Source organism: Streptomyces sp. V4I2 (assembly GCF_030817655.1).
In the GTDB taxonomy this organism is placed as follows: domain Bacteria; phylum Actinomycetota; class Actinomycetes; order Streptomycetales; family Streptomycetaceae; genus Streptomyces; species Streptomyces plumbiresistens.
In genome coordinates this window covers 3,202,528-3,433,213 of the sequence record NZ_JAUSZM010000003.1, presented here as the reverse complement: position 1 = coordinate 3,433,213, position 230,686 = coordinate 3,202,528, and the positions used below count along the sequence as shown (strand labels likewise).

Annotated in this window: 168 protein-coding genes, 1 other RNA gene and 10 pseudogenes (2 of these 179 running past the window's edge); 82 read left to right on the top strand and 97 right to left on the bottom strand. The window is 71.2% G+C overall.

Annotated elements, in window-relative coordinates:
- Both QFZ76_RS16450 and QFZ76_RS16445 read left to right on the top strand, forming a co-directional pair.
- Positions 1–441, top strand: the final stretch of a protein-coding gene (locus QFZ76_RS16450; RefSeq protein WP_307674448.1) for an MFS transporter. 990 nt of this gene lie to the left of the window's left edge; 441 of the gene's 1,431 nt are visible here — the last part of the coding sequence; its start codon lies beyond the left edge, outside the window; its stop codon occupies positions 439–441.
- 270 nt (positions 442–711) lie between these two features.
- Complete coding sequence (locus QFZ76_RS16445; RefSeq protein ID WP_307674447.1) at positions 712–1,458, top strand: class I SAM-dependent methyltransferase; 747 nt, start codon at positions 712–714, stop codon at positions 1,456–1,458.
- Between the two features lie 44 nt (positions 1,459–1,502).
- Here the strand turns inward: QFZ76_RS16445 and QFZ76_RS16440 are convergent, their stop codons facing one another.
- Both QFZ76_RS16440 and QFZ76_RS16435 read right to left on the bottom strand, forming a co-directional pair.
- Positions 1,503–2,135, bottom strand: a complete 633-nt coding sequence (locus tag QFZ76_RS16440; RefSeq protein WP_307680028.1) for a response regulator transcription factor — start codon at positions 2,133–2,135, stop codon at positions 1,503–1,505.
- A gap of 201 nt (positions 2,136–2,336) precedes the next feature.
- Positions 2,337–3,647 (bottom strand): sensor histidine kinase, encoded by a 1,311-nt coding sequence (locus QFZ76_RS16435; protein WP_307674446.1) that lies wholly within the window; start codon positions 3,645–3,647, stop codon positions 2,337–2,339.
- 257 nt (positions 3,648–3,904) lie between these two features.
- Here QFZ76_RS16435 and QFZ76_RS16430 point away from each other — a divergent pair, with 257 nt between their 5' ends.
- The 3 genes from QFZ76_RS16430 to QFZ76_RS16420 are packed head-to-tail and all read left to right on the top strand — an operon-like array spanning position 3,905 to position 6,834.
- Positions 3,905–4,780 (top strand): MaoC/PaaZ C-terminal domain-containing protein, encoded by an 876-nt coding sequence (locus tag QFZ76_RS16430; RefSeq protein WP_307674445.1) that lies wholly within the window; start codon positions 3,905–3,907, stop codon positions 4,778–4,780.
- A 29-nt stretch (positions 4,781–4,809) separates the two neighbouring features.
- Positions 4,810–5,886: a Zn-dependent alcohol dehydrogenase gene (locus tag QFZ76_RS16425; protein ID WP_307674444.1), complete on the top strand. Its 1,077-nt coding sequence runs from the start codon at positions 4,810–4,812 to the stop codon at positions 5,884–5,886.
- Between the two features lie 9 nt (positions 5,887–5,895).
- Positions 5,896–6,834, top strand: coding sequence for a 3-oxoacyl-ACP reductase (locus tag QFZ76_RS16420; RefSeq protein ID WP_307674443.1), 939 nt, complete (start codon positions 5,896–5,898; stop codon positions 6,832–6,834).
- Positions 6,835–6,932: 98 nt separating this feature from the next.
- On the opposite strand, the gene QFZ76_RS16415 is transcribed toward QFZ76_RS16420, so the two are convergent.
- Together QFZ76_RS16415 and QFZ76_RS16410 are read right to left on the bottom strand one after the other, a co-directional pair.
- The gene (locus tag QFZ76_RS16415) at positions 6,933–7,103 is read right to left on the bottom strand and encodes a hypothetical protein (RefSeq protein ID WP_307674442.1); all 171 of its coding nucleotides are present in this window, start codon (positions 7,101–7,103) and stop codon (positions 6,933–6,935) included.
- 98 nt (positions 7,104–7,201) lie between these two features.
- Positions 7,202–8,431, bottom strand: coding sequence for a hypothetical protein (locus tag QFZ76_RS16410; RefSeq protein ID WP_307674441.1), 1,230 nt, complete (start codon positions 8,429–8,431; stop codon positions 7,202–7,204).
- A 187-nt stretch (positions 8,432–8,618) separates the two neighbouring features.
- Between QFZ76_RS16410 and QFZ76_RS16405 the strand changes: the two genes are divergently transcribed.
- The 3 genes from QFZ76_RS16405 (at position 8,619) to QFZ76_RS16395 (ending at position 11,652) form a co-directional block, all read left to right on the top strand.
- Positions 8,619–9,536, top strand: a complete 918-nt coding sequence (locus QFZ76_RS16405) for a Nif3-like dinuclear metal center hexameric protein (RefSeq protein ID WP_307674440.1) — start codon at positions 8,619–8,621, stop codon at positions 9,534–9,536.
- Positions 9,533–10,276: a zinc ribbon domain-containing protein gene (locus QFZ76_RS16400; RefSeq protein ID WP_307680027.1), complete on the top strand. Its 744-nt coding sequence runs from the start codon at positions 9,533–9,535 to the stop codon at positions 10,274–10,276. Before QFZ76_RS16405 ends, QFZ76_RS16400 begins: the two co-directional genes overlap by 4 nt.
- 65 nt (positions 10,277–10,341) lie before the next feature.
- A complete protein-coding gene (locus QFZ76_RS16395) occupies positions 10,342–11,652 on the top strand; it encodes a bifunctional RNase H/acid phosphatase (RefSeq protein ID WP_307674439.1) in 1,311 nt (436 codons plus the stop codon).
- Between the two features lie 49 nt (positions 11,653–11,701).
- Here QFZ76_RS16395 and QFZ76_RS16390 read toward each other — a convergent pair whose 3' ends face one another.
- Both QFZ76_RS16390 and yaaA read right to left on the bottom strand, forming a co-directional pair.
- The gene (locus QFZ76_RS16390) at positions 11,702–12,325 is read right to left on the bottom strand and encodes a bifunctional 4-hydroxy-2-oxoglutarate aldolase/2-dehydro-3-deoxy-phosphogluconate aldolase (protein ID WP_307674438.1); all 624 of its coding nucleotides are present in this window, start codon (positions 12,323–12,325) and stop codon (positions 11,702–11,704) included.
- Positions 12,326–12,400: 75 nt separating this feature from the next.
- Entirely contained in the window at positions 12,401–13,183 is a 783-nt protein-coding gene (gene yaaA, locus QFZ76_RS16385) for a peroxide stress protein YaaA (protein WP_307674437.1), read from the bottom strand.
- A gap of 77 nt (positions 13,184–13,260) precedes the next feature.
- Here yaaA and QFZ76_RS16380 point away from each other — a divergent pair, with 77 nt between their 5' ends.
- A complete protein-coding gene (locus QFZ76_RS16380; protein ID WP_307674436.1) occupies positions 13,261–14,754 on the top strand; it encodes an RNB domain-containing ribonuclease in 1,494 nt (497 codons plus the stop codon).
- On the opposite strand, the gene QFZ76_RS16375 is transcribed toward QFZ76_RS16380, so the two are convergent.
- Together QFZ76_RS16375 and QFZ76_RS16370 are read right to left on the bottom strand one after the other, a co-directional pair.
- Complete coding sequence (locus QFZ76_RS16375) at positions 14,687–15,310, bottom strand: hypothetical protein (protein ID WP_307674435.1); 624 nt, start codon at positions 15,308–15,310, stop codon at positions 14,687–14,689. The genes QFZ76_RS16380 and QFZ76_RS16375 overlap by 68 nt on opposite strands.
- Before the next feature lie 2 nt (positions 15,311–15,312).
- Positions 15,313–16,068: a MerR family transcriptional regulator gene (locus tag QFZ76_RS16370; protein ID WP_307674434.1), complete on the bottom strand. Its 756-nt coding sequence runs from the start codon at positions 16,066–16,068 to the stop codon at positions 15,313–15,315.
- 112 nt (positions 16,069–16,180) lie between these two features.
- On the opposite strand from QFZ76_RS16370, the gene QFZ76_RS16365 reads away from it, so the two are divergent.
- From QFZ76_RS16365 to QFZ76_RS16340, 6 genes are all read left to right on the top strand, one after another.
- The gene (locus tag QFZ76_RS16365; RefSeq protein WP_307680026.1) at positions 16,181–16,768 is read left to right on the top strand and encodes a Uma2 family endonuclease; all 588 of its coding nucleotides are present in this window, start codon (positions 16,181–16,183) and stop codon (positions 16,766–16,768) included.
- A 42-nt stretch (positions 16,769–16,810) separates the two neighbouring features.
- Complete coding sequence (locus QFZ76_RS16360) at positions 16,811–17,650, top strand: AraC family transcriptional regulator (RefSeq protein WP_307674433.1); 840 nt, start codon at positions 16,811–16,813, stop codon at positions 17,648–17,650.
- Between the two features lie 18 nt (positions 17,651–17,668).
- The gene (locus QFZ76_RS16355) at positions 17,669–18,637 is read left to right on the top strand and encodes a DMT family transporter (protein ID WP_307674432.1); all 969 of its coding nucleotides are present in this window, start codon (positions 17,669–17,671) and stop codon (positions 18,635–18,637) included.
- A gap of 18 nt (positions 18,638–18,655) precedes the next feature.
- An RNA gene (gene rnpB, locus QFZ76_RS16350) (RNase P RNA component class A) lies at positions 18,656–19,061 on the top strand.
- Between the two features lie 616 nt (positions 19,062–19,677).
- Positions 19,678–19,854 carry a DUF1963 domain-containing protein gene (locus QFZ76_RS16345; protein ID WP_307674431.1) on the top strand — a complete coding sequence of 59 codons (177 nt, stop codon included), beginning with the start codon at positions 19,678–19,680 and terminating at the stop codon, positions 19,852–19,854.
- Between the two features lie 516 nt (positions 19,855–20,370).
- Positions 20,371–21,324, top strand: coding sequence for an IS481 family transposase (locus QFZ76_RS16340; protein ID WP_307674430.1), 954 nt, complete (start codon positions 20,371–20,373; stop codon positions 21,322–21,324).
- Positions 21,325–21,769: 445 nt separating this feature from the next.
- On the opposite strand, the gene QFZ76_RS16335 is transcribed toward QFZ76_RS16340, so the two are convergent.
- The 8 genes from QFZ76_RS16335 to QFZ76_RS16300 form a co-directional block, all read right to left on the bottom strand.
- Positions 21,770–22,534, bottom strand: coding sequence for a hypothetical protein (locus QFZ76_RS16335; RefSeq protein ID WP_307674429.1), 765 nt, complete (start codon positions 22,532–22,534; stop codon positions 21,770–21,772).
- Between the two features lie 481 nt (positions 22,535–23,015).
- The gene (locus QFZ76_RS16330) at positions 23,016–24,071 is read right to left on the bottom strand and encodes a reverse transcriptase family protein (RefSeq protein ID WP_307674428.1); all 1,056 of its coding nucleotides are present in this window, start codon (positions 24,069–24,071) and stop codon (positions 23,016–23,018) included.
- Between the two features lie 262 nt (positions 24,072–24,333).
- On the bottom strand, positions 24,334–25,572 hold the full coding sequence (locus QFZ76_RS16325; protein WP_307674427.1) for a hypothetical protein: 1,239 nt from the start codon (positions 25,570–25,572) through the stop codon (positions 24,334–24,336).
- Positions 25,573–26,037: 465 nt separating this feature from the next.
- Positions 26,038–26,937, bottom strand: a complete 900-nt coding sequence (locus tag QFZ76_RS16320) for a replication-relaxation family protein (protein WP_307674426.1) — start codon at positions 26,935–26,937, stop codon at positions 26,038–26,040.
- Positions 26,938–27,518: 581 nt separating this feature from the next.
- On the bottom strand, positions 27,519–28,772 hold the full coding sequence (locus tag QFZ76_RS16315) for a TIGR02679 family protein (protein WP_307674425.1): 1,254 nt from the start codon (positions 28,770–28,772) through the stop codon (positions 27,519–27,521).
- Positions 28,769–32,932, bottom strand: a complete 4,164-nt coding sequence (locus tag QFZ76_RS16310) for a TIGR02680 family protein (protein WP_307674424.1) — start codon at positions 32,930–32,932, stop codon at positions 28,769–28,771. Before QFZ76_RS16310 ends, QFZ76_RS16315 begins: the two co-directional genes overlap by 4 nt.
- A 5-nt stretch (positions 32,933–32,937) precedes the next feature.
- Positions 32,938–34,167, bottom strand: a complete 1,230-nt coding sequence (locus QFZ76_RS16305; RefSeq protein WP_307674423.1) for a TIGR02678 family protein — start codon at positions 34,165–34,167, stop codon at positions 32,938–32,940.
- Positions 34,164–35,759: a TIGR02677 family protein gene (locus tag QFZ76_RS16300; protein ID WP_307674422.1), complete on the bottom strand. Its 1,596-nt coding sequence runs from the start codon at positions 35,757–35,759 to the stop codon at positions 34,164–34,166. Before QFZ76_RS16300 ends, QFZ76_RS16305 begins: the two co-directional genes overlap by 4 nt.
- A gap of 109 nt (positions 35,760–35,868) precedes the next feature.
- Here QFZ76_RS16300 and QFZ76_RS16295 point away from each other — a divergent pair, with 109 nt between their 5' ends.
- From QFZ76_RS16295 to QFZ76_RS16285, 3 genes are all read left to right on the top strand, one after another.
- Positions 35,869–36,444 (top strand): enoyl-CoA hydratase/isomerase family protein, encoded by a 576-nt coding sequence (locus tag QFZ76_RS16295; RefSeq protein WP_307674421.1) that lies wholly within the window; start codon positions 35,869–35,871, stop codon positions 36,442–36,444.
- Positions 36,441–37,256: an alpha/beta fold hydrolase gene (locus tag QFZ76_RS16290; RefSeq protein ID WP_307674420.1), complete on the top strand. Its 816-nt coding sequence runs from the start codon at positions 36,441–36,443 to the stop codon at positions 37,254–37,256. The genes QFZ76_RS16295 and QFZ76_RS16290 overlap by 4 nt, the downstream gene beginning before the upstream one ends.
- Before the next feature lie 480 nt (positions 37,257–37,736).
- Entirely contained in the window at positions 37,737–39,059 is a 1,323-nt protein-coding gene (locus QFZ76_RS16285) for an IS110 family transposase (protein ID WP_307674419.1), read from the top strand.
- A gap of 92 nt (positions 39,060–39,151) precedes the next feature.
- On the opposite strand, the gene QFZ76_RS16280 is transcribed toward QFZ76_RS16285, so the two are convergent.
- The 12 genes and pseudogenes from QFZ76_RS16280 to QFZ76_RS16230 all read right to left on the bottom strand — a co-directional run bounded on the left by QFZ76_RS16280 (position 39,152) and on the right by QFZ76_RS16230 (position 47,777).
- A complete protein-coding gene (locus QFZ76_RS16280) occupies positions 39,152–40,000 on the bottom strand; it encodes an ABC transporter permease (protein ID WP_373464305.1) in 849 nt (282 codons plus the stop codon).
- A 55-nt stretch (positions 40,001–40,055) separates the two neighbouring features.
- Positions 40,056–40,428 (bottom strand): annotated as a pseudogene (locus QFZ76_RS16275) (ATP-binding cassette domain-containing protein); the annotation flags it as partial.
- A gap of 30 nt (positions 40,429–40,458) precedes the next feature.
- Positions 40,459–41,565, bottom strand: a complete 1,107-nt coding sequence (locus tag QFZ76_RS16270; protein ID WP_307674418.1) for an aliphatic sulfonate ABC transporter substrate-binding protein — start codon at positions 41,563–41,565, stop codon at positions 40,459–40,461.
- 195 nt (positions 41,566–41,760) lie between these two features.
- Positions 41,761–41,862, bottom strand: a complete 102-nt coding sequence (locus QFZ76_RS51745) for a putative leader peptide (protein ID WP_373464518.1) — start codon at positions 41,860–41,862, stop codon at positions 41,761–41,763.
- Positions 41,863–41,989: 127 nt separating this feature from the next.
- Entirely contained in the window at positions 41,990–42,448 is a 459-nt protein-coding gene (locus QFZ76_RS16265) for an Rrf2 family transcriptional regulator (RefSeq protein ID WP_307674417.1), read from the bottom strand.
- Entirely contained in the window at positions 42,370–42,786 is a 417-nt protein-coding gene (locus QFZ76_RS16260; RefSeq protein ID WP_307674416.1) for a TauD/TfdA family dioxygenase, read from the bottom strand. Before QFZ76_RS16260 ends, QFZ76_RS16265 begins: the two co-directional genes overlap by 79 nt.
- A 12-nt stretch (positions 42,787–42,798) precedes the next feature.
- Positions 42,799–43,008 (bottom strand): hypothetical protein, encoded by a 210-nt coding sequence (locus tag QFZ76_RS16255; RefSeq protein WP_307674415.1) that lies wholly within the window; start codon positions 43,006–43,008, stop codon positions 42,799–42,801.
- Between the two features lie 83 nt (positions 43,009–43,091).
- Complete coding sequence (locus QFZ76_RS16250) at positions 43,092–43,874, bottom strand: sulfite exporter TauE/SafE family protein (RefSeq protein WP_307674414.1); 783 nt, start codon at positions 43,872–43,874, stop codon at positions 43,092–43,094.
- A gap of 174 nt (positions 43,875–44,048) precedes the next feature.
- Positions 44,049–45,284 carry an acyl-CoA dehydrogenase family protein gene (locus QFZ76_RS16245; RefSeq protein WP_307674413.1) on the bottom strand — a complete coding sequence of 412 codons (1,236 nt, stop codon included), beginning with the start codon at positions 45,282–45,284 and terminating at the stop codon, positions 44,049–44,051.
- A gap of 13 nt (positions 45,285–45,297) precedes the next feature.
- Entirely contained in the window at positions 45,298–45,867 is a 570-nt protein-coding gene (locus tag QFZ76_RS16240; protein WP_307674412.1) for a winged helix-turn-helix domain-containing protein, read from the bottom strand.
- Positions 45,868–46,322: 455 nt separating this feature from the next.
- Positions 46,323–46,773: pseudogene (locus QFZ76_RS16235) on the bottom strand (FAD/NAD(P)-binding protein); the annotation flags it as partial.
- On the bottom strand, positions 46,770–47,777 hold the full coding sequence (locus QFZ76_RS16230; protein WP_307674411.1) for an amino acid ABC transporter permease: 1,008 nt from the start codon (positions 47,775–47,777) through the stop codon (positions 46,770–46,772). The pseudogene QFZ76_RS16235 and the gene QFZ76_RS16230, both read right to left, overlap by 4 nt.
- Positions 47,778–48,370: 593 nt before the next feature.
- On the opposite strand from QFZ76_RS16230, the gene QFZ76_RS16225 reads away from it, so the two are divergent.
- The 8 genes and pseudogenes from QFZ76_RS16225 to QFZ76_RS51735 all read left to right on the top strand — a co-directional run.
- Complete coding sequence (locus tag QFZ76_RS16225) at positions 48,371–49,507, top strand: LLM class flavin-dependent oxidoreductase (RefSeq protein WP_307674410.1); 1,137 nt, start codon at positions 48,371–48,373, stop codon at positions 49,505–49,507.
- Entirely contained in the window at positions 49,504–50,037 is a 534-nt protein-coding gene (locus QFZ76_RS16220) for a GNAT family N-acetyltransferase (RefSeq protein ID WP_307674409.1), read from the top strand. The genes QFZ76_RS16225 and QFZ76_RS16220 overlap by 4 nt, the downstream gene beginning before the upstream one ends.
- Positions 50,034–50,990, top strand: a complete 957-nt coding sequence (locus tag QFZ76_RS16215; RefSeq protein ID WP_307674408.1) for an ABC transporter substrate-binding protein — start codon at positions 50,034–50,036, stop codon at positions 50,988–50,990. The genes QFZ76_RS16220 and QFZ76_RS16215 overlap by 4 nt, the downstream gene beginning before the upstream one ends.
- 21 nt (positions 50,991–51,011) lie before the next feature.
- The gene (locus QFZ76_RS16210) at positions 51,012–52,043 is read left to right on the top strand and encodes an amino acid ABC transporter permease (protein ID WP_307674407.1); all 1,032 of its coding nucleotides are present in this window, start codon (positions 51,012–51,014) and stop codon (positions 52,041–52,043) included.
- Positions 52,040–52,804 carry an amino acid ABC transporter ATP-binding protein gene (locus tag QFZ76_RS16205; protein WP_307674406.1) on the top strand — a complete coding sequence of 255 codons (765 nt, stop codon included), beginning with the start codon at positions 52,040–52,042 and terminating at the stop codon, positions 52,802–52,804. Before QFZ76_RS16210 ends, QFZ76_RS16205 begins: the two co-directional genes overlap by 4 nt.
- 35 nt (positions 52,805–52,839) lie before the next feature.
- Positions 52,840–53,823, top strand: coding sequence for an ABC transporter substrate-binding protein (locus QFZ76_RS16200; protein ID WP_307674405.1), 984 nt, complete (start codon positions 52,840–52,842; stop codon positions 53,821–53,823).
- A gap of 166 nt (positions 53,824–53,989) precedes the next feature.
- Positions 53,990–54,094, top strand: a pseudogene (locus QFZ76_RS51740) (hypothetical protein); the annotation flags it as partial.
- A 139-nt stretch (positions 54,095–54,233) separates the two neighbouring features.
- Positions 54,234–54,509 (top strand): annotated as a pseudogene (locus QFZ76_RS51735) (LLM class flavin-dependent oxidoreductase); the annotation flags it as partial.
- Positions 54,510–54,549: 40 nt separating this feature from the next.
- On the opposite strand, the gene QFZ76_RS16190 reads toward QFZ76_RS51735, so the two are convergent.
- Entirely contained in the window at positions 54,550–55,053 is a 504-nt protein-coding gene (locus QFZ76_RS16190; RefSeq protein ID WP_307674403.1) for an AAA family ATPase, read from the bottom strand.
- A gap of 254 nt (positions 55,054–55,307) precedes the next feature.
- Between QFZ76_RS16190 and QFZ76_RS16185 the strand changes: the two genes are divergently transcribed.
- Positions 55,308–56,267 (top strand): LLM class F420-dependent oxidoreductase, encoded by a 960-nt coding sequence (locus QFZ76_RS16185; protein ID WP_373464304.1) that lies wholly within the window; start codon positions 55,308–55,310, stop codon positions 56,265–56,267.
- Between the two features lie 15 nt (positions 56,268–56,282).
- Here the strand turns inward: QFZ76_RS16185 and QFZ76_RS16180 are convergent, their stop codons facing one another.
- A complete protein-coding gene (locus QFZ76_RS16180; protein ID WP_307674402.1) occupies positions 56,283–57,191 on the bottom strand; it encodes a LysR family transcriptional regulator in 909 nt (302 codons plus the stop codon).
- A gap of 137 nt (positions 57,192–57,328) precedes the next feature.
- Between QFZ76_RS16180 and QFZ76_RS51730 the strand changes: the two genes are divergently transcribed.
- The 6 genes and pseudogenes from QFZ76_RS51730 (at position 57,329) to QFZ76_RS16160 (ending at position 62,142) form a co-directional block, all read left to right on the top strand.
- Positions 57,329–57,409 carry a putative leader peptide gene (locus QFZ76_RS51730; RefSeq protein ID WP_358839838.1) on the top strand — a complete coding sequence of 27 codons (81 nt, stop codon included), beginning with the start codon at positions 57,329–57,331 and terminating at the stop codon, positions 57,407–57,409.
- Between the two features lie 188 nt (positions 57,410–57,597).
- Positions 57,598–58,728: a dimethylsulfone monooxygenase SfnG gene (gene sfnG, locus QFZ76_RS16175; protein WP_307674401.1), complete on the top strand. Its 1,131-nt coding sequence runs from the start codon at positions 57,598–57,600 to the stop codon at positions 58,726–58,728.
- A 39-nt stretch (positions 58,729–58,767) separates the two neighbouring features.
- Positions 58,768–59,985, top strand: coding sequence for an acyl-CoA dehydrogenase family protein (locus QFZ76_RS16170; protein WP_307674400.1), 1,218 nt, complete (start codon positions 58,768–58,770; stop codon positions 59,983–59,985).
- A gap of 11 nt (positions 59,986–59,996) precedes the next feature.
- A pseudogene (ssuE, locus tag QFZ76_RS16165) lies at positions 59,997–60,521 on the top strand (NADPH-dependent FMN reductase); the annotation flags it as partial.
- Positions 60,522–60,542: 21 nt separating this feature from the next.
- Positions 60,543–60,827 (top strand): acyl-CoA dehydrogenase family protein, encoded by a 285-nt coding sequence (locus QFZ76_RS51725; RefSeq protein ID WP_373464517.1) that lies wholly within the window; start codon positions 60,543–60,545, stop codon positions 60,825–60,827.
- A 73-nt stretch (positions 60,828–60,900) separates the two neighbouring features.
- Positions 60,901–62,142, top strand: coding sequence for a vanadium-dependent haloperoxidase (locus tag QFZ76_RS16160; RefSeq protein WP_307674399.1), 1,242 nt, complete (start codon positions 60,901–60,903; stop codon positions 62,140–62,142).
- Positions 62,143–62,166: 24 nt separating this feature from the next.
- Here QFZ76_RS16160 and QFZ76_RS16155 read toward each other — a convergent pair whose 3' ends face one another.
- From QFZ76_RS16155 to QFZ76_RS16115, 9 genes are all read right to left on the bottom strand, one after another.
- Positions 62,167–64,929, bottom strand: a complete 2,763-nt coding sequence (locus QFZ76_RS16155) for a fumarate reductase/succinate dehydrogenase flavoprotein subunit (protein WP_373464303.1) — start codon at positions 64,927–64,929, stop codon at positions 62,167–62,169.
- Between the two features lie 11 nt (positions 64,930–64,940).
- Complete coding sequence (locus QFZ76_RS16150; RefSeq protein WP_307674398.1) at positions 64,941–65,729, bottom strand: ABC transporter ATP-binding protein; 789 nt, start codon at positions 65,727–65,729, stop codon at positions 64,941–64,943.
- Entirely contained in the window at positions 65,713–66,588 is an 876-nt protein-coding gene (locus QFZ76_RS16145) for an ABC transporter permease (protein ID WP_307674397.1), read from the bottom strand. Before QFZ76_RS16145 ends, QFZ76_RS16150 begins: the two co-directional genes overlap by 17 nt.
- Positions 66,585–67,928, bottom strand: a complete 1,344-nt coding sequence (locus QFZ76_RS16140) for an ABC transporter substrate-binding protein (RefSeq protein ID WP_307674396.1) — start codon at positions 67,926–67,928, stop codon at positions 66,585–66,587. Before QFZ76_RS16140 ends, QFZ76_RS16145 begins: the two co-directional genes overlap by 4 nt.
- 15 nt (positions 67,929–67,943) lie before the next feature.
- A complete protein-coding gene (locus QFZ76_RS16135) occupies positions 67,944–68,171 on the bottom strand; it encodes a ferredoxin family protein (protein ID WP_016437651.1) in 228 nt (75 codons plus the stop codon).
- Between the two features lie 42 nt (positions 68,172–68,213).
- A complete protein-coding gene (locus tag QFZ76_RS16130; protein WP_307674395.1) occupies positions 68,214–69,002 on the bottom strand; it encodes a GntR family transcriptional regulator in 789 nt (262 codons plus the stop codon).
- 198 nt (positions 69,003–69,200) lie between these two features.
- Entirely contained in the window at positions 69,201–69,569 is a 369-nt protein-coding gene (locus tag QFZ76_RS16125; protein WP_307674394.1) for a MerR family transcriptional regulator, read from the bottom strand.
- Positions 69,570–69,626: 57 nt separating this feature from the next.
- On the bottom strand, positions 69,627–70,667 hold the full coding sequence (locus QFZ76_RS16120; RefSeq protein WP_307674393.1) for an NADP-dependent oxidoreductase: 1,041 nt from the start codon (positions 70,665–70,667) through the stop codon (positions 69,627–69,629).
- 418 nt (positions 70,668–71,085) lie between these two features.
- Entirely contained in the window at positions 71,086–72,978 is a 1,893-nt protein-coding gene (locus QFZ76_RS16115) for a DUF2075 domain-containing protein (protein ID WP_307674392.1), read from the bottom strand.
- Between the two features lie 370 nt (positions 72,979–73,348).
- Between QFZ76_RS16115 and QFZ76_RS16110 the strand changes: the two genes are divergently transcribed.
- Entirely contained in the window at positions 73,349–74,353 is a 1,005-nt protein-coding gene (locus QFZ76_RS16110) for a hypothetical protein (RefSeq protein WP_307674391.1), read from the top strand.
- 101 nt (positions 74,354–74,454) lie between these two features.
- On the opposite strand, the gene QFZ76_RS16105 is transcribed toward QFZ76_RS16110, so the two are convergent.
- The 4 genes from QFZ76_RS16105 to QFZ76_RS16090 all read right to left on the bottom strand — a co-directional run bounded on the left by QFZ76_RS16105 (position 74,455) and on the right by QFZ76_RS16090 (position 76,624).
- The gene (locus QFZ76_RS16105; protein WP_307674390.1) at positions 74,455–75,039 is read right to left on the bottom strand and encodes an HD family hydrolase; all 585 of its coding nucleotides are present in this window, start codon (positions 75,037–75,039) and stop codon (positions 74,455–74,457) included.
- Positions 75,040–75,176: 137 nt separating this feature from the next.
- Positions 75,177–75,422 (bottom strand): hypothetical protein, encoded by a 246-nt coding sequence (locus tag QFZ76_RS16100; protein ID WP_307674389.1) that lies wholly within the window; start codon positions 75,420–75,422, stop codon positions 75,177–75,179.
- 63 nt (positions 75,423–75,485) lie between these two features.
- A complete protein-coding gene (locus tag QFZ76_RS16095) occupies positions 75,486–75,701 on the bottom strand; it encodes a DUF397 domain-containing protein (protein WP_307674388.1) in 216 nt (71 codons plus the stop codon).
- Positions 75,698–76,624 (bottom strand): helix-turn-helix transcriptional regulator, encoded by a 927-nt coding sequence (locus QFZ76_RS16090; RefSeq protein ID WP_307674387.1) that lies wholly within the window; start codon positions 76,622–76,624, stop codon positions 75,698–75,700. The genes QFZ76_RS16095 and QFZ76_RS16090 overlap by 4 nt, the downstream gene beginning before the upstream one ends.
- Before the next feature lie 147 nt (positions 76,625–76,771).
- Between QFZ76_RS16090 and QFZ76_RS16085 the strand changes: the two genes are divergently transcribed.
- On the top strand, positions 76,772–77,341 hold the full coding sequence (locus QFZ76_RS16085; RefSeq protein ID WP_307674386.1) for an ATP-binding protein: 570 nt from the start codon (positions 76,772–76,774) through the stop codon (positions 77,339–77,341).
- 139 nt (positions 77,342–77,480) lie between these two features.
- On the opposite strand, the pseudogene QFZ76_RS16080 reads toward QFZ76_RS16085, so the two are convergent.
- Positions 77,481–77,594, bottom strand: a pseudogene (locus QFZ76_RS16080) (DUF397 domain-containing protein); the annotation flags it as partial.
- Positions 77,595–77,789: 195 nt separating this feature from the next.
- Here QFZ76_RS16080 and QFZ76_RS16075 point away from each other — a divergent pair.
- Complete coding sequence (locus QFZ76_RS16075) at positions 77,790–79,019, top strand: PQQ-like beta-propeller repeat protein (protein WP_307674385.1); 1,230 nt, start codon at positions 77,790–77,792, stop codon at positions 79,017–79,019.
- A gap of 307 nt (positions 79,020–79,326) precedes the next feature.
- On the opposite strand, the gene QFZ76_RS16070 is transcribed toward QFZ76_RS16075, so the two are convergent.
- Both QFZ76_RS16070 and QFZ76_RS16065 read right to left on the bottom strand, forming a co-directional pair.
- The gene (locus tag QFZ76_RS16070; RefSeq protein WP_307674384.1) at positions 79,327–80,163 is read right to left on the bottom strand and encodes an undecaprenyl-diphosphate phosphatase; all 837 of its coding nucleotides are present in this window, start codon (positions 80,161–80,163) and stop codon (positions 79,327–79,329) included.
- 314 nt (positions 80,164–80,477) lie between these two features.
- Complete coding sequence (locus tag QFZ76_RS16065; RefSeq protein ID WP_307674383.1) at positions 80,478–81,521, bottom strand: LLM class flavin-dependent oxidoreductase; 1,044 nt, start codon at positions 81,519–81,521, stop codon at positions 80,478–80,480.
- Between the two features lie 267 nt (positions 81,522–81,788).
- Here QFZ76_RS16065 and QFZ76_RS16060 point away from each other — a divergent pair, with 267 nt between their 5' ends.
- The 3 genes from QFZ76_RS16060 (at position 81,789) to QFZ76_RS16050 (ending at position 84,228) form a co-directional block, all read left to right on the top strand.
- Positions 81,789–82,193 (top strand): hypothetical protein, encoded by a 405-nt coding sequence (locus QFZ76_RS16060; protein ID WP_307674382.1) that lies wholly within the window; start codon positions 81,789–81,791, stop codon positions 82,191–82,193.
- Between the two features lie 278 nt (positions 82,194–82,471).
- Positions 82,472–83,278, top strand: coding sequence for an alpha/beta fold hydrolase (locus QFZ76_RS16055; protein WP_266440301.1), 807 nt, complete (start codon positions 82,472–82,474; stop codon positions 83,276–83,278).
- Between the two features lie 5 nt (positions 83,279–83,283).
- On the top strand, positions 83,284–84,228 hold the full coding sequence (locus QFZ76_RS16050) for a TauD/TfdA family dioxygenase (protein WP_307674381.1): 945 nt from the start codon (positions 83,284–83,286) through the stop codon (positions 84,226–84,228).
- Between the two features lie 93 nt (positions 84,229–84,321).
- On the opposite strand, the gene QFZ76_RS16045 is transcribed toward QFZ76_RS16050, so the two are convergent.
- The 6 genes and pseudogenes from QFZ76_RS16045 to QFZ76_RS16020 all read right to left on the bottom strand — a co-directional run.
- Positions 84,322–85,158 carry an ABC transporter permease gene (locus QFZ76_RS16045; protein WP_266440303.1) on the bottom strand — a complete coding sequence of 279 codons (837 nt, stop codon included), beginning with the start codon at positions 85,156–85,158 and terminating at the stop codon, positions 84,322–84,324.
- Positions 85,159–85,225: 67 nt separating this feature from the next.
- A complete protein-coding gene (locus tag QFZ76_RS16040; protein WP_307674380.1) occupies positions 85,226–86,176 on the bottom strand; it encodes an ATP-binding cassette domain-containing protein in 951 nt (316 codons plus the stop codon).
- A gap of 25 nt (positions 86,177–86,201) precedes the next feature.
- On the bottom strand, positions 86,202–87,422 hold the full coding sequence (locus tag QFZ76_RS16035) for a lipase (RefSeq protein ID WP_307674379.1): 1,221 nt from the start codon (positions 87,420–87,422) through the stop codon (positions 86,202–86,204).
- 129 nt (positions 87,423–87,551) lie between these two features.
- Positions 87,552–88,814, bottom strand: coding sequence for a methylaspartate mutase (locus QFZ76_RS16030; RefSeq protein WP_307674378.1), 1,263 nt, complete (start codon positions 88,812–88,814; stop codon positions 87,552–87,554).
- Complete coding sequence (locus QFZ76_RS16025) at positions 88,811–88,978, bottom strand: hypothetical protein (protein WP_307680387.1); 168 nt, start codon at positions 88,976–88,978, stop codon at positions 88,811–88,813. The genes QFZ76_RS16030 and QFZ76_RS16025 overlap by 4 nt, the downstream gene beginning before the upstream one ends.
- Before the next feature lie 18 nt (positions 88,979–88,996).
- A pseudogene (locus tag QFZ76_RS16020) lies at positions 88,997–89,206 on the bottom strand (cobalamin B12-binding domain-containing protein); the annotation flags it as partial.
- Positions 89,207–89,646: 440 nt separating this feature from the next.
- Between QFZ76_RS16020 and QFZ76_RS16015 the strand changes: the two are divergent.
- From QFZ76_RS16015 to panD, 9 genes are all read left to right on the top strand, one after another.
- On the top strand, positions 89,647–91,404 hold the full coding sequence (locus tag QFZ76_RS16015) for a fatty acyl-AMP ligase (RefSeq protein ID WP_307674377.1): 1,758 nt from the start codon (positions 89,647–89,649) through the stop codon (positions 91,402–91,404).
- 112 nt (positions 91,405–91,516) lie between these two features.
- Positions 91,517–93,220, top strand: coding sequence for an acyl-CoA dehydrogenase family protein (locus tag QFZ76_RS16010; RefSeq protein WP_307674376.1), 1,704 nt, complete (start codon positions 91,517–91,519; stop codon positions 93,218–93,220).
- Entirely contained in the window at positions 93,217–94,956 is a 1,740-nt protein-coding gene (locus QFZ76_RS16005; RefSeq protein WP_307674375.1) for an acyl-CoA dehydrogenase, read from the top strand. Before QFZ76_RS16010 ends, QFZ76_RS16005 begins: the two co-directional genes overlap by 4 nt.
- 108 nt (positions 94,957–95,064) lie before the next feature.
- Positions 95,065–95,355 carry an acyl carrier protein gene (locus tag QFZ76_RS16000; protein WP_307674374.1) on the top strand — a complete coding sequence of 97 codons (291 nt, stop codon included), beginning with the start codon at positions 95,065–95,067 and terminating at the stop codon, positions 95,353–95,355.
- Positions 95,356–95,461: 106 nt separating this feature from the next.
- The gene (locus QFZ76_RS15995) at positions 95,462–117,211 is read left to right on the top strand and encodes a non-ribosomal peptide synthase/polyketide synthase (protein ID WP_307674373.1); all 21,750 of its coding nucleotides are present in this window, start codon (positions 95,462–95,464) and stop codon (positions 117,209–117,211) included.
- Positions 117,212–117,219: 8 nt separating this feature from the next.
- Positions 117,220–134,226, top strand: a complete 17,007-nt coding sequence (locus tag QFZ76_RS15990) for a non-ribosomal peptide synthase/polyketide synthase (protein ID WP_307674372.1) — start codon at positions 117,220–117,222, stop codon at positions 134,224–134,226.
- Complete coding sequence (locus QFZ76_RS15985) at positions 134,223–141,401, top strand: non-ribosomal peptide synthetase (protein ID WP_307674371.1); 7,179 nt, start codon at positions 134,223–134,225, stop codon at positions 141,399–141,401. Before QFZ76_RS15990 ends, QFZ76_RS15985 begins: the two co-directional genes overlap by 4 nt.
- Before the next feature lie 3 nt (positions 141,402–141,404).
- Positions 141,405–141,629: an MbtH family protein gene (locus QFZ76_RS15980; RefSeq protein ID WP_307674370.1), complete on the top strand. Its 225-nt coding sequence runs from the start codon at positions 141,405–141,407 to the stop codon at positions 141,627–141,629.
- Positions 141,630–141,643: 14 nt separating this feature from the next.
- Positions 141,644–142,051 carry an aspartate 1-decarboxylase gene (gene panD, locus QFZ76_RS15975; RefSeq protein WP_266440324.1) on the top strand — a complete coding sequence of 136 codons (408 nt, stop codon included), beginning with the start codon at positions 141,644–141,646 and terminating at the stop codon, positions 142,049–142,051.
- Positions 142,052–142,135: 84 nt separating this feature from the next.
- Here the strand turns inward: panD and QFZ76_RS15970 are convergent, their stop codons facing one another.
- The 6 genes from QFZ76_RS15970 to QFZ76_RS15945 all read right to left on the bottom strand — a co-directional run bounded on the left by QFZ76_RS15970 (position 142,136) and on the right by QFZ76_RS15945 (position 148,146).
- Positions 142,136–142,969: a pyrroline-5-carboxylate reductase gene (locus QFZ76_RS15970; protein ID WP_307674369.1), complete on the bottom strand. Its 834-nt coding sequence runs from the start codon at positions 142,967–142,969 to the stop codon at positions 142,136–142,138.
- On the bottom strand, positions 142,966–144,159 hold the full coding sequence (locus QFZ76_RS15965; RefSeq protein WP_307674368.1) for a pyridoxal phosphate-dependent aminotransferase: 1,194 nt from the start codon (positions 144,157–144,159) through the stop codon (positions 142,966–142,968). The genes QFZ76_RS15970 and QFZ76_RS15965 overlap by 4 nt, the downstream gene beginning before the upstream one ends.
- A gap of 16 nt (positions 144,160–144,175) precedes the next feature.
- Positions 144,176–145,432, bottom strand: a complete 1,257-nt coding sequence (locus tag QFZ76_RS15960; protein ID WP_307674367.1) for a glutamate-5-semialdehyde dehydrogenase — start codon at positions 145,430–145,432, stop codon at positions 144,176–144,178.
- 2 nt (positions 145,433–145,434) lie between these two features.
- Complete coding sequence (proB, locus tag QFZ76_RS15955; RefSeq protein WP_307674366.1) at positions 145,435–146,487, bottom strand: glutamate 5-kinase; 1,053 nt, start codon at positions 146,485–146,487, stop codon at positions 145,435–145,437.
- Positions 146,488–146,591: 104 nt separating this feature from the next.
- Complete coding sequence (locus QFZ76_RS15950) at positions 146,592–147,710, bottom strand: branched-chain amino acid aminotransferase (RefSeq protein ID WP_307674365.1); 1,119 nt, start codon at positions 147,708–147,710, stop codon at positions 146,592–146,594.
- Positions 147,711–147,747: 37 nt separating this feature from the next.
- Entirely contained in the window at positions 147,748–148,146 is a 399-nt protein-coding gene (locus QFZ76_RS15945) for a nuclear transport factor 2 family protein (protein ID WP_307674364.1), read from the bottom strand.
- A 305-nt stretch (positions 148,147–148,451) separates the two neighbouring features.
- On the opposite strand from QFZ76_RS15945, the gene QFZ76_RS15940 reads away from it, so the two are divergent.
- Together QFZ76_RS15940 and QFZ76_RS15935 are read left to right on the top strand one after the other, a co-directional pair.
- A complete protein-coding gene (locus QFZ76_RS15940; protein WP_307674363.1) occupies positions 148,452–149,393 on the top strand; it encodes an ABC transporter ATP-binding protein in 942 nt (313 codons plus the stop codon).
- Between the two features lie 77 nt (positions 149,394–149,470).
- Positions 149,471–150,268, top strand: coding sequence for an ABC transporter (locus QFZ76_RS15935; protein WP_307674362.1), 798 nt, complete (start codon positions 149,471–149,473; stop codon positions 150,266–150,268).
- Between the two features lie 239 nt (positions 150,269–150,507).
- On the opposite strand, the gene QFZ76_RS15930 is transcribed toward QFZ76_RS15935, so the two are convergent.
- Both QFZ76_RS15930 and QFZ76_RS15925 read right to left on the bottom strand, forming a co-directional pair.
- A complete protein-coding gene (locus QFZ76_RS15930) occupies positions 150,508–151,188 on the bottom strand; it encodes a response regulator transcription factor (RefSeq protein ID WP_307680023.1) in 681 nt (226 codons plus the stop codon).
- A gap of 49 nt (positions 151,189–151,237) precedes the next feature.
- A complete protein-coding gene (locus QFZ76_RS15925) occupies positions 151,238–152,905 on the bottom strand; it encodes a histidine kinase (protein WP_307674361.1) in 1,668 nt (555 codons plus the stop codon).
- A gap of 211 nt (positions 152,906–153,116) precedes the next feature.
- Here QFZ76_RS15925 and QFZ76_RS15920 point away from each other — a divergent pair, with 211 nt between their 5' ends.
- Together QFZ76_RS15920 and QFZ76_RS15915 are read left to right on the top strand one after the other, a co-directional pair.
- Positions 153,117–154,019, top strand: coding sequence for an alpha/beta hydrolase (locus QFZ76_RS15920; protein ID WP_307674360.1), 903 nt, complete (start codon positions 153,117–153,119; stop codon positions 154,017–154,019).
- 345 nt (positions 154,020–154,364) lie between these two features.
- Positions 154,365–155,588, top strand: a complete 1,224-nt coding sequence (locus tag QFZ76_RS15915) for an RNA-guided endonuclease TnpB family protein (RefSeq protein ID WP_307680022.1) — start codon at positions 154,365–154,367, stop codon at positions 155,586–155,588.
- A 53-nt stretch (positions 155,589–155,641) separates the two neighbouring features.
- Here QFZ76_RS15915 and QFZ76_RS15910 read toward each other — a convergent pair whose 3' ends face one another.
- The gene (locus QFZ76_RS15910) at positions 155,642–156,778 is read right to left on the bottom strand and encodes a sugar ABC transporter substrate-binding protein (protein ID WP_307674359.1); all 1,137 of its coding nucleotides are present in this window, start codon (positions 156,776–156,778) and stop codon (positions 155,642–155,644) included.
- Positions 156,779–157,260: 482 nt separating this feature from the next.
- Here QFZ76_RS15910 and QFZ76_RS15905 point away from each other — a divergent pair, with 482 nt between their 5' ends.
- The 4 genes from QFZ76_RS15905 to QFZ76_RS15890 all read left to right on the top strand — a co-directional run bounded on the left by QFZ76_RS15905 (position 157,261) and on the right by QFZ76_RS15890 (position 168,749).
- Positions 157,261–160,953 (top strand): LamG domain-containing protein, encoded by a 3,693-nt coding sequence (locus tag QFZ76_RS15905; protein ID WP_307674358.1) that lies wholly within the window; start codon positions 157,261–157,263, stop codon positions 160,951–160,953.
- Between the two features lie 81 nt (positions 160,954–161,034).
- Complete coding sequence (locus QFZ76_RS15900; RefSeq protein ID WP_307674357.1) at positions 161,035–167,580, top strand: RHS repeat-associated core domain-containing protein; 6,546 nt, start codon at positions 161,035–161,037, stop codon at positions 167,578–167,580.
- Positions 167,577–168,245 (top strand): hypothetical protein, encoded by a 669-nt coding sequence (locus QFZ76_RS15895; RefSeq protein WP_307674356.1) that lies wholly within the window; start codon positions 167,577–167,579, stop codon positions 168,243–168,245. The genes QFZ76_RS15900 and QFZ76_RS15895 overlap by 4 nt, the downstream gene beginning before the upstream one ends.
- Before the next feature lie 3 nt (positions 168,246–168,248).
- Positions 168,249–168,749, top strand: a complete 501-nt coding sequence (locus QFZ76_RS15890; protein ID WP_307674355.1) for a hypothetical protein — start codon at positions 168,249–168,251, stop codon at positions 168,747–168,749.
- A 41-nt stretch (positions 168,750–168,790) separates the two neighbouring features.
- Here QFZ76_RS15890 and QFZ76_RS15885 read toward each other — a convergent pair whose 3' ends face one another.
- Entirely contained in the window at positions 168,791–169,450 is a 660-nt protein-coding gene (locus QFZ76_RS15885) for a TetR/AcrR family transcriptional regulator (RefSeq protein ID WP_307674354.1), read from the bottom strand.
- A 68-nt stretch (positions 169,451–169,518) separates the two neighbouring features.
- Here QFZ76_RS15885 and QFZ76_RS15880 point away from each other — a divergent pair, with 68 nt between their 5' ends.
- Complete coding sequence (locus QFZ76_RS15880) at positions 169,519–171,009, top strand: MFS transporter (protein ID WP_307674353.1); 1,491 nt, start codon at positions 169,519–169,521, stop codon at positions 171,007–171,009.
- A gap of 46 nt (positions 171,010–171,055) precedes the next feature.
- Here the strand turns inward: QFZ76_RS15880 and QFZ76_RS15875 are convergent, their stop codons facing one another.
- The 11 genes from QFZ76_RS15875 to QFZ76_RS15825 all read right to left on the bottom strand — a co-directional run bounded on the left by QFZ76_RS15875 (position 171,056) and on the right by QFZ76_RS15825 (position 183,714).
- On the bottom strand, positions 171,056–172,480 hold the full coding sequence (locus QFZ76_RS15875; RefSeq protein WP_307674352.1) for an NADH-quinone oxidoreductase subunit N: 1,425 nt from the start codon (positions 172,478–172,480) through the stop codon (positions 171,056–171,058).
- On the bottom strand, positions 172,477–173,982 hold the full coding sequence (locus QFZ76_RS15870) for a NuoM family protein (protein WP_307680021.1): 1,506 nt from the start codon (positions 173,980–173,982) through the stop codon (positions 172,477–172,479). The genes QFZ76_RS15875 and QFZ76_RS15870 overlap by 4 nt, the downstream gene beginning before the upstream one ends.
- A gap of 5 nt (positions 173,983–173,987) precedes the next feature.
- Positions 173,988–175,820: an NADH-quinone oxidoreductase subunit L gene (locus QFZ76_RS15865; RefSeq protein ID WP_307674351.1), complete on the bottom strand. Its 1,833-nt coding sequence runs from the start codon at positions 175,818–175,820 to the stop codon at positions 173,988–173,990.
- On the bottom strand, positions 175,817–176,122 hold the full coding sequence (locus QFZ76_RS15860) for an NADH-quinone oxidoreductase subunit K (RefSeq protein WP_307674350.1): 306 nt from the start codon (positions 176,120–176,122) through the stop codon (positions 175,817–175,819). The genes QFZ76_RS15865 and QFZ76_RS15860 overlap by 4 nt, the downstream gene beginning before the upstream one ends.
- A complete protein-coding gene (locus tag QFZ76_RS15855) occupies positions 176,119–176,679 on the bottom strand; it encodes an NADH-quinone oxidoreductase subunit J (RefSeq protein ID WP_307674349.1) in 561 nt (186 codons plus the stop codon). The genes QFZ76_RS15860 and QFZ76_RS15855 overlap by 4 nt, the downstream gene beginning before the upstream one ends.
- Before the next feature lie 86 nt (positions 176,680–176,765).
- The gene (locus QFZ76_RS15850; protein ID WP_307674348.1) at positions 176,766–177,710 is read right to left on the bottom strand and encodes an NADH-quinone oxidoreductase subunit H; all 945 of its coding nucleotides are present in this window, start codon (positions 177,708–177,710) and stop codon (positions 176,766–176,768) included.
- Positions 177,703–179,322, bottom strand: coding sequence for a hypothetical protein (locus tag QFZ76_RS15845; protein WP_307674347.1), 1,620 nt, complete (start codon positions 179,320–179,322; stop codon positions 177,703–177,705). The genes QFZ76_RS15850 and QFZ76_RS15845 overlap by 8 nt, the downstream gene beginning before the upstream one ends.
- 119 nt (positions 179,323–179,441) lie before the next feature.
- Positions 179,442–179,798: an NADH-quinone oxidoreductase subunit A gene (locus QFZ76_RS15840; protein ID WP_307674346.1), complete on the bottom strand. Its 357-nt coding sequence runs from the start codon at positions 179,796–179,798 to the stop codon at positions 179,442–179,444.
- 99 nt (positions 179,799–179,897) lie between these two features.
- A complete protein-coding gene (locus QFZ76_RS15835) occupies positions 179,898–182,183 on the bottom strand; it encodes a cation-translocating P-type ATPase (RefSeq protein WP_307674345.1) in 2,286 nt (761 codons plus the stop codon).
- 111 nt (positions 182,184–182,294) lie between these two features.
- On the bottom strand, positions 182,295–182,588 hold the full coding sequence (locus tag QFZ76_RS15830; protein WP_307674344.1) for a heavy-metal-associated domain-containing protein: 294 nt from the start codon (positions 182,586–182,588) through the stop codon (positions 182,295–182,297).
- Positions 182,589–182,817: 229 nt separating this feature from the next.
- Positions 182,818–183,714: a DUF5134 domain-containing protein gene (locus QFZ76_RS15825; protein WP_307680020.1), complete on the bottom strand. Its 897-nt coding sequence runs from the start codon at positions 183,712–183,714 to the stop codon at positions 182,818–182,820.
- Positions 183,715–183,836: 122 nt separating this feature from the next.
- Between QFZ76_RS15825 and QFZ76_RS15820 the strand changes: the two genes are divergently transcribed.
- Both QFZ76_RS15820 and QFZ76_RS15815 read left to right on the top strand, forming a co-directional pair.
- Entirely contained in the window at positions 183,837–184,250 is a 414-nt protein-coding gene (locus QFZ76_RS15820; RefSeq protein ID WP_307674343.1) for a DUF6153 family protein, read from the top strand.
- A gap of 77 nt (positions 184,251–184,327) precedes the next feature.
- Positions 184,328–185,847 (top strand): annotated as a pseudogene (locus QFZ76_RS15815) (multicopper oxidase family protein).
- Positions 185,848–185,868: 21 nt separating this feature from the next.
- Here the strand turns inward: QFZ76_RS15815 and QFZ76_RS15810 are convergent.
- Positions 185,869–186,537 carry a TetR/AcrR family transcriptional regulator gene (locus tag QFZ76_RS15810; protein ID WP_307674342.1) on the bottom strand — a complete coding sequence of 223 codons (669 nt, stop codon included), beginning with the start codon at positions 186,535–186,537 and terminating at the stop codon, positions 185,869–185,871.
- Between the two features lie 117 nt (positions 186,538–186,654).
- Between QFZ76_RS15810 and QFZ76_RS15805 the strand changes: the two genes are divergently transcribed.
- Positions 186,655–186,822, top strand: coding sequence for a hypothetical protein (locus QFZ76_RS15805; protein ID WP_307674341.1), 168 nt, complete (start codon positions 186,655–186,657; stop codon positions 186,820–186,822).
- 5 nt (positions 186,823–186,827) lie between these two features.
- Positions 186,828–187,397, top strand: a complete 570-nt coding sequence (locus tag QFZ76_RS15800; RefSeq protein ID WP_307674340.1) for a hypothetical protein — start codon at positions 186,828–186,830, stop codon at positions 187,395–187,397.
- Here QFZ76_RS15800 and QFZ76_RS15795 read toward each other — a convergent pair.
- From QFZ76_RS15795 to QFZ76_RS15780, 4 genes are all read right to left on the bottom strand, one after another.
- Positions 187,369–188,247 (bottom strand): F510_1955 family glycosylhydrolase, encoded by an 879-nt coding sequence (locus QFZ76_RS15795; protein ID WP_307674339.1) that lies wholly within the window; start codon positions 188,245–188,247, stop codon positions 187,369–187,371. The two genes, QFZ76_RS15800 and QFZ76_RS15795, sit on opposite strands and share 29 nt — an antisense overlap.
- 32 nt (positions 188,248–188,279) lie before the next feature.
- The gene (locus QFZ76_RS15790) at positions 188,280–189,305 is read right to left on the bottom strand and encodes a C40 family peptidase (protein ID WP_307674338.1); all 1,026 of its coding nucleotides are present in this window, start codon (positions 189,303–189,305) and stop codon (positions 188,280–188,282) included.
- A gap of 181 nt (positions 189,306–189,486) precedes the next feature.
- A complete protein-coding gene (locus tag QFZ76_RS15785) occupies positions 189,487–190,416 on the bottom strand; it encodes a M56 family metallopeptidase (protein WP_307674337.1) in 930 nt (309 codons plus the stop codon).
- Complete coding sequence (locus QFZ76_RS15780) at positions 190,413–190,781, bottom strand: BlaI/MecI/CopY family transcriptional regulator (protein ID WP_266440393.1); 369 nt, start codon at positions 190,779–190,781, stop codon at positions 190,413–190,415. Before QFZ76_RS15780 ends, QFZ76_RS15785 begins: the two co-directional genes overlap by 4 nt.
- 156 nt (positions 190,782–190,937) lie before the next feature.
- On the opposite strand from QFZ76_RS15780, the gene QFZ76_RS15775 reads away from it, so the two are divergent.
- The 6 genes from QFZ76_RS15775 (at position 190,938) to QFZ76_RS15750 (ending at position 195,929) form a co-directional block, all read left to right on the top strand.
- Positions 190,938–191,363 (top strand): DUF6153 family protein, encoded by a 426-nt coding sequence (locus tag QFZ76_RS15775; RefSeq protein WP_307674336.1) that lies wholly within the window; start codon positions 190,938–190,940, stop codon positions 191,361–191,363.
- Between the two features lie 88 nt (positions 191,364–191,451).
- Complete coding sequence (locus tag QFZ76_RS15770; protein WP_307674335.1) at positions 191,452–192,099, top strand: DUF305 domain-containing protein; 648 nt, start codon at positions 191,452–191,454, stop codon at positions 192,097–192,099.
- 250 nt (positions 192,100–192,349) lie between these two features.
- Positions 192,350–192,802 (top strand): hypothetical protein, encoded by a 453-nt coding sequence (locus QFZ76_RS15765; RefSeq protein ID WP_307674334.1) that lies wholly within the window; start codon positions 192,350–192,352, stop codon positions 192,800–192,802.
- A 176-nt stretch (positions 192,803–192,978) separates the two neighbouring features.
- Complete coding sequence (locus QFZ76_RS15760; protein WP_307674333.1) at positions 192,979–193,389, top strand: hypothetical protein; 411 nt, start codon at positions 192,979–192,981, stop codon at positions 193,387–193,389.
- 99 nt (positions 193,390–193,488) lie between these two features.
- Positions 193,489–194,601 (top strand): PLP-dependent cysteine synthase family protein, encoded by a 1,113-nt coding sequence (locus tag QFZ76_RS15755; protein WP_307674332.1) that lies wholly within the window; start codon positions 193,489–193,491, stop codon positions 194,599–194,601.
- The gene (locus tag QFZ76_RS15750) at positions 194,598–195,929 is read left to right on the top strand and encodes an MFS transporter (protein WP_307674331.1); all 1,332 of its coding nucleotides are present in this window, start codon (positions 194,598–194,600) and stop codon (positions 195,927–195,929) included. Before QFZ76_RS15755 ends, QFZ76_RS15750 begins: the two co-directional genes overlap by 4 nt.
- Here the strand turns inward: QFZ76_RS15750 and QFZ76_RS15745 are convergent.
- Complete coding sequence (locus QFZ76_RS15745; RefSeq protein ID WP_307674330.1) at positions 195,926–196,312, bottom strand: MazG-like family protein; 387 nt, start codon at positions 196,310–196,312, stop codon at positions 195,926–195,928. The genes QFZ76_RS15750 and QFZ76_RS15745 overlap by 4 nt on opposite strands.
- Before the next feature lie 59 nt (positions 196,313–196,371).
- On the bottom strand, positions 196,372–196,929 hold the full coding sequence (locus tag QFZ76_RS15740; protein WP_307674329.1) for a DoxX family protein: 558 nt from the start codon (positions 196,927–196,929) through the stop codon (positions 196,372–196,374).
- Between the two features lie 161 nt (positions 196,930–197,090).
- Here QFZ76_RS15740 and QFZ76_RS15735 point away from each other — a divergent pair, with 161 nt between their 5' ends.
- Both QFZ76_RS15735 and QFZ76_RS15730 read left to right on the top strand, forming a co-directional pair.
- Positions 197,091–197,417, top strand: a complete 327-nt coding sequence (locus QFZ76_RS15735) for a nuclear transport factor 2 family protein (RefSeq protein WP_307674328.1) — start codon at positions 197,091–197,093, stop codon at positions 197,415–197,417.
- A gap of 55 nt (positions 197,418–197,472) precedes the next feature.
- A pseudogene (locus QFZ76_RS15730) lies at positions 197,473–198,454 on the top strand (aldo/keto reductase).
- Positions 198,455–198,711: 257 nt separating this feature from the next.
- On the opposite strand, the gene QFZ76_RS15725 reads toward QFZ76_RS15730, so the two are convergent.
- Entirely contained in the window at positions 198,712–199,491 is a 780-nt protein-coding gene (locus QFZ76_RS15725) for an SDR family oxidoreductase (RefSeq protein ID WP_307674327.1), read from the bottom strand.
- A gap of 146 nt (positions 199,492–199,637) precedes the next feature.
- On the opposite strand from QFZ76_RS15725, the gene QFZ76_RS15720 reads away from it, so the two are divergent.
- Entirely contained in the window at positions 199,638–201,290 is a 1,653-nt protein-coding gene (locus QFZ76_RS15720) for an alkaline phosphatase (protein ID WP_307674326.1), read from the top strand.
- Here the strand turns inward: QFZ76_RS15720 and QFZ76_RS15715 are convergent.
- Positions 201,277–202,302 (bottom strand): Gfo/Idh/MocA family protein, encoded by a 1,026-nt coding sequence (locus tag QFZ76_RS15715; protein WP_307674325.1) that lies wholly within the window; start codon positions 202,300–202,302, stop codon positions 201,277–201,279. The two genes, QFZ76_RS15720 and QFZ76_RS15715, sit on opposite strands and share 14 nt — an antisense overlap.
- 87 nt (positions 202,303–202,389) lie before the next feature.
- Between QFZ76_RS15715 and QFZ76_RS15710 the strand changes: the two genes are divergently transcribed.
- From QFZ76_RS15710 to QFZ76_RS15695, 4 genes are all read left to right on the top strand, one after another.
- Positions 202,390–203,682, top strand: coding sequence for a multidrug effflux MFS transporter (locus QFZ76_RS15710; protein WP_307674324.1), 1,293 nt, complete (start codon positions 202,390–202,392; stop codon positions 203,680–203,682).
- A complete protein-coding gene (locus QFZ76_RS15705) occupies positions 203,637–204,809 on the top strand; it encodes a serine hydrolase (protein ID WP_307674323.1) in 1,173 nt (390 codons plus the stop codon). The genes QFZ76_RS15710 and QFZ76_RS15705 overlap by 46 nt, the downstream gene beginning before the upstream one ends.
- A gap of 73 nt (positions 204,810–204,882) precedes the next feature.
- Positions 204,883–205,863, top strand: coding sequence for a small ribosomal subunit Rsm22 family protein (locus QFZ76_RS15700; protein WP_307674322.1), 981 nt, complete (start codon positions 204,883–204,885; stop codon positions 205,861–205,863).
- Positions 205,864–206,107: 244 nt separating this feature from the next.
- Positions 206,108–206,728, top strand: coding sequence for a TetR/AcrR family transcriptional regulator (locus QFZ76_RS15695; RefSeq protein ID WP_307674321.1), 621 nt, complete (start codon positions 206,108–206,110; stop codon positions 206,726–206,728).
- Here the strand turns inward: QFZ76_RS15695 and QFZ76_RS15690 are convergent.
- Positions 206,698–207,564, bottom strand: a complete 867-nt coding sequence (locus QFZ76_RS15690) for a glycerophosphodiester phosphodiesterase (RefSeq protein ID WP_307674320.1) — start codon at positions 207,562–207,564, stop codon at positions 206,698–206,700. The genes QFZ76_RS15695 and QFZ76_RS15690 overlap by 31 nt on opposite strands.
- Positions 207,565–207,734: 170 nt before the next feature.
- Between QFZ76_RS15690 and QFZ76_RS15685 the strand changes: the two genes are divergently transcribed.
- Positions 207,735–208,469 (top strand): bifunctional DNA primase/polymerase, encoded by a 735-nt coding sequence (locus QFZ76_RS15685; protein WP_307674319.1) that lies wholly within the window; start codon positions 207,735–207,737, stop codon positions 208,467–208,469.
- A gap of 15 nt (positions 208,470–208,484) precedes the next feature.
- Here the strand turns inward: QFZ76_RS15685 and QFZ76_RS15680 are convergent, their stop codons facing one another.
- From QFZ76_RS15680 to QFZ76_RS15655, 6 genes and pseudogenes are all read right to left on the bottom strand, one after another.
- Positions 208,485–209,483 (bottom strand): hypothetical protein, encoded by a 999-nt coding sequence (locus tag QFZ76_RS15680; RefSeq protein ID WP_307674318.1) that lies wholly within the window; start codon positions 209,481–209,483, stop codon positions 208,485–208,487.
- A complete protein-coding gene (gene efeU, locus QFZ76_RS15675) occupies positions 209,443–210,315 on the bottom strand; it encodes an iron uptake transporter permease EfeU (protein WP_307674317.1) in 873 nt (290 codons plus the stop codon). The genes QFZ76_RS15680 and efeU overlap by 41 nt, the downstream gene beginning before the upstream one ends.
- Positions 210,316–210,318: 3 nt before the next feature.
- On the bottom strand, positions 210,319–211,572 hold the full coding sequence (gene efeB, locus QFZ76_RS15670; protein ID WP_307674316.1) for an iron uptake transporter deferrochelatase/peroxidase subunit: 1,254 nt from the start codon (positions 211,570–211,572) through the stop codon (positions 210,319–210,321).
- An 8-nt stretch (positions 211,573–211,580) separates the two neighbouring features.
- A complete protein-coding gene (efeO, locus tag QFZ76_RS15665) occupies positions 211,581–212,723 on the bottom strand; it encodes an iron uptake system protein EfeO (protein ID WP_307674315.1) in 1,143 nt (380 codons plus the stop codon).
- 188 nt (positions 212,724–212,911) lie between these two features.
- A complete protein-coding gene (locus QFZ76_RS15660) occupies positions 212,912–213,733 on the bottom strand; it encodes a heme ABC transporter ATP-binding protein (protein ID WP_307674314.1) in 822 nt (273 codons plus the stop codon).
- Between the two features lie 126 nt (positions 213,734–213,859).
- Positions 213,860–214,944 (bottom strand): annotated as a pseudogene (locus QFZ76_RS15655) (FecCD family ABC transporter permease).
- A 121-nt stretch (positions 214,945–215,065) separates the two neighbouring features.
- Here QFZ76_RS15655 and QFZ76_RS15650 point away from each other — a divergent pair.
- The gene (locus QFZ76_RS15650) at positions 215,066–215,710 is read left to right on the top strand and encodes a PhzF family phenazine biosynthesis protein (RefSeq protein WP_307674313.1); all 645 of its coding nucleotides are present in this window, start codon (positions 215,066–215,068) and stop codon (positions 215,708–215,710) included.
- Positions 215,711–215,713: 3 nt separating this feature from the next.
- Here QFZ76_RS15650 and QFZ76_RS15645 read toward each other — a convergent pair whose 3' ends face one another.
- Complete coding sequence (locus QFZ76_RS15645; RefSeq protein ID WP_307674312.1) at positions 215,714–216,361, bottom strand: heme oxygenase (biliverdin-producing); 648 nt, start codon at positions 216,359–216,361, stop codon at positions 215,714–215,716.
- 152 nt (positions 216,362–216,513) lie between these two features.
- Positions 216,514–217,371, bottom strand: coding sequence for a type I methionyl aminopeptidase (gene map / locus QFZ76_RS15640; RefSeq protein ID WP_307674311.1), 858 nt, complete (start codon positions 217,369–217,371; stop codon positions 216,514–216,516).
- A 58-nt stretch (positions 217,372–217,429) separates the two neighbouring features.
- Here map and QFZ76_RS15635 point away from each other — a divergent pair, with 58 nt between their 5' ends.
- On the top strand, positions 217,430–217,660 hold the full coding sequence (locus QFZ76_RS15635; RefSeq protein ID WP_053754372.1) for a hypothetical protein: 231 nt from the start codon (positions 217,430–217,432) through the stop codon (positions 217,658–217,660).
- Between the two features lie 4 nt (positions 217,661–217,664).
- Here the strand turns inward: QFZ76_RS15635 and QFZ76_RS15630 are convergent, their stop codons facing one another.
- Both QFZ76_RS15630 and QFZ76_RS15625 read right to left on the bottom strand, forming a co-directional pair.
- Entirely contained in the window at positions 217,665–219,002 is a 1,338-nt protein-coding gene (locus QFZ76_RS15630; RefSeq protein ID WP_307674310.1) for an MFS transporter, read from the bottom strand.
- 76 nt (positions 219,003–219,078) lie between these two features.
- Complete coding sequence (locus tag QFZ76_RS15625) at positions 219,079–219,684, bottom strand: hypothetical protein (protein ID WP_307674309.1); 606 nt, start codon at positions 219,682–219,684, stop codon at positions 219,079–219,081.
- 200 nt (positions 219,685–219,884) lie between these two features.
- On the opposite strand from QFZ76_RS15625, the gene npdG reads away from it, so the two are divergent.
- Both npdG and QFZ76_RS15615 read left to right on the top strand, forming a co-directional pair.
- Entirely contained in the window at positions 219,885–220,589 is a 705-nt protein-coding gene (gene npdG, locus QFZ76_RS15620; RefSeq protein ID WP_307674308.1) for an NADPH-dependent F420 reductase, read from the top strand.
- 96 nt (positions 220,590–220,685) lie between these two features.
- The gene (locus tag QFZ76_RS15615) at positions 220,686–220,865 is read left to right on the top strand and encodes a hypothetical protein (protein WP_373464302.1); all 180 of its coding nucleotides are present in this window, start codon (positions 220,686–220,688) and stop codon (positions 220,863–220,865) included.
- Here QFZ76_RS15615 and QFZ76_RS15610 read toward each other — a convergent pair.
- Positions 220,855–221,655, bottom strand: coding sequence for a site-2 protease family protein (locus tag QFZ76_RS15610; protein WP_307674306.1), 801 nt, complete (start codon positions 221,653–221,655; stop codon positions 220,855–220,857). The genes QFZ76_RS15615 and QFZ76_RS15610 overlap by 11 nt on opposite strands.
- 266 nt (positions 221,656–221,921) lie before the next feature.
- Here QFZ76_RS15610 and QFZ76_RS15605 point away from each other — a divergent pair, with 266 nt between their 5' ends.
- A complete protein-coding gene (locus QFZ76_RS15605) occupies positions 221,922–225,482 on the top strand; it encodes a BTAD domain-containing putative transcriptional regulator (RefSeq protein ID WP_307674305.1) in 3,561 nt (1,186 codons plus the stop codon).
- 29 nt (positions 225,483–225,511) lie between these two features.
- On the opposite strand, the gene QFZ76_RS15600 is transcribed toward QFZ76_RS15605, so the two are convergent.
- The 3 genes from QFZ76_RS15600 to panB form a co-directional block, all read right to left on the bottom strand.
- Positions 225,512–226,333 carry an ABC transporter permease gene (locus QFZ76_RS15600; RefSeq protein ID WP_307674304.1) on the bottom strand — a complete coding sequence of 274 codons (822 nt, stop codon included), beginning with the start codon at positions 226,331–226,333 and terminating at the stop codon, positions 225,512–225,514.
- Entirely contained in the window at positions 226,330–227,355 is a 1,026-nt protein-coding gene (locus QFZ76_RS15595; protein WP_307674303.1) for an ATP-binding cassette domain-containing protein, read from the bottom strand. Before QFZ76_RS15595 ends, QFZ76_RS15600 begins: the two co-directional genes overlap by 4 nt.
- A gap of 231 nt (positions 227,356–227,586) precedes the next feature.
- On the bottom strand, positions 227,587–228,462 hold the full coding sequence (gene panB / locus QFZ76_RS15590; protein WP_307674302.1) for a 3-methyl-2-oxobutanoate hydroxymethyltransferase: 876 nt from the start codon (positions 228,460–228,462) through the stop codon (positions 227,587–227,589).
- 193 nt (positions 228,463–228,655) lie between these two features.
- Between panB and QFZ76_RS15585 the strand changes: the two genes are divergently transcribed.
- On the top strand, positions 228,656–230,251 hold the full coding sequence (locus QFZ76_RS15585) for an MFS transporter (RefSeq protein ID WP_307674301.1): 1,596 nt from the start codon (positions 228,656–228,658) through the stop codon (positions 230,249–230,251).
- A 51-nt stretch (positions 230,252–230,302) separates the two neighbouring features.
- Positions 230,303–230,686, top strand: partial view of a TetR/AcrR family transcriptional regulator gene (locus tag QFZ76_RS15580; protein ID WP_307674300.1) — the 5' portion only. 264 nt of this gene lie beyond the right edge of the window; 384 of the gene's 648 nt are visible here — the first part of the coding sequence; the start codon lies at positions 230,303–230,305; its stop codon lies off the right edge, out of view.

Here is a 230,686-nt window from a genome sequence, read left to right as displayed (position 1 = left end):
AAGCTCGCACCCCGGTTCATGCGGAGGTTCGGGGCCCGGGCCGTGGCGGTGCTCGGGACCCTGGTGGCGGTCGCGGGGTTCGGCTGGCAGTCGACGATGACCGCGGACGGGGCGTATCTCACCACGATCATGATCCCGGGGATCCTGATGATGCTGGGCGCGGGCCTGGCCGCGACACCGCTCGCCGCGCTGGCCACGGCGGGGGTGGCGCCCGGGGAGGCCGGGCTGGTGTCGGGACTGGTCAACACCTCGCGCACGATGGGCGGTTCACTGGGCCTCGCGGTCATGTCGACGATCGCGGCGGCCCGTACGGCGGGGCGCGGCTCTCGCGAGGCGCTGACGGAGGGGTACGCGCTGGTGTTCCGGGTGGGCGCCGGGGTGCTGGCCGGTGGGGTGGTGCTGATGCTGCTGTGGCTGCCGCGAAACAACTCCGCGGAGTGAGGCGGGGATATCAACTCCTTCGCATGTCCAGGGCTCGCGCGGCGCAACCGCTCCGAAAGTGCCGTCGGCGTCGCCGGGAACGGTGCCATGGAGGCCCTCGCCCAGCCCACCGCGGGCACTTCCCCCTGCCCCTGGAGTGACGCGTCATGGCCTCCCGCCCCGGCCCCGCACGCACCTGGTGACGGCATTCGCAGAACCCTCGCCGTACCCGCTCACCTGGGCTCCCCGCCCGCTCGAAGCTACGATCGCCGGTCTCGGAAAGGGGCCCGGATGGACCGGAACATACGCAGTGTCAACGACGTACTCCGGCTCCTGGACGGGCTGTTCGCGCCGGACGCCGACCGGTGGACGGACCGGGGCGCCTCCTGGTGGGACGGCTTCTACGCGGACGGCTCCAGGCCGGTTCCGTTCTTCGTGGCCAAACCGGACGAGAACCTGGTGTCGTACCTCGACCGTGGCCTGGTCCCCGACCATGACCTGATCCCCGGAGGCCGCGCCCTGGACCTGGGCTGCGGTCTCGGCCGCAACGCGCTGCATCTCGCGGCGCGCGGCTTCGAGGTGGACGCCGTCGACCTGTCGTCGGCAGCCATCGCCGGGGCGCAGGAGCGGGCCCGCGAGGCGGGGGCGGAGGCACGGTTCCACCGCGGGGACGCCTTCGCCCTCGTCGGTACGGAACTGACGGGACCGTACGACCTGGTGTACGACTCCGGCTGTTTCCACCACCTGCCGCCGCACCGGAGGGTCAGCTACCTGCGTCTCCTCGACCACCTCCTGGCGCCCGGCGGCCACTTCGCCCTCACCTGCTTCGCGGCCGGAGGGATGGGTTCGGAACTGTCCGACGCCGACTTCTACCGCCAGGCCGGTCTGCAGGGCGGCCTCGCCTACACGCCCGAGTCCCTGCGCTGGATCTTCTCGGACCTGACGGAGGTGGAACTGCGCCGCATGCACGACGAACCGGCCGACTCGCCGTACTTCGGGGAGGACTCCCTGTGGACGGCGCTGTTCAGACGGAAGTAAGACCCCGATCCGCGCCTGACCGGGGCCCGGTCCTACAGCCACCCCTACAACCACCCCTGCTGCCGCGCCTCCCGCATCGCCTCCATGCGGTTGCGGGTGCCTGTCTTGCCGATGGCGGAGGAGAGGTAGTTGCGGACCGTGGACTCCGAGAGGCGGAGCCCGGTGGCGATGTCGGCGACGGTCGCGCCGTCCGTCGAGGCGTTGAGGACCTCGCACTCGCGGGGCGTGAGCGGGTTGGGGCCGGCGCTGAGCGCGGCTGCAGCGAGCGCGGGGTCGATGACCGTCTCGCCGGTCAGTACGCGGCGGATCGTGGCGGCCAGTTCCTCCACGGGGCCGTCCTTGACGAGGAAGCCCGCGGCTCCGGCCTCCATGGCCCGGCGAAGATAGCCGGGCCGGCCGAAGGTGGTGAGGATCAGCACGCGGCAGTCGGGTGCCTCGTCGCGGAGTCGGGCGGCGGCGTCCAGGCCGCTGATGCCGGGCAGCTCGATGTCGAGGAGGGCCACGTCGGGGCGGTGGGTCAGGGCCGCGTCCACGATGGCGTCGCCGGCCGACACCTGGGCCACGACCTGGATGTCCGCCTCCATCCCGAGCAGCAGGGCGAGTGCTCCGCGCAGCATCCCCTGGTCCTCGGCGAGCAGGACTCGGATGGACCTGGCGGGCCGGTGGTCGCGCGGCATCTCGTTCACGGCCCAAGGGTAGGGCGCGGGTGGGGCCGTGGTCCCTCCCGTGGTCTGTGCCGACGTCTGTGCCGGCCCTGTGCCGACGTCTGTGCCGAGGTCGGTACGGCGGTAGCGGAACGCCTTGCCGCATATGTGCCGGATCGTTGAAAAAGCTGGACGAATTGCCCAGTATCGCCACGACCACGACCTGCGGCGGTTCTACCGGCTCGGAGGGTGAGGCGCCGCAGACACCGCCGGACGGTCAAGGTCCGGCGTACGCGCCCCGCCGACTGCCTCCGTCATCCGCGTCCATTGACGCATCGCCCCGCTTGACAACTCCGCCGACCCCACCGGCAGTTCCGCCTTCACCACGAACCCGCCCCGCGCCCCCGGACCCGGCCCCGCCTCCAAGGACCCTCCCGCCGCCGCGAGCCGCTCCTTCAGCCCTATCAGCCCGGTGCCGCCGATCCGCGGGGCGCCGGGAAGCGGCTCCGTGGCGGCGGGCGACCCGCGGCCGTCGTCCGTGATGCGCAGGCGGGCCCGTTCCGGCGTGCTCTCCACGGCGATCTCGCACCGCGTCGCCCCGCTGTGCCGTACGGCGTTGGTGACCGCCTCGCGGACGACCCAGCCCAGCAGCACCTCCGTCCGGGCGGCGAGGGGCGGGCCGGACCGGTGGACGACGGGCTCGATGCCCGCGGCCGGCAACACCGAGTGGGCCCGGTCGAGTTCGGTGCCGAGGCTGCCCTCGCGGTAGCCGGTCACCGCCTCGCGGATCTCGGTCAGCGCCTGCCGGCCGACGGACTCGATGTCGGTGATCTGGCCCAGCGCCGACGGCAGGTCGCGGTCGGCCAGCCTGCGGGCCGCCTCCGCCTTCACCACGATCACCGACATGGTGTGCCCGAGCAGGTCGTGCAGGTCGCGGGAGAAGCGCACCCGCTCCTCCTCGACGGCACGCCGGGCCAGCTGCTCGCGGGCCGCCGTCAGCTCCCGTACCGCTTCGGACAGGGACAGGATCGCCGCCGTCACCATCGTTGAGATCCAGGTCGCGTACGCGGTGTCGAGGCCGCCCCAGCCCTCGTGGGCGACGGAGGCCGCCCCGGCGAGCAGCGCGACGGCCGCGCCGACCCAGCGCAGCTGCGGCATCCGCACGACCGCGCCCGTCGCGAGGCCGAACAGGGGGAAGAACAGCAGCCAGTTGCCGCCGTACCCGATGGCCAGAGCGCAGGTCACCAGGCCCATCAGCGCCAGCGCCACCCGCGTCGAGGCGGCCTCGCGCGTCTCCTTCACGAAGGCGCGGAACGCCACGTAGATGTAGAGGGAGTTGAAGGCGAGCAGGCCGAGGCCGCCGATCAGGGGGTTGGGCGTGTCCCCCTGGAAGAGGTTCGAGAGGGAACCCATCCCCATGAGCAGCCACGGCAGGAGACTGAAGCCGTTGGGAGCGATGCTCCGCGCGGCCTTGCACTCCAACTTGCGTCGGACCTTGCGTCGGACCTTGCGTCGGACCTTGCGTCGGACCTTGTTGTCGGGCATGACCACGACGCTACGCACTCGCCCGTCGGCCCGGCAGATGCCCTTGTACGGAATCCGGCAGGACAAATGTCATGGGTGCCGCTGCGGTGGCTACCGAACTGACACTCCGTCAGGAGCCTTCACAACTGCGGAGCGCTGGGCTATACAGGGGTCGCCGGACTGGAACGCGTTCTAGGTCGGCCCGTGTCGACCTCGGTGCGGCCGACGGTGCGGACGGCCGTACCGAGGTTTCTGAGCCCTCAGGAGCAGGGAGCCCCATGCCCATCGACGCAGCCAAGGCCCTGGCCGCCGAGCCCCGTTCCGGCGAGATCGCCTGGAGCGTGAAGGACGTCCAGCTCTACCACCTCGGCATCGGGGCCGCCGCGAATCCTGACAAGCACAGTCCCGCCACGGACCCCGACGAACTGCGCTACACCCTGGAGTCCCGGCTGCACGTCCTGCCGAGCTTCGCGACCGTCGCGGGCGCCGGCTCGCCCGGGGTGATCAGCGGTCTGTCGATGCCCGGCGTCGAGGTCGACCTGGCCCGTGTCCTGCACGGCGGCCAGAGCCTGGAGATCCACCGACCGCTCCCCGTCGAGGGCACGGCCACCGCGACCTCCCGCATCGCCGCCGTGTACGACAAGGGCAAGGCGGCGGTTCTCGTGATGCGCACCGAGGTCGCCGACGCCGAGGGCTCGCTGTGGACCAACGACGCCCAGATCTTCGTACGCGGAGAAGGCGGCTGGGGCGGCGACCGCGGCCCCTCCGCCGGCCTCGAACCGACCACCGGCGAGCCCGACAAGGTCGTCGAGCGGCCGGTCCGCGAGGACCAGGCCCTCCTCTACCGCCTCTCCGGCGACCGGAACCCGCTGCACGCCGACCCGGAGTTCGCCAAGGTCGCCGGATTCGAGCGGCCCATCCTGCACGGACTGTGCACCTACGGCATCACGCTCAAGGCGGTCGTCGACACGCTCCTCGGCGGGGATGTGAGTCGGGTGCGCGGGTACGCCACCCGGTTCGCCGGGGTCGTGTACCCGGGGGAGACCCTGCGGATCCGCATGTGGCGACGGGACGGCGAGATCCGGGTGACCGTGAGCGCCGTAGAGCGGGACGACGCGCCCGTCCTCGCCGACACCATCGTCCAACACTCCTGAGTCAGCCCGCTGTTGAGGGGAGCCGCACCATGCGCGCAGCCGTACTGCACGAGATCGGCCAGGACAAGCTGGAGGTCCTCGACGACGTCGAGGCGGTGGGCTTCGGCCCCGGCAGGGCGAGGATCCGGGTGCGGGCCACCGGGCTGTGCCACTCGGACCTGTCCGCGATGGGCGGCGTACTGCCGCAGCCCGCGCCGTTCGTGCCCGGTCACGAGGGCGCGGGGGAGATCCTCGAAGTGGGCGAGGGCGTCAGCCACCTGAAGCCCGGCGACCGGGTCGTCGTCTGCTGGCTGCCCGCCTGCGGCGTCTGTCCCGCCTGCAAGCGCGGCCAGACCGAACTGTGCCTGGCCGGGTTCATGAACGCGGGCACCCCCAACTTCAAGCGCCCCGGCGGTGACCTCTTCGGCTTCGCCGGCACCGGCACCTTCGCCGAGGAGGTCGTGGTCGACGCCGGCTGCGCGGTGCCGATACCCGACGACGTGCCCTTCGACATCGCCGCGCTCATCGGCTGCGGGGTGACCACGGGCCTCGGTGCCGCCCTCAACACCGCGGACGTGGAGGCCGGTTCGTCGGTCGCCGTCATCGGCTGCGGCGGCGTCGGCATCTCCGCGATCCAGGGCGCCCGCCTCAAGGGCGCCGCCGAGATCGTCGCGGTCGACCCGGTCGCCTCGCGCCGCGAGTCCGCGCTCAAGTTCGGGGCGACCAAGGCCGTTTCACCCGAGGAACTGGCCGACGCCAAGCAACAGGTCACCGGCGGCGAGGGCTTCGACTACGTCTTCGAGGTCGTCGGCCGCTCCGCCACTGCCCGCACGGCGTACGACACCACGCGGCGCGGCGGCACCCTGGTCGTCGTCGGCGCGGGCGCCATGGACGACTACCTCCAGCTCAACATGTTCGAGCTGTTCTTCGACGAGAAGCGGATCCTGCCGTCCATGTACGGCGGCGGAGACGTCCTGCGCTCCTACGAACGGACCATCGCCCTGTGGCGGGCCGGCCGCGTCGACCTCGACGGCCTGATCACCCACCGCGTGCCGCTGAGCGAGATCAACGAGGCACTCGACCAGATGCGGACGGGGACCGCCCTCCGTACCTGCATCGAGATCTGAGGACCCCGGATGTCACTGCCACTGGAGGGACTCTCTGCGATCGTCACCGGCGCGGGCCGCGGCCTCGGCCGGGCCGAGGCGCTGGAACTGGCCCGGCTCGGCGCGGCCGTCGTCGTCAACGACTACGGGCAGCCCGGCCGGGACGGCTCGGGCGAGGCCTCGGCCAGCCCCGCCGAGCAGGTCGCCGCCGAGATCCGCGCGGCGGGCGGCAAGGCGCTCGCCCACACCGGGGACGTCTCCGACTTCCGACAGGCGGGCGAACTCGTCGAGTCGGCGACCGGCGAGTTCGGCCGCCTGGACATCCTCGTCAACAACGCCGGCATCCTGCGCGACCGCATGGTGTTCTCCATGACCGAGGACGAGTGGGACGCCGTGATCCGCGTCCACCTCAAGGGCCACTTCAACACCACCCACTTCGCGGCCGCGCACTGGCGCGAGCGTTCCAAGGCGGCGGGCGGGCCGGTGTTCGGGCGGATCGTGAACACCTCGTCGGAGGCGTTCCTCGCGGGGTCGGCCGGGCAGCCCAACTACGCGGCGGCGAAAGGGGGAATCGTCGGGCTCACCACGTCGACGGCCCTCGCGCTCGCCAAGTACGGCGTGACCGCCAACGCCATCTGCCCGCGCGCACGCACCCGGATGACCGAGGACGTCTTCGCCGGCTTCGAGCGCCCCGCCGACGCCCTGGACCCGCTCGCCCCCGAACATGTCGCCCCGCTCGTCGGCTACCTGGCCTCGCCCGCCGCCGCCCAGGTCAACGGCCAGCTGATCGTCGTACACGGCGGCATGGTGGCGATCGTCGAACGGCCGCGCGTACAGGCCAAGTTCGACAGCAAGCAGGACACGTTCACGTACGACGAACTGGACGCGCTGCTCACCGCGCACTACGCCGAGCGGCCGGAGGGGGAGACCTTCGCGGCGGCGGAAGTGCTGGGACTCAAACGGGAGTAGAAGTGCTGAGCCTCAAACGGGAGTAGACGCTGAGCTTCAAACGGGAGTAGACGCAGAACGGCCCCGCCCTCTCGTGCGAGGGCGGGGCCGTACGTCTTTCAGGCCGCGTGTTCGGTCTGCTTCTGCTCGACCGGCTTGCGGTGACGGCCGCGGGGGGCCGCCTGGGCCGCCTCGCCGTCGTGCTGCACCGAAACCGGACCCCGGTGCCGGCCGTGGCCGGTGGACTCCTGGACGTCGGCAGTGTGCTGGTTCGTGCTGGCGTCACTCATCGGAAAAACTCACCCCGTCAACATGATCTTTTGCTCACAGCCGGGCGAGTTTAACCGGCGGTCCGGGCCCCGAATCCAGGCAGGCACGCCAACCGCCACTACTTCGTTACAAGACGCCCCAACGGCGCTTCCTGAAGCGGCACAGGACGGAGCGCGACCGGGTTCGGAGGGTCCGGTTCCGACGGCCCGCCCGACGCCGTGTCCGACGCCGTGTCCGACGTCGACCCGGCAGCCGTACCGTCCCGGACCGGACCCTCCGCCCCCGCGTCCCCCGCCCTCCCCGTGTCCCCCGTGTCCCCCGCTTCCTCCGAGGGCGCCGGCACCCGCGCCAGCCCGCACGGCGCCTCGGCCGTCGCGTACGGCAGGTGCAGCATCCCGTCCCCGGTCCACAGCCCGGCTCCCGCCAACCACCCCTCGGGCGCCGGGAGATGATGCATCCGGCGCCGGGCGGGTCGCCACACGCCGACCCAGCTGCCAAGGGGGCCGTCGACCCGCAGCGCCACCGCGCAGCTCTCCGGCATCAGCATCTGCCCGGGCTGGATCGCGAACGGCGTGACCGCGCAGTCGGGCACCCGCAGGCACTCCGGGAAGCGCACCGGCAGGGTGCTGCCCAGGACACCCCAGCCCAGCCGGTTCTGCCCCGGCGAGGGTGCGTCCGACCGGATCAGCAGCAGTCCGCTGTCCGGGTCGGCGAGCAGCAGCCGGTCGTCGCTGTCCGCCGCGATCTGCAGCAGCGGCGAGACCTCGCCGCCGCGCTCCAGGTCCACCACGACGGTCTTCGTCCGGCCGCCGACCTCCCGGTCGAGGGCCAGCATCCGCCCGGCACGGTCCAGCCACACCCCGCCCGAACAGCGCCCCGGGATCTCCGCGAGGTGCTCAGGACCGAAGGCGCCGCCCGCCACCAGCCACACCGCGCTGGAGCGCCGGCCCACGGCGAGGCCGTACGCCCGCTCGCCGCCCGGCGCGGGCGGCAGCAGCCGCAGCCGGCTGCCCTCGTCCGGGCACTCGACCGCGCCCAGCGGCAGCTCGCCGGTGCCGGGGTCGGTCGGGTACAGGAGCGAGAAGATGTGCCGTCCGTCGGCCAGTCGCCGGATGAGGACCCGTCCGTCGCCCATCGGCTGGACCTCGGTGCCGGGCTCCTCCGGCTGGTTGCCGGGCAGCGGCACCGCGTACGGCTCGGGGCCGTCCAGCGTCCAGCGCTCCGGGAACCAGGAGTCGCCGTCCAGCGCGAGGCGGGCCGCGTAGGCGCCGTCCGCGGTGATGGTGCACTCCGGCCGCGCGGCACCATCCGCGTCGTCCGCCGCAGGCTCGATCGCACAGACCGTCATCGTCTGGTCACCTCCGGTGACGAAACTAGTTTTCGTACGCACGGACGTGGGCGGGCGGGCAGTCACTTCACACAAAGGGGTGGCCCAGGAACGATTCGCCTGAGGAACCCGGGGCGACTGTGCTGGGCGGGACCACCGACGGCGGCACCGGTTCAGCGGGGGAGTACGGGCAGGTAGCCTTTTGCTCGTGCCCCGTCTGTCTGAAGTCATCACCGCGCTGGAGAATCTGTGGCCCGCCGCGCGGGCCGAGTCCTGGGACGCGGTCGGCACCGTCGTGGGCGACCCCGACCAGGAGGTCACGCGCGTCCTCTTCGCCGTCGACCCGGTCCAGGGGATCGTCGACGAGGCGCTGAAGCTGGGCGCCGACCTGCTGGTCACCCACCACCCCCTCTATCTGCGCGGTACGACGACGGTCGCGGCCTCCACCTTCAAGGGCCGCGTGGTGCACACGCTGATCAAGAACGACATCGCGCTGCACGTCGCCCACACCAACGCGGACACGGCGGATCCGGGTGTCTCGGACGCCCTGGCCGGCGCGCTCGACCTTCGCGTCGTACGCCCCCTGGTGCCGGACCCGGCCGATCCGTCCGGCCGCCGGGGCCTCGGCCGCATCTGCGAGCTGGACCACCCGCTGTCCCTGAGGGACTTCGCCGCCCGCGCCGCCGAGCGGCTGCCCGCGACCGCGCAGGGCATCAGGGTGGCCGGCGACCCCGAGGCCGTCGTCCGCACCGTCGCCGTCAGCGGCGGCTCCGGCGACAGCCTGTTCGAAGACGTCCGCGCGGCCGGCGTCGACGCCTTCCTCACCGCGGACCTGCGCCACCACCCGGCGTCGGAGTTCATGGCGGATCGCGCCCACAGTCCCCTCGCGCTGCTCGACGCCGCGCACTGGGCCACCGAATGGCCCTGGTGCGAGCTGGCCGCCGCCCAGCTCGACGAGATTTCCGACCGCAACGGATGGGACCTTCGCGTCCACGTCTCCAAGACGGTCACCGACCCTTGGACCGCCCACGCGGCGTCCGCCCACCCGTCGCCCGCCACCGCCCCTCCAACGAGCGCTACGCGCGCCCCCTCTTCTGCCACCGAACCACTGGGAGCCCCCAACTGAACGCCGCGCCCGCCGACCAGATCCGCCTTCTCGACCTCCAGGACCTCGACGTCCGTCTCCAGCAGATCGCCCACAAGCGGAGGTCGCTGCCCGAGCACGCCGAGATCGAGGCGCTGACCAAGGACCTGACCCAGCTGCGCGACCTCCTCGTGGCCGCGCAGACCGAGGAGAGCGACACCGCCCGCGAGCAGATCAAGGCCGAGCAGGACGTGGACCAGGTGCGCCAGCGCGCCTCCCGCGACCAGCAGCGCCTGGACTCCGGCGCGGTCACCTCGCCGAAGGACCTGGAGAACCTCCAGCGCGAGATCGCCTCCCTCGCCAAGCGCCAGGGCGACCTGGAGGACGTCGTCCTCGAGATCATGGAGCGCCGCGAGTCCGCGCAGGAGCGGGCCGCCGAGCTGACCGAGCGGGTCGCCTCCGTCGAGTCGAAGATCGACGACGCGACGGCCCGCCGGGACGCCGCCTTCGAGACCCTCGACAGCGAGGCGGCGACCGCGACGAAGGAGCGCGAGGTCCTCGCCGGCGTGATCCCCGCCGACCTGATCAAGCTCTACGACAAGCTGCGTGCGCAGCAGGGCGGTGTCGGCGCGGCCAAGCTGTACCAGCGCACCTGCCAGGGCTGCCGCCAGGAGCTCGCGATCACCGACATCAACGAGATCCGCGCGGCGGCGCCCGACACGGTCGTCCGCTGCGAGAACTGCCGTCGCATCCTGGTGCGTACGTCCGAGTCTGGTCTCTAGGGCCTCGGTCTTCGGTCTTCGGTCCTCGGTCCTCGGTCCTCGGTCCTCGGTAAGGAGCTTTCAGCGTGCGCGAGTTCATCGTCGAGGCCGACGGCGGGTCACGGGGCAACCCGGGGCCCGCGGGCTACGGATCCGTGGTGATCGACGCGGCGACGGGGGAGACCCTCGTCGAGGCGGCCGCGTACATCGGCGTCGCCACGAACAACGTCGCGGAGTACCGGGGGCTGGTGGCCGGCCTGCGCGCGGCACATGAGCTCGACCCCACGGCCGAGGTCCACGTCCGCATGGACTCCAAGCTCGTCGTCGAGCAGATGTCGGGCCGCTGGAAGATCAAGCACCCCGACATGAAGCCGCTCGCGGCGGAGGCGGCACGGATCTTCCCGGCCTCCCAGCTGACCTACGAGTGGATCCCCAGGGAGCAGAACAAGCACGCCGACCGGCTGGCCAACGAGGCGATGGACGCGGGGAAGCGGGGGGAGCAGTGGTCGGCCGCGGCATCGACGGCGGAGCTGGACGCGCGGGCGGTGAGGGCGGCCGCTCTTGAGCCGTCGGGTCCGCCGGGGGACGCGGCTGAGGGCGCGGCACGGGCTCGGGCGGCGCTGGCCGCCCCCTCTTCTTCCCGCCGCGCAGCGGCGGAGTCTCCCGGCGGCGGAGCGGCGAAGACCGGCGTCGGTGAGGGCGCCGCGAAGGCCGACGCCGATGTGCGGGCCGCGCAGGTCGTCGCCTCGCCCGGGTGGGCGGCCGCCGACATGGGCGCGCCGGCCACCTTCGTGCTGCTCCGGCACGGGGAGACGCCCCTGACGCCCCAGAAGCGGTTCTCGGGGAGCGGCGGCAGCGATCCCTCCCTCTCCGACATCGGGCTGGAGCAGGCCGAGAGGGTCGCCGCGGCGCTCGCCCGGCGCGGCACCGTTCAGGACATCGTCGCCTCGCCCCTCACCCGTACCCGGGAGACCGCTGCGGCCGTCGCCGCCCTCCTCGGGCTCGAGGTGACCATCGAGGACGGCCTTCGCGAGACGGACTTCGGCGCCTGGGAGGGGCTCACCTTCGGCGAGGTGCGCGAGCGCTACCCGGACGACCTGACCAAGTGGCTGGCCGACCCGGAGGCGGAACCCACCGGCGGCGGCGAGAGCTTCGCGGCGACCGCCACCCGGATCGCCGCCACCCGGGACAAGCTGGTCGCGGCGTACGCGGGCCGCACGGTCCTGCTCGTCACCCACGTCACGCCCATCAAGACGTTCGTACGGCTCGCCCTCGGCGCCCCGCCCGAGTCCCTGTTCCGCATGGAACTGTCGGCGGCCTCGTTGTCGGCGGTGGCGTACTACGCGGACGGCAACGCCAGCGTCCGGCTCCTCAACGACACGTCCCACCTGCGCTGACCAGGGTGCGGCTGACCAGAGGGTGCGGCTGACTGGAGGGTGCGGCTGACTAGGGGGTGCGCAGGCCCGCCGCCGCGCGGGCCAGCTCCTCGATCCGCCCCCAGTCCCGCGCCGCCACCGCGTCGTCCGGGATCATCCAAGTACCGCCCACGCAGCCCACGTTGGGGAGCGACAGGTACTCAGGCGCGTTGGCCGGACCGATCCCGCCGGTCGGGCAGAAGCGGGCCTGGGGCAGCGGCCCGGACAGCGACTTCAGATACGCCGTCCCGCCCGCCGCCTGCGCCGGGAAGAACTTCATCTCCCGCACCCCGCGCTCCAGCAGCGCCACGACCTCGGACGTGGTCGACACCCCCGGCAGGAACGGCACGCCGGACGCCCGCATCGCCTCCAGCAGTACGTCCGTCCAGCCCGGGCTGACCAGAAAACGCGCCCCCGCCGCCACCGACTCCGTCACCTGCTCCGGCGTCAGCACAGTCCCCGCACCCACCACCGCCTCCGGCACCGCCCCGGCGATCGCCCGGATAGCGTCCAGCGCGACCGGCGTCCGCAGCGTCACCTCGATCGCGGGCAGCCCGCCGGCGACGAGAGCCCGGGCGAGCGGCACGGCATCGGAGGCGTCCTCGATGACGACGACGGGCACGACGGGGGCGAGGTCCAGGAGGGAGGGGGCCATGGCGTCATCCTGCACGTGGCATGCAGCATGCGCAAAGGGCGTTGCGCATGCTGCAACAAGCTACCGCGTGGGTGCTCAGTGCACCTCGTCCACCAGCACATCCAGCGCCCACGCGGCCCCCGCCCTTCCGGGCGCCGCCGCCTCCACCTCGTACCCCAGATCCCGCAGCGCCGTCACCAGCTCCGCCGGCCCCTTGGGCGAGATCCCGGCCGACAACAGACTCCGTACGATCCGCCCCTTCGTCGCCTTGTTGAAGTGGCTGACGACCTTCCGCGTCGGCGCGTGCAGCACCCGTACCGTCGCCGTCCGCCCGGCGAGCTCGCCCTTCGGCTTCCACGCGGCCGCGTACGCCGAGGACCGCAGGTCCAGCACCAGCCCGGCCCCGGCCGCCTCGGGAAGCGCCGCCGCCATCGCCGTACGCCAGTGCCCGCCCAGCGCCCCGAGTCCGGGCAGCTTCACGCCCATGGAGCAGCGGTAGGAGGGGATGCGGTCGGTCACGCGGACGGCCCCCCACAGCCCCGAGAACACGAGCAGCGAGCGGGCGGCGCGCTTCTTCGCGGCGGCGTCCAGGGTGGCCAGGCCGAGGGCGTCGTACAGCACCCCCGTGTAGATCTCCCCGGCGGGCCGCGCCCCCGCCGTCCGCAGCTCCACGTTCTTCGCGACCTCGCCCCGCAGCCCCTCGCTCAGCCCGAGCACCTCGCGCGCCTTGTCCTCGTCACCCACGCACAGCTCGACCAGTTCGTCGAGTACGGCCCCACGGGCGGCGGTGAGCCCCGGCAGCGACAGCGACTCCAGCTTCAGCGGGGCGCCGCGGCCGGAGGAGGCCTTGCCTTCGGAGGGCGGCAGCAGGACAAGCACGGGATCGATCTCCTTCGGTTGAACTCCGGAACAGCGTACGGCGTGCCCCTGAGCCGCCCCCGCCCTACGCTCGACACATGCCCCGCCGCCACATCCGCGTGTCCGGCGCCCCCGAAGCCCCCCTCCGGGCCGCCCTCACCGCACTGCGCACCGAACTCGGCGTGCCCGAGAGCTTCCCGCCCGAGGTGCTCGCCGAGGCCGAGCGGTCGACGAAGGCGCCCACCCTCCCTTCGTACGACGCCACCGACCTCCCCCTGTTCACCATCGACCCGCCCGCCTCCATCGACCTGGACCAGGCGATGCACCTGTCCCGGCAGGGCACCGGCTACCGCGTCCGGTACGCCATCGCCGACGTCGCCGCCTTCGTCGTACCCGGCAGGGCCGTGGACACGGAGGCCCACCGGCGGGTGACCACCCTCTACTTCCCCGACGAGAAGGTCCCCCTGCACCCGCTCGTGCTCAGCGAGGGCGCCGCCAGTCTCCTCCCCGGCCGGATCCGCCCGGCCGCGCTGTGGACGATCGACCTCGACGCGGACGGCCGCACGCTCGCCGTCGACGTCCGCCGGGCCCTGGTCCGCAGCCGCGCCAAGCTCGACTACGCGGGCGTCCAGAAGCAGATCGACTCCCGCACCGCCGAGGAACCGCTCGCGCTCCTCAAGGAGATCGGCGAGCTGCGGGAGGCGCTGGAGGTCGACCGCGGCGGGATCTCGCTCAACGTGCCCGAGCAGGAGATCGTCGACCGGGACCACACCTACGAGCTGACCTTCCGCGCCCCGCTCCCCGCCGACGGCTGGAACGCGCAGATCTCCCTGCTCACCGGAATGGCAGCGGCGGACCTGATGATCGCGAACGGCACCGGAGTCCTCCGCACCCTCCCCGCCGCCCCCGACGATGGGGGTCCCCCCGCTCGAGCGAAGCCGAGAGTGGGGGACGTCGGCCGCCTCCGCCGTACCGCCCACGCCCTGCACATCGACTGGCCGCACCACGTCTCGTACGCCCAGCTCGTCCGCTCCCTCGACCCGCACCGCCCGCACCACGCGGCCTTCCTCCAGGAATGCACGACCCTCCTGCGCGGCGCCGGCTACACACCCTTCCGGGACGGCGAACTCCCGGACATCACCACCCACGCCGCCGTCGCCGCCCCCTACGCCCACTGCACGGCCCCCCTGCGCCGCCTCGTCGACCGGTACACGTCGGAGCTCTGCCTCGCGGCCGCCGCCGGCCAGGAACCGCCCGAGTGGGTCCTCGCCTCGCTCGACGTCCTGCGCAAGGAGATGGCCGACGGGGGCCGGCGCGCCGGGGCCGTCGAGCGCGGGTGCGTCGACATCGTCGAGGCCGCGCTGCTCAAGGACCGGGTGGGGGAGGTCTTCGACGGATGCGTGGTGGACGTGGAGGAGCGTCAACCCAGCGTCGGTACCGTGCAGTTGGAGTCCCCGGCGATCATCGGCCGGATCGAGGGCGGCGGAGCCGCGCTGCCGCTGGGGGAGCGGTTGCGGGTACGGCTCACGCGGGCAGATCCGGCACCGGACGCCCAGGGCTCCCAGGCGAAAGTGCGGTTCGCGCCTGCCTGACCGCGCGTACGAGACCGTCGGCGTCCTCGGCGTGGAAGCGGACGAGATGGACGTCCCGGCGGCGGCCGAGGAACGTCAAGTGCGATACGGGCTCGGCAAGTTCGAGCGTGACGGAGGTCTGGGCGCCCACGGCGAGATCGAGTTCGCCCTCGGTGGGCTGGTGGCTGGCCCGCAACTCACGGCGTACGTCCGCGATCTTCTCCAGCGGTACGCGCAGATCCACGTGCACCGCCCGGCGGATCCGCAGCGAACCGGCGTCCAGCACATGCGGCCGGACCACGTTCGCCGCGTGCAGCCCGACGACGAAGAGGATGGTGTAGAGGTCCAGGGCGAGCCACAACCGGTGCACGGCCGGGTAGTCGCGCAGCAGCACGGACATCGTCAGCGTCTCGACCACGCACACGAACGCGAACCCGAACATCACCGCGCCCTGCCCGCGGGCGTACCCGAAGGCCCGCCCGCCGTCGCCGGTGCCGTGGGTCCTCCGGCCCGCCCACAGCACAAGACTCACCAGCATCCTCAGCTCGTGCCGGACGAGCCCCCCCACGGTCCTCATCCTCATCGGTCCCTGCCCTCGGTCAGGATCTTCAAGGTCCGGCGGATCGCCTCGGCCTGCGCGGGCGCGAAGTCCGCGTAGAAGGCGCGGAGGAAACTGCCGTCGTGATCGATGTCGGCGGCCTCCGGCAGCAACTCGGCGGGCAGACAGTCGGCGATGGCGTGGGCGGCCTCGTCCACGCGAGGGTCGGACGGGTCGGCGTCGGCGAGCGCGTCGAGCAGCGCGTAGGCGGCACGGGCCCGCTCCACGCCCCCAGGGGTGGTGAAGGTGCTGCCCAACAGTCCGATCAGCTGCTCCCGGGCCTCCGGCGTCGCCGAAGTGTCGATCAGCGCGAGGATCTCGCGGTCCTTGGCCGCCATGGGCGAGTCGGAGACGTCCCCCACCTCGCTGAACAGCGCGGCGAGCTCGGGCGAGACGGGCCCCTCGGCAGGCAGCGAGCCCTGCTGGATGAGCCCGCGCAGCCGGGCACGCTGCTCCCGGATCGCCGCCTCCTGCCGGGCGAGATCCTCGTCGAGCTCGGTGAGCACCTCGACGAGATCCTTCCCGGCGTCCTCGGCAAGCGCGTCCCGCACCTCCGCGAGCCCCAGCCCCAACTCGGTCAGCCGCCGGATCCGGGCGAGCACGACGGCATGCCGCAGCGTGTAGTCCCGGTAGCCGTTGCCGAGCCGCTCGGGCTCCGGCAGCAGCCCCAGGTGGTGGTAGTGCCGCACGGTCCGTGTCGTGACACCCACGGCCGCGGCGAGTTCTCCGATCCGCATGGGACCAGTACAAACGCTGACGTCGCGGCAGGGTCAAGGACGCGGGCCGGCACTTTCCCGAACCGGTGATCTTCCGCAGTTCCGTTCCGGTGAGCTACTGAACCGGCATTGCATGGATGCCATGTCACTGGATCCGATCACACGGAAGCTCCTGCTGGACTGGTTCGTCGACCTGGACACCCCCGAGGGCCTTCGAGCGGAACTCATCGAGGGAGAGTTCGTCATGACCCTGGTGCCGGACGGGCACCACGAGCACTGCATCAGCCGGACCGTGCGCCAGGTGTATCGGAGATCCCCAGCCGACATGGAGTTCTCGGCAAACAAGGGCCTGCTGTTGCAGAGTGCGGACGGCTGCCCGCCGGATCACGTGATCCCGGACGGCACGTTCGCCTCGAAGGAGCTGCAGCTGTACCGAGGAACCGATCCCTGGATGCCTTGTGAAGGAGTCGCCCTGGTGCTGGAGGTGACGTCTGAGGTGACGTCCTTCAAACCGCAGACCGACCGCGAGACCAAACGCCGCTGCTACGCCCGCGCTGGCATCCCCCTCTACCTGCTGGTTGACCGCGAGGCCTCGTGGACCACACTGTTCAGTGACCCGGCGTCGGGCGACTACCGGGAGGTCTGCGCCGCCGCCTTTGGCAAGCCGCTCACCCTCCCGGAACCCTTCGCCTTCGACCTGGACACGTCGGACTTTCTCTGAGCTCTCCGGCGTTCCACCACAGGACGACGGCAGGGGCGACGCATGGTAAGGGGGCGACGCGTGGAGCAGGCACGATGGACCAGGGCACGCCTAGGCCGCTGCGGCCCTCCCCTCGACCTGCTCACCGCCCGCTTCGACCGCCACGTCTACGCCTCGCACACGCACGAGCAGTTCAGCATCGGCATCTGCGTCGACGGCTCCGAGGTCATCGACTACCGCGGCGACCACCTCCGCCCCGGCCCGGGCTCGATCGTCGTACTGGCCCCCGGCGAAATGCACACAGGCCGCCCCGCCGCGTCCGACGGCTACGCCTACCGCGCCCTGTACCCCGACCCCTCCCTCCTCACCGAAGGCACCCTCGGCGACGGCCTCCCGTACTTCCGCGAGCCCCTCCTCGACGACCCCGAACTGGCCACCGCCCTCAGCCGCGCCCACACCGAACTGAGCGTCTGCCCCGACCCGTTGGAGACCGAGTCCCGCCTCCCCTGGCTGCTCACGGCACTGGCCCGCCGCCACTCCACGTCCCGCGCTTCTGACGACGCGCTCCCAGGCGCCGCGCACATCGCCCACGCCGTACGGGACCGCCTGGCCGACGAGCTCCTGGAACCCCCCTCCCTCGCTCTGCTCGCCGCCGAGCAGGGCTTGTCCCGCTACCAACTCCTCCGAGCCTTCCGTACGGCGATGGGGATGCCCCCGTACGCCTGGCTGGCGCAGCACCGGGTACACCGGGCCCGCGGACTACTGGACTCCGGCCTGAAGCCGGCCGAGGTCGCGAACCTGGTGGGCTTCGCGGACCAGGCCCACCTCACCCGCTGGTTCCGGCGTGTACTGGGCGTGACCCCGGCGGCGTACCGCAACAGCGTTCAAGACGGCCGCCGCTGACCTGGCGAACATGGCCGCATGACTGCACGCGGCTGGTTTCTGTTCTCCCTGATGGGAGTGGTCTGGGGCATCCCCTACCTGATGATCAAGGTGGCGGTGGATGCCCCGCTGTCCCCGTCGATGGTGGTGTTCACGCGTTGCGCGCTGGGCGCGGCCCTGCTCCTGCCCTTCGCGATACGACAGGGCGGCCTGCCCACCACCGTCCGGACCCACTGGCGCCCGATGCTGGCCTTCGCGTGCATCGAGATCATCGGCCCCTGGTGGACCCTGACCGACGCGGAACGCCACCTGTCCAGCTCGACAGCGGGCCTGCTGATCGCCGGCGTCCCGATCGTGGGGGTGGCCCTGGCCCGCTTCTTCGGAGACACGGAGAGGCTGGGGGTAAGGCGGGCAATCGGCCTCGGCCTGGGCTTGACCGGCGTCGGAGTCCTCACGGTCCCGCACCTGACCGGCGGCGACGCCCGCTCCCTCGCGGAGGTCCTGGTGACGGTGATCGGCTACGCGACCGCCCCCCTGATCGCCGCGCGCTACCTGAAGGACGTCCCGACCCTCCAGCTCATCGCCCCCTGTCTGGCCCTCGCGGCCCTGGTCTACGCCCCGGCGGCGGCGGTGACCTGGCCGTCGACGATGCCCTCCCCCTCGGTCCTGGCCGCGCTGGCCACCCTGGGCATGGTCTGCACCGCGGTCGCCTTCGTGGCCTTCCTGGAGCTGATCAAGGAGGTCGGCCCGACCCGCGCGACGGTCTTCACGTACGTCAATCCGGCGGTCGCGGTGGCAGCGGGCGCGATCTTCCTGGACGAACGGCTGACGGCGGGCATCGTGGCGGCGTTCACGCTGATCTTGGCGGGGTCGGTGCTGGCGACGTCGTCTGGTCCGGGGGCGTCCACCGGCCCGGTGCTGCGTCACCCAGGTCGACGCGGCCTCGCACAGCGACTCCGCCGCGGGCCGGACCCCCAGCCGGACAGAGGCGAGGCCCGCGCCCGGTAACATGGTCCACACGGCAGACGAGCCGGGCGGACGGCCGCGTGAAGTCCCTCAGGGGCCTTCCCGAGGAACGTCCGGGCTCCACAGGGCAGGGTGATGGCTAACGGCCACCCGGGGTGACCCGCGGGAAAGTGCCACAGAAAACAAACCGCCCAGCGCTCCGGCGCTGGGTAAGGGTGAAACGGTGGTGTAAGAGACCACCAGTGCCCAGGGTGACCTGGGCAGCTAGGTAAACCCCACCCGGAGCAAGGTCAAAAGGAGCCGCCCTAAAAAGCGACTCTGCGCGGACGTTCGAGGGCTGCCCGCCCGAGTCCGCGGGTAGACCGCACGAGGCCGGCGGCAACGCCGGCCCTAGATGGATGGCCGTCTCCCCGGCCGCCGCGAGGCGGTCGGGCGACAGAACCCGGCGTACAGCCCGACTCGTCTGCCGCTCTTTATTTCCTCATGTCAGAGCTATGTTTTGCAGTTGAGCAAACCCTCCGGGTCGCATTTCGGTCGAATTCGTCTTCTCGTATTGACCGACGCGTCCAATCCGCGAAGGGGTACAGATCTTTAACCGTGGAGAGGCGTGACGGCCTGAGGTGGGGCGCGCTATGCGGAGCGATGAGGTATCCGATGGCGGTGGGCCGACGGCCGAGGAGCGGGCTTGGCGTGGACAAGTCCAGCTCGCAGCGCTCGACTTGATCGAAGCCGTCCAGCGACGGAGAGGTGGCCCGGCGTTCAGGGCGGCTCGGATGTCGGCGAACCGCCGGGCCCGCGCCCAGGTCCGCGAACAGGTCTGGGCGTTTCCGCGTGGACCTCACCGCCGAGACGGAGCAGAGCGCCCCCGACCTGTGGCTGCCACAGGCCAGGAAAGCCCTGCTCGGCGACGGCCGGACCTGGCCGGACCACCCCCGTGAAACCCCCGCCGAGCTCAAGTCGTTCCGCCGTGCCTTCGCCCGCCTGCACACCCACATCGGCCACCAGATCGGCGGCCACGCCGTACCCGTCCAGGGCCCGGTGGAGTACGACATCGCGCACGGGACGCTCGGCAACAGGCATGCGTGGGGCGACCACCCCTGGACCAGGAAGCCGAACGATGGGTACTGCTCGCCCAGTTCGACAGCGACAGCGACGCGAAGATGGAGTGGGGCGACGTGGGCACCCTTTACTGGCTCATCCGCCCCGAGGACCTCGCCGCCCACCGCTTCGGCCAGGTCCGGCTGACCGTGCAGTGCTAGCCGGCTTTGACCGCACGTGCCAGTTCGCCGACTCTTCCGGCAGACCGTTTCCACGCGGGTACGACCCGCCACGCCTCTTCACCTGCGGAGTGCAGTCTTCCTGGCAGCAATGAGGACCCTGATCTTGCCTGTCGTCCCAGGTCAATGGCACTCATGGCTTCCTTGTTCAGCTCCAGACGTCACCCCACGCGAAAGCGCGAGGCTAGGCACCACCACTGACAATCACGTTGGAGCGGGCGATGTCTCGTGCGCCGTGGGGCCGCTCTTGGGGTAGGCAACTGCTCGACACGTCCCGCCTCTTGAGCAAGATGCGGGACGCACGGCCAAGGCGCCGCCCGTAGGTCACGGGCAAATAACGTTGTTACCGCACCACAGGTGATGCAAGATCGCCGGCTAGATGTTCTGTCCCGGGAGGTTGTGGACGGTGAGGCAGGTCTCGGCTGAGGGATCTTGAACAGGTGAGGGCCTTTCGAGTTCGGTGTGGATTGCGACGTCGACACCGACCGAAAGGCCCTCGTGTCCCACCGTAATGCACCCCTGACCGAGACCGGACGACTGCGCCTGGCCCGTTGCGTGGTCGAGGACGGCTGGCCCCTGCGCCGGGCTGCCGAACGCTTCCAGGTCTCGCCGACCACCGCCCAGCGCTGGGCCGACCGCTACCGGACGTTCGGCGAAGCAGGCATGAGCGACCTCTCCAGCCGCCCGCGTACCAGCCCGCGCAGGACGCCGACCCGCACCGAGCGGCGCATCATCAAGGTCCGTGTCCTGCGCCGCTGGGGACCGGCCCGCATCGCGCACCTGCTGCACCTGGTGCCCTCGACCGTTCACCGTGTGCTGACCCGCTACGGCCTGGCCCGCCTCACCCACCTGGACCGGGCCACCGGCCGCGTCATACGCCGCTACGAACGTGAACGTCCCGGCGAGCTGGTGCACGTCGACATCAAGAAGCTCGGCAACATCCCCGACGGCGGCGGACACAAAGTGCTGGGCCGCCAAGCAGGACGCAAGAACCGCCCGAACGCCGGCTACAGCTACCTCCACACCGCCGTCGACGACCACTCCCGACTGGCCTACAGCGAGATCCACGCGGATGAGAAGAAGGAGACCGCCACCGGCTTCTGGACCCGTGCCCAGGCGTTCTTCACCCAGGCCGGCATCACGGTCGAACGGGTCCTGACCGACAACGGCTCCTGCTACCGCTCACGAGACTGGCGCGACCTGCTCACCGCAGCCGGGATCACCCACAAGCGCACCCGGCCCTACCGGCCGCAGACCAACGGGAAGGTCGAACGCTTCAACCGCACCCTGCTCGACGAGTGGGCCTACGCCCGCCCCTACCACTCAGAGACCGAACGACGCCAAGCGTTCCCCGACTGGCTGCACACCTACAATCACCACCGCGGACACACCGCGCTGAAAGGCCAACCACCCGCCAGCCGCGTCCCCAACCTCTCAGGGCAATACAGCTAGAGCAGTCCGACGAGCCTCGCTACGGCTAGCACTCCGACGAACGTCGCGCCGCAAGCGACCCCTGCGCCCATGAGGAACACTAGGCGCAGTGTCCCGTCCCCACTTTGCAGCGCTTCCCGAATGATTCGCATCCAGCTTTTGCGCATCTGAATTGCCCTCCCCTTTTTTATTTCATTCGTCGACAGCTATTGCTTCAGAGCTTGGTCAGAAGAGGTTAGTTAGTCTAACTAACTAAATTCAGCCTGTATTCCGCCCTCGTTTTTGACTCTGAAGATAGTTTGCAGTCAAGGGAGTTCGCCTAGTGGCCTGCTTTACCCTTTTGTTACCTATATGTGACCAATGTGCAGGTATCTGCTGCCACCGGTGCCGGAAGGGTCCCGTGCGTAGCCGCGCACCATTGAGGAGCAGTCCGGTCGGCCCCGGACCATGCCCGGGGCCGACGTCGTCATACTGCGTGCCGCGCGGTTCCGGGCCGCCCCTCGGAACCGAGGGCGGCAACCAGAGCCAACAGATCGGCCCACCTCCATACGCGCCGGCCGTGCTTGTCCTCGGGCACGGGCGGTCGGGGCCTCCTCGAGGACGGTGTGCAGGATGAGCTCGTCGGCGCAGTACGGGCACGGGTGATTCGGTAGAGGGGTGGCGCGCGCGTGGAGGCCGAGGGTTCGTAGCGGTCGGCCCTCGGCGATCCGCGCGGTACGCCGTGCCTCGTGCAGCAAGTGCGGGGGCAGGGGAGCGAACGGCGGTGCGGAGGGGGTGCCGTCGAGCTGCTGCTCGGGCTCGGTGTCCTCGTCGAGCACACGTCCCTCGACCCATACGCACGTGAAGTGCAGCCCGTGCGCCCGTGATCCGGCCGCGTCCCGCGCGTCTGTGCGCCGGGGTTCTGGAACTGCCACCGTCGAGGGTCGTCGCGCCGGGGGTGCTGGACGGCGGCGGCGAGGGTGTCGGCGAGGGCGAATACCTGTCTCTCGATGGCGAGGCCAGTGTCGAGCGCGTCGAGGTTGGCCGGGGCGGGGTGCTCGCGTAGTACGAGCGGGGCTCGGTCCTCGACGAGTAGTTGCTCGTCGTCGGTGGCGCGCAGGGTGTGCGCGAGCTGCCGCGGTGGCCAGACGTCCGCGGGCGGGGTCTCGATGGCGAGCAGCAGCTCGGCCCACCGTTCCCGGGCGCTGCGCAGAGCGGCGACGGTCTCGTGTACGGCGGTGGCGTAGTTCATCGGCGCTGCTCCTGTTCGGCGCGTTCGTGTGTGGCATGTCGGTGACTGCGGACGTGCCGCACACGAATGGCCTTGGCTCATCAGCCGGTTGTCGGTGTTCGCGGTGGCCCGGAAGTGGATGAATGCGGGTTTCGTCGCGTTGGCGGCGAACCGCTGCACGTGTGTGTGCCGGCGAGCTGCGCCCGGACATCGTCGCGCTCGGCCTCAACTTCGGTGATGCACTGCTTTTTTGGGCCAGAGGGCAGACGTTCCCTGACGGTCGCCGAGGTGCTTCGTGAGCGAGGGGTGGCCTAGGGGTGGCCACGTGCGCAGCGAGCGTGCAGAGGGGGCGGTGGCCACGGAGCGACGTGCGCAGTTGCTGTCCGCTGTCAGCCTTGTTGTGGGCATCCGACAAGAGTCCGGCACCGATGCGACCACAGCGGACGTCGACCGACGCTGGCAGCAGTTGGTCTGGGATTGCCGGAGACGGGTTAAAGAGCCGTCACCACCGGCGGCGTTCCAGAACGGAGAAGCCTTCGGCGGCCAGCAAGTCTTCCCACTGGCGTGTCAGTGGACGCGCCCATGCAGTGTCCACTCCCTGGGCGTAGGCCAGCAACCCGTCGACGTGGTGGATGAACCCCTGCAATGAGCTGAAACCGATGTGTTCGACGTGGGCAGCGAATCCGAACTTCTCCGCCCCGCGGATGTGGTCCTCCAGCCTCTTTCTTGTTTGCCGTGGCAGACGCACCTCGTCGCCGTCCACCAGGAGGCCGAGAACGATCTTCCGTGCCCCGGGCGGGACAACACGGGTCTTCTTGCGATGCAATGTGAAGGGCGTGGCGGCCACAGCCTGTGTGATCTCGGCGACGCAGCGGGTCAGCGTCGGACGCTCGAAACGCCGGAACGTCGAGAAGGTCATGTCATCCGCGTAGCGGGTGTACGTCAGGTCATAGTGTTCGGCCAGCGCGGCAAGCGTCTCGTCCAGCGGGCGGGCCACAACATTGGCCAAGGCCCCGCTGGTAGGGGCGCCTTGAGGCAAGCGGCCCACTCTCGGCGTCCTGTAGGTGTCGATGGTCTGGTAGGAACTGCCGGAGTAGGGCCACTCCACGACCCAGGGGACCCGGGTGCACAGACGAGCGATCTCGAAGGAGATGAGCTTGTTGTAGCCGGCGGCATGCACCACCGCCTGGACGGCTCTCTCGTTGATGGAGGGGAAGAAGTTGTGCAGGTCGAACTTCAGTAGCCATGTGGCGCCGAGGTGGCGTTGGGCGCACTGCACGGCTGAGCGGCCCTGCTGGTAGGCGTAGCTGGCCTGGTGGGGCGTGAGCCGTCCGAAGATCTGGTGCAGGAGCCAGCGTTGGACGTTCATCAGGACGGGGTCCGGTGCAGCGATGGTGCGTGTCTTGCCGGTCTCACGCTTGGGGCGGGAGAACTCCGTGTAGGGGTCGCGTCGGCGCTGGACGATTTCCCGCAGGTACAGATAGTGCACCCCGGTCAGATGCGCGAGGTGAGCCAGTGTCAGCACCGGCGTCAGGCCCCTGGCGTCAAGGCGCCGCATCTGGGACAGGGCCTCGTCGATGACTTCCGGCGCGACACCGCGTTGTAGCCCCTGCCTTCGGTAGCGTGCGGGAGAGTCGATGACGTCCTACCTTCGGTGTCATCCCGCTAGGTCCTTGAGCTGCGCGCACCAGGCGCACGTAGGGGCACCAGCGCATCTCAAGGCTCAGGCGTACGACAGCTTGTCCACAGCATGCAGCCACCGGCCACAGCCTGGCCTTCAAATGAAGGCCGTTGTCTCGGCGATTACCTCGCCGATTACGCTAGGGCCACCGGCTCTCCCGCAGAGAGTGAGGATAGTAGGGCTCCTGGCTGCCCTGCAATTGCTGAAGTACGCGGCGGGGCTTGGCCTTGGCCGCCCGCAGTTCTGCCCATCCGGCATCCGTCAGACGTCTCTGAGCGTCGATCAGTCCCCAGCTACGTATCTGCACGATGACTTCTTCGGCGGTGGGCACGGACACCGACACGGCGCGGGCCAGTTGCTCGGCATGACGGTGTCCCGCGGCGAGGTGCCCCAGAATCTCGGCCAGGTTGCGGACCCCGCTGCGGTAGTGGGTGCGGATTTCGCCCGCATATGCCAGGCGCTGCTGACCCAGTGCGCGTAGTCCTCGTGCCCGGTCGTGCGCCGGCGCATATCCGACGAGTTCCTGCATGAGGTCCGGTGGTGCGGTGCGGTGTTGGAAGAACGGCGCCCAGCCATCGGGGCGCCGCGACGGTCCTCTTCGCTGCCGGAGAATGGACGGCAGGTTGTTGGGCACGGTGTGCTCGAACACGGCCAGCCCTTGACTACCTTCCCAGCCCAGGCCCTCCCCCTCGCGCCGTGCGTACTTCTCGCACAGTGTCCGGATGCGGCTGCGCTCGGCATCGTTCCACTGGGCGGAGGCGAAGTCCATGCCGTGCCGCACCACCCAGATCTCGTCGTAGAGGCCGCTCTTGCGCAGGCGGCGCAGCCCAGAGGCGGAGGCGGTGAACAGGACCAGGTACAGCTTGACCAGTTTCAGGGACTTCCAACTGCGGATGGTCTTGTTGCGCAGCCAGGTGCGGGCATACTCCTCGCACTCGCGTCCCGAGCCGGCCTGGTCCGATACGAACACCAGGCTGCGTACCCGATGCTGTCTGAGGATGCAGAGTTCGGTGGCGTCACGGATGTTCACGCGGGGGACCAAGCTGCGTCGTACGGCGCCGATGATGTTCTGGACGACCAGTTCACTGCCCATGCTGCTCGCGCTGGAGACCACTGGCGTCACGTGGTCGTGGAACATCGTGCCGGGAGGGTCGTAAGACTGGACGCTGTACAGGGCTGCTGGTGTCTCGATGTGTCCGTCGGCCAGGACAGCGGCCAGGCGTGCGAACAGGTCCTGCCGGAACATGGTTTCGGAGACGAAACAGAGGCTGTTCAACAGCAGTTGAGCTGTCTCGACGTCCCCAGGGGCGAAGTTCTTCAGCCACTCGATCCCCTGGCGAGTCTCGCTCGGCCGTGGTGGTACGTACTGGGTGTGCATCCCGCTTCCCGCTCTCCTGCTGGTGGGTCTCGCTGCCTCAGTGTGCCGTGGTCGGGCCACGCCGTACGCCTCCCGCGCACCACAAGGAGGGGTCAAGGCCCGGCCCGCGGGAAGGTGCGCAGACACCGTCCGCACCCCGACTGTGCAGATCCATGAATGGTCGTGAAGCCGGGTTCGCATCGCCCGACCAACGATGCGCAATCACCACGCACTTGGTGCCACGCAGGGTGTGGCAGACCTGTGGAGGGCCCGTTGGTTGGGGCGACCATGCGCACGACCACGGCAGGTAGGTGGGCGGCTGCGCAGACTCCTTTTCGCCTGCGTGCGCCGACTGCGCAGCCGTCCACTTCGTGCTGCGCATGCGGTGCGCGCTCGGTGCGCAGTTGGTTGCGCATCGCTGTGGTCAGGGCCATGGTCGGGGTTTCGGGGTTGTGGTCGGTCCATGGTCGGGGCTGCGTAGGCCGTCTACGTATGGGGCGACCAGCTCCAGGCGACCCCGCGATCGGGGTCCTGGACGGGGTGCCACACGGGCTCGGAGGGGCCTTTGGTGCGCAGGTCTGCCAGCGCCGCGGCCAGGACGGGGACGGTGTGCAGGAAGAGGGGCAACGCCAGGCCTTTGGCGGCCGCGTGCAGGGCGCGGATGCGGGTGGTGATGCCGGCGGGGCCGGTGCCGTCCAGGACGAACAGCAGGCGGGGGAAGAGCGGGTAGTGCCGCCGCCATGCTTCCTGCCCCGGCTCCTGCTCCGGGGGCTGCCGCCGCTGCCCCGGGGAGGTGGGCACGTAGTCGTGGAGGCGGGCGTAGGCGGTGAGCTTCGCGGCCAGGCGTTCCGGGCCCATGGTGGCCCGGTCGACCTCGACGAACGCCCGCAGCATCGGCCCGTCGCCGCCCTCACGGCCGCGCCGGTAGTACATGAGCGCGTCGGGGATGACGGCGTCACCGCCTCCGATGGGGTGGTAGACCTCGGGGATCCAGTCCAGCGGTCGGCACAGTTCGCCGCGGCGTCGGGCGTCCTCGAGGAAGACCAGTGCGGTCTCGGTCACCGTCAGCGAGTGCCCGACCCGCAGCCGTGCGGCAGTCGGATCGGACACTGCCTTCGGTGGCCGCCGGCCGCGCAACTCGGGCCACTCGCAGGCGACCTGCACGCCGTACGAGGTGGGGAACCACACCCGCAGCCGCCCGGCCCTGGGCAGGGTGATGCGGTCGATCAGCCCCTCCTCGCGCAACTTGGCCAGCCTGCGCCGAGTCTGCTCGCTGCGCACTCCCGGGGCGATCACCCGGTGCATCTGCTCGGTGGTGGCCATCCGGTACTGCACCAGCACCGCCAACGCCAGCCGATCGCCACTGCCCGCGTCCACGTCCGTCATCGCCGGCCCGCCTCTCCTGTACAGGGCGGCACCGTCCGGTACGGCGCCGCGCGTACCGGCCACGGCAGCAGCCGACCCCGACCACACCTGCGACCATGAGGGCCCGACCACGGTCACGATGCGACAACACCGCCTTCGACCGGGCCGACACCTGCGTTGACATCCCCGCCGACATCTGCCCGCTCCTCTCCGAGCCGGGGCGGCATATCCGCAGGTCACCATGCCTCGTCGGCGTGGTCGGCTGCCCGACATCCCCCTCTGCACACCCCCGCGCTCGCCCCCACAGCAGAAGAAAAACAGGGGACGGCGGGCGAACGGGCGGGTGGGTGCCGCCGGGGGATCGGGGCCGCCGTTGGGCAGGTTGCGCGTCGGCGGCCGCCTCCGCGCTCGTGCGCCGCGACAACCCGGCGCACACCAGCATCACCGCCAGAGCCTGGGGCGTGGAGCGGGGATGCAGGGGAATCTCCAGACCCGTCACCTGGACGAGCGCGTCGCACTGACGCATGGCTCAGGTGGCGCGTCACGTACCGGAACGGCCGGGCTGTTGCCGCATGACGTCCACGTTCCACCCGCGCGACGGCTCAGGGTGCAAGGTCAGCGAGGAGGGTGTCGAGGACGGCCTCTTCCTCGATGCGCACCCCGAGTTCGGTCAGGGCCGGGGACAGGTCGGGATCCCACGCGGCGTTGGCCGGGGTGCCGGTCAGGGGTGGGGCCAGGGGTGTGGCGGCGGCCGCGGTGCGGTAGTCGGCTGCGGTGTAGCGCCAGGGCTGCCAGGGGACGCGGCGCAGCAGGGCGTCGGCGATGCGCAGGCCGCCCCAGTCGAAGTCGCCGTGGTAGCGAAGTGTGGAACCGTGGCTGTGCAGGTGGCGCAGCAGGGTGAGGGCGGCGGCCGAGGGCTGGCCCTGGAGGCAGACCAGAGCCGGGCAGGCGGGGCCGTGGATGTCGGCCGCGGTGGCCAGGACGGTCGGGTTCTCGCACACGTACACGACCGCAGGTGCCGTGCTCGGCGGGCTGTGGGTGAGCTGGCGCAGCGTCAGGACGGCCGGTTCGCCCGTGTCGGTCATCCAGTCCAGAGCAGCGGTGCCCTGCAGACCCAGGGTGAGGACGGTGGAGGACAGAGCGTCCCTGAGCAGGCCGGCCGAGGCCCAGGCCTCGCGGCGCCATTCGGTTCCGCTGCCGTCCGGGAAGCCGGTGAGGGCGCGTACGCCGGACAGGACAACGGTGGCGAGTGGTGTTGTGTCGTCGAGGGCGTGCGCGTCGCCCAGAGTGTTGTTGGCGAAGGCGGGCAGCGACACGGCCGGGTCGGCGGGCAGCGCCCGCAGGGCTGTCGTGGCGTCGATGAGCAGGGTCTTCGCTGCTTGGGGGGTGCGGGCGAGGCGGCGAACGAGGCCGTCTTGGCGCAACCGGTCGGACCACTCGGACAGTTCGGACCCCAGCGTGGCCAGTGAGGCGTACGCATTCTGCCAGGCGTTCGCCTCCTGTTCGCGCACGTCGGTGAGCCGGGCGATCGGACCGGTGAGGGCGATCACGGCTGCGGCGAGGCCGGGGCTGATGCCGGAGCGGCGCAGCACGGCGTCCACCGCGTCGAGGCGCACGGTCAGCGAGCGTCCGGCGCCTGGACTGCGGCCCAGCAGGCGTTCGGCGGCGCCGCGCTCGGCGGTGGTGGGGGCGGTCAGCGTGACCGGGCCGGTGAGGGGTTCGTCCCGCTCCATGCGGCGTCGGACGCGCTCGACCAGCCAGGCGAGGTCGGGGTCGCCGAGCAGGCGGCCGAGACGGTCGCGATCGACGCGCGCGCCGGGTTCCCCGGGGGGCGAGGGCTGCCCGGGCGTGCTCATGCCCACAGCACGTCCTGGTCGGGGTCGCTGCCGTCGGCCGGCGCGGGCCCGGGGGCCGCCGCGCCGACCGCAGTGGCCGAAGGCGCCGCCTGGACGGGGAGTACCGCCAGGCGGTGGTCCGGTTCGGTGCCCCGTACGCGCTCGGTCCCGTCCCATTCCCAGCGGCTCACCAGGACCGCGGCGATCTCGTCGACGCGGGAGAGTTGGGCGATGGCGATGCCGGGGACCTGGGGGTAGCAGGCCCATTCGCGTTCGCTGGTCATCACCACGTCCAGGTCGAAGGCATGCAGCAGGCCCAGGCACTTGGCCCGCGAGTCGTCGTCCACGCCCGCGAACGCCTCGTCCAGGGTGACCAGACGCGGGGCGTCGGGTGCGGCCGTGGCGTAGTGCGAGGAGGCGGCGGCGAACAGGGGTACGGACACGGCCAGGACCCGTTCGCCGCCGGAGGCGGGGCCGGTGGCCGGAACCCAGGTGCCGTGCTGGTGGCGTTCGATGCCGAACTCGTGCCAGGAGCGGTAGTCGAGCGCCGCGGTGAGCACCTCCAGCCAGCTGCCTGCCGCGTCGTCGGACTGCCGGCGGGCGATCTCGGCCTGCAGGAATTCGCCGACCGCCGCCCGGTCCTCGGGCGCCCAGGCGTCCGCGGACTGGCGCAGGCGTTCGCGGGCCTGGGCCAGTCCGGCGGGTGCCTTGCGGGAGGGGCGCCACATCAGTCGCAGTTTCATGCCGGTGGACGTGGGCCGCTCCTGAAGTTCGGCGTTCATGGCCCGCACCTGCCGCTCGGCGGCCGCGATCAGTTCCTGAAGGGTGCCGGCGACTTCGGTGAGCAGGTGGGTTTCGAGGATCTCGCGTTCGTGCGCGGACAGGATGCGCGCCAGTTCGGTCACCTCGGTGGCGAGGGCCGCGGCCAGTTCGGGCACGGTCCGCCGGCGGCCCTGGTAGACGATGTCGACGACCATGCCGTCCTCGACCATGCGGGCGGTGGCGCTGTGGCCGCCGCGGGAGAGGGCGTCCTGGAGTTTTTTGTACTCCTCGCTGAGCCGTTTTTGTACGCGTTCCCAGGCGCCGTCGGAGTCGTCGGTGCCGGACGGGCCCGACAGCTGCGCCTCGATGGCGCGGGCGAGCGCGACGGCCGGGGTTGCGGCCCATGGTCCGCCGTCCAGCGGGGGCACGACCGTCTCGGGCAGGGCGACGGTCAGCAGGCCGGTGGCCGCGAACCGCTGGAGCGCGGCGATCGCCTCGGCGCGGGAGGCGGCGGCCTCGCGTACGTCCTTCTCCAACTGCTCGATGCGGCCCTCCGCATGGCCGACGCGCCGACCGGCGGCGGTGTGCTCCTGGCGGGAGATGCGCTGATCGCGCTCGCACGCGGCCAAGGCCTCGGCGGTGGCGGCCAGGCGCCGCTCCAGCTCCGCGACGGCGGCGCCGACGGTGGAGCGCAGGGTGGTGTGGCGTTCGTCCGCGGCGGCCGCGAAGCGGGCCGAGTCCTCGGCCCGCAGGGCCAGTTCGGCCACCCGGGTGCCGGCTCGCTCGGCTTCCGCGCGCTCGTCGGCGACCGTGCGCCCGGCGTCGGCGCGCTCGCGCAGGGCGGGCCACAGGGCGGCCAGGACGGCGGTGTAGTCGGCCAGCGCCTGGCGGACAGCGGCCAGTTGCGGCCGGTCGGCGGGCAGGTTCACGGCAGCTGCCGTGTCGGTGAGTTCGGTGGCGGACTCGGCTTCCTGCCCGGCCGCCGCGGCCAGTTCGGCGGAGCGTTCGTCCTGGCGGGCGCGGGCGCGGTGGGCGGCGTCCGCGGCGGCCGCGGCCAGCGCGTGCGCGTGGCGCAAGGCGGCGTCGTCGGGGATGGCGGCCAGTTCGGCGTCCAGGGTGCGGCGGCGCCGGACCACCGTGGCCCGCTCGGCCTGCAGCTGGTCCGACTGGTGTGCCAGTGCCTCGAGTTCGCCGTGCAGGACTGCGATCCGGGCCCGGCGCGCCTCCTCGCGGGCGCCCTCGCCCACGTACACGGCGGCCTGCTTCGACCAGCTGCCGGTCAGTGCTCCGACGTGGAAGCGGCCGTCCGCCGCCACCCAGGTGTCGCCGCCGGAGCCGAGACCCACGGCGGCCAGAAGGCGGGCCACCGTCTGCTCGCCCACTGCCATGGCACGCGCGTCACCGTGGTCCACAGCCGGGCGCAGCACATCGGCAAGCACCGGCCCGGCGAGCGCGGCGCCCGGCGACAGCAGAATGTCGTGCCCGTCGGCGGACACGGCGGTACCGTCCGGGCACACCCAGGCATCCAGGAGACCGGAGGCCTCCAACGCCGCCTCCAGGCCCGCGCGTTCAGCGGCGGTGACGTGGTCGTGGAAGTCGACCAGACGCCACAGCGGCGCCCCGGGGGCCTGGTGGCGGACGCCGGGAGTACGCGTGTGGGGTGCCGTGGGACCGCGCTGGCCGCCCGCCTCCAGGCCGGCCAGCTCCCGCTCGGTCTCGGCGCGCCGGGCATGTAGTTCGGTCAGCCGTTGGCCGAGGGCGGCCGTCTGGTCGGCCAGGTGCGCGGCCCTGGCGCGATGGGCGTCGGCGGTGTGCACGCGCGCGGGTGAGGGGCCTTGGAGGTGTGTGACCCACTCCTGCAGACCGTCCAGCAGGCCCGCCGGATCCTGGGGCGCCAACTCCTCACAGGCATCGAGGTGTTCGCGTACGGCGGCGACCAGTTCCCGGCCCGCCTCGGCCGCTACGGCCTCCGCCTGGGCGTGCCGCTCGGCGGTGTGCCCGGCCTCGGTCTGCGCCTCATCCAGGCGGCGGGCGGCGGCGCGCCGCTCGGCGGCGGCCTGCTCGGCGCGCGTCGCCAGTTCCTCCACGTGGTCGAGGGTGCGCCGCCTGCGGGCCACCGACTCCTCGGCCGCGTGGCGCAGTTCGGTCTCCGGCGCGCCTTCGGTGCGCAGATCACCGTCGAGGCGGGCGGCGCAGGCCGCCTCCCGTTCGCGGACGAGTGTGTCCGCGACCTGCTGTTCGGCTGCCGCGAGCCGCCTGTCGGCGCTCTCGAGGCGGTCCAGGGCGCGGGTGTGGACCTGGGCGGCCTGCTCCCGGTCCGCCTCGGCGCGGGCCTGGTCGTCGGCGGTGCGGCGGGCGTCGGAAGCCGCCTGCTCCAGCTCCCGGGCGCTGCGCATCTCCGGGCCCTCGCGCAGCGCAGCCTCCTGCGCCGTCAGCCGTGTGGCACTCTCCTCCAGTTCCGCGATCCGTCCGGCGATCCGCTCCCTGTCCTCCTCGGCCTGCGACCGCTCGCTCTCGGCCTGCACGAGGTCGCGGTTCAACTGTTCGTAGCGGGCGTGTTCGTGGCGGGGGAGCCGGGCGCGGCGGCGGGTGGCGACGCGGGCGTAGCGGCGGTAGTGGTCCAGGAAGGCGGCGGCGGCCCGCTCGGCCTCGGTGGCCGCCCGTAGCTCCTCCTTCTCCTCGTCCAGAGACCGGAACGCCTCGGCCACGTCGGCGATCACCGCCTGGTCCATGGGTGGGAGCGACTCGGTCAGCGCACGCGACAGTGCCGCCTCGTTGGGCCGCTTCGACAGCTGCGGCTGGCGCAGCTGGATGAGCAGGTCCACCAAGGCCGCGTACCGTCGCTCACCGAGCCCGAACAGCGCCTCGTCGACGCCCCTGCGATACGCGGTGGCGGTGTCGTACACCATGCCGTGCCCGGCGACAGCTTCCGCGAGCCGGTCCCGCGACAGCGCGGTGCCGGTGGTGTCGAGCAGACTGAGTTCCTCCCCGATCCGCTGGTCGGTGACGGCGTACCAGTGGCGGGCGATACCCCGCCCCGCCACCGCCTTCAGCCCGCAGGCCAGGGTGAGGAAGTGGTCCTGGCCGGCGGCGTTGTCCTTACTGTCCCGGCGGCCGAACTCGATCCAGGTGTAGCCGAGCCGCTCGGGGTGCGGGTGCTGCCCGCCCAGCAGCAGGTTCCACTCCATGCGCTTGCCCGGGTCGGCGTCGGGCTCCACGCGCCGCGCGGACAGGTCGCCGTCCAGGAGGAAGGGCAGAGTGAGGGCGAGGACCTTGGACTTGCCGGTGCCGTTGTTGCCGCGCAGCAGCAGCCGTCCGTCCCGGAACCAGAACTCCTCGGTGTCGTAGTAGAAAAGGTCGACCAGGCCAATACGCAGTGGCCGCCACCGGCCAGGTGCGGGAGTGGGCAGGGCGGTCACAGCTCTCACGCCTTTCGCTGAGCGGTATGGGGGGCAGGGACTCCCGGTTCCCTTACGACGGTCTCTCCGACCGCGTACCGGGCCAACGCCGGCAGCGGGGCGACGCCGCCGGGGACGGCGGTGACCAGGCCGAGCGCGATCAGCTTGGCCAGGGCCTGGTCGACCAACTCTGTTTCCGAGCCCGGCTGTTTGGCGCTCTTGGACCAGAAGCCGCCGTGTTCGACGGCCAGTTCCCGCACCCTGCGCTCCAGCTCACCGCGGCTGACCGCGCCGTTCGCGGCCGCGAGGTGCTCGGCGAGCAGCAAGGTGACGTGGCCGTGGGTGCCTTGCTCGGGCATCCGTACGTCGGTCAGGTCGTCCAGGGGGTCGACCATGGCGATGCCCTCGGCCCGCACCTCCGCGACCAGGCCGGTCAGTTCGGTGATCCGCGCGGTGATGAAGGCGCGCTGGCGGGTGAGGTAGGCGAGCTCTGTGTCGGTCAGCTCGGCGTAGTACAGCACCGGGTCGTCCAGCAGGCGCCGGGTCAGCCGCTGGCGGATGGCGCGGAAGCGTAGTTCGTCGCTGTCCAGGGCGCTCTCGGCGGCCAGCTCGGCCAGGCGGTCCTCGAATCCGTCGGCGGTGATCATCGACGGGCCGCGGCGGGCGGCGAGCAGCCCGGCCAGGACACGGCGCTGGACGTCGTAGAGCACATCGCCCGCGCCGCTGACGTAGGCGTCCTCGTCGCCGGCCACCCGCCGCAGCACTCCGTACCGCATGAGCAGCCGTACCACCGCCGCCAGATCCAGCCGCTCCTCGCGCCGCTCCAGCGTGAACTCGATCCCAGCGGCGACCAGATGGGGATCGGCGGCATCCAGGACCACCTGCTCGGCGAGCCGGCCGAGCGCGATCTGCGCCTCGCCCCGCTCCAGCGCGGCCAGCGCCAGGCACAGCAGCACATAGCGGCGGCGGGTGAAGGGCGCGCGAGCACGGGAGGTCTCGCGGGCCGGATGGGTGGGGTCGGCCAGGGTGCCGGGTGACCTGCCCAGCCGCGCCGCCTCCGCGTCCACCCGCAGAGGCCAGCCGGTGTTGCGGTCGAACCAGTCGCGCAGGTCGCCGGCGTGCTGGCGCACCAGCCGGAACTCCTCGGCGTTCGGGCCGTGCGCGAGCAGCAGCGGCTCCTTCAGCAGCGCGCGGGCGGCCTTGTGGAACTCGGCGGCGCGCCGGCTGTCCAGCACCTCGCCCAGGGGCGTGGTCATCGCTCTTCTCCCGTCGGAGTGTCGTCGACGCGCACCTGACCGGTCCGGGTGAGATCGGTGATCTCGACCAGGTGGTCGGGTCCGCGGAAGGTGCCGCCGGGGGTGCGGACCTCGGCCGTCGTGCCGTCCGCCAGGGCGGTGAGCCGGACCTCCATCGTGCCGTCGTTGCTGGTCGCGGTGGTGGCCGTCATGCCGGGCCGCCAGGTGGACAGGGCGTCGCCGAGCAGCTGAAGGAAAAGACCGAAGGCGAGCGGGTCGAGCTCGCCGAGTGCGGACAACCGCGTGGTGCCGTCCGTCGCGAGGCGGGCGCGGGCGGCCGCGATCTCCTCCGCCTGCTTGGCGGCGAACTCGGCCAGGCGCCTGCGCTGCTCGGACCGGTCCTGTACTCGACGGGTCTTGCCACGCCGTTCGTAGCTGCCGGTGCGGCGCAGCTGCGGGCTGATGCGCAGCGGCTCGGCCTCGGCCCACGGGGTGGAGGCGGCCACCGGGTGGGCGGCGCGCCGGTCGAGGGTGTCGGCGTCGACGGTGAGGTGACGTGCCGGATACAGCCCGAACGCGGCGCGCCACAGCCGGTGCCGCGCCCCGTCGTCGGGGGCCTCGGCGAACCAGCGGGCCAGGGTCCGAAAGTCAGCCGAGCGATCCGAGCGCCCGGCCCGCCGCTCGTTCAACTGGCGCACGACCGCCAGCAGTTGCGGGATCGCCCCAAGTGCGCGCCCACGCAGCAGGCGGGCCTGCGACTCTCGGCCGTCCGCCGACACGAACCAGGCAGCCAGCCCCGCCCATCTGCCGACCCACCGCTCATACGCCCGCGCCTCGGCGCTCTCGGCCTCGTCCGGGGCGGCGTCGGCCGCCTCCCGGGCCGCCGCCAGCCGCAACAGCCCACCGACCCGGCCCTGCTCCTCCAACTCCCCGATGAGCAGGGCGATCCGCCCGCCCAGGGTGATCAGGTCCTGGATGAACCGCTCCAGGTACTGGATCAGGCGGTCTTTGTAGGCGAGGAACACCTCGACCTCCACATCGTGCAGGTCGATGGTGCGCTGCAGGGAGCCCATGAACGCCCGCGCGTTCTCCGCCAGTGCCTCGAACCGGCTCGTGAGCGCGGACAGCGCCAGATGCGTCTTGGCCGCGTCCGGCTCGCCCTCCTCCTGCTCGGCGGCGATCACCAGCAGGGCCCGCAGCTGGGTGACGATGTCGTGCAGGGCCACCGCCTGCAGCGCACCGCGCCGCCCCAGCGCCTCGTCATACGCCGACAGCGCCAGCTCGGCGGCCTCGCCGGCTTGTGTGAGCTGGTAGATGAAGCGCTTGCGGTAGAAGTCCTCGACCGCGGTGACCCGGGAGGTGTCCGGATCCGCCCGCAGATTGCCCCACTCCACAAGGCTGTCCAGCGCCTTGACCACCGTGTCCACGTCGGCGGGCCGGTGCTCCGGCGGCAGCACCGCGAACACGTCCTCGGGCCGCAGATGGACCGCGAAGCGCTCCTTGGCGGCCAGGAACGCGCCCATCACCCGGCGGTACAGGGCGGCGTTGGGCACGGTGAGGTGGGCGAAGGGTGCATACCCGGCCCGTGCCGCTCCGGAAGGCGTCGACATCATCGTCCAGTCATTCTCCCCGACGGACACCCAGCTGGGGCAATCATGGCCTGACATTCACGGAGGGTCCCGCCGGGTGTGGGCTACGCGCCGCATGCGCTCAGCTGACCGCATGTCGCGGGGCTGGCGTCGCCGACGCGGCTTTCTCGGCTACATCCACAAGCTCGTCCGGGGCCTGTTCGTCGAGGACCCGGAGCGGTGGCACTCGCCGTACGTCGAGAAGCCGTGGGTCGCCGCTGTCGACGGCTTCGCGATCGGCGGAGGCGCCCGGCTGCTGCTGGTGTTCGACCATGTCCTCGCCGCGTCCGACGCCTACCTCAGCCTCCCGGCCGCCAAGGAAGGGATCATCCCCGGGGTGGCCAACTTCCGCTTCAGCCGGTACGTCGGGCCTCGGCTGTCCCGCCAGGTGATCCTGGAAGGGCGCAGGATCTGGGCCTCGGAGCCACAGGCGCGGCTGCTGGCGGACGAGGTCGTGGACCCGCAGGAGCTGGACGCCGCCGTCGAGCGGAGCCTGGAGCGCCTCGACGGCGAGGCGCTGCTCGCCAACCGACGGATGCTCAACCTCGCAGAGGAGCCCGCCGAGGCGTTTCGCGCGTACATGGCGGAGTTCGCCCTCCAGCAGGCGCTGCGGCTGTACGGGGAGGACGTCATCCACAAGGTCGGCAGGTTCGCGGCGAGGTCGTCGTGACCGAGGACCGTGTGAGCGGCGACGGCGGTACCGACGACCGCGCCCGGGTGCGGTACGAGGGCGCAGGGCCCTGCCGGGTCGTGGGCCACTCGCTGGGTGGTCTCATCGCGCCGGAACTCCTCCTCGCACGGCCCGAACTCGTCACGCGGGCCGTGCTGATGGCCAGCTGCGGACGAGCGGACGCGCTGATCACCGCGATGTCGGCCGCGGACATCGAGCTGGCCGACAGCGGCGTCAAGATCCCTCCCGCCGTGTCCGCGTACCGGCACGCCCTGCAGAACCTCTCACCACGGACGCTCAACGACGAGGACAGACTGCGGGACTGGCTCGGCATCTTCGGGCTCTCCGCACCCGACCCGTCGACGGTCCGCGCGCGACTCGGCCTCGAAGTCGTCCCGAACCGCCTTCCGCACTACCGGCGGATCGCCCGCCCCTGCCTCGTCATCGGCTTCCAGGACGACCTGGCCGTCCGCCCGCACCTGTCGCGCGAACTCGCCGCGGCCATCCCCGGAGCCGCGTACACCGAGATACCCGGCTGCGGTCACTACGGCCTACCTGGAGCGGCCCGACGCTGTGAACAAGGCGGTCATCGGGTTTCTCACCGGGTGAGGAGATGCCCGTGGGCCCGACGAGCGGGGCACGTGACGAGGCCGGCAGCCACGTCACGTGCCCCGCGAAGAAAGGCCGACGCGAGCGTCGGCGCCCTCGTCGCGCGGTGGACGACGTACACGTTCCTGGGCACGGACGTAGTGACCCCGCCCCGGGCGCGAACCCTGCGGGTGTGCGCCCGATCACACAGGTGTCGCCGATAGGGCGCGACTTTGCCGGGGAACCAGGAAATGCCTCTTGACCTGCGGCAACTGAAGGCAGTGCGGCGCACCCTGGTGGGACTCGAACCTGCCGCCAACCACTGGTTCCTGGCAGGAGGCAGTCATGCGAGGCATGCGGGTTCCCGTTCCTGTCGGCGTGGCATCGCCGCCCCGCGTGCCGTGGTTGGGATCAGGGTCCTGAGGGCTGGGACCGCCGTGCGAGGCGGCTTCTGTCAGGCGGAAATGCTTTCGTAAAAGTCCCCATGTCCCTACGGTGACGCCTTGGAGGCGTGAAAATTGAGAGCGGCGGCCGTCCGTCGACGTCGACCGAGCCTTGGGCCGGGAGCCCGCGTGAAAGTCTGATGCCGGAGTCGGCCCGAGGGGCCATGCACTGTTGCCACGAGCACGCCGTTCAGACTCCCGCTCTCCCCTCCCGCTCCCGGGCGGCCGCTGCCTGTCGGTCCCGGCATGAAAGGGGTGGGTATGGAGGCTGCGGAGCTCGAGACGGCCGAGGGCCTGGTGGAGAGGGTCGCCGCGATCGACGTGGCGAAGACGTCGGGCATGGTGTGCATGCGGCTGCCGCACCCGACCCGGGAAGGCCGGCGCGTGCAGGAGGTCTGGAACGTCGCGGCGACCACGAACGCGGTCCTTGAGCTAGGGGACCGCTTGCTGTGTCAGGGCGTGACCCGGGTGGTGATGGAGGCCACCGGGGCGTACTGGAAGGTGTTCTTCTTCCTGCTGGAGGCGCGAGGGCTGGAGTGCTGGCTGGTCAACGCTCGTGACGTGAAGAACGTCCCCGGCCGCCCCAAGACCGACAAGCTGGACGCGATCTGGCTCGCCAAGCTGACCGAGCGCGGGATGCTGCGACCTTCGTTCGTCCCGCCCAAGCCGGTCCGGCAGCTTCGTGATCTGACCCGTACCCGCACCGTCCTGACCGAGGAACGGACCCGGCACAAGCAGCGCGTCGAGAAGCTGCTGGAAGACGCCCAGGTCAAGCTGTCCACCGTGGCCACCGACATCTTCGGGGTGTCCGGGCGGGCCATGATGGAGGCAATGATCGGCGGCCAGCGGGACCCGCGATTCCTGGCCCAGATGGCCAAGGGCAAGATGACCGCGAAGAAGGACGCCCTGACGCAGGCGCTCACGGGGCAGTTCGAGGAGCATCACGCGTTCTTGTGCCGCACGCTGCTGGACACCATCGACCACCTGACCGCCCAGATCGACAGGCTGTCCGCCCGGATCACCAACGCGATCAGGGACTTGCCCGGACCCGACTGCCCCGATGCCGGCGACGACGGTGACAGCAGCAGGCCGGGGCCGGGGCTGGTGAAGCGACTGGACGCCATCCCGGGCGTCGGTCCGGCCACCGCACAGATCCTGCTGGCCGAACTCGGCCCGGACATGCGGGTATTTCCCACCCCGGACCATCTCGCGTCGTGGGCGAGGCTATGCCCACGCACCGTGCAGTCCGGAGCCAAGCAGTCCTTCGGCCGCACCGGCAAGGGCAACCCCTGGCTCAAGGGCGCCCTCGGCGAGGCGGCGATGGCCGCCTCCCGCACCGACACCTTCCTCGGTTCCCGCTACCGGAGAATCGTCAAACGCCGTGGCCACAAGAAGGCCCTGGTCGCCGTCGCCCGATCGATCCTGGTCATCATCTGGCACCTCATCAACAACCCCGAGACCGAGTACCAAGAGCTCGGCTCCGATCACCACCAGCGTCTGATCGACCCGGCCCGGCGCACCCGCGACCTGGTCCGTCAACTGACCGCGCTCGGACACCAAGTCACCCTCGCCCCAGGCCTCTGACTGCCTGACCCGAACCAACCCGAGCGTCCGTCCGGCACCGGCCGGACGCTCCCGCATGCCCTCAGGATCCTGGATTTTCCGTTCAGGGCTCGTCAGGGAGTCGGTCTGCCTGTTGACCGCAGACGAGAACGGTGAGCGTGCGCACTCTTGGGACTCCTGCAATTGCCTGAGGATGCCCGTTCAACTGCTGACTGTGACGCCTGCCTCGGGGCCGCCGATCGCGCTCTGAACCGGTGCGGCCAAGGCCGCCCCACCGCACACAGCAGAACCGGCCCCGCGGCGGGGTGATGCCTCCGGATGAGGAAGATGGCCAGGAACACCTGTGGCATGCTGCCGTTGTTGCGGCCGTTCTCCAGCAACTGGCCGAGACCGACGCCGAGATCGGGTGAGGAGACGATGATCTCGGCGGCCATCAGCGACCGCCAGGAGAACGCCCAGCCCTGCTTCAGGCCCGCCAGATAGCCGGGGAGCGCCCCGGGCATCACGATGTGCCAGGCCTCGCGCAGCCCGGTCGCGCCCAGGGTGCGCCCGGCGCGCAGGAACAGCGGCGGGATCTGGTCGATGCCCGCGACGAGGCCGTTGGCGATGGACGGGACCGCGCCGAGCAGGATCACGGCGTACATCATCGAGTTGTTCAGGCCCAGCCACGGCACGTCGGGCGGCACCCAGGCCACCGACGGCAGCGACTGCAGACCGGACAGGATGGGGCCGATGGCCGCCCGGACGAACTTCACCCGGGCGACCAGCAGTCCGAGCGGCGTACCGATGGCGAGTGCCAGCAGGAAGCCGAGCAGACCGCGTGAGACGGACGTCCAGATGTAGTCGAGGAGCGTTCCCTGGAGCCAGGCCTCGCGTACCTCGCCCCATACCTCGGACGGCGAGGCCAGTTTGTAGTCGGGGGCGACCTCGGCCCATACCAGTAGCTGCCAGACCACCAGCACCAGCGCGATCGCGGTGACAGGTGGCAGTACCTCGCGGATCAGTGTCTCGCGCGCAGCGGCGTACGGCCTTGGGAACGCCCCTGAGCTCAGGGCGAGTTCGACGTTCTTACCCGCGGTCAGCCACGGAACAGCGTGTGCTCCTGGAACATCAGGACGGGTCGGCCGTCCGTGCCGGTCGAGCCGGTGGAGGGCAGGTCGAGTCCGGCGACCAGGTTGAGCAGGGTGGACTTGCCGCAGCCGGAGGCCCCCAGGAGGGTGACAAACTCGCCCGGTGCGACATCGAGCGTGATGTCGTCCAGCACGAGCCGCTGTCCGCCGGGCGTGCCCGGCGCGGAAAAGGACTTCGAGACGTGCTCGATCCGGGCGGCGTACGTCGCCGCCGTGGCGTCCTTGGCCGTCGTGGCCGTCGTCGTGGCCATGGCCGTCATCTTCTGGGGGTCCTTCGGGTGCGGTGGTCGTTACTCGGCGCCGAGGCCGGCGTCGTCGACCTCGTCCTTGCCCTCGGCCTTGAGGACCTTGTTGAGCGGCCTGAGGTTGTAAATGCCCTTCAGGTCGGGCTTCTCCAGGAGGCCGGCCTTGACCGCGTGGTCCGCCTCGGTGTTGAGGGTCGAGGCCAGCGGGTCGTCCAGGAAGGTGATCGACTTCCAAGCCGGGTCGATGACCTCGGCGGGCAGCGCCTTGCCCGACAGCTCCTCAAGAGCCTTGTTGGCGGAGGCCTTGGCCTTGTCCGGGTTGGCGTTGATCCACTCGTTGGTCTTCACCGAGCCGCGCAGCACGGCCTCGACGACGTCCGGGTGCTCCTTGAGGAAGTCCTGCCGCACGATGATGTTCGTGATCACGAACTTCTTGTCCGGCCACAGGTCGGCCTCGTCGAGCAGCACCTTGCCGCCCTCGGCGACCAGCTTGGACGCGGTCGGCTCCGGCACCCACGCGCCGTCGATGGAGCCGGACTTGTAGGCGTCCGGGGTGACCTTGTTGTCCGTACGGACGACGGAGACATCGCCCCCGCCGCTCTCCGCGTCGACCTTCCAGCCCTGCTCCGCGATCCAGTTGAGGAACGCCACGTCCTGGGTATTGCCGAGTTGGGGCGTCGCGATCTTCTTGCCCTTGACGTCGTCCAGGGACTTGATCTTCGCCGGGTTGACCACGAGCTTCACACCACCGGAGGCGGAACCGCCGATGATGCGCAGGTTCTTGCCGCCCGACTTGGTGTAGCCGTTGATCGCCGGGGACGGGCCGATCCAGCCGATGTCGATGGACCGGGCGTTCAGCGCCTCGATCTCGGAGGGGCCGGCGTTGAAGGTCGAGGCCTTGATCGTGGTGCCGCCGAGCTCCTTCTGGAGCAGGCCCTCCTGGACGCCCACCAGGGCGGTGGCGTGCGTGAGGTTGGGGAAGTAGCCGATCTTCACCTCGTCGGCGGAGAGCTTCTTGGCGTCCGCCGCGACCTCGGTCTGCTTGCTGTCGTCAGTGGCGTCGGATCCGTAGCCGCAGGCGGTGAGCAGGAGGGGAAGCGCTGCTATGACGGCGAAGGTGCGCAGGGTGGCGAGCGGTCTTGCGGCAGACACGGAGGTGTCCTCTCAGGGAAAGAGTTGATCAGGGAGGTGAGGAAAGCACGAGGCGGAAGCCCATGGACGTGCGCCGGCACTCCGCGCGAAGGCCCTCGGCGGCTGGAATGCTGCTGTGGGTTCCCGAGCGGCGGTGTGCGGGGATGAGTGGCGCGCGAGTGGCGCTGCCGGCCGAAAGGTGCTCTGCGGACGGTCTCAGACCGGCCGGCAGATGGCACTGGACGTGCGGCCGAGGTCGATGTGGCGGCGCGAGGTCAGCAGGGGAAGTGACAGGTCTGCGCGGTCGAGCGTTCTCATGGCCACCCCACAGATCCCTAGTTTTCCTACCTGGCTGATAGGGATCGTGGCAGAAGGTGGCGCCCACCCCAAGAGGGTGCTCGCATGGTGGACGTAGCCATCTCGCTCTTCGAGATGGCCCAGTGTGTCAGGGGTTGGCCCAGGCGCTCGGGGTCTCGGTCAGCGCGGACACGTCGGCGGGCAGCCGGGCGGCTGCGACGTCGGCGAGTGACACGCCCTCAAGGATCTCGCGCACGTTGGACCGCAGTGCGACCCACAGGGGGAGCAGTGACTCGGCGGGGCCGGTGTAGGACAGGTCCGGCGGGCGGACCCCGCGCACCGAGACCAGGGGTCCGTCCACGACGCGGATGACGTCGGCGATGCTGATGGACTCGGCGGGTTTGGCCAGCCGGTAGCCGCCGTTGCCGCCGCGCTGGCTGAGTACGAGGCCGCCCCGGCGCATGTCGTTCAGGATGCTTTCGAGGAACTTGTGCGGGATGTCCTGGGCGTCGGCGATGGCCTCGGCCTTCAGCGGCGCGTCGTCCCGTGACGCGGCGAGCTGCAGTGCGGCGCGTACCGCGTAGTCGGCCCTGGCTGAGATCCGCATGCGCTCATTATCCCGTAAGACTTCGGTCGGCATCCACTTCGGGCGGGCCGCCGGGCAGGGGGCCGGTGTCCCCTGTCCGGCGGCCGTGGGCCTCGGGCCGAGGCCGGGGTGTAGTGGGAGGCGTCGTCGCCCTCGATGACGTGGCTGAGGGTGCCGTCGACACCGGCCGGGACGTCGCTCGCGACGGTCACCCGGTGCAGCAGGCGCGGGAGGTCGCCGTAGTCGTCGGGGGCGTAGTGCTCGGTGATGCGGTTGTGGAACAGGACGAGGTCGCCCGGCGTCCAGGACACACGCACGATGTCCTCGGGGCGGGTGACGTAGGACTTGAAGATGCGCACAGGTCGCGGGAGTCAGAGGGGGCCGAGGCCCACGATGCTCTGGGCGAGGCCGAGGTGCCCTCGGAGGGCGATGCCGTACGCGTTGGAGAACTCCCTTCCGGACAGCTCCGCGCCCACCTCGGCGGCGAGCAGCGCACCGTCGCCGGTGTTGACGTTGCAGCCCAGCGCGCCGCTGAGGGACGCGCAGCCGCCCGTGGCCAGGACGACCGCCCCGGCGCGCACCCGATACGGCTGCCCGGCCTGGCGCCGGTGCTCCCTGGCCCCGGCGACCGCGCCGGAAGGGAGTCTGTGCCGGGCCCTGGCCGTCAGCGCAGGGACTGCGCGGCGTAGAGGGCGCCGAGGAGGGTGGCCAGGGCTCCGAGCAGGAGGCGCAGTGCGGTCTCGGGCAGGTGAGGTTGCAGATGTGCCCCGAGGTAGCCGCCGATCAGTCCGCCGAGACCGCAGGCGAGGCCGAGGTGCCAGTCAGGGGCGATGTCGCCGGATCCGGTCAGGGCCAGCAGTGCGAAGGTCGCGGCGCCGGCCACGGAGGTGGCGAAAGTGGAGGCGAGGGCGGCCGGTGCCACCCGGGCGACGGGCATGCCCTGGCCGACCAGGATGGGGCCGATGATGGACCCGCCGCCGATCCCGTAGATCCCGCCGATGACCCCGACGACCAGGGCCAGTCCGGTGACGGCCCGGGGAGAGGGTTCGGCGGCCGAGGTCGGCCGGGCGGGCCGGAGGGTCCGCCCGATGAGCCACAGGCCCAGCGGCATCAGGAGAGCGGCGACCAGGAGGCGGAAGGCGGTGGCCCCCGGCACGGCGAAGACCCGTACCACGGCGCCGATGACCACCCCGGGCAGAGTGCCGGTCACCAGGCGGCGCGTCAGCGGGCCGTGCAGCAGGCCCGCGCGGTGGTAGCGCAGCAGGGCGCCGGGCCCGGCCACCACGTTGTACAGCAGATTGGTGGGTGTGACCGCCGGGCTGGGTACGCCGAGTACGCTCAACTGCACCGGCAGCAGGAACACCGCGCCCGAAACCCCCACCGGCGCGGTCGCCACGGCTATCAGCAGGCCGGCGGCCAGCCCGACCAGCCCCGTTGACCATGTCACGGCAGCTCCCTGAATCGAACGTCCGGCCAGTATCGCCGCCGGGGTCCCGCTGCCCGGCGCAGGGTTCGCTGTGCATCCCAGCAGCGAGGGGCCCTGGCATCAGGTCGGCCGGCTCAGGCATGGGGGGCTGCGGAGTAGGTCTGCGGATTCTGTCCCCGCCCTCACCGCCTCCGGTCAGGCGGGCAGGACGAACGGAGGGTGGGCGCCATTGAGGAAGTAGTCCCCGACATCGCGGAGCCGGTGGGCGACGGGCTCGTTCAAGGTGTGGGTTCGGGCATTGCGCCAGAAGCGGTCCAAGCCCAGCCGCGCGGAGGTGGAGCGGGGACCGATGATGTCGAGGGCGCGGGTGGTGCACTCCTGCGCGGCTCTGGAGGCAGCGGCTTCGGCCATGGCCACGAGGGCGGAGACGTCCGCGTACTCGTCATAGGCGAGGTCCTCGCCGAGTGCCAGCGCGCCCTGCACGGCTTCCATCGCTTGATCGGCGAGTGCGGACGCGGACCGGGTGAGGACGGTGAGTTCTCCGTAGGCGGTCAACACCAGTGGGTCGTGGGCAGTGCCGACCGGCCAGGCGGGGTGCGAGGGAGCCTGGCCCGCCCTGCTGTACTCACGGGCTTCGGCGAGCACTCCCTCGGCCATGCCGAGCAGGAGCTGGACGGAGACGAGATGCCCGGCCGGCGATGCCAGGGCGGCCCGGGGCGACAGGAAGTCCTCGTCCGTGTCCGCGGACAGGGGGCCGAGTACGTCGTCAGCAGCGACCGATACGTCGTCGAACTCCACGCTGCCGCCGGCCGCGAGCCGTTGGCCGAAGGTGTCGACGTCACCGTCGATCCGAACACCGCGACGGGTGGGATCCACCGCGATGGCGAGTGGTTCACCTGTGTCCTCCCGCACGGCGCGCACGGCGAGGCGGTCGGCGACCAGGACCCCGGTGGTATAGCTCTGCCGACCATCCAGCACCAGGCCACGGGAGGTCCTGGCCAGCATCAGAGGAGGCTCCTGACGGGCGAAGCCGCCACCCCAACACCACTCTTCAGCCGCGGACCGCTGCTCTGTCCGCGCCGCCAGAATGGGCTCGGCGAAGAACTGGGCGCTCCACGACAGGAAGTAGTGACAGCCGAGCAGTTGACCGATCGAGCCGTCGGCCGCAGCGACCTCCCGGACGACCGCGTAGGCCGTGGGCCAGTCCGCGCCGCCTCCTCCGGACTCGGCCGGCCCCAGAAGCGTCAGCAGTCCCGCCTCGCGCAGCCGGGACACCTCGTCGAACGGAGCCTTGCCTGCCTGCTCCCTGGTCACCGTGTCCGTGGCCAGGTCGTCCGCCGCCTCGCGGGCCACGCGCAGCCAGTGCGCATGGCCGGGCCCGGTCCGGTCCGATGGCGAGGTGGGGGCGGGCGGCGCGGAGGCAAGGCCCATGGAAGTGGTCTCCTCAAGGTCGGCCGCGGAGCGCGGCGTTGGGGCTCTGCTGCTGGTCGGGCACGTACTTGTAGCCCACGCGCCGCACGGTGACGATCCGGTGCCGGTGGGCCTCGCCCAGCTTGCGGCGCAGGCGGGCGATGTGGACATCCACGGTGCGGCCGTCGCCGATGTGGGCGTAGCCCCAGACGGCGGCCACCAGCTGATCGCGCGAATGGACGTGGTGAGGATGCAGAACGAGATGCGCCAGCAGCGCGAACTCCAGGTAGGTCAGGTCGAGTTCATGACCGTCCACCTCGGCGACATGACGTGCGGTATCGATGCGGACGACGTCGTCTCCCGTGCGCCGGACAAGGTTCGAGTCCGCGGCGGCGATCGGTCGGATCTCAGGCCCCTGCCTGTCCTTGACGAAGAGTTCGGCGGGATCGGTGCCCTCGGGGACGAGCACGAGATAGCCGACGAGCGGCGCGGGCGAGTGTCCCTTGGCACCGCTCTGCGCGGTATCGCCCACCAGGCGAAGTCGGCGCGTGTCGGAAAGCGGCTGATCGTTTGGAGTGGCCTGGGCCGGAAGTGCCGTGGTCATGGCGGTTGTCCCTCAGAAGTGTGTCGGGCCGTCAGACGCAGTTGTGTATTCGCCTGATCGCCTGGAAGGGGGAGCGGAGTGGCACGGGCGAACGTGCGAGCCGCGTGCCTTATGCCTGACAGCAGGCGGCGCTGACGACGTGACCAAAGTCGACATGCCGACGACGAACGAGTCGTTGCTGCTTGCGGGACATGTTCATCATGCTGCGCATCCGCGCTGGATACCGTCAAGGTTTCCCTAGTAATTCGATAGGAAAAGTGGGGAAGGTCTCACAGCCTGAGAGCGACCGCGTCGTTCTGGCGGAAGGCCGGGGCGTTGGTGTGTGCGGGGGGAGGGGGCGGGCGAAGGCGGCGACGGCCCGGCTGTTGGTGGGGGCGCCGAGGGCGATGCGGCGGGGATGAGGGCCACCGAAGGCGGGGTCGATGAGGTGGCAGTCAGCAGGGGAGACGGTGTGGTTCCGCCGGCGCCCGGCGGAACACCCGGTCCAGGTAGGCGCTCTGGGCGCGAAGGGGGGCGAAGTCGGTGCCGCTCGGAGTGCGCGGTTCGGCGAGCACGTCAGGGTCGGCGGGCTCGGCGTACGGCGCGTGACGTGCACCCCCGCCGGACAACTGGGAGGCCCACTCGGCGAGGGAAGGGCCCGGCCGTACGGGACCGTCGATCGTGGAAAACTCGTCGGTGAACATGGTGACGTCCTCGGCCATGGAGTTCATCCGCAACAGCGGCGACTGCTCGTGCCGCCGGATCCGGCCGGAACCGGGCGGGTGCGGGTCGACCGGGTGGATGCGCAACTGCCGCCTGCCGTCCCAGAGTTCGGGGGCATTGGACCGCTATGCGCTCCGGCAGGCCGGTGGCGCGCGGTCCCGCGCCGACGAGAACCAGGACGGCCGTGGAGGGGGCGCTGCTCACCGGTCACCGCCGATCGCGGCGGGGGCATCGGCGGCCGTCGCCGTGCTCAGTCGGGTGCGTACGGCAGACAGGCGACCGCCCAGCCGCTGCAGCGGAGTTGGCGGCAGCGCGCGGGAGTTGCCGCGTGCGTAGTACCGCTCGACGTAGTACTGGCCCGCGCTGAGCACGCTGGTGACCGCGATGTACCAGAGCGTGGCGACCATCAGCAGCGGGATGACCTGGTAGGTCTGGTTGTAGATCAGCTGCACCGAGTACAGCAGGTCGTGCACGGCCAGCACGCTGACGATGCTGGTGCCCTTGAGGGTGCCTATCAGCATGTTCCCGGCGGTCGGCACGATGGAGCGCATTGCCTGGGGGACGACGATTCGGCGCAGGGTACGGTGCCTGCTCAGGCCGAGCGCCTGGGCGGCCTCGGTCTGGCCGGAGTCGACGGAGAGGATGCCGCCGCGCACCACCTCGGCGGCGTAGGCCGTCTCGTGCAGGGTCAGTCCGACGACGGCGGTCAGGGTGGGCCCGAGCAGGTTGACCGTCTTGACGGTGACGAACTCCGGGCCGAAAGGGATGCCGAGCCCGAGCGTCGGGTACAGGGCGCCGATGTTGAACCAGAACAGCAGCTGCACCAGCAGCGGGGTGGACCGGAAGATCCACACGTAGCCCCAACTCAGCGTACGCAGCACCGGGTTGCCCGACAGCCGCATCACCGCCAGGACGGTGCCGAGCAGGAAACCGAGCACCATCACCGCACCGGTCAGCCACAGCGTCAGCAGCAGTCCGTCGAGTACGGCGGCGGTGGTGAAGTACCGCCCCACCACGTCCCATTGGAAAGCCTGGTTGCGGACGACGGAGTTGAGCACCATCGCGAAGACCAGCAGTGTGGCGGCAGCGGTCGCCCAGCGGCCGATATGCCGGCGTGGCACGATCCGCGGCAGGTCGGGGTCGGCGGCACCCGCGCGCTCCGGGGGCTTCGTGGCAGGGACGGATGTGACATCGAAAGGCGTGACCATCGGGAGGCTCTCCGGGGGAGGGGATCGCAGGCGTGGATGACCACCCGGTGGCACTCGTAGGGGAACGCAGCGTCACAGGCGCTACGCGGATACGGTGCGGCCGGGGTTCGGCGTCGTCACATTCGCCGCGTCCCTCAACGCGGCCGGAGAGGCCGCCGCGCGGGGCGGAGCCGATCCGCTATCGATCGTATGTGCCCACAGCACGGATGTGTCAACAACGCGTGGGAGGGGCGGCCGAGGTGGTCCGGCATCCGGGCGCTGCTTGACGAACAGCGCGATGGGCTGCTCAATTGGTCGCATGAATGCCCAGCAGCGCTTGGTCTCGCGCGATCACATCGACTTCGGTCGGGTGTGGTCCGCGGCGTGTTGCGCCTGACTCGGCAGCGGGCCGTCTGACCGGCCCTTCCCTCCCTCGGTAACCCCGTCGCGGGCCGATTTGCCTCTTTGCGCGCGCTGCCGCACCGCTGCTTCTCTCGACACCCGGCGTCGTCACGCCTGCACCGACCTGTCCTTCTGACGGTCCGTCACCCACGCCTCCACGCACAGCCGTTTCCGCCATGCCTGCGTGCGGTCGCTTCCGAAAGGCCACTCCCATGCCCGTGGAATTCCTCGGCATCGCCGCCACCAATGACGGCTCAGAAACCACAGCGCGCTCCGGCGCCGCCTTCGACAAGGAGTACACGCTCCGGCTCGCCCGAGCACACGAGGACCACGGCTGGGACCGGGTGCTGTTCGCCTACGGCTCCGGCTCGCCGGACCCCGCACCGGCCGCCGCGTACATCGCGAGCAGGCTGGACCGCCTCCAGATCCTGCTGGCCCACCGGCCCAACGTCTCGTACCCCACCTTCGCCGCCAAGACCTTCGCCACCCTCGACCAGATCAGCGAGGGCCGGCTGACCGTGCACTTCATCACCGGCGGCAACGACCACGAGCAGGGCCGCGAGGGCGACACGCTCACCAAGGACGAGCGCTACGACCGCACCCGGGAGTACATCCGGATCATCAAGAAGATCTGGACCACCCACGAGCACTTCGACCACGAGGGCGAGCACTACCGCTTCCACGACTTCGTCAGCGATGTCTTCCCCGTCCAACAGCCCCGCCCCAACGTTTCGTTCGGCGGCTCGTCCCCTGCCGCGTACGCCGCCGGAGGCGCCGAGGCCGACATCTACTGCCTGTGGGGCGAGCCCCTGGCGAAGACCGCCGAGCAGATCGAGAACGTGAAGGCCGCCGCGAAGGCCGCGGGGCGCACCGACGTCCCCCGTGTCCAGGTCGCGTTCCGCCCGATCATCGCCCCGACCGAGGAGCTGGCCTGGGCGAAGGCCCACCGCACGGTCGGCGCGATCAAGGCCCGCAAGGAGCGCGGCGAGGCGATCACCAAGCGCCACAACGGGCACGCAGAGCCTCAAAACACTGGCTCGCAGCGGCTGCTCGCCATCGCCGAGTCGGGCGAGCGCTATGACCGCGCCCTGTGGACCCCGACCGCCGCCGCGACCGGAGGCGCGGGCAACTCCAACGCCCTGGTCGGCACCCCGGAGACGGTTGCCCAGGCGCTCCTCGACTACTACGACCTCGGCGTCGACATCCTCTCCGCACGCGGCTACGACCTGCTGGGTGACGCCATCGACTTCGGCCGGTACGTGATCCCGATCGTCCGCGAAGAGGTCGCCAAACGCGACGCGGAACGAGTGGCGCGCGGCACGCAGAACCTCGCGGCGGTGGGCGAGTGACTTCCGTAGCCCAACCACCGTCTTCAGCAGAGTTGACGGTCATTCATGTTCCGGTCTCCGACCCGCGCGTGAGACCCCTACTGCGCGAACTCGGCCACGAGTACTCGACGCGCTACGGCAAGGACGCACACGCCGAGATCTCCCGCTATCCCGACGACGAGTTCACCGAGTCGTACGGCGGTCTGCTCCTCCTGCTGCTGGAGCGCGGTGATCCCGTCGCGGGCGGTGCCTTCCGCCGTTACGACGAGGCCACGGCCGAACTGAAGCGGATCTGGACCCACTCCGCCCGCCGCCGCCGCGGCCTCGCCCGCCGCGTGATCGCCGAGCTGGAGCGCGAGGCGAGTGCCCGCGGCTACCGGCGGATCTACCTGACCACCGGGCCCCGCCAGCCGGAGGCCCGCGCTCTGTACCTGGCCACCGGGTACACGCCGCTGTTCGACACCGGGGCCGATCCGGAATCCATCGGCCCGCTGCCGTTCGAGAAGCACCTCCCTGTCACCGCGCACACCGGAAAGGCCACCGACCTGTGAATCTCCCCGGGATCAGAAGCCGCCTGCGCAGCGCCGCCGTCCTCGCGCTGCTGCCGTTGCTGGCGCTGACCGCCTGCGGCTCCGGTGACACCGACGGCACGGCGGCGGTGGGAGCTCAGGCCTCTCCCGCGCCGACCGACGACCCGGTCGCCGCCGTACGCACGGTGGATTCCGTCGCCGCCCTGCTGCCCGCGGACGTGCGCAAGGCGGGCACGCTGCGCGTCGGAAGCTCGATCGGGTTCCCGCCGGGGGCCTACTACCCGAACGGTACGGACAAGGCGCCCGCAGGTCAGGACATCGACCTCGCCGACGCGGTGGCCAAGGTCCTCGGCGTCGAGCTGGAGCGGCAGGACGCGTCCTTCGAGACGATCCTGCCCGCCCTCGGAAGTGGCAAGTACGACTTCGGCACCGGCAACTTCGGGGTCACCACCGAGCGCCTGAAGACCATCGATTTCGTCACCTATGTCAACGACGGCCAGGGCTTCGCGGTGAAGAAGGGCAACACGGCGCTCGGCGACAAGGTCACCGACCTCACGCAACTGTGCGGGCTGACCATCGGTACCGGCGCCGGCACCACCTTCGAGGCGACCCTCACCGCGCAGAAGGGGGTGTGCGCGAAGGCGGGCAAGAAGCCGTACGACGTGAAGGTCTACTCAGAGAACGCGGCGACTCTCACCGCGCTCCAGCAGGGCCGGATCGACGTGATCATGTCGACGATCAACGGCCTGCGGTACCAGGCGGCACAGTCCGCGTCGCAGACCGCCTTCCTCGGTGAGTTCCACCGCCTCGACGTCGGCTTCGCCTTCAAGAAGGGTTCCCCGCTCACCAAGGCCTTCCAGGCCGCCGTCAATGAGCTGATCAAGGACGGCACCTACGCCCGGATCCTCAAGAAGTGGGGCACCTCCGCCTCCGCGATCGAGACGTCGCGGATCAACCCGCCTGAACACACGTAAGAGTCGAGCAGGGACATCACCATGGCATCCACCACCGACGCCGCCCCGCCCGGCGCGGCCTCTTTGGGCACCCGCCCCGAAGCACCACCCGCCCCCGACGATCCGGCCTCTCTCAAGGTCGTCCCCGCCCGCCACTACGCCCGGTGGGCGGCGGCCCTGGCCGTGATCGTGCTGGTCGCCCAGTTCGTGCACGGACTGGCGAACAACCCTGTGTGGGAATGGGGTGTCTTCCGCGACTACGTCCTGTCCGAGACGATCGTGCAGGCGGTGTGGGTGACCCTCCAGCTCACCGCGTACGCCACCGTGCTGGGCTTCCTCCTCGGCACCGTGCTGGCCTTCATGCGGCTGTCGCGCAGCCCGGTGCTGCAGACCGTCGCCTGGACCTACATCTGGATCTTCCGGTCGATCCCGATGATCGTCCAGCTGGTGTTCTGGTTCAACCTCAGCGCGCTGTACGAGAGGTTGGGCTTCGGCATCCCCTTCGGCCCGGTGTTCTGGTCCGTCGACAGCAACAGCGTCATCGGCACCATGGGTGCCGCGATCATCGGGCTGACGCTGCATCAGGCCGCCTACGCCGCCGAGATCGTCCGGGGCGGCGTCATCTCGGTCGACCACGGGCAACTGGAGGCAGCCGCCGCCCTGGGCATCCCTCGGCTGCGGCAGATCCGCCGGATCGTGCTGCCGCAGGCCATGCGCGCCATCCTGCCCACGGCCGGCAACGAGATCATCGGCCTGCTGAAGGGCACCTCGGTGGTCTACGTGATGTCCATCGGCGAGCTCTTCTACCAGGTGCAGGTCATCTACGGCCGCACCGGCCGCGTGATCCCGCTGCTGCTGGTCGCCACCGCCTGGTACGTCGTCCTCACCTCCCTGCTGTCGGTCGCCCAGTACTACGTGGAGCGCCGCTACGCCCGGGGCGCCAACCGCACCCCGCCGCCCACCCCGTTCCAGCGCGCCCGGCGCTTCGTGCGCACCCTGCGCGCGGCCGCGGCCCAGCGCAACCAGCCCGTCGTACCCCTGAAGACCACTGGACCCCTGGGAGACAGCCGATGAGTCAGGTGATGGTGGACGTGCACGGCGTCCACAAGAGCTTCGGCCCGCTGGAGGTGCTGCGCGGCGTCGACCTGAGGGTGCGCGCCGGCGAGGTCACCGTGATCCTCGGCCCGTCCGGCTCCGGCAAGTCCACGCTGCTGCGCACCATCAACCACCTGGAGAAGGTCAATCGCGGCTGGATCAGCATCGACGGCGAGCTCATCGGCTACCGCCGCGCCGGGGGCAAGCTGCACGAGCTCAAGGAGAAGGACGTTCTGAAGCAGCGCACCCATATCGGGTTCGTCTTCCAGAACTTCAACCTCTTTCCGCATTTGACCGTGCTGGAGAACCTGATCGAGGCGCCTGTCTCCGCGCTGCGTCGGCCGCGCAAGGAGGCGGAGGAGACCGCCCGCCGGCTCCTCGACCGGGTCGGCCTCACCGACAAGGCCGACGCCTACCCGCGCCAGCTCTCCGGCGGACAGCAGCAGCGGGTGGCCATCGCCCGCGCGCTCGCCCTCGAACCGAAGGTGCTGCTCTTCGACGAGCCCACCTCCGCGCTGGACCCGGAGCTGGTCGGTGAAGTCCTCGACGTCATCAAGGACTTGGCCGGCACCGGCACCACCATGATCGTCGTGACCCACGAGATCGGCTTCGCCCGTGAGGTCGCCGACACCGTGGTGTTCATGGACGGCGGAGTCGTCGTCGAGCAGGGGCCGCCCGCGGCCGTCCTGGACGACCCGCACCACGAGCGCACCCGCGCTTTCCTCTCCAAGGTCCTCTGACCGCCCCTCACCCGTTTCACACAAGGAGAACGACCGTGTCCACCACCCTCGCCCGCCGTACCACCGCAGCCGCGCTCGGACTCGCCACCGCCCTTGTCCTCGCCGCCTGCAGCAACCCCACCGACGGCGGCACCACCGAGGTCGCGGACACGTCGGGCGCCAAGACGAAGATCAACATCAGCGCCGACCAGAACCGCATCACCACCGGCAAGGTCGACTCCATAGCCGCCGAGGTCCCGGAGAAGATTCGCAAGAGAGGCACCCTGGAGCTGGTCGCCTCGTCCGGCTCCGCCGCGCCGCTGACCTTCCACGCCACCGACAACAAGACCGTCATCGGCGTTGAGCCCGACATCGCCTACCTGGTCGCAAACGTCCTCGGCCTCAAGCCGCACATCAACACCGTCTCCTGGGAGAACATCTTCGTCGGCCTCGACAGCGCCAAGTACGACGCCGGCCTCAGCAACATCACGGTCACCGAGGAACGCAAGGAGAAGTACGACTTCGCCACCTACCGCGAGGACAACCTGGGCTTCGAGGCGAAGAAGGGCAGCGGCCTGAAGATCACCGGACCCGAGGACGTGGCGGGCAGGACGGTCGCCGTGGGCAGCGGCACCAACCAGGAGAAACTGCTCATCGAGTGGAGCAAGGAGAACGAGAAGGCCGGCCGAAAGCCGGTGAACATCAAGTACTACCAGAACGACAGCGACACCTACCTCGCCCTCCAGTCCGGCCGCATCGACCTCTACCTCGGCCCCAACCCCACCGCCGCCTACCACGCGGCCACCACCGGCAAGACCGAGGTCGTCGGGACCTACTCCGGCGCCGGTGCCACCCTCCAGGGCCTCATCGCCGCAACGACCAAGAAGGACAGCGGCCTGGTCAAGCCGCTCGCCGACGCCCTCAACCACATCATCGACAACGGGACGTACGCGAAGGTGCTGGGGCGCTGGGGCCTGTCCGACGAGGCCGTGACCAAGTCGGAGATCAACCCGCCCGGCCTGCCCAAGACCAACAAGTAGCCGGTCCAGGGCGCGGAGACGCACGGCCTCCGCGCCCTCATCTGCCCCGTGCGAGGCGCGACCGCCCCGGCCCGTCTTCGCATCCGGAGCACGCGCGTCCTGGACAACGCTGTCTGGGCCGCACTGGCCAACCCACACGCCCGCTTGCTTTGCCGAGCGAAGCGAGATGGGGGCACTCCGAAGGCTGGGGGAGGCTACGGGTGCCCGGCGGACGGAGACCAGCGCCGTCTGCACCGACCCGGCGCACCGTGGCCGTGGCCTGGCGACCCGACTCGTACGTGCCGTCGCGGCGGGTGTCCGCGACCGTGGTGACACCCTTTCCTGCACGCCACCGCGACCAACCGAGGGCGATTCGGCTGTACGAGTCGATCGCCTTCACTCTGCGCCGCCGGACGACGATCCCTCTCCTGCGGGTCCGCAGCATCCGCACCGCCGAAGGCGCCATCGCGTTCCCGACACCCGAGGAGGCGCGCGCCCACGCGTGGAGCGACGCGGACCGCGTCCTCGTACAGGACCGCGTCGACACCCAGTTCGTCGGCTCACCGGCCCGGGTGGCCGACCAGCTGGAACAGCTCCAAGAGGCCACCGGTGCGGACGAGTTGCTCATCACGACGATCACTCACGACCACGCCGACCGGGTCCGGTCGTACGAACTGCTCGCGGAGGAATGGCGCCGCCGCGGGTGACTCCTTCGAGGCCGCGCGCCGCGCAGCCGCCACGTCTCGGTCAGCGCGGTTCGAGGCCACGGAGGAGCACAGCCAGTGACTGCTGCGGGCTCTGTCCCGCGGTGTCGACGACGACGCGCTCGCGGTCCCACGGCTCGTACTCCCGATCGACGACCTGCTGCCAGTCCGGCAGGGGCAGATCCGGAATGTCGACCGACCGCGAGGTCACGCGGCGCCGGTGCTCCGCCGGATCGGAGCACATCACTTCCACCTCGACGACCGGCACACCCGCACCGAGGGCCGTGGCACGCCAGGCGGCACGCGTCACGCTCAGCGGATTGACGGATTCCGCGATCACGGTCAGCCCCTGCCCCAGATGCTCCTCGGCCAAGGCGTAACCGACGGCGTACCCCACGGGACCGACCGGGTGCCGGGCCGTCCCGGAACGGACGATCGCCTGCTCGATGGTGTCGACCCGCAGGTGGACCGCACCGATCCGGGCCGCCAGGAGACGGGCGAGCGTGGTCTTCCCGGCACCGGGCAGGCCGCCCATGACGATGAGCACGGGATCATTCCTCCGTCACCTGCCGCGGGAGGTGCTTGCCGCCCCGGCGAACGATTTGCGTGGCCGTCATATCAATACGCCAGGCCGGTGTCCTGCGCCGACCGCGTGCTGCTCGCACCGAACTCGCCTCCGGGCCGGCCCGGTGCTCGGCAGCGCCCGCCCACCGGTCGTCCGGTACTGCGACGGTGACACCTCGCCGGGGCGCGGTACCGTCCGTTACGAGGCCGCCACGAGCTTGTCATACGCAGACAGGAATGCCCGTCGCGCGCATGCCGGTTGCCCTGTGTATGACCATCGGAGTGACGCTCTACTCGACCGCTTACCAGCACCGGATCGACACGACGGTGCAGCTCGCGAGGGAGGCCCACGAGGCTGGACTGCGTTCCGCGTGGTTCGGGCAGACCTTCTCGTACGACTCTCCGTCACTTGCCGCGATCGTCGGCCGCGAGGTGCCCGGGCTGCATGTCGGGACCGCCGCGATCCCCGTCTTCGGCCGCCATCCGCTGCTGGTCTCCAGTCAGGCCCAGACGGCCCAGGCCGCGACCGGCGGCCGTTACCACCTCGGGCTCGCGCTCGGCACCAAGAACCTGACCGAGACCGGCTTCGGCATCCCGTACGAGCGCCCCATCGCCCGGCTCCGGGAGTTCCTCACCGCCCTGCGCCAGCTGGTGGAGACGGGCAGCGCCGACTTCCACGGCGAGCTGCTGACAGCCACCACACCGCTGCCGGCGGCGGTGCCGGGCGCCGAGCCGCCGGTGCCGATCCTGGTTGCCGCCATGGCGCCGCAGGCGCTGCGCGTCTCCGGCGAACTCGCGGACGGAATCCTTCCGTTGCTGGCCGGGCCGCGTGCCCTGGCCGAGCACATCGTCCCGGCCGTCACCGCCGCGGCACAGTCGGCGGGCCGGCCGGCGCCGCGCATCGTGGCGTTCGTCCCCGGCGTGGTCACCGCGGACGCCGAGGCCGTGCGGGAGACCGCGACCGAGAAGCTCGCGTTCTACGAGCAGTTCCCTTCCTACCAGCGCGTCATCGGGCTCTCCGGCGGCACCCGGGCCGCCGATCTGGCCGTGATCGGCGACGAGGAGACCGTCGCCGCCGAGGTGCGGCGTTACCGCGAGGCCGGGGCGACGGAGGTGGTGTTCACCGCGACCGACCTGGGAGGTGAGGCGGACCGGCGCCGCACCTGGAAGCTGCTCGGGGAGCTGGCGAACAGCTGAGGCACAGGACCTCCATCACGAAGCGGCCCGGTACGCACGGGCGTTGCGCACGAACAGCTCGTGCAGATCGCGGACGGCCTTGGGGACGGAACCGGAATGCCGGCGCTGCAGGACCAGCAGTACCTCGGTTCCGTCCTCCGCGAGCGGCCGCACGGTGATCGTGCCTCGCCGTTCCAGCGGGTCGCCGACCACGCTGAAGTCCGGCAGCACCGTGGCGCCCAGTCCCTCGGCGACCATCAGCTTGCCCATCTCCGCGCCATCGGTGGAGTACGAGAAGACCGGTGTCCGGCCGCGGAGCAGACGGTGCAGGAAACGATGCATGACATAGCCGGACCGCATGACGACCAGCGGCTCGGCCAGGAGGCTGTCCGTGTCCACCGCATCCAGGGCCGCCAGCGGACTGTCAGGGCGCACGCACACCACGGGGCGGCCGCGCAGGAGCTCGGTGGTCTCGAAGCCGGGCGGCATGTCGTCGCCCCGGAGGTAGTTCACCAGCCCCAGGTCGAACGCGCCCTCCAGCAGCCCACGGTGGATCTCGCTCTGTTGCACGCCCACCAACTCGACCTGCGTGACCGGGTGTGCGGCCCGGAACTCACGCACGGTCGGGATGACCAGCGGGACAGTGGCCGTGTTGACCGTGCCGAGCCGGACCATGCGGCTGACGCGGTGCTGGTCGTCGGCCGCGCCGCGCAGCCGGTCGACAGCGTCCAGCACACTCATGATGTGCGGCAGCAGCTCCCGGCCCTCGTCGCTGATCTTCGCCCCGGACCGCTTGCGCTCCAGCAGATCCACGCCCAGCTCGCGCTCCAGATTGCGGACGGTCTCGCTGAGCGCGGGCTGGGACAGATGCAGTTCCTCCGCGGCGCGCCGTAGCGAACCGAACCGGGTGACGGCGGCGATGTATTCCAGCTGTTCGATGCGCACGACAGGAGACTGGCGCCCGTCCCGTGGCGAGTTCAAGGGAAACCCTGTCACAACCTCATGAATACCGACTCTCAGGATGTGGAATCACGGCCAGGAATTCTTGACCGGCAGGACTCTCCACTGGTTCTATCGGTGACATGAAGCGACAGGACCTCACGCGTCGACGCCACGTCGACCTCGCGCGTGTCTCCAGCTCCTGCTGTCGCTGTCGGGCCTGAGCGCACCAGCTGAGCCTCCGAGGGAAACCCTCACACTCGCTCCGTCTGCGATCTCCTTCTGTGAATTCCGATCCCGGTCGATTTCTGTCGCGATGACGACTTTCCCGGGAACGCCGCTCCAGCGTGCCTGAATTCCCCAGGAGCTCATTCGTCCTGCCCGCAGCAGCATTCTCCCGCCTGGAGTTTCCATGCCCGCATCTCCTGGACCCGATCCCGTCCGATTCGCCTACTGGGTGCCGAACGTCAGCGGCGGCCTGGTCACCAGCACCATCGAGCAGCGCACCGACTGGGGCTACGACTACAACCGCGAACTCGCCGTCCTCGCCGAGAACAACGGCTTCGACTACGCCCTCAGCCAGGTCCGCTACATGGCCAGCTACGGCGCCGAGTTCCAGCACGAGTCGACCAGCTTCAGCCTCGCCCTGCTGCTCGCCACCCAGCGGCTCAAGGTCATCGCCGCCGTCCACCCAGGCCTGTGGCACCCCGGCGTCCTCGCCAAACTCGGCGCCACCGCCGACCACTTGTCGAACGGCCGCTTCGCCGTCAACGTCGTCAGCGGCTGGTTCAAGGGCGAGTTCACCGCCCTCGGCGAGCCCTGGCTGGAGCACGACGAGCGCTACCGGCGCTCGGAGGAGTTCATCAGCGCCCTGCGCAAAATCTGGACCGAGGACCACACCGAACTCGCCGGTGACTTCTACCGGTTGCGCGACTTCTCCCTCAAGCCCAAGCCGCTGAACACCCCCGAGCGCCCGCACCCGGAGATCTTCCAGGGCGGCAACTCCACCGCCGCCCGAGCCATGGCGGGCCGCGTCTCCGACTGGTACTTCAGCAACGGCAAGGACTTCGACGGCGTCACCGAGCAGATCAACGACGTCCGCGCCTCGGCCGCCCGAGTGGGCCGTGCGGCACCGAAGTTCGGCCTCAACGGTTTCCTCATCGCCCGTGACACCGAGGCCGAGGCCCGCGACACGCTCCGCGAGATCGTCGCCAAGGCCAACACCGAGGCGGTCCACGGCTTCCGCGGCGCCGTCCAGCAGGCCGGCCCGTCCACCGCCGACGGCAAGGGCATGTGGCAGGACTCCAGCTTCGAGGACCTGGTCCAGTACAACGACGGCTTCCGTACGGGCCTGATCGGCACGCCCGAGCAGATCGCCGAGCGGATCGTCGCCTACAAGCGGCTCGGCGTCGACCTCGTCCTTCTCGGCTTCCTGCACTACCTGGAGGAGGTCGAGTACTTCGGCAAGCGCGTGCTCCCTCTCGTGCGCGAACTGGAGGCACAGGAAGCCGAGTCGGAGCCCGTCGCCGCCGCCCGCGCCTGACCGCACCCGCACCCGTACCCAAGACGAAGGGACTTCACCATGAGCACCGCCGCACCGGCCGACTGGAAGACCGCCCCCGCCCCGCGGACCGCCCAGGACTGGATCGCCCGCGCCGCAGAGGTCGCCGCCGTCCTCGCCACCGACGCCGCCGCCCGCGACAAGGCCGCGGCCACCCCGTACGCCGAGGTCCAGCTGCTGAAGGACTCCGGCCTGGTCACCCTCCTCGGCCCCGTCGAGCACGGGGGCGCGGGCCAGGACTGGCCCACCGCCTACCGCGTCGTCCGCGAGGTCGCCAAGGCCGACGGCTCCATCGGCCAGCTGCTCGGCTACCACTATCTGTGGAACTGGGCCGCCCGTCTGGTCGCCACCCGCGAACAGTGGGAGCACGTGGAGGCCGAGGCCGCCCGCAATCAGTGGTTCTTCGGCGGCGCGGTCAATCCGCGCGACGAGGACGTGACGGTGAAGGACGAGGGCGACACCCTCACCTTCACCGGACGCAAGTCCTTCTCCACCGGCAGCAAGGTCTCCGACGTCACCGTCCTCGAAGGCGTCCTGGAGGGCACCGACGACCACGTCTTCGCCATCGTCCCGTCCGACAGCGAGGGCCTGACCTTCCACGACGACTGGGACAACATCGGCCAGCGCCTGACCGAGAGCGGCGGCGTCACCATCGACGCCGTACGCGTCCCCTGGTCGGCCGCGGCGGGCTACGTGGACAAGCAGTTCCAGCCGCGCATCTACAACACCCTGAACGTGCCTACCATCCAGCTCGTCTTCGTCAACTTCTACCTCGGCATCGCCGCCGGCGCCCTGGAGACCGCCGTCACCTACACCCGGACCAAGTCCCGCGCCTGGCTGCACGGCGGTCAGGAGCACGCCGTGGACGAGCCGTACGTCATCGACACCTACGGCGACCTCACCGCCAAGCTGTGGGCCGCCGAAGCGCTGGCCGACGCCGTGGCCGTCGAGGGCCAGAAACTGCACGACGCCCCGGACGCGGTCACCGAGCAGGCCCGCGGCGAGTTCGAGGTGCGGGTGGCCGCGGTGAAGGCCCGCGCCACCGACGTGGCCCTGGAGGTCACCAACCGGATCTTCGAGGTGACCGGCGCCCGCGCCACCGCCTCCGCCGAGGGCCTCGACCGTTTCTGGCGCAACGTCCGCACCCACACGCTCCACGACCCGGTGGCCTACAAGCGCCGCGAGATCGGCCGCCACGTCCTCACCGGCGAACTGCCGCAGCCGACCTGGTACTCCTGAAAGGTCCTCCGATGGCCACCATCCTGTCCGTCTCCGGGAGCCCCTCCGCCACCTCCCGCACCGCCCGGCTGCTGCGCCATCTGGACGACCGGCTCAGGGCCCAGGGGCACGACGTGATCCCGTTCGACGTCCGCACCCTCCCGCCCGCCGACTTCCGGCATACGGCGATCGTCGAGGCCACCGCCTTGTTCGAACGCGCGGACGGCATCATGATCGGCACGCCCGTCTACAAGGCCGCCTACTCCGGCCTGCTCAAGGCCCTGCTCGACCTGCTCCCGCAGTACGCGCTCGCGGGCAAGACCGTCCTCCCGCTGGCCACCGGCGGCACCACCGCCCACGTCCTGGCCATCGACTACGCCCTGCGCCCCGTACTGAACTCCATGGGCCCCGCCCACATCACGCCGGGCTGGTTCACCCTCGGCAAGGACATCACCGAGGACGACGACGGCACCCTGACCGTTGCGCCCGGCGCTGCCGGGGTCCTGGCCCAGGTCACCGACCAGTTCTCGCTCGCCCTCGGGGGCCGCCCGACCCTTCGCCGGCGCCGGGAGCCCGCGATGACCCACGTGATCGCCGACGACGCCGAACGCATCCTGCCGCGCGCCGAACTCGACGAGCTGTCGGCCTCCGGGCTGCTGGGCATCACCGTGCCCCGCTCGCACGGCGGCGCAGAGGTGAGCGCCCGCACCCTCGGCGAGGTCGTCCGGCTGCGGTCTGCCGCCGACGCCGGCATCGGCCAGATCCCGCAGCACCACTTCTTCTTCGTCATGCGGGTCTTCGAACGCTTTCGCAAGAGGCGGGCCATCGATCTGATGCGCGTCGCCACCGCGGTGTGTAGCTGAGCGCCGCCGCGCTGCGTGCGCGCGGCCTGTTCCGCATCGCCTCACTGCCCTCACCCAATCCGAAGGAGAACGTGTGAGTCCGCTCAGAACCCGCCCCGCCCTCGTCGCCCTGGGCGCGACGGCGCTGCTGACCGCGTCCGTCACGGTTCCGCAGGCCGCCGCAGCCGACCGTACCTCCACGACGCTCGCCTGGTACGACGCCACGGCCGAGACCGTCGCGGCCGCCGGGGCCTCGACCCAGATCACCAACAACCGCACCTGGGCCATCAGTTGGCTCGCGGCCGCTCGGGCCACCCGTAGCGTACCGGCGGGCGTGGCACACGGCCCATACCAGGCGGCGGCGCTCGCCGCGGCCGTACACCGCGCACTGGTGACGCTCGTACCGAGCCGTACCGAACAACTCGACGCGACGTACAAGGAGACCCTCGACGCGATTCCCGACGGCCCGGCGCAGGAGCGCGGCGTCGCGGCGGGGGAGCGGCAGGCGGACCTCGTCCTCCAATCGAGGGAGGGTGACGGGCTCGACCCCGCCTCCGTCAACGCGCCCTATCCCGTACGACCGGCTGCGCCCGGCGTGTGGCAGCCGACACCACCCGCCTACGCCCCCGCGGCGCAGTACGGCAACCGCCTCGCCAAGCCGTTCGTGCTCGCGACGCAGAGCCAGTTCCGGCTCGGCCCGCCACCCGCGCTGGACTCCGCGCGCTACGCCGCCGACCTCGCGGAGGTGCGGGCGTACGGCGCCGTCGACAGCCAGGCACGCAGCACCCACCAGACCGAGACGGCCACCTTCTGGCTCGGCTCCTCCCTCACCCTCTACGCCGAGCCGCTGCGCGTGGCGCTTTCGCGCACGGACCGGGGAATCGCCGGGCAGGCGCGGCTGGTCGCGCTGTTCCACGTGGCGCTGGTGGACACGCAGATCGCGACCTCCGACACCAAGTACGCCTACGAACGCTGGCGTCCCGTGACGGCGATCCGCACCGGCGCCATCGACCCCGACGCGGACTGGACACCGCTGCACGCCACCCCCGCGCATCCGGACTACCCGAGCGGCCACAACACCTACTCGGGTGCCGCTCAGACCGTGCTGTCGGCGCTCGTGGGGCCGCGTACCGCCCCGTTCGACCTGACCAGCCCCACCGCGCCCGGGGTGACCAGGACGTACACCACGTGGAAGCAGCTCTCGGACGAGAACGTGGACGCCCGGGTCTTCTCCGGTATCCACACCCGGTCGGCCGACGAGGCGGGGATCACGCTCGGCACGGACGTGGCGCGGTACGTCCTGCGGAACGCGGGACGTCTCCTGGCCTCACGGTAGGACCGGCGTCACGGTAGGACGCGGTCACAGCGCCCGCGCCGCATAGGCCCTGACGTCCGCGTCCGAGTCCGTCGTCGCGGCGGCCAGGGCCGCTCGGGCGTCCTCGGTGGCACGGTGGCGGGTCAGGGCCAGTACGGCGGCCTTGCGGACGTCGGCGTTGGGGTCGGCGACGGCCTTGGCGAGTGCGGGGACGGCGAAGTCGGGATCCGTGGCGGACAGGGCGGTGGCGGCGCCGGCGCGCACCTGCCAGGCCGGGTCGGCCAGGGCCGCCTCGGCGCGGGCGGCCAGGGCCGGCGGGCAGCCCGTAGTCCCCAGCGCCTCGTAGGCGGCCCCACGGACCAGGGCGTCGGGATCGTCCACGAGCTCCGCGAGGGCCGAGTGCGTCATCGCCGAGTCCGGGCCCGCGGTGGCCAGGGCCTTGGCGATGGTGACGCGGACCTCGCGTGACGGATCGACGGCAGCCGCGCGCGCCAGCTCTCCGGCGGCGTCGACCGACATGAGAGCTCGCACAGCCGCGATGCGGACGGCGATGTCGGAGTCCGACAGCGAGTCCGTGAACAGCTCGACGTCACCCAGGCGCAGGGCGCGCAGGACATCCAGTGCGGTGGCACGGACAACGGGGTCGGTCTCGGTCAGGGCAGCGGCGAGGGCGTCGCGCAGGGCCGGTTCGGGGGGCAGTGTCTCGACGAGTTCCCGTAGTGAGGCGGCCGCGGCGGCGCGGACGCCGGCGTCGGTGTCCGCCAGCGCGGCGGCCAGTGCCGGTCCGGTGCCCGGCGGCACGGTCTCCGTCAGGACCGTGACGGCCGTACGGCGCACGGTGGGCTCGGGGTCGGTCAAGTAGGGGGTGAGAGCGGACAGTTCGGGCTCCTCCTCCGTGAGGGAGAGGAGGCCGAGCAGGCGAGGTGTGGCCGGCGTTTCCGCCCCGGCAGCGGCGTGGGCGGTTGTGCCGGTCGCGGTGGGCTCCTGCAGCAACGCCACCGGCGCCGCTTCCCGGGCCCCCGCCGTCGCCACCTGTTCCGGGTGGACCTCGCCGAGGTGACGGGAGGGGCCGCCGGCCGGGGTGAAACCGTCGACCGGGACCAGGAAGGGAGCCACGGGACGAGCCGTGAACTCCATCGCGCCAGTGGGGGACTTGCGCAGATCGAGGTGGTGGAACCAGGACGCGTCGTCACGCTGCGGGTGGTCGAGGCGGTCGTGGTAGAGGCCCCAGCGGGACTCCGTGCGGGCCAGGGAGGCGCGCGCGGCCATCTCCGCGCAGTCGCGGATGAAGGTGACCTCGGCGCAGCGCATCAGCTCGTGGGGGGTGTGGGCTCCCATCTCGGCGATGTCGGCGCGCATCCGCTCGAACGCCTCCAGGGCCAGCGACAGCCGGGCGCCGGACTTGGGCGGGGCCACGTAGTCGTTCACGAAGCGGCGCAGCTTGTACTCGACCTGGGTCTGCGGCGGGCCGTCAGGGTTGCGCAGCGGGCGGTAGACCAGTTCGTGCGCCTCGCGGAGCTGGTCCAGGGGCAACTCTCCTTCGTATGGCGTGTACTGGGCCGCGTCCGCGCCCGCGAGGTCCCCGAAGACGAACGCGCCGATCATGTAGTTGTGCGGCACGCAGGCCAGGTCGCCGGCGGCGTACAGCCGGGGAACGGTCGTGCGAGCATGGTCGTCGACCCGTACCCCCGAGGCCGAATGGCCACCGCACAGCCCGATTTCGGAGATGTGCATCTCGACGTCATGGGTGCGGTAGTCGTGGCCGCGGCCGGAATGGAAGGTGCCGCGGGTCGGGCGCTCCGTCGAGTGCAGGATCGACTCCAGCGCCGAGACCGACTCCTCCGGGAGGTGGCTCAGCTTCAGGTACACCGGGCCCCGGTCGCTGGCCACCTCCGCCGCGAACTCGGCCATCATCTGCCCCGACCAGTAGTCGGAGTCGACGAAGCGTTCGCCGTGCCGGTTGACCTGGTAGCCGCCGAAGGGGTTGGCGACGTAGGCGCAGGCGGGGCCGTTGTAGTCCTTGATCAGCGGGTTGATCTGGAAGCACTCGATGCCGGTGAGTTCGGCACCCGCGTGGTAGGCCATGGCGTAGCCGTCGCCCGCGTTGGTCGGGTTCTCGTAGGTGCCGTACAGGTAGCCGGAGGCGGGCAGGCCGAGGCGGCCGCAGGCGCCGGTCGCGAGGATCACCGCGCCCGCGCGGACGGTGACGAACCGCCCTGTGCGGGTGTTGAAGCCCGCCGCCCCGACGGCCCGCCCCCCGGCGGTCAGCACGCGCACCGGCATCACCCGGTTCTCGATCCGTATCCGCTCCCGCATCTCACGTCGCCGCAGTTGCCGGTACAGGACCTTCTTGACGTCCTTGCCCTCCGGCATCGGCAGCACGTAGGAGCCGGAGCGGTGGACCTGGCGGACCGCGTATTCGCCGTGCTCGTCCTTCTCGAACTTCACGCCGTACGACTCCAGGCGCTGCACCATGGCGAAGCCACGGGTGGCGGTCTGGCGGACGGTGGACTGGTCGACGATGCCGTCGTTGGCGCGGGTGATCTCGGCGACGTAGTCGTCGGGCTCGGCGCGGCCGGGGATGACGGCGTTGTTGACGCCGTCCATGCCCATGGCGAGCGCGCCGGAGTGGCGGACGTGAGCCTTTTCCAGCAGCAGGACGTCCGCGCCGTGCTCGGCGGCGGTCAGGGCGGCCATGGTGCCGGCGGTGCCGCCGCCGATGACGAGGACGTCGCAGGTCAGTTCCTCGGCGTCGCTGAGGGCGGGGGTGGGGAGGGTTTCCGAAGGGGTGTGCACGGGGGTGGTCACCGGGGGGCCTTTCAGGTACCGAGCGAGGTGAGGATGTCGCGACGCAGCGCCACACGGGCCGGGTCGTCGTGCGCCGAGCGCTCGCGCGGGCGCGGCACGTCGCGTACGGCGATCAGCCGGCCGGAGCCGAGGAGGGCCACGCGGTCGCCGAGGAACAGGGCCTCGTCGACGTCGTGGGTGACGAAGACGACCGTCGCGCCCGTGCCGTGCAGCACCTCCACCAGCAGGTCCTGCATGCCTGCGCGGGTCTGGGCGTCGAGCGCGCCGAACGGTTCGTCCATGAGGACGGCGCGCGGGCGTCCGGCGAGGGCGCGGGCCAGCTGGGCGCGCTGGCGCTGCCCGCCGGAGACACGGTGCGGCAACTGCCGTGCCTGGTCGGCGAGTCCGACCCGCTCCAGCCAGGCTTCGGCCTGTTCCCCGCGCTGGGCGCGCGGCACGCCTTGGATGGCGAGGGGCAGTTCGACGTTGGCGCGCAGGGTGCGCCAGGGCAGCAGGGCGTCCTCCTGGAAGACCAGTGCCCGGTCCGCGCCCGGACCGGGCACCGGCCGACCGTCCTGTTCCACCGCCCCGTCCAGCGTGGGCAGCAGCCCGGCGAAGGTGCGCAGCAGGGTCGACTTGCCGCAGCCGGAGGGGCCGACGACGGTCAGGATCTCGCCGGCGGCGACGTCCAGGTCGACCTCGGCCACGGCCGGGGCGCCCGGCCGGCCGAGCGTGGCGCCGCGGAGGGTGAGGCGCGTGCCGCGCGGGGCCGCCGACGCGGTCCTCGCCTCGGGCGGCCTGGTCTCAGACGAGGTGCTCATCGCGTGCCTCCTCGGCCTTGGTGGGTTCGACGGTGGACGCCAGGGTTCGTGCGGGCCGGGGCCGGGCGCCGGGGACGTACGACGTGCGCGGCAGCCAGTGGGTCAGGCGGCGGCCGACCAGCTCGACGGCGGTGGAGGTGAGCCAGCCGAGCAGGCCGATGGTGACCATGCCGACGAAGACGCCCGGGTAGTTGACGATCGTGTAGTCCTGCCAGGTGCGGTAGCCGACGCCGTGCTGGCCGGAGATCATCTCCGCGGAGATCACGCAGATCCACGAGACGCCGATGCCGACGGACAGGCCGCCGAAGATGCCGGGCAAGGCACCCGGCAGGACGACCGAGCCGAGGATCCTCCACCGGCCGCCGCCCATGGTGAGAACTGCCTCCTCCCACATGGGAGTCAGTGCTCGGACCGCGTGCCGGGTGGAGACCAGGACCGGGAAGTAGGCGGCGGTGAAGGTGATGAAGACGATGCCCTGTTCGTTGGAGGGGAACAGGAGGATCGCGACGGGGACCATGGCGATGGCCGGGATGGGCCGCACGACCTCGAGGACCGGCCCGAGCAGGTCCTCGGCGAGCCGCGAGCGTGCCACGAGTACGCCGGTGGCCACGCCCAGGACGGCGGCGAGCAGGAAGCCGGTCACGATCCGGGTGAGGCTGTCGGTGAGGTCGGTCCAGTAGTCGGGGCCCAAGAGCCGGTCGGCGAAGGCCCGGGCCACGTCGGTCACCGTCGGGAACTGCGAGAAGCGCAGCCACACGTTCACTTCGAGGGTGGTCAGCAGCTGCCAGAGGCCGAGGGCGGCGGCCAGCGAGCCGGCCCGCAGTGCGAGCCGGCCCGTCCGCCGGGGGTACCGGCTCACGAGGCCCGTCCCAGGGCGTCCGCGTACGTGATGACCCGAGCGCCGCTGTGGCCGGCCACGTAGGCCTGCGCGGTTTCCGGGGCGACGAAGGGCAGCAGCTGCTTGCCGTCCGCCACCCAGACGGCCTTGTCGGCGAACCAGAGGGTGCCGGTGGTGGCGTCGGGGACGTAGGCCGCGCGGATGCCGTCCTTGTGCTGGGCCACGTAGGTGAGGAGTTGGGCGGGGGAGGTAAAGCTCCGGGTCTTCGTGGCGCCCTCGGGCCAGACCTCGCTCGCGGCGGCGGGCGGGGTGGCGGCGAGCCGCTTGGCGTAGGTGGCGCCGAGGGCTTTCTTGACGTACTGGTCGTCGACGAAAGAGTCCACGTCGATGTCACCGGTCAGCTTGGCCGCCTTCAGGACTGCCACGTCCTGCTCGAGCGCGGAGACGAGCTGCGGCTTGACGGCCGGGTCGAAGGTGGAGATGCCGTGGGCGCCGTTGTAGAGGTAGACGACCTCGGCCGGCAGGCCGGTGGCCTTCGCGACCTTCTCGGTGGCCTGAACCGGATGGGCGTTGAGGTAGTCGGTCGCCTCCGCCTGGGCCTTCAGAAACGCCTCCAGCACGGCCGGGCGCTGCCCCGCGAAGTCCTCGCGGGCGGTGACGCCGTGGAAGGTGGGCAGGTTCAGCTGGGCGCCGTCGTACAGAGCCTTCGCCTTGCCCTGGTGGGCGAGGAGTCCCGGCCAGGCGACGAACTGCGACAGGGCGTCCGCGCTGCCCGCAGAGAGTGCCGAGGCGCCCACCGCGGGCTGCTGGTTCAGCTTCTCGATGCCCTTGTTCGGGTCGATGCCGGCCCGTTGCAGGGCCCGTACGAGGGTGCCGTCGGCGGCCGAGCCGACGCTCGTGGAGACCTTCTTGCCCTTCAGGTCCTTCAAGGAGGTGAGCTTGGACTCCGGTGGGACGACGACCGTGTTCAGGCCGCCCTTGAGGTTGTAGCCGGTGACCGAGACCAGGTGGGTGGGCTTGCCCAGCTGCTTGCCGCGGGCCGCGTTGATGAGCAGCGGGAAGTCACCCATCGACCCGATGTCGATCTTCCCGGCGGTCATCTGCGCGGTGATGGGGGCGCCGGTGGCGTAGTCCTGCCAGTCGACCTTGTACGTCTTACCGTCGTGAAGGGCGTTCAGCTGTTTCTCGAAGTAGCCGAGGGAGCGCAGGAGAGTGCCGGCCGTGACCGTGTTGATGGTCTTGGACTGGTATCCGACGGTGACGGTGACCGTGGAGCCGCTGCCCGCCTCGGCGCTGCCGCCGCACGCGGACAGGGGGAGCAGCAGAGCGGATACGGCGAGTGCGACTGCCGTGCGTTTCATGGGAGTCCGGGCCTCTCAGCGGAGCAGATAGGGCATGTTGACCGTGACGGCTCCGGTGGGACAGCGGGCCGCGCACGGGCCGCAGTACCAGCACTCGTCGACGTGCATGTACGCCTTGCCGCTGCTGTCGTCGATGGCGAGGGAGTCCAGCGGGCACATGTCCACGCAGAGCGTGCAGCCGTCGATGCACTTCGACTCGTCGATGGTCACGGGCACGTCGGCCCGCTGGGGCGCCAAGGGCATGGTTGTCTCCAGAAAGGTCGTGCTGTATGGAGCAGGCGGTGTCTACAGGGAGCGGTGCAGCAGGCCGCTCATCGTGATGCGGTCGCCGCGGAAGCGGATGAACTCCAGGTCGACCGGGCGGCCGTCCGCGAGGTGGGTGAGGCGTTCCAGCATCAGGACGGCCGCGCCGCGCGGGGCTTCGAGGACGGTGGCGGAGTGGGCGTCCGCGTTCACCGCCTCCAGGGTGATCTCGGCGTGGCCCAGCCGCTGGCCGGTGATGGCTTCCAGGAGGCGGAAGACGTCGGTGTTCTCCAGGTCGGCGCCGAGCAGGGCGGTGCCGATGTCGAGGGGGACGTAGGTGAGGTCGAGGGAGAGGGGGAGGCCGTTCAGGCGGCGCAGGCGTTCGATGTAGAGGACGTCGGCGCCGGGTGGGACGTGGAGGCGTTCGGCGACAAGGGTGGGGACCGGGGCGGGGCCCATGGTGCGGACCTCGTTGGTGACGTGGCCGTGTTCGCGCAGGGTTTCCGCGAGGCCCATCAGACGGTCGAGCCCGTGGGGGTACTTCTGGGCGACGACCACGGTGCCGACGCCGGGGAGGCGGTCCACGAGGCCTTCGGCACGCAGGAGGTCGAGGGCCTGGCGGACGGTGTTGCGCGAGGCCCGGTAGTCGGTGGCGAGGGTCGACTCGTGCGGGAGGGTGCCGGCCGGGAAGCCCCCGGTGAGGAGCTGGTGGCGCAGGAGGTCGGCGAGCTGGCGTGCCCGGTCCGCGCGCAGCCGACGCCGCGTGCGCTGGGCGGCCACGGTGGGCGCGCCCTGGCCGGCGTGGTCTCGGATGCGGTCGGTGGGCGGCATGGCCGGAACCATACCTATCCGGTATGGATAGTGGTGTTGCGGAAATGTTGCGCCACCTGACGCACCGCCGGATGCATTACTGACCTGGGCTTTCGGCAGGCGGAAGGGAAGATCTGCCAGGGCGGCCCGCCGGCACGGGGAGCGGGATACCGGGCGGGATACCGGGCAGGGGCCGGCCGGAGCGGTCCGGGGGACGACCTACGCCTGTCCTGTCTGCTGCGCCAAGCGGTCGCGCAGTCGTCTCAGGCGAGCGATCTCGGCGTCGATCGCCGCCAGCCGGCGTTCGACCACGCCGGAGGCGGAGGAGGCCCCCTCGGCGCGGGTACAGCGCCGTTGCGGATCGTCGACCAGGAGCTGGATCCGGTCGGCGACGCCGCGCAGGTCCTGGACGGTGAGGCCGAGGGCCAGCAGTTCGCGGATGACGCGGACGTGTGCCACCTCGTCCGGCCCGTACCGGCGTTGGCCGGTGGCCGTGCGCGGCGGCGGGGGCAGCAGGCCGCGCTCTTCGTAGAACCGCAGAGCCCGTGGGGTGGTTCCGGCTGCCGCCGCCGCGTCTCCGATCCGCATGCAGACCTCGCCTCGTTTCGTGTCGCGCGTCGGCCCGTGCAGCGCGGCGGCGATCTGTCACTGGCGCGGCAGCTCCACGACGACGGTGCCGAAGTGCCGGCCCTCGAACAGTTCCTGCAACGCTTGAGGGGCCCGTTCGATGCCCGGGATCCGCACATGCGGAAAGGAGATCTCACCGGAGCGCAGCCAGTCGCCGAACCGTGTGGCCCACTCGTCCGCCACCTCGGGGTGGTCCGTGCCGCTGTAGCCGCGCAGCGTGATCCCCTGGTTGATGACGCGGAACGTGTCGATGTCGACCGGCGCGCTGCCACCGCCCCTCGTGGGGGACAGCTGGCCGGACAGCGCACCGACCAGTACGAAGCGGGCACCGCGGCGCGCTGCCGTGAGGGCAGCGGTCAGTTGCTCGCCGCCCACGGTGTCCACGAGGACGTCGATGCCCTCGGGAGCCGCTTGGCGCAGTTGCTCGGTGAGCGTGCCGGACGGGGACCCGGGCACCGCCACCGCGTCGTAGCCCAGTTCGGTGAGCAGTCGGTCGGCCTTGGCCGGGGAACGCGTGCTGCCGATGACCCTCCCGGCGCCCAGCAGCCGGGCGACCGGACCCGCCAGAGTGCCCACCGCGCCGGCCGCCCCGGTGACGAGGACCGTGTCGCCGGGGCGGAGTTCGGCGAGCCGGGTGAGCGCGCCGTAGGCGGCCGCCCCCGAGGACAGATGGGCGATCGGGGAAGGCAGCACATCACCGATCGGGCTGCACTGGTCCGCCGCGAGCAACGCGTGCTCGCGCCAGCCGAGCAGATGCGTGACGGCGTCTCCCGGCCGGAGCGGGCTTCCCGCGCCCGCGGCGACAACCTCGCCGACGGCGGGACCGAAAAGGACGTCACCGGCGTGGATCGGCGGCAACGGCACGCCCTCGACCTCGCCTCCGATGAGGGTCCGCAACCCCGGGAAGACAAGGAAGCAGTGATTGCGCACGACGACCTGTCCGGGGCCGGGAGCGGTGAGCGGCTGTGTGACGACGTCGAAGTGCTCAGGGCCGGGCAGTCCTTGCGGGGTGGTGGCGAGCCGGATCTCGCGGGTGGCAGAGGGCAGGGCAGCAGCCATGCGGGGACTCCTGATCGGGAAGCGGGGGCCGCGTCGTGCGACGGCCGGCCGTGGTCGGCGCACCGAAGCTAATCCCTGACGTGCGCGTCAAAGGCAAGGCGGTTGCCGCAGGCTGGTCCGTGTGCGGGGAGACCGCGACTCCAGGACCCGCGTGCTGCTTACCACCGACGAGGCGCTGGCCCACACCCGGCGGATGTAGTCCAAGGCGCGTGCCTGCCCCGAGCGCAGTGCGATGTGCCGGGCGTGCCGGCCACCCTCGTGGTCGGGGTGGAGCAGCAGCCGGCTCAGCTCATGGACGTGCACCGTCTCTTATGAGGCGGCATCGACATCGGAGAGCCTCACGGGCAGCCGGCGATCACGCAATCCCGGCGATGCACCGCCCTGCGTCAGCAGCTGACCACCTCTCGCCCACGCCGAACTACACCAGTTCCGGCACCTCAGCCCGAGATGCCGGATGAATAAGCGACCGCAGCTTCTCGCGCGTCTCCGCGTCCGTCGAGTACAGAATCGTCCCGACCATCCCCCGCGTCAGCAGCACCTTGTACGTGTTGCGGATGAGGCGGTCGACGTCGCCGTCCGGCGTGGCCTTCGTGAACGACGGGTCCTTGGACGCCGAGCGGTCCACGACCCAGCGGTCCGTTCGCCAGACCAGATCAGGGCCGATGATCACGCCCGACCAGTCGTACTCGAAGCCCTGCGCCGTGTAGACGCAGCCGACCTGGCCGAAGCCGGCCGGGTCGGTGGCCCAGAGGGGGGCGGGTGGGGCGCCGAGGGCGGAGCGGTCGCCGTAGAGGTTCCAGGGGCGGGACCATTGGCCGATCACGACGTCTTCGGGGAGTGTCGTCATGTCGGGGGTGATCTTCGTGGTCCATTTCCAGCAGTAACCGGCCGACATACGGGCGCCGTAGCCCTCCTCCCGGCGTGCGACGAGGAAGTCCTCCAGCTCCTGCGGGGTCTCGGCGGTGAGTAGTTGCAGCTTGCCGTCGGGTTCCCACTGGCTGGGCGTGCCGCCGTCCAGGCCGAGCAGGTCGATGACCCACTTCTCGTACGCGTCGCTGCCGCCGCAGCGGAACTGGCCGTCCAGTTCCACCACCGTGCAGTCGAGGCCCTCCGCGGCGGCGGCCCGTTCGATCTCCTGTCGGGTCCCCATCTCGCCGGGGCGTACCACCTGGTGCTGGTCGAGCAGGAACACGGGGACCCGGGCCGCGTCGATCAGTTCCGCCACCTGGGGGCGTCCTGTACGCAGCGCCGCCTTGGTGTAGCGATTGGCGGAGGTCTTCCGCAGGCGGTGGGCCTCGTCGCAGATCAGTACGTCGAGGTCGTTGGGCTCAGCGTCCATGAAGCTGTTGAAGTACATGAACAGCTGCTGCACTTCACGTTTCTTGTGCCCCGCGACCCTGCGCATCGTCTTGGTGAACGACGCCGACCCGGTCGCGTGCAGCGCTGGTACTCCGCGGCGGTACAGCTCGCCCAGGACCGACAGCGCGATGACGCTCTTGCCGGATCCGGGACCGCCGGTCACCACGATCACCTGCTTGTGGTTGCCGCGCTTGGCCTTGCGAACTGCGGACATCACCTTCTCGTACGCGACCCGCTGCTCGGCGATGAGTACGAACTGCTCGCGGTCGCGGATCTCGGCTGCCGCGACGGACATCAGCTGCTTCGAGGGCCGTATCTTGGCGTCGAGCAGTACGTCGGCCACGTGTGCGCCCGGTTTCGCGGCGAGCCGCGAGCGCAGGAAGTCGAGGAAGGCACCGCGCTGTTCCCCGGTGTACATCCGACCGTACTGGTTCTCCTCGACGGTCCTCAGCCCCGAGATCTGGAACTCGGTCGCGTTGTGCAGGAACGCCACGCCGGCCAGCGAGTTGGGCATCCGCTCCAACGCCCCGTTGAACGACAGCAGATACTCACAGTAGCCCCGTACCTGCTCGATCGGGTTGAGCACGGGCTGCGCGTACGCGTCGATCCGGCACAGCAGCGGCTCGTCCTCCTCCGGGTAGGCCGCGCTCCACTGCTTGAGTTCGACGACGACGTACGACGGCTCGCCTGTGGTGGGGTGCACGCCGGCGAGTACGGCGTCCGCGCGCTTGCTGGTGAGGGGCAGGCTGTACTCGACGAGGACCTCCACGTCGTCGAGCCCGGCCTCGATCAGCGCGTTGACGAGAGCGGGGAGGCTGCGTTCCCAGGACCTTATCTCCGCCTGTGCGGGGCTCCGGCCGTGCTGGTGACGGAAGTTCTCGGTCAGATGCAGCGCCAGCGACCCTTCGAGGAGGCGGGCGGCCACGGACGCCGCGGACTCACGGAACAGCAAGAAAATGCCCCCATGCAGCACGAAGAAGACTCGTGCGGGTGGGGGCATGTCCTTCGACGTCCGCCGCGCAGGCGGATCAGGAAGCCCGTCGGGCCGCTGAGATGGTGCTCGCCATCCTAGGTGAGCGTCTCGATCACGTGGAGGGGACGGGGGTGGGTTCGGTCAGGTGGAGCGCGGAGGTTGGCGTGGTCTGCGGGCCGCTACTCCGGCCAATGCCTTGCGTCCGTACTCCTTGCAACGGCGCAGGGGCAGGGCAGATGCGTACTCACACCCCCTACAAGTGAGGGCCTGTCAGTGTGAGCTGATAAACGTATTAACTGATCGCCACTCAACGCCGTTGGTGGGGCCCGGACCGTGAGGGGAACACTTCGTGACCGTCTTTGCTCAACCAGCGAGTCTGAAGCGGCCAGCCGTTCGTGAGCACTACGAAGAAACCATCCTGCAACCTGTTGACCTGACGAGCCATGTGGACCTCATAGACACCCAGGTCATGCAGACGCTGAGTGGGCTCTTCCCGTCCGGCCAAGCGCAAATATGGGGCGTCACACCAGGCATCAACGGCGCTAATCTGTCACAGATTCGCAAGATGCAGCCCGGAGACGTCGTCTTCTTCTCCGGCAGTAAACGTCTCTACCTCGTCGGTACCGTGGCTTTGACCTGGCACAACCCGGCTCTTGCGCACCGTCTTTGGGGAGTTGACGACAGGACGGAGCAGACGTGGGAGTACATGTACGCTTTGACCGGAGTGCGAGGCATTGACTTCCCGATGGAGGAGATTCGCTCTCTGCTGAGTTGGAACCCTAACCGCCACATTCAAGGGTTCGTTGCTCTACGAGAAACGGACGGCGGGATCCTCAAAGACCTGGTGGGGTTCGAGGACAGCATCCATGGAAGCCTGCTCCCGGACTCCGAGGAGCCTACGACGCCTCCCTACGGCCCCTCGGATGCAGCCGCAGACGCTCAACGACGTGCGGAGCAGGGGCGGCTGAAGAAGGCACTGTTGCCTGGCGCAGAAGGAGAGTGCGCGCTCTGCGGGCGTACTCTGCCGCGAGCCTTTCTCGTTGCTGCGCACATAAAGAAGCGCGCGGCGTGCAGCGAGGAAGAGCGCTGGGACCTCAACAACGTTGCCATGCTTGCGTGCCTACTCGGCTGCGACAGCCTCTTTGAGTACGGCTTCGTCGCTGTCGAGGAAGGAGGGCAGCTCAGGATCAGCCCTGTCGCAGCGAGCGCGCCGCCCGTGGCCAAATACATAGAGGAGCACCTGGCTGACCGCTCCATTGCGTGGTGGACAACGGAGCGGGAGCAGTACTACGCGTGGCATCGTTCACACACTTTCCAGCTGGGAGCTTTGACGCCGGATCAGGTCAACAACTGACTGCGTTTTCGCTCTGTGTCGCCAGCACACGGGTCCTTCGAGGCCAACCGGACCACGACCCAGCGGTCCGTACTCCACAGCTCTGCCGCAGTCAGTTGGCTTCAGCTCTGCTTCTCGCCGAGCGCTGTGCGGAGCCAGTCCAGTGAGCCGGTCTCCAGCACTGCGTCCGCCAGCGTGTTGGCGGTCTTGGTCGTCAGACGGCCACGGCTGTTGTCAATCCAGCGCTGCGCGTGCTGGTAGCCCTGTGACCTGTACTCGATGCCCTGGATCATGCACTCCAACTTGTCCGCGTCTCGCGCGCAGATCGCTTCCGGGGACTCCTTGGCCTCGTACTCGGCGACCAGGTCACGCACAGCCTCGGCCAACAGCTCAGGCATGCCGACGACTTGGTCGGCGGTGATGTCGCGTGGGTCGGCTTCTCCGCCGGTGTACTTCTTGCCGAGGTGGTTGACGTCTCCTGTGCGGGTTTCCTGGGAGTCGTGCCAGACGGCGAGGAACGCGGCCCGGGCCGGGTCGGCGCCCTCCAGTTTTGCGATGATCGTTGCGATGAGGGCAGTGCGCCAGGAGTGCTCGGCGACGGACTCGGGGTGCTGTACGCCGGCCATCCACCATCCGGTGCGAGCGGTGTTCTTCAGCGTCCCTGCCTCGTACAGGAAGCGGGCAACCGCGGTCAGGTCCTCGGACACCGTGGGGCTCCTCTCATGCCTCGGCGAGGCGTATCGAGTACTGGATGCCTTCCAACTCCCGTCGACCGCGTGGCGAGAGCCCACGACTATCCAACATCACCGAGGCGGTCGCGTAGGGCCCGAGCCACCGTGCGGGATCAGCATTTGGTGCGGATCTGCAGCAGTGACCACAGGGAGTGGATGTTGAGGTCGACGTAGCCGTGGTGCGGCACCAAGCCCTGGATGAGGTGCGGCAGGAGTTTGTGGCCGGTCCACGGTCCGGGTGTGGGGTCGGCGATGATTTCGTCCGACAGCCCCAGGCGCTGCGCTCCGCCAACCCAGTACGCCAGTAGTTCAGGCTGGCGGCCTCGACTCCGCGAGAAGTCGACGGCTGGACCCGGCACCCCGCCTGCACGAGAGCCCTACCGTCCGACATGCACCGGCAGGGCCTCGCGGCCGTACGAGCGTCAGACGTCCCGCCTCGACGAGGCCAGCCCGACGAATCCCGCCCACGCTTCACGCGACACCGTGACGACGGGACCGGCGTCGCCCTTGGAGTCCCGGACGTGCACAATTGCCGTTCCGGCCGCGACCTCTACACACTGGCCGCCCTCGGTTCCGCTGTAGCTGCTCTTGAACCAGGCGAAGCCGGATGCGGCGGCTGAGGACTCAGCGTTGTTCATAGTGATCCCAGCAACCCTTCGATGAACTCCAGTGACTCTCGCGGACTGAGAGCCTGTGAGCGGATAATCCCATAGCGGGCCGCGGCGAGAACCGTCTGTTCCGGGTCGGTCTCGAGAGTGCTGGTTGCGTGAGTTTCGGCGTACACGAACTTCTTGCCGTCTTTCCGCGTGACGACCGTGAACGGACCGTTCACGCCCGCGTTGTCCTCGCAGTCGAGGGGCATGACCTGGATCTCGACGTTCCGCTTCCGGCCGATGAGGAGGAGCTGCTCCAGCTGTCCTCGTAGGACGTCCTCTCCACCGTATCGATGCCGCAAAACCGCCTCGTCCATCACGAACCCCAGTAGCGGTGCAGGTCGCCGGTCGAAGATGTCCTGCCGAGCCAACCGCGCGGCTACGCGTTGCTCGATCGTTTCCTGGTCCAGGGGCGGACGCCGCATAGCGAGCAGGGCCCTCATGTACTCCTCGGTCTGGAGGAGCCCGTTGACGACATGCGTGTCGTACATGAGCAGCTCAAGGCACTCCTTCTCCAGCGCCGCCATCCCCTGAAAGAACACCGGGTACTGGGCCCGCTCCACCTCCTCCTTCCACAGGCAAAGCAACCCGCTCGCCCTCAGCACCTCATCCGCCCGCTCGATCGTCCGAGGCGACGGAATCCTCCGCCCCTGCTCGAACGACGCGATCGTGGACGCCGAATAGCCGAGCTGCCTTCCGAACTCCTCCCGCTCCATGCCCTCCCGCACCCGCAGCGTCTTCATGGTCTGCCCGAACGCCGTGACGACGCCCCGCCCGGCATCACCTTCCGGCCGTTGCCCGCCCGCGTCGTCGTTCTCCCAACCGTCCCCGAGACTTACGACCGCCTCGCCGTCACCGACTGGCGTCACCTCGGCCCCCGCCGCCGTACTCGCCGTAACATCCGTCATCGACCACCGCCTCCCCGGCCCAACGCCCCTGCAGGGGACGCCGTAACGCCGCGCGCCTCGTACTCGTACCGACACCGCGCGTACAGCCGGTCCGCGTCGGTGCGTCACCACTGGTCACGCTACGCCACCAAGGGCACCGTTATCGGCATGACAACCAAGCCCGACAGCCCCACCGCCACCACTCAACTCACCGCTTCCATACCACACTTGATCTCGGCGCCCGAACCGCTCGGTGACCGCACCTTCGAGATGCGCTTCACCTCCACACCCCGCGGTGCCCGACTCGCCCGCCGCCTGACGGCCGTACGCCTGGACGCGTGGGGCATCCCGTACGACGCCACACACCACGACGAGATCGTGCTGATCGTGGCCGAGTTGACCGCGAACGCCGTGCGGCACGGCCATGTTCCCGGTCGCGACTTTCACCTCCGCGTGCACGCCCCGGCCGACGGCTGCGCTGTCCGCGTCGAGGTCACCGACACCCGTGCCGAACTCATCCCCCGGCGTCCCGCTGTCCCCGACATCGCTGGTACCGAAGAGACGGGCCGTGGGCTGCTCCTTGTATCGCGTCTGGCTGCGCGCTGGGATTGGCGCCCACGCTCCGACGGTCCGGGCAAGACCGTCTGGGCGGAGTACGTCCTCCCCGGGAGAACAGCTCCTGAGGCGAACAGGTACGGGACCGATGCGGTCGCGGAGCGGCGGCCGCAGCCTCGGTGAGCGCGGGCGTCGCCTGAGCTTGCCGATCACGTGGAGGGGACGGGGGAGGGTTCGGGCAGGTGGAGCGGTGGCGCGGAGGGTCGGGCGTGGTATGCGGGATGAGGGACGGTTGCCATTCCGAGCTCAACTTGCCTGTAAACCCTGCCCAGGAGCCGCCCTGGAACGTCACGGCAGGACCGTGCGGGATCTTGCTGTCTCGGACGGGCGCGGCGCCGGGAAACGCCTCCGCCACCTCCCCGCAGTTGCCGCCCAGGGTCGGACAGGCTCAATGTGACGCCTTCTCAGTGCCAGGAGTCGTTGATCTTGTGTGACAGGAGCTTCACGGACGCGTCCCGGTTGGGTACCGCCCCGCAGCTGGCCGAAATCCGACGGCTAGCCTGACCGGGCTCGAGACGTCCGAGGGGGCGTCGGCAACATCCGGGCGAAGACGGGGAAACGGGGAACAGGCATGGATCGACGTGACGAGCACGTGGTGTCACGCAGGCAGGCGTTCAGGCTGGCCGGGGCGGGGCTCGGGCTGGCCGTACTGGGGGCAGGGGCATGGGGGTGCGGCCCCGAGGGGGAAACGGGCGCGTCGGGCGGTGGCACAACTGCCGCCGGAGACAAGGGCGGTGACGCGTTCGCCACCCCGTCCCCGGGTACCGCGCCCAAGGCGCTGTGGCGGCAGGAGACAGGGAACGACAACCTGGCCGGGATCCACGCGCTCGCGGTCGTCGGGGACACGGTCGTGGTGTCGGGTGACCCGTTGGTGGGGCGTGACGTCGTCAGCGGCGAGGAGAAGTGGTCACGGCCGGGCGTCACCATTCCAGGCGCCAAGCTGATCACCGGCGGCGGGACGCTCTATCTCGCCAGTGCCGAGTACGACGGTGACGTGGTGGGACTCGATCCGGCCACGGGCAAGGAGACCTGGCGCAGCCGCCTGGGCGAGGAGTACGAGCAGCCGCGCCCCATCGCGGCCGACGACCGACATGTCTACGTCCTCGCCGGGATCCTGGAGGAGGACCTCTCGTCGCCGACCAACGTGATCGCCGCGATCGACACCACCTCCGGCAAGATCGCCTGGCGTGAGCAGCGTGACACGGGGACCGAGGAGTTCGGCATCACCGCCGCGGTCGTCGGCGGGCGGCTCGCGTACACCGATTTCCGGAAGAACGTGACCGTCCGCGACACGACGACGGGCCGGCAGCTCTGGACGAAGAAGATCGGCAGGTCCAACTACTACCGCTTCGCCGTGCACGAGGACCTGATGATCGTGCCGGACGGGCAGCGGCTGCGGGCGTTCGCGCTGGCCTCGGGCACGGAGCGCTGGTCGCTGGCGAATGAGAAGGCCACCTGGTTCAACGATCCGCAGGTGCTGGACGGGGTGCTCTACGCCTCCGACAGCGCGTACGGCATGTGGGCGGTGGACGCCGGTACGGGCAAGGAGATCTGGCACAACAAGGACCTGGTGGGCTCAGCCGCGGAGGCGTGGCAGTACGCCAAGGTGGGCGGCACGCTGTACGGCGCGACCGAGCACGACAAGAACGGCGGCGTGCACGCCTTCGACACGGCGACCGGGAAGCTGCGCTGGACGTACAACGACAGCACCGGTGAGAACCAGAAGTGGTACGTGGTCGCGGCGGGCAAGCGGCTGGCCGTGATGCACGACAAGCGGCTGTACGCGCTGCCGGCCGTCTGAGCCGACGGGCAGCGGACAGCTTGGCGGCCGCGGGAATCTGACCTGCGGTCCCGTCACGTCATGGGCCGACGGGAAGGCTGGAACTCCAACCGAGAGTGCCACTGCCACCGCCGCTGGGGGCCGGGCCGTGGGTTCGATGAGTGACACCTTCCGCACCACACCACACCGCCCTGCACCGCCCCGCACCGGTGACGGCGGCGCCGTGTGACCGACTCGGCCCCCGGGCCGTCGAGCGAGATGCTCGGCGCCTCAACTCGCCTGCCCGGGGGCCTCGCAGCGGGCTCGCAGCCGTGCGTGCCGCACGCCGTCAGGTCGACGGGAGGATGTCGGCTCCGAGCAGGAACATGATGAAGAGGCCGAGCACCACCCGGTAGCCGATGAACACGCTGTAGCTGTGCTTCGCCACGAATTTCAGCAGCCAGGACACCGCCAGATAAGCGGTCACGAAACTCACCGCTGTGGCGGTCAACGTCGCGGTCCATCCCACCCCGTGGGAAATCGCATCGAATTCGGTGATCGTCTGCAGCGCGCCGGCGGCGGTGAGCGCCGGGATGGACAGCATGAAGGAGAGCCGGGTGACGGTGACCCGGTCCAGGCCACGGAGGAGACCCGCCGACATCGTGGCGCCCGAACGGGAGACACCCGGAATCAGTGCCATGCACTGAACGATGCCGATGATCAGGGTGTCCTTCCAGGTCACATCGTTCTCACCACGGACCTGGGTGCCTTTGCGGTCCGCGTACCACATGACCGCACTCCAGAGCACCAGTGCGGCCGAGACGAACCACAGGGTGCGGAGCGTTGTCTCGATGGTGTCCTTGAACGCGAGCCCGACGACACCGATGGGCAGCGAACCCAGAATAACGGCCCAAGCGAGTTTGTAGTCGGAATTCTTTCGCTGCTCCCGCTGGGCGAGGCCGCGGAACAAAGCAGTGAGGAGACGTCGGATATCCGAACGGAGGTACAGCAGCGTGGCAAGAACCGCACCGACCTGAATGATGGCGGTGAAGGCAGTTATGTCGGGGTCATCGGTGGAATACCCGAGCATTCTCTCCAGGATGGTGAGATGCCCGGTGCTGGAAACGGGTAAGAATTCGGTGAATCCCTCAACGGCGCCCAGAAACGCCGCCTCGACGATATTCATGAAACTCTCTTCCTCGCTGCTGAGCCAGGTCAACTCAGGTGCTGTCGGCCTGAGATGTGGCAGGGAGTGGTCATGGCTGGAGCGGTGAACCGGCTGTCGTGCCAGGCGGCGCCGAGCTCCACTGCGGCTCTGATGCTACAGCCGTGGGCCATGAAATTAGAAACCCGCTTGGCGCCCCGGGTTCAACCGTCCGAATTCCGGAGAAGTGGTGGGGTTCGAGGCTATTGGCCAGTTCCTGAGTCCGGGTCGTGCGAATTTCGTTGGGGTGCTGGATTACGAAAGGGTCGTCGCGTACGGAACTTTGGTTGGGTAAATCACTGGCTAATGTCGGTTGACATGTGCGAGGCGAGGGCGCGCAGCAGGCGGGAGCGGTCACCGAAAGGCATGGTGATGAGGGTGTCGGCGCCGGTGGCCGCGTAACGGTCGAGTCCCGCGGCGAGAGTGCTGTCGGTGACCGGCAGCGAGATCAAGTCGATGAGGGCGTCGGACAGTTCGGAGGCGGCCCCGCGCCGGTCGCCGGCGAGGAAGCGTTCCTGGCAGGCGCGTGCCGACGCGCCGTGGCCGTAGCGTTCGGCGAGGTCGACGTAGAAGTTCTTCTCCGGCGACCCCATTCCGCCGAGGTAGAAGGCGATGAAGGGGCGGATCTGGTTCCGTGCGGTGGCGAGGTCGTCGGCGAGCGCCGCGGGCACGATCGGGGCGATTTCCACGTCCGACCGGCTGCGGCCCGCCTTCTCGATGCCGCGCAACAGGGGCGCGGTCAGCTCTTCGGCGTGTGCGGCACTGAACAGGAACGGCAGCCAGCCGTCGGCGAGGGCGCCGGCCTGCTCGACCGTTTTGGCTCCGGAGACCCCGAGGAAGAGTGGTATGCGGCGGTTGGTCGGCAGCGCCAGCAGCTTGAGCGGCATGCCCTGCCCCAGCCCTTGGCCGTAGGCGGGGATGGTCCACTGCGTGCCCTGGTGATCGACCGGCTTCCCGCTCAAGGCCCCGCGGATCACCTCGATGTACTCACGGGTCCGGGCCAGCGGTTCGCTGAACGGCACGCCGTACCAGCCCTCGGAGATCTGCGGGCCGGACAGGCCCAGACCGAGCATGACCCGCCCGCCGGAGAGATCGTGCAGGGTCACCGCGGCTGTCGCCACCGTGGTGGGCTGCCGGGCCGGGATCTGGAGGACGGCGGCGCCGAGCCGGATGCGGTGGGTGACGGCCGTCAGGTGGCCCAGCAGGGCGACCGCCTCCTGGCCCCAGGTTTCGGAGACCCACACGGAGTCGAGCCCCAGTTCGTCGGCGAGCCGGGCGACTTCGATCTGCTCCCGGAGTCTGAACCAGGGCCAGTAGGCGACAGCGACGCCAATACGCACAGCTGCTCCTTCGGTGTTGGTGTTCGGTCAGCAGGACTTGTCAATTCGACAACGGATCCTCCGTCGAATCAATCGCCAAATTGATGGGGATTTGCCGCGCATACAACTTTGGTTGGGCAGATCGATGACGAAAGTTGCTTGACGGGAAATGGGGTTGGCGGGGCGGCCGAACACCTACTGGCGCGATCAATGCCGAACGTGATTGTCTCGGTCGACTCGCCGCAACGGCGGGGCAGCGCCACCCACCCATGAGAGCAGGGGGAAACCGTGAGATCCCTTTTTCGTGCCGTGGCCATGGCCGGAGCCGCAGGAGCCCTGATGCTGTTGGCCGCGCCGGATTCCCGGGCCGCGTCGGCCGCTGCGGCATGCGTCACCGCAAGCGGGGCGGAGACCTACGGGCGTGGCGAGATATCGCTGTGCCCGCTGAGTGACGGTTCCACCCGCGTCACCGGCTACATCGAGGATCTGCTGCCCGGTGGCGGATGGGGCACGCCGGACGGTTACTGCGCGGCCTGGTACATCGACTTGGGCGCGACCGACGCGACCGACGGGACGGTCGGGCCGATGGCGTGCCCGCACTTCGGCGGCAACCAGGCGAAGGAGGTGTTCGACCATGTGGTCACCTATCCGTCGCCGGTGACCGGAGCGCACCTCTTCCGGGCCAGCGCATGACGTAGGCTCAGCTCTTCTTTTTACCCCCGCGTTTCAGCGGGGTTCTTACGTGTTCACCCCGAGGGAAAACGCCGCGGCATTTGCTGTGCGCGTTCGCTCGCCGGGCGAAATTGCTTGACGATGTCTTGAAGATCCACTTAAGGTGCTGTGTGGAATATTGCAGCCACGGGGGCGGCTCATGGAGGTCCGGGCGGATTGTGTCCGTTCTTCCAAGAGGCAGGGAGCTGTAGCCCCCTCATTCGCTTTTCGAAGCGCAGGGATGCGAAGGGGAGGGGCAGATGGCGTGGGCAGCCGTGAACGGGATACGGATGCACTACGACTCGGAGGGCACAGGGCCGCCGGTCCTCATGGTGATGGGCAGCGGTAGCCGGGGGAGGGTGTGGGACCTGCATCAGGTGCCCGCGCTCACGGCCGCGGGGTACCGGGTCATCACCTTCGACAATCGAGGCGTCCCGCCCACGGACGAGTGTGCCGAGGGCTTCACCGTCGACGACATGGTGGCGGACACCGCCGCCCTGGTCGAGCACCTGGGGATCGGGCCGTGTCTGTTCGTGGGTACGTCCATGGGTGCCCAGATCGTCCAGGAACTGGCGCTCCAGCGGCCGGAGTTGGTGCGCAGGGCCGTGCTGATGGCGACCCGCGGCCGGTCCGACCGGCTGCGGCGGGCCCTGGCCGAGGCGGAGATCGCGCTGCACGACTCGGGATTGCGGCTGCCTCCCCGGTACACCGCGGTGGTCCGTGCCCTGCAGAACCTCTCGCCACGGACCCTGGCCGACTCCGGCCAGATCGACGACTGGCTCGACCTGTTCGAGATGTCGGCGCCGACCGGCCGGGGGGACCGTGTCCACATGCGGTTCTCGGCCATGGACGACCGGCTCGCGGCCTACGCCGGGATCAGCCGGCCGTGCCATGTGATCTCCTTCGCCGACGACCTGATCACCCCGGCCCATCTGGGCAGGGAGGTCGCGGACGCCATCCCCGGAGCGACGTACGACCTTGTGCCCGGCTGTGGACACTACGGATACCTCGAAGACCCGGACGCCACGAACAAGATCATCATCGAGTTCTTCAGGCAGGAAGGATGACCCGCATGACCGACCTGGCCGAACTGCGCGCCTGGCAGCCCTTCGAGATCACCGCCGACGGCGGGCAGGGGACTCCCGAGGCACTGGCCGAACTGCTCCGCGGCCACGAGGACTTCGCGGGTCTGCTCACCCGCGAGAAGGCCGTCGTCTTCCGCGGCTTCCACCTCACCGAGGAGACCCTGGACCCCGTCCTGGACCTCCTGCTGCCGAACCGGCTCGCCTATGTGCACGGCAACTCGCCCCGCACCAAGGTGGGTTCAAACGTCTACACGTCCACCGAGTACCCGCAGGAACTGACCATCTCGATGCACAACGAGCTGAGCTACGGCCGCCGTTGGCCCTCGCGGCTGGTCTTCTTCTGTGCCACGGCCCCCGCCACCGGTGGCGCCACGCCCATCGTCGACGGGGAGTTGTGGCTCGCCTCCCTCGACCCGGAGGTGCGCGAGGCGTTCGCCGGCGGGGTGCGCTACACGCAGAACCTGCATGACGGCCTGGGGCTCGGCAAGAGCTGGCAGGAGACCTTCGAGACGACCGACCGGGCGGAGGTCGAAGCCTATCTGCGTGGTGCGGAGTGCGACTGGAAGTGGCTCCCCGACGGCACGCTGCGCATCACCCAGGTACGGCACTCCACACTGACCCATCCGGAGACCGGCGCGGAGGTCTGGTTCAACCAGTCCGACCAGTGGCACCCGGCGTCCCTCGGTGACGAGACGGCCGCCGAACTCGCGCAGATCCTGCCGGAGGAGGAGCTGCCGCAGTCGGTGACCTTCGCCGACGGCAGCCCCATCCCGGCGGAGCACGTCCTTCAGGTACGGGACCGGGGTCTGGAGAACGCGGTCGACGTCGACTGGCACCAGGGCGACCTGATGGTGATCGACAACGTCGCCGTGGGCCATGGCCGGCGGTCCTTCACCGGTCCCCGCCGGGTCCTGGTCGCCATGACGGACTGACCGGCCTCCGAAGCACGCGAACGGGGCGGGACGCCGGCGGGCGTCCCGCCCCCTTCCGTCCGTCCGGCGACGGGCGTGGCGGCCGGACGCGGTTCAGCGGGTGAGCGGCCTGCGGAACCCGGCCACCGCCGCCCACACGGCCACGGCCAGGATCAGGAGACTCGTGGCCACCGCCCCCAGTACGTCGCCGCCCAGCGGCCAGTCAAGCGCCAGCGCCCGGGTGGCGTCCACCGCGTACGAGACGGGGTTGACCACAGCCACCGCGCGCAACCAAGCGGGCAGCGCGTCCAGCGGGACGTACGCGCTGGAGGCGAACATGAGGGGGAAGAGGGCCAGCCCGCTGACACTCTGCATGATCCGCGCGCTGCGCACCCAGGTACCCACGGCGATGAAGACCCACGTCAGCGAGGCGATGACGAGGAGGGACAGGGCCAGCGCCGCGATGACGCCCCACGCACCGCCCGCGGGATCGAAACCGAAGCACAGCGCGGCGCACACGAGCAGCAGCACGGTCTGGGCGGTGGTGCGCAGCACGTCCGTGACGGCGCGGGCGACCAGGATCCAGTGCAGCCCGACCGGCAGCGAACGGAAGCGGGTCAGCACCCCGTTGTCCATGTCCCGGATCAGTTCCGCGCCGGAGCCGACGGCCGAGGTGATCCCGCTGGTGACCAGGATGGCCGGCATCAGATAGTCGATGTAGCTCACGCCCGCCGGAAAGTGGTCGGGGGAGGCCATGCTGCCGAACACCTGGCTGAAGATGACCAGCAGGATCAGCGGCTGGACCAGCGTGAGGACGACGAGCCTGCGGTCGGCGACCAGTCCGCGCAGGCTGCGTCCGGTCAGCACGGCGAACTGGGCGCGTGCGCTCGCCGGCTGCCAGCGCACGGGAGCCGCGGACCGGGCGCGGTCGGTGGGGACCGTGACAGTCATGATGGTTGCTCCTCGGAGATCAGCGAGCCGGAAGGTCAGCGAGCCGGAAGGTCAAAGAGCCGGAAGGTCAACGAGCCGCGGCCGCAACCGGCTTGGCGGCCAGCGAGAGATAGACGTCGTCCAGTGACGGTTCCGACAGAGTGAGCCCGGTGACCGGCACCGCGGCTTCCTCGACGGCACGGACGACCTGTGCGAAGTCCTCGAAGTCGGCGACCGGCACGCTCACCGTGCCCTCCTCCGGGGTCTGCACGGCGGCGAACCCGGCCCGGCGCAACGCCTCGGCGACCTTGACGGTGTCCCCGCGCCGGGTGGTCGACAGCTGCGCCCGGCGTTCACCCACCTGGGACTTCAGCTCGGTCGGAGTTCCGGCCGCCACCACGGAGCCCTCGGCGAGGACGGCCACGATGTCCGCCAGGCGTTCCGCCTCTTCCAGGTACTGCGTGGTCAGCAGCACGGTGGTGCCGTCCGCGACCAGTGCCTCCACGGTCTCCCACAGGGAGAGCCGGCTGGCCGGGTCCAGTCCGGTGGACGGCTCGTCGAGGAAGATCACCCGCGGCCGGCCGACGAGGCTCGCGGCGAGATCGAGCCGCCGGCGCATCCCGCCGGAGTAGGTACGGCAGAGCCGGCGCGCGGCCCCGGCGAGATCGAACGTGTCGAGCAGTTCGTCGGCCCGCTCCCGTGCTTGCCGCGCGCTGGCACCCAGCAGCCGTCCGATCAGGACGAGGTTGTCGAAGCCGGACAGTTTCTCGTCCACCGAGGCGAACTGGCCGGTGAGCCCGATGCAGCCACGTACCGCCCGGCTGTCCCGGAGCACGTCGTGACCGGCCACCGCCGCGCTGCCACCGCTCGGCGGCAGCAGCGTGGCGAGGATGTTCACCAGCGTCGTCTTTCCGGCGCCGTTGTGCCCGAGCAGCCCCAGCACCGTGCCTTCGGCCACGTCGAGGCTCACCCCGCGCAGGGCGTGCACCTTGTCGTACGACTTGGTGAGGTCCCTTGTGCTGATCATCGGTTCGGCCATGGATTCCCCCGTCGGTCAGGCCGGTTCAGCCGCCCGTGCGACCCGGGCGGAGCAGGTTCCGGTCGAAGAAGCCGGTGACGATCGCCCGTTCGCGGTGCACCATGGCCTGCGGAGCGGCGGTGCCGATCAGCTGGGCCGTGCGCGTTCCGGACAGGTCCGCCCGGTCCCGCAGTTGCGGCAACAGCGCCTGGAAGTCGCTGAACGAATAGTGCGCGGTGTCCGCGAGTCGGCGGACCGACACCGACGCCGGCGAACCGGCGCGCAGCCGTGCCGGCAGTTCCTCGGCGGGGGTCGCGGTGGAACCCACCATCTGGAACGGGCGGTCGAGACCGTCGCGTACCAGGCGGTCCAGCTCCGGCCAGGAGCGCCGGGCGGGCGTGACGTTGAACCCGTCGAGGTCCAGCCCCGCATCGAGCCGCAGGTCCCGTGCCATGGTCTCGGCCGCGGTGATGCCGCCCGCCGAGTGACCGAACATCCCGATCCGGTCCAGGTCCAGCTGCGCGCCGAGTTCCGCGGGCAGCGCACGCCGGGTGCTCGGCCGGGCGAGCGCGTCCAGGACGAACCCGGTGTCCGCGGCGCGGACTCGCATGCGCCGGGCAAGCCCCTCGTCGGTGCCGGAGCCCGCCGTCACGGCTTCGGCGATCCTGCCGTCTCCGAGGTCCACCGCGAGGGCCTCGTAGGTGTGGTCCAGCGTCACGACGACGTAGCCGCGGCTCGCGAGTTCCTCGACCAGTACCGTTCCCCAGGACCGGGAGGTACCGAGACCGGGCGAGTACAGCACCACCGGCCGGTGCCGGACGGGGGCGGCCGGCGGTGCGTCGACCGCCGCGTGCGTCGTCACCGCAGACCAGTCGACCAGCCCGGTGGGCAGACCGAGGATGCGGGACGCGTTGGCCGCGAAGCCGCGGGCGACGGCAGGGGGCATCCAGGGGGCCCGGGGCCGCCCCGCCGTGTCGCTCGCCGGGTACCAGACGCTGACCATGAGTTCCCGCGGACCGCGGTGGGTGAAGGGGTCGGTGCGCTGCCGGTCGACCAGCCTGAGATCGGCCCGGCCGATCGCGTGGGGCCCCGTGGGTGCCGGCAGCAGCGGCACCACGGCCGCTGCCGGTTCGGGTCGGACCGTACGGGAGGCGGAGGCGGAGGGGGAGGCGGAGGGGGCCGGGGGCCGCAGGCCGAGGCCGACGAGCAGCAGCGCGACGGCCGCCGCCGACAGGCCGACGAGCAGGGGGAGACGACGGAGGTTCATGCGTCCAAGATTCCCGAGGCACGCCCGTCGCACCTCTGCGGAAGGGCATGACCTGACCCCTGCGTCCGGCACCGATGTGGTCTGCCGAACGTGATCCGAACAGGAGACCGTCGAGTCGCCCGGTGTCGGTCATGAGTCGTACGCCCGCTGGACGAACGTAAGGGATTCCAGCAGCCCTGCCGAGGTCATCGCGCGGGCGGCCGGCTGCGGGGCCGTGCCCGGCAGGGGCAGGCCGCCGGTGGACGACCAGCGCAGCCGGCCCTGGTCGTCGATGAGGCTCCTGGTGCGGCCCTGGTTGTCCGGGTGCAGACAGAACGGGATGTCCAGCAGGCCCCGGGCGAACGCGCGGGCCAGGGCTGTGCCCAGGTCCGGGTGCAGCTCCCGGACGGCGTGCACCAGCGCGCGGGCCTCCGCGTAGACCCCGCCGCCGGACTCGTCCCGCGGTGCGCCCGGCTCGTCCGGGCGGGCCTGCGCCGCGGTGTGTGCGGCCAGCTCCAGCGCGGCCACGTTCTCGGCGATCGTGGGAATGCGATGTGCTTCGGCCGTGGTCTTGACGATCAGCCGGGCGGCACCGGCCCGCACCGCGAGCGAGGCCGCGGACCGCAGCAGCCGCTCCGCTCCCCGCGCCGTGCTGGGGTAGAGACCCATGTACGCGTAGAGGACGCTGTGCCACCGCACGTCGGGCGGCAACTCCTCGGCAGCCAGCCGGTGCAGCGCCGCCAGCGCCTCCATGTCCTGCTCGGTGCTGGTCTGCTGGGCGTAGCTGAGGGAGATGCTGCGCAGCCCGTGCTGGGTGAAGAACAGCCCCTCCAGCACGCTCAGCGCCACCAGCAGGCCGGGCGGGCAGAGCTGGCCCAGCATGCAGCCGCCGAACGACTCGAGGTGGGGCACGACGTCCGGCCCGCCCGCCGAGGCCAGCAGCTCGCAGCTCTGCGCCCAGTGCCGTACGGACTCACGCAGCGGGGTACGGCTGTAGGGCAGGCAGTACGAGACGGGGCCACCCTCGGTGGCGTGCACGCCGGCCGCGACCAGTTCGGCGAACACCGCCTGCGGGCGCGCCGATCCGTGGCGGACCTGGACCGGGAACGACTCGTCCTGGACCCCGTCGAGGAGGGCCCGGGTCGCCTCCGCCCCGTGTGCCAGCAGTGGGTAGCCGTTGAGCGGGGAGTTCCCTCCCACCGCGGCGCGGGCCGCGGCGAAGTCGCCCACCCGCGTGTAGCTGTCCAGGGTGATGGTGCCCACGGTGACGCCTTGGGCCTGCTTGGTCCGCTCCAGACCGACCCGCATCCGTGCCCGGCTGCCGAAGCCCATCCGAGGCTGTACGACAAGGTGCCCGTGGGACCGGGCCGTTGCCACGAACCCGCCGAAGCCCCGGTCCGGCGGGGCGGTCATGCCGCGGCCGTGCGATGCCGGTTCAGGAAGAGTTCGAAGGCGCCGAGGTCCCCGTTGTCGAACACGGCGTCGAAGCCGGCGTTGAGGAGCCTGCGCGTGCAGCCGGCGTTGCGCAGCCCGTCCGTCCCCAGCTTGCCGCCGATCACCACGGGGACGTGGCGCACATCACGCTGTTCCCTGATCGTCCGGATGGCTCGAAGGCCATCGGTGAACCCATGGCCGTTGACGCTGCTGAGGACCACGAGGTCCGGCCGCAGTTCGCGACACGAGCGCACAAGAAGGTCATCCGGAACGCAGGAGCCGAGATTGTGGACTGTGTATCCACGCTCTTCAAGGAAGAGATGTACGTAGATTAAATTCCAGGTGTGCGCATCTGACGACGTGCCAGACACGAGAACCGTTCCCCCCACGGCTAAACACCCTCTCCAGCGAATGGCAAGTTGGATGATCGATCGGACACTAGACAGGCCTCTGTTGAGGTGTCAAGCGAGTATCGACTGACCTTGGTTTTCGTGATTCGCCGGTGTGGATGGATGGAATCGAGCCAATCCCCGGGTGGTCGAGCGGCGCCTTACCTTCGTTGGGCATGAGCTGACCAAAGTGGGTTGACCCGTCCCTGAGCGGGGGTTTGATACTGACCAAGGAGCGTGTCCGGTCCGGGTCCCGTGTGGTGAAGGGGGCTTGACTGTGGGTTTGGAGGGTCCTTAGGGTCGAGGAAGTTGACCTTGGTCATCGGTCGAACGTCAGGGGATGTCGCACCGATTTGGTTCACGAGATCGGCGTATGTCAGCCGCATCAGGGAGATGCGGTGCTACGGGGGAGGATCTTGTTGATGCATGCCAATTTCACCGAGGCGATCCGAAGAAACGTCGCGGATCGCAGTTCATCAACCGCCGTCATATTCTTAACGGATTTCGATGCCCACGACGGCCGAATATCCGTGACCTATGCGGAACTCGACCGAAGAGCCCGCTCGGTCGCCGCGGCACTGCTCGAGCGGTGTGCGCCCGGAGACCGCGCCCTGTTGCTGTACCCAGAAGGACTGGATTTCGTCACAGCCTTTGTCGGCTGTCTCTACGCCGGCGTCGTAGCGGTACCTTCACCGCTTCCCGGCCGATACCGCCACCACCGGCGTCGGGTTTCCGCCATCGCCGCCGACGCCCGGGTCGCCGCGGTTCTCACCGACAGCCGCAGCCTTGCGGAAGTCGGCGACTGGGCCGAGGCCTCCCAACGGAACCGCGACACGCTGCTGGTCACCGACGCCCTCGAAGTGCCCCCGTTGGCAGAGGAATCACTGCCCCGGCTCGACCGTGACTCGATAGCCCTGCTGCAGTACACCTCGGGCTCGACGGGCAGTCCCAAGGGCGTCGTGCTCACCCAGGGCAATCTGCTGCACAACGCCGCCAGTTTGTGCCGGACCTTCGCCCTTGACGACGGATCCCGCTTCGGCTCCTGGATTCCGCACTATCACGACATGGGCCTGATGGGCATTCTGCTGCCGCCGCTCTACCTCGGCAGTTCCTGCGTCCTCATGAGCCCCACCACGTTCCTGAAGCGGCCGCACTGGTGGCTGCGCATGATCGACGAGTTCGACATCACCTGGTCCGCCGGCCCCAATTTCGCGTACGAACTGTGCAGCCGTCGGATAACCGATGAACAGCTGGCCGGCCTGGACCTGTCCCGCTGGAAGTACGCCAACAACGGCTCGGAGCCGGTCCAGGCGGCCACACTCACCGCCTTCGCCAAGCGCTTCGCCGCCGCGGGCCTGCGGACCGAAGCCCTCAACCCCTCCTACGGCATGGCCGAGGCCACCGTCTTCGTCAGCGGCTCCGGTCACCGTGAGCCGGTGGTGCTCCGCGTCGACGAGCAGCGTCTGTCGGCCGGCGCTCTCGTGCCCGTCTCCGCGGCCGACCCCGGCAGGGATGTCGTCTCCTGCGGCTTCCCGCACGACTACGACGTGCGCATCGTCGAGCCCGAGAGCCGGCGCGCGCTTCCCGAAGGGGAGATCGGCGAGATCTGGCTGCGGGGCCCGAGCGTCGGCCAAGGCTACTGGGACAACCCAGAAGCCACGGAGCGCACGTTCCACGCCACGGTCGCGGACGCCGCCCCCGACACCGAGAACGGCTATCTGCGTACCGGGGACCTGGGCGCCGTGCTCGACGGCGAGCTGTTCATCACGGGCCGGCTCAAGGAGATGCTCATCCTCCGCGGCCGCAACCTCTACCCGCAGGACATCGAGTACGAGGCGCGCCAGCGCCATCCGGAGCTGCACGGCACCTTCGGAGCCGCCTTCACCGTGCCCGTCCGCGACGACGAGGGCCACGAGGAGGAACTCCTCGTCCTGGTCCACGAACTGCGCGGTCGGCACACCGAAAACGAGCTGGAAGCGCTGGCCAGCTCCATCCGCCGCACCGTCTTCACGGAGTTCGGCGCGCACCTGTCAGGACTCGTCCTGGTCCGGCGCGGCGCCGTGCAGCGCACCACGAGCGGCAAGGTCCAGCGCCTCCAGATGCGCGAGCACTTCCGCGACGGAGAGATCTCCGCACTCATCGCCAAGCTCGACCCGCGTCTGGAACGCACCACCGCGTAACCACACCGCACACCACCGGCCGACCCGCACGCACGACCGGGCACGCGCCGGATCACGAACAGTTCCCTGAGCGCCGCCAGGCCCCGGGGAGCCACACAACGGGGGATTCACCGTGCCGCACAGCTCTGTGCTCAGACTCGACCAGTTCCTGCGACAATCCGACTCCGGCGACGGCGTCTTCAGCCCCGGCGCGATGGCCGCCCTGGACCGCGAGGAGCGGTTTCCCGCCGAGGCCTGCCGCGCGCTCGACGACTTCGGCCTCGCCGCCCACTACGTCGACGCCCGCCACGGCGGCCTCCTGCACGACCATGTCGAACTCGTCCAGCTCCTGCGCACCGTGGCCCGCCGCGACCTGACGGTGGCGGTCGCACACGGCAAGACATTCCTCGGCACCGCCCCCGTCCAGGTCGCGGGCAGCCCCGCCCAGGCGGCCGGTCTCGCCGCGGACGTACGCGCCGGTGCCGTGGCCTCCTGGGCCCTGACCGAGCGCGACCACGGCAGCGACCTGCTCGCCGGAGAGCTCACCGCCCGTCGAACCGAGGGCGGATGGCGGCTCGACGGGGAGAAGTGGCTCATCAACAACGCGACGCGGGGTCGGTTCCTGTGCGTCCTCGCCCGCACCGACGAGCGGGGCGGCCCCCGTGGCTTCAGTCTCTTCCTGGTCGACAAGGACCGGCTGGCCCCCGGCAGCCACCGGCCGCTGCCCAAGGTGCGAACCCACGGCATCCGGGGGGCCGACATCAGCGGCATCGCCTTCGACGGCGCCGTGGTGCCCGAGGAGGCACTGGTCGGTGCGGCCGGAACCGGAGCGGAAACGGTTCTCAAGACCCTTCAGCTGACCCGCACCGTGTGCACCGCACTGTCGCTCGGCGCACTCGACCACGGGCTGCGGATCGCCACGGAGTACGCGCTCGGCCGCCACCTCTACGGGCGCCGGCTCAGCGACCTGCCGCGCGTACGCCGCATCCTGGGCGAGGCCGGTGCCGGGCTGATCGTCGCCGAGGCCGTCACCACCGTGGCCGCCCGCGCCATCCACACGCTGACCCCCGAGATGAGCGTCATCGCGTCCGTCACCAAGGCGCTCGTGCCGACGCTCGCCCAGGACACCCTCGACCAGCTGAGCGAACTGCTCGGCGTCCGGAGCTTCCTGAGCGACACCTACCTCGACGGTGCCTTCGCCAAGCTCGACCGCGACCACCGCATCGTCGCCGTCTTCGACGGCAGCACTGCCGTCAACCGCAGCCTGCTCATCGACCACTTCCCGGTCCTGGCCCGGTCCTGGCACCGCGGCACGGCCGACCGGGACGCCGTCACCGCGACGCTGCCGGGCAGCCCACCACGCCCCTTCGACCCGGGCCGGCTGCGGCTGCTGTCGACCGGGGGCTGCAGCCTCGTACAACTGCTGCCGGAAGCACTGGACCGGCTCCGCGCCGGTGTCCGCCAGGGGCAACTGCCGCCCGAGGCGGCCCGCATGGCGGACGAGCTCACCGGTCTCGCCGAAGCCGTGCACACCGGTATGGAGCACCAGGAGCGCACGGTCCGGGACGTCCCGCAGTCCGCCTTCGACCTGGCGGCCCAGTACGAGCTGTGCTTCGCCGCCGCGGCCCTGGTGCACCTGTGGCTGGACAGCGCCCGCACCGCGTACGACGGGCTGTGGCTCCAGGCCGGCCTCACCCTCGTCCTCAACCGGCTCGGCATCGCCGTCGACGAGACGCGGGCCACCGCCTTCGACCGGCTGGCCGACCGGCTGCTCGCCACGACCGACAGCGCGCCGCTGTCGTTGCCGGCCCACCACGCGCAGGGAGGCGTCCAGTGACCACGGCACTCGCCACCACCGCCGGGCCCGCGCGACTGCACGCCCTGGAGTCCGCGCTCGGCGACCCCTTCGCCGACGACAACCCGCTCGGCCTGCGGGCCGTACTCGAAGCCGACGAGCGCGGCGAGATGTTCGAGGCCGGGGAACAGGCGCTCCACGAGTACGGACTGGGCGCCGAGTTCGTGCCCACGGCGTTCGGCGGCCGGCTCGACCGGCTCGACCACCTCGTGGAGATCATGCGCTCGGTCTACCGGCGCGACCCCTGCCTCGGACTGGGCTACGGCGCCAGCTCGTTCATCGCGGGCGTCAACCTGTGGACCGCGGGCGACGAGGAGCAGTGCCGCCACGCCGCCGAACTGCTGTGCTCCGGCCGCCGGGTGGCCGTCGCCTACCACGAGCTGGCGCACGGCAACGACATGGCGGGCACCGAGTTCACCGCGCTGCCCGGACCGGCCGGTCTCGTCCTCAACGGCCGCAAGGAGATCATCACCAACGTCCGGCGCGCCGAGGCGCTGGTGGTCTTCGCCCGCACCGCACAGCGCCCCGGTAGCCGCAGCCACTCCCAGCTGTACGTCGACAAGTCCCGGTTGCCCGGCGGACACCTGACCCACCTGCCCCGCTACCGCACCAGCGGCATGCGCGGAGTGCAACTGGGCGGCATCGAGTTCCGGGACTGCCCGCTGCCCGAGAGCGCCGTCCTCGGCACCATGGGCCACGGGCTGGAGAACGCGCTGCGGTCCTTCCCGGTCACCCGCACCACCCTCGTGTCGATGTTCACCGGTGTCGTCGACTCGGCACTGCGCACCACCCTCAGCCACGTCAGGGGCCGGCGACTGTACGGTCGTACGGCCGCCGATCTCCCGCACATCCGCTCGGTGCTCGCCGCCGCGTACTCGGATCTGCTGACCGCCGACTGCTTCGCGACCGTGGCGACCCGGGCGCTGCACCTGCTGCCGGCGCAGACCCCGATCTACGCGCTGGCCGTGAAGTTCTTCGTGTCCAAGACCCTGATGGACGTGATGAACCAGCTCTCGGCCGTGCTGGGCGCTCACTTCTACCTGCGTGAGGGACCGGCCGCGGGCTTCCAGAAACTGCTGCGCGACATCCAGCCCGCGGGCTTCGGGCACGCGGCGCGCGCCGCCTGCCAGGTGTCGCTGCTGCCCCAACTGCCCCTGCTCGCCCGGCGGTCCTGGCTCGGCGAGACCGGCGCACCGGCCGAGCTGTTCCGCCCCGGCGCCGACCTTCCGGCGTTCGACTTCCGGCAGCTCGTCATCAGCGCCGCGGGCCGCGAGAGCCTGAGCACCTCGCTGGCCGCCGGGCTCGCCGCCATGCCGAACGGCACCGGACCGGCGTACACCGCGCTGCGCGCGCACGGCGAGCACTTCGCCGGCGAACTCGTCGACCTCGCCGAGGAGTGCGTGTCGCTCTCGCCGGCCGAGCTGTCGGTCGGCGCCGGCTCGCACACCTACGACCTCACCACCCGCTATGTGAAGATCCTCGTCGCTGCCGCCTGCTTCGAGACCTGGCGGCACGCCCGGGGCACCGACGCCGCCTTCCTGGCCGATCCCGCCTGGGCGGCCGCGGCCCTCCACCGGCTGCGCACTCCGCTCGGCACGCCCCGCCCCTCCCTGCCCGGCCACCTCGAACAGCCGCTGTGGGACGAACTGCTGGACCGCTGTGCCCGCTCCAAGGGCCTCGGAATGCTGCCCCGGCCACTCGCCGGCTCCCACGGCTGAACACACCCGACCCACCGGTCTCGGGCCCCGGCCCGAGCACGACCACGGGCCGGCGCCGTCCGGTGTCGCCCGACCGCTGTCCCACCACGTATCGCGACTGGAGACCCCATGTCCGAAAGCACCGCCCTGAGCATGACCGACTCCGCCGACAACGACGACCTGCAGGACTGGCTGGTGGCCCGGGTCGCCGAGCACCTGAGGATGCCGGCCGCCGACATCCGGCCCGACGTGCCGCTCAGCGACTACGGCCTCGATTCGGTGTACGCGCTGTCCGTCGCCGCCGAGATCGAGGACCACCTCGGCTTCGCGGTCGACCCGACGATGATGTGGGACAACCCCACGATCGAGGCCCTCCTCGCCGCCATCGGCGAGGAGCGTGCCCGCAGCGGCGCTGCCTGAGCCGCGCACCGCACCCGCACGCATTCACGCACCGCAGTTCCACGCAGTCCGCAGCGCCCTGGGGGATGGGAAGCCCGTGTCCGACGTCAGCAACACGCTCCGTACCGTGTCAGCCGCGCAGACCGGCATCTGGGTGGCGCAGCGCATGGCACCCGACGACCCCTTCTACAACTGCGGCGTCACCTACACGCTCACCGGACGCCTCGACGAGGACGCCCTGCGCCGGGCCGTCACCCAGGCCGTCGCCGAGGCCGAGACCCTGCGCACCCGGTTCCACGACACCGCGGACGGCCCCCGGCTGAGCATCGAGCCGGCCGACGAGGGCGAACTGCACGTCGTCGACCTCACCGGCCGGCCCGACCCGGACGCCGAGATCCAGGCCTGGACGGCCGCCGACCTCGCCACCGCGACCGACCTCACCCGCGAAGCGCCGTACACACACGCGCTGTTCACCATCGGGACGCAGCGCAGCGTCCTGTATTTCCGCTACCACCACATCGTGCTGGACGGCTTCGGCCAGCACCTCTACATGCGGCGGCTCGCGGAGCTGTACACCGCGTTCGAGCAGGGCCTGACCCCTCCCGGATCCACCGCCGCCCCGCTCGCCGACCTCCTGGCCGAGGACGCCGCCTACCTCGCCTCCCCCCGGTACGCCACGGACGCGGCGTACTGGCGTGCCGCATTCGCCGACCACCACGAGGGCACCCCGCTCGCCGGGCGGGTCGCGCCCGCCACGCCCAGCACGATGCGCCTGGTCACCCCCATGCCGTCGGACTTCCTCGCCGGGGTCGCCGACGGCGGCCGCGGCGGCGTCGGCCGGCTGTCCGCCACGATCGTCGCCGCCACCGCGGCATATGTGCACCGCCTGCTCGGCCGGCCCGACGTCATCGTCAACATGCCCATGGCGGCGCGCCGTTCGCGCAGGGAGCTCGGCACGCCCGCGATGCTCGCCAACGAAGTCCCCGTCCGGCTGACCGTCCGCCCGGACACCACCTTCGGCGACCTCGTGGACCAGGCGGAGGAACAGATCCGCAAGGCCATCCGGCACCAGCGCCACCGGGGCGAGGCTCTGCGCGCGGAACTCGGCCTGTCCGCCGAGGCCGGTGCCCTCTCCGGGCCGCAGGTCAATGTGATGGCCTTCGAGCAGGAGACCCGCTTCGGCGCCTGGACGGCCGTGCGCCGCCAGCTCGCCAACGGCCCGATCGCGGACCTGACGGTCAACGTCTACCGCACGCCCGGCACCGCGGAGACCGAGCTGGAGTTCTGCGGCAACCGCGAGCTCTACACCCAGGACGAACTCGCCCGTCACCAGGAGCGGTTCTGCGCGTTCCTGAACCGCGCCGCCACCCGCCCCGACCACCCGGTCGCCGCCCTGGACCTGCCCACCGACACCGAACGCGACCTGCTGCTGCGGGAGTGGAACGGCACCGCACGCGAACGGACGGCCGCCACCCTGCCCGAGCTGTTCGAGGCGCAGGCCGCCCGCACCCCGGACGAGCCCGCCCTGCACCACGACGGCGGCACGCTCACCTACGCCGAACTCGACACCCGGGCCAACCGGCTCGCCCACCTGCTCATCGGCCGGGGTACGGGCCCCGACCAGCACGTCGGCCTCGCGCTGCGGCGCTCCGCGGACCTGGTCGTCGCCGTACTCGCCGTACTGAAGGCAGGCGCCGCCTATCTGCCCGTCGACCCGGACTACCCCGCCGACCGCATCGCCCACATGCTCGGCGACGCCCGCCCCGGTCTGGTCCTCACCACCGCCGACGTGGCCGCCGAACTGCCGCCGGACGGCGCACCACGGCTGATCGTCGACACCCTCGACACCACGGGGCAGCCCACGCACAGCCCCATCGACGCCGACCGCCACCGGCCGCTGACCGCCGCCCATCCCGCGTACCTGATCTACACCTCCGGATCGACGGGCGTCCCCAAGGGCGTGATCGGCCTCCACGAAGGGGCCGTCAACCGACTGCTGTGGTTCGGCGAGGAGTTCCCCTTCGACGGACGGCCCGTGCTCGCCAAGAGCTCCCTCAGCTTCGTGGACGGCACCACCGAACTCCTCGGCCCGCTCGTGCACGGCGCGCCCGTCGTGCTCTGCGGCCCCGACGCCGGCCGCAGCGCCGCTGCGATGACGGACCTCGTCGCCCGCCACCGCGTCGGACGCATCACCCTCGTGCCCAGCCTCCTCGCCGAGCTCCTGGACGGCGACGACACCGGTGCCCTGGCGCCGTGCACGTTGTGGGTGACCAGCGGCGAGGCACTGCCGCCGGCGTACGCCGACCGGTTCCGGGCCGCGCTGCCCGAGGCCCGCCTGCTGAACCTGTACGGGTCCTCCGAGGCCAGCGGCGACAGCCTGTACGCCGACGTCACCGCCGGCACCGTGCGGATCGGCCGCCCCATCGCCAACACCCGTGCCCTCGTGCTGGATTCGTTCCTGCGCCCGGTGCCGGTGGGCGCCGTCGGTGAGCTGTACGTGGCGGGCGCCGGTCTGGCCCGCGGCTACCTCGGGCGGTCCGGCCTGACCGCCGAGCGATTCGTCGCCTGCCCCTTCGGCATCGCGGGCGAGCGCATGTACCGTACCGGCGACCTGGCCCGCTGGACGGCCGACGGGGAGCTCGAGTACCTCGGGCGTGCCGACCAGCAGGTGAAGGTGCGCGGCTTCCGCGTCGAACCGGCCGAGATCGAGGCCGTCCTCACCGCCCACCCCGCGGTGGAGCACGCCGCCGTGGTGCTGCGCGAGGACCGCCCCGGCGACAAGCGGCTGGTGGCCTACGTCGTCGGCGGCGCCGACACCGGGGAGCTGCGTGCCCGGGTGGCGGAGGACCTGCCGGACTACATGGTGCCGTCCGCGTTCGTCACGCTTGGCACGCTCCCGCTCAGCCCCAACGGCAAACTGGACCGGGCCGCCCTGCCCGCACCCGTTCACACCTCACGCGGCGGGGCGGCGCGCACTGCCGCCGAGACCCGGCTGTGCGCCCTGTTCACCGAGGTTCTCGGCGTGCCCCGGGCCGGTGTCCACGACAGCTTCTTCGATCTGGGCGGCGACAGCGTCCTGGCGCTCCGGCTCGTCTCGCACGCCCGCCGCACGGGCCTCGCGTTCACCGCCCGCGACGTCTTCGTGCATCGCACCGTGGAGGCCCTCGCGGCCATCGCCCGGGCGGCCGCGGACACCGCCACGTACACCCTCCCCGACCCGCTGCCGCAGCACGAACTCGCCCTCGTCGACGCCCCGTCCGGGGCCCGTGTGCTGCCGCTGACGCCCCTCCAGGAAGGCCTGCTCTTCCACAGCGTCTTCGACGAGGACCAGCCCGACCTCTACACCGTCCAGGCCGTCCTCGAACTCGGTGGCCCGCTCGACACCGCCGCCCTGCGTACCGCCGCCGCGCGGCTGCTGAAGCGCCACGACGCGCTGCGGGCCGGGTTCCGGCACGAGGGACTCAGCCGCGCCGTCCAGGTCGTGCCGGCCGAGGTACCGCTCGTCTGGCGGGAGGAGACGACCGAGGACCAGGAGGAGCTCGACGCGCTGCTCGCCCGGGAACGCGCCACGCGCTTCGCCCTGGACCGGCCGCCGCTCGTCCGCTTCCTGCTGGTCCGCACGGCGGCCGAGCACCACGCCCTGGCGGTGACCGCCCATCACACCGTCGTCGACGGCTGGTCGCTGCCCCTCGTCGTCCGTGACCTGCTCCAGAGCTACACAGACGGGCGTCCCCTGCCCGAAGTGCGGCCGTACGAGGACTACTTGGCGTGGCTCGCGGCACAGGACACCGAGGCGGCCCGGCACGCCTGGACCGCCGCGCTCGACGGCTTCGACGAGCCCGCCCGGCTGGCTCCCTCCGTACCCGGCCGTACCCCGGTGCTCCCCGCGCGCGTGGAGCACGATCTGCCCGCCGCACTCACCGCCCGCCTGGGACAGCGGGCCCGCGACCTGGGCGTCACCCTCAACTCCCTGACGACCGCGGCCTGGTCGCTGGTCCTGGCCCAGGTGCTGGGCCGTACCGACGTGGTGTTCGGCACCACGGTGGCCGGCCGCCCCGCCGAGCTCAGCGGCGTGGAGGACCTGGCGGGCCTGTTCATCAACACGCTGCCCCAGCGCGTACGGCTGGACCCCGCCGAACCCCTCGCAGCCCTCGCCGCACGACTTCAGGAGGAGCGGACGGCCCTGCTGGAGCACCAGCACGTGGGCCTCGCCGACATCCAGCGGTGGACCGGTCTCGGTGAACTCTTCGACACCTCCATGGTGTTCGAGAACTACCCCCTGGACCGCACCGCACTCGGCACCCTGGCCGACGAGGCCGGTCTGCGGCTCGTGGACGCCCGCGCGCACGAGGGAGCCCACTACCCCCTCAGCCTCGTCGTCCACCCGGGTGAGCGGCTCCGGCTGCGCGTCGACCACCAACCCGACCTGGTCGACACCACCGCGGCCGAGCGGACCGTCGCCCGGCTCGTCCGCGTCCTGGAGCAGTTCGCGGCCGACCCGACGACGCCGACGGGACGGGTGGAGGTCCTCGACGACACCGAACGCGAAACACTGCTGGAGCGGTGGAACGCCACCGACCGAGCCGTGCCCCCGGCCGCCCTTCCGCAGCTCTTCGAGGACCGCGCGGCCCGGACGCCGCAGGCCACGGCCGTGGTCTGCGGCGGCCACGAACTCACCTACGGGGAGCTCAACGCCCGCGCCAACCGGGTGGCCCGGCTGCTGGTCGAGCAGGGGGCGGGGCCCGGGCGCCGGGTCGCGGTCCGGCTGCCGCGCTCCGCCGACCTCGTCACCGTGCTGCTCGCCGTGGCCAAGTCGGGTGCGGCGTACGTGCCGCTCGACCCGGACTTCCCCGCCGACCGCGTCTCCTACATGCTCGAGGACTCCCGGCCCGTCCTCGTCGTGGACGAGACCTGGCTCGCCGGGGCCCGCACCGAGGACCTCGCGGCAGACGACCTGGCCGCGGTCTCGCCGCACAGTCCCGCGTACGTGATCTACACCTCCGGTTCGACCGGCCGCCCCAAGGGCGTGGTCGTCGGACACGCCGCCCTGGTCAACTTCCTCGACTCGATGGCGCGGTTGTTCGCCCTGACCACCGAGGACCGGCTGCTGGCCGTCACGACGGTGGGCTTCGACATCGCCGCCCTGGAGCTGTTCGTGCCGCTGCTGGCCGGCGCGCGGGTGGTGCTCGCCGACAAGGACACCACCCGGGACCCGCAGGCACTGGCCGAGCTGATCGACGAGGCCGGGGTGTCGGTGATGCAGGCGACCCCGAGCCTGTGGCGCGCCCTCGTCGACGAGGTCCCGACGGCTCCGGCCGGGCTGCGGGTCCTCGTCGGCGGCGAGGCACTGCCCGCGGACCTCGCCGACCGCCTGCTGACCACGGCCCGTTCGGTCACCAACCTCTACGGCCCCACCGAGACCACCATCTGGTCCACGGCCGGCGAGGTCGCCGGCGACAGCGCGTCGCGCGGCTCGATCGGCCGCCCCATCGGCAACACCCGGGTGTACGTGCTCGACGCGGCCCTGCGCCCGGCGCCCGCCGGAGTCGCCGCAGAGCTGTACATCGCCGGAGCGGGCCTGGCCCACGGCTACCTGGACCGGGCCGGCCTCACCGCGGAGCGCTTCGTCGCCGACCCCTACGGCGCGTCCGGCACCCGGATGTACCGCACCGGCGACCTGGTGCGCTGGTCGGCCGACGGCGAGCTGGAGTACCTCGGCCGCGTGGACCAGCAGGTCAAGGTACGCGGCCATCGCATCGAGCCCGGCGAGATCGAGGCGGTCCTGCTCGGCCACGAGGAGGTGTCCCGGGCGGCGGTCGTGGTGCGCGAGGACCCCCCCGGCGACAAGCGCCTGGTGGCCTACGTGGTCGGCGGCGCCCCCGAAGAGCTGCGTACCCACCTGGCGCGAACCCTGCCGGAGTACATGGTCCCGGCGGCCTTCGTCACGCTGGACGCGCTGCCGCTCACCCCCAACGGCAAGATCGACCGCAAGGTCCTGCCCGCCCCCGACTTCGCCGCCGTGGCCTCCGGCCGGGCGCCCCGCACCGCGCGCGAGGAGACGCTGTGCGCCCTGTTCGCCGAGGTGCTCGGCGTGCCCGAGGCCGGCGTCGACGACAGTTTCTTCGCCCTGGGCGGCGACAGCATCGTCGCGGTGCGCCTGGTCGGCCGGGCCCGCCGGGCCGGACTGCGCATCGCCGTGAAGGACGTCTTCGCCCACCGTACGGTCGCCGCGCTCGCCGAGGCCCTGCCCGAATCGCCGAACGACGGCAAGTCCACCGCCGCTGCCGACGCGCCCGACGACACCCCCGTCGACGTACCGCTCGGCGACGAGGAACTGGCCGCGCTGCGCACGCGACTGCCCGCGTCGGCCGAGGTGCTGCCGCTCACACCGCTCCAGGAAGGCCTGGTCTTCCACAGCGTCTTCGACCGCGGTGCCCCCGACGTCTACACCGTGCAGGTCGCCGTCGAACTCCTCGGCCGGCTCGACGTGCCCGCCCTGAAGTCGGCGGCCGCCGCCCTGCTCACCCGGCACGACGCGCTGCGCGCCGGCTTCCGGACGGAGGGGCTCAGCCGCCCCGTCCAGGTCGTCCACGCCGACGTACCCCTGAACTGGCAGGAGACCGAGGCCGTCGGCGAGGAGTCGCTGCACGACCGGCTGCTCCTGGAGCGGGAGCGTCCCTTCGACCTCGCCGCACCCCCGCTGGTCCGCTTCCTGCTCGCCCGCACCGGCACCGAGCGCGCCGTGCTGGCACTCACCGTCCACCACGCCGTACTGGACGGCTGGTCGCTGCCCGTGCTGCTGCGAGAGCTGCTGGAGCTGTACCGGAGCAGGTCCGCGCTGCCCGCGGCGCGCCCCTTCCGCGACCATCTGCGGTGGCTCGCGCAGCGCGACCGGGACGCGGCCGAACGGGCCTGGCGGGCGGCGTTCGCCGACGTCGAGGAGCCGACGCGGGTCGCCGCCGCGCCGGCCGGCCGGATCCCGGTGCGGCCGGAACGCGTGGAGACCACCCTGCCGGCGCCTGCCACCGCGGCGCTGGTCGAACGCTCCCGCGCTCTGGGCGTGACGCTCAACTCGGTGGTCGAGGCGGCCTGGGCGCTGGTGCTGTCGCGCATCCTGGGCCGCGACGACGTCACCTTCGGCGTGACCGTCTCCGGACGGCCCGCCGAGATCGACGGCATCGAGGACTGCGTCGGGCTGTACATCAACACCGTTCCGCTGCGGGTGCGCCTGAAGGCGGCCGAGCCGCTCGGCGACCTGCTGCGCCGCGTGCAGGGCGAGCGGCAGCGGCTGCTGGAGCACCAGCACACCGGCCTCGCCGACATCCAGCGCACGGTCGGACTGGGCGAACTCTTCGACACCTCCGTGGTGTTCGAGAACTTCCCACTGGACGCGGCCGCCTTCACGGAGCTCACCGCGACGGCCGGCCTGCGGGTCGGCGAGGTCCGCGCGCACGACGCGGTGCACTACTCGCTCGGCCTGGTCGTGGTCCCCGGCGACGAACTGCGGTTGCGCCTCGACCACCAGCCCGACCTCGTCGACCACGCCACCGCGCAGGCCGTCGCGGACCGGTTCGTGCACATCCTTCAGGCTCTCGCCGACCGTCCCGAGCTGCCCACCGGGCGACTCGACGTACTGACCCACGCCGAGCGGCGGCTGACACTCGACACCTTCGCCGACACCGCCCACGAGGTGGCGCCGGCCGCGCACACCTCGTCTTCGTCGCTGGCCGAACTGTTCGAGCGGCGTGCCGCTCTCGTTCCGGACGCGGTCGCCGTCACCTGTGGGACGCGGTCGTTGACGTATGCGGAGTTGGATGAGCGGGCGGACCGGTTGGCGGACCGGCTGGTGGCGCATGGTGCGGGTCCGGAGCGGTTTGTCGCGGTGTGTCTGCCGCGTGGCCTTGATCTGGTCGTGGCTCTGCTGGGGGTCGTGAAGTCGGGGGCGGCGTATGTTCCCGTCGATCCCGGCTATCCCGAGGAGCGGATTGCCTACATCCTTCAGGACACCGATCCGGTCCTTGTCGTCGACGAGGAGTGGCTTGCCTCGGCCGCGACCGGGGAGCCCGTTGCGCGTGGTCGTGGTCGTGGCCGTGTTCGGGTCGATCCGGCCAGTCCGGCGTATGTGATCTATACGTCCGGTTCCACCGGCCGTCCCAAGGGTGTGGTGGTTCCGCATGCCAACGTGGTGCGGCTGTTCACCGCCACCGAGGACGTCTACGGCTTCGGCCCGGACGACGTGTGGACTCTGTTCCATTCCGTCGCGTTCGACTTCTCGGTGTGGGAGCTGTGGGGTCCGCTCCTGCACGGTGGGCGGCTCGTCGTGGTGCCGTTCGATGTCAGCCGGAACCCGGTGGAGTTTTTGCGGCTGCTCGTCCGTGAACGGGTCACGGTGCTCAACCAGACTCCGTCGGCGTTCTATCAGTTGATGCAGGCGGACCGGGACCAGCCCGGTCTTGGGGATCGGCTCGCGCTGCGGTGGGTGATCTTCGGTGGTGAGGCGCTCGATTTGGGCCGGCTGGAGAGCTGGGGTCGTCGGCACGGCGACACCGAGCCCGTCCTGGTGAACATGTACGGGATCACGGAGACGACCGTCCATGTCAGCGTGCGTGCTCTGGATGCCGCCGCCTGGACCGGTCAGCACCGCAGCCTGATCGGTGTCGGTATCCGCGACCTGCGGGTCTATGTCCTTGACGGTGGTCTGCGGCCGGCTGCGGTGGGTGTCACGGGTGAGATGTATGTCGCCGGGGCGGGTCTGGCGCGCGGTTATCTGAACCGGCCGGGGCTGACCGCGGAACGGTTCGTGGCCGACCCCTACGGCGCGTCCGGCACGCGGATGTACCGCACGGGTGACCTGGCGCGGTGGACCTCGGACGGTGAGCTGGAGTACCTGGGGCGGGCCGACGACCAGGTCAAGATCCGCGGCTTCCGCATCGAACTCGGCGAGATCGACGCCGCGCTGGCCGGCCACCGGGACGTGGCCTGGGCCCGGACGATGGTGCGCGAGGACCGCCCCGGCGACCGTCGTCTCGTCGCCTACGTCCTGGCCGCGCGGAAGCCGGTCGATCACGGCCTGCTGCGGGACCACCTGGCGGCCACGCTGCCCGACTACATGGTGCCGTCCGCCTTCGTCACGCTCGACGAGCTGCCGCTCACCGTCAACGGCAAGCTCGACCGCAAGGCCCTGCCCGCCCCCGAGCTGCCGGCGTCCGGCGGCGGCAGGGCGCCGCGCACCGAGACCGAGCGCATCCTGTGCCTGCTCGTCGGCGAGGTGCTCGGTCTGCCCGAAGTGGCCGTCGACGACGGCTTCTTCGACCTCGGCGGCGACAGCATCATGTCGATCCAGCTGGTCGGCCGGGCCCGGCAGCAGGGGCTCGTCCTCTCCCCGCGGGACGTGTTCGAGCAGCGCACGGTCGAGGGCCTCGCCGCGGTCGCGGCGCCGACCGGCGCCGACGCGGCCGAGGAGCCGGACGTCGCGGACGGCGCGGTTCCGCTGCCGCCCATGGCCCACTGGCTGGCCGAACGCGGCGGCCCCGTCGACGGATTCGCCCAGTCCCTCGCGGTGCGGGTACCCGCCGGGCTGCACCGCGAGGACCTGCTGACGGCCCTGCAGACCGTCCTCGACCACCACGACGCCCTGCGGATGCGCCTGACCGACGTCGAGCCGTGGTCGCTCGAGATCGGCGAACGCGGCTCGGTGGCGGCCGGTGGGCTGCTGCGCCGGGTGGACGCCGAGGGGCTCGGTGACGCCGAGTTGGACGACCTCGTGGCCGAGCACGCCGCGGCCGCCCGTGCTCGGCTCGCGCCGCGTGACGGCGTGATGGTCCAGGCGGTGTGGTGCGACCGGGGGCCGGACCGGCCCGGCCGGCTGGTGCTGGTCGCCCACCACCTGGTGGTCGACGGCGTGTCCTGGCGGATACTGCTGCCCGACCTCGCCGACGCCTGGCGGGCGGCCACCGCCGGCCGTGCCGCCGACCTCGCTCCGACGGGCCTGTCCTACCGTTCCTGGGCCCGCCGTCGGCACACGGCGGCCGCCGAGGGCAGATACCGGAACCAGCTCCCTTACTGGCGTGAGGTATTGGGAGCATCCGCGGATACGGCGGCCACGCCCGCCCTGGCCCCCGCCCTGGCCCCCGCCCTGGACCCCGCGCTGGACACCCACGGCACCGCCGCCACGCTGCGGCTGCGGCTGCCCGCCGAGGTGACCCGGGCCGTGCTGACCACCGCTGCCTCCCGTTACCGGGCCCGCCCCGACGAGGTCCTGCTCGCTGCGTTCGCGGCGGCCGTCACCGCCTGGCGCGGCACGGACGACCCGACCGTACTGGTGGACGCCGAGGGCCACGGCCGCGACCAGCTCGGCGCGGACGACGCCGACCTGTCACGGACCGTGGGCTGGTTCACCAGCCTGTACCCGGTGCGGCTGGACGCCGGCCGGCTCGACGCCGAGGCGCGCGCCGGGCTGCGGGCGGGCGGCTCGGAGGCCGGCCGGCTGCTGAAGCGCACCAAGGAACTGCTCCGCGCGGTGCCGGACCACGGCCTCGGCTTCGGCGCGCTGCGCCACCTCGACGCGCAGACCGCCGCCGAACTCTCCGCGCCGACCTCGCCCGAGCTGGGCTTCAACTACCTCGGCCGCGCCACCACCGGCGACGACGCGGACTGGAGCGTCGTGCCCGGCAGTAACGGCATCGGCGGTTCCGCCGACCCCGGCCTGCCGCTCGCCCACGCCGTGGAACTCAACGCGCTGGCCGAGGACGGCCCCGACGGGCCCGAACTCGTCGCCGCCTGGACCTGGGCGAGCCGCCTGTTCGACGAGGACCGGGTGCGCCTGCTGGCCGAGGAGTGGTTCGAGGTCCTGCGCGGCTTCGCCGCCCACGTGCGCCGGCCGGGCGCGGGCGGTCTCACGCCCTCCGACATCGCCCCCGCGCGGCTCGGCCAGCGCGAGATCGAGGAACTGGAGCGGCGGCTGCCGGACCTGGAGGACGTCCTGCCGCTGTCCCCGCTGCAGGAGGGCCTGCTCTTCCACCACTCCTTCGACGAGGAGTCCGCGGACGTCTACACGGTGCAGCTCGTCGTCGACATCGAGGGCGAGCCGGACACCGCCGCGCTGCGTGCCGCCGCGGCCGCGCTGCTCGACCGGCACCCCAACCTGCGGGCGGCCTTCCTGCACGAGAACCTCAGCACCCCGGTGCAGGCGGTGCTGCGCGAAGTTCCGCTGCCCTGGCAGGAGGCCGACCTCGGTGCGCTGCACGAGGCCGAACGCGAACAGGAGGCCCGGCGCCTGCTCGACGCCGACCGCACCCGGCGCTTCGACCCCGCCCGGCCCCCGCTCGTCCGTTTCACCCTGCTGCGGCTGGGCGACCGGCACCACCGGCTGGCGATCACCTCGCACCATGTGCTGTGGGACGGCTGGTCCCTGCCCGTCATCGTCCGTGAGCTGCTGGAGCTGTACCGGGGCGAGCGCCCGCTGCCGCCGGTCCGGCCCTACCGGGACCATCTGGCGTGGCTCGCCCGGCAGGACCGCGCCGCCGCCGAGGCTGCCTGGCGCGAGGCGTTCGCCGGATTCGAGGAGCCGACGCTGGCCGCCACGCTCGACGCCGGTCGCACCCCGCTCCTTCCGGAGACTGTGGAGGCTTCGCTGCCCGCCCCGGACACCGCCCGGCTGACCGAGCGGACCCGGGCCCTCGGCGTGACCCTCAACTCGGCGGTCCAGGCCGCCTGGGGACTCGTCCTGGCCGGTCAACTGGGCCGCGACGACGTGGCGTTCGGCGTCACCGTGTCCGGCCGCCCGGCCGAGGCAGACGGAACCTGGGACGCCATCGGCCTGTTCATCAACACGGTGCCGGCGCGGCTGCGCGTCGATCCCGCGGAGTCCGTCGGCGAGCTGCTGCTGCGTGCGCAGCGTGAACAGGCGCGGCTGCTGGAACACCAGCACCTCGGTCTCGCCGACATCCAGCGGGTGACCGATTTCGGTGAACTCTTCGACACCTCTCTGGTGTTCGAGAACTACCCCCTGGACGCCGGGACACTGAACGCCGTCGCGGCCGGAACCGGTCTGCGGCTCACCGGCGCCCGCACCCGCGACGCCGTGCACTACACCTACGGCCTCGTCGCGATGCCCGGCGACGAACTGCGCTTCCGCCTCGACCATCAGCCCGACCTGGTCGCCCCGGAGACGGCACGCCTGGTCATGGACCGCCTGCTGCGGATCCTGACGGCCATGGCCGACGCCCCCGAGTTGCCCGTCGGACGGATCGACGCGCTCGGTGCCGACGAACGCCGACTGCTGGTCGACGACTGGAACGCCACCGAACACCCGGTGCCCGCCGGCGCGCTGCCCGAGTTGTTCCAGGCACAGGTGGCCCGCACCCCGGACGCCGAGGCCGTGGTCTTCGAAGGCAGCCGACTGAGCTACGCCGACCTCAACGCACGTGCCAACCGGCTGGCCCTGCTGCTGGCCGAGCACGGCGCGGGCCCGGAGCGGTGCGTCGCGGTGTCCCTGCCGCGCTCGGCCGACCTGGTGGTCACCCTGCTCGCCGTCATGAAGACGGGAGCCGCCCACGTACCCATCGACCCGGACTACCCCGCCGAGCGCATCGCGCACATCCTCGACGACGTCGATCCCGTACTGTTCGTCGACTCGGCCTGGCTGGCGGCGGCCGACACCTCCGCCCACGCCGCCGACGATCCCGCCCCCGTCGACCCCGCGTTGCTCGCCTACGTCATCCACACCTCGGGTTCCACCGGTCGGCCCAAGGGCGTCGCGGTCTCCCACCGGGGCATCGCGAGCCTGGCCACCGGACAGATCGACCGCTTCGCCGTCACCCCCGACAGCCGGGTGCTGCTCTTCGCCTCGCCCAGCTTCGACGCGGCCGTCTCCGAGCTGTGCATGGCGCTGCTCGCCGGCGCGACACTGGTGCTGGCCCCCGCCGAGCGGCTGCTGCCCGGCCCCGCGCTGACCGAGCTGGTGCGCGAGCAGGAGATCAGCCACGTCACCCTGCCGCCGTCGGCGCTGGCCGTGCTTCCGGACGACGCGCTGCCCACCGTGACCACCCTGGTCGTGGCCGGCGAGGCCTGTCCGCCGGACCTGGTGGCGCGCTGGTCGCGCGGGCGCCGCATGATCAACGCCTACGGCCCCACCGAGTCCACGGTGTGCGCCAGCATGAGCGCCCCACTGGCCGGTGCCGCCGTCCCGCCCATCGGCACCCCGCTGATCAACACCCGCCTGTACGTCCTCGACGGCGGTTTGCGGCCGGCACCCGTCGGCACCCCGGGCGAGCTCTACATCGCCGGGGCCGGTCTGGCGCGCGGCTATCTGAACCGGCCGGCGCTGACCGCGGATCGGTTCGTGGCCTGTCCGTTCGGAGGGCCGGGGGAGCGGATGTACCGCACGGGCGACCTGGCGCGGTGGACCGCGGACGGTGAGCTGGAGTACCTGGGGCGCGCTGACGACCAGGTCAAGATCCGCGGCTTCCGCATCGAGCCCGGCGAGGTGGCCGCGGTCGTCGGCGGCCACCCCGCCGTGGCCAGAGCCGTGGTGGTCGTCCGCGAGGACCAGCCCGGCGACAAGCGGCTCGTCGCCTACGTGGTGCCCGCGCCCGGCGCGGACGCGGACCAGGCGCGGCTGCGCCGGTACGCCGCCGGACGGCTCGCCGCCCACATGGTGCCCTCGGCGTTCGTCGCCCTGGACAGCCTGCCCGTCACCCCCAACGGGAAGCTGGACCGCAAGGCGCTGCCCGCTCCGGAGTACGGCACCCTGTCCACGGCCGGGTACCGCGGGCCGCGTTCGCCGCGCGAGGAGATCCTGTGCGGTCTGTTCGCCGAGGTGCTCGGCGTGGAGCGGGTCGGTATCGACGACGGCTTCTTCGAACTGGGCGGTCACTCGCTGCTGGCCACCCGGCTGGTCAACCGCGTCCGCACGACGCTCGGCGAGGAACTGCCGGTGCGCGGTCTGTTCGAGACGCCGACCGTCGCCGGGCTCGCCGCCCGGCAGGGCACCGATGCCGCCCGTCCCGCCGCGCGGGCGGCCCAGCGGCCCGAGCGGCTGCCGCTGTCGTTCGCGCAGGAACGGCTGTGGTTCCTCGGCCAGTTCGACGAGGCGTCTGCCACGTACAACATCCCCGCCGCACTGCGGCTGACCGGCGACCTCGACCGGACGGCTCTCGAAGCCGCGCTGGCCGACGTGGTGGGCCGGCACGAGTCGCTGCGCACTCTCGTCGCCGAGGACGCCGACGGCCCCCACCAGCGCGTCCTCGACGCCCGCGGGGCTGCCCCGCGGGTCACGGCCGAGCCCGCCGACGAGGCCGGACTCGGCGCGAAACTGGCCGGTGAGACCCGCCGTCCCTTCGATCTCTCGGCCGAACTCCCCCTGCGGGTCCGGCTGTTCGAACTCGCCCCGCAGGAGCATGTGCTCCTGCTGGTCCTGCACCACATCGCCGGCGACGGCTGGTCGGTGGGGCCGCTCGCCCGGGACCTGACCGCCGCCTACGCGGCCCGCCGCGCCGGTCACGCTCCGAGCTGGGAGCAACTGCCGCTCCAGTACGCGGACTTCGCCCTGTGGCAGCGCCGGACGCTCGGCTCCGAGACCGATGCGGACAGCCCCCTGGCACGCCGGCTGGCGTTCTGGAAGGACGCGCTGTCCGGCCTGCCCGAGGAACTGGACCTGCCGACCGACCACCGGCGTCCGGCCGTGTCCTCGTACACCGGCGGGGTGGTGGAGTTCGAGGTGCCGGCCGCCCTGCACGAGCGGCTCGTGGTCGTGGCCCGCGAGCTGCGGGCGACGCCGTTCATGGTGATGCGCGCGGCCCTGGCGACCCTGCTGTCGCGGCTGGGCGCCGGAACCGACATCCCCATCGGCACCCCGGTCGCCGGCCGCGCCGACGACGCCCTGGAGGGCCTGGTCGGGTTCTTCGTGAACACGCTGGTGCTGCGCACCGACCTGTCGGGCGACCCGACCTTCCGTGAACTCGTCGGCCGCGTACGGGAGTTCGACCTGGCGGCGTACGCCCACCAGGACGTGCCCTTCGAACGCCTCGTCGACGTCCTCAACCCGGCCCGCTCCATGGCCCGCCACCCTCTCTTCCAGACCGCTCTCACTTGGAACGACACCACCGAGCAGGCCCTCGGCGCGCTGCGCGGTCTGCCGGGCCTCGCGGTCCGTCCCGAACCGGTGGACACCACGGCGGCGAAATTCGACCTCTCCCTCGTCTTCGAGGAGCGTCGCGCCGCCGACGGCACGCCCGCGGGACTGCACGGCAGCCTCTCCTACAGCGCCGACCTGTACACCCACGCGGGCGCCGTGGCCCTCACCCGGCGCCTGGCGCGCGTCCTCGACGCGGCGCTGACCGACCCGGACCGACCGGTCACCCGCATCGACGTCACCGACGCGGCCGAGCGCGCCCGGCTGCTGGCCGCGGCCGGCGAAGGAGGCACAGCCGCCCCGCCCCGGACGCTCGCCGAACTCTTCGCGGCCCGTGCCGCTCTCGTTCCGGACGCGGTCGCCGTCACCTGTGGGACGCGGTCGTTGACGTATGCGGAGCTGGATGAGCGGGCGGACCGGTTGGCGGACCGGCTGGTGGCGCATGGTGCGGGTCCGGAGCGGTTTGTCGCGGTGTGCCTGCCGCGTGGCCTTGATCTGGTCGTGGCTCTGCTGGGGGTCGTGAAGTCGGGGGCGGCGTATGTTCCCGTCGATCCCGGCTATCCCGAGGAGCGGATCGCCTACATCCTTCAGGACACCGATCCGGTCCTTGTCGTCGATGAGGAGTGGCTTGCCTCGGCCGCGACCGGGGAGCCCGGTGTGTCCGGTCCTGGCCGTGGTCGTGTCCCGGCCGGTCCGGCCAGTCCGGCGTATGTGATCTACACCTCCGGTTCCACCGGCCGTCCCAAGGGTGTGGTGGTCCCGCATGCCAACGTGGTGCGGCTGTTCACCGCCACCGAGGACGTCTACGGCTTCGGTCCGGACGACGTGTGGACTCTGTTCCATTCCGTCGCGTTCGACTTCTCGGTGTGGGAGCTGTGGGGTCCGCTCCTGCACGGTGGGCGGCTTGTCGTGGTGCCGTTCGATGTCAGCCGGAATCCGGTGGAGTTTTTGCGGCTGCTGGTGCGTGAGCGGGTCACGGTGCTCAACCAGACTCCGTCGGCGTTCTATCAGTTGATGCAGGCGGACCGGGACCAGCCCGGTCTCGGGGATCGGCTCGCACTGCGGTGGGTGATCTTCGGTGGTGAGGCGCTCGACCTCGGCCGGCTGGAGAGCTGGGGTCGTCGGCACGGCGATGCCGAGCCCGTCCTGGTCAACATGTACGGCATCACCGAGACGACCGTCCATGTCAGCGTGCGGGCTCTGGATGCCGCCGCCTGGACCGGTCAGCGCCGCAGTCTCATCGGTGTCGGTATCCGCGACCTGCGGGTGTACGTCCTCGACGGTGGTCTGCGGCCGGCTGCGGTGGGTGTCACGGGTGAGATGTATGTCGCCGGGGCGGGTCTGGCGCGCGGTTATCTGAACCGGCCGGGGCTGACCGCGGAACGGTTCGTGGCGGATCCGTACGGCGCGTCCGGCACGCGGATGTATCGCACGGGTGACCTGGCGCGGTGGACCGCGGACGGTGAACTGGAGTACCTGGGGCGGGCCGACGACCAGGTCAAGATCCGCGGCTTCCGCATCGAACTCGGCGAGATCGACGCCGCGCTGGCCGGCCATCCCCAGGTCGCCCAGGCCGCCGTGGTCGTCCGCGAGGACCAGCCCGGCGACCAGCGGCTCGTCGCCTACGCGGTGCCCGCCGCCGACGGCCTGGACGTCGCCGCCGTACGCGACCGGCTGGCCGCCGAACTGCCGGAGTACATGGTGCCGTCGGCCGTGGTGCCCCTCACGGCGCTGCCGCTCACCGTCAACGGCAAGCTCGACCGCAAGGCCCTGCCCGCTCCGGAGTACGTCGGCACGGGCACCGCCGAGTACCGCGGGCCGCGTTCGCCGCGCGAGGAGATCCTGTGCGGTCTGTTCGCCGAGGTGCTCGGCGTGGAGCGGGTCGGCATCGACGACGGCTTCTTCGAACTGGGCGGTCACTCGCTGCTGGCCACCCGGCTGGTCAACCGCGTCCGCGCGACGCTCGGCGCGGAACTGTCGGTGCGGGACCTGTTCGAGTCGCCCACCGTCGCCGGCCTGGGCCCGGTCCTGGGCACGGCCGGCACCGGCGCGGGGCGGCCCGTGGCCCGCGTGGAGCGGCCGGACCGGCTCCCGCTGTCGTTCGCGCAGCGCAGGCTCTGGTTCCTGCACCGCTTCGAAGGCCCCGGCGCCACCTACAACATCCCGCTGGCACTGCACCTGACCGGTGACCTCGACCCGGCGGCACTGGAAGTCGCCCTGGCCGACGTGACGACACGCCACGAGGCGCTGCGCACCGTCTTCGCGGAGGACGACGAGGGCCCGTACCAGGTGGTGCTTGACCACGCGCGGCCACGCCTGCACACGGTCGCCGACGAGGCCGAACTGGGCGCGGCGGCACGCCACGCCTTCGACCTCGGCGCCGAACTCCCGCTGCACGCCGCGCTGTTCTCCCAGAGCGACCGGGAACACGTACTGCTCCTGGTGGTCCATCACATCGCCGGGGACGGCCGGTCGACCGGCGTCCTCGCCCGGGACCTGACCGCCGCCTACCTGGCGCGCCGCGCCGGGCACGCCCCGGCCTGGACCGAACTGCCCGTGCAGTACGCCGACTTCACACTGTGGCAGAACCAGACGCTCGGCTCCGAGGACGACCCCGACAGCCTCGTCTCACGCCAGCTCGCGTTCTGGAAGGACCGGCTGAACGGCCTGCCCGAGGAACTCAGCCTGCCCACCGACCGGCCCCGTCCGGCCGTGTCCTCGTACACCGGCGGCGTGGTGGAGTTCGAGGTGCCTGCCGCCCTGCACGAGCGGCTGGCTGACCTGGCGCGCGAGCTGCGGGCGACGCCGTTCATGGTGATGCAGGCGGCACTGGCGACCCTGCTGTCGCGGCTCGGCGCGGGCACGGACATCCCGATCGGTACGCCGATCGCGGGCCGCACCGATGACGCGGTGGAGGACCTGGTCGGGTTCTTCGTGAACACGCTGGTGCTGCGCACCGACCTGTCGGGCGACCCGACCTTCCGTGAACTCGTCGACCGCGTACGCGAGTTCGGCCTGGCGGCGTACGCCCACCAGGACGTGCCCTTCGAACGCGTCGTCGACGTGCTCGACGTGACCCGCTCGACATCACGACACCCGCTGTTCCAGACGGTCCTCACCCTGGACGACACCGCCGAACAGGAGGCCCTCGCCCAGGCCGCGCGACTGCCGGGAGTGGACGTCTCCGAGTACCACCTCGACACGGGCGTCGCCAAGTTCGACCTGTCCTTCGGCTTCACCCGCAGCCGTGCGGCCGGCTTCGGTCTCACCGGCCGCGTCGAGTACGCCACCGACCTCTACGACCGCACCACCGCCCAGATCCTCGCCGCCCGGCTCGTCCGCGTGCTGGAGGCGGTGCTGGCACACCCCGACGCACCGGTCACCCGCGTCGACGTCCTCGGCACCGACGAACGCCGGCTCCTGCTGGAGGGACGCAACGACACGACCGTTCCGGCTCCCGCGACCACCCTCCTCGGTCTCTTCGAGGCGCACACCGCGGCCACCCCCGACAAGACGGCACTCGTCGGCGACGGCACGACCCTCACCTACGCGGAACTGTCGGCCAGGGCGCACCGGTTGGCACACCGGCTGCGCCGAGCCGGGATACGCCGCGATACCCGCGTCGCGCTCCTCATGGAACGCTCCGTCGACCTCGTCGTCGCCGTACTCGCCGTCCTCAAGGCGGGCGGCGCCTACGTGCCGCTCAGCGCGACCTATCCCGACGAGCGGCTGCGCTGGATCGTCGCCGAGACCGGCACACCGCTGCTCATCGCCGACCGCGCCCAGCGGGAACGGGCCGAGAGCGTCGCCGGCCCCCTCGACGTGCTCGTCGTCGACGACCCCGCCACCGCCGAGGCCCTCGTCGGCGAGGACGCCTGTGCACCCGGATTCGTCCCCGGGCCCGAGGACCTCGCCTGCCTGATGTTCACCTCCGGCTCGACCGGCCTGCCCAAGGGCGTCGCCGCGACCCACGGGAACATCGCCGACCTCGCACAGGATCGGTGGTGGAGCTCCGGCTGCGCCGAACGCGTCCTGCTGCACTCCCCGCACGCCTGGGACGCGCTCACCCTGGAACTGTGGGTCGCGCTGCTGTGCGGCGGCAGTGTCGTCGTCGCCCCCGCAGGGGACACCGGCGTCGAGGCGCTCGGCGCGCTCATCACCGGGCACGGCGTCACCGGACTGTGGCTCACCGCGGGCCTGTTCGCGGTACTGGCGGAGGAGCAGCCGGACTGCTTCCGCGGCGTGCGCCAGGTGTGGACCGGCGGTGACGCGGTCCCGCCCGCCGCCGTGCGCCGGGTCCTGGAACACTGCCCGCACATCGAGGTCGTCAACGGCTACGGCCCCACCGAGACGACGGTGTTCACCACCCGCAACCCGGTCGGCGCGGACGACGCCCGCCGGCTGGCCGACGTGGTACCCATCGGACGCCCGCTGGACAACATGCGGGTGTACGTCCTCGACGCCGCCCTGCACCCCGTACCGGACGGAGTACCCGGCGAGCTCTACGTGGCCGGCAGCGGCCTCGCCCGCGGTTACTGGGCGCGCCCCGACCTCACCGCCGAACGCTTCGTGCCCTGTCCGTTCGGGGCGCCGGGCGAGCGCATGTACCACACCGGCGACCTGGTGCGGTGGAACACCGACGGCCTGCTGGAGTTCGTGGGCCGCGCCGACGACCAGGTCAAGGTGCGCGGTTTCCGCATCGAACTCGCCGAGATCGAGGGCGCCCTGACCGCCCACCCCGACGTGCGGGCGGGCGCGGTGATCGTGCGCGAGGACCAGCCCGGCGACAAACGCCTCACCGGCTACGTCGTGGCCGCCGGCGACGGGCTCGACCTCGCCGGGCTGCGCGCCCACCTCACCGCACGCCTGCCCGACTACATGGTGCCCGCGGCCCTCATACCCCTGCCCGAGCTGCCGCTGACCAACAACGGAAAACTTGACCGCAGGGCCCTCCCGGCTCCCGCCCACACACCCCGCGCCACCGGCCGTACCGCCGCCGGACCCGTGGAGGAAACCCTGTGCGCGCTGTTCGCCGACGTGCTCGGCGTGGACGGGATCGGCGTCGAGGACAGCTTCTTCGACCTCGGCGGTGACAGCATCATGTCCATCCAACTGGTCAGCCGCGCCCGCAAAGCAGGCCTCACCCTCAGTCCGCGCGACGTGTTCGACCACCGTACGGTGGCCGCGCTCGCCGAGGCCATCTCCGGCCGGACCCCCGCCGAGGTGCCTCAGACGGCACAGGAACCCGCCACGGGCCCCGTCCCGCTCACGCCGATCATGCACTGGCTCGCCGAACGCGGCGGGCGCACCGAGAAGTTCAACCAGTCCGTCGTCCTCCAGGTGCCCGCGGGCATGACGTACGACGACCTGCGCACCGCCCTCCAGGCCGTTCTGGACCGCCACGACGCGCTGCGCATGCGCTGGGCGTCCGACGCCGCCGGGCAACCGCACGCAAAGATCCCGGAGCCGGGCACGCTCGACGCCCGTACCTGCCTGGAGCGCGTGGACGCCCGGGGCGCCGACACGCAGACCGTGCACCGGCTGCTCGCCGACCACGCTCGCGCGGCCCTCGGACGGCTGGCACCCGCGGACGGCATCATGCTCCAGGCCGTCTGGCTGGACCGCGGCCCGCGGACACCGGGACGGCTCGTGCTGCTCGCCGACCACCTGGTCGTCGACGGCGTGTCCTGGCGCCTGATCGTGTCCGACCTCGCCGAGGCCCGGCAGGCGTCGGCCGCGGGCACCGACCCCGCGCTCCCGCCCGTCGGCACCTCCTTCCGGCACTGGGCCACCGCCCTGCAGACGGCGGCGCTGGACCCGGCGCACACCGACCGGCTCGCCCACTGGGCGGACACGCTGCGGGACGCCGGGGCACCGTTCGGCACGGCCCCGCTGGACCCGGCCCGCGACACCCACGCCACCGCCGGCACCCTCACGCTGAGACTGCCCGCCGACGTCACCACGAGTGTGCTCACCACCGTCGGCTCCGTCTTCGGCACCGGCGCGGCCGACGGTCTCCTCGCCGCCCTCACCCTGGCCCTCGCCTCCCGGCGGCCCACGCGCGACAGCGGCGTGGTCGTCGACGTCGAGGGACACGGACGCGAGGAGCAGGTCGTTCCCGGGGCCGACCTGTCCCGCACCGTCGGCTGGTTCACCAGCCTCTACCCGGTGCGGCTCGACCCGGGCCCGCTGGACCGGGCCGCCCACGAGGACGCCCTCGCCGGCGGCCCCACCGCGGGCCGCGTCCTGAAGGCCGTCAAGGAACAACTGCGGGCGGTACCCGACAACGGCGTCGGATACGGCCTGCTGCGCCACCTCAACCCCAGGACCAGGTCCGTGCTCGCCCCGCTCGGCCGCCCCCGGATCGGCTTCAACTACCTGGGCCGGGTCACGGCACAGGAAGCCGTCGACTGGACCCCCGTACCCGACACCGGGGCGCTCGTCCCCGGCGACGACCCGGACGCCCCGCTCACCCACATATTGGAACTCAACGCCCTCACCCAGGACGGGGACGAGGGACCCGAACTCGTCGCCACCTGGACCTGGGCCGCGCGCCTGCTGTCCGAGGACGAGGTGCGGGAGGTGGCCGAGGCCTGGTTCGCGGCCCTGCGCGGACTCGCCGAACACGCCCGCCAACCCGACGCGGGAGGACTGACCCCGTCGGACGTGTCCCTGCTGTCCCTCAGCCAGGACGAGATCGACGCCTTCGAAGACGACTTCTTCGCAGACCAGGAAGACGAGTGAGGAAAGCCGTGAGCCGTAAGTCCCGCTCCATCGAGGACATCCTGCCCCTGTCGCCGCTGCAGGAAGGTCTCATCTTCCACAGCGTGTACGACGACCGCGGCGCAGACATCTACACCGTTCAGCTCGTCTTCGACGTCGACGGCCCCCTGGACTCCACCGCGCTGCACACGGCCGCCCGGACCCTGGTACAGCGCCACACCAACCTCCGCGCGGGGTTCCGGCAGCGCACGTCCGGCGAGTGGGTCCAGGTGGTCCTGCGCGACGCCCCGCCGGACTGGACCGAGACGGACCTCTCCGCACTGCCCGAGGCCGACCGTGAGCGCGAGGCCGAGCGGATCGTCGTCGAGGACCGCGCCCGCCGCTTCGACGTGGGGCGGCCGCCGCTGCTGCGGTTCACCCTGCTGCGCCTCACCCCCGACCGGCACCGCCTCGCGCTCGCCGTGCACCACGCCGTCCTGGACGGCTGGTCCCTGCCCGTCGTGCTGCGCGAACTCCTCACCCTGTACGTCTCGGGCGGCGACGTGTCCGGCCTGCCCCGGATCCGCCCCTACCGCGACTACCTCGCCTGGCTCGCCGGCCGCGACCGGGACGCCGCGCTCGCCGCATGGCACCGGGTCTTCGAGGACTTCGAGGAGCCGGCCCGGATCGCCCCCGCCGTCCCCGGCCGAACCCCGGTCGTCCCGGACAAGGTCGAGTTCGGACTGCCCGCCGACACCACCCGCCGGCTCACCGAGCGGGCCCGCGAACTCGGCGTCACACTCAACACCGTGGTCCAGGGCGCCTGGGGCCTCGTACTGTCCCGCCTGCTCGACCGCGACGACGTCGTGTTCGGCGTGACCGTTTCCGGCCGCCCCGCCGACCTGCCGGGCGTCGAGGACATGGTGGGCCTGTTCATCAACACCCTGCCCCTGAGACTGCGGACGGACCCCGCGGAAACCGTCGGCGACCTGCTGCGGCGCCTCCAGCGCGAGCAGTCCGCGCTCCTGGACCATCAGTACATCGGCCTCGCCGACCTCCAACGCGCCATCGGAAAGGGGGAGTTGTTCGACACCTCGATGGTCTTCGAGAACTACCCCCTCGACAGCGCCGGCCTCGACACCTCGGCCGACGAGAGCGACCTGCGCCTGGCATCCGCCCAGAGCCGCTCCGCGATGCACTACACCTACGGCCTGGTCGCCCACCCCGGCACGGACCTCCGCTTCCGCCTGGACTTCCAGCCCGACCTCGTCGACCGGGAGTCGGCTGAGGGGTTGGTTGAGCGGTTGGTGCGGGTGTTGGGGGTGGTGGTTGCTGATCCGGGGGTGCGGGTTGGTGGTGTGGATGTGCTCTCTGATGCTGAGCGGGGTTTGGTGTTGGGGGAGTGGATCGATACGGGGCGGGAGGTGTCGGTTGTCGGGTTGCCGCAGTTGTTCGAGGCGCAGGTGGCCAGGACTCCGGATGCGGTGGCGGTGGGGGATCTGTCGTATGCGGAGGTGAATGCGGGGGCGAATCGGCTGGCGCGGTTGTTGGTGGAAGCGGGGGTTGGTGCGGAGTCGCGGGTGGCGGTGGTGCTGCCTGCGTCTGCGGAGTTGGTGACGGTGTTGTTGGCGGTGGTGAAGGCGGGGGCGGCGTATGTGCCCGTCGATCCCGGTTATCCCGAGGAGCGGATCGCGTACATCCTTCAGGACTGTGCGCCCGCGCTGGTGATCGATGAGGCGTGGCTGGCGCAGGCTGACACCAGTGGGGTGTCGGCGGGGAATCTGTCTGGGGTGGGGTTGTCGTGGCCGGCGTATGTGATTTATACGTCGGGGTCGACGGGGCGGCCGAAGGGTGTGGTGGTTGAGCACCGGTCGGTGGGGGCGTATCTGGTGCGGGCGCGGGAGGTGTATCCGCAGGCGGCGGGGGTGTCGTTGGTGCACTCGTCGTTCGCGTTCGATCTGACGGTGACGGCGTTGTGGTCGCCGCTGGTTTCTGGTGGCCGGGTCGTGGTCGGGGACTTGGACGAGTCTGTGTCCGGGGTCTCGTTCATGAAGGTCACGCCTTCTCACCTGGGTCTGTTGGAGGCTCTTCCGGAGAGCGCGTCGCCGTCGGGGACGTTGGTGATCGGTGGTGAGGCGTTGCGGGGTGAGGCGCTGGCCGCGTGGCGGCAGGCTCATCCCGGCGTCGAGGTGATCAATGCGTATGGTCCGACGGAGGCGACGGTCAACTGTGCCGAGTTCCGGTTGGAGCCGGGTGTGGAGACGCCGTCGGGTGCGGTGCCGATCGGCCGTCCGTTCGCCAACACCCGTACGTATGTGCTGGATGCAGCCCTGAATCCGGTGCCGGTGGGTACTCCGGGTGAGTTGTATGTGGCGGGTGTGGTGCTGGCCCGTGGTTATCTCGGCCGGCCCGGTCTGACGGCGGAGCGTTTCGTCGCGGACCCGTTCGGCGTCCCGGGCACGCGGATGTATCGCACCGGGGATGTGGTCCGCTGGAATCGCGGGGGCCAGTTGGAGTATGTGGGGCGGGCGGACGACCAGGTCAAGATCCGTGGTTACCGTATTGAACTGGGTGAGGTGCAGTCGGCGTTGGCGGCGCATCCGCTCATCGCGCAGGCCGCCGTCATCGTCCGCGAGGACCGGACCGGGGACAAGCGGCTCGTCGCCTACGCGGTGCCCGAGGCCGGTGGCGAAGTCGACGTGAGGGCCGTGCGCGCAGCCCTGTCCGATGCCCTGCCGGAGTACATGGTCCCGGCCGCTGTCGTGGTCCTGGACGCGTTGCCGCTGACCGCACACGGCAAACTCGACCGCCGGGCGCTGCCCGCACCTGAGTACGCGGTCAAGTCGCGTGAGCGGAGCCCGCGTTCTCCGCGCGAGGAGATCCTGTGCGGTCTGTTCGCCGAGGTGCTCGGATTGCAGCAGGTCGGCGTCGACGACAACTTCTTCGACCTGGGCGGTCACTCCCTGCTGGCCACGCGCCTGGCGAGCCGGACCCGTTCCGCGCTCGGCGTGGAACTGGCCGTGCGGCAGATTTTCAGCACTCCCACCGTCGCTGCGCTCGCCAAGGCACTCGACACCGCGCACGAGGGCCGCGAGGCGGTCGTCCGCGCCGCCACCCGCCCGGACCGGGTGCCGCTGTCGTTCGCCCAACGCGGACTCTGGTTCCTGCACCGGCTGGAGGGCCCGAGCCCGACGTACAACATGCCGGTGTCCTTGCGACTGACGGGCGCACTGGACCACGATGCCCTGCGGACGGCTCTGGGCGCGGTCGTCGCGCGGCACGAGTCCCTGCGGACGGTGTTCGGGGAGGATGCCGAGGGCGCCTACCAGCGAGTGCTTCCGGTGGCGGAGGCCGTACCGGTCCTGGACGTCGTACCGACCGACGAGGCCGGGCTGCCCGCCGCCCTGGAGGAGGCCGCCCGGTACGGTTTCGACCTGACGGCCGAAATACCCGTGCGGGCCCGGCTGTTCGAACTCGGCCCGGAGCAGCACGTGCTGCTGGTGCTGGTGCACCACATCGTCGGTGACGGCTGGTCCATGCCGCTGCTCGCCCGCGATCTGACCACGGCCTACAGCGCGAGCACCATGGGTGCCTTCCCTGAGTGGCGGGAACTGCCGGTGCAGTATGCGGACTTCACGCTGTGGCAGCGCGAGACGCTCGGCTCCGAGGACGACCCCGACAGCTCGATCTCGCGGCAACTGGACTACTGGCAGCAGGCCTTGGCGGGACTTCCCGAGGAACTGGAACTCCCCGCCGACCGGCCGCGGTCCGATGCCGTGACCTTCGAAGGCGGATCGCTCCCCTTCGAGATCCCGGCCGCCCTGCACGCGCGGCTCGTGGAGCTGGCTCGTGAGTGCCAGGCCAGCCCCTTCATGGTGGTGCAGGCGGCGCTTGCGACGCTGTTGTCGCGGCTGGGCGCCGGCACGGACATCCCGCTGGGCACCCCGATCGCGGGCCGCACCGACGACGCGGTGGAGGACCTGGTCGGCTTCTTCATCAACACGCTGGTGCTGCGCACCGACCTGTCCGGCAATCCGACCTTCCGGGAACTCGTCGCGCGGGTGCGCGAGACGGACCTGGCGGCGTACGCGCACCAGGACGTGCCGTTCGAGCGGCTGGTGGAGGTCCTCAACCCCGAGCGCCGCGCAGCCCGACACCCGCTTTTCCAGGTGCGCTTCGTCTTCAACAACCTCGACCAGCAGGCCGTGGCCGACGCCGTCCGGAGCCTGCCCGGCCTCACCGTCACACCCGAGCCCGTGGACCTCGGCGCGGCCAAGTTCGATCTGCTCTTCCGGTTCTCCGAGCAGCGCGAGACCGACGGCACGCCGGCCGGCATGCGCGGCGCGGTGGAGTTCAGCATGGATCTGTTCGATGTGGTGAGTGCTGAGGGGTTGGTTGAGCGGTTGGTGCGGGTGTTGGGGGTGGTGGTTGCTGATCCGGGGGTGCGGGTTGGTGGTGTGGATGTGCTCTCTGATGCTGAGCGGGGTTTGGTGTTGGGGGAGTGGATCGATACGGGGCGGGAGGTGTCGGTTGTCGGGTTGCCGCAGTTGTTCGAGGCGCAGGTGGAGCGGACGCCGGGTGCGGTGGCGGTGGGGGATCTGTCGTATGCGGAGGTGAATGCGGGGGCGAATCGGCTGGCGCGGTTGTTGGTGGAAGCGGGGGTTGGTGCGGAGTCGCGGGTGGCGGTGGTGCTGCCTGCGTCTGCGGAGTTGGTGACGGTGTTGTTGGCGGTGGTGAAGGCGGGGGCGGCGTATGTGCCCGTCGATCCCGGTTATCCCGAGGAGCGGATCGCGTACATCCTTCAGGACTGTGCGCCCGCGCTGGTGATCGATGAGGCGTGGCTGGCGCAGGCTGACACCAGTGGGGTGTCGGCGGGGAATCTGTCTGGGGTGGGGTTGTCGTGGCCGGCGTATGTGATTTATACGTCGGGGTCGACGGGGCGGCCGAAGGGTGTGGTGGTTGAGCACCGGTCGGTGGGGGCGTATCTGGTGCGGGCGCGGGAGGTGTATCCGCAGGCGGCGGGGGTGTCGTTGGTGCACTCGTCGTTCGCGTTCGATCTGACGGTGACGGCGTTGTGGTCGCCGCTGGTTTCTGGTGGCCGGGTCGTGGTCGGGGACTTGGACGAGTCTGTGTCCGGGGTCTCGTTCATGAAGGTCACGCCTTCTCACCTGGGTCTGTTGGAGGCTCTTCCGGAGAGCGCTTCGCCGTCGGGGACGTTGGTGATCGGTGGTGAGGCGTTGCGGGGGGAGGCGCTGGCCGCGTGGCGGCAGGCTCACCCGCAGGTGCAGGTGATCAATGCGTATGGTCCGACGGAGGCGACGGTCAACTGTGCCGAATACCGTCTCGAGCCGGGTGTGGAGACGCCGTCGGGTGCGGTGCCGATCGGCCGTCCGTTCGCCAACACCCGTACCTATGTGCTGGATGCAGCCCTGAAGCCGGTGCCGGTGGGTAGCCCGGGTGAGTTGTATGTGGCGGGTGTGGTGCTGGCCCGCGGTTATCTCGGCCGGCCCGGTCTGACGGCGGAGCGTTTCGTCGCGGACCCGTTCGGCGTCCCGGGCACGCGGATGTATCGCACCGGGGATGTGGTCCGCTGGAATCGCGGGGGCCAGTTGGAGTATGTGGGGCGGGCGGACGACCAGGTCAAGATCCGTGGTTACCGTATTGAACTGGGTGAGGTGCAGTCGGCATTGGCGGCGCATCCGCTCATCGCGCAGGCCGCGGTCGTCGTCCGTGAGGAGCGTCTGGTCGGCTATGCCGTTGCGCAGGACGGCACGGGTGCGCTGGATCCGCAGCTGGTACGCAAGTCGCTCGCCGAGTCGCTGCCCGACTACATGGTCCCGGCCGCGGTCGTCGTCGTAGACGCCCTGCCGCTGACCGCACACGGCAAACTCGACCGCACCGCACTCCCCGACCCGGAGTACGCCACGGACACCTACTCCGACGCGGGTGCGAGCCTCGTGGTGCGGGCGCCCGGGGATCCGCGGGCGGAGATCCTGTGCGGGCTGTACGCGGATGTCCTCGGCGTGCCCGACGTCGGTGTCGACGACGACTTCTTCGAGCTCGGCGGGCACTCCCTGCTCGCCATCCGGCTGGTCAGTCGGGTGCGTGCCGCGCTCGGTTTCGAGCTGACCATCCGGCAGGCCTTCGAGGCCAGGTCCGTGAACAGCATGCTGAAGCTGCTGGACGGGGCGGGCGGCGCCCGGCAGGGTGTCAGAGCGCTGCCCCGGCCGGGCCGCGTGCCGGTCTCGTACGCACAGCGGCGACTGTGGTTCCTCAACAGGCTGGAGGGGCCAAGCCCGACGTACAACATGCCCGTCTCACTGCGGTTGACCGGCGACCTCGACCGGGAGGCGCTGTGTGCGGCCCTGGCCGACGTGGTGGGACGGCACGAATCGCTGCGGACGGTGTTCGGGGAGGATGCCGAGGGCCCGTACCAGCGGGTGCTTCCGGTGGCGGAGGCCGTACCGGTCCTGGACGTCGTACCGACCGACGAGGCCGGGCTGCCCGCCGCGTTGGAGAAGGCCGCACGGTACGGCTTCGACCTCTCGGCGGAGCCGCCTCTGCGAGTGACGCTGTTCCGGGCCGGCGAGCGGGACCACGTGCTGCTGGTGCTCGTGCACCACATCTGCGGCGACGGCTGGTCCATGCCGCTGCTCGCCCGTGACCTCACCACCGCGTACGCGGCGCGCCGCGCGGGTGCGGTGCCGTCCTGGCAGCCACTGCCCGCGCAGTACGCGGACTACACCCTGTGGCAGCGCGAGGTGCTGGGCTCCGAGGACGACCCCGACAGCTCGATCGCGCGGCAACTCGCCTACTGGCGGGACCAACTGACCGACCTCCCGGAGGAGTTGGAGCTGCCTGCCGACCGGCCGCGGCCGGCTGTCTCCTCCCACGAGGGCGGGCGGGTGCCCTTCGACATCCCGGGGGACGTGTACGGCAAGGTCGTGGCCGTGGCCCGGGCCCATCAGGCGAGTCCGTTCATGGTGGTGCAGGCCGCACTGGCCGCTCTGCTGTCGCGGCTGGGCGCGGGCACCGACGTCCCACTGGGCACCCCGACCGCGGGCCGCACCGACAGCGCGCTCGAAGACCTCGTCGGCTTCTTCGTCAACACGCTGGTGCTGCGCACCGACACCTCGGGCGACCCCACGTTCGCGGAACTCGTCGGCCGGGTGCGCGGCACCGCGCTCGCCGCGTACGCGCACCAGGACGTGCCGTTCGAGCGGCTGGTGGAGGTCCTCAACCCCGAGCGTTCGATGGCCCGCCACCCCCTGTTCCAGACCATGCTCACCTGGAACGCGGCGGACCAGCACCAGACCTTCGACGCGTCCGCGCACCTCGACGGGCTGACGGTCACGCCGCTGCCCGCGGGCACGGGCATCGCCAAGTTCGACCTGCTGTTCGCCTTCGTCGAGCGGCCCGCCGACGACGGCGGTCAGGGCGGCGGACTCCAGGGCGTGCTGGAGTACAGCGCCGACCTCTACGACCGTGACGGTGCCACGACGCTCGCCGAGCGGTTCGTACGGCTGCTGCGCGCCCTGGTCGACGCACCCGGGGAAGCCATCGGGCGGGCCGGACTGCTCACCCCCGACGAGCGGGCACGTGTCCTCACCGAGTGGAACGACACCTCCGCCCCGGTGCCCGCGGCCTCTCTGGCGGAGCTCTTCGAGGCCCAGGTGGCCCGCACCCCGGACGCACCGGCCGTGCTCGACGGTGACCGCACCCTCGGCTACGCCGAGCTCAACGCACGGGCCAACCGGCTCGCCCGGTTGCTGGCCGGCCGGGGCATCGGCGCCGAGCGGTTCGTGGGCGTGCGGCTGCCGCGCTCCGCCGACCTGCTGGTCGTCCTGCTGGCGGTCCTGAAGACGGGCGCGGCCTACCTGCCCCTGGACCCTCAGCACCCGGCCGACCGCATCGCCGCGCTGATCGAGGACGCCGCACCGGCCCTGGTCGTCGACGAGGCCTGGCTCGCCGCGTCCGACACCTCCGGCCAAGGTGCGGGGAACCTGACGGATGCCGAGCGCGTCATGCCGCCGGCCCCCGAGCACCCGGCATACGTGATCTACACCTCCGGCTCCACCGGCCGTCCCAAGGGCGTGGTCATGCCGGCCGGGGCGGTCGTCAACCTGCTGACCTGGCACGAGCGCGCCGTTCCGCCCGCCGACGGCGGAGTGACCGCGCAGTTCACCGCGGTCGGCTTCGACGTGTCGGTTCAGGAGACGCTCTCCGCGCTGTTGTCCGGCAACGCGCTGGCGACCTGCCCCGACGAGGTGCGCCACAGCCCCGACCGGCTGGCCGAGTGGCTTGGGCGGCACCGGGTGCGGGAGTTGTACGCCCCCAACCTGGTCGTCGACGCGCTCGCCGAGGCGGCCCGCCGGCAGGACCTGGACCTGCCGGACCTCGCCCATGTCGCCCAGGCCGGCGAGGCCCTCACCCTCGGCGGTGCCGTACGAGCCCTGTACGAGCGGCAGCCCGGCCGGCGTCTGCACAACCACTACGGGCCCACGGAGACGCACGTCGTCACCGCCTGGACCCTCCCCCCGGACCTCGGCGGATGGCCCGAGCAGGCACCCATCGGCCGGCCGGTCTCCAACATCCGTGTCTATGTGCTGGACGACGGTCTGCGGCCGGTGTCCGCCGGTGTGGCGGGCGAGTTGTACGTCGCCGGTGCCGGGCTCGCCCGCGGCTACCTGAACCGTCCCGGGCCGACCGCGGAACGGTTCGTGGCTTGTCCGTTCGGTGCGCCCGGCGAACGCATGTACCGCACCGGCGACCGCGTCCGCTGGAACCGCGACGGCCTGCTGGAGTACCTGGGCCGCGCCGACGACCAGGTCAAGCTGCGCGGCTTCCGGATCGAGCCGGGAGAGGTCGAGGCCGTGGTGTCGGCCCACACCTCCGTGGCCCGCTGCGCCGTCCTGGTCCGCGAGGACCGGCCGGGCGACACGCGGCTGGTGGCGTACGTCGTGCCGGCCGGTACTCCCGACCCATCGGCCCTGCGGGCCCACGTCGCGACCGTGCTGCCGGACTACATGGTGCCGTCCGCGTTCGTCGAACTGGACGCGCTGCCGCTCACCGCGAACGGCAAGCTGGACCGCCGCGCGCTGCCCGCCCCGCGGTACGCCTCCACCGGGCGCGGACCCCGGTCCCCGCGCGAGGAGATCCTGTGCGGTCTGTTCGCCGAGGTGCTGGGAGTGGAGCGGGTCGGCATCGACGACGGCTTCTTCGAGCTGGGCGGTCACTCCCTGCTGGCCACCCGGCTGGTCAACCGCGTCCGCAGCACACTCGGCGTGGAACTGCCCGTGCGCCGGCTCTTCGAGACGCCTACGGTCGCCGGGCTCGGGGCGGCGATCGACGAGGCCGGGCATGGCGCCCGCGCCGGCGTCATGCGGGCGGCAGCCCGCCCCGACCGGGTGCCGCTGTCGTTCGCCCAGCGCCGGCTCTGGTTCCTGGACCGCTTCGAGGGGCCCAGCGCCACCTACAACATCCCCACCGCGCTGCGGCTGACCGGCAGCCTGGACCGGGCCGCGCTCCAGGCCGCCCTGGCCGACGTGGTGGCGCGGCACGAGGCGTTGCGCACCGTCTTCGGCGAGGACGCCGAGGGGCCGTACCAGCGGGTGATCCCCGTACACCTGGACCGGCCCGCGCTGGACGTGGCACCCGCCGACTCCTCCCGGCTGGATGCCGAGCTGCGCGCCGCGGCCCGGCAGACCTTCGACCTGGAGCGGGAACTCCCGTTCCGGGCCCGGCTCTTCGAGCTGGCGGAAGAAGATCACGTGCTGCTCCTGACGGTGCATCACATCGCGGGCGACGGCTGGTCGATGGGCCCGCTCTCGCGCGACCTGACGGCCGCCTACGCGGCCCGCTGTGCGGGTGCCGCCCCGGACTGGCGGGAACTGCCGGTGCAGTACGCGGACTTCACGCTGTGGCAGCGGCAGACGCTCGGTTCCGAGGACGACCCCGACAGTCCGCTGGCCGGACAGGTGGACTTCTGGCGCGAGGCGCTCGCCGGGCTCCCGGAGGAGCTGGACCTGCCCAGGGACCGCGCTCGGCCCGCCGTCCCCTCCTACCGGGGCGACGCCGTGGAGTTCGAGATTCCCGACCGGGTGCACGAGCGGCTGGTGGCGCTGGCGCGGGAGAGCGGCGCGAGCGTGTTCATGGTGGTGCAGGCCGCGCTGGCCACGCTGTTGTCACGGCTGGGTGCGGGTCCGGACATCCCGATCGGTACGCCGATCGCGGGCCGTGGTGACGAGGCGGTGGAGGATCTGGTCGGGTTCTTCGTGAACACGCTGGTGCTGCGCACCGACCTGTCGGGCGACCCGACCTTCCGTGAACTCGTCGGCCGGGTACGGGAGTTCGACCTGGCCGCCTACACCCACCAGGACGTGCCCTTCGAGCGGCTGGTGGAGGTCCTCAACCCCGAGCGCGCGACGGCCCGCCACCCTCTCTTCCAGACCATGCTCACCTGGAACGACGGCACCCTCCAGGGCGCCGACAACACGGCCGCGGAGCCGCTGCCCGGCCTCACCGTGACGGGACACCCCGTCGGCACCGGGGTCGCCAAGTTCGACCTCTCCTTCGCCCTGGAGGAGCGCACCGGGGACGGCGGCGGACTGCACGGAGCGCTCGGGTTCAGCACCGACCTCTACGACCGCGACTCGGCCGCCCGGATCGCGGAGCGGTTCGCCCGTGTCCTGGAGGAGGTCCTGGCCGCACCGGACCTCCCCGTGAGCAGGGTCGACGTCATGGCGGACGCCGAGCGTGCCACGGTGCTCGACCGGTGGAACGACACGGCACGCCCCGTACCGGGCAAGGCCCTGCCGCAGTTGTTCGCGGTCCGCGCCGCCCGCGACCCCGAGGCCGTCGCCGTCGTCTGCGGCGACCGGGAACTGTCGTACGCGGCGCTCAACGCGCGGGCCAACCGGCTCGCCCGGCTGCTCGTACGGTACGGCGCCGGCCCCGAGCGACGGGTCGCCGTCCGGCTGCCGCGCTCGGCCGACCTGGTGGCCGTCCTTCTCGCCGTGCTGAAGTCCGGTGCCGCCTACGTGCCGCTCGACCCCGACTTCCCGGACGAGCGCATCGCCTACATGATCGACGACGCGCGTCCCGTGCTCGTCGTGGACGAGGAGTGGCTCGCCGCGGCGGACCTCACCGGCCTCGACGGAAGCGACCTTCCGCCGGTCCCGCTCGCATCCGCCGCCTACGTGATCTACACCTCGGGTTCGACAGGACGGCCCAAGGGCGTCGTCGTCGGACACGCGGCCCTGGCCAACTTCCTGCACGCCCTGGGGGAGCGGTGCGCGCTCACACCGGGCGAGCGGCTGCTCGCGGTGACGACGGTCGGCTTCGACATCGCGGCGCTCGAACTGTACGTACCTCTGCTGGCCGGAGCCACCGTGGTGCTCGCCGGCCGGGACACGGTGCGCGATCCGCGGGCCCTGGCCGAGCTGATCGGCGGGGCCGGGATCTCGGTCGTGCAGGCGACGCCCAGCCTGTGGCACGCGATCGTGGACGAGCAGGCCTCCGTGCTCTCGGGCGTCAGGGTGCTCGTCGGAGGTGAGGCGCTGCCCGCCGACCTCGCCGCGTCCCTCACCCGGCACGCCGTCTCGGTGACCAACGTCTACGGCCCGACGGAGACCACGATCTGGTCCACCGCCGGAGCCGTCGGCACCGACAGCGCACGCCGGGGATCGATCGGAGGGCCGATCGCCAACACCCGGGTGTACGTGCTCGACGCGGCCCTGCGTCCGGTACCCGCCGCAGTGGCCGGAGAGCTGTACATCGCCGGCGCGGGTCTGGCCCGCGGCTACCTGGACCGTCCGGGGTTGACGGCGGAGCGGTTCGTGGCCGACCCCTACGGCACCCCGGGCACCCGGATGTACCGCACCGGTGACCTGGCCCGCTGGACGGCCGACGGCGAGCTGGAGTACCTCGGCCGCGTGGACCAGCAGGTCAAGGTGCGCGGCTACCGCATCGAACCCGGCGAGATCGAGGCCGTCCTGCTCGCGCACGAGTCCGTGACGCGCGCCGCGGTCCTGGTCCGGGAGGACACCCCCGGGGACCGGCGGCTGGTCGCCTATGTGACCGGCACGACTGGCACCACCGGCCCGGCAGCCCTCCGGGAGCACGCGGCCCGTCAACTGCCGGAGTACATGGTGCCGTCGGCGTTCGTGCCCCTGGACGCGCTGCCACTGACCCCCAACGGCAAGCTCGACCGCAAGGCCCTGCCCGCCCCCGACAACACGGCGCGACCCACGGGCAGGGCACCGCGTTCGCCGCGCGAGGAGATCCTCTGCGGGCTGTTCGCCGAGGTACTCGGCGTGCCCGAGGTGAGCGTCGACGACGGCTTCTTCGACCTGGGCGGCCACTCGCTGCTCGCCACCCGGCTGGTGAGCCGCATCCGCGCCACGCTCGACGTCGAACTGTCCGTGCGGCAACTGTTCGAACACCCCACCGTGGCACGGCTCGGCGCCGTCCTCGACACGGCGTCCGGGCCGCTCCGCCGGCCGCTGACCAGGACCGGGCGGCCGGCCCGGATCCCGCTCTCCTACGCCCAGCAGCGGCTGTGGTTCCTGAACCGGCTGGAAGGCCCCAGCCCCACCTACAACATGCCGACCGCGCTGCGCCTCGACGGCACACTGGACCGGGCCGCGCTGACCGCGGCGCTGCACGACCTCGTGGCCCGCCACGAGTCGCTGCGTACCCTCTTCGCCGAGGACGCCCAGGGCGCCCACCAGGTCGTCCTGCCGTCCGAAGCGGCCCGCCCGGAGCTGCACATTACGCAGACGGACGACGACAGCCTCACGGACGACCTGCTCACGGCGGCCCGCTACGCCTTCGACCTCGCCGGCGAACTTCCGCTGCGCACCTGGCTGTTCGAGCTCGCTCCGGAGCGGCATGTGCTGCTGGTGCTGGTCCATCACATCGCGGGCGACGGGTGGTCGACGGGCCCGCTGGCCCGGGACCTGACCGCCGCCTACGCGGCCCGCTGCGCGGGTGTCGCCCCACAGTGGCGGGAACTGCCGGTGCAGTACGCGGACTTCACGCTGTGGCAGCGGGATACGCTCGGCTCCGAGGACGACCCCGACAGCGCCATCGCACGTCAGATCGCCTTCTGGCGGGAGTCGCTGGCCGGGCTTCCGGAGGAACTGGCCCTTCCCATGGACCGTCCACGCCCCGCCGTCGCCTCGCAGCGAGGCGGCCGGGTCGCCTTTACCGTCCCTCGGGAAGTACACGAGCGGCTGGTGGCGCTGGCGCGGGAGAGCGACGCGAGCGTGTTCATGGTGGTGCAGGCGGCGCTGGCGACGCTGTTGTCGCGGCTGGGCGCCGGCACGGACATCCCGCTGGGCACCCCGATCGCGGGCCGCACCGACGACGCCGTGGAGGACATGATCGGGTTCTTCGTGAACACGCTGGTGCTGCGTGCCGACCTGTCGGGCGATCCGACCTTCCGTGAACTCCTCGGCCAGGTAAGGGAGTTCGATCTGGCCGCGTACGCGCACCAGGACGTGCCCTTCGAGCGGCTGGTGGAGGTCCTCAACCCCGAGCGCTCAATGACCCGCCACCCCCTCTTCCAGACCATGCTCACCTGGAACAACCTCGACCAGCGGGCCGCGGCCGACGCCGTCCAGAGCCTGTCCGGCCTCACCGTACGACAGCAGCCGCTGCCGACCGGCGCGGCCAAGTTCGACCTCCTGTTCCGCATGGTGGAACAGCACGCCCCGGACGCACGTCCCGACGGCATCGCGGGTGTCCTCGAATTCAGCATGGATCTGTTCGATGTGGTGAGTGCTGAGGGGTTGGTTGAGCGGTTGGTGCGGGTGTTGGGGGTGGTGGTTGCTGATCCGGGGGTGCGGGTTGGTGGTGTGGATGTGCTCTCTGATGCTGAGCGGGGTTTGGTGTTGGGGGAGTGGATCGATACGGGGCGGGAGGTGTCGGTTGTCGGGTTGCCGCAGTTGTTCGAGGCGCAGGTGGAGCGGACGCCGGGTGCGGTGGCGGTGGGGGATCTGTCGTATGCGGAGGTGAATGCGGGGGCGAATCGGCTGGCTCGGTTGCTGGTGGAAGCGGGGGTTGGTGCGGAGTCGCGGGTGGCGGTGGTGCTGCCTGCGTCTGCGGAGCTGGTGACGGTGTTGTTGGCGGTGGTGAAGGCGGGCGCGGCGTATGTGCCGGTGGATCCGGAGTATCCGGCGGAGCGGATCGCCTTCATCCTTCGGGACTGTGCGCCTGCGCTGGTGATCGATGAGGCGTGGCTGGCGGCGGCGGACGTTTCCAGGTTTGCGGACGGCAATCTGTCTGGGGTGGAGTTGTCGTGGCCGGCGTATGTGATTTATACGTCGGGGTCGACGGGGCGGCCGAAGGGTGTGGTGGTTGAGCACCGGTCGGTGGGGGCGTATCTGGTGCGGGCGCGGGAGGTGTATCCGCAGGCGGCGGGGGTGTCGTTGGTGCACTCGTCGTTCGCGTTCGATCTGACGGTGACGGCGTTGTGGTCGCCGCTGGTTTCTGGTGGCCGGGTCGTGGTCGGGGACTTGGACGAGTCTGTGTCCGGGGTCTCGTTCATGAAGGTCACGCCTTCTCACCTGGGTCTGTTGGAGGCTCTTCCGGAGAGCGCTTCGCCGTCGGGGACGTTGGTGATCGGTGGTGAGGCGTTGCGGGGGGAGGCGCTGGCCGCGTGGCGGCAGGCTCACCCGCAGGTGCAGGTGATCAATGCGTATGGTCCGACGGAGGCGACGGTCAACTGTGCCGAATACCGTCTCGAGCCGGGTGTGGAGACGCCGTCGGGTGCGGTGCCGATCGGCCGTCCGTTCGCCAACACCCGTACCTATGTGCTGGATGCAGCCCTGAAGCCGGTGCCGGTGGGTAGCCCGGGTGAGTTGTATGTGGCGGGTGTGGTGCTGGCCCGCGGTTATCTCGGCCGGCCCGGTCTGACGGCGGAGCGTTTCGTCGCGGACCCGTTCGGCGTCCCGGGCACGCGGATGTATCGCACCGGGGATGTGGTCCGCTGGAATCGCGGGGGCCAGTTGGAGTATGTGGGGCGGGCGGACGACCAGGTCAAGATCCGTGGTTACCGTATTGAACTGGGTGAGGTGCAGTCGGCGTTGGCGGCGCATCCGCTCATCGCGCAGGCCGCGGTCGTCGTCCGTGAGGAGCGTCTGGTCGGCTATGCCGTTGCGCAGGACGGCACGGGTGCGCTGGATCCGCAGCTGGTACGCAAGTCGCTCGCCGAGTCGCTGCCCGACTACATGGTCCCGGCCGCGGTCGTCGTCGTAGACGCCCTGCCGCTGACCGCACACGGCAAACTCGACCGCACCGCACTCCCCGACCCGGAGTACACGGCAGGCGCCGGGTCCCGTGGACCGGCCACGGTCAAGGAAGAACTGCTGTGCGGGCTCTACGCGGACGTCCTCGGCGTGCCCGACGTCGGTGTCGACGACAGCTTCTTCGACCTGGGCGGCGACAGCATCATGTCGATCCAGTTGGTGAGCGCGGCACGCCGGGCCGGACTGCGGTTCTCGCCCCGGGACGTCTTCGAGTGCAAGACGGTGGCCCGCCTCGCCGATGTCGCCCAGGCCGCCGACGCAGCCGCTCCGGCGGCACCGGACGACGGGGTGGGCGAGGTCCCGCTGACGCCGATCATGAAGGAACTGGCCTCGCGCGGCGGCCCGTTCGCGGAGTTCAACCAGTCCACCGTCGTCCAGGTGCCGGCCGCGTTGACCTGCGAGACCCTGACGCGGGCGCTGCAGGCGGTGCTCGACCACCACGACGCCCTGCGGCTGCGGCTCACCGCGGTGGACGGTGACGACTGGTCGCTGGAGGTGACCGCGCCCGGCTCGGTGAGCGCCGGCGACCGTGTCGAGCGGATCGAGGCGGCGGGACTCGACGACGAGGAACTGCGCACGCTGATGGCCCAGCACGGGGCACGGGCCCGGACCCGCCTGGCACCACGGGACGGAGTCATGGTGCAGGCGGTCTGGTTCGACCGGGGCCGGCACATGCCGGGGCAACTGCTGCTCGTCCTGCACCACTTGGTGGTCGACGGGGTGTCCCTGCGCATCCTCGTCCCGGATCTCGCGCAGGCCTGGCGGGACGTGGCGGCCGGCCGGGAGGCGGTGCTCGAACCGGTGGGCACCTCACTGCGCCGCTGGGCCCGGCACCTGCAGGAGCTGGCCCACGAGCCGCAGACCACGGCCGAGCTGAGCCACTGGACACAGGTGCTCCAGCATGCGGACGCGCCGCTGGGCGGGCGCCCGCTGGACCCGGTGCGCGACACCGTCGGCACAACCGGTCACCTCACCCAGGAGCTGCCCTCGGACGTGACCGAGTCCCTGCTCACGACGGTGCCGGCGGCTTTCCACGCCGAGATCAACGACGTACTGCTCACCGCATTCGCGTCGGCGGTCCGGGAGTGGCGGGCCACCGCGGCGGAACACGGCGTGCTGGTGGAGTTGGAGGCCCACGGCCGGGCGGAGGAGGCGCTGCCGGGAGCCGATCTCACCCGTACCGTCGGCTGGTTCACCAGCACCTACCCGGTCCGGCTCGACACGGCCGCGGCAGTCGACGAGGGTGCGGCGCTGAAGCGGGTGAAGGAGCAGCTGCGGGCGGTGCCCGGCAAGGGGCTCGGCCATGGACTGCTGCGCCGGCTCAACTCCAAGACGGCCGACCTCCTCGCGCCGCTCGCCCGCCCCCAGATCAAGTTCAACTATCTGGGCCGGTTCACCTCCCGGGACCAGGCGGCGGCCGACTGGGCGACGGCGCCCGGCACCGCGGGCATCGGCGGCGGCCGGGACACCGGAATGCCGTTGACCCATGCCGTCGAACTGAACGCCATCACCCGGGACGGCGCGGAGGGTCCGGAACTCCTCGCCGCCTGGACCTGGGCCCAGGGGCTGCTCACCGAGCAGGAGGTACGGGAGCTGGCCCAGGCGTGGTTCCGGGCGCTGCGCGCGCTCGCCGACCACGCGGCCGAAGGGACGGCGGGCGGGTTCACCCCGTCCGACGTGCCGCTGGCCCTGTTGAACCAGAGCGACATCGAACAGCTCGAAGCCGAGTGGAGGACGTCGGAATGAAGCGGTCCGCGTTGGAGGACATACTGCCGCTGTCTCCGTTGCAGGAGGGGCTGCTGTTCCACAACGTCTTCGACGAGAAGGCGCTGGACATCTACACGGTCCAGATGGTTCTGGACCTCGAAGGGGCGCTGGACGCCAAGGCGTTGCGGACCGCGGCCGCGGCACTGCTGGCCCGGCACGCCAACCTGCGCACGGCGCTGCGTCACGAGGGCCTGAGCCGGCCGGTGCAGATCGTGCTGAAGGACGTACCCCTGGCATGGCAGGAAGTGGACCTGAGCGGACTGCCGCAGGACGAGCGGGAACGCGAGGCGCGCCGGGTGCTCGACGCGGACCGCGCCCGCCGCTTCGACCTGGCCGAGCCTCCGCTCGTGCGGTTCATCCTGCTCCGGTACGGGCCGGACCGGCACCGGTTCGTACTGACCAACCACCATGTGCTGTGGGACGGCTGGTCGCGTCCGGTGCTGCTGCGGGAACTGCTGGCCCTGTACCTGAACGGCGGTGACGTCTCACAGCTGCCGCGGGTCCGCCCGTACCGCGACTACCTGGGCTGGCTCGCCGGACGGGACCGTGCGGCGGGCGAGCGGGCCTGGCGGGAGGCGCTCGCCGGGCTCCAGGAGCCGTTCCGGGTGGCGCCGGCCGCCTCCGGGCGGGTGCCCGTGGTCCCCGGCCAGGTCGAGATGGCACTCACTCCGCTGGAGACGGCGCGGCTGACCGAGCGGGCCCGTGAACTCGGCGTGACGCTCAACACCGTGGCCCAGGCGGCGTGGGCGATCGTGCTGTCCCGGCTGGTGGGTCGCACCGACGTGGTGTTCGGCGTGACGGTCTCCGGCCGGCCGCCGGAGCTGGACGGCGTCGAGAACATGGTCGGCCTGTTCATCAACACCCTGCCGCTGCGGCTGAGGCTGGACCCGGCGGAGCCGCTCACCGAGCTGCTGGACCGGCTCCAGACGGAGCAGGCCCGGCTCCTCGACCACCAGTACCTTGGTCTGACCCGGATCCAGGAACTGGCGGGCGTGGGCGAGCTGTTCGACTCGGCGCTCGTCTTCGAGAACTATCCGCTGGACCCGGCGAGCGCCCCGGCGGCACAGGCGTCGGCGCCACGCCACGGAGTGCGGGTGACGGGCGTCGAGACCCAGGACGGCATGCACTATCCGCTGGGCCTGATCGTCAAGCCGGGCAGCCGGCTCCGGTTCCGCGTCGACTTCCGTCCCGACGTGTTCACCGAGGAGGCCGCCACGGCCGTCGGCGAGCGGCTGCGCCGGGTCCTGACCGCCGTACTGGACGACCCGCGCAGCCCCGTCGGCACGCTCGACGTGCTGTCGGCCGACGAGCGGCGCCGCGTCCTGGAGGAGTGGAACGACACGGCCCGCGAGGTCCGCGAGGCCGATGTGGTCACCCTGTTCCAGGAGCAGGCGGCCCGTACCCCTGACGCCGAGGCGGTGGTGAGCGGAGCGGAGCGCCTGACCTACGCCGAGCTGAACGCGCGTGCGAACCGGCTGGCGCGGCTGCTCGTCGCCCGGGGCGCGGCGCCCGAACGGTTCGTGGCCCTGGCACTGCCGCGCACCGTGGCGGCGGCGGTCGGCCTGCTGGCCGTGCTCAAGACCGGGGCCGCCTACCTGCCGCTGGACCCGGGATACCCCGCCGACCGCATCGCCTACATGCTGGACAGCGCCGACCCGGCCCTGCTGGTCACCACGCGAGAGCTCGCCCCGGCGCTGCCCGAGCACACCGCGCCGAGGATCGTCCTCGACGACGCCGACCTCACGCCGTACTCCGGCACGGACCTGAACGACGCCGACCGCGCGCTGCCGCTGTCCCTCACCAATCCCGCCTACGTCGTGTTCACCTCGGGCTCGACCGGCCGCCCCAAGGGTGTGGTCATCGAACACCGCTCGCTGGGCGCCTATCTGGTACGGGCCAGGGAGGCCTACCCGACCGCCTCCGGGACCACGCTGCTGCACTCGCCCATCTCCTTCGACCTGACGGTGACCGGCCTGTACACCCCGCTGGTGAGCGGCGGCCGGGTGCACATCGCGGAACTCACCGAGGACGCCGCCGCCGGTCCGCGCGCCACCTTCCTCAAGGGCACCCCCAGCGTCCTCGCGCTCCTCGACGAGCTGCCGGACGAGGTGTCGCCCACCCGGACGCTGATGCTCGGCGGCGAACTACTGGTGGGCGAGGCCCTGGACCGCTGGCGGGCCAGGCACCCGGACGCCACCGTCTTCAATGTCTACGGCGCCACGGAAGCCACCGTGAACAGCGTCGAGAACCCCATCGCGCCCGGCGCGAAGGTGCCCGCCGGGGCCATCCCGGTGGGCCGTCCCTTCTGGAACACCAAGATCCACATTCTCGACGCCGGACTCCAGCCGGCCCCGCCCGGCACTGCGGGCGAGGTGTACATCGCCGGCACCGGGCTCGCCCGTGGCTACCTCGGGCGGCAGGACCTGACCGCTGAGCGCTTCGTGGCCTGCCCCTACGGTGCGCCCGGTGAGCGCATGTACCGCACCGGCGACCTGGCCCGCTGGAACGATGCGGGCGAGCTGGAGTTCGTGGGCCGGGTCGACGGGCAGGTCAAGATCCGGGGTTACCGCATCGAGCTCGGGGAGATCGAGTCCGTGGTCTTTGGCCACCCGGAGGTGGCGCGCGCCACCGTGGTGGTGCGCGAGGACGTGCCCGGCGACCGGCGGCTCGTCGCCTACGTCGTTCCCGACCAGGGCGCCGTGCCCGCGCCGGCCGGCGTGCGCGAGCATGCCGCGGCCACGCTGCCGGAGTACATGGTGCCGGACGCGGTGATCGTGCTCGACGCCCTGCCCCTCACCCCGAACGGCAAGCTGGACCGCCGGGCCCTGCCCGCCCCCGAGTACGAGACCGCTCCCGGCGGGCGCGCGCCCCGTTCACCGCGCGAGGAGATCCTCTGCTCGCTCTTCGCCGAGGTGCTGCGCCGGCCGGCGGTCGGCATCGACGACGACTTCTTCGACCTGGGCGGCCACTCGCTGCTCGCAACCCGGCTGGTGAGCCGTATCCGCGCGACGCTCGACGTCGAACTGTCGGTGCGTCAGCTGTTCGACACACCCACCGTGGCGGGTGTCGCGGAAGCCCTGGACACCGGTGGCGGAGCCCGCCGCGCCGTGACCCGGCCGGCGGTGCGTCCGGCCCGGCTGCCGCTGTCGTACGCGCAGTCACGGCTGTGGTTCCTGCACCGCATGGAGGGACCCAGCCCCACCTACAACATCCCGGTCTCGCGCCGCTTCCACGGCCCTCTCGACGGGGCCGCGCTGCGGCAGGCCCTCGAGGACGTCGTGGCCCGCCACGAGTCGCTGCGGACCGTGTTCGCCGAGGACCCCGACAGCCCGGAGGGCGCCCAGCAGATCGTGCGCGCACCGGGCGAGGTCCCGGTGCCGTTCACCACCGTCGTCACCGACGAGGACCGGCTGCCGGACGAACTGCGCGCCGCGGCCCGGTACGGCTTCGACCTGGCGCGCGAACTGCCGGTACGCGTCACCCTGTTCGAGCTCGGCCCCGAGGACCATGTGCTGCTCCTGCTGGTGCACCACATCGCCAGCGACGCCTGGTCGAGGCGGCCGCTCGGCAGGGACCTCGCCACCGCCTACGCCGCCCGCTGTGCGGGCGGCGCCCCGCAGTGGCGCGAACCGGCCGTACAGTACGCCGACTACACGCTGTGGCAGCGCGAGACGCTCGGCTCCGAAGAGGACCCCGACAGCCTCATCTCGCGTCAGCTCGCCCACTGGCGGGAGGCGCTCGCGGGACTGCCCGAGGAACTCGACCTGCCCGCCGACCGGCCGCGGCCCGCGGTGTCCAGTCAGACCGGCGCCCGCATCGGCTTCCAGGTGCCGCCGGACCTCCATGCCGGCCTGGTCGAGCTTGCCCGGAAGAACCGGGCGACCGTCTTCATGGTCGTACAGGCCGCGCTGGCCGTGACCCTGTCCCGGACGGGTGCGGGCGACGACATCCCGATCGGCACCCCGATCGCCGGACGCACCGACGACGCCCTCGAGGACCTGGTCGGCTTCTTCGTCAACACTCTCGTCCTGCGCACCGACACCTCCGGCGACCCGACCTTCGAGGAACTGGTGCGCCGGGTCCGCGAGAACTCCCTTGCCGCGTACGCCCACCAGGACGTGCCGTTCGAGCGGCTCGTGGAACTGCTCAACCCCGTCCGGTCGATGGCTCGCCACCCCCTGTTCCAGGTGATGCTGGCGTTCAACAACACCGAACAGCAGGCCGCCCACGAGGTCATCGAGCAACTGCCCGGCCTGAAGGTGACCGGCCAGGCCGTCGGCTCCGCGGTCTCCCGCTTCGACCTGCTCTTCGCCTTCGCCGACCTGCCCGACGGCGAGGGCAAGCCAGGTGGCCTCAACGCCGTCCTGGAGTACAGCGCCGACCTGTTCGACGCCGCGACCGCCGAGGCACTCGCCGAACGCTTCGTACGGGTGCTGCGCGCGCTGGCCGAAGCGCCCGGGCAGCCGATCGGCAGCGTCGAGGTCCTGACCCCCGACGAGCGCGCACGGCTGCTCGCCCGCCCCGGTGCACGGGAACTGCCGCGCGCGAGCCTCACCGAGCGGTTCGAGGAGCAGGTGCGCCGCACCCCGACGGCCGTGGCCGTGCAGGACGGGCCACGGGCCCTGACGTACGCACAACTCGACGCGGCCGCCAATCGGCTCGCCGGGCTACTGGCCCGGGAAGGCGCCGGTCCCGAGCGTCTGGTGGGACTGGCCCTGCGCCGCTCGGCGGACCTCGTCGTGGCGTTGCTCGCCGTGCTCAAGACCGGCGCCGGCTACCTGCCGCTCGACCCGGAGTACCCGGCGCAGCGACTCGCCCACATGACCGGGGACGCCCGACCGGTTCTCGTGCTGACGACGGAGGAGGTCGCCGCACGGCTGCCCGGTGAGGTGGGGCCACTGCTGCTCCTCGACGCGCCCGGCACCGTCCGGGACCTGGCCGCGCAGCCCACGGCACCGCCGTACACCGGGCCGCTGTCGCCGCACCGCCCGGTGTACGCGATCTACACCTCGGGATCGACGGGCCGCCCCAAGGGTGTCGTCATGCCGGCCCGGGCCATGGACAACCTGGTCTCCTGGCACCAGGAGGCCATGCCCCCGCGCCGGCCCGGCGCGGCCGTCGCCCAGTTCGCGGCGATCAGCTTCGACGTGTCGGTGCACGAGATCCTCTCCGCGCTGCTCGGCGGGAAGCGTCTGGTGCCCTGCCCGGAGGACGTCCGACGCGATCCCAAGCGTCTGGTGCGCTGGCTGGCGGAGCACGGCATCGAGCAACTGCACGCGCCCAACCTGGTCGTGGAGGCCCTCGCCGAAGCGGCCGCCGAACTCGGCGCGGCGCTGCCCCGCCTGACCGACGTCGCCCAGGCCGGCGATGCGCTCAACCTCACCCCGACCGTGCGCAGGTTCTTCGCCGGGCGGCCGGGTCTGCGGCTGCACAACCACTACGGCCCCAGCGAGACGCACGCGGCGACCGGCGCCACCCTGCCCGCCGACCCGGCCGACTGGCCCGCCACCGCCCCGATCGGCACGGCGGTCGACAACACCGGCCTGTACGTACTCGACGACCGCCTGCGACCGGTACCCCCGGGTGTGGCCGGCGAGCTCTATGTGTCCGGCGCCGGCCTGGCCCGCGGCTACCTGGGCCGTCCGGGGCTGACCGCGGAGCGCTTCGTCGCCTGCCCCTTCGAACCGGGCGAGCGCATGTACCGAAGCGGTGACCGCGTGCGGCTGCGCACCGATGGGCAACTGGAGTTCCTGGGCCGCGCCGACCACCAGATCAAGCTGCGCGGCTTCCGTATCGAACCCGGCGAGGTGGAAGCGGCGCTCGTCGCGCACCCGGCCGTCGCCCAGGCCGCCGTCGTACTGCGCGAGGACCGGCCTGGAGACCGGCGCCTGGTGGCGTACGCGGTGCCCACAGGGGAGCTGCCCGGCACTGCCGGACTCCGCGTTCACCTCGGCGAACGGCTGCCGGACTACATGATCCCCGCCGTCTTCATGGCCGTGGACGAACTGCCGCTCACCGCGAACGGGAAGCTCGACCGGCGTGCCCTGCCCGTCCCGGACTATGCGGCGCGGTCCGGCCGTGGGCCGAACGGGCCCCGCGAGGAAGTGCTGTGCGCCCTGTTCGCCGAGGTGCTCAAGCTGCCCGACGTGGGTGTCGACGACGACTTCTTCGCCCTCGGCGGGCACTCACTGCTGGTGGCCCGGCTGCTCGGCCGGATCCGTGCCGTCCTCGGCGTCGAACTGTCCATCCGGAGCCTGTTCGAGGCCCCGACCGTCGCGCGCCTCGCCGAGGAGCTCGACCGGGGCACCCGCCACGATCCGTTCGCCGAACTGCTCCCCCTGCGTGAACGTGGCACGGACACCCCGCTGTTCTGCGTCCACCCGGCCGCCGGCCTCGGCTGGTGCTACGCCGGACTGCTCGCCCACCTCGATCCGGACACCCCGGTGTACGCGCTGCAGGCCCGGGGGATCAGGGACCGTGACGCCCCACTGCCCGGCGACGTGACGGAGATGGCGGACCGGTACGCCGACCTGATCCGCTCCGTCCGGCCCGAGGGGCCGTACCGCGTCCTGGGCTGGTCGTTCGGTGGCCCGGTCGCCCAGGCCGTCGCCACCCGGCTCCAGGCTCTCGGCGCCGAGGTGGAGCTGCTGTGCCTGGTGGACGCCTACCCGTCGAGCAGGCGTGGCCAGGACGCCGCCGAACGTTCCGAGGCGGAGATCGTCGCGAACAGCCTGCGGGCCATCGGATTCGACTTCGAGATGAGCGAGCTGACCGACGACGGCTTCCCCGTGGAGCGTTACCGGGAATTCCTCCGGCGCGAGAACAGGGCGCTCGCCGAGTTGACGGCGGACGAGGTCGTCGCGGTGAAGAACGTGTACGTGAACAACGTACGGATGATGCCCCGTCACGAACCCGAAGTCTTCCGCGGAGATGTGCTGTTCTTCACAGCGACCCGGGTTTCCGACGAAACCAGGAATCGTCGTGACGTCACTGCCTGGAATCCCTATACGGAAGGGCGGTTGGAAAACTACGATGTGGATGCCGAGCATGAGGAATTGCTGACCGAGCCGGCACCCACCGCCCGGATAGGGCGAGTTGTCGCTGAGAAACTGAACGAGCTGCGGACGAAGTCCGCACCTGTACAGGGGGTCTGAACGATGAGTAATCCGTTCGAGGACGCGGAAGGCAAGTACCTGGTCCTTGTCAACGACGAGGGCCAGCACTCGCTGTGGCCGTCCTTCGTCGAGGTGCCGGCCGGGTGGAGCGTCGCCGTCGAGGAGACGGACCGGCAGACGTGCCTGGACTACATCAACGAGAACTGGACCGACATGCGGCCGGCCAGCTTGATCGCGGCGATGGACGCCGCGGGCTCCGCGAACTGAGGGGCGGGCACGCGGTGTTCCGGACGATGCTGAAGTCCAAGATCCACCGGGCCACGGTCACCCAGGCCGACCTGAACTACGTGGGGTCGCTGACTCTGGACCCGGACCTGATGGAGGCCGCCGACCTGCTCCCGGGCGAGCTGGTCCATGTCGTCGACATCAACAACGGCTCGCGCCTGGAGACCTACGTCATCGAGGGCGACCGAGGCTCGGGAATGGTCAAGATCAACGGCGCGGCGGCCCGGCTCGTCCACGAGGGCGACCTCGTCATCATCATCGGCTACGGCATGGTGGCCGACGCCGAGGCCCGTGCGTTGAAGCCGCGCGTGGTCTTCGTGGACGAGCACAACCGCATTCTGGAGGAGAGCGACGACCCCGCGCTGGCCGGCGGGGTCGGCGTCCTGGAGCCGGCGGCCCGCTGAGCCGGCCCGGCACAAGACCGCCGGGGTGACCGCGTCGTGGGACGCGGTCACCCCGGCGGGTTTCCGTGCTGGAGGGCCGGTATCTCAGGAACGGACCGGCGGGCTTTCGGGGCCCGCCAGCAGACGGCCCAGCGAGAGGCGGACCGCCGCGTCGAGCGCCTGCTGCACGGTCCGCGGCAGGGCACGGTCGTCCAGTGTGCGCAGTGCGGCCTCCGTCATGCCGCCCGGAGAGGCGACCCGGTCCACGACGGCGTCCGGTGTGGCACCGGGCGCCGTCAGCAGCGCACCCGTGCCCCGGACGGCGTGTGCGGCCAGCGCGCCCGCGGTGTCCGCGGACAGCCCCTGCCCGACGCCCGCCCGGGCCAGCGCCCGGGCGAAGTGGGCGATCAGCGCCGGGCCGGCCCCGGACAGTGCGCTGACCGTTTCCATGAGGTCCTCCTCGGCCGTGAGCACCTCGCCCAGCGGCGCGAACAGCTCCCGGGCGGCGGTGAGTGCCTCCGGTGGGCAGTGCGGGCCGCGCGACAGGACGGTCACCCCGTGCCGGGCGGCCACCGCGACGTTCGGCACGGCGCGTACGACCGCGACCTTTGGCAGGACCGCGGCCACGGCCTCCGTACGGCACGAGGCCACCAGCGACACCAGCACCGGTCCACCGCCCGCGAGCACACCCGCCAGGGTGCGCAGCGCGTCCGGCGTCTCGTGCGGATGGACGGCGAGTATGACGACGTCCGCGCCGTCGACAGCCTCTCGGACCGACGTCGCGGCACGGATGCCGAACTCCTCGCCCAGCGCCCGGGCCCCGGCCCCGGTACGGGAGACGCCCCGGATCGTGTCCGGGGCGGCTCCCCCCGAGACCAGCCCGCCCACCACGGCGCGCGTGATGCGCCCGCAGCCGACGAACGCGACGGCCTCGCTCACCGGGTCTCCTCGATCAGCGAGGCCACCGCCGAGACCCCACGGACCAGCCGTTCCTCACTCTCGGTTCCCACCGACACCCGGACGAACCCGCCGCAGGAGGCCCCGTATCCGACCCCCGGGACCACGGCGACCCGGTGCCGGTCGAGCAGTTCCCGGGCGAACTCCTCGGAGTCCAGCCGAGAAGCGCCCAGTGACGTGAACAGATAGAACGTGGCGTCCCCGGGAAGGCATTCCACGCCGCGCTCCGCGAGCATCCGGGCCATCCGGTTGCGCAGCGAGACGACCCGCTGGATCTGCGGCCGGGTGTGTTCGAGGATGTTCTCGAAGTGCTCCGCCAGGTAGTAACTGAGAATCGTCGGCGCACACGTCACCAGATGCTGCTGCAATTTGATGAGCTGATCGGTGAGCTGCCGGTGGGCAAGCACGTATCCGATGCGCCAGCCGGATATCCCGTAGTTCTTCGACATGGAATTGCAGACGACCGTGTGCCGCTTGTCCGGGTCGAGCACGAGGGCCGAGACGAATTCCACGCCCTCCGGCACGAATTCGTGATACGCCTCGTCGGCGATCAGGAACAGGCCGTGCCGGTCGGCCAGTTCGTGCAGCGTCCGCAACTCCTCGGCGCCGAGTCTGCGGCCGCTGGGGTTGTGCGGGTTGTTGACCACTATGGCGCGGGTGCGGGAGGTGATGTAGGAGGCGAAGTCCTCCACCGTGTCGTACCACGGGGTCATCACCGGCACGCCGCGGGCCAGCCGCACCTGGTCGGGGTAACTCACCCACAGCGGTTCGGGGATGATGACCTCGTCACCCGGTTCCAGCAGTGCCGTGAGCACCATGAAGATCGCGGCCTTCGACCCGGCCGTGACCAGAATCTCGTGGTCCGGGTCGACCGGAACTCCCGTAGTGGTCGCGTGGTACTTGGCCAGCTTCTCGCGCAGCAGAGGCAGACCGCGCGAGTGCGAGTAGTGGTGGAGCCGGGACGCCGGCAGCCCCTCGAAGGACGGCACGGGGAGGTCGAAGAACGCCTCGCCGAGCGAGAGCGTGACGACGTCGACCCCGGCGGCCTGCATGTCGTAGATCCGGTTGTTGAGCTTGATCGACGAGGCCTCCTGGACCGTGTCCAGCAGACTCGCGTGGTGCAGCGGCGGCATTGCGGTCTCGCCTTTCGCGGGTACCGGGGGTGCGGTCATGGCGCGCACCGGACGCTCATATGACACGGATCTGTCCACTGCCCCACACCACGTTCTTGACGCAGGTCAGCGACTCCAGCCCCATCGGACCGCGGGCGTGCAGCTTCTGCGTGGAGACACCGATCTCGACGCCGTAGCCGAACTCGCCGCCGTCGGAGTAGCGCGTGGACGTGTTGACGAAGACGCTGCCCGAGTCCACCGCCAGGGCGAAGCGGCGGGCCACGTCGTAGTCCTGGGCCACGATCGCCTCGGCGTTACGGGTGCCGTAGCGGTCGATGTGCCGGACGGCCTCGTCGAGGCCGTCCACCACCTTCACCGCCAGGATCAGGTCCAGGTACTCGGTCTCCCAGTCGCTGTCCTGGGCCTCCTTCGCGGCCGGCCACACTTCGCGGGTGCGCTCGTCGCCGCGGATGCTCACGCCGAGGTCCTGCAGGGTGTCCAGCGCCTTGGGCAGCCAGTCCCCGGCCAGGTCCCGGTGGACGAGCAGGGTCTCCACCGCGTTGCACACGCTGGGCCGCGAGGTCTTGCCGTTCACCACGATGTCCGTGGCGCGCGCGGGGTCGGCGCTCGCGTCGACGTAGACATGGCAGTTGCCGTCGCCGTCGATCACGGTCGGCACGGTGGCGTTGTCCTTGACGGTCTTGATCAGGCTCGGGCCACCGCGCGGGACCAGCAGGTCGACGTACCCGTCCGCGTGCAGCAGTTCCATGGCCGCCTCGCGCGAGGTGTCCCGGATCAACTGCACGGCGTCGTCCGGCACGTCGTCCCGCGCACGCAGCACCTCGGCCAGTACGTCCGCGATGGCGGCGTTGGTGTGCTGCGCGATCGAGGAGCCGCGCAGCACGGCGGCGTTGCCGGATTTCAGGCACAGCGCCGCAACATCGGCGGTGACGTTCGGACGGGCCTCGTAGATCACCGCGACGACCCCGAGAGGCTCCCGCACATGCTCGATGCGCAGGCCGTTGGGCCGGGTACGGCCGCCCACCACCTGCCCCACCGGGTCGGGCAGGTCGATGATCGTGCGGATCGCCCCGGTCATCCCCGCGATGCGCTTGTCGGTCAGCGTGAGCCGGTCGACCAGGGTGGCCGAGGTCCCCGCCTCGCGCGCCGCCGCCACGTCACGGGCGTTGGCCTCCTTCAGGTCCTCGGCCGCCGTGTCGATCGCGTCGGCCATTTCACGCAGCACCTGGTCCTTGACCTCGGTGGTCAGCTCCCGGATGACGGTGGATGCGGCACGGGCGCGCCGGCAGATGTCGGTAACGGTGGCGGACACTCTCACTCCTCCAACAGGCTGATGTACTCGGTGTGGTGAAGCACGGACAGATCGGCGGCGGCGCCGGGCAGCGCGGCGGAGGCCACCCTGGTACGGCCACGGGCGACGACCCGGCCGTCCGGGTCGAGCACGTCCACGACGTCGTCCGCCTCGAACGGCTCTTCGCCCGCCTTCAGGTGACGGACAGTCAGCGGTCCGCCGTCGGCCACCAGGCGCCGGGTGTCCGGACCGCCGTGCAGCCGCGCGGCCGGCGGTGCGGACAGGGCGCGCCACAGCCGGCGCAGACCCGGCTGTTTGTCCCGGGCACGGGCGTGGACGAGGGTGCCGATGTCCTCACCCCGCACCGCGCGGACCACCGCGTCCTCGGCGTCCGCGCCCGCGATCACCGTGGGCACGCCGGCCAGCGTGGCGATCCAGGCGGCGCACAGCTTGGCCTGCATACCGCCGGTGCCCGGGCCGCGGGCCGCCGCACCCGCGAGCCGTTCGACCTCGGGCGTCATGGCGCGGACTTCCGGGATCCGCCGGGCATTCGCGTCGCGTCGCGGGTCACTCTCGTACAGCCCGGGGACGTCAGTGAGCAGCACCAGCCGCTCGGCCCCCAGCGCGGCCGCCAGCAGCGCGGCGAGAACGTCGTTGTTGCGCACCATGACGGTGTCGTTCTCGTTGACGACGGGCACCAGCCCCGTGTCGAGGCAGGACTCCAGCACCGCACGGGTGCTGTCGTGGTGTTCCGGGCCCGTCACGTCGACCGGGGTCAGCAGGACCTGCGCGGCGGTCAGGCACCGCTGTTCCAGGCTGTGCCGGAACGACTCGAACAGCAGACCCTGGCCCACCGCGGCCGCCAACTGGCGGGCCGCGCCGCCCAGCCTGCCGTCCGGTGGCAGCCGTGCGGCGCCCAGGGCGATGGCCCCCGACGCGACCAACACGGGCTGCCGGCCGTCGTTGCGCAGCCGCAGCACCGCGTCGGCGAGGGCGGACAGTTTCGCGGGGTCGGGCTCTCCCGCGGAGATGAGCGACGAGGTGCCGATCTTGATGACAACACGTTCCGGACGCATGCCGGAATGCATGGAACTCCCCCTGTTCCTTCAGACCGTGGTGACTGTCGGCCAGACCGTGGTGACCGCCGGCCGTTCGCCGGAGCAGGGCTCCGGCCGTGGCGCTACTTCCGCGAGCCGGCCAGGCTCTCCCGCGGGTGCGGGTCATCGCGTCCCGCGTCCCGGAGGCCGACGGTGCGCAGCCAGCCCTCGGGGGCCGGTGCCCGCCCGGTGTGGATGCCGACCAGCGCATCGCGCAGCGCGAGCGTGACAGGGCCCGCCAGGCCCGTCCCCACCTGCCACGACTCGGCGCCGTCGCGGACGGTGCCGACCGGCGTGACGACGGCGGCCGTGCCGCTGGCGAACGTCTCGTTGATCGTGCCGTCGAGACACTCCGCCTTCCACTGCCCGATCGACAGCGGCTCCTCACGGACGGCGAGTCCGTGTCCTGCGGCCAGGTGCAGTAGCGAGTCCCGGGTGACGCCGGGCAGCAGCGTTCCGGTCGCCGGCGGCGTGATCAGCTGCGCCGACGGACCACTGCCCCGGACGAAGAAGAGATTCATGCCGCCGAGTTCCTCGACCCACTGGCGCTCCACGGGGTCCAGCCAGACCACCTGGTCGCAGCCGGCGGCGCGGGCCTGCTCCTGGGCGGCGTACGACGGGGAGTAGTTCCCGGCGAACTTGACGCTGCCGGTGCCGCCCGGGGCCGCGCGCGTGTAGTCGCGGGCGACCCAGACCGTGACCGGGTCCGGACGGTCGGAGAAGAAGCCTCCCGTGACGAAGGCGATCAACAGGAACGCATACCTGCGGGCGGGGCGCAGCGCCAGGTTCGCCTCGTTCGCGTAGAGCACCGGGCGCAGGTACAGACTCAGCCCGGGCCGATCGGGCAGGCACCCGCCGTCGGCCTGGAGGAGCAGGTCCACGGCCGTGAGCAGGCTGTCCTCGGGCAGTGCGGGAATGGCCAGCCGGTGCGCGGAGCGGCTCAGCCGGGCCGCGTGATCGGCGGGGCGGAAACAGGCCACCGCGTCGGTGCCCCGGCGGTAGGCCTTCAAGCCCTCGAAGACGACCTGGCCGTAGTGCAGGCCGACCATGGCCGGGGACATGGAGAGGTCGCCGAACGGCTTCAGCCGCGGTGGCGACCAGCCGTCCCGCTCGGTCCACTCGGCAGTGACCATGTGCGGCGTGAACTGCTCTCCGAAAGGAATTCGGTCGAAGTCGGCAGCGGTGGTATCGCATTTACGCATGACAGAAACAATCCCCCGGTGTGTTTCCTCAGTCGATTCATACGAGTGGTGCGTAGAAGAACGTCTGACGCACCGAAAATGCGCCCGCAGTGTTCACGCTGAAGAAATCGGCGAATCGTACGGAAGTCTTCGTTCCGTCATGCAGCACCCCTTCGAAGGTGCCGTGCACAGCCACGTCGCGGCCCTGGCTCACGATCTTGGACAGACGGTGCGTGCCGTCGGCGATGACGCGCTTCTCGCGATAGAAGCGCTCCAGCTCGGCGTGGCCGGTGAGCTTGGTGTATCCGGGTCGGTGGTACTCGGCGTCGGGCGCGAAGAGGCGGACGAGTCCGGGCACGTCGCCGGAGTCGACGAGTCGGTAGTAGGTGCGGACCGCGCTGACCGGGTCGATGTGTGCGGATTCCTCTAAGCCGGGTTCGTTCGTGAGCTGAGACATGGCTCCCCAGATGAGGTTGCGGGTGGTGCGCTGCCGTTTCCGGGCAGCGCGTAAGAGCCTTTCGATGGGAACGAGAAAAGGTGAGACGAGGGTCGGCCGCCGCGTCTGGCTGGGAACTGCCTTTCCACTTTGCGTCGTCCGACCGGATCAAGGCAAGAGTTGTCGGGCAGTTGCCTAAGGTCTCGGTGAAAGTCCTGACTAAAGTAAGGGTGGATGCCTTCCCATGGACTGATGTGGTCCTCCCCGGCCAGGGCCTACGTTCGGCGTGAGACAGAGAATGCTGGAAGGGCTGGGAGAACTCATCCATGATCACCCTGCAGGGTCTGACAAAGAGGTATGGCGGTCAGGCCGCCGTGGACAACTTGTCCCTCACCATCGCGGCGGGTCGCGTCACCGGTTTCCTGGGCCCCAACGGTGCGGGCAAGTCCACCACCATGCGGATGATCATGGGCCTGGACCACCCCACATCCGGCCAGGCACTCGTCGGTGGCCGCCCCTACGCCGAACTGGCGTACCCGCTGCGCGAGATCGGCGCACTGCTGGACGCCAAAGCCGTGCATCCCGGCCGCAGCGCACGCGCACATCTGCGGGCGCTCGCCCGTACCAACGGCATCCCCGTCCAGCGGGTCGACGAGGTCCTCGAGACCGTGGGTCTGACATCGGTGGCCAACCGCCGCGCCGGCTCGTACTCGCTCGGCATGGGGCAGCGTCTGGGCATCGCGGGTGCCCTGCTGGGCAACCCCGGTGTCGTCATGTTCGACGAGCCGGTCAACGGCCTCGACCCCGACGGCGTGCGCTGGATCCGCGGCTTGATGCGCGGACTCGCCGCCGAGGGACGCACCGTCTTCGTCTCCAGCCACCTGATGAGCGAGATGCAGCTGACCGCCGATCATCTGGTGATCATCGGCAAGGGGCGGCTGATCACCGAGACGTCCGTCAAGGAGCTCATCGACAGCAGCTCGCTCAACGCGGTGCGGGTGCGCGGCGCCGACCAGGAGGGGCTCAAGAAGCTGGTGGCCCGGCTGCATGAATGGTCGGTGCCCGTCCGCTGGGAGAGCCACAACGAGCTGTACATCACGGGGCTCACCGTCGACCGGGTGTCGGACGTGGCCTACGAGCTGGGGATCAGGCTGCACGAAGTGCGCAGCGTCGAGGCGTCCCTTGAGCAGGCGTACATGGAACTGACCGCGGACAGCGTCGAGTTCGGGGCCGCGTCCGGCCACCAGCACCCGGGCGCGGGAGCGTGACGTCCAGCGGCTCGCCCACCCTCCCGGAACTCCACGCGACCGTGTCGCCCTGTTGAGAGAGCACAAGGATTCCAGTCATGACGACATCAATGCCCGTGACGACTGCCGGTCAGCCGGTGCGTGCCTCCGGCGGCGGACTGCCCGGCGCCGTGGCATCGGAATGGATCAAACTCTGGTCGGTCAGGTCCACCTGGTGGTGCCTGCTGGGCGGTGCGGGGCTGATGCTGCTCACCACCCCGATCATCGGTGCGACCATGGCCAACAACAAGAAGGAGGGCACCACGGTGCCGGTCGGCGACGTCGCCGTGGCCACCGTGTACGTCGCCCAGTTCGCCCTGATCGCCCTGGCGATGCTGATGATCACAGCCGAGTACGCCTCCGGCAGCATCCGCACGACGCTGCAGTCCGTGCCCATGCGGGGCCGGCTGCTGGCGGCCAAGACCGCAGTGGCCGCCGCGGTGAGCCTCCTCGCCGGAGTCGTGTTCGGCCTGATCGGGGTCGGGGTCTCCTCGCTGTCGCTGGGCGACAAGGCGGGGACGGCCGGCGGTGAAGCCCTGGGCAGTGCCCTGCGGATCGGGGTCTACCTCGCGCTCGTCGCCGTCCTCACCGTGGCCGTGGCCGTCGCCGTGCGCAGCGCCGCCGGCACGCTCACCATCGTCTTCGTCGGGCTCACGGTCCTGCCGGTGGTCCTCCAGGCCTCCGACATCGACCCGCTGGTGGCGCTGGCGGAGCGGATGCCCAACTCGGCCGGCACCGTCTTCATGAACGCGGACACCACACCGTACGGACCCGGCATGGGGCTCCTGCTCCTCGTCCTGTGGGCCCTCGGGACCCTGGCGGTGGGCTTCTACGCCCTCCGCAAGCGCGACGCCTGACCTCGCGCCACCCCTGAAGCGCGCTCCGGAATCTGACCGGGCGCACGGGGCGTCGCTCCACCGGGAACCCCCGCTCGGTGGGCGACGCCCCGGTTTTCGTCGTCGTGCCCCGGGTCTTCGCTGTCGTGCCCCGGTCTTCGCTGTCGTAGCCCGGGTTTTCGATGTCGTACCCCTGACGGAACGGGTACCCGAGCCGGACGTGGCCCCGGCTCGTGCACCCGCGCGACGTGCCGACCGTGTCACTTGTCCCGGTCCGCCACGAGCCCCGCCTCGTACGCGATGATCGCGGCCTGCACCCGGTTGCGCACGCCCAACGCGGTGAAGATGGCGCTGACGTAACTCTTGACGGTGCCCTCGACCACATGGAGCCGCCTGCCGATGTCGGCGTTGGACAGGCCGCTGCCCACCAGCGCCAGCACCTCCTGCTCCCGCTCGGTCAGCGCGCTCACCCGTTTCTGCGCGAGGGCGCTGCGCGCCTCGGCCTGTCCTCCGGAGCTGCGGTTGAGTTCGGAAATGACCCGTTCGGCGACCTTCGCCGACAGATAGGAGGCACCGGCAGCCGCGGCGTGCACACCCGTCAGCAGCTCCCGCGGGTCGCCGGACTTGAGCATGAAGCCGCTGGCTCCGTCGCCCAGCGCACGGGCGACATACGCGTCCTCGGAGAAAGTGGTCAGTACCAGCACCGAGGTCTGCGGCACCTGCCGCTTGATCTCGGCCGTGGCGGCGAGTCCGTCCATGACGGGCATACGGATGTCCATGAGCACCACGTCGGGCCGGTGCTCCAGCGTCAGAGCGATCGCTTCGCGTCCGTTGGCTGCTTCGGCGACGACGTCGATCTCGGGATCCGTTGCCAGGATGGCCTTCACCCCCGCGCGGATCATCGCTTCGTCGTCGGCCAGGACAAGGGTGATGGGAGTGATGGTCGTCTCCTGTTCAGCGGCATGGTGGTGGTGGAGGAGGCGGAGGCGGTCAGGCGTCGTGGTCGACAGGGGCCCGGGACTCGGCGGTGATGACGTCCTTGGCCACCAGGCGCCCGTCGGCGAAGCAGAGCCGGTAGACGTCGACCTGGACGAAGAGCGCCCCACTGGAACGGTAGTAGTGGCAGGATGCCGCGGCCGGGACGGGCAGTTCCTCGGACGGCGGGTCGTTCATGTCGTTCTCGGGAAGCACGCGGTTGACCTCGGCCTTGCCCTGCCCGACCCGGAGCCTGTCGAAGTCCTTGGGAGCCAGCGTGGTGGACGCCGACAGATACGCGTAGTAGCCGATTATTCCCACAACGAGCAGGACGAACAGGCCGAGCGGCAGCGCGACCGCGGTGATGAACCGTCGGCGGACGTGCATGGTCGCGTCGGCGAGACCGCCCTCCGTCGACCCGGCCGACGGCGACAGCCACTCGGGAGCCTCGCCGGCCTTGAGCGCCTCGAGCGCCTCGGGCACCCGAGGCAGCCGGGCCGTCACCTCGAAGCCGCCGTCCGGCAGCGCGGCGGCGTACAGCCGTCCGCCCGCCAGGCGGGCCCGCTCCTGAAGCCCGATCAGCCCACGCCGCCCGCTCGGTCGGTCGTCCGAGGGCGGCTCCGTCGGCGGGCCGTTGCGCACCCTCACCATGACCTCGATCGGCCGGTACTCCAGACATACGGTCACGGACGCACCGGGGGCGTGTTTGATCGCGTTGGTCAGCGACTCCTGCACCACCCGGTACAGCGCCTTGTCCGTCATGGCGGGCAGCTGCTCCGCCTCGCCCACGTGCTCCAACGTCACCGGCACGCCGGACGCCCGCGTACGGTCGATCAGCGCGCCGATGCCGGACTGCGAGGGATCCAGCGGTGTCTCCGTGTCGTCCTCGCGCAGGACGCCGATGATGTCGCGCAGATGCTCCATCGCCCTCGCGGTGCTCTCCCGCAGTTCACCGGCCCCGCTGCGGAAGCTCTCGCTCACACCGGGAGCCACCTGAAGCGCGCCGGCGCGCAGGGCGATCAGGCTGAGTTCGTGCCCCAGCGAGTCGTGCATGTCCTCGGCTATGCGCGCCCGCTCCCGCAGCCGGGCCTGATCGATCAGGATGCGCTGCTGCGTCTCCATCTGGCGGGCACGTTCCCAGCCCGCGAGCTGCAACTCGTGCCGTTGCTGCCAGTAGCGGCCCGTCAGCCACGGCAGCAGACAAGCGAAGACCAGAACGGTCAGCAGGACGAACCACATCGGCAAGGACAGCTGGACCGCGACCGCGAGACCCGAGCCGACGAGGATGGTGCCGCCGAGGGCCTGCAGGACCAACGGGGTGGCCACCGGCAGCCGTCCCACCATGAAGCTCATGATGAAGACGGCGGGCAGGTACGGGGAGACGACAGTCGACCCCAGGTCGTTGTCCAGCGTGCCCAGGGTCCACCACAGGGCCAGACAGAGGACGAACGAGACCAAGGGCCGCGACCGGTGCAGCCAGACGGCGACACCGGTGACAACGGCCCCGATCAGGATCTGCCACCACCGGTTCAGCCCCTCCGGAAAACCTGAGGACAGCACCAGCGCCGTGAGGTTGAGCGCGAGCCAGACGAGCAGCGAGGTGATCAGCCTGCGCCTGAGGGGCCGTTGCTGCTCCGCGGGGGGAGTGCCGGGCGGTGCGATGGCCGTGACTGATCCTTTCACGATGGCCAGGCTAGTTACTTTGGAAACCCGGTGGTACTGACGAAGGTCAGGCGGTCGGCGGGCCGAGTGCGCGCCGCATGCTCTCCGTCACCCAGGACTCCCGTTCGGAAGTAGTACGCCGCCCCCCGTTGCGCGACACGGGATGACCGTTCATTATCAGGAATCCTGTTAGTTCAATGTTGCAGCGTTGCAGCGATGGGCGGACCAGACCATGCCATTCAGTCCCGGAATCCAGGCCAGAGGTATCCAGCTGCTGCTCGGCGGCATGATGTCCCGCGTGCACAAGGACCTCCGCTTCACCGACATCCCGAAGCGCACCGAATCCCTCCGGGTGGAGACCGGCGCCGGACCGGTGACGTGCACCGTCTATCGCCCGCCGGCCACCACCGACTCCACCGACGCCCTCGCCCCCGTGTACGTCAACTTCCACGGCGGCGGATTCGTCGTCGCCCGTCCCGAGCAGGACGACCACATCTGCCGCTACATAGCCGCCACGGCAGGCTGCGTCGTGATCAACGTGGACTACGCCGTCGCCCCGCAGCGACGGTTCCCCACCGCCGTCACCCAGGCGTACGACGTCACCGCGTGGGTCGCCGAGAACGGCCCCGCCAACGGCTGGGACGGCTCGCGACTCGCCGTGGGCGGACACAGCGCCGGGGCCGGCCTGACCGCCGCGGTCTGCCGCACCGCCCGCGACCGCGGCACCTTCACGCCCCGGCTCCAGATCATCGACTCCGCTCCGCTCGACCAGGTCGCCGACCCCGCCACCAAGCATTCCCCGATCGCCAAGCCGCTGCTCACCCCGCACCTCATGCGGGTCTTCACCGCCGCCTACGTCCCGGACTCCGCCGACCGCGCCCATCCCCTCGTCTCGCCCGGGCTGGCCGACGACCTCGCCGGACTGCCGCCCGCCCTGGTCATCACCGCGGAGAACGACCGCCTGCGCGACGAGGGCGACGCCTACGCCAAGGCCCTGGACGCCGCGGGCGTCCCGGTCACCCACCGCGTCTTCGAGGGCGTCGACCACTACTTCACGCACACCGGCCCGGTACCGGCAGGGAAGGAGGCCATAGAGCTGATGGCCGCCACCCTGCGCACCGCACTCGGCACCTGAGACCGCCATCCCTGTTCCGGGGCCCGAAACAGCCGCCGGGGCAGCGCGCCGGAGCTCGGGCTGCCGCCTCCAGAGGTCGTCGAGCGGGGCCGGCCGCACGGCCCCGCTCGAGGACGTCGCCGACGCGGCCCCGGCGGAGTGCCTCGCCCGCGCACCTGTTCTCGCTACCGGGATTCATTCGCAGTGCCCCGGCGTTCACGCCGGGGGTGAAGCGAATCTGATGGTTGCGACGCGGAGCGTCGCGGTGTCCTTCCGGCGGAGCCGGACTGGGCTGCGGGAGCGGTGAGGGTTCGCACGAATGTTCCGTCGTGACGGTGTGCCTGCGACATGTCCAGTGTGATCGTCATGCAGCTCAGGTACGCCTTCAGGTTGTACCCGGACACCGGCCAGCGCATCGCGCTGTCGAGGGCGTTCGGGTGCGCCCGCGTCGTGTTCAACGACGCGGTGCGTGCCCGTGAAGACGCCCGCAAGGCCGAGCAGCCGTTCCCCAAGGCCGGGGAGCTGTCCACGCGCCTGATCACCCAGGCCAAGCGGACAGCGGAACGGTCCTGGCTGGGCGAGGTCTCCGCCGTCGTCCTCCAGCAGTCCCTGCGGGACGCCGAGACCGCGTACCGCAACTTCTTCGCCTCCCTCAAGGGCACCCGCAAGGGGCCGAAGACCGGTCCGCCCCGCTTCGAGTCCCGCAAGGATGCCCGGCAGTCGATCCGGTTCACCGCCAACGCCCGCTGGAACATCACCGACAGTGGCCGGCTGAACCTGCCGAAGATCGGCGCGGTGAAGGTGACGTGGTCCCGCACCCTGCCCACCATCCCCACCTCGGTCACCGTCATCAAGGACGCGGCCGGGCGGTACTTCGCCTCCTTCGTCATCGACACCGACCCCGCCGCCGACGCGACCCGGATGCCCGCCACCGACCGCACCATCGGCATCGATCTCGGCCTGACCCACTTCGCGGTACTGTCCGACGGCACGAAGATCGACTCCCCGCGGTTCCTGCGGCGCGCGGAGAAGAAGCTGAAGAAGGCCCAGCGGGAGCTGTCCCGCACACAGAAAGGATCCAAGAACCGCGAAAAGGCCCGTCTCGAGGTCGCCCGCGCCCACGCCAAGGTCACCGACGCCCGCCGCGAGTTCCACCACCAGCTCTCCACCAGGCTGATCTCCGAGAACCAAGGGATCGCCGTGGAGGACCTGTCGGTGGCAGGACCGGCCCGCACCAGGCTGGCCAAGTCCGTGCACGACGCCGGATGGTCCTCGTTCGTCAGCATGCTCCAGTACAAGGCGGAGCGGTACGGACGCACCCTGGTGAAGATCGGCCGGTTCGAGCCGACCTCCCAGACCTGCTCCACCTGCGGCGTCAAGGACGGACCCAAGCCCCTCGATGTCCGGGAGTGGACGTGTGCCGCCTGCGGCACCGTCCACGACCGTGACCACAATGCCGCGATCAACGTGAAGACGGCCGCCGGACTGGCGGTATCGGCCTGCGGAGCGCCGGTAAGACCAGGAGCATTCCCGGCGCAGCGCGAAGAAACAGGAAGCCACGGATTCCCGACCGAACCCCGTGCCGCGTAGCGGCACAGCAACGATCGAGAAGGCCAGAATCCTCGGGTTTCAGCCCCTGCAAGTCAACTCAGCCCGATCTCCGCGCAGTCCGCCGCATACTCCGCCGTGCAGATCTCCTTGACGGTGTAGACGCCGTCCTGGATCACCGTTTCCTTGATGTTGTCCTTCGTGACGGCGACCACCGGGACCAGGTTGGACCGGATGCCCTTCTCCGTCGGGCTGTCGACGGAGGCGGGGGTCAGCGCGTCGAACTCGATCGAGCGGCCCTGGACCTTGGCCACGGCCATTTCCGCGGCGTTGTCCGCCTCCAGCAGGAACGGCTTGTACACGGTCATGTACTGCTCGCCGGAGACGATCCGCTGCAGCGCGGCCAGATCGGCGTCCTGCCCGGTCACCGGGGGGATCTTGCTCGCCCCCGCCTCCTTCAGCGCGTCGATGACGGCGCCTGCCATCCCGTCGTTCGCCGAGTAGACGGCGGCTATGTTGTCGAGCCCGACGGCCTGGATCGCCTTCGCCATGTTCGTCTTGGCGACCGACGGCAGCCATTCCCTCGTGTAGTACTCCTTGGCGATGATGACGTTGCCGTCCAACTCGCTGTGTGCGCCTGTCTTGAACAGCTCTGTGTTCGGGTCGGCGGGCGAGCCGTTCACCATGACGATCTTGCTGGTCTTGGACGCGTCGCCGAGTGCCCCGACGATGGCGCGGCCCTGCACCTGGCCGACGAGCTCGTTGTCGTGCGAGACGTACGCGTCGATCGGCCCCTGAGCGAGCCGGTCGTAGGCGATGACGGGGATGCCCGCGTCCTTGGCCTTCTGGACGTCGGACGAGATGGCCTTGGCGTCGACCGCGTCGACCAGGATCACGTCCACCTCGGCGTCGATCATCTCGCCGAACTGCCGGCTCTGCTTGGCCGCGCTGGCACCGGCGTTGGCGTAACGGACCGTGCCCTTCTTCTTGGTGAGGGAGGCAACCCGTTCCTTGATCAGGGGGTAGTCGAACTTCTCGAAGCGTCTCGTCTCCTTGTCGGGCAGGAGAAGCCCCACCGTGATGTCGTCGCCTTTGCTCGGGCTCACAGAGCTGTCGCTCCCGGCGATGCCCTCGATGGCGCCGCACGAGGTGAGCAACAGGGTCGACGTGGAGATGGCCACGACCAGGGGAAAACGACGCGCGGTGGAGTGGAGGATGGGTGCAGCGTTCACTACAGGTGCCTTCCGGGGCTAGAGAGCAGCCTGGCGGCCAGGTGGTGAAAGCCAACGCGCAGGCGCGTTCAGCGTCAAGGGTTCCAGGCGACGAGATCGCAACAGCAATCACAACGAGCCGCTCGACGACGGTGCTGTTGCCCAACTTTGTGACAACTCCTGGGCCATCAAGGGATCCCGGCTCGTCATGTGGGGGCACCCGGGCGCCGAGATCACCGGCGTACAGGTCGAGTTATCCGTGTGTTCACCCTCCCTCTTTCCCTTGGTCGACTTCGAGATCGAAGTGAGTCTCATTTTCCTTGAAGTCTTGACCATGTCCGATCAACGTGAGTACAACTGGCACCCACTGTGAAGATCGTGTGGCTCGGGGGGCGGTTGTGCTGTCACGCATGAGGTGTTGCCATGTCGGTGGTCGGGCGAGACGTCTGCGCGATGCGACGGTCCTGGTGACGTCGATGGCGGTGCTCGCAGGGATTCCCACCGTGAGCATCTCCGCCATGACCCCGCCCGCCTATGCGAATTCAGCTGCTGAGGCGAGCAAGGGAAACAAGTCCGAGGCTGAAAGGGCCGCCGAAAAGGCCGCAGACACCGGCGAGCGCGTAGAGGTCGTCGGAGAGCGCACCGAATACACGACGACCTACGCCAATCCGGACGGCGTCACTTTCTCCCTCAGCCAGTCCACTGTGCCGGTGCGGGTGAAGCAGGCCGGCGGCGCGTGGGACGAACCGAACGCGTCGCTGGAGCGCCGGGCCGACGGCACCGTCGGCCCGAAGGCAGCCGTGGCCGATGTGTCGTTCTCCGGTGGAGGTGATGGCACCGACCTGGTGACCGTCGCCGAGGGCGGTATGTCGCTCCAGGTCGGCTGGCCGGGCGAGTTGCCCGAACCGACGCTGGACGGCGCCTCGGCCGTGTACGCGGACGTACTGCCCGGAGTGGATCTGCGGATGACCGCGACCCTCGAGGGCTACCGCCAGGTTCTCGTCGTCACGTCGCCCGAGGCGGCCGCGAGCGACGAGTTGAAGAAGCTGGACTTTCCCGTCGAGGCCCAGGGACTGACACTGCGCGACGGTGTCGGCGGAGGCCTGGACGCCGTGGACGACAACGGCAACGCCGTGTTCCGCAGCCCCGTCGCCCGCCAATGGGACTCCGCCGGAGACACGGCGACGGCGTCCGAGGCGTCCGGCGCGTCCGAGGCGTCCGGGACGTCCACCATGTCGCTCGCGGCGTCGGACGCGGCACTACCCGCCTCGGACGCCTCGCCCACCGCCGATCAACCCACCCCCCACGACGGCGACTTCACCCCCGACCCCGCATCCGGTCCCAGCGACGGCGACGCCTCCGCCGTACTGCCCGTCACCGCGGACGCCGACTCGATCACCGTCGTGCCGGACCCCGAACTGCTGACCGGTGACGCGACCGTCTACCCGGTCTATGTCGACCCCGACGTGTCCTGGAGCGAGTCCGAACGAACCCTGCTCTCCTCGGACGGCGACACCTTCTACAACTTCTCCGGCGGCGACGACGGCGAGGGCGTCGGCTACTGCGGCACGTACATCAGCGGCGGGTACGCCTACCCCTGCGGGTCCGGCTACAAGCAGCGGATGTACTTCGAGTTCTCGCCGACCGCGCTGCGCGGCAAGCGGGTGCTGGACGCCACGTTCCGGGTGACCGAGCGCTGGTCGATGTCCTGTGAGAGGACGACCGTGCAACTCGTGAGGACACCCAACATCTCCTCCGCGACACGGTGGCCGGGGCCGACCAGCAACTGGGACATCATGGGCGACCGCACGGTTTCCGCCGGCCGGGGCACGGCCTGCGATCCGGACCAGCCGGACGCGCCCATCGAGTTCAACGACGACCCGGCGCAGAACTACGAGAACCTCACCAACACCGTGAAGGCCTTCGCGGCCGGTGACTTCTCCCGGCTCACCCTGATGCTGAAGGCGTACAACGAGTCGGACCCCAACGGCTGGAAGCGGTTCGACGACGACGCCGTCCTCGACGTCACCTACGTGGGCGTCCCGGCCCCGCCGACCAGCCCGGGCGTGCTGTCCGGCGAGATCACCTCCTGCGAGACGGACGCGAGCGACCCCGACGTCCTCTCCGACCCCACGCCCACGTTCACCGCGGTGGCGCAGACCCTGGCTGGCGGGGAGAGCGGGGCGAATCTGCGCACCCACTTCTATGTGCAGAAGAGGGCAAGTGACGGCAGCTGGGCGGTGGCCACCGAGCCCGTGCGGCCGGTCAGCCCCGGTTACGTGAACGACGGGCAGCGGGTGTCGGTCAGTTCGCCGGTGACGCTGGCGGACGGGGGGATTTACCGGATGGCGGTGTTCACCCGCTCCTACTACAACGGCGGCGGCAGCTATCTGGAGTCGAGCAGCACCGTGACGACCAAGGGCTGGTGCTACTTCAAGGTCGACACCACCGCCCCGAAGGCGCCGGTGATCGCCTTCGGCACGACCTACACGCCGTGCACGGCCAACGCGTGTGTCGCAGCCGGCGGGCCCGGCGTGAAGGACGAGTTCGGCTTCTCCCCGGCATCCGGTGACGCCGCCACCGTCGTCGGATACCGCTACAAGCTGTCGTCCTCCACCTCCTGGTCGGCCACGATCTCCGGGACGAACGTCAAGAAGGCCATCGCACCGGACCTGGCCGGCACGCAGGTCCTTCAGGTCCGGGCGCTGGACAACGTGGGCAGCGGACGCTGGGGCGCCATCGCCAGTGTGAAGTTCAACGTGCAGGAGAGCCAAGGGGCCACCGGCCGCTGGCGCTTCGACGACAGCACGCCCAACTCCGGCGTGACCACCGCGGCCGACTCCGCGACGACCGCGGGGACGCGGCACCCGGCCACCCTTCACACCACCGGCGCCGGCTGGTCCGGACTGAGCCGTCGTGGCTCCGCGGACCACTCGCTGTGGCTCAACGACACCTCCGACACCACCCGGCAGTCGGGATACGCGGCGACCTCGGGACCGGCGGTCAACACCCAGTCGTCATACACCGTTTCAGCCTGGGCGTACCTGACCGACAGCAGCGCCTACCGGACCGTCCTGTCCCAGACCGGCAGTGACAGCTCCGGCTTCTCCCTCTACTACTCGGCGGGCGTCAAGCGGTGGGTGTTCCGCTTCAGCTGGACCGACAGCGGCGGCACCCGGCGCTTCGTCGCCCAGAACGCCGCCGTGGAGGGCGTCGTGCTGAAGACCTGGACGCAGCTGGCGGGCGTGTACAACGCCGACGACAAGACGATCCAGCTGTACGTCAACGGCCGTGCCCAGGGCAGCCCGGTGGCCGTGCCGGCGGGCGGGGAGAAGCAGACCCCGGACGGGGCCCTGCAGATCGGCCGGGCCAGCTATGTGGCCGGCACCTACGAGCAGTACTGGCGCGGCCGGGTCGACGAGGTCGCCGTGTTCCAGGAGGTCCTGCAGCCCGGTGACGTGGCCAAGGAGGCCAAGCTGCTGGACGGTTCCGAGACCGCGACGGCCACCGAACTGGTCGCCGCCTGGAACCCCGAGGGAGCGAGCGGTACTTCGCTGGCCGACACCCTCACCGGCTACGGGCGCTCGCTGGCGCTGTCCGGGGGTGCCTCGCTGGACGGGGAGGCGATCGTGCTGGACGGCACCGACGACGCCGCCACCACGTCCGGCCCGGTCGTCGACGAGACCGGTTCCTTCACCGTCACCACCGAGGTAGAACTCGACCAGGCGGCCCTGAACGCCAAGGGCACCGGATACGTCGGCCAGGTGCTGGGCCAGCGCACCGCCGACGGCTCGGCCTGGGGCCTGTGGTACCAGCAGACCGGCACCGAGACCCGCTTCGACGACAACGACAATCCCTACGAAGTACCCCTCGGTTTCTGGCGGTTCGGGCGGCTCGCCGCCAACGGCACCTTCACCGCCGTCGACTCCGACAGCGCGGCCGTGGTCGGCAGCCGGGTGCGGCTGACCGGCGTGTACGACGCGCAGGCCGGGACCATCGCCCTCTACCTCGACTCCACGCAGAACGACACGGACACGCCGTACACGGCCGTCGTCGGCTCCGGTGAACTCGCGGTCGGCAAGGACTTCGTGAGCAGCGCCTGGGGCCACTATCTGCCCGGCCGGATCTCCGACATCCGGATCTGGGTGGGCGCGGCGGCCGACGGCACGCAGCTCGACACCATGATCGGCGGCTGACCGCCGCACCCCGCCCCTTCCTTCCTTCGACTTCCTTCCCTCCGTGGCCGCGTCGCGGCCGTGCCTTGACAGGGGTATGTCGTGAACACCGGTACGAGAGTGGCTCGTTGGCTGCGCGGCAGACGCGCCGGAATCGTGGTGACGCTCGCCGTCGCGCTGGCCACGGGCGCGCTGCCCGCCGTGCAACCGGCGACCGCCGCGACCGACGCGCCAGGCGGTCTGGGCCGGCCCGGCCTGCCCGCGCAGCGGGACAGCGACGTGCGCGCGGTCACCGGACTGGGAGCGAAGCAGTCCCGCGCCGCCGTGGCGGCGGCGCGCAAGGAGAACTCCGCGCAGGCGCGCCGGGCCGCGGCCGAACAGAGCTCCGCCTGGCCGAAGCCGGGCCGCGCCACGGTCGCCGTGCCCGGCACCCGCTCCGGCCGCGCGAGCGCCGCGGCGGGCGGGCTGCCGGTCACCGTCGCCCGGGGCGGCGTGGGCGTCGTGGCGGGCGGGCGCTCGACCGTCCGCGTCCTCGACCGCGAGGCCGCCGCGGCCGTCGGCATCAAGGGCGTCCTGCTCACCGCGGCGGCCACCGAACCCGGCCGGGCCCGGCTGACCCTGGACTACTCGGCGTTCGCCTCCGCCTACGGCGGTGGCTGGTCCGGCCGGCTGGGCCTGGTCCGGCTGCCGCACTGTGCCCTGACCACCCCGCAGAAGGCCGCCTGCCGCACCCGCGCGGTGCTGGCCTCGGACAACGACACGGCCGCGCGGACCGTCTCCGCGGACGTGCCGCTCGCCACCACCTCCTCCGCGACCGTCCTCGCCCTGGCCGCCACGACCGGCGGCTCCACCTCGGGCGCCGGCGACTACACGGCGACTCCGCTGTCCGCGGCCTCCAGCTGGGAGGCGGGCGGCTCGTCCGGCTCGTTCACCTGGTCGTACCCGCTGGACACCCCGCCCGCGGCGGTCGGACCCCAGCCGGAGCTGGAGCTGTCCTACGACTCCGGCGGCATCGACGGCCGTACCGCCTCCACCAACAACCAGGCCACCGAGGTCGGCGAGGGCTTCGACCTCACCTCCGCCTCCTACGTCGAGCGCTCCTACGGCTCCTGCGACAAGGACGGCCAGGACGGCAAGGCCGACCTGTGCTGGAAGTACGACAACGCCTCGATCGTCCTCAACGGCAAGTCCAACGAGCTGGTCAAGGACGACACCACCGGCGTGTGGCGGCTGAAGAACGACGACGCCTCCACCGTCACGCACTCCACCGGCGCCGACAACGGCGACGGCGACGGCGAGTACTGGACCGTCACCACCGGCGAGGGCACCAAGTACGTCTTCGGCCAGAACAAGCTCCCCGGCGCCGGCACCGAACGCACCAACTCCGTGTGGACCGTGCCCGTCTACGGTGACGACTCCGGCGAACCCGGCTACGACCAGGGCGCCGCCTTCGCCGACCGCTCCGCCACCCAGGCCTGGCGCTGGAACCTCGACTACGTCGTGGACCTCAGCGGCAACGCCATGACGTACTGGTACACGCCGGAGACCAACTACTACGGCAAGAACGGCGCCACCACCGCCACCACCGAGTACGTCCGCGGCGGCCAGCTCAGCAAGATCCTCTACGGGCAGCGCTCCGACACCCTGTTCACCGGCGTCACCTCCGACAAGGTCACCTTCACCTACGAGGAGCGCTGCACCGCCGCCGACTGCTCCGAACTGAAGGACTCCACCGCCGACAACTGGCCGGACGTGCCGTTCGACGCGATCTGCAAGAAGGACGCGACCTGCGACGTGCGCGGTCCGTTCTTCTTCACGCGCAAGCGGCTCACCCAGGTCGACACCCACGCCTGGTCGGCGGCGTCGAGCGCGTTCACGGCCGTCGACTCGTGGGCGTTCACCCAGGCGTTCCTCGACGGCGGCGACATCGGGGACACCAGCGACCAGACGCTGACCCTGAAGTCCCTTCGGCACACCGGCAAGAACGGTACCGACATCGCGTTGTCCCCGGTGACCTTCACCTACCAGATGCGCGAGAACCGGGTCGACGCCACCGACGACATCCTGCCGCTGCGCCGCCCCCGTATAGAGAGCGTCACCACCGAGACCGGCTCCATCACCCGGGTCACCCTCTCCGAGCCCGAATGCGTACGGGGCTCGAACATGCCGGGCTCCGCCGACCACAACACGAAGTCCTGCTATCCGCAGTACTGGAACATCAACGGCGCCGAGAACGCCTCGATCGACTGGTTCCACAAGTACCGCGTGCTCGCCGTCAACGTCTCCGACCCGACCGGCAAGAACGACGCCGTGGAGCACCAGTACGCGTACGCCGACCCCGCCTGGCACTACGACGACAACCCCTTCACCCCCACCGCCGAGCGCACCTGGTCGGTCTTCCGGGGCTACGGCAGGGTCACCGCCACCAAGGGCACCGCAACCACGCGGACCAAGACCGTCTCCGTCTACCTCCAGGGCATGAACGGAGACCGCCTGCTCGGCTCGGACGGCAAGCTCGACGCGGACGCCCGACGCTCGGCCACCGTCGAGGGCGTCGACGTCGCCGGCCTGGACGTGCCCGACCAGACCGACAGCGAGCCGTACGCCGGATACCTCCGTGAGCAGATCACCTACGACGGCACCACACCGGTCGGCGTGAGCGTCCGCGACCCCTGGTCGAAGCGGACCGCCACCCAGCACAAGTCGTACGCGGACACCGAGGCCTACTACGTCCGCGATGCCAAGACCTCCACCCACACCTACCTGACGGCCGCCTCGCGCTGGCGCACCCGCACCACCGCGACCACCTACGACGCCTACGGAATGACCGCCACGGTGGACGAGGCGGGCGACACCGCCAAGTCCGGCGACGAGACCTGCTCCCGCACCTGGTACGCCCGCAACAGCGGCCTCGGCATCACCGGCCTGGTCTCCCGCACCCGTACCGTCGGCCGGCCCTGCTCGGTGGCCGAGGCCTCACTCAACCTGCCGACGTCCAGCGCGAGTTCCGGCGATGTCCTCGCCGACACCGCCACCGTCTACGACAACACCTCGGCGACTGCCTGGAGCGCCGATCAGAGCCCCACCCTGGGCCTGGCCACCTGGAAGGGCCGCGCCTCGGCCTACCCGGCCACGGCGACCGGCGGTGAACGCCACCCCACCGGCTGGCAGACCGTCAGCAAAACGACGTACGACACCGCGACGAGCAAGCTCGGCCGCCCGCTGTCCGTCACCGACGCCGCGGGCAACACCACGGGCGCCGCCTACACCCCGACCGACGCGGGCCCCCTGACCCGGGTCGTCGCCACCAACGCCAAGAGCCAGAAGAGCTACACCTACCTGGACCCGGCGCGCGGCTCGAAGACCAAGGTCTACGACGTCAACACCAAGCTGACCGAGACCGCGTACGACGCGCTGGGCCGGGTCACCGCGGTCTGGCTGCCCAACCGCTCCCACTCCTCCGAGCAGTCGGCGAACTACACCTACGCCTACTCCGTCACCGCCGACGCCCCCTCTTGGACATCCACCTCGACCCTCAAGGCCGACGGCAACACCTACAACACCACCTACAGCCTGTTCGACGCCCTGCTGCGCCCCCTGCAGACCCAGTCCCCGAGCCCGCTCGGCGGCCGCCTGCTGACCGACACCCGCTACGACAGCAGGGGCCTGGCCTACGAGTCGTACGCCCAGATCTTCGACCAGGACCACACCCCGAGCGGCACCTACACCCGGGCCGAGTACGGCGAGGCCGCCCAGCAGACCGCGACCACGTTCGACGGCGCGGAACGTGCCACCAGCAACAGCCTGTACGTCTACGGCGTCAAGCGCTGGACGACGACCACCGGCTACACCGGCGACTCCACCGCGACCACGGCCCTGTCCGGCGGCTCGGCCACCCGGGTGATCACCGACGCCCTGGGCCGCACCGTCGAACGCCGCGAGTACGCGGGCACCTCCCCGGCCGACGCGGAGTACGGCGCCGGCACCGGTGCCGCCCGCACCTCCACCTCCTTCACCTACGCACCGGACGGCAAGGAGAAGACGGTCACCGGACCCGACGGCTCCGTCTGGTCCTACGGCTACGACCTGTACGGCCGCAAGACCACCTCCACCGACCCCGACAAGGGGACCACCACCACCGGTTACACCGCCCTCGACGAGGTCTCCTGGATCAAGGACGCCGCCGGACGCGTCCTGATCTCGGCCTACGACGTCCTCGGCCGGGTCACGGGCACCTGGAGCGCCCCCGCCACCGCCGACCTGACGTCGACCACCGAGGAACAGGTGGCCGCCAAGCAGCTCACCGCCTACACCTACGACACCCTGGCCAAGGGTCAACTGGACACGGCGGTCCGCTACGTCGGCGGCACCGGCGGCTCCGCGTACACCAAGAAGGTCACCGAGTACGACGCCCTGTACCGCACCACCGGCAGCCAGATCGTCCTGCCCGCCGGTGACGCCCTGGTGACCTCGGGCGCCGTCCCGTCCGCCACGCTCGACTTCACGTCGTACTACAACGTCGACGGAACCCGGCAGTACACCAAGGAGCCGGCCGCCGGCGGGCTGGCGGCCGAGCAGATCACCACCGAGTACAACGCCGTCGGCCTGCCCACCACTCTGTCCGGCGCCAGCGGCTACGTCCTGGGCACCAGCTACTCGGCGCTCGGCCAGACCGAACAGCTGACCCTGGGCACGTCCTCGGCCACCGGCACCAAGAAGGCCTACCTCACCAACGCCTTCGAGGAGGGCACCGGCCGGCTCACCCAGTCCGTCGTCACTGACCAGACCCACGGCTACGAACTGCAGGAGCTCAACTACACCTACGACGACGCGGGCAACGTCACCTCCATCACCGACCCCACCACCCTGGGCGGGACCTCGGCGGCGGACAACCAGTGCTTCGCCTACGACGGCCACCAGCGGCTGACCGAGGCCTGGACCCCGAAGGCCGCCGACTGCTCGACCACCGGCCGCACCGCGGCCAACCTCGGTGGCGCGAGCCCCTACTGGACCTCGTACACCTACCAGGACTCCGGCCTGCGGGCCACCGAGACCACCCACGCCACCGGCGGCGACACCAAGAAGACCTACTGCTACGACAGCACCCGCGGCCACACCCTGGCGGCGGTCACCACGGCCACCTCCTGCACGGGCGTCACGCCCGCCTACGCCTACGACGCCACCGGAAACACCACCACCCGACCCGACGGAAGCGCCACGCAGTCCCTCGTCTGGAACGAGGAGGGCGACCTCGGCAAGCTGGTCGAAGGCAGCAGCACCACCGGCTACGTGTACGACGCCGACGGCAACCTCCTCATCCGGCGGGAGACCGCCGGCGAAACCGTCCTCTACCTGGGGGCGACCGAGGTCCACCTCGACACCAGCACCGCCACCGCCAAGTACTGGGCCCAGCGTTACTACACCGCCGGCGCCTCGACGGTCGCAATGCGCGGCAACAAGTCCGGCACCACCGCCCTGACCTGGCTGGCCGCCGACCAGCACGGCACCTCCGGCCTGGCGATCGAGTCGACGAGCCAGGGCGTCGTCAAGCGCTACACCTCACCCTTCGGGGCCACCCGTTCCGGCGGCACCGGCAGCTGGGCCGACGACAAGGGCTTCCTCGGCAAGAGCGCCGACTCCGACACCGGGCTGACCCACCTGGGTGCCCGGGAGTACGACCCGGCCACCGGCCGCTTCATCAGCGTCGACCCGGTCCTCAGCACGGGGCAGGCCCAGTCCCTCAACGGCTACACCTACGCCAACAACAACCCCGCCACCCAGTCCGACCCCACCGGCCTGGAGTCCTGCGGCCTCGCCCACTTCTGCTCCGGCAGCAACGGCACGTACGGGACGTACAAGCCGGAGAACGACCCCGGGTCGGACGAGTACGACGGGTCGAGCCACGACGGAGACGGCGGCGGCGCCCCGCTGCTGGGAGCGGCCACCGGTGACAAGACGACCCGGCACAACCAGGCGCGGGACCGGGCCATCAAGGAGATCGTGCTGCAGGCCAAGCGGCTCGGCGTGAAGAACTTCCGGATCATGACCTCGCTGAAGGTGCCCGGCGCCAACAAGGCGTGCATGCGCCCGGGCAAGAACGTCGGCGCGGACTGCAGCAAGGGCTTCCCGGACATCGTCGGCTACGACATGAACCACGACATCTACTACGTGTGGGAGGTGAAGTCCGCGGGCGAGGCCGCCAAGGCCGTTCCCGAGGCGCAGTGGTACGTCAACCGGATGCGCGCCGACGGCAAGAACACCGTGCTGGGATGGACCATCGGAGGGCCCTACAACGTGATCAACGGCGACAAGGTGATCGGTCCGGAGCCCGGTTCGGTCCTCTACGGCAAGCCCAAGAACAGCAAGAAGTTCAGACGCATCCTCAGCAACAGCCCGGCCAGCGCGCTTCAGCAGGGGCAGCCCACTCCGCAGCCCACCCCGGGCCCGGGCCCGGGCCCCTACCCGGGAACCGTCGACCAGCCGGGACTGGGCATCGTGCCGCAGGCCACGGACGGGGTGAACCAATGGCCCCTGCTGGTACCGATCATCATCATCGGACTGCCGGTCGTGATCGAGGCGGGCGGAGTGGCGGCAGCGGCCTCGGTGAGCGCGGGAGTCGCGGCTACTGTCTACACACTGGCGGCGTGATCAGGAAAGGCGAGCGGCACACGATGAACCCCCTGGACACCCTCATCAAGCAGCATGTGGCGCCGGTCATGAAGGCGGCCGGCTTCACGAAGAAGGGCAGGACCTTCCGGCTGGTGGCGCCGCACGGCGATCACCTGCTGATGGAGGTCCGTCGGGAGGCCGTCGACCCCGGCCGGGAGGTCTTCGACGTCACGTTCACGGTGGTTCCCCTGTCGCACTGGGAGTTCGTGAACCGCCAGTACGCCGACCCGCCCCAGCCCGACGCGAGCGGGGCCCTGGCCACCTGCCCGGTGATGCCGCCGGCCGAGGTCGCCCACGAGCCCGACGAGGAGATGCCGTTCCGGTCCCGGTGGGCATTCGTGGAGCCGGACACCCGGGACCTGTGCGGACGGGAGCTGGCCCGTGGCCTCACGGAGGAGTCGATCCCGGCCATGGTGCGCCTTCTCGACCGCCGGACGCTGCTGGAGGAGACGCGGGTCAACCCGAACGGTGAACTGGTGCGCCTGCGGGGCCGCCCCATGACCGAGATCTTCCTGCGCGTCGACGACGACCCGGTCGCGGACGTGACCGCCCTGGTCGACAAGGCCGAGGCCGAGGGGGTCTTCGCGCCCTTCGTCGTCTGGGCCCGCGAGCGGCTGGCCCGGCGCGCGGCGCAGGAGCACTGAGGCGTGGGCTTCTGGGGGTCCTTCGTCGTGTGCCGCGGCGACACCCCGCTCGACGACCTCCAGGCGGTCGTCGAGCGGCACGACGGCATCGACGAACACGAGCACCGGCCCGGCGGCTGGCAGATCGGCCGCTACCCGGGCCCGGAACTGGCCGACGACGGCCCGGCACTGCTCGCCGACCTGGCGGAGGAGACGGGGGCACCGGCCCTGGCCGGGTACGTGCTGGACAGCGACACGGTCTTCGTCGAGGGACACTCCACCGGCGGTGGCTACTGGCGGGCCTGCCTGGTGCGCGCGGCCGCCGAGGCCTACTGCGAGGACGACGACGAGGACTTCGCCGCCGAGTTCCCGCTCCCGGAGGCGGCCGCGCGCGCCGCGGCGTCCTGGGCGGGAGACGCGGGACTCACCCCCGACCCGGCCGGCCTCCTCGAGGTCTTCGCCGTGGAGGACGCCGACTTCGCGGAGGAGCTGTTCTTCCGGCTCCTCGATCGGCTGGGAGTCTGACGGCCCGCCGCTCTCTGCGGTGTGGGCGGAACCGACGGCGTTCACGCGTTGGTCGGCCGGTACGAGTAGTGGTCCAGGAACATCTCCACCCCGTGTGCGATCAGCCGGCCGGTCAGGTCCGCGTTGATCTCCGTGCCGTACGTGCTGAAGACCAGGTGCGGGAAGAGCAGCAGTGAGTAGAGCTGGAGGATGGCCACCTCGATGTCGGGGATCGTGAGGCGGCCCTTGGACACGAGGTGTTCCAGGGCGCCGGCCATGGCCGGGTGGTGGCCTCCGGGGGCCTGGTGCTGCCAGGCGGCGCCCAGGTCGGGGAAGCGGTGCAGTTCACGGGCGACCAGGTTGCGCATGGCCAGGACGTCGGGGTTCTCGCGGACTTCCTTGACCCAGGCCTGGGCCGCCTCGGTGAGGGCCTTGCGCAGGTCGTCCGCCTCGGCGAGCTGATCGATGGCGGGGGCCAGGGTGCCGCTGAGCGGGGCGTCCAGCGCGTCGGCGACGACGGCGGTGAACAGGGCTTCCTTGCTGCCGAAGTGGTTGTAGACGGTCACCTTGGACACGCCCGCCTGCGCGGCGATCAGGTCCATGCCGGCCGAGAAGCCCTCCTTGAGGAACGTCTCCCGTGCGGCCGCGATGATCGCCGCTCGCTTCTGCTCGGCCCGCGCTCCGGAAGGGGGGCGCTTGGCGTCGGCTGCCTCGTGGTTCATGGCCGTATCCTATCGCCAACTGAACTGAACAGTTGAGTTCAGTTCTCATGAACTGTACCGTTCAGTTCATGAGTGCTTCTTCTGATTCGCACGCCCACGCACACGCCCATGCCGCCGGTCTGCCGGCCCGACATCCACACCGCTGGCGGCTGCTGGCCCTCCTCTGCCTCGCCCAGTTCATGCTGATCGCGGACGTGACCGTCATCAACGTCGCCCTGCCGACCATCGGCGAGGACCTCGATCTCGACGGCTCGGGACTCACCTGGGTCGTCACCGCGTACACCCTGTTCTTCGGCAGCCTGCTGCTGCTCGGCGGGCGGCTCGCGGACGCGGTCGGCAAGCTGCGGGCCTTCCTCGCCGGGCTGACCGTCTTCACCGCCGCGTCCATAGCGTCCGGGCTCGCCGCGGGCGGTGGGATGCTCATCGCCGCCCGTTCGGCCCAGGGTGTCGGCGCGGCCCTGATGTCACCGGCCGCGATGGCCCTCGTCACGGCCCTGTTCCACGGGCCCGACCGGAACAAGGCCCTCGGCGTCTGGGCCGCGATCGGCGGCGCCGGATCCGCCGTGGGAGTGCTGCTCGGCGGGGTGTTCGTGTCCGGGCCCGGCTGGGAGTGGGTGTTCTTCATCAACGTGCCGGTGGGACTGGTCGCGCTCGTCGGCGTGCCGGCGCTGCTCGGCAACTCCCGTGAGCTGGTGGCTCCTTCCGGCGGGGGCGGCTCTCTCGACCTTCCGGGGGCGCTCACCCTCACGGCCGCGCCCGGCCTGCTCATCTACGGACTGGTCCAGGCCCGCGACGACGGCTTCGACGCGCCGGGCGCCTGGCTGCCCCTGCTCGGTGCCCTGCTGTCGGCGGCCGCCTTCGTGGTGGTCGAGCGCCGGGTGCGCGAACCGCTCGTACGGCTTGCGATCTTCGCGCGGCGCTCGCTGGTCGGCGGGAGCGTGGTCATGCTGGCCGCCTCCGGACTGCTCATCGCGAGCTTCTTCCTCAGCTCGTTCTACGTCCAACACGTCCTGGGATTCAGCGCGTTGAAGACGGGATTGGTCTTCCTGCCGGTCGCCGTCGCCATCACGATCGGGGCGCACGCGGCCTCGCACCTCGTCGCACGGCTCGGCTGGCGCCCCGTGGGCGTGGTCGCCTTCGCGCTGACCGCTGTGGGCGCCGCCCTGCTGACCCGCCTGGACGCGGACAGCGGCGTGTGGACGGAGCTCGTCCCCGGGTTCGTGCTGCTGTCGCTCGCCCTCGGGACCGCCTTCGTCTGCGCCACCACCGCCGCGATGAACGGGCTGCCGCACGAGGACATGGGTCTGGCCTCCGGCCTGGTGAGCACCTCGCACGAGCTCGGCGCGGCGCTCGGTGTCGCCGTGATCTCGACCATCGCCGGGGCGAGCCTGGAAGGCGGTGGCGCAGGCGGAGGCGCGGATGCGGTGGCAGGAACGGGCGGCTTCGACAACGCCTTCACCGCGTGCGCGATCATCGCCGCGGTGGTCGCCGCCCTGGGTGCGCTGCTGCTGCCTGCGGGGCGGCCGGACCCGTCGCAAGGGCCGGTCATGGCCCACTGACCGCGAGGTGATTTGGTGCCCTCAGGGGGAGGGGGAACAGCGCGTGTCACGCCGCCAGGGCGTCCAGGACGGGCCCGGCCGCCAGGCCGAGCCCGACCGAGACCGCCGCGGCGGCGTACGCCACGACGCGAGCCGTCCGGTCTCCCTCGACCGCCGCCGCCGCCTCCTCCGACGACGAGCCACCGCCCCGCGAGACCGCGGGCACGATCCACCGCAGGTAATAGAAGAGCGAGGCCACGGTGTTCGCGGCGGCCAACGCGGCGAGCCAGGCGTAGCCGCCGTCGACCACGGCACTGAAGGCTTCGAGTTTGCCGAGGAAGACGGCGGTGGGCGGGGTACCGACCAAGCCCAGGAGACAGACGACCAGGCTCGCGGCGAGCAGCGGACGTTCCCTGGCCAGTCCTCGATAGTCCTCCAGGGTCTGCGCACGCGGCAGCGCGCAGACGACGGCGAAGGCGCCGAGGTTCGTGACCGTGTACGCCGCGAGGTAGTACAGCAGGGCCTGTTGGGCGAGGTCCGAGCGTCCGGCGACGGCCACCGGCATGAGCAGGTACCCCACCTGGCTGATCGTCGAGTAGGCGAGCAGCCGCTTGACGTCCTGCTGGAAGAACGCCCCGAGATTGCCGAGCGTCATGGACGCGGCCGCGAGGACCGAGACGAGCGCGGCCCACGGCAGCGTGCTGTCCGCGAACACCGCCTCGCCGAGGCGGAAGAGCGCGGCGAGTGCCCCGATCTTCGGGATGGTGGTGAGGAGGGCCGCCACCGGAGGGCTGCTGCCCTGCACGGCGTCGGGCACCCAGAAGTGCGCGGGCACGCCGCCCGCCTTGAACAGCACGCCCGCCAGCAGCCCGATCGCCCCGGTCGCCAGCAGCGCCTCGGGCGCGTCCCGGAAGGCCTCCCCGAGCATCGGGTAACCGGTGCCGCGCCCGGCCGCGTACAGGACGGTGATCCCGGTCAGCAGGAGTACGCCGAGCAGGGCGCCGATCACGTAGAACTTCAGGGCGGCTTCGGTGCCCGGCCCGTCCTTGCGGAACCCGGCGAGGGTGTAGGCGGGGATGCTGGCCAGCAGGTACGCGGAGGCGAGGAGCAGCAGGTCCTGGGCCCCGGCCATCATCAGCGCGCCCAGGGCGGCCAGTTGCAGCAGGACGTAGAACTCGCTCTCCCGCGGGTCCCCGCGCAGCGGGCCGAAGGAGACGGCGAGGACGAGGAGCGTACCGGCGAGGACCACGATCCGGGAGGTGCTGGTCACCGGGTCGACGATGAAGGCCTCGCCGAAGGCGGTCGTGGCGGGCTCGGCGGCGGCCACCGAGGCGGCCACGATCCCGGCCACGCACGCGAGGACCGCCAGCAGACCGACCGCCCACTGCCGGGCGCGCGGCAGCCAGGAGCCGAGCAGCAGGCCGAGGACGGCGGACGCGGCGAGCAGGACCTCGGGCAGGAGGTCGAGCGGGTTCTCGTTCATCTCGGTCATCGGGCGAGCAGCTCCAGGACGGACCGGGAGGCCGGTTCGATGACGTCGAGCAGGAAGCGTGGTGCCACGCCGAGGACGACGGCCAGCACGAGCAGGGGTACGACGGCCAGGGCCTCGTGCGCGCGGATGTCGGGGAACACGCGGGGCGTGCCCGGGGCGTCGGGCAGCCGCAACGGCCCCGTGAAGACCTGCCTCAGCGCGCGCAGGAACAGCCCGGCCGTCAGGAGGATGCCGAGCACCGAGAGCGCCGTAGCCACCGGCCGTGGTCCGAGGCTGCCGGTGAAGATCTGGAACTCGGCGATGAAGCCGGAGAAGCCGGGCAGCCCGAGGGAGGCGAAGGCCGCGACGCCGGTCAGGGCCGCGAAGGCCGGGGCCGCGGCGGCGAGTCCGGAGTAGGCGCCCATGTCGTACGTCCGTCCGCGCTCGTAGAGCACCCCGGCGAGCAGGAACAGCGCGCCGGTGAGCAGTCCGTGGCTGACCATCTGCGTCACCGCTCCGGTGACGGCGAGGGAGCGGGCCTGCTCGGAACTGTCCGCCGTGGCCGCCGCGGCGCCGACCGCGAGGACGACGTACCCCATGTGGTTCACGGAGGTGTAGGCGACCATCCGCTTGAAGTCGGTCTGGGCGAGGGCGACCAGGGCGCCGTGGAGGATCGAGATGACGCCGATGACGACCAGCACCAGGGCGTAGCGCCGCCAGGCCTCCGGGAGCATGGGCATGGCGATGCGGACGAAGCCGTACGTGCCCATCTTCAGCAGCACCCCGGCGAGGATGGCCGAACCGGCGGCGGGTGCCTCGACGTGGGCCGGCGGCAGCCAGGTGTGGAAGGGCACCGTCGGGGTCTTCACCGCCAGGCCGACCACGACGGCGAGGAGCACGAACGCGCCGTAGACGGACCGTCCGGCGAGCGGGTTCTGCTCGGTCAGCTCGACCATGTCGAAGGTGTGCGGCGACGCGGCGAGGTAGAGGCCGATGAAGCCGAGCAGCAGGGCGAGCGAACCGACGAAGGTGTAGAGGAAGAACTTCAGCGCGGCCCGGGCCGCCTGCCGGTGCCCCCAGCCCGCGATGACGAAGTACATCGCCACGATGGACAGGTCGAAGAAGACGAAGAACAGGATCAGGTCGAGGGCCGCGAACAGGCCCAGGCAGGTGGTCTGGAGGAAGAGGAACAGCGCGGCGAACTCGCGGATACGGCGGTTCTCGCGCAGGGAGTACAGCGCGCAGGCCAGGAAGAGCAGGCAGGTGAGGGCGAGCAGCGGCAGGGAGAGCCCGTCGACGCCGACGTGGTAGCCGACGCCGGCGCTCGGGATCCAGCGGGCGCGCTCCTCGTACTGCATGCCCCCGCTCGTGTCGTACCCGGCCCACAGGGCGACGACCAGAGCGAGCTCGGCGGCGGACACCGCCACCCAGACGGCGCGGAACACCACCGGTGTCGTACGGCGGGGGAGTGCGAACAGCAGCAGGGCGACGGCCGTGGGCGCGAAGACGAGGGCGGTCAGCAAGTGGGTCACCTCACGAGGACGAGCACGACGGCGAGGACGGTGAAGGCGGCGACGGTCTGGGCGAGGTACTGGTGCAGCTGGCCGGTCTGCGGACGGCGGGACCAGCGGCCGAGCGCGCGGGTACCGGCGGCGAGGGCGGTGACCGTGCCGTCGAGGGCACGCTCCACGACGCCGTCCGTCCAGCGGGCGCACCGCAGGGCGGCCGCTGCCGAACCGTCGACGGCGCGGTCGACGACCCGGTCGTCGACCGCGGCGGCCAGGTGCGCGAGCCGCATCACGGGGACGACCAGGAGGGCGTGCGCGGCGCGTTCCAGGTGCAGCCAGTCCGCGAAGAGCGACTTCGCGGGCGGGCGCGTTCCCCAAGTCCAGGCGGCCGCGGCCGCGAGCAGAGCCAGACCTCCGGAGACAGCCAGCTCCCAGGCGTGCGGTGTGGGTTGGCCGGAGGCCACGAGGACACGATCGACACTGTCACGCAGGGGAGGGAAGGCCAGCGGTGTCAACGCGACGCAGGCCAGGGCCAGCAGGACCAAGGGCGGCACGGCCCCGCCCGGGATACGGCGGGCATCGGGCCGTGACACCGGGCGCTGCCACACGTACCAGAGGGCCTTGGTGCTGTAGACCGCCGAGAGGAGGGCGGCGGCCAGCCCGACGGCGTACAGCCAGGGGCTGTGCTCCAGGGCTCCCGCCAGCAGCAGGTCCTTGGCGGCCCACAGCGACAGCGGGGGGAGTCCGGCCAGGGTGAGCGCGGCCACGGTGAAGGCCGCGCCGACCGTCCGGCTGTGGCGGGCGGCGCCGAGCAGCTCGGGGAGCCGCTGCGTGCCCAGTGCGGTGAGCCAGGCGCCTGCGCCGAGGAAGAGGAGGCTCTTCGCCGCCGCGTGGGCGATGAGCTGGAGCGTGGCGCCGGAGGTCGCGTCGGTTCCGGCGGCCAGCACCATGAAGCCGATCTGGGCACAACTCGACGCGGCCAGCAGCTGCTTGAGGTCGGTCTGTGCCACGGCGACGAGCCCCAGGCCGAGCGCGGTGGCGGCGCCCGTCCACGCGACGACGTCGTCGCCCCAGCCGGAGGCGTCCAGCAGCGGTCCGGTGCGCAGCAGCAGATACGCCCCCGCGACGACCATCGTCGCCGAGTGCAGCAGCGCCGAGACCGGGCTCGGGCCCTGCATGGCCTTCGACAGCCAGAAGCTGAAGGGGAGTTGGGCGGACTTGCCCAAGGCGGCGACGACGAGACCGGCGGTGACGAAGGACAGCCACGGGTCGTCGGCGCGCGCGAGGCCGTCGAGCGAGAGGGTCGGGTCCTGGCCGCCCGCGAGCGCCGCGCCCGCCGCGAGGTAGAGGCCGAGGTCCGCGGTACGAGTGGTGAGGAACGCGGTGTCGGCCGCGCTCGTCCGCTCCGGGTCACGCCACCAGTAGCCGATCAGCGCCCATGACGTGGCGCCCATGACCTCCCAGCCCATGAGCAGGACCGGGAGGGTCGCGGCGGTCACCGTGGCGAGCATGCTCCCGGCGAACAGCAGCATCAGCCCGAAGAAGCGCGCCCGGGCCTCGTCGGCGCCGAACTCCGCCGCGCTGAAGAGGAGGACGGCCAGGGTGACGGCGGTGACCGTGATCACCAGTACCCCCGACAGACCGTCCACCGCGAACCGCATCGGCAGCCCGTCGAGGAACGGTGCCCGCACGGCCGGATGCCGGAAGGCCGCGGCGATGGCGAGCCCCAGGGCGGCGGCCGTCACGGCGAGAGCAACGGCCGGCGCCGCGCGATCGGCCCGCCGGCCCGCGACGAGCAGCAGCGCACCGGTGCCGAGCGGCAGGGCGACCAGCGCCCACAGCAGGGCGCTCACTCCTTCAACTCCGCTGCCATGTCGGTCATGTCGACCTCCCGCGAGCGGAACAGGGCGGTGACGACGGCGAACCCGACCGCCATCTCCAGGGCCATCGCCGTGACGGCGAGGACGATCAGTACCTGGCCGTCGGCCGCCGCCGGAGCGACGTAGTGCCAGACGGCCCCGGCGCCCAGGATGACCCCGCCCAGCATCAGTTCGAGGCCCATCATCAGCATCACGATCGACTGCTGGGTGAGGGCTCCGAACAGGCCGACGCAGAACAGCGCGCCCGCGAGCAGGAGAAACAGTTCCAGACTCACCGGCCGACACCGCCTCGTACGGGATCGTCCGCGCGCCGCGCCCGCAGGTCGTCGCCGAGCCGGTCGTACCGTCCCCGCCGGGTGGCCAGCACCACCGTGGCGACGATCGTCGCGAACAGGGCCATGCCCAGCGTCATCATGGTCAGCATCTGCGGGCCCATGAGGGACATGCCGAGATCCATGGTGGGGTCGGCGGGAGCCTTCCCGCGCCGGGCGGGCCAGGGCGCGAACAGGATTCCGGCGGCGAGGAGCAGGAAGACGAGGCCGCAGACGACAGCGGCACCCTTCTTGTTGTGCATCATCGTCATCGGCATCAGCCCGGCCGGATTCATCATGTACATCACCATGAAGACCGCCATGATGGCCATCTCGATCGTCATCATCAGCACGATGACGATGCCCAGGTAGTCCAGCCCCAGCAGCACGACCAGACCGCCCACGCACAGCAGCGAGGCCAGCAGGGAGAACGTCGCCCGGGCCATGGAGTCGAAGCGGAACACCATCACGCCGCTGACGACCGCGAGGACGGCGAGCGTCCAGAAGACCGCGACATTCATTTACGTACGACACCTCGCTCTCGTCATCGGGCTCATCGGGCTCATCGGGCCCGTCGGGCTCGTCGTGTTGATTGGGTTCATCGGGGTCATCGGTTCAGGACCACGACGGCCACGACCAGCGCCTGCACGATGGCCAGCGGGGTCAGCACGACCCAGGTCAGCTCCAGGTAGCGGTCCATGCGCAGGGTCGGGACCCTGCGACGGGCCCAGACCAGGAAGGCCAGCACGGCTGCCGTCTTGAGTACGGTCCACAGCCAGCCGGGCAGCAGCGGCCCGTGCCCGCCGCCCAGGAAGAGCGGCACGCTGAACGCCGCCGCCACGACCAGCAGGAGCCAGCGGCCACCGAGGAAGAGCACCCGGTCCGCACCGGACAGCTCGGAGGCCGCGCCACCCGCGACGTCATGACCGACGGGCTGGTCGAACGGTCCCCAGAACGCCATCGCCATCGCGCTCAGCAGATAGATCCCGAAAGCCGCCGGCATCCACACCGCGAACCACAACCCGGCCTGGGCGTCGACGACTTCGCCCACCCGCAGCGACTCCGCGCCCAGCGCCGCCGTGGTGATGGCGAGCATGTGCGGCAGCTCGTACGCCAGCCCCTGGGCCAGGAACCGGTATCCGCCGATGAGTGAGAGCGCCGAGTTCGGCCCCCAGCCCGCCAGCCACACCGCCGCCCACGCCAACGCCTCCATCGCGTTGAACCAGACGATCCCCTCCGGTAGATCGCTCACCGACCGGAAGCCGAGCGGCAGGACGACGGCGGCCAGGACCGCCGCGACGGGAAGGAGACCCGCTCCGATCCGGGCCAGCGGTACGTCGGACGCCCGGGTCCGCCGCGGCTGCTGCACGAGCTGCCGCAGCACCTCGCGGCCCGGCCCCGTCGCGCGGACGGCCGCCTCACGCAGGGACCCCGGCCGCCCGTTCCGCGCCCCGGCCGCGAGTACGGCGTCGAGGCCGGCCATCACCAGAGCGACCGCGACGAGCAGCGCAGGCAGGACGAAGACCGCCCACAGCGGGGTGCGTTCAGCCATGGGCCACCCCCGCCGCCGGAACGTACGCCAACTCGTCGAGGTCCGGGTCCAGGCTCGCGACGACGATCCGCGCGGCCGCGAACTCGGTGCCCTCCAGGAGAGTGGGCAGCGCGTTGAGGAGTGGTCGAGAGGGCGGCAGAGTCGACGTATCGACACGCCCGCGCGGGCCGATGGTGTCCGCCTGGCCCACGGTGCTGGTGTCGTCGTCACAGGCGGCCGCACTCCGCGCGACCGCGTCGAGCCACACGAGCATCCGGCTGTACGCGTCCCCGTCCGCGAGCAGGGCAGGACCGGTGACCCCGAGATGCGCCGCGTGCTCGGCAGGCAGCGCTCCGAGTCCGGTGGTCAGCCATCGCAGGGCCCGCGAGCGCTCGGCCCGGCGGATCAAGGGCCGGGTGAGAGCGGTGAGTTCGGCGGCGTCCGCCCCTGCCAGTGCGCTGTCCCGTACGTGCCGGGCACGGGCGGCCATGTCCGCCCACCCCGCCACGGCGAAGAACCTGCCCAGACTGTCCAGATGCGCCGCGCACAGCCGCCGCGCCGCCTCGCCGCGGGTCACCCGCTCGCCCGCGACGGCACGGAGCCAGGGCTCGCTCCAGAAGGGGGGAGGCGGGGGTGCGGGAGCCGTCGATTCCGTCAATTCCGTCGACTCCGCCGATTCGACGCCGACCTGTTGGACGACATCGCCCTGGAGTGTGAGGCGCAGGACCAGCCCCGCGGGCCAGTCGACGAGGCCGGGACCGAGCGGCACGTGCAACTGGTCGAGCCTCAGCCCGTCCCTGTCGTCGGCGCGATCCGCCATGGGCAGACCGGCGATGAGTCCGCCCATGTCGTGGCCTGCGTGGCCGTGGTGGGCGCTGTGCATGTCGTGGCCGGTGTGTGACGGGGGGCTGTGGTGGCCGGCGTGCGATGCGTGGCTGTTGGGGCCGTGGTGTTCGGCCTGCGTTTCGTGCTCGTCGTGTCCGGCGTTGGTCTCGTGGCTGCCGTGGCCTTCATGCTCGCTGTGCGCCTCGTGGGCCTTGTGGCCTTCGTGGCCGGCGTGTGCTTCGTGACCTTCGTGGCCGGTGTGCCCGCTGTGCGAGTTATGGGCCCCGTGGCCTTCGTGCTCGCTGTGCGCCTCGTGGCCTTCGTGCCCGCCGTGTGTCTCGTGCGCGCTGTCTTCGCCGTGCCCTTCGTCCCCGTGGGCCGTCTCGTGCCCTTCGTGCCCGCCGCCCTCGTGCCCTTCGTGGTAGGCGTGCCCGTCGTGCCCGCCGTGGCCTTCTCGACCCCCATGTGGCTCATCCGCATCGCCCTCGGGGGCCTCGGCCTCACCCCGCCCGTCGCCGTCGCCGTTGCCGTCGCCGTCGCCGTCGGCAGCGGACATGCCCCCTCCGTGAGCGTCGTGCCCCCGGTGGTCCTCACCCATGTGGTTCTCGTGGCCCTCCCGGGGAGTTCTCCCCTCCCGGAGCGCGGCCAGCCCGTCATCGAGGACCGTGGCGGCCTGTTCGGCGTCGGTGAGCAGCACGCGGGTCTTGGGCGCCGGCATGGAGCGCCACAGGTTCATGACCCAGTCCTGGTCCTCCGCGCGGTCGGTGCCCAGGACCACAAGGAGATCCGCCTCCGCGGGCGTGCTCACGCACGGCCATCCCCGGCGCCCCAGTTCCGCTTCCACGGCGAGCCGTTCGCGCGTGGCTCCGGGAGACACCGCGAGCAGAACTCCCGGACGAGACACGGCCGTTCTCGCGAGCCGGCGTCTCAGCTCCATCGGAACGCCCCCTCCCGCCAGGCGTATCCGACGCCCGCCAGCAGGATGCCGAGGAAGAGGAACATCTCGACGACCGCGGTCGTACCCACCGCAGAGACGACCTTCGTCCACGGATACATGAAGAGCATCTCCATGTCGAAGGCGAGGAAGACCATCGTGACCGGATACCAGCGGACGTGGAACCGGGACAGCGCGTGTTCCTGAGGTTCCAGCCCTCCGCTGAACGGCCCGGTGTGCAGCGGTTCCCGGACCGCCCGTACGGCGACGGAGAGAGCGTGGAGCAGCACGACGGCTCCGGAAACCAGCACCAGGAGGGCCAGGACCGGCTCCCAGTCCGATGTCTGCACGGGTCCCCTTCCATGGATCGTCCGCACGGCTGCCACGCGAGGGAGCATGGCAGTCCGTGGACGGTTACGGCATCAGCCAAAAGTCGCGCGCCGCGCGGTTCACTTGAAGGACCGCAGCCGCAGGCTGTTGGTCACGACGAACACTGACGAGAACGCCATCGTCGCCCCCGCGATCATCGGGTTGAGCAGGCCGAAGGCGGCGAGCGGCAGGGCGGCGACGTTGTAGCCGAACGCCCAGAACAGGTTGCCCTTGATGGTGGCCAGGGTCCGGCGGGACAGACGGATGGCGTCGGCGGCCACGCGCAGGTCGCCGCGTACGAGGGTCAGGTCACCCGCCTCGATCGCCGCGTCCGTGCCGGTGCCCATGGCCAGACCCAGGTCCGCGGTGGCCAGTGCAGCCGCGTCGTTGACGCCGTCGCCGACCATGGCGACCGTACGGCCCTGGCTCTGCAGTCGCTTGACCACGTCGACCTTGTCCTGGGGCAGGACTTCGGCGATCACCTCGTCGATCCCGACGGCCTTCGCGACCGACTCGGCGACGAGCTGGTTGTCGCCGGTCAGCAGGACGGGTGTGAGCCCCAGCCTGCGCAGTTCGGCCACCGCTTCGGCACTGGTCTCCTTGATCGCGTCGGCGACGGTGAGGACGCCGCGCGCCTGGCCGTCCCAGGCGACGGCGACCGCCGTACGCCCCTCGGCCTCCGCGGCGGCCTTGGCCTCGGCCAGCTCTGCGGGGAGTTCGATGACCCACTCCTCGAGGAGCTTCTCGCGGCCGACGAGTACGGCGTGTCCGTCGACGACGCCCTGGACGCCGAGGCCGGCGACGTTCTCGAAGTTCTCCGGCACGGGAAGGCTCCCGCCGGCCCGCTCGGCCGCCCCCGCCGCGATGGCCTGGGCGATGGGGTGTTCCGAGGCGTGCTCCAACGCACCGGCCAGCCGCAGCAGTTCGGTCTCGTCGACGCCCGGTGCGGTGTAGACGTCCTGGAGTTGCATCCGGCCGGTGGTGACGGTGCCGGTCTTGTCCAGGACGACGGTGTCGACGCGGCGGGTGGACTCCAGGACCTCGGGGCCCTTGATGAGGATGCCGAGCTGGGCGCCGCGTCCGGTGCCGACCATCAGCGCGGTCGGCGTGGCCAGGCCCAGTGCGCACGGGCAGGCGATGATCAGGACGGCGATGGCGGCGGTGAAGCCGGCCACGGTGTCGCCGGTGGCCCCGAGCCAGACGCCGAACGTGGCGACCGCGAGGAAGATGACCACCGGCACGAAGATCCCGGAGATCCGGTCGGCGAGGCGCTGCACCTCGGCCTTGCCGTTCTGCGCGTCCTCGACCAGCTTCGCCATCCGCGCGAGCTGGGTGTCCGTGCCGATGCGGGTCGCCTCGACGACGAGCCGGCCCCCGGCGTTCACGGTCGCCCCCGTGACGGCGTCGCCGACGGTCACGTCCACCGGCACCGACTCACCGGTCAGCATGGAGGCGTCCACCGCCGACGCGCCCTCGACGACCGTGCCGTCGGTGGCGATCTTCTCACCGGGCCGTACGACGAACCGGTCACCGACCGCCAACTGGCCGACCGGGATGCGGACTTCCTTGCCGCCGCGCAGCACCGCCACGTCCTTGGCGCCCAGCTCCATGAGCGCCCGCAGCGCCGCCCCCGACTTCCTCTTGGCGCGGGCCTCCAGGTAGCGCCCGGCGAGGATGAACGTGGTCACCCCGGCTGCGGCCTCCAGGTAGATGGCGGAGGAGCCGTCCCCTCGGGAGATGGTGAACTCGAAGCCGTGGCGCATGCCCGGCATCCCGGCGTTCCCCCAGAACAGCGCCCACACCGACCAGCCGAGCGCCGCGAGTGTGCCGATCGACACCAGTGTGTCCATCGTGGCGGCGCCGTGCCGGGCGTTCGTCCAGGCGGCCTTGTGGAACGGGAAGGCGCCCCAGACGACGACGGGAGCCGCCAGAGTGAGCGACAGCCACTGCCAGTTGTCGAACTGCAGGGCGGGCACCATCGCCATCAGGACGACGGGCACGGTGAGCGCCAGCGACACGTACAGGCGCTCGCGCAGGGACAGCAGCTCACCGTCCGCGGCCGGAGCGGCCCGAGCCTCGCCCTCGTCTCCCGTGTCCGAGGGGGGCGGGGGCGGCTTCTCGGCGGTGTAGCCGGTCTTCTCGACCGTCGCGATGAGGTCGCCGACCTCGACACCTGCCGGGAAGGAGACCTTCGCCTTCTCGGTGGCGTAGTTGACGGTCGCGGTGACGCCGTCCATGCGGTTGAGCTTCTTCTCGATGCGGGCGGCGCACGAGGCGCAGGTCATGCCGCCGATGGAGAGCTCGACCTCGGAGGCCGGCGCGGACGCCGTGACGGGGAGGGGCTTTTCGGGAGCCGTGCTGGTCATGCGTGTCTCCAGGGGGAGGCCGGGACGTACGGCGTCCGTATCAGCGGAGCGGTACGTCCCGGCGCGGGAGGTATTCGCGTCTTCGGGGTGGCAGTGGCCCCGAAGGGGGTGTCAGGCGCGGCCGACGAGCTCGTAGCCGGCCTCGTCGACGGCGGCGCGGACGGCCTCCTCGTCGAGCGGGGCGGCGGAGCTGACGGTCACCTCGCCGGTGTCGGCGACGGCCTTGACCGCGGTGACGCCGTCCAGCGCGGAGATCTCCTGGGAGACAGCGCCCTCGCAGTGGCCGCAGGTCATGCCGGACACCTTGTAGACCGTGGTGACGCCGACGCCCTGGACGTCGACCGTGGCCTCGGAGCCACAGGAGTGGGAGCCGCAGCAGGAGCCGGTGTTCGTCTCGGTGGTCATGGCTACTTCCTCAGGGTGTGGATGCGTGGGTCGTTCTCCGGGAGGGGTGGTTCCCTGGCCTCCCGGTCACGTCCACACTATACCCCCTAGGGGTATTCACGATACCTGTGGCGCCCCTCACATGACTCGTTCGGTGACCCCTCCGGTGAATTCCTCTGTCTCTCAAGCTGCTTAGTAGACACCGTGACCTGTGTGTCGTCCAGTACCGGTCAGTGGTGGTGCCCGGCCCTCACACGGCCATCATCAGCAGCATCGCGGACATGGTCCCGCCCATGCCGATGTGGGCCGCCAGCGCCGCGTCCGGGGCGGCCCCCAGTTTGCGCCGCCGCCCGTGACCGGTCGACTGGGCGGATCGGGCCCTGTCCCACACGGAGACGGTCAAGGACGCCAGGAAGACGAACACCGTGTCCGGCATGGCCAGCAGCCAGCGGCCCCAGCCGCCCCCCGAGCCCGCACTCCGGCCACGCCTGCCGGTGCCCCGGATCCTGGCCCACACGGACGCGCCGATCGACAGCACGAAGTACACGGCGAGCGCCACGATCAGGAGCCGCCACAGGGTGGGGGACCCCGCGGAAGCGCCGGTGCCGGCCGCGGCGTGCGTCATGCCGGGCATGTCCGTCCCGTGCGCGGAGCCCATGCCCTCCATGGACTCCATGCCCTCCATCCCCTCCATGGAGTCCATGCCCGCCATCTCGTGCGTGTCCGCCGAGCTCGCCGTGTGCTCCATGCCCGGCATGTGTGCCATCGAGGAATGGCCCAGGGCGAGAACAGGGCCGGACGACGTACTCGTCATGGCCAGTGTCATGATCACCATGCCCGCGCTGCCCACGACGAGATGCACCCAGTGCCGGCCGTGCTTCCACCCGCGCGTACGCGTGTGCCTGACGGCCATCGCCACGCCTCCCAGCCCGAGCAGCGCGAACGCCCCGGACCACCACATGCCGTAGTCCGCGTACCAGGCGACCGTCGCGGGCAGGGCCATGGCGACCATGCACAGGCCCATCAGGAGATCGCCTCCCGCCACGAACCGGGGTTCACCGCTGGTGGTCACCACCCGGACCGCGCTGACGGCGGCCACCAGGGCGGCGACCGCCGCGATGGCCCAACTGAGCGCCAGGATTCCCATCTTCACCCTCACGATCGTCTGAGCGTCTCTCGGACTACGATCTGCTAGTGCCCTTAGTACGTTCCGAGGTCGGTGAGCGTTCAGGGGCCCGGGCTCGGCAAGCACAGCACCAGGTGGAGCGCATGGCGATACGGACGGCTCCCAGCGGCGGCACAGCCGTCCGCTGGACCTACGGGGTGTTCCTCACCCTGTGCGTCGCGCTGGCCGTGCTCGTCCACCACGAGATGTCCGAGACGGGTGCCTCCCCGATGCCGATGCCGATGCCGAGCGCGGTTCATGCGGCTCATACCGCCCCTACCGCCATGCCCGGCACGGCCACCGCCGACGACAACGGCGGATGCTCCACGCCTGGAATCACACCTGGAATGCAGCACTGCACCACGGCGAGTGTCGACTCCGTGCAGCTGGCGACACCCACCCGAGGCGCGTCCGATCCGCTCGCGCACCCGCGGCCCGCCGAGGCCGGACGCACACCCGGCGTCACGGTCGGCCGGGCCCCGCCCGACCTGTCGGTCCTCTCTCGACTGCGCCTGTAGACCGCGCCGGACGGCGCGCGATGTGCCGTCTCCTCTCCGCGACCACATCAGCAGTTCCGACCAGAGGACCTCATCCCATGAACAGCATCAACCGTCGCTCCGTCCTGCTCGCAGGGCTGGGCGTCGCCGGCACGGGCGCGCTCGCGGCGTGCAGCAACTCCGGTTCCGGCGGCACCGGCTCAGGCTCCGGCAGCAACGCCCTGGTCAGCCCCTCGGGCGCGGCGGTCGCCGCCGCCGAGAAGAAGCGGACCGGCACCGGACGGCAGCAGAAGCTCACTCTGACCGCGGCGCCCGCCGTGATCGACCTGGGTGGCGGCGTCAGGCCGAGGACCTGGGCCTTCGACGGCCGTACCCCCGGCAAGGAGGTCCGCCTGTCCGTCGGCGACACCCTCGTCGCCGAGCTGTCCAACCAGCTCCCGGACAGGACCGCCACGTCGATCCACTGGCACGGCATCGCCCTGCGCGACGACATGGACGGCGTGCCGCCCACCACCCAGACCGCCGTCCGGGCCGGTTCCACCTTCACGTACAGGTTCATCGCCGACGCCCCGGGCACGTACTTCTTCCACCCGCACGTCGGCGTCCAGCTCGACCGCGGCCTGTACGCCCCGCTGATCGTCGAGGATCCCAAGGAGACCCTCGACCACGACGACGAGTGGGTCGTCCTCCTCGACGACTGGGTCGACGGCGTCACCGGGACCCCCGACGAGGTCTTCGCCGAGCTGAGGCAGGGCATGGGCGGCATGGACATGGGCGGGGCGAAGTTCATGCTCATGGGTGCCGAGAGCGACCTGCTCGGCGGCGACGCGGGTGATGTGAAGTACCCGTACCACCTGGTCAACGGCCGGGTGGCGACCGACCCGGACGTCTACACGGGCAAGCCCGGCAAGAAGGTGCGGCTGCGGATCGTCAACGCCGGCGGCGACACGGCGTACCGGGTGGCCCTCGGCGGCCACCGGCTGACCGTCACGCACACCGACGGCTTCCCGGTCCGGCACCGGGAAGTGGATGCCCTCCTGGTCGGCATGGGCGAGCGGTACGACGTCCTGGTCACCCTGGGCGACGGCGTCTTCCCGCTCGTCGCCCTGGCCGAGGGCAAGGACGCGAACGCTCTGGCCCTGGTACGTACGGGCTCGGGGGCGCCCCGAAGGCGACGGTCCGCCCGAAGGAGCTCGACGGCATGATGATGACGGCGTCCCAGCTGCGGGCGGCCGACGCGGTGCGCCTGGAGTCCGCCAAGACCGACGTCACGCACCGGATCGAGCTGACCGGCGGCATGGACAAGTACAACTGGGCCATCAACGGCACGCCGTTCGACATGAACGACACCGAGGCGAACCCGATCCTCATCGAGGAGGGGCAGCGCGTACGGCTGGACTTCGTCAACGACACCGACATGTGGCACCCGATGCACCTGCACGGCCACACGTACCAGCTCGGCGCCTCGGGGCCGCGCAAGGACACCTCGATCGTGCTGCCCGGGAAGAAGCTGTCCGTCTTCTTCGACGCGGACAACCCGGGCCAGTGGATGCTGCACTGCCACAACGCGTATCACGGCGAGGCCGGGATGATGGCGAACGTGGCCTACCGGGCCTGACATGCGTCTCGCGCCGCAGACCTAGTGGGCCGACCGCCCCGGGTGGTGGCCGTGCTGCTCATGCCGACGCGTCGGCTTCCGGTCGTCCCGTACGGCACGGTCGTCCGGTACGGCCTTCCCCTCGCGCAGTCCGGACAGGGTGACCGTGACCAGGCGGTCGGCCGCCGCGTCGGAGGTCAGCGCGGCGGCCGCCGTGAGGGCGTGCAGGCAGTACGTCGCGAGTTCGGCGGGCGCGACATCGCCGCGGAAGTCCCCGGTCTCGACGCCTGCCGCCAACAGGTCCCGGATCATGTCGTGGAGCTGCCGCTGGGCGTCGGCCACCCGCTCGTCCCGATGGAGGAGCGCCGCGAGTTCGGTGCCGTGGTGTCCGCGGGAGTGGCGCGAGATGTGCGCGAACGCCCTGAGGACCGCCTCCAGTCGGTCGCCGGCCCCGTCGGTCCGGTCCCGGATCTCCGCCAACTGTCCGAGGTGCTCGGTGATCCGACGGTCGTGCCAGGCGAACAGGATCGCCTCGACGTCCGGGAAGTACTTGTAGAGCGTCGCCCGCCCGATGCCGGCCCGCTCGGCGATCTGCGACATCGTCACCGACCGTACGCCGTGCTCGGCGGCCAGCTCGGCGGTGGAGTTCAGGATCGCGTCGCGCACGGCGCGGCGGTGCGCCTCGATCGTCTCGTTCCACAGCTTCGGCACCGGTTCAGTGTACGGGGCGGCGCCCTCGATACACACTGCTTGACGTCGTAGACACTGTGTCTCGTAAAATGGGCGCAGCACACCATCCACGCATCGCGCACCGTGAGGGACACGCACATGGCCGACTCGCCCACTCGCCCCGACGACACCGGTCACGGACCGGCTCCCGCGGCGCATCCCGGCATGCCGCGCTGGGCCAGGACCCTCGCGATCGCCGCCGGCGCGGCCCTGCTCGTGGCGCTCGTGCTCATGCACACGCTCGGCGGCGGCATGAGCGGCCACTGATCGCGATGACCATGAACCCTCGCCTCCGCAAGCTCACGCTCACCGCACACGTCACCTCGTCGGTCGGCTGGCTCGGTGCCGTCGCCGTCTTCCTCGTCCTCGCCGTCGCCGGTCTGTCCAGCGGGAGTGCCCAGACGGTGCGGGGCGCCTACCTGGCGATGGAGGTGACGGGCTGGTTCGTCCTGGTCCCGCTCAGCTTCGCCTCACTGGTCACGGGGCTCGTCCAGTCCCTGGGGAGCGCGTGGGGGCTGTTCCGCCACTACTGGGTGCTGTTCAAGCTGCTGATCAACGTCGTCGCCTCCGTCCTGCTGCTCGTGCACATGCAGGTGATCGACCACGTCGCCGACGCCGCGGCCGAGGCGAACCTGTCCGGCGACGACCTCTTCGGGATGAGGGTCCAACTGCTGGCCGATGCCGCAGCGGCCCTGCTGATACTGCTGGTCGCGGTCACGCTGTCGGTGTTCAAGCCGAAAGGGCTGACCCGCTACGGGTGGCGTAGGCGGCAGGATTCCCCCGCACATCAGAATTCCCCCACGTCGATGGACCTCACGAGGCGAGAGGCGCGAGCGCGGTGAAGGTCCTGCCGCCGTCGCGGGACTCGTACACCCCGTCCTGCGTCGCGGCGAGCACGTGCTCGGCGTTCACCGCGGTCAGTGCCTGGGGCTGTCCGCCGGGCACGGTCGTGAGCCGCTTCCAGGTCCTGCCGCCGTCCGCGCTGCTGCTCAGCCTCCCGGAGGGGTCGATGCCGAACAGCGACTTCTCCAACGGCCAGGACAGGAAGGCCTGGACCTGCCCGGTGCCCTTGCCGAAGGTGCGGCCGCCGTCGGTGCTGACCGCGACACCGTCGGCCGTGGTGGCCAGCAGCCTGTCCCCGGCCGGGCTCACCGCGAGGTCGAGGGCGTCGAGCGGGGCCCGGTCGTCCCAGTTCCTGAGATCGCCGCTGACCCGGACCCGGCCGGCCTCGTACCCGTAGACGGTTCCCCCGGCCGAGTCGAGCGCATGGAAATCGGCCTCCCCGGACAGCGACCGGGACGTCCAGGTGACGCCCGCGTCCCTGCTCTCGATGAGACCCACGTTGCCCGGACGGCCGCTGCCCTCGGCTCCGTGTCCGCTCGCGACGAAGGTCCTCGCGCCGGTCACGGTGAAGCCCATGAAGTCGTCCCTGCTCTCGCCGACGAGTTCCGGCTTCCCGCCCTCGGCCGCGGTGTAGAGGCCGTTGTGGGTGGCGACGTACACGCGTCCGTCAGCCGGGTCGACGCCCAGGCCGTGCACATGGGAGAGCGACCCCGACGCCTCCGAAGCGTCGTCCGCTGCCGCGCCCGGCTCGGCGGACCCGCCTCCGCCTCCGCACGCGGACAGGACCAGGGCGGCGAGCGAGACGCCCGCCGCGCCGAGCAGGGTACGGACGGCCGGGCGTGCGGTCACTGAAGTTCCTTGCAAGGTACGGGAGTTGGTGCTCAGGGCCGGGACGCGGCGAAGAACGGCATGGAGTCCAGGGGGACGATCTCGATGTTCTTGCCGGTGCGCGGCGCGTGGATGGCCTTGCCGTTGCCGACGTACATGCCGTTGTGCTGGGTGTCGTTGTACCAGTAGATGATGTCGCCCGGCTGCAGGTCCGACTTGGACACCTTGCGGCCCGCGTCGTACATCTGCTTGACCGTGCGGGGCAGGGACACCCCCGCCGTGCGCCAGGCCGCGCCCACGAGTCCTGAGCAGTCGTAGGAGTTGGGGCCGGTCGAACCCCACTCGTACGGCTTGCCGAGCTGCGCGTACGCGAAGTCGAGCGCGGTCTTGGCGCGACCGCTCGCGGGCCCGTTGTAACTGGCGGCGGAGTCGCTGGCGCCCGCCGAGGCGTCGTCGCGCTCCTGGTCGGCCTCCATCCGGGCGCGCTGCTGGGCGGTCAGACTGTTCAGGAGCTTGCGTGCCTCGGCGAGCTTGCCCTGGACCTCGTTCTTCGTCTCGGCGGCCTCGGCGCGCGTCTCCTCCAGGGCCTTCAGACGCTTCTGGGCGTCCGTGCGCTCCTGCGTCAGTTCGCGCTGCTTGGTCTGCATCGCCCGCAGCGCGTCGGCCTGCCGGCTGCTCGTACGGTCCAGCATCGCGGCCTGGTCGAGGTAGTTGTCCGGGTCGCCGGACAGGAACAGCTCCACACTCGGGTCGATGCCGCCATCGCGGTACTGCGCGGCCGCCAACGGGCCGATCTTCTCCCGCAGTTCGTTGACCTCCTGCTGCTTGCGGGCCAGCCGGTCCCGCGCGCCGTCCACCTCGCGCTGCAGCTTCGCCTGCTTCTCGGTGATGGCGTTGTACTCCTCCGTGGGAGCCTCGGCCTCCTCGTACAGCGTCTCGACCTGCTTGCGTACGTCTTCCAGCGTGGGCTCGGGAGCCGCCTGGCTCTGGGTCGGCAGGAGGCTGACGGCGCCGGCGGCCATACCGAGCGTGGCTATTCGGGCACGGCTGGGCGGCTTCGGCCGACGGTGGGTTCCCATCGTGGGGTGACTCCTCTGCGCGGTCTGTGTACCAGACGACGGGCCGGCGGCCGTCGTACCGGCGCCGGGGCGCCGACAGGCAAGCGCGTTAGAACTTAGTAGCTTAGTGGTTGGCATCGCAAGTGAGTGCGAGTCACAGGCGTTTCACGGGAGCCGGGCGGTCGGTGAGCCGGTCGGTCGGTCAGCCGAGCCCGGGCGGGCAGGCCACCAGCAGCGGCAGCAGCGGAACCGCGAGGGCCACGGCGGCGACCGAACCCCACAGCGCCGGATGGGGCGCCTTGCGCGGACCGAGGATCCGCTTCATGCGGATCAGGACGGTGTGGCCGCCCGCGGCGAGCGCGCCCTTGGGGGCGCGGGCCGCGGCCATCTCGTACATGGCGGTGGCCAGCACCTCGTGGGAGTGGCTGCGCAGGGCGCGGTCGTCCGCGATCATCTCCAGCAGCAGTGCCGTCTGCTCGCGGGCGTGGCGGGCCAGCGGGAGCCGGTGGAACACCGAGTGGAAGGCCTCCACGGCGGCCAGGAGCAGGTGGTGGCGGCCCGCGATGTGCGCCTGCTCGTGCTCCAGTACGGCGCCGAGCTGATCCGGCGTCAGCTCGCGCACGGCCGCGTCACTGACCACGATCCGGGGACGGCGGCCGGGCAGGCAGTACGCGGCGGGGACGTCGTACGGCAGGACGGTGGCGCTCAGCCGTGCCGAGTGGCGGCCGACCAGGTCCAGGGCCTGCCGGTGCTCCGTCCGCGCCCGGCGGGCGCGCGTCACATGGAAGGCGAAGCCGGCCAGCAGCGCGACCGCGAAGGCGCCGGGCACACCGGCGGCCAGCCGCTCCGCCGTGCCGGGGTCGGGCGTACCCGCACCCGCACCCGCGCTCGCACCCATGTCGAGCCCGCAGGAGTGCAGCAGGCCCACCAGGCCCGCGTGCAGGTGCTCGGTCGGCATGGCCAGGTTGTAGGCGGACAGGGCCGCCCCGATCGAGAACGACACCGCCAGGGCGTACCACACCGCTGCCGCCAGCGCCGGAGCCCGGTGCGGCCAGCGAGCGCGCAGGATCAGCTGCGGCGCGACGAAACCCACGGCGGCCGTGTAGCCGACCAGAACCGGCGCCGCGTTCACGCCTTCGCCTGACGACCGACGTTCCGCAGGGCCTTCCGCAGGGCGGCCACCTCGTCCTCGGACATGTTCTCGACGAAGTGGACCAGCGCGGCCGGGCGGTCCTTGCTCTCTCCCAGGCCGTCCTCCATGAGCGCGGCGGCGTACGCCTCGCGGCTGCGGACGGGGGTGTAGAGCCAGGCGCGGCCCTGCTTGCCCCGGAGCAGCCAGCCCTTGGTGTACAGGATGTTGGTGACGGTCATCACCGTGGTGTACGCCACCGGGCGGGTCTTGTTTATGTCGTCGACGACCTCACGCACCGTGGCCGGACGGTTCCACGTCCAGAGACGGTCCATGATCTCCGCCTCGAGCTCCCCCAGCCGCCGCATGCCCTGACTCCTTTTTCGCCACCGAATGCGCAAGCGAATACGCAAGGCCATAGTAGTCCGGCGGTCCCTCGGGCCTTCTCGCGTGCGTCCGATATGCGACCTGTTCGCGTACCTCCAAGATGCGAGGGCCCAACAGCCTGTGCCTACCATGGCGCCGTGACCCGCCTCGTACAGCCCGCCCCTCGACCGCAACCGGTGTTGCGGTCCTTCGGGCTGCTCGTGGGCGCTCTGCTGCTGGGCCTGCTCGGTATGCACGGTCTCGGACCGGTGCCGGCGGCTGCGGCCGGCCACGGACACGACCGGACAGTGGCGGCCGCGGGCATGGGTATGGGCACGGGCGTCGTGGCCTCCATGCCCGGCACCTGTGAACACGGCGGCGACTGCCAAGGCCACGCACAGCACGCGGACCCGACCTGCGCCTCCGGGGCGGTGGCCGGGGCTCCCGGCGTGGTGCCCGTGCTGCTGCCCGATGTGGTGGCCTGCGCCGGAGCACCGCTCGCGCGTACTTCGCCGGGCGGCAGCGGACCCGACGGCGGCCGGGCGCCGCCTTCCCTCTCCGAACTCCAACTCCTGCGGATATAGAGCGGCCCGCGTGACGCCGTACGCCCCTGAGGGCGCGGCGCCGCGTATCGGTACGCCCTTTTCCCCATCCGATCGCAGGAGTTCCACCATGACCGCACGCCGCAAGCTCATCCGCCGTACCGCCCTCGCCGCCACCACTTCGGTGGCCGCCCTCGTGCTCGCCGCCTGCGGGGGCGACGGCCACGACATGGGCTCGATGGGGTCCGACTCCGGCGCGTCCGCGTCCGCCTCCGCCTCCGCCTCCGCGTCCGCCGAGGCCGGCGAACACAACGACCAGGACGTCGACTTCGCCACGGAGATGATCCCGCACCACCGTCAGGCCATCGAGATGGCCGACATGGCCGCCGACCGCGCTTCCTCCAAGGAGGTCAAGGACCTCGCGACGAAGATCAAGGGGGCGCAGGACCCGGAGATCAAGACGATGTCCGGCTGGCTCACCTCGTGGGGCGAGGAGGTCCCCGCGGACATGTCCGGCATGGAGGGCCACGACATGTCCTCCGGCATGCCCGGCATGATGAGCAGCGAGGACATGGACAAGCTGGACAAGGCCTCCGGCGCCGAGTTCGACACGACGTTCCTCGAGATGATGGTCAAGCACCACGAGGGCGCCGTCGAGATGGCCAAGGCCGAGAAGGCCGACGGCGCGTACGACCCCGCCGTGAAGCTCGCGGACGACGTGATCACGGCCCAGACCGCCGAGATCGAGCAGATGAACAAGATGCTCGACAAGAGCTGACACAGGGCCATGAAGCGGCGGGCCACCGGGGATCACCCCGGTGGCCCACCGCTGTCGTGTCGCCCGCGAGATGCCGGGACGACTGTTTGCAGTCCGTGAAGTGCCGTGCACTTTCAGGTGGTTGGTTCCGCCCGGAGGCGGCCGTGTCCGCACGATGGCTTGTTCACGCAGTGTTCTCGCCGTTCGGAGCGCGAGGAGTTCTGGGGCGGGTTAGGATCACGGCGTGATTACGGCCTGGTCACCTTCCGGTGTGCAGCGGAGCCGCTCGACAGCGGTTCTGTGGCGTGTGCTGGGGCTGGGCCTGTTCCTCTTCGGTTTGCTGTATACGCACGCCGTCAGCCCCGATGCCACGGTGCGTCACATCGCGTCCGAGGAAGGCGCCGCCGTCTCCGGTGTTCATTTCGAGCCCGTCGCGCACAGTGAAAGGGTTGCGAGTGCCACGTCGGCGGTGTCCGCGAGCCAGACCCACGACAGTCCGTCGGGCGACCACCACGACGGTCACGGCCGGCACCACGCCGGTGGGGAGTGCGCGCTGGGGCAGCCTCCGCAAGGGCCCGGTGCCGGCGTGCCCTGCCTGACTCCGCTGAGCTCGCAGAGCGATGACGACGGCCTGCCCCGGCCGGCGGACGCCCGCCACGCCGCGGTCCGCGACGTCGTGGCTCCGATAGCGCATGCGGCGGGTTCCACGATTCTGCGCATCTAGGTCAGCGCTTTTCCGAACCGGTGTGTCCCGGTTGCCGGTTCCTGGCGTCTGACCTCCTCCGCATGCCGCCCTCCGGTGCGGTGCGGGGATGGTCGACGACCCTCTCCCCCCCACTGATCCCTGCCCTGCCGTGATCCCAGATCCCTCCGGCCAGGGCAGCGCCGCGCGGAGGACCTGTGCCGTACGCCCCTGCCAAGAGCGGGATGACCCGACTCGCCCACGCCACGCTGTACGCCCTGCTGCTCGCGACGCTCGCCCTACTGGCGTGCCTCGGCGATCGGCTCCATACGCCGGAGCAGCCCTACGGTCCCTCGGCCGCCGCGTCGAGTGAGATCCCGTCGCCCCCGCAGAGGCCCGAGGGCGAGACAGCCGACGGGCCGGACTCTCCCGACCTGTGTCCCGGCGCCCGTTCCCAGGCCGCCGCGGTCTCGAAGTCCTGGGCTCGCGTCCCTGCGCCCGCGACGACCGCCGCGGCACCGACGGACCCGGCAGACCTCCTAGCGCGCGACCCCCGGAGTACCGCGCGAAGACTCCCGCCCAGCGGCGGCCGGTCCGCTCTCGTCGCCCTCTGCCAGTGGCGCATATAGGCGTCGCCCCGGCAGTCCGGCCCCGCCCGGACCGCCGCGCATCCGCCGGCGCGCGAGACGAGCACTCGCACGCGTCCGCATCGAACGAGAGCGAAACAGATGCACTCTCCCACCACGAGTGACTTCACCCCCGCCGGCTCCACCCTCTCCGGGCTGGTCGGCAACACCCCCGTACTGCGCGTATCCCAGCCCTTCTCGCCGCCCGACCGTGGGTTCTGGGCCAAACTGGAGGGCTTCAACCCCGGCGGTATCAAGGACCGCCCCGCACTGCACATGATCGAACGGGCCCGGGCCCGCGGCGACCTGCGCCCGGGAGCTCCGGTCATCGAGTCGACCAGCGGCACCCTCGGCCTCGGCCTCGCCCTGGCCGGAATGGTCTACGGGCACCCCGTCACCCTGGTCACCGACCCGGGCCTCGAACCGTCCATGACCCGGCTGCTCACCGCCTACGGCGCCACCGTCGACCTGGTGCCCGAGCCGCATCCCACCGGCGGCTGGCAGCAGGCCCGCCGCGACCGGGTGGCCGAACTGCTGGCGCGGAGCCCCGGTGCCTGGTGCCCCGACCAGTACGGCAATCCCGACAACGTCTCCGCCTACACCCCGCTCGCCCTCGAACTCGCCTCGCAGATGGGCCACATCGACTTACTGGTCTGCAGCGTCGGCACGGGCGGCCACTCCGCGGGCATCTCGCGCGTCCTGCGCCAGCTGTACCCCGAGCTGCGGCTGGTGGGTGTGGACACCGTGGGCTCGACCATCTTCGGCCAGCCCGCGAAGACCCGCCTGATGCGCGGACTCGGCTCCAGCATCTACCCGCGCAACGTGGCGTACGAGAACTTCAGCGAGGTGCACTGGGTGGCACCGGGCGAATCGGTCTGGGCCTGCAGGCAGTTGGCCGCCTCGCACTACGCCACCGGCGGCTGGAGCGTCGGCGCGGTCGCGCTGGTGGCCGGCTGGCTCGCCCGAACGGCCGCCGCGAGCACCCGCATCGTGGCGATCTTCCCCGACGGGCCCCAGCGGTACCTGGAGACCGTCTACGACGACCAGTACTGCGCCGAGCACGGGCTGCTGGGCGTGACCCCCGCACCCGAACCGGAGCTGGTGGGCCGCCCCGACGAGAAGGAGGTCACCCGCTGGACCCGCTGCACGAGCGTCAGCGATCCCCTCTCCCTGCCGGCCGGAACGGCCGGTGCCGAAGGCGGGGCGGCACGGTGAAGACGACGCTCACACAGGTCCGCTCATACGAGCGAAGCGTCCAACTGCTCATGGTGAACCAGTTCACCATCAACCTCGGCTTCTACATGCTGATGCCGTACCTGGCCGCCCACCTGTCCGGATCCCTCGGCCTGGCCGGCTGGACGGTCGGACTCATCCTCGGCGTACGGAACTTCAGCCAGCAGGGCATGTTCCTCATCGGCGGCACCCTCGCCGACCGGCTGGGCTACAAGCCGCTGATCGTCGCGGGATGCGTGCTGCGCACGGTGGGCTTCGCCACGCTCGGTCTCGTCGACTCGGTTCCGGCACTGCTGGCCGCCTCGGCGGCCACCGGCTTCGCGGGAGCGTTGTTCAACCCGGCCGTGCGCGCCTATCTCGCCGCCGACGCGGGGGAGCGCCGCGTCGAGGCCTTCGCCCTCTTCAATGTCTTCTACCAGGCGGGCATCCTGCTCGGCCCGCTGGTGGGGATGCTGCTGACGGGCTTCGACTTCCGGATCACCTGCCTCGTCTCGGCGGCGGTCTTCGCGCTGCTGAGCGTCGTACAGATCCGTGCGCTGCCCGCTCGGCGCGCGGACGACGCGGCGGACGCGAGGGCCGACGGGCACGAGCGCGTGCTCGCCCAGTGGCGCGGGATCCTGCGCAACCGCGCCTTCCTGCTCTTCTCGACGGCCATGATCGGCTCGTACGTCCTGTCCTTCCAGGTCTATCTGGCCTTGCCGCTGGAGGTACGACGGCTGGGCGGCGACGGCGAGTTCGGGACCGCGGCCGTCGCCCTGCTCTTCGCGGCCTCGGGGCTGGCCACGATCTTCGGGCAGACCCGGGTGACGGCCTGGTGCAAGGAGCGGCTGGAGCCCGGGCAGGCCCTGGCCTGGGGGCTGTTGAGCATGGGTCTGGCCTTCGTCCCGCTGCTCGTGGCGACGGCCGTGCCCGTGCCGGACGGGGGAATGGGGCGTCGGCTGCTCGCGGTCGTCCCGCCGACGCTGGCCGCGCTGCTGCTGGCGCTGGGCACGATGATCGCGTACCCGTTCGAGATGGACACCATCGTCCGGCTCTCGGGCGACCGCCTCGTCGCCACCCACTACGGCCTCTACAACACCATCTGCGGGGTCGGCATCACCTTGGGCAACCTGCTCACCGGGGCGGCCCTCGACGCCGCGCGGTCGGCCGGCATGTCCGCGCTGCCCTGGCTGGCGCTGCTCGTCCTGGGACTGGTGTGCGCCTGGTCCCTGTACCGGCTGCAGCGTGCGGATCACGACCACCGTGACGCCGGCCGACTGTCAGGAAGCCAGGAGGGCGGGACGAAGGACGTCCTCGTCGACGCCGACTAGGACGACGGGGCCGCCGGCCCCAGGGAGCGTTCCGTCACCCGGGCCAGATGCCGGGTGAAGACCTCGCGGGTGTCCGGGGTGAGCGTGCGCAGGGCCACCAGGGCCGTGATCACGACGTCGCACAGCTCACCCTGGACGTCCTCCCAGGTATGGGAGACGCCCTTGCGCGGGTTCTGGCCGGTCGCGCCGATCACCGCCTGGGCGACCTCGCCGACCTCCTCCGACAGCTTCAGCATGCGCAGCAGCAGGCCCTGGTCGCCGTCGACGGGACGGTTCGCCTCCAGCCAGCTCCACAGGTCGTCGACGGAGCCCCAGAGGTCCGCGGTCGTCCCGGTCACGCTCGTTGTCTCGGTCGTCTCGGGGGAGGTGGCCTGATCAGTCATGCGGGCAGCGTGTCACGCGGTCCGGGCCGCGGGACACCGTGCCTCACTGCCTCACTGCCTCACTCGTCGAACGTCTCCTCGAACAAGGCGGTCTGCTCGCCCTCCTCCGCCTGCCGCAGCCGCCGGTTGCGGGCGCCCACGACCAGCGCCGTCACCAGCCCGGTCGCCGCGAACGCGGCCGGGATCATCCAGTTCCGGTTGACCGCGTGACCGAGCGCGTGGTCCACGGAGAGCCGGCCGGGCCCCGTGACGGCGAGACCGGCCGCCGTCAGGCCCAGGGAGGCGGCGTACTCGTAGCCGCCGCTCGCGTTGAAGAAGCCGTTCGGGGTGTGCACCGCGGCCGCGCCCGCCATCGCCCCGGCCGCAGCCGCACCGGCCGCCGGGGTCGCCAGGCCCAGCGCCAGCAGGGTGCCGCCGCCGGCCTCGGCCAGCCCCGCCGCCGCGGCGCTCGGCTTCCCGGGCGCGTACCCGACGGACTCGAAGAACTGGCCGGTGCCCGCCAGCCCGTGCCCGCCGAACCACCCGAACAGCTTCTGCGTGCCGTGCGCGGCCAGCACACCGCCGGTCCCCAGCCGGAGCAGCAGCAGGCCCAGATCACGTCGGTCGTAACAGCTCACGATGACTCCCGGAACAGACGGAGAGGAGACGGAGAAAGGACAGAGGGCGGAAAGAAGGGGCACCCCGCGCCTTTCCACCGTCCCACCCCTCACACCCACCGGCTCCGCCCGAGGCGCCGTTCGGGTGGCGCTCTCCCGAGCGCGGTGTGAGTCTGACTGCCATGACGATTCAGACAGCGAGACTGAGCGACCCGGCCGTCCGCGCCTTCGTCACCGCCGTCAACGCCCATGACCGCGAGGCCTTCCTGAAGGTCCTCGCGCCCGGCGCGACCATGGCGGACGACGGGTCCGACCGCGACCTCGACGAGTGGATCGACCGGGAGATCTTCGCCTCCCACGGCCACATGGAGGTCGACAACGAGTCCCAGGGCGGCCGCGCCCTCCTCGCCCGCTACAGCAACGACACCTGGGGCGAGATGCGCACCCGGTGGAGCTTCACGGTCGAGGACGACGGCAGGATCTCCCGCTTCGAGACCGGTCAGGCATAACGCACGCCGAAACCCCTTGTCTTCGTGTGCACTCCAACTCCTAACGTTCACCGGCATGGAGATCACACGCACACTGGGCCGCAGCGGCATAGAGGTCAGTGCCCTCGGCTTCGGCTGCTGGGCGATCGGCGGTGAGTGGCAGGACACCGACGGACAGCCGCTCGGCTGGGGCAAGGTCGACGACGAGGAGTCCGTACGGGCGATCCGGCGCGCCCTCGATCTGGGCGTCACCTTCTTCGACGCCGCGGACACCTACGGGGCCGGACACAGCGAACGCGTCCTCGGCCGCGCCCTCGGCAAGCGCCGGGACGACGTGGTCCTCGCCACCAAGTGGGGCAACGTCTTCGACGAGGAGACCCGCACACTCACCGGCGGCGACGACACCCCGGCCTACGCCCGCCGCGCGCTGACGGCATCCCTGAAGCGCCTCGGCACCGACCACATCGACCTCTACCAGCTGCACCTCTCTGACGCCGACCCGGAGCGCGCGGTCGAACTGCGCGACACCTGCGAGGAGTTCGTGCGCGAGGGTCTCGTCCGGGCCTACGCCTGGAGCACCGACGACCCGGCCCGCGCCGCCCTGTTCGCGGAGGGGGAGCACTGTGCGGCCGTACAGCACGCGGTCAACGTGTTGCAGGACGCGCCCGACATGCTGGCCCTGTGCGAGGCGTCTGACCTGGCGAGCATCAACCGCAGCCCGCTCGCCATGGGGTTGCTGACGGGGAAGCGCCAAGGGGCTCTGGAGGCCGGGGACATCCGCAGCCGTCCGCCGGAGTGGTTGCAGGGATTCGAGGAAGGGGGCCGGTGCCGCTGCCGACTGGGTGGCCCGCGTCGACGCGTTGAAGGAGATCCTCACCAGCGGCGGCCGTACGCCCGCCCAGGGCGCCCTCGCCTGGCTGTGGGCGCGCAGCCCGCGCACGATCCCGATCCCCGGGTTCCGTTCGGTCGCCCAGGCGGAGCAGAACGCGGGCGCGATCGAGAAGGGACCGCTCACGGCCGGGCAGATGGCCGAGGTGGACCGGATCCTCGGGCGCTGAGCGTCCGGTCCGACGTACACGGCAGCCGTTCCATCGCACCGGTGCGTACTCCGCGGTCCCGCGCGGAGTCCACCCCCACCGGTGCGGTGGAACGGCTGCCGCCTCCCCCCTCGGGTGTGGTCGGCGGAAGACCTCTCCTCCAAGTGTGAAGCTCTTGTGGAGGAGGGCAAGAGCATAAGCCCGCTATCGGCCCGAATGCACCGGAGGATTCCATTCCGGTTGTGCATGTTGAGTACGTGACTGCCTGAGCCGGCGGCTCAGCCGCGCCCCACGTACGGCATCGCCGTCGCCAGTACCGTCGCGAACTGCACGTTCGCCTCCAGTGGCAGCTCCGCCATGTGCCGCACGGTCCGCGCCACATCGGCGACGTCCATCACCGGCTCGGGAGCGATCTCCCCGTTGGCCTGAAGCGCCCCGGTCTGCATCCGCTCGGTCATGTCGGTCGCCGCGTTGCCGATGTCGATCTGCCCGACGGCGATGCGGTACGGCCGCCCGTCCAGGGACAGGGACTTGGTGAGCCCCGTCAGCGCGTGCTTCGTCGCGGTGTAGGCGACCGAGTGCGGCCGGGGCGTGTGCGCCGAGATGGAGCCGTTGTTGATGATCCGGCCGCCCCGCGGGTCCTGCTCCTTCATCTGCCGGTACGCCGCCTGCGCGCACAGGAACGCCCCGTTGAGGTTGGTGTCCACCACGTGCCGCCAGGCGTCGTACGGCAGTTCCTCGACGGGCACCCCACCCGGACCGAATGTTCCGGCGTTGTTGAACAGCAGGTCGACGCGCCCGAAGCGGTCGGTGGTGGCGGCGAACAGCGCGGCCACGTCCTCCGGCCGCGACACGTCGGTGCGTACGGCGATCGAGGCGCCCCCGGTGCCTTCGGGCGCCAACGCCGCCGTCGCCTCCAGGGTTTCCGTTCGCCGGCCGGCCAGCGCCACCGACCAACCCGCGCGCAGCAGCTCCACGGCGACCGCGCGGCCGATGCCGGAGCCTGCGCCGGTCACCATCGCGATCCTCGAAACTTTCGCAGTTTGCATGGCATTCATGGGCCCGCAGCGTACGGGAGGCCTCCGGCGGGGTCCGCCATGCGGAACTCATCCGTCCGCCATCTGGGTGTTGTGTACGTGCCAAGAAGCTGTCGCTCCGGGCCACTCCAATTGCCTCTTGCATTCATCTGTCAGGGGAGGACCGGATGACACTCGACACCCGCCCGTCACAACACGCCCCCGAACTGCGCGCAGCCGCCCGGCACATCGGCCGCCGCCGCTTCCTGACCGTCACCGGCGCCGCCGCCGCGCTCGCCTTCTCCGTGAACCTGCCGGCCGCCGGCACCGCGAGCGCCGCCGAGCTCGACGCCGCGAAGATCACCGAGAACCCCTTCACCCTCGGCGTCGCGTCCGGCGACCCGCAGCCCGGCTCCGTGCTCCTGTGGACCCGCCTGGCCCCCGTCCCGTTCCAGCCCGACGGCGGCCTCCCGGCCGAACGCGTCCTGGTCCACTGGGAGTTGGCGTACGACGAGCGATTCCGCCGGATCGCCAGACGCGGCACGGTCACCGCCCACCCCGAGTTCCACCACACCGTGCACGCCGAGGTCGGTCACCTCGACTCCGGACGCGTCTTCTACTACCGCTTCCGCACGGGCAGTTGGATCAGCCCGACCGGCCGCACCCGCACCGCGCCGGCCGCCTTCGACCGCACCTCGGCACTCACCTTCGCCGCGGTCTCCTGCCAGGCGTACACCGACGGCTACTTCACCCCGTACGGCCATCTCGCCACCGAGGACGTCGACGTGGTCTTCCACCTCGGCGACTACCTGTACGAGTACGCGGTCAACTCGGTGGGCGGCTACCGGAACCACACCGACCGCACGCTCCCGGCGGTGTTCAACCGCGAGACGGTGAGCCTGGAGGACTACCGCCTGCGCTACGCCCTCTACAAGTCCGACCCGGACCTGATGGCCGCACACGCCGCGCACCCCTTCGTCGTCACCTGGGACGACCACGAGACCGAGAACAACTACGCCGGCCACATACCTGAGGACAACCCCGCGAACCCTGTCCCGCCGGAGGAGTTCCTGCTGCGCCGCGCCGCCGCCTACCGGGCCTACTGGGAGAACCAGCCGCTGCGCAGCCCGCAGCGGCCCGCGGGACCGGACATGCAGCTCTACCGTCGCCTGCACTGGGGCCGGCTCGCCCAGTTCGACGTCCTCGACACCCGCCAGTACCGCTCCGACCAGGCCTACGGCGACGGCCTGGACCTGCCCGGCCCGGAGATCGACGACCCGGCGCGCACCATGACCGGCGAGACCCAGGAGCGGTGGCTGCTCAACGGCTGGCGCGACTCACGGGCCCTGTGGAACGTCGTACCGCAGCAGGCGAACTTCTCGCAGCGCAAGCTCGACCTCACGGACCCGGCACGGCTGGCGATGGACGCCTGGGACGGCTACCGGGCCTCCCGCCGCCGCATCCTCGACGGCGCCAAGGCGGCCGGCGTCGACAACCTGATGGTCCTCACCGGTGACGTGCACGTCGCGTACGCCTACGACATCAAGGACGACTTCGACGACCCGGCCTCCCGCACCCTCGGCACCGAGATCGTCGGATCGTCGATCTCCAGCGGCCGGGACGGCGCCGACAAGCCCGCGACCTGGGACACGTACACCCGGGCCAACCCGCACATGAAGTTCTACAACGGGCTGCGCGGCTACGTGACCGTCGAGCTGGGCCGCGAGCGGGCCCGGGCCGACTTCCGGAGCGTGCCGTACGTGACCAGGCCCGGGGCCCCGATCGCGACGGCCGCGTCCTTCGTGACGGAGGTGGGGGACCAGGGTCTCAAGCCGGCGTGAGCCCGGCCGCGAGGTCCTCTCCCGGATAGCGGACGCCGACGCGCTCCCGTATCGCGTCGAGCGTCCGCATCACGGCAAGGGTGCCGTCGAGCGGGACGAGCGGGGACTCCGTCTCGCCGGCCCGCAGGGCGCGCATCACCTCGCGGGCCTCGTGCCGGAGGCTGCCCCGGGGCCCGTCCGCCGGGTCGGCCGTGAACTCCTGCGGGTCGCGGCCGTCGCGGTGCAGCACGAAACGGTCGGTGTGGAAGAAGCCGTACGGGATGTCGATGCGGCCCAGAGTGCCGGTGACGGACGCCGTGGTGGCCGTACCGCCGACGAGGGAGCAGTGCACCGAGGCGATCGCGCCGCTGTCCCAGGAGAGCAGCGCGCCCGTCTGGAGGTCGACGCCCTCCTCGGACAGGGTCGCGCGCGCCGCGATGTCCGAGGGTTCGCCGAGCAGCAGGTGCGCGAACGACACCGGGTACACGCCGAGGTCGAGCAGCGCGCCGCCGCCCTGGGCCGGGTCACGCAGCCGGTGGCTGGGAGGGAAGGGGCCGGCGAGCCCGAAGTCGGCGTGCACCGTGCGCACTTCGCCGATCGCGCCGTCCCGCACCAGGTCGGCGAGGCGCCGGATCAGCGGGTTGCAGTACATCCACATGGCCTCCATCAGGAAGCTCCCGCGCGCCTTCGCCAGCGCGACCAGCTCCTCGGCTTCGCGCGCGTTCAGCGTGAACGCCTTCTCGCACAGGACGTTCCGTCCGGCCGTAAGGCACAGGCCCGCGGCCGCCCGGTGCGCCGAGTGCGGGGTGGCGACGTACACGACATCGATGTCCTCGTCCTGGGCGAGCGCCTCCCAGCCGCCGTACGCCCGGGGGATCCCGAACCGGTCCGCGAACGCCTTCGCGGACTCCTCGGTCCGCGAGGCCACCGCCACCACCTCCGCGTCCGGCAGGTCCACCAGGTCCGCGGTGAACGCCGCCGCGATCCCGCCCGTCGCCAGAATCCCCCAGCGCACGCTCTGCTCCCTCGTCATCCCGGCCCCACCCTCGCTCACGTGACCCTCGGCACTCGGTACGAGCTGAGAGCATAGGTGCCGCATCACTCGGAGAGGGAGGGGCACATGCCCGAGCACGGGGCAACGACACCGGACGTGTCGCGGGCGGCCGGACCGACCAAGGAACCGGCCGCCCGCGCGCTGCGCCGCACCGGCCTGCTCGTCACGCTCATCCTCGGCGGCCTCACCGCCACGCCCCCGCTGGCGATGGACATGTACCTCCCCGCCCTCCCGGAGGTCACCAGGTCCCTGAACGCGCCCGCCGCGACCGTCCAGCTCACCCTCACCGCCTGCCTCCTCGGCATGGCACTCGGGCAGCTGGTGGTCGGCCCGATGAGCGACCGGTGGGGCCGCCGGCGCCCGCTGCTCGCCGGACTCGCCGTCTACGTCGTCGCCACCGCCCTGTGCGCGCTCGCGCCCACCGTCGAGCTTCTGGTCGTCTTCCGGCTGGCGCAGGGCCTCGCGGGCGCGGCCGGGATAGTCATCGCGCGGGCCGTCGTACGCGACCTGCACGACGGCATGGCCATGGCCCGCTTCTTCTCCACCCTGATGCTGATCTCCGGCGTCGCCCCGATCGTCGCGCCGCTCATCGGCGGACAGATCCTGCGGGTGACGGACTGGCGGGGCGTGTTCGTCGTCCTGACGGTCGTCGGAGCGCTGCTGGCCGTGATCGTGTGGGCGAAACTCCCCGAGACCCTCGCGCCCGACGAACGCCACTCCGGAGGCGTCGGCGAGGCCCTGCGCGCGATGCGCGGACTGCTTGCCGACCGCGGCTTCTCCGGCTACATGCTCACGGGCGGCTTCGCCTTCGCGGCCCTCTTCGCCTACATCGCGGCCTCGCCGTTCGTGATCCAGGAGATCCACGGCGCCTCCCCGCAGACCTTCAGCCTGCTGTTCGGGGTGAACTCGGTCGGCCTGGTGATCGTCGGCCAGATCAACGGCAAGGTGCTGGTCGGACGGGTCAGCCTGGACCGGGTGCTGGCGGCCGGCCTCCTGATCGTCATCCTCGCGGCGACCGCCCTGCTGCTGATGGCGCTGGGCGTGTTCGGCGAGGTCGGCCTCGCCCCCGTGGCCGCCGCGCTGTTCGTCCTGATGTCGGCGATGGGCGTCACCCTCCCCAACACCCAGGCGCTCGCCCTGATGCGCGTCAAGCACGCCGCCGGCTCCGCGTCCGCCCTGCTCGGCACGTCCTCCTTCCTCATCGGAGCGATCGCCTCCCCGCTCGTCGGCATCGCCGGGGAGCGCACCGCCGTCCCGATGGCCGTCGTCCAACTGGCGGCCGCAGTGGTGGCACTGGGCTGTTTCGTGGGAATGTGCCGTCCTTGGAACACGCGTGCGAGAGCGGAGGAGGAAAGCTGAGCGCACCGAGACTGCGCAGCGACACCCCGGAGCGGGCCGGGCTCGACGCCGAGGAACTCCGACAGCTCGTCCAGCAGGTCCGCGACCTCACCGTGGGCGAGCGCCCCTGGGCGGCGGGCACCGTCGTGGTCGCCGGGCGCGGCCCCGTGATCGCCGTCGAGGAGGCGGCGGGCTGGGCCGTCCGGTACGCCTCCTACGACCCCGGAAGCGACCGGGGCGTGGAACTGCCGCCCGACGCACGCGTCCCGATGACCGTCGACACCCCCTTCGACCTGGCCTCCCTCACCAAGCTGTTCACCTCGGTCGCCGCCGTGCAGCAGATCGAACGGGGCACGCTCGGCATCGACGCGCGGGTCGGCGCCTACCTCCCGGACTTCCGGGCGGCCGCCGAACACGGCATCACCGTACGAGAGCTGCTCACCCACACCTCCGGCCTGCGGCCCGAACTCCCGCTCTACGACCTCGCCGACGACGCGGAACGCCTGGCGATGCTGCGGGCCGAGCCCCCGCTCGGCGTGCCCGGCACCTACACGTACTCGGACCTGAACCTGCTCCTCCTCCAACACGTCCTGGAACGCGTCACCGGCCGCACCTTCGACGTCCTCGTCCACGACGGCATCACCCGGCCGCTGGGCATGACGGCGACCTGCTTCGGCCCGTGTCCCGGGGCGGCGGCCACCGAGTACCAGAAGCGGCCCTGGGCCAAGGCGGACCGGGGCATGCTGCGCGGCGTGGTCCACGACGAGAACGCCTGGGCACTGGGCGGCGTGGCCGGCCACGCCGGCCTGTTCTCGACCGGCCGGGACCTCGCGGTCTTCTGCCGCGCGCTGCTGGCGGGCGGCGCGTACGGCCCCGCCCGTATCCTCGGCCCCGACTTCGTCGAGCTGCTCATGACCCCACCGGGCCTGGGCTTCGCCCTCGACCAGCCGTGGTTCATGGGAGAACTCGCGGGGCGCGGAGCGGCCGGCCACACCGGCTTCACGGGCACCTCGCTGGTCCTGGACCAGGCGACGGACACGTTCCTGGTCCTGCTGGCGAACACGGTCCACCCCCGAAGGCGCCTACCGGACAGCAGACCGCGGGCGGCGGCGGGGACGCGGGTGGCGAGGGCGGTGCGGGGTACGTGACGGGGGAGCGGGGTCTGGCGGCGGAGCCCCCGGCAGGGCCCGCACCAACGCCGAGGGCTCGTAGAATCGCCGGGTGAACGACCCCGTAACCCCGGCGGACGCCCTCCGCACGGCCCTCGCCGACCTGCTCGACGGCCTCCCGCCCCGGCAGGCCGCGCAGGCGGTCGACCGGCTGATCGCCACCTACCGGGGTGCCACCCCCACCAACGCCCCCATCCTCCGTGACCGCGCCGACGTGGCCGCCTACGCCGCCTACCGGATGCCCGCGACCTTCGAGGCGGTGCACGCGGCGCTGGAGGCGTTCGCGGAGGCCGTCCCCGACTGGGCACCCGGCAGCCACATCGACGTCGGCGGCGGCACCGGCGCCGCGACCTGGGCCGTCACCGCGACCTGGCCCGGCGAGCGCCCCGTCACCGTCCTCGACTGGGCCGAACCCGCCCTCGCCCTCGGCCGCGAGGTCGCCGCCGCCAACCCGGCGCTGCGGGGCGTGAACTGGCGGCGCGCCCGCATCGGCTCGGCGCTCACCCTCGACAGCACCGACCTCGTCACGGTCTCGTACGTCCTCAACGAGCTCACCGACCCTGACCGCGCCGCCCTCGTCGACGCCGCCGCGACCGCCGCCCAGGCTGTGGTCATCGTCGAGGCCGGCACCCCCGGCGGGTACGCCCGAGTCATCGAGGCCCGCGACCGTCTGATCGCCGCCGGGTTCCAGGTCGCCGCGCCCTGTCCGCACAGCGGCGCCTGCCCCATCGTCCCGGGCGAGGACTGGTGCCACTTCTCGGCCCGGGTCAGCCGGTCCTCCCTGCACCGCCAGGTCAAGGGCGGCTCCCTCCCCTACGAGGACGAGAAGTTCGCCTACGTGGCGGCCACCCGCCTCCCGGTCACCCCGGCACCCTCCCGGGTCGTCCGGCGCCCCCAGATCCGCAAGGGCCAGGTACTCCTCGACCTGTGCGAGCCCGACCAGCACCTGACCCGCCGCACGATCACCAAACGCCACGGCGACCTGTACAAGGCGGCCCGAGACGCGGACTGGGGCGATGCGTGGCCGCCGTGACACGGGGTTTTCCTCGCCCCCGCCGCCCCTACCCGTCCCATCCTTCTGGGGCTCCGCCCCAGACCCCGCTCCTCAAACGCCGGAGGGGCTGTATTCAGCGGGCTGTATTCAGCGGGGGTCTGGGGGCGCAGCCCCCGGTGATGGGACGGGTAGGGGCGGCGAGGGCGAGAAACAGACCCGCCCGACCACCCGTACCCGCCCCGCCGCGAGACGCCCCGTCTCACTTCCCTGCTACCGTCGCCCCATGGTCAAGAAGCCCGCCCCCGACACCGCTCGCCGCAGCGAGAAGTCCCGCCGTGCCATCTACGACGCCGCCATCGCGCTCGTCGTCGAGGCCGGCTACCCCAGGACCACCATCGAGGGCATCGCCGCCCGCGCAGGCGTCGGCAAGCAGACGATCTACCGGTGGTGGTCGTCGAAGGCGGAGGTGCTGATGGACGCCTTCCTCGATCTGAGCGAACAGGCGGGGCGGGAGGCGGCGGCAGGCGGGGACCCGTATGTCTTCCCGGACACCGGCGATCTCGCGGCCGACCTCAAGGCCGTCCTGCGGGCGACCGTCGACGAACTGAAGAACCCCCGCTTCGAGGCCCCGTCCCGGGCCCTGGCCGCCGAGGGCGTGGTCAACGAACAGCTCGGCCGCGCCTTCATGACCAGGCTCCTCGAACCCTCGCTCCAGCTGTACGTCGAGAGGCTGCGCTCGGCGCAGGACGCCGGCCAGGTCCGCCGGGACGTCGACCCGCGGATCGCCCTGGAACTCTTCGTCTCACCCCTGGCCCAGCGCTGGCTCCAGTACACCGGCCCGATCTCCTACGAGTACACCGACACCCTCGTCGACTACGCCCTCAACGGCATCGCACCCCGCTGAGCCGCCCGCGCGGGCTGCCGCGCGAGCCTCCCCGGCGCGTCCGTGATGATCCCGTCGCAGCCCAGCGCCAGCGCCCGGTCCCGTTCGGCGGGAGTGAGCACGGTGTGGGCCCACACGCGCGGGATGCCGGAGCGCACCGCCCGCAGGAGGTCGGCGTCCCGCGCCCGGTGGTCGACGTCGAGCAGATCGACGTAGGACCGCCAGTGCTCGGGGCGGTCCCGGCGCAGTTGTTCCGCCGAGCGCCACAGCTGGGCGAGCAGGCCCAGCCGATGGGCCCGCCGGGCCACCTCGGGGTCGTTGGAGTTGACGAAGACCGAGCGGGCCAGGCCCCGGGCGCGGATCAGCCCGGCCAGCCGGCCCAGGCTGTGCGGGTCCTTCGCCTCCAGCATCAGCACGATCCGCCCGCCGAAGCGGTCCAGGACCTCGGCCACCGTCGGCGGCCGCTCGGACCGCCAGCTACCGGGCAGCGAGGCCCGTGGCCGCAGCCGTACGCCCTGCCACTCGTGCACGCTCATCCCGCGCACCGCGCCGCCGAGGAACGTCGTCCGGTTCAGGGTCGGATCGTGCAGCACGACGAGCGTGCCGTCGCCCAGCATCTGCGTGTCGAGGTCCAGCACCTGTGCCGTACCGCGCCGGTAGGCGGCCATCAGCCCGGACATGCTGTTCTCGGGCACCTCGCGGGCACCGCCGCGATGGGCGACATACGTCACGCGGGGCAAGGAGTCCACGGTCAGCGGCCCGGCACCCCACTCCAGCGGGCTCGTCGGCCCGGTGAGGGTCAGCGAGACCAGGGACGCCGCGGAGGCCAGACCGGTCAACGTGATCCATGTGACCATGGCGACCACGGTAGGGGGGTAAATCACATCAAAGGGTGCAATGACACTCGATCCCTGGGACCGGCCCGCCTCGCCCCACCCATCCCTGTTGTCTGCTCCGGCCCCCCGGAGCCCAGGAAGGTGGGACCATGGGGCATGCTGTTCCGCACGACAGCGAGGCGAGGGGATAGATGAGCGCGGAGTTCGGCGGTCGCACCGGCCGGCAGGGCAAAATCTCCCAGTGGCTGCGAGGACGCCGCCCGAAGGAGGCCGTCGGAGACGACGGTCGCGAGGCCCTGCTGCTCGCCGCCGCCGGAGTGGGGCTGCCGCTGGCGCCCGCCGCGTATCCCACCGCGGACTTCCGCTGTTCCTGCGACCGCGTCGGCTGTCCCACCCCGGCCCGGCACCCGGTGTCGTTCGCCTGGCAGACCCAGTCGACCACCGACCGCGGCCAGATCGAGCGCTGGGCCCGGCACCAGCCGCAGGCCAACTTCATCACCGCGACCGGCATGGTGCACGACGTCCTCGACGTGCCGCTGGAGGTGGGCTGGGAAGCCCTGGAGCGGCTGCTCGACGCCGGCATCGAGGTCGGCCCGGTCGCCGAGAGCGACGACGGCCGCCTGCTGTTCTTCACCCTCACCCGCGGCACCCCCGAGGACGAGGACGAGTGGTGGCCGTGCGAGCTGGACTGCCACCCCGAGACGATGGACGAGCACCCGGGCCTGCGCTGGCACTGCCGCGGCTCCTACGTCCTCGTCCCGCCCGCCCGGCTCCCCGGTGACAAGCAGTCCGTGCACTGGGTCCGCGGCCTCGAACACCCGCTGCCCGACCCGCTGACCCTCCTGGAAGTCCTCACCGACGCCTGCGCCCGCTACATCGGCGAGGAGCCCGACCACGCGAACGCGGCCTGGCCCTCCCGCCGCTGAGGCGCACCGGCCGTTCTACGACCCCTGCGCCGACGTCAGTCCCTGGATCCGCCCCAGCACGTTCACCTCGCCCGAACCCTTCGCCGGGTCCAGGGCCACCTCGTTGGAGACGAACTCCATGGTGAGCGACTGCTTGATCTCCCCGGTCGTCAGGGCGAGCGCGCCCTGCCCCGGGTCGGGGATCGCGGCACCCTGGGCGGCCGTCTGCTTCACGAAGTGGTGCGTGGTGAAGAACACCAGCGCCCCGCCGTCGGACGTGCGCAGCGCCAGCGGCGCGTAGTCGCCACTGGCCATCGGCTCGTCGATGTACTGCGTGGCGAGACCCGGCTTCTTGGAGTCCTTCTGGCGCTGCGCCCGCCACAGGCTGGTGTGCGCACCGTCCGCGAAGGTGTCCCCGTCGCCGGTCTCGAGGTAGGACGTGTAGTTCTTGCCCAAGTCCCCGGGGGCGACGGCCAGTTCGGTCGAGTTCACCGGCACGGCCTCGGCGAAGCCGGCCGCGTCCGTCTTGAACTCCGGCACCTTGCCGGGCGCCACCAGCGTCAGGTACGCCACCTGCCACGGCTGGTCGAGGCTGCCCCGCGTGAACACCAGCAGCCAGCGCGAGGTGCCGCCCTTGTTGCCGGCCGCGTCGGCCACGAACCAGCGCGGCCAGCCCGCCTTCTTCGGGATCGTGTACTTCGCGTCCGTCAGCTTCAGCGGGGCGTACGCCGGATTGCCGTCCGGGTTGTTCACCGCGCCCGCCTTCAGCCGGGCCCGGTCGATGTCCTCCAGGGCGCCGGTGACGAAGTCGGCGTCCAGGGAACTGTCGTACGCCTCGTCGGCCTTGTTGTACGCGTTCGTGAACTGCTCGAGCGCCTTGGCGGCCTCCGCCCGGGTCGCCGCGGGGAGCACCTCCCGCTCGCCGTGCACCACCATGCATCCGCTCGCCGTCAACGACAAAGCGGTCATCGAGGCTGCTATCAGTGCGCTCCGGTCAAGACTGCGGAGCCTTCGAGGGCCGCGATCCAGGCTCATCAGGTTCCTTCACCTTCCCCTTCCCGGAGGCGAACCCTACCGGGGCGAGGAAAAGCGCGAGCGTCGGGATCAAGTACAGCAGCCACACCGTGACCTGGAGGACCGTCGGGTCGGGCTGGAAGTTGAAGACGCCCTTGAGGAGCGTGCCGTACCAACTGTCCGGCGGGATGGTGCCGCTGATGTCGAAGGCCTTGTTCGTCAGGCCCGGGACCAGGTCGGCCTCCTGGAGGTCGTGGACGCCGTACGCCAGCACGCCCGCGGCCACCACGACCAGCATGCCGCCGGTCCAGGTGAAGAACTTGGCCAGGTTGATGCGCAGCGCGCCCCGGTAGAACAGCCAGCCCAGGAACACCGCCGTGGCGATGCCCAGGCCGACGCCGACCAGCGGGCGCGGGGTGCCGTCGCTCGCCGCGTGCACCGACGCCCACACGAACAGGGCGGTCTCCAGGCCCTCCCGGCCGACCGCGAGGAAGGCGGTGGCGACCAGGGCACCGGTGCCCATCTGCAGGGCGGCGTCCAGCTTGCCGTGCAGCTCCGACTTGAGGTGCCGGGCGGTGCGCCGCATCCAGAACACCATCCACGTCACCAGGCCCACCGCGAGGATCGACAGCGTGCCGCCGAGTGCCTCCTGCGCCTCGAACGTCAGCTCCTGGGAGCCGAATTCGAGCGCGGAGCCGAAGCCGAGCGCGAGGGCGACCGCGACGCCGATGCCGATCCAGATGGGCTTCAGCGCGTCCCGGCGGTCCGTCTTGACCAGGTAGGCGATGAGGATGCAGACGACGAGGCTGGCTTCCAGGCCCTCGCGCAGGCCGATCAGGTAGTTGGAGAACACGGCTCAGGCCTCCTCGGTCAACAGGGTGCTGCCCCACCAGTCGTCCGTGCCCCGAACGCCGGGCGGGACCGCGAACACCGCGGAACCCACGTGCTGGATGTACTCGTTGAGGGTGTCCTTGGCCAGGTTGCGCTGGATCCGGACGAAGCCCTCGCGGACGTCCCGCTGGTAGGCCAGGAAGAACAGGCCCGCGTCGAGGCGGCCCAGACCGTCCGTGCCGTCGGTGAAGGAGTAGCCGCGGCGCAGGATCGTCGCCCCCTGGTTGGAGTCGGGGTGCGCGAGCCGCACGTGCGCGTCGGGCAGCATCGCCTTCAGGAACGGCTCGTCGCGCTCCTTGGCCTTGCCGACCGGGGCGCCCTCGCCCTTGTCGCGGCCGAAGATGTCCTCCTGTTCCTGGAGCGAGGTGCGGTCCCAGGTCTCGATGTGCATGCGGATGCGGCGGGCGACGAGGTAGGAGCCGCCGGCCATCCAGCCGGGACCGTCCTTCTCGTCGACCCACACGAACTTCTTCAGGCGGTCGGTCTCCGTGCCCGCGATGTTGCGGGTGCCGTCCTTGAAGCCCATCAGGTTGCGAGGCGTCTGCGCCTCCGGCGTGGTGGACGAGGTCTTGCCGAAGCCGAGCTGCGACCAGCGGATGACGACCTTGCCGAAGCCGATCCGGGCGAGGTTGCGGATCGCGTGCACGGCGACCTGCGGGTCGTCCGCACACGCCTGGATGCCCAGGTCGCCGCCGCTGCGGTTCCTGTCCAGGTTGTCGCCGGCGAACTTGGGCAGGTCGATCAGGGCCTCGGGACGCTTGTCCTTGAGCCCGAACCTCCCGAACAGCGACGGCCCGAAGCCGATCGTCAGCGTCAGCCGCGACGGCTTCAGCCCCAGCGCCTCGCCGGTGTCGTCCGGCGGTGCCTCGGCGAGACCGCCGTACGCGCCCTCGCCGACCGCGTGCCCGGCGGTCATCTTCCGTGCGGCCTCGGTCCAGTCCTTCAGCATCTGCACGAACGCGGCACGGTCGTCGGTCGTCACGTCGAACGCGGCGAAGTGCAGCCTGTCCTGCACGGGCGTCGAGATGCCCGCCTGATGGTCGCCGTGGAAGGCGATCGCCGCGCCCGTCTCGGCGCCGGCGGGATCGACCTCGTCGCCGGCGTTCGTCATCGCGACCGTGCCGCCGGCCGCGACGGCACCGAGCGCGAGCCCGGCACCACCCCAGCCGATCAGCGCGCGCCGGGACGGAGTGGCGGCTTCTGCGGAGTTGTCCGTCATGAGTGTCCCTACTTCACGACGACGGCGGCGGCGAGCTTGGACAGCGGCTCCGCGAGCGCGTTGACCGCGTCCGACAGCTCCTTCTGCTGCGCCTCGGTGACCTTGTCGTACGAGACGAAGTCGTAGGACGCCTTGTCCGCGCGGTACTTGTCGAGCAGCGTGTTCAGCGCGGCGAACTGCTTGTCCAGCTCGGTGATCAGCGCCGCGTCGTTCTCCTGGGCCACCGGCTTCAGCAACGCGTACGACTTCTCCGCGCCCTCGACGTTCGCCTTGAAGTCGACGAGGTCGGTGTGCGAGTAGCGCTCCTCCTCGCCGGTGACCTTGCCGGTGGCGACCTCGTCGAGGAGTTCCTTGGCGCCGTTGGCCATGGAGGTCGGGGTGATGTCGGCCTTGCCGACCCGCTTCTGCCAGTCCTTCAGGTCGGTGATCAGCTGGTCGGCGAGGGTCTTCTCCGTGGCGCCGATCTTCTTGTCCTCCCAGAGGGCCTTCTCCAGGCGGTGCCAGCCGGTGAACTCCTGGCCGTCCTCCAGGCCGTCCGCGCGGACGTCGACCTTCGGGTCGATGTCACCGAAGGACTCGGCGACCGGCTCGGTGCGCTCCCAGCCGATGCGGGAGGGCGCGTAGGCCTTCTTCGCGGCTTCCAGGTCGCCGTCCTTGACCGCCTTGGCGAAGGTCTCGGCGAGCGGCAGCGTCTCGTCGGCCTGCGCCTGGACGTACGCGCGGTAGGAGGCGACGGCCTTGTCGAGACGCGGGTCGCGCTTGGCGACCGTGCCGCCGGTGGCCTTGACGTCCTGGCGTATGCCGTCGCCCACCATGCCGGGCTTGCAGGCGATCTGGTAGTCGCCGGCCTTCACCTCGGCGGTGACCCGCTGCTTGGTGCCGGGGCCGATGTTCTCGCGCTCGGTGACGATCCGGTCGTCCGGGAAGAGGATGTAGACCTCGGTGACCTTGGAGCCCTTGTTCTCGATGGCGAGTTCGACGTGCCCGGCCGGGAACTCGTTGGTGGAGACCTCGCACTTGTCGTCCGTCGCCGTCACGTTGACGACCCGGTCGTCGGTCCCGGAGCCGCCCTTCTCGGTGCAGCCCGTGACGGCGGTCAGCGCCGCCGCGGTGGCGACAGCGGTGAGAGCGGAGAATCTGACGGCTCGCATGAAGGGCTCCAGGGAATGGCCGAAAAAGACGCGTGACGAGCCTCACATAAGGTGAGGCTCGCCTAACGTACCGAAGCTTTTCCGGTGCGATACCCGTCCATGCGGTGATTCAGCTCTCATAGACGCTGTATGAGCACGCCCCGGTCACGGCGACCCAAAATGGACCCCACGGGAGGGTCAAGTACCGGTCAAGCATCCCGGCGCGGACTCACCAGGATCTGGCCCGTGCGCGGATGCGGGAGCACCTCGACCGGCTGGTCGTAGACCTCCGTCAGCAGCCGGTCGGAGAACACCTCGGCCGGCGCGCCCTCGGCGGCCACCCGACCGTCGTGCAGGACCGCGACCCGGTGCGCGTAGGCCGCCGCGAGCCCCAGGTCGTGCAGCACGACCACCACCGCGTCCCCGGCCCGCGCCCGCTCCCGGCACACCCGCAGCACCAGTTCCTGGTGCTTGAGGTCGAGGGCCGCGGTCGGCTCGTCGAGCAGCAGCAGGGGAGCGCGCTGGGCCAGCACCCGGGCGAGCGCGACCCGGGCCCGCTCGCCGCCGCTGAGCGCGGAGAACGGCCGTACGGCGAAGGCGGTCACCTCGGTCGCGGCCATCGCCTCGGCCACGGCCGCGTCGTCGTCCTCCATGCCGAGCGCGGCCCAGGGCGCGCGGCCCATCCGGACGACCTCCTCGACCTTGAAGGGGAAGGACAGCGTGGCGGACTGGGGGAGGACCGCCCGGCGCAGGGCCAGTTCGGGCGCGGACCACTGCGACGCCGGGCGGCCGTGGATGCGTACGACGCCTGCGGTGGGCGCCAGATCCGCGGACAGCGCGCCCAACAGGGTCGACTTTCCCGCCCCGTTGGGGCCGACCAGGGCGAGCACCTCGCCCGCGCGGACGGTGACGGACACTCCGTCGAGGACGTCCCGGGAGCCGAGGCGGACATGGAGATCCGCGGCCTCGGCGAGGACGTCTCCGGGCGAGGCGGGCGTGGGAAGCGCGGGGCGGGGGCGGAGGAGTCTCATGGGACGGGTCCTTAAGGGATATCGCCGGTGGAGGTGACGTACCTGGGGGCGCGGGGCTGTTTCGATGTGCGGCTCCGCCGCGTGGGCGCGACCAGCCCCCACGCACCCGCAGACGACACACGACCTCTAGGCCCATCCCCCCTGCCTGCGCCGAGTCCTCCGCAGCAGCCAGAAGAAGAACGGACTGCCCAGCAGGGCGGTCAGGACACCGAGCGGCAGCTCGGCGGGAGCGGCGATCGTACGGGCCGCGAGGTCGGCGGCGAGCAGCACCACCGCGCCGAGCAGGGCACTGCCCGGGATCAGGAACCGGTGCCCGGGCCCGGCCGACATCCGCAGCAGGTGCGGCACCACGAGGCCGACGAAGCTGATGATCCCCGCGACGCTCACGGCCGCCGCGGTCAGCAGCGCGATGACGACGATGAGTGCGATCCGCATCCGCTCCACGTCCACGCCCAGATGCCGGGCCGGCCGCTCACCGAGCGCCAGCAGGTCGAGCCGGCGGCTGTACAGCGGCGCGACCACCAGCCCGACCACCGCGCACGGCAGGACCGCGAGCACCTCGGCCAGGTCGCCTGCGCGAGCGAGCCGAGCTGCCAGAAGGTGATCTGCTGGATGGCCGCGGCGTCCGCGAAGAACAGGAACAGCCCGATCACCGCGCCCGCGAACGCGTTCAGCGCGATCCCGGTGAGGATCAGCGTCACCACCTCCGTACGGCCGCCCTCGCGCGACATCGCGTACACGAGCAGCACCGTGGCGAGTCCGGCGACGAAGGCGCAGACGGACACCGTCCACGTACCGAAGAAGTTGAGGCCGAGGGCGATCGCGGCGACCGCACCCACCGCGGCGCCCGAGGAGATCCCGATGACGCCCGGCTCGGCGAGCGGATTGCCGAACACGCCCTGCATCAGCGCGCCCGCGCAGCCCAGCGAGGCGCCGATGAGCAGTGCGAGCACGATCCGCGGGAAGCGGACGTTCCACAGCACCGACTCCGCGACCCGGTCCAACTCCGTACCGCCGAGACCGACTCGGTGCTGCACGGAGGCGAGCACGTCCCCGACGGGCACCGGATAGGCGCCGATCCCGGCCGCGACCGGCACGAGGACGAGGAGGGCGGCGGCCAGTCCCATGGTCAGCAGCCAGGCGGTGGTGTGCCGTCCCGGTGCCGGCGTCTCGGTGGGCGCATCGCCAACCACCTTGTCCAGTACGGTCATTGCCACTCTCCTGGAGGGTCGCCGTGTTCGTCGGGCTCCACGTGTGTCAAAGGGCGCCAAGGCAGCTTAGGTTAGCCTTGCCTCGCCCGTGTCGCCCCACCACTCAAGGCACAATGCCCGCGTGACTGACTACGACGTGCTCCGTGTCTTCTGCGGAGCGAACGGCGGATACGGCAACGAGCTCGGTGTCGTCCGCGAGGGCTCCGTGCTGCCGGACCCGGAGGAACGGCAGGCGTTCGCCGCGAAACTGCGCTTCAGCGAGACCGTGTTCGTGGACGACCCCGAGCGTGGTGTCATCGACATCTACACGCCCACCCTGCGCCTGCCCTTCGCCGGCCACCCCTGCGTCGGCACGGCCTGGCTGCTCGACGTACCCGAACTGGTCACGCAGGCCGGGACGGTGGGCGCCCGCCTGGACGGCGAGTTCAGCTGGATCGAGGCGCTCGCGGAGTGGGTCCCGCCACGCACGCTGCGCCAGTACGCCACGCCTGCGGAGGTCGAGGACCTGCCGGTCCCGCCGAAGGGGGAGTGGATCTATGCCTGGGCCTGGGAGGACGAGGCGGCCGGCCGCGTCCGCGCCCGCGCCTTCCCCGGCCGCGACGACGGCATCGACGAGGACGAGGCCACGGGCGCGGCGGCGCTGCTGCTGACGGACCGGCTGGGCCGCGCCCTGAACATCACGCAGGGCGCGGGCTCGCAGATTCTGACGGCTCCGCAGCCCGGGGGCTGGGTGGAGGTCGGAGGGCGGGTCTTCCTGGAGCGCTGACCGTCAGGCGCTCAGCTGGAACTCGTCCCCGAGTGCCCTGAGAACGTCGATGTTCAGGGCGAACGCCTTCCTGCACTCCGCGACGATCCGCTGCTTCTCGAGGTCGTCCGCGCGCACGGTGTCCAGCAGTTCGCGGTACCCCCGCTTGAACGCGGCCGGGTTCGGGATCTCCTCGAAGACGTAGAAGCGGACGCCGTCGCCCTTCTTTGCGAAGCCCCAGGTCTTCTCCGCCGTGTCGCGGAGGACCTGGCCGCCGGAGAGGTCGCCGAGGTAGCGCGTGTAGTGGTGGGCGACATAACCGGCCGGCCACCGCTCGGCGCACTCGCGCACCCGCTCCACGTACCCCCGGGTGGCCGGCAGCGCGGTCAGGCGCGCACGCCAGTCCGGACCCCGCAGATGCGTCAGGTCGCGCTCCAGCGCGCTCATCCGGAACAGCTCCGGCCGGATGAAGGGTCCGGCCACCGGGTCGGAGGCCAGGCGCTCGGCACCGGTCTCCAGTGCCTCGTACACGAACCAGAGCTGCTCGGTGTAGCGCGCGTACGCGTCGACCTCGAGCCTGCCGCCGGTCAGGTCGCTCATGAACGTCGAGGCGTTCGCCTCCATGTGCTGCTCGTGGGAGGCGGTACGGAGGAGTGCCGAGAAGGAGTCCATGAGCCCAATTTCTTTGGTTAGGCTTGCCTAAGTCAATGCTTTTTCCGACTCTCTGTCGGTAAAAACCTACCCGGAAATCCACGCCGCGCCCACACATGCGAGGAGCCCGCCCTCCGAAGAGAGCGGGCTCGGTCCGAAGTCGAACGACAGGGCTACGGCAGCGTGAGGATCTCCGCTCCCGTCCCCGTCACCACCAGCGTGTGCTCGAACTGGGCCGTCCGCTTCCGGTCCTTCGTCACGACCGTCCAGCCGTCGTCCCACATGTCGTACTCGTGGGTCCCCAGCGTCAGCATCGGCTCGATCGTGAACGTCATCCCGGGCTGGATCACGGTCGTCGCGTGCGGGCTGTCGTAGTGCGGGATGATCAGCCCGGAGTGGAACGACGAGTTGATCCCGTGGCCGGTGAAGTCCCGCACCACCCCGTACCCGAACCTCTTCGCGTACGACTCGATGACCCGCCCGATGATGTTGATCTGCCGGCCCGGCCGGACCGCCTTGATCGCGCGGTCGAGGGACTCCCGGGTCCGCTCCACCAGCAGCCGCGACTCCTCGTCGACGTCCCCGACCAGGTAGGTGGCGTTGTTGTCGCCGTGCACCCCGCCGATGTACGCCGTCACGTCCAGGTTGACGATGTCGCCGTCCTTGAGGACCGTCGAGTCCGGGATGCCGTGGCAGATGACCTCGTTGACGGACGTGCACAGGGACTTGGGGAAGCCGCGGTAGCCCAGCGTCGACGGGTAGGCGCCGTGGTCGCACATGTAGTCGTGCGCCACCTTGTCCAGCTCGTCGGTGCTGACACCCGGCGCGATCAGCTTCGCGGCCTCCGCCATCGCCCGAGCGGCGATCCGGCCGGCGACCCGCATCGCCTCGATCGTCTCGGGAGTCTGCACCTCCGGCCCGGTGTACGGCGTCGGCGCGGGCTTGCCGACGTACTCGGGGCGCCGGATGTTTCCGGGCACGGAACGGATGGGGGACAGCTCCCCTGGGACGAGCAGCGACTGGCCAGACATGCCGAAGAGTCTATCCAGCGGCGATGGGGGAACATGTCGGTGGCGAGAGGAGCTGGTCATGGCCCTGTTCAAGAAGCGGACGGTCGGCAAACCGGGCGAGTGGTACTACTGCCTGCAGCACAAGAAGGTCGAGGAGGGGCCGGAGTGCCCCGCCAAGGACCGGTTCGGCCCGTACGCCACCCGCAAGGAGGCCGAACACGCGATGGCGACGGCCCGCGAGCGCAACCTCGAGTGGGAGAACGACCCGAAGTGGCACGACGCCCCGGCGGCGGGCCGGGACGACGACTGACCGATCACGCTTCGACGGGTGCGGCTGCCGCGCGCTGTTCGCGCAGCCGCACCGCGTGCTCGTTCGTCCGCACGTCGTACGTCATCAGCTTCGGCAGGCACAGCGCCAGCAGCCCCACCGCGCCCACGCACAGCAGCCCGCCCGACCAGACCGACGTCCGCACCCCCAGCCAGGCCGCGAAACCACCGGACCGCATCTGACCCACCGTCGGTCCGACCGAGTACGACAGCAGCTCGATCCCGGCGAGCCGCCCGCGCAGCTCGTCGGGGATCGTCTGGTTCCACATGGCCCCGCGGAAGATGCCGCTGACCATGTCGGCGCAGCCGGCCAGGGTCAGGAACAGCAGCACCAGCCATACGTCGCCGACGAGCCCGGCCCCCGCGACGGCCAAACCCCACAGCGCGGCCGCCAGCACCACCATCCGCCCGTGCCGCCGGATCCGCGAGGTCCAGCCGCTGGTCAGACTCACCAGCATCGCTCCGGCCGGGACAGAGGCATACATCAGACCCAGCGACCACTCGGCGTCCAGTTCGTCCGCGAGGAACGGCAGCACGGCCAGCGGCATCGCCAGGAACATCGCGGCGAGATCGACGGCGTAGGTGCCGAGGAGCTCCTTGCGGTTCCAGGCGTACCGGGCGCCCTCGGCGATGGCCTTCAGTGACGGCTTCGCCGCCTCGTGGGAGGCGGGGGAGGCGGCGATACGGACCATCAGGGCCATGGAGACGACGAAGGTGACGAGGTCGGCGCCGTACGCCCAGCCGAGACCCGCGTAGGCGACCACCACACCCGCCAGCGCCGGGCCCGCGACCCCGCCGACCGTCCAGCGCAGGGCGTTCAGGGAGCCCGCCGCCGTCAGGTGCTCGTGGGCCACGATCCGCGGCCACAGCGAGTCGAGCGCGGGCCGCTGCACGGAGACGAGGGCGGAGGAGAGGGCGGCGACGACGTACAGCGGCCACAGGGCCGGGCCCGGCAGCAGGGCGTTCACCAGCAGCACCGCGCTGAGCAGCCCCTGCCCGGCCTCCGTCCACATGATCAGCTTCCGCTTGTCCCACGCGTCCGCGAGCGCCCCGCCGTACAGCCCGAACACCACCAGCGGCACCAGCTCCACGGCCCCGATGGCCCCCACCGCCGCGGCCGACCCGGTCAGCTCCTTCACCTGCACCGGCAGCGCGACGAAGGTGAGGAAACTCCCGAAGTTCGAGATCAGCCCCGAGTACCACAGCCGCCGGAAGTCACGGGAGGTCCGCCAGGGGGCGAGATCGGGGAGGAGGGCGCGAAGGCCGGAGGGCGGGGCGTCGGCGGGGGAGTGGGGCTTAGGGGGCTCGGCGGCGTCGTCCGTCATGAGGCGTCATGGTCGGGTGCGGGGTGATGCCGGGCAACTGCTTTTCACCCGGGCGCGGGTGGGTGGACGGGGAAGCTCACCAGCGGGCCGGGGGCGGTGCCGTCAGTTCGTCCGCCAGCCTGGACAGCCTGTCCCGGAAACGCCGGCGCCCCCGTGACGGAGACGGCAGCGCGTTCTCGCCGACCGCCGCGCTCACCAGGTGCTGCACGCTGTCCAGGTCCAGTTCCGCCCCGTCCGGCACGGTCAGCGACTCGTGGGCCATCGCCGTGAGTTCGGCCCCGCCGTCGCCCAGCGCCAGTACCGTCGCCCCGGCCCGCCGGGCGTCGTGCACCCGCTCCAGCAGCGGAGCACCCGGTCCCCGCGGCGAGACGACCAGCAGCGTCTCGCTGCGCCGCGCGGCGGCCAACCGCCCCGGCCCGACCGACAGATGCGCGGGGTCGGACGGGCGCGCGTCGTGCCGTACGAGGGTCGGGGCGAGCTCCGGCGTCCCCGACCACGCGGCCTCGTCCACCAGGTGGGCCGCGAGATGCCAGGGCTCGTACTCCGCCGTGCCGACGAGCAGCAGTCCGCCGCCGTACGACACCACGGACCCCCGCAGCGTCCCCGCGAACCGGCGCGTCGCCCCCAACCACTCGGTTCCGGCGAGCACTTCGCGCAGCAATGCGACCCGTACGGCATCCATGTGACCGCATCCTGCCTCAACCGGTGCCTCACAGGCAGCGGTTCGGCCCGAATTCGCCCAACTTGGGCAAGGGGCAGGGCGGCTGCCCGGCGGTGGGCACCCACGGTGGCCGGCCTCGCTCCCTCGTGAGCGTCGGCACGTACCCGTGACGCGGCTCACCCGGTCCCTCACCGTGGGCAAGGCGGACGTAAAGTCGGCCCATGACCTCTACCGACAGTGCACAGAAGGCCCCTGCCAAGGACCCCTGGGACCTGCCCGACGTCTCCGGGCTGGTCGTCGGCGTGCTCGGGGGCACCGGCCCGCAGGGCAAGGGCCTCGCCTACCGGCTGGCCAGGGCCGGGCAGAAGGTGATCATCGGCTCGCGCGCCGCGGACCGGGCCCAGGCCGCCGCCGAGGAGCTCGGGCACGGCGTCGAGGGTGCCGACAACGCCGAGACGGCCCGGCGCAGCGACATCGTGATCGTCGCCGTGCCGTGGGAGGGGCACGGCAAGACCCTGGAGTCGCTGCGCGAGGAACTGGCGGGCAAGCTCGTCGTGGACTGCGTCAACCCGCTCGGCTTCGACAAGAAGGGCGCGTACGCGCTGAAGCCGGAGGAGGGCAGCGCCGCCGAGCAGGCCGCCGCGCTGCTGCCGGACTCGCGGGTGACGGCTGCCTTCCACCACCTCTCGGCGGTCCTCCTCCAGGACCCGGCGGTCGAGGAGATCGACACCGACGTGATGGTCCTCGGCGAGGTACGCGAGGACGTGGAGATCGTCCAGGCACTGGCCGGCCGCATCCCCGGCATGCGCGGCATCTTCTCCGGGCGCCTGCGCAACGCCCACCAGGTCGAGTCGCTGGTCGCCAATCTGATCTCCGTGAACCGCCGCTACAAGGCGCACGCGGGACTCCGTATCACCGACGTGTGAGCGGATGAGCGCATGGGGGACACTGTTCGGCGAAGCAGTTGCAGCAAGCAGCAGTACAGCAAGCAGTGCAGTGTCCCCCGACAGGAGAATCACCCCATGCCCCGCCTCGCCCTCTACGCCCTCGTCGTCTGCCTCCTCGCCGTGGCCGCGGCGGTCGTCTCCTTCGTCCAGGGCGACTTCCTGGGGATCGTCTGGGTGCTGCTCGCGGGGCTGTCGTCCAACATGTGCTGGTACTACGTGAAGCGCGAGAAGGTGCGCAAGTCCGTCACTGGCTGACCTGGCAGAACTCGTTCGTGCCCTGCCAGAAGCGGTACAGCTCCTGACCGCAGTACGTCTCGAACTCATGGATCCCGAGGCTCTTCAGGATCGAGTCGACCACGTCGAAGAACACGCCGTTGACCGCCGGCAGCCACAGCAGAGCGAACACGAACAGCAGGCCGAAGGGCGCGAAGGGCTCCACCTGGCGCTTGAGGTTGTACGACAGCCAGGGTTCGATGACGCCGTAGCCGTCCAGGCCCGGGACCGGCAGGAAGTTCAGGATCGCGGCGGTGACCTGGAGCAGGGCGAGGAAGGCGAGGGCCAGGCGGAAGTCGGCCGGCACGCCGTCCAGGGCGTCCAGCCAGAACGGGGCCGTGCAGACGATCGCGAACAGGACGTTCGTCAGCGGACCGGCCGCCGAGATCAGACTGTGCCGCCAGCGCCCCTGGATCCGGCCGCGCTCGATGAACACGGCACCGCCGGGCAGACCGATCCCGCCCATGATCACGAAGATCACGGGGAGCACGATGCTCAGCAGGGCGTGCGTGTACTTCAGCGGGTTCAGCGTGAGATAGCCCTTCGCGCCGACCGAGATGTCGCCGCTGTGCAGGGCGGTGCGCGCGTGCGCGTACTCGTGCAGGCACAGGGAGACGATCCACGCGGCCGTCACGAACAGGAACACCGAGAACCCGGGCTGCTCGGCGAACCCGGTCCAGGTGGCCCAGCCGGTCACCGCCGTCACGGCGAGGATCCCGAGGAAGACGGGACTGATCCGCCGTTCACTGTGGCGGGTGGTGGCGGTGGTCATGGGGCTCCCTGGACTCTCGTGCACGCGGTGGGACTGCCCGACGGTACCGGGCGCACGGGGAAAACGTCTCGCGGTCCCCCAGGGGTTCCATGGAGGGTGGGGCTCATGGGGCTTTGGCACGTGTTCTACGGGGGTCGGCAGCCGGACCGCGCGGAACCCGCCGACCCCCTGGCCCGCTTTAAGCGACGCCTCGTCCCCATCCCCGGCGCCGCGCGCCGCACCGCACCGCCGGAACCCCGTGACCGGCCCCGACGCCACCGGAGACAATGGACCCCGTGCGCTACCGCATCCTCGGCACCACCCAGGCCCTCCGCCCAGACGGCACGCCCGTCCCCGTAGGCGGGGCGCGGCTGCGTGCGCTGCTGACCGTGCTGGCGCTGCGGGCCGGCCGGACCGTGCCCGCGGGGCTTCTGGTCGAGGAGGTGTGGGGGGACGGCGACCCGCCCGCCGACGCGACGGGCGCGCTGCAGGCGCTGGTCGGGCGGCTGCGGCGGGCGCTCGGTGCGGACGCGATCGCCTCGGTGGACGGCGGCTACCGCCTCACCGCCGCGCCCGACGACGTCGACCTGCACCGTTTCGAGCGGCTGGCCGACGAGGGCACCCGTGCGCTGGCCGACGGCGACCCCGCGAAGGCGGCCGTCGTCCTCGACGACGCCCTCACCCTGTGGCGCGGCCCCGCCCTCGCCGACCTGCCCGACCGCACCGCCGAGGCGGCCCGTCGGCAGACCCGCCGCCTCGACGTCCTGCGCGCCCGCCACACCGCCGCCCTCGCCCTCGGCCACGCCGAACAGTCCCTGCCCGAACTCACCGCCCTGTGCGACACCCACCCCCTGGACGAACCCCTCCAGGCACTGCGCCTGCGCGCCCTGCGCGACGCCGGCCGCACGGCGGAGGCACTGGCCGCCTACGAGGCCGTACGACAGCTGCTGGCGGAGCGGCTCGGGGCGGACCCGGGCCCGGAACTGAGGGCGCTGTACGGGGAGTTGCTGCGGCCGGACGGCTCCGGCGCGCCTGCGCGTGGGCGTTCGCCGGGCTACGGCGTGCGGGCGGCCGGGCCGTCCCGCGCGGCTGACGGGGGCGACGGGGGCGACGGGGGCGACCCGTCCGTCCCGCCGTCCGGCACCGCCGACGGGCGCGTGCACGGGTCGCTGCCGGGCACAGCCGACGAGGGCGCGTACGGTACGCCGTCCGGCGCCGGGGGCGGCCCGCAGGGCTTGTCCGGACTTGGGGCGGCAGCCCACACCCCCGGCTCCCACACCCCCGGCTCCCACACCCCCGGCTCCCGCACCCCCGGCGGACCCCTGCCCGCCCCCGTACCCCCGCCCCCGGGCAACCTCCGCGCCCGCCTCACCTCCTTCGTCGGCCGGGAGGCCGACATCGATGCCATCCGGGAGGATCTCGCCGCCGCCCGGCTCGTCACCCTGCTCGGGCCCGGTGGGGCCGGGAAGACGCGGCTCTCGCAGGAGGCCGCGGAGGCGGTGGGAGAGTCGGCGCGGGACGGGGTGTGGCTGGCCGAGCTCGCGCCCGTGGACGACCCGGAGGCCGTACCGGAGGCCGTGCTGACCGCCGTGGGGGCGCGGGAGACCGTGCTGTACGGCGCGGGGGCGGAGGCCATGCGGGCCGGGGGCGAGCGGCACGACGATCCCGTCGAGCGGCTCTCCGAACACTGCGGCAGGCGCCGGATGCTGCTGATCCTCGACAACTGCGAGCACGTCGTGGAGGCCGCCGCCCGGCTGGTGGAGGAGTTGCTGGAGCGCTGTCCGGGGCTTACGGTGCTGGCCACGAGCCGCGAACCACTCGGCGTACCGGGGGAGTTGCTGCGGCCCGTGGAGCCGTTGCCGGAGCCCGTCGCGCTGAGGCTGCTCGCCGAGCGCGGGGCCGCGGCCCGGCCCGGCTTCCGGATCGAGGACGACCCCGCCTCCTGTGCCGAGATCTGCCGGCGGCTGGACGGTCTGCCGCTGGCCATCGAGCTGGCCGCCGCCCGGCTGCGTCTGCTGACCCCGCGTCAGATCGCCGACCGGCTCGACGACCGCTTCCGGCTGCTCACCTCCGGCAGCCGTACGGTCCTGCCCCGCCAGCAGACACTCAGGGCGGTCGTCGACTGGTCCTGGGAACTGCTCGACGAGGGCGAACGGGACGTACTGCGACGGCTGTCCGTCTTCGCCGGCGGCTGCGACCTCGCCGCCGCCGAGGCCGTGTGCGGACCCGCCGCCTTCGACGCGCTCGGCTCGCTCGTCGACAAGTCCCTTGTCGTGGCCGCCCCTTCGGGCGACGAGGGGATGCGCTACCGGCTCCTGGAGACCGTCGCCGAGTACGCGGGCGAACGGCTCGACGAGGCCGGCGCCCGCCAGGAGGCCGAACGCGCGCATCTGACGTACTACCGCGAACTCGCCCGCACCACCGACCCGTTGCTTCGGGGCGCCGGCCAACGCGCGGCCATCGACCGGCTGGAGCGCGAGGGCGAGAACATCCGCGTCGCCCTGACGCACGCCGTCGCGGCGGGCGACGAGCAGGAGGCGCTGTGTCTGGTCCTGTCCATGTGCTGGTACTGGCAGATGCGCGACCTGCGCCTGGCCGCCCGCAACTGGTCGCGCGACGTGCAGGCCCTCGGCCCCGACCCGTTCGCGGCGCCCGTCCGCCCCGCCGAGCCGCTGTGGGAGCTCTGCACGCAGGTGCCGCTCCCGTGGACCGGTGAGGTCCTCCAGGAGGCCCGGCGCGGTGTCCACCTCGTCCATCTCGCCTGCATGGACATGGAGATGGACGCCTGGCAGACCCCGCAGGCGCAGGAGAAGCTGCGGGTGATCGCCCGGACCTACCGGCCCGGCATGCCGCAGACCTGCCGCAACCCCGGTTCCCTCTGGTTCTTCGCCGTCATGCTCACCGGCGACATGGACCGGGTGCGCGAGGTGATCGACGCCAATGTCCGTACCTGCCGCGACGCGCCGGGCTACGAGTGGGAGCTCGCCGCCAGTCTGCACATGCGGGCCAACCTGCTCGCCAACCGCACCGACTGGGCGGGCGACGCGACCCGCGACGCCGACGAGGCGCTGGAGATCTACCGGCGCCTGGGCGACCTCTGGGGCATCGCCGAGGCGCTCTCCGCGCGCGGCGAGGCCCGGGAACGCAGCGGCGAGTACCGGCTTGCCGCCGCCGACTTCGAGGCGGCGATCGCGAAGGCGGAGCGGCTCGGCGCCCGCGCCCAGAAGGGGGTGCTCTCCGCCCGACTGGGCAGCGCGCTGATCGAGGCCGGCGAGGCCGAGCGCGGGGAACGCCTGCTGCGCGAGGTGATCGACAGCAACGAGGGCTCGGGCAACGAGGCGATGCCCGCCGCCCGGCTCTTCCTTGCCGGCCGGCTCGGGATGACCGACCGGATCCCCGAGGCGCGCGAACAACTCCGGCTGCTGCGCGAGGAGTTCAAGCTCGCCCTGTTCGTGATCTTCGATGCCTACATCCTCGGGGCGGAGGCCTGGCTGGACGCCCTGGACGACCGGCACGAGGACGCTCTGACCAAGGTCCGGCGGGCGCTGCAACAGGCCGACGACCCGCTGGCCATCGCCATCGCGCCGTCGATGCGCTCCTCCTACCTGGTCACCGCCGCGACAGCCCTCGCCGGTCTCGACGGCGGACACCGCGCCCGTGACGCCGCCCGCTGCATGGGCGCCGCCGAGACCCTGCTGCCGCCCCGCCACGTCATGCCGGCCATGGAGCGCGAGATCCGCGACCGGGCCGAGCGGCGGACCCGCGCCGTGCTCGACGACCAGACGTACGAGGCGGCGTACGCCGAGGGCGGCGGCCTCTCCTTCGCGGAGGCCGCCGCCCTGGTCTGACGCGCACCCGTCGTGCTGCGGGCGCCCGGTCAGGCCTTGGTCCGGAACTTGTGGATGGCGACCGGCGCCATCACCGCCGTGATGGCCGCCGACCAGGCGAGGGTCAGCCACACGTCGTGCGCGGCCGGACCGCCCACCATCAGCCCGCGCGCGGCGTCCGCGAGCGCGGACAGCGGGTTGTAGTCGGTGAAGTTCTGCAGCCAGCCCGGCATCGACTGGGTCGGCGCGAAGATCGACGAGCCGAACTGCAGCGGCATCAGCACCAGGAAGCCCATGGCCTGCACGGACTGCGCGTTCTTCATCACCACGCCGAGCGTGAGGAACACCCACATCAGGGCCGAGCCGAAGACGGCGGACAGCCCCACGGCGGCGAGCAGACCGGTCCAGTTGGTGATGTCGAAGCCCACCAGCACGCCGACGATCATCAGGACCACGGTCGCGAACAGCATCCGCAGCAGTTCCACCGCGATCTTGGCGAACAGCACCGAGCCGCGCCCGATCGGCAGGGACCGGAAGCGGTCCATGACACCGGTGTTGAAGTCCTGGTTGAAGCCGGTGCCGACCCCCTGGGCCATGTTCATGCCCATCATGGCCATCAGACCCGGCACGACGTACTGCACGTACGCCTCCTGCCCGCCGCCGAGCGACTGCCCGATGGAGCCGCCGAAGACGTACACGAACAGCAGCGTGAAGATGACCGGGAACAGGATGGCGTCGAACATCGACTCCGGGTCCTGGCGGATCCACAGCAGGTTGCGGCGGACCAGCGCACCGGTGTGGCGCAGATGGCCGCGCAGCGGGATCCGGGCCTCCGCCCTGAGGTCGGTCGGGGCGAGTGCGGTGGCGCTCATACGGCGACCTCCTGGCGGTCGTCGGCGGGCGTGGCGTCCTGCGGGGCACTGGCGCGGTGGCCGGTGAGGGACAGGAACACCTCGTCCAGGCTGGGCAGTTCGGTGGTGATGGAGGAGAGCGTGATGCCGCGCGCGGTGACCGCGCCGACCACGGCGGTCAGCTGCTCGTCGCTGAGGATCGGGACCAGCGCGGCACCGCGTTCGGTGTCCACGGTGGTGGACGCGAGGCCGGTGATGCCCAGCTCGTCGAGATGGGCGGCCAGGGGGCGCAGCTGCAGCGGGTCGAGCGGGCGGATGCGCAGGGTGCGGCCGCCGACCTTCGCCTTCAGCTCCTCGATCGCGCCGTTCGCGATCACCTTGCCGCGGTCGACGACCGTCAGCTCCGAGGCGAGCTGCTCGGCCTCCTCCATGTACTGGGTGGTGAGCAGGACGGTGACGCCGTCGCCGACCATCCGCTTCACCTCGTCCCACACCTCGTTGCGGGTACGCGGGTCCAGACCGGTCGTCGGTTCGTCCAGGTAGAGCACGGCCGGGTGTCCGATCAGCGACGCGGCGAGGTCGAGGCGCCGCCGCATGCCGCCCGAGTACGTCGCCGCCGGACGCCTGGCCGCCTCGGTGAGCGAGAACCGCTCCAGCAGTTCGTCGGCCCGCGCGCGGGCGTCCTTGCGGGGCAGGTCGAGGAGCCTGCCGATCATGTAGAGGTTCTCCCAGCCGGGGAGCTTCTCGTCCACGGAGGCGTACTGTCCGGTCAGTCCGATCACCCGGCGCAGCTGCCGGGGCTGCCGGACGACGTCGTAGCCGACGACGGTCGCCTGTCCGGCGTCGGGCTGGATCAGGGTGGACAGGATCCGTACGAGCGTGGTCTTCCCGGCCCCGTTCGGCCCGAGCACCCCCATCACGGTGCCCTCCCGCACATCCAGGTCGACCCCGTCCAGCGCCTTGGTCTGGCCGTAGTGCTTGACCAGCCCCCGCACGGTCACGGCGCTGCCGGCGCCACTGGGGTTCTTGTCGATTCGCGTCATGGGGACGACCTTGTCAGTCCCCACCGACAAACGACCGACAGTCCGCCGACAGCCACCTGCAGGGCACCGACGGCTGGGTCTGTTGGTGCACCTCTCGGCCGACCGAGACGGGTGGTGGGTGGGCACAGGCCGGGGGTCCGGGGGCGGAGCCTCCAGGGACGGTCGGAGCCGAGAGCGGCAACAGCCCGCCGACGGGGGAAGATCGGCGGGCTGCAGTGGTGCCGCAGTGGCTCAGTGGACGCTGTGCTCCTCGAGCGGGAACGCCCCGCCGACCACGTCCTCCGCGAACGCCTTCGCCGCGTTCCCCATCACCTCACGCAGATTCGCGTACTGCTTCACGAACTTCGGCATCCGCCCCCCGGTCAGCCCGAGCATGTCCGTCCACACCAGCACCTGCGCGTCCGTCTGAGGACCGGCGCCGATCCCGACGGTCGGAATGTGCAGCACCCGCGTCACCTCGGCCGCCAGCTCCGCCGGAACCAGCTCCAGGACCACCGCGAACGCGCCCGCGTCCTGCACCGCCTTCGCGTCCCGCAGCAGTTGCTGGGCCGCCTCCTCGCCGCGCCCCTGGACGCGGTAGCCCATGGCGTTCACGGACTGCGGGGTCAGCCCGATGTGGGCCATCACGGGGATCCCGGACTCCACCAGCAGTTCGATCTGCCGGTGCGATCGCTCGCCGCCCTCCAGCTTGACGGCCCCGACCCCGGCCTCCTTGACCAGCCGGGTCGCCGAGCGCAGCGCCTGCACCGGACCCTCCTGGTAGGAGCCGAAGGGCAGGTCGCCGACGATCAGGGCGCGCTGGGTGCCCCGGACGACGGCCGCGGAGAGCATGGTCATCTCGTCGAGGGTGACGGGCACGGTGGACTCGTACCCGAGGTGACAGTTGCCCGCCGAGTCCCCGACGAGCATGACCGGGATGCCGGCCTCGTCGAAGACGGACGCGGTCATCGCGTCGTACGCGGTGAGCATGGGCCACTTCTCGCCGCGCTCCTTGGCGGCGGCGATGTCGCGGACGGTGATACGGCGCGTGCCCTTGCCCCCGTACAGCGCCTTGCTGCCGTCGGAGGGTTTCTGCTGCGCAGGCTGGGCAGCCGAAAGCTGCGTCATTGCAACGGCTCCTTCAGTCATCTCGAGGCGCCCTTACGGCGTCCCCGGATCCCCTCCATGGTGGCACCTCGTGCCAGGGAGGGCTAGGGGAGGGCCCGCGGAGGTCCGTGTGACGGTTCCGGCACGTAAGAGCTGGGTAAAATGTTTACGATACGAGACGGTGCCGTATCGAAATGGACGTACGCTCGAACGCATGACTACCGCAGTTCCTGACTCCCGGTCCCGAATACCGGAAGCGGTGCACCGGCGCCGCTGGCTGATCCTCGGCGTCCTGATGCTGAGCCTGTTGATCGTGGTGCTCGACAACTCGATCCTGAACGTCGCCATCAAGACGATCTCGACACCCGCCCCCACCGGCCTGGGCGCCACCCAGGGCGAGCTGGAGTGGGCGATCAACGCGTACACCCTGGTCTTCGCCGGCCTGCTGTTCAGCGCCGGCCTGCTCGGCGACCGGCTCGGCCGCAAGAAGGTCCTGATGGGCGGGCTCGTCGTGTTCGGCATCGGCTCCGCCCTCGCCGCCTCCTCCGGCTCACCGGGCGAGCTGATCACCTTCCGCGCGCTGATGGGCCTCGGCGCCGCCTTCGTGATGCCGGCCACCCTCGCCGTCCTGATGAACGTCTTCGAGCGCGAGGAGCAGCCGAAGGCCATCGGGATCTGGGCCGGTGGCGTCGGTCTGGCCATCGCCATCGGGCCGATCACCGGCGGTGTGCTGCTCGACCACTTCTGGTGGGGCTCGGTCTTCCTCATCAACGTGCCGATCGTCGTCATCGCCCTCGCGCTGATGCTGTGGCTGGTGCCCGACTCCCGCGACCCGAACCCCGGCCGGCTCGACCCCGTCGGCGTCGTGCTGTCCGTCGTCGGCCTCGTCCTGCTCGTCTACGGCATCATCAAGGGCGGCCAGATCGCCGACTTCACCGACCCGACGGTCCTGGCGACCATCGCCGCCGGTGTCCTGGTCCTCGTCGCCTTCGTCGTGTTCGAGAAGCGCAGCAGCCACCCGTCCATCGACGTCACCTATTTCCGCGACAAGGTCTTCTCGGCCGCGATCGCCGCCATCGCGCTGGTCTTCTTCGCGCTGATGGGCGTGACCTTCTTCTCGGTCTTCTACACCCAGAGCGTGCGCGGCTACTCCCCGCTGCAGACCGGTCTGCTGATGCTGCCGCTGGCCGCCGCCCAGATGATCTTCGCGCCGCGCGCCCGGCTGCTCGTCGACCGCTTCGGCTACAAGGCCACCACCACGGCCGGCATGCTGATCATCGCCGCGATGCTGGCCGCGTTCGCCACGCTGGAGGCGGACACCCCGATCTGGATCCTCGAGGTGATCTTCTTCCTCATGGGCACCGGCATGGCCCACATCATGACGCCGGTCAGCGTCGTCATCATGCAGGCCCTGCCCCGCGAGAAGGCCGGCTCCGCCTCCGCGCTCAGCAACACCTTCCGCCAGGTCGGCGGCGCGCTGGGCATCGCCGTACTCGGCTCGGTGCTCTCCACGGCGTACCGCGGCGGCATCGAGGACAAGCTCGGCGCGCTGCCCGCCGGCCTGCGCCACACCGCGGGGGAGTCCATCGAGTCGACCCTGGGTGCCGCCGCGAAGCTCGGCCCCAGGGGCGAGGCACTCGTCGGCTCCGCCAACGACGCGTTCCTGCACGCCATGCACGTCACGGCGCTGTGGGGAGCGGGCGTGGCGGTCTTCGGCGCGGTCGTCGTCGCCCTGTACCTGCCGGGGAAGGTGCCGACACCTCAGCGGGACAAGGGCAAGGCGGAGCAGGAGTTGGCGGAGGCGGAGTAGCGGCCGTATCCGGGGGAGAATCACCCCAGGCCACAGAAGGGACCAGCGAACGTGAGCAGCCTCGCCGACAGCCGACCCGCGCAGGACGGCCCCGCACGGGGGCGTCCCCGCAGCGAGGCCGTGGAGCGCGCCATCGTCGAGGCGGTGATGAAGCTCCTGGAGGACGGCGTTCCGCTCGCCGAGCTGTCCATCGAGCGCATCGCCCGTACCGCGGGCGTCGGCAAGGCCACCATCTACCGCCGCTGGAGCGGCAAGGAGGAACTCTTCGTCGACGTCGTACGCACGGCGGAGCCGGCGGACCCGGAACTCCCCGGCACGTCGATCCGCGACGACCTCGTGGCCCTCCTCGAACAACTGCGCCAACGTGGGCTGATGACCCGCTCGTCCGCGCTTCTGCACAGCGTCTACGCCCAGATGAAGAGCAGCCCGAAGGTC

What these genes read in the sequence shown, in the direction of transcription:
- proB (WP_307674366.1), bottom strand. Translation starts at nt 146,487, where the DNA reads ATGCGTCCGGAACGTGTTGTCATCAAGATCGGCACCTCGTCGCTCATC.
- QFZ76_RS15680 (WP_307674318.1), bottom strand. Translation starts at nt 209,483, where the DNA reads ATGAGCCTGGATCGCGGCCCTCGAAGGCTCCGCAGTCTTGACCGGAGC.
- QFZ76_RS15880 (WP_307674353.1), top strand. Translation starts at nt 169,519, where the DNA reads ATGAGTGCTTCTTCTGATTCGCACGCCCACGCACACGCCCATGCCGCC.
- QFZ76_RS15850 (WP_307674348.1), bottom strand. Translation starts at nt 177,710, where the DNA reads ATGGCTGAACGCACCCCGCTGTGGGCGGTCTTCGTCCTGCCTGCGCTG.
- QFZ76_RS16045 (WP_266440303.1), bottom strand. Translation starts at nt 85,158, where the DNA reads ATGACTGTCACGGTCCCCACCGACCGCGCCCGGTCCGCGGCTCCCGTG.
- QFZ76_RS15615 (WP_373464302.1), top strand. Translation starts at nt 220,686, where the DNA reads ATGCCCCGCCTCGCCCTCTACGCCCTCGTCGTCTGCCTCCTCGCCGTG.
- QFZ76_RS16140 (WP_307674396.1), bottom strand. Translation starts at nt 67,928, where the DNA reads ATGAAACGCACGGCAGTCGCACTCGCCGTATCCGCTCTGCTGCTCCCC.
- QFZ76_RS16185 (WP_373464304.1), top strand. Translation starts at nt 55,308, where the DNA reads ATGCCCGTCGCGCGCATGCCGGTTGCCCTGTGTATGACCATCGGAGTG.
- QFZ76_RS16210 (WP_307674407.1), top strand. Translation starts at nt 51,012, where the DNA reads ATGGCATCCACCACCGACGCCGCCCCGCCCGGCGCGGCCTCTTTGGGC.
- QFZ76_RS16295 (WP_307674421.1), top strand. Translation starts at nt 35,869, where the DNA reads ATGTCGCGGGGCTGGCGTCGCCGACGCGGCTTTCTCGGCTACATCCAC.
- QFZ76_RS16425 (WP_307674444.1), top strand. Translation starts at nt 4,810, where the DNA reads ATGCGCGCAGCCGTACTGCACGAGATCGGCCAGGACAAGCTGGAGGTC.
- QFZ76_RS15985 (WP_307674371.1), top strand. Translation starts at nt 134,223, where the DNA reads ATGAAGCGGTCCGCGTTGGAGGACATACTGCCGCTGTCTCCGTTGCAG.
- QFZ76_RS16000 (WP_307674374.1), top strand. Translation starts at nt 95,065, where the DNA reads ATGTCCGAAAGCACCGCCCTGAGCATGACCGACTCCGCCGACAACGAC.
- QFZ76_RS16430 (WP_307674445.1), top strand. Translation starts at nt 3,905, where the DNA reads ATGCCCATCGACGCAGCCAAGGCCCTGGCCGCCGAGCCCCGTTCCGGC.
- QFZ76_RS15690 (WP_307674320.1), bottom strand. Translation starts at nt 207,564, where the DNA reads ATGGTCACATGGATCACGTTGACCGGTCTGGCCTCCGCGGCGTCCCTG.
- QFZ76_RS15630 (WP_307674310.1), bottom strand. Translation starts at nt 219,002, where the DNA reads ATGACGGACGACGCCGCCGAGCCCCCTAAGCCCCACTCCCCCGCCGAC.
- QFZ76_RS15800 (WP_307674340.1), top strand. Translation starts at nt 186,828, where the DNA reads ATGACCATGAACCCTCGCCTCCGCAAGCTCACGCTCACCGCACACGTC.
- QFZ76_RS16055 (WP_266440301.1), top strand. Translation starts at nt 82,472, where the DNA reads ATGGCGTGGGCAGCCGTGAACGGGATACGGATGCACTACGACTCGGAG.
- QFZ76_RS15585 (WP_307674301.1), top strand. Translation starts at nt 228,656, where the DNA reads ATGACTACCGCAGTTCCTGACTCCCGGTCCCGAATACCGGAAGCGGTG.
- QFZ76_RS15635 (WP_053754372.1), top strand. Translation starts at nt 217,430, where the DNA reads ATGGCCCTGTTCAAGAAGCGGACGGTCGGCAAACCGGGCGAGTGGTAC.
- QFZ76_RS16130 (WP_307674395.1), bottom strand. Translation starts at nt 69,002, where the DNA reads ATGCCGCCCACCGACCGCATCCGAGACCACGCCGGCCAGGGCGCGCCC.
- QFZ76_RS15950 (WP_307674365.1), bottom strand. Translation starts at nt 147,710, where the DNA reads ATGCGTAAATGCGATACCACCGCTGCCGACTTCGACCGAATTCCTTTC.
- QFZ76_RS15875 (WP_307674352.1), bottom strand. Translation starts at nt 172,480, where the DNA reads ATGACCGAGATGAACGAGAACCCGCTCGACCTCCTGCCCGAGGTCCTG.
- QFZ76_RS15770 (WP_307674335.1), top strand. Translation starts at nt 191,452, where the DNA reads ATGACCGCACGCCGCAAGCTCATCCGCCGTACCGCCCTCGCCGCCACC.
- QFZ76_RS15790 (WP_307674338.1), bottom strand. Translation starts at nt 189,305, where the DNA reads ATGGGAACCCACCGTCGGCCGAAGCCGCCCAGCCGTGCCCGAATAGCC.
- QFZ76_RS16410 (WP_307674441.1), bottom strand. Translation starts at nt 8,431, where the DNA reads ATGACGGTCTGTGCGATCGAGCCTGCGGCGGACGACGCGGATGGTGCC.
- QFZ76_RS16050 (WP_307674381.1), top strand. Translation starts at nt 83,284, where the DNA reads ATGACCGACCTGGCCGAACTGCGCGCCTGGCAGCCCTTCGAGATCACC.
- QFZ76_RS15980 (WP_307674370.1), top strand. Translation starts at nt 141,405, where the DNA reads ATGAGTAATCCGTTCGAGGACGCGGAAGGCAAGTACCTGGTCCTTGTC.
- QFZ76_RS16225 (WP_307674410.1), top strand. Translation starts at nt 48,371, where the DNA reads ATGCCCGTGGAATTCCTCGGCATCGCCGCCACCAATGACGGCTCAGAA.
- QFZ76_RS16375 (WP_307674435.1), bottom strand. Translation starts at nt 15,310, where the DNA reads ATGAGGACCGTGGGGGGGCTCGTCCGGCACGAGCTGAGGATGCTGGTG.
- QFZ76_RS51745 (WP_373464518.1), bottom strand. Translation starts at nt 41,862, where the DNA reads ATGAGAACGCTCGACCGCGCAGACCTGTCACTTCCCCTGCTGACCTCG.
- QFZ76_RS51725 (WP_373464517.1), top strand. Translation starts at nt 60,543, where the DNA reads ATGACCCACGTGATCGCCGACGACGCCGAACGCATCCTGCCGCGCGCC.
- QFZ76_RS16030 (WP_307674378.1), bottom strand. Translation starts at nt 88,814, where the DNA reads ATGACCGCCCCGCCGGACCGGGGCTTCGGCGGGTTCGTGGCAACGGCC.
- QFZ76_RS16075 (WP_307674385.1), top strand. Translation starts at nt 77,790, where the DNA reads ATGGATCGACGTGACGAGCACGTGGTGTCACGCAGGCAGGCGTTCAGG.
- QFZ76_RS15940 (WP_307674363.1), top strand. Translation starts at nt 148,452, where the DNA reads ATGATCACCCTGCAGGGTCTGACAAAGAGGTATGGCGGTCAGGCCGCC.
- QFZ76_RS16205 (WP_307674406.1), top strand. Translation starts at nt 52,040, where the DNA reads ATGAGTCAGGTGATGGTGGACGTGCACGGCGTCCACAAGAGCTTCGGC.
- QFZ76_RS16120 (WP_307674393.1), bottom strand. Translation starts at nt 70,667, where the DNA reads ATGGCTGCTGCCCTGCCCTCTGCCACCCGCGAGATCCGGCTCGCCACC.
- QFZ76_RS16315 (WP_307674425.1), bottom strand. Translation starts at nt 28,772, where the DNA reads ATGAGCACGCCCGGGCAGCCCTCGCCCCCCGGGGAACCCGGCGCGCGC.
- QFZ76_RS16285 (WP_307674419.1), top strand. Translation starts at nt 37,737, where the DNA reads ATGGAGGCTGCGGAGCTCGAGACGGCCGAGGGCCTGGTGGAGAGGGTC.
- panB (WP_307674302.1), bottom strand. Translation starts at nt 228,462, where the DNA reads ATGACGCAGCTTTCGGCTGCCCAGCCTGCGCAGCAGAAACCCTCCGAC.
- QFZ76_RS15935 (WP_307674362.1), top strand. Translation starts at nt 149,471, where the DNA reads ATGACGACATCAATGCCCGTGACGACTGCCGGTCAGCCGGTGCGTGCC.
- QFZ76_RS15915 (WP_307680022.1), top strand. Translation starts at nt 154,365, where the DNA reads ATGCAGCTCAGGTACGCCTTCAGGTTGTACCCGGACACCGGCCAGCGC.
- QFZ76_RS15945 (WP_307674364.1), bottom strand. Translation starts at nt 148,146, where the DNA reads ATGTCTCAGCTCACGAACGAACCCGGCTTAGAGGAATCCGCACACATC.
- QFZ76_RS15735 (WP_307674328.1), top strand. Translation starts at nt 197,091, where the DNA reads ATGACGATTCAGACAGCGAGACTGAGCGACCCGGCCGTCCGCGCCTTC.
- QFZ76_RS16415 (WP_307674442.1), bottom strand. Translation starts at nt 7,103, where the DNA reads ATGAGTGACGCCAGCACGAACCAGCACACTGCCGACGTCCAGGAGTCC.
- QFZ76_RS15600 (WP_307674304.1), bottom strand. Translation starts at nt 226,333, where the DNA reads ATGAGCGCCACCGCACTCGCCCCGACCGACCTCAGGGCGGAGGCCCGG.
- QFZ76_RS16070 (WP_307674384.1), bottom strand. Translation starts at nt 80,163, where the DNA reads ATGAATATCGTCGAGGCGGCGTTTCTGGGCGCCGTTGAGGGATTCACC.
- QFZ76_RS15830 (WP_307674344.1), bottom strand. Translation starts at nt 182,588, where the DNA reads ATGACCACCGAGACGAACACCGGCTCCTGCTGCGGCTCCCACTCCTGT.
- QFZ76_RS16305 (WP_307674423.1), bottom strand. Translation starts at nt 34,167, where the DNA reads ATGACCACGCCCCTGGGCGAGGTGCTGGACAGCCGGCGCGCCGCCGAG.
- npdG (WP_307674308.1), top strand. Translation starts at nt 219,885, where the DNA reads ATGACCTCTACCGACAGTGCACAGAAGGCCCCTGCCAAGGACCCCTGG.
- QFZ76_RS16245 (WP_307674413.1), bottom strand. Translation starts at nt 45,284, where the DNA reads ATGGGCCTTGCCTCCGCGCCGCCCGCCCCCACCTCGCCATCGGACCGG.
- map (WP_307674311.1), bottom strand. Translation starts at nt 217,371, where the DNA reads ATGTCTGGCCAGTCGCTGCTCGTCCCAGGGGAGCTGTCCCCCATCCGT.
- QFZ76_RS16095 (WP_307674388.1), bottom strand. Translation starts at nt 75,701, where the DNA reads ATGAACAACGCTGAGTCCTCAGCCGCCGCATCCGGCTTCGCCTGGTTC.
- QFZ76_RS15625 (WP_307674309.1), bottom strand. Translation starts at nt 219,684, where the DNA reads ATGGATGCCGTACGGGTCGCATTGCTGCGCGAAGTGCTCGCCGGAACC.
- QFZ76_RS16435 (WP_307674446.1), bottom strand. Translation starts at nt 3,647, where the DNA reads ATGCCCGACAACAAGGTCCGACGCAAGGTCCGACGCAAGGTCCGACGC.
- QFZ76_RS15835 (WP_307674345.1), bottom strand. Translation starts at nt 182,183, where the DNA reads ATGACCAGCACGGCTCCCGAAAAGCCCCTCCCCGTCACGGCGTCCGCG.
- QFZ76_RS15885 (WP_307674354.1), bottom strand. Translation starts at nt 169,450, where the DNA reads ATGAACCACGAGGCAGCCGACGCCAAGCGCCCCCCTTCCGGAGCGCGG.
- QFZ76_RS16015 (WP_307674377.1), top strand. Translation starts at nt 89,647, where the DNA reads ATGCATGCCAATTTCACCGAGGCGATCCGAAGAAACGTCGCGGATCGC.
- QFZ76_RS16170 (WP_307674400.1), top strand. Translation starts at nt 58,768, where the DNA reads ATGAGCACCGCCGCACCGGCCGACTGGAAGACCGCCCCCGCCCCGCGG.
- QFZ76_RS16420 (WP_307674443.1), top strand. Translation starts at nt 5,896, where the DNA reads ATGTCACTGCCACTGGAGGGACTCTCTGCGATCGTCACCGGCGCGGGC.
- QFZ76_RS16125 (WP_307674394.1), bottom strand. Translation starts at nt 69,569, where the DNA reads ATGCGGATCGGAGACGCGGCGGCGGCAGCCGGAACCACCCCACGGGCT.
- QFZ76_RS15780 (WP_266440393.1), bottom strand. Translation starts at nt 190,781, where the DNA reads ATGCGGCGGCTGGGGGAGCTCGAGGCGGAGATCATGGACCGTCTCTGG.
- QFZ76_RS15755 (WP_307674332.1), top strand. Translation starts at nt 193,489, where the DNA reads ATGCACTCTCCCACCACGAGTGACTTCACCCCCGCCGGCTCCACCCTC.
- QFZ76_RS16440 (WP_307680028.1), bottom strand. Translation starts at nt 2,135, where the DNA reads ATGCCGCGCGACCACCGGCCCGCCAGGTCCATCCGAGTCCTGCTCGCC.
- QFZ76_RS16040 (WP_307674380.1), bottom strand. Translation starts at nt 86,176, where the DNA reads ATGGCCGAACCGATGATCAGCACAAGGGACCTCACCAAGTCGTACGAC.
- QFZ76_RS15820 (WP_307674343.1), top strand. Translation starts at nt 183,837, where the DNA reads ATGGCGATACGGACGGCTCCCAGCGGCGGCACAGCCGTCCGCTGGACC.
- QFZ76_RS15720 (WP_307674326.1), top strand. Translation starts at nt 199,638, where the DNA reads ATGACACTCGACACCCGCCCGTCACAACACGCCCCCGAACTGCGCGCA.
- QFZ76_RS15605 (WP_307674305.1), top strand. Translation starts at nt 221,922, where the DNA reads ATGGACCCCGTGCGCTACCGCATCCTCGGCACCACCCAGGCCCTCCGC.
- QFZ76_RS16035 (WP_307674379.1), bottom strand. Translation starts at nt 87,422, where the DNA reads ATGAACCTCCGTCGTCTCCCCCTGCTCGTCGGCCTGTCGGCGGCGGCC.
- QFZ76_RS16300 (WP_307674422.1), bottom strand. Translation starts at nt 35,759, where the DNA reads ATGATGTCGACGCCTTCCGGAGCGGCACGGGCCGGGTATGCACCCTTC.
- QFZ76_RS16240 (WP_307674412.1), bottom strand. Translation starts at nt 45,867, where the DNA reads ATGACCACGGCACTTCCGGCCCAGGCCACTCCAAACGATCAGCCGCTT.
- QFZ76_RS16445 (WP_307674447.1), top strand. Translation starts at nt 712, where the DNA reads ATGGACCGGAACATACGCAGTGTCAACGACGTACTCCGGCTCCTGGAC.
- QFZ76_RS15645 (WP_307674312.1), bottom strand. Translation starts at nt 216,361, where the DNA reads ATGGACTCCTTCTCGGCACTCCTCCGTACCGCCTCCCACGAGCAGCAC.
- QFZ76_RS16150 (WP_307674398.1), bottom strand. Translation starts at nt 65,729, where the DNA reads ATGAGCACCTCGTCTGAGACCAGGCCGCCCGAGGCGAGGACCGCGTCG.
- QFZ76_RS16380 (WP_307674436.1), top strand. Translation starts at nt 13,261, where the DNA reads ATGCCCCGCCGCCACATCCGCGTGTCCGGCGCCCCCGAAGCCCCCCTC.
- QFZ76_RS16355 (WP_307674432.1), top strand. Translation starts at nt 17,669, where the DNA reads ATGACTGCACGCGGCTGGTTTCTGTTCTCCCTGATGGGAGTGGTCTGG.
- QFZ76_RS15920 (WP_307674360.1), top strand. Translation starts at nt 153,117, where the DNA reads ATGCCATTCAGTCCCGGAATCCAGGCCAGAGGTATCCAGCTGCTGCTC.
- QFZ76_RS16135 (WP_016437651.1), bottom strand. Translation starts at nt 68,171, where the DNA reads ATGCCCTTGGCGCCCCAGCGGGCCGACGTGCCCGTGACCATCGACGAG.
- QFZ76_RS16090 (WP_307674387.1), bottom strand. Translation starts at nt 76,624, where the DNA reads ATGACGGATGTTACGGCGAGTACGGCGGCGGGGGCCGAGGTGACGCCA.
- QFZ76_RS15825 (WP_307680020.1), bottom strand. Translation starts at nt 183,714, where the DNA reads ATGGGAATCCTGGCGCTCAGTTGGGCCATCGCGGCGGTCGCCGCCCTG.
- efeB (WP_307674316.1), bottom strand. Translation starts at nt 211,572, where the DNA reads ATGACGGACAACTCCGCAGAAGCCGCCACTCCGTCCCGGCGCGCGCTG.
- QFZ76_RS16265 (WP_307674417.1), bottom strand. Translation starts at nt 42,448, where the DNA reads ATGCGGATCTCAGCCAGGGCCGACTACGCGGTACGCGCCGCACTGCAG.
- QFZ76_RS15610 (WP_307674306.1), bottom strand. Translation starts at nt 221,655, where the DNA reads ATGACCACCGCCACCACCCGCCACAGTGAACGGCGGATCAGTCCCGTC.
- QFZ76_RS16365 (WP_307680026.1), top strand. Translation starts at nt 16,181, where the DNA reads ATGGATGCCATGTCACTGGATCCGATCACACGGAAGCTCCTGCTGGAC.
- QFZ76_RS15710 (WP_307674324.1), top strand. Translation starts at nt 202,390, where the DNA reads ATGCCCGAGCACGGGGCAACGACACCGGACGTGTCGCGGGCGGCCGGA.
- QFZ76_RS15685 (WP_307674319.1), top strand. Translation starts at nt 207,735, where the DNA reads ATGAGCGCGGAGTTCGGCGGTCGCACCGGCCGGCAGGGCAAAATCTCC.
- QFZ76_RS16085 (WP_307674386.1), top strand. Translation starts at nt 76,772, where the DNA reads ATGACAACCAAGCCCGACAGCCCCACCGCCACCACTCAACTCACCGCT.
- QFZ76_RS16370 (WP_307674434.1), bottom strand. Translation starts at nt 16,068, where the DNA reads ATGCGGATCGGAGAACTCGCCGCGGCCGTGGGTGTCACGACACGGACC.
- QFZ76_RS15695 (WP_307674321.1), top strand. Translation starts at nt 206,108, where the DNA reads ATGGTCAAGAAGCCCGCCCCCGACACCGCTCGCCGCAGCGAGAAGTCC.
- QFZ76_RS16230 (WP_307674411.1), bottom strand. Translation starts at nt 47,777, where the DNA reads ATGGTCACGCCTTTCGATGTCACATCCGTCCCTGCCACGAAGCCCCCG.
- QFZ76_RS16325 (WP_307674427.1), bottom strand. Translation starts at nt 25,572, where the DNA reads ATGCACACCCAGTACGTACCACCACGGCCGAGCGAGACTCGCCAGGGG.
- sfnG (WP_307674401.1), top strand. Translation starts at nt 57,598, where the DNA reads ATGCCCGCATCTCCTGGACCCGATCCCGTCCGATTCGCCTACTGGGTG.
- QFZ76_RS16390 (WP_307674438.1), bottom strand. Translation starts at nt 12,325, where the DNA reads ATGGCCCCCTCCCTCCTGGACCTCGCCCCCGTCGTGCCCGTCGTCGTC.
- QFZ76_RS15855 (WP_307674349.1), bottom strand. Translation starts at nt 176,679, where the DNA reads ATGAATGTCGCGGTCTTCTGGACGCTCGCCGTCCTCGCGGTCGTCAGC.
- QFZ76_RS15965 (WP_307674368.1), bottom strand. Translation starts at nt 144,159, where the DNA reads ATGACCGCACCCCCGGTACCCGCGAAAGGCGAGACCGCAATGCCGCCG.
- QFZ76_RS16320 (WP_307674426.1), bottom strand. Translation starts at nt 26,937, where the DNA reads ATGACGGACGTGGACGCGGGCAGTGGCGATCGGCTGGCGTTGGCGGTG.
- QFZ76_RS51730 (WP_358839838.1), top strand. Translation starts at nt 57,329, where the DNA reads ATGAAGCGACAGGACCTCACGCGTCGACGCCACGTCGACCTCGCGCGT.
- QFZ76_RS15805 (WP_307674341.1), top strand. Translation starts at nt 186,655, where the DNA reads ATGGCCGACTCGCCCACTCGCCCCGACGACACCGGTCACGGACCGGCT.
- QFZ76_RS16330 (WP_307674428.1), bottom strand. Translation starts at nt 24,071, where the DNA reads ATGCGGCGCCTTGACGCCAGGGGCCTGACGCCGGTGCTGACACTGGCT.
- QFZ76_RS15725 (WP_307674327.1), bottom strand. Translation starts at nt 199,491, where the DNA reads ATGAATGCCATGCAAACTGCGAAAGTTTCGAGGATCGCGATGGTGACC.
- QFZ76_RS15660 (WP_307674314.1), bottom strand. Translation starts at nt 213,733, where the DNA reads ATGAGACTCCTCCGCCCCCGCCCCGCGCTTCCCACGCCCGCCTCGCCC.
- QFZ76_RS15745 (WP_307674330.1), bottom strand. Translation starts at nt 196,312, where the DNA reads ATGACTGATCAGGCCACCTCCCCCGAGACGACCGAGACAACGAGCGTG.
- QFZ76_RS16335 (WP_307674429.1), bottom strand. Translation starts at nt 22,534, where the DNA reads ATGAACTACGCCACCGCCGTACACGAGACCGTCGCCGCTCTGCGCAGC.
- efeO (WP_307674315.1), bottom strand. Translation starts at nt 212,723, where the DNA reads ATGCGAGCCGTCAGATTCTCCGCTCTCACCGCTGTCGCCACCGCGGCG.
- QFZ76_RS15595 (WP_307674303.1), bottom strand. Translation starts at nt 227,355, where the DNA reads ATGACGCGAATCGACAAGAACCCCAGTGGCGCCGGCAGCGCCGTGACC.
- QFZ76_RS16360 (WP_307674433.1), top strand. Translation starts at nt 16,811, where the DNA reads ATGGTAAGGGGGCGACGCGTGGAGCAGGCACGATGGACCAGGGCACGC.
- QFZ76_RS15715 (WP_307674325.1), bottom strand. Translation starts at nt 202,302, where the DNA reads ATGACGAGGGAGCAGAGCGTGCGCTGGGGGATTCTGGCGACGGGCGGG.